This window comes from Chitinophaga jiangningensis (genome assembly GCF_900142605.1).
GTDB classification, from domain to species: domain Bacteria; phylum Bacteroidota; class Bacteroidia; order Chitinophagales; family Chitinophagaceae; genus Chitinophaga; species Chitinophaga jiangningensis.
This window is the reverse complement of record NZ_FRBL01000002.1, coordinates 230,686-461,371: the sequence shown is the minus strand read 5'-3', so window position 1 is coordinate 461,371 and position 230,686 is coordinate 230,686. Positions and strand designations below refer to the sequence as shown.

At 46.7% G+C, this 230,686-nt stretch carries 194 protein-coding genes and 3 tRNA genes (2 of these 197 running past the window's edge); 134 read left to right on the top strand and 63 right to left on the bottom strand.

The features are described from left to right. Nucleotides 1-2,177, top strand: partial view of a protein translocase subunit SecDF gene (secDF, locus tag BUB18_RS06450; RefSeq protein WP_073079180.1) — the 3' portion only. It extends 985 nt beyond the left edge of the window; 2,177 of the gene's 3,162 nt are visible here — the last part of the coding sequence; its start codon lies off the left edge, out of view; it ends in the stop codon at nucleotides 2,175-2,177. A 203-nt stretch (nucleotides 2,178-2,380) separates the two neighbouring features. Here secDF and BUB18_RS06445 read toward each other — a convergent pair whose 3' ends face one another. The 5 genes from BUB18_RS06445 to nusB form a co-directional block, all read right to left on the bottom strand. Continuing rightward, nucleotides 2,381-2,680, bottom strand: a complete 300-nt coding sequence (locus tag BUB18_RS06445; RefSeq protein WP_073079179.1) for a HesB/IscA family protein — start codon at nucleotides 2,678-2,680, stop codon at nucleotides 2,381-2,383. Between the two features lie 42 nt (nucleotides 2,681-2,722). Then, nucleotides 2,723-3,322: a dephospho-CoA kinase gene (gene coaE / locus BUB18_RS06440; protein WP_073079178.1), complete on the bottom strand. Its 600-nt coding sequence runs from the start codon at nucleotides 3,320-3,322 to the stop codon at nucleotides 2,723-2,725. Between the two features lie 87 nt (nucleotides 3,323-3,409). Beyond that, nucleotides 3,410-3,751: a preprotein translocase subunit YajC gene (yajC, locus tag BUB18_RS06435; protein WP_245805618.1), complete on the bottom strand. Its 342-nt coding sequence runs from the start codon at nucleotides 3,749-3,751 to the stop codon at nucleotides 3,410-3,412. Nucleotides 3,752-3,779: 28 nt separating this feature from the next. Continuing rightward, nucleotides 3,780-4,217, bottom strand: coding sequence for a DUF1573 domain-containing protein (locus tag BUB18_RS06430; protein ID WP_073079177.1), 438 nt, complete (start codon nucleotides 4,215-4,217; stop codon nucleotides 3,780-3,782). Between the two features lie 34 nt (nucleotides 4,218-4,251). Continuing rightward, nucleotides 4,252-5,181: a transcription antitermination factor NusB gene (nusB, locus tag BUB18_RS06425; RefSeq protein ID WP_073079176.1), complete on the bottom strand. Its 930-nt coding sequence runs from the start codon at nucleotides 5,179-5,181 to the stop codon at nucleotides 4,252-4,254. Between the two features lie 264 nt (nucleotides 5,182-5,445). Here nusB and BUB18_RS06420 point away from each other — a divergent pair, with 264 nt between their 5' ends. The 4 genes from BUB18_RS06420 (at nucleotide 5,446) to BUB18_RS06405 (ending at nucleotide 8,741) form a co-directional block, all read left to right on the top strand. Beyond that, the gene (locus BUB18_RS06420; protein WP_073079175.1) at nucleotides 5,446-5,727 is read left to right on the top strand and encodes a co-chaperone GroES; all 282 of its coding nucleotides are present in this window, start codon (nucleotides 5,446-5,448) and stop codon (nucleotides 5,725-5,727) included. A gap of 60 nt (nucleotides 5,728-5,787) precedes the next feature. Then, complete coding sequence (gene groL, locus BUB18_RS06415; protein WP_073079174.1) at nucleotides 5,788-7,422, top strand: chaperonin GroEL; 1,635 nt, start codon at nucleotides 5,788-5,790, stop codon at nucleotides 7,420-7,422. 272 nt (nucleotides 7,423-7,694) lie between these two features. Further along, a complete protein-coding gene (locus BUB18_RS06410) occupies nucleotides 7,695-8,189 on the top strand; it encodes an FKBP-type peptidyl-prolyl cis-trans isomerase (RefSeq protein WP_073079173.1) in 495 nt (164 codons plus the stop codon). Nucleotides 8,190-8,234: 45 nt separating this feature from the next. Then, nucleotides 8,235-8,741 carry an FKBP-type peptidyl-prolyl cis-trans isomerase gene (locus BUB18_RS06405; RefSeq protein ID WP_083549437.1) on the top strand — a complete coding sequence of 169 codons (507 nt, stop codon included), beginning with the start codon at nucleotides 8,235-8,237 and terminating at the stop codon, nucleotides 8,739-8,741. A gap of 56 nt (nucleotides 8,742-8,797) precedes the next feature. Here BUB18_RS06405 and BUB18_RS06400 read toward each other — a convergent pair whose 3' ends face one another. Next, nucleotides 8,798-11,098 (bottom strand): S41 family peptidase, encoded by a 2,301-nt coding sequence (locus BUB18_RS06400; protein ID WP_073079172.1) that lies wholly within the window; start codon nucleotides 11,096-11,098, stop codon nucleotides 8,798-8,800. A 208-nt stretch (nucleotides 11,099-11,306) separates the two neighbouring features. On the opposite strand from BUB18_RS06400, the gene BUB18_RS06395 reads away from it, so the two are divergent. Further along, nucleotides 11,307-12,734, top strand: a complete 1,428-nt coding sequence (locus BUB18_RS06395) for an L-serine ammonia-lyase (protein ID WP_073079170.1) — start codon at nucleotides 11,307-11,309, stop codon at nucleotides 12,732-12,734. A 151-nt stretch (nucleotides 12,735-12,885) separates the two neighbouring features. After that, on the top strand, nucleotides 12,886-15,684 hold the full coding sequence (locus BUB18_RS06390; protein ID WP_073079168.1) for a hypothetical protein: 2,799 nt from the start codon (nucleotides 12,886-12,888) through the stop codon (nucleotides 15,682-15,684). A gap of 53 nt (nucleotides 15,685-15,737) precedes the next feature. On the opposite strand, the gene BUB18_RS06385 is transcribed toward BUB18_RS06390, so the two are convergent. The 3 genes from BUB18_RS06385 to BUB18_RS06375 all read right to left on the bottom strand — a co-directional run bounded on the left by BUB18_RS06385 (nucleotide 15,738) and on the right by BUB18_RS06375 (nucleotide 20,301). Then, nucleotides 15,738-16,214: a hypothetical protein gene (locus BUB18_RS06385; protein WP_073079166.1), complete on the bottom strand. Its 477-nt coding sequence runs from the start codon at nucleotides 16,212-16,214 to the stop codon at nucleotides 15,738-15,740. A 54-nt stretch (nucleotides 16,215-16,268) separates the two neighbouring features. Next, complete coding sequence (locus BUB18_RS06380; protein ID WP_073079164.1) at nucleotides 16,269-18,917, bottom strand: valine--tRNA ligase; 2,649 nt, start codon at nucleotides 18,915-18,917, stop codon at nucleotides 16,269-16,271. Nucleotides 18,918-19,287: 370 nt separating this feature from the next. Further along, nucleotides 19,288-20,301 carry a threonine aldolase family protein gene (locus BUB18_RS06375; RefSeq protein WP_073079162.1) on the bottom strand — a complete coding sequence of 338 codons (1,014 nt, stop codon included), beginning with the start codon at nucleotides 20,299-20,301 and terminating at the stop codon, nucleotides 19,288-19,290. A 336-nt stretch (nucleotides 20,302-20,637) separates the two neighbouring features. On the opposite strand from BUB18_RS06375, the gene BUB18_RS06370 reads away from it, so the two are divergent. The 4 genes from BUB18_RS06370 to BUB18_RS06355 all read left to right on the top strand — a co-directional run bounded on the left by BUB18_RS06370 (nucleotide 20,638) and on the right by BUB18_RS06355 (nucleotide 23,936). Beyond that, nucleotides 20,638-21,495 carry a sigma-70 family RNA polymerase sigma factor gene (locus tag BUB18_RS06370; protein WP_012793808.1) on the top strand — a complete coding sequence of 286 codons (858 nt, stop codon included), beginning with the start codon at nucleotides 20,638-20,640 and terminating at the stop codon, nucleotides 21,493-21,495. Between the two features lie 218 nt (nucleotides 21,496-21,713). Continuing rightward, complete coding sequence (gene trxB / locus BUB18_RS06365) at nucleotides 21,714-22,664, top strand: thioredoxin-disulfide reductase (RefSeq protein ID WP_073079160.1); 951 nt, start codon at nucleotides 21,714-21,716, stop codon at nucleotides 22,662-22,664. Between the two features lie 69 nt (nucleotides 22,665-22,733). Then, entirely contained in the window at nucleotides 22,734-23,084 is a 351-nt protein-coding gene (locus BUB18_RS06360) for a dihydroneopterin aldolase (protein WP_073079561.1), read from the top strand. A gap of 96 nt (nucleotides 23,085-23,180) precedes the next feature. Next, nucleotides 23,181-23,936, top strand: coding sequence for a tetratricopeptide repeat protein (locus tag BUB18_RS06355; protein WP_073079159.1), 756 nt, complete (start codon nucleotides 23,181-23,183; stop codon nucleotides 23,934-23,936). 85 nt (nucleotides 23,937-24,021) lie between these two features. On the opposite strand, the gene BUB18_RS06350 is transcribed toward BUB18_RS06355, so the two are convergent. Continuing rightward, nucleotides 24,022-25,353 carry an MATE family efflux transporter gene (locus tag BUB18_RS06350; protein ID WP_073079158.1) on the bottom strand — a complete coding sequence of 444 codons (1,332 nt, stop codon included), beginning with the start codon at nucleotides 25,351-25,353 and terminating at the stop codon, nucleotides 24,022-24,024. A 96-nt stretch (nucleotides 25,354-25,449) separates the two neighbouring features. On the opposite strand from BUB18_RS06350, the gene BUB18_RS06345 reads away from it, so the two are divergent. The 4 genes from BUB18_RS06345 to BUB18_RS06330 are packed head-to-tail and all read left to right on the top strand — an operon-like array spanning nucleotide 25,450 to nucleotide 27,820. Beyond that, entirely contained in the window at nucleotides 25,450-26,325 is an 876-nt protein-coding gene (locus BUB18_RS06345; protein ID WP_073079156.1) for a DUF3822 family protein, read from the top strand. After that, nucleotides 26,316-26,870, top strand: coding sequence for an RsmD family RNA methyltransferase (locus BUB18_RS06340; protein ID WP_073079154.1), 555 nt, complete (start codon nucleotides 26,316-26,318; stop codon nucleotides 26,868-26,870). Before BUB18_RS06345 ends, BUB18_RS06340 begins: the two co-directional genes overlap by 10 nt. 30 nt (nucleotides 26,871-26,900) lie before the next feature. Beyond that, on the top strand, nucleotides 26,901-27,377 hold the full coding sequence (coaD, locus tag BUB18_RS06335; RefSeq protein WP_073079152.1) for a pantetheine-phosphate adenylyltransferase: 477 nt from the start codon (nucleotides 26,901-26,903) through the stop codon (nucleotides 27,375-27,377). An 11-nt stretch (nucleotides 27,378-27,388) separates the two neighbouring features. Further along, a complete protein-coding gene (locus BUB18_RS06330) occupies nucleotides 27,389-27,820 on the top strand; it encodes a hotdog fold thioesterase (protein ID WP_073079150.1) in 432 nt (143 codons plus the stop codon). 65 nt (nucleotides 27,821-27,885) lie between these two features. Here BUB18_RS06330 and BUB18_RS06325 read toward each other — a convergent pair whose 3' ends face one another. After that, nucleotides 27,886-28,530, bottom strand: coding sequence for an NUDIX hydrolase (locus BUB18_RS06325; RefSeq protein WP_073079148.1), 645 nt, complete (start codon nucleotides 28,528-28,530; stop codon nucleotides 27,886-27,888). A 76-nt stretch (nucleotides 28,531-28,606) separates the two neighbouring features. Here BUB18_RS06325 and pyrE point away from each other — a divergent pair, with 76 nt between their 5' ends. The 3 genes from pyrE (at nucleotide 28,607) to BUB18_RS06310 (ending at nucleotide 30,326) form a co-directional block, all read left to right on the top strand. Continuing rightward, the gene (gene pyrE, locus BUB18_RS06320; RefSeq protein WP_073079147.1) at nucleotides 28,607-29,242 is read left to right on the top strand and encodes an orotate phosphoribosyltransferase; all 636 of its coding nucleotides are present in this window, start codon (nucleotides 28,607-28,609) and stop codon (nucleotides 29,240-29,242) included. Nucleotides 29,243-29,381: 139 nt separating this feature from the next. Next, the gene (locus BUB18_RS06315; RefSeq protein WP_073079559.1) at nucleotides 29,382-29,756 is read left to right on the top strand and encodes a heavy-metal-associated domain-containing protein; all 375 of its coding nucleotides are present in this window, start codon (nucleotides 29,382-29,384) and stop codon (nucleotides 29,754-29,756) included. Between the two features lie 45 nt (nucleotides 29,757-29,801). Next, the gene (locus tag BUB18_RS06310) at nucleotides 29,802-30,326 is read left to right on the top strand and encodes a hypothetical protein (RefSeq protein ID WP_143159851.1); all 525 of its coding nucleotides are present in this window, start codon (nucleotides 29,802-29,804) and stop codon (nucleotides 30,324-30,326) included. A 206-nt stretch (nucleotides 30,327-30,532) separates the two neighbouring features. Here the strand turns inward: BUB18_RS06310 and BUB18_RS06305 are convergent, their stop codons facing one another. Next, on the bottom strand, nucleotides 30,533-30,988 hold the full coding sequence (locus tag BUB18_RS06305) for an LEA/WHy family protein (RefSeq protein ID WP_073079143.1): 456 nt from the start codon (nucleotides 30,986-30,988) through the stop codon (nucleotides 30,533-30,535). Nucleotides 30,989-31,422: 434 nt separating this feature from the next. On the opposite strand from BUB18_RS06305, the gene BUB18_RS06300 reads away from it, so the two are divergent. From BUB18_RS06300 to BUB18_RS06285, 4 genes are all read left to right on the top strand, one after another. Next, nucleotides 31,423-32,025: a WbqC family protein gene (locus BUB18_RS06300; RefSeq protein WP_178372095.1), complete on the top strand. Its 603-nt coding sequence runs from the start codon at nucleotides 31,423-31,425 to the stop codon at nucleotides 32,023-32,025. A 245-nt stretch (nucleotides 32,026-32,270) separates the two neighbouring features. Next, entirely contained in the window at nucleotides 32,271-33,671 is a 1,401-nt protein-coding gene (locus BUB18_RS06295) for a type III PLP-dependent enzyme domain-containing protein (protein WP_073079139.1), read from the top strand. 244 nt (nucleotides 33,672-33,915) lie between these two features. Beyond that, nucleotides 33,916-34,833: a hypothetical protein gene (locus BUB18_RS06290; RefSeq protein WP_143159850.1), complete on the top strand. Its 918-nt coding sequence runs from the start codon at nucleotides 33,916-33,918 to the stop codon at nucleotides 34,831-34,833. A gap of 24 nt (nucleotides 34,834-34,857) precedes the next feature. Then, nucleotides 34,858-35,898 carry a beta-ketoacyl-ACP synthase III gene (locus BUB18_RS06285; RefSeq protein ID WP_073079135.1) on the top strand — a complete coding sequence of 347 codons (1,041 nt, stop codon included), beginning with the start codon at nucleotides 34,858-34,860 and terminating at the stop codon, nucleotides 35,896-35,898. On the opposite strand, the gene BUB18_RS06280 is transcribed toward BUB18_RS06285, so the two are convergent. From BUB18_RS06280 to BUB18_RS06270, 3 genes are all read right to left on the bottom strand, one after another. Next, nucleotides 35,841-37,280, bottom strand: a complete 1,440-nt coding sequence (locus BUB18_RS06280; RefSeq protein WP_073079133.1) for an acyl-CoA dehydrogenase family protein — start codon at nucleotides 37,278-37,280, stop codon at nucleotides 35,841-35,843. The two genes, BUB18_RS06285 and BUB18_RS06280, sit on opposite strands and share 58 nt — an antisense overlap. A gap of 364 nt (nucleotides 37,281-37,644) precedes the next feature. Further along, complete coding sequence (locus BUB18_RS06275) at nucleotides 37,645-38,508, bottom strand: hypothetical protein (RefSeq protein ID WP_073079131.1); 864 nt, start codon at nucleotides 38,506-38,508, stop codon at nucleotides 37,645-37,647. Nucleotides 38,509-38,697: 189 nt separating this feature from the next. Next, nucleotides 38,698-39,138, bottom strand: coding sequence for an Hsp20/alpha crystallin family protein (locus tag BUB18_RS06270; RefSeq protein WP_073079129.1), 441 nt, complete (start codon nucleotides 39,136-39,138; stop codon nucleotides 38,698-38,700). A gap of 241 nt (nucleotides 39,139-39,379) precedes the next feature. Here BUB18_RS06270 and BUB18_RS06265 point away from each other — a divergent pair, with 241 nt between their 5' ends. The 15 genes from BUB18_RS06265 to BUB18_RS06195 all read left to right on the top strand — a co-directional run bounded on the left by BUB18_RS06265 (nucleotide 39,380) and on the right by BUB18_RS06195 (nucleotide 53,659). Beyond that, the gene (locus BUB18_RS06265; protein ID WP_073079126.1) at nucleotides 39,380-39,793 is read left to right on the top strand and encodes a BrxA/BrxB family bacilliredoxin; all 414 of its coding nucleotides are present in this window, start codon (nucleotides 39,380-39,382) and stop codon (nucleotides 39,791-39,793) included. Nucleotides 39,794-39,916: 123 nt separating this feature from the next. Continuing rightward, complete coding sequence (locus BUB18_RS06260; protein ID WP_073079124.1) at nucleotides 39,917-41,221, top strand: prolipoprotein diacylglyceryl transferase; 1,305 nt, start codon at nucleotides 39,917-39,919, stop codon at nucleotides 41,219-41,221. 20 nt (nucleotides 41,222-41,241) lie between these two features. Continuing rightward, the gene (locus BUB18_RS06255) at nucleotides 41,242-41,667 is read left to right on the top strand and encodes a hemerythrin domain-containing protein (protein ID WP_073079122.1); all 426 of its coding nucleotides are present in this window, start codon (nucleotides 41,242-41,244) and stop codon (nucleotides 41,665-41,667) included. Nucleotides 41,668-41,903: 236 nt separating this feature from the next. Beyond that, the gene (locus tag BUB18_RS06250; protein ID WP_083549429.1) at nucleotides 41,904-42,746 is read left to right on the top strand and encodes a DUF2167 domain-containing protein; all 843 of its coding nucleotides are present in this window, start codon (nucleotides 41,904-41,906) and stop codon (nucleotides 42,744-42,746) included. Between the two features lie 520 nt (nucleotides 42,747-43,266). After that, nucleotides 43,267-45,744 (top strand): TonB-dependent receptor, encoded by a 2,478-nt coding sequence (locus BUB18_RS06245; RefSeq protein ID WP_073079118.1) that lies wholly within the window; start codon nucleotides 43,267-43,269, stop codon nucleotides 45,742-45,744. Nucleotides 45,745-46,059: 315 nt separating this feature from the next. After that, nucleotides 46,060-46,626 (top strand): RNA polymerase sigma factor, encoded by a 567-nt coding sequence (locus tag BUB18_RS06240; RefSeq protein ID WP_073079116.1) that lies wholly within the window; start codon nucleotides 46,060-46,062, stop codon nucleotides 46,624-46,626. Beyond that, nucleotides 46,626-47,183 (top strand): hypothetical protein, encoded by a 558-nt coding sequence (locus tag BUB18_RS06235; RefSeq protein WP_073079114.1) that lies wholly within the window; start codon nucleotides 46,626-46,628, stop codon nucleotides 47,181-47,183. Before BUB18_RS06240 ends, BUB18_RS06235 begins: the two co-directional genes overlap by 1 nt. Beyond that, nucleotides 47,167-48,249: a hypothetical protein gene (locus BUB18_RS06230; RefSeq protein ID WP_073079112.1), complete on the top strand. Its 1,083-nt coding sequence runs from the start codon at nucleotides 47,167-47,169 to the stop codon at nucleotides 48,247-48,249. Before BUB18_RS06235 ends, BUB18_RS06230 begins: the two co-directional genes overlap by 17 nt. A gap of 28 nt (nucleotides 48,250-48,277) precedes the next feature. Further along, nucleotides 48,278-49,024 carry a head GIN domain-containing protein gene (locus BUB18_RS06225; RefSeq protein ID WP_073079110.1) on the top strand — a complete coding sequence of 249 codons (747 nt, stop codon included), beginning with the start codon at nucleotides 48,278-48,280 and terminating at the stop codon, nucleotides 49,022-49,024. A gap of 69 nt (nucleotides 49,025-49,093) precedes the next feature. Then, nucleotides 49,094-49,585 (top strand): YajQ family cyclic di-GMP-binding protein, encoded by a 492-nt coding sequence (locus BUB18_RS06220; RefSeq protein ID WP_073079108.1) that lies wholly within the window; start codon nucleotides 49,094-49,096, stop codon nucleotides 49,583-49,585. A 73-nt stretch (nucleotides 49,586-49,658) separates the two neighbouring features. Beyond that, on the top strand, nucleotides 49,659-49,910 hold the full coding sequence (locus tag BUB18_RS06215) for a type B 50S ribosomal protein L31 (RefSeq protein ID WP_073079106.1): 252 nt from the start codon (nucleotides 49,659-49,661) through the stop codon (nucleotides 49,908-49,910). A gap of 69 nt (nucleotides 49,911-49,979) precedes the next feature. Continuing rightward, on the top strand, nucleotides 49,980-51,161 hold the full coding sequence (locus BUB18_RS06210) for a putative sugar nucleotidyl transferase (RefSeq protein ID WP_073079104.1): 1,182 nt from the start codon (nucleotides 49,980-49,982) through the stop codon (nucleotides 51,159-51,161). Between the two features lie 23 nt (nucleotides 51,162-51,184). After that, complete coding sequence (tpiA, locus tag BUB18_RS06205) at nucleotides 51,185-51,946, top strand: triose-phosphate isomerase (RefSeq protein WP_073079102.1); 762 nt, start codon at nucleotides 51,185-51,187, stop codon at nucleotides 51,944-51,946. A 141-nt stretch (nucleotides 51,947-52,087) separates the two neighbouring features. Further along, a complete protein-coding gene (locus tag BUB18_RS06200; RefSeq protein WP_073079100.1) occupies nucleotides 52,088-52,684 on the top strand; it encodes a 2'-5' RNA ligase family protein in 597 nt (198 codons plus the stop codon). Nucleotides 52,685-53,374: 690 nt separating this feature from the next. Further along, entirely contained in the window at nucleotides 53,375-53,659 is a 285-nt protein-coding gene (locus BUB18_RS06195) for an acylphosphatase (protein WP_073079099.1), read from the top strand. A gap of 204 nt (nucleotides 53,660-53,863) precedes the next feature. Here the strand turns inward: BUB18_RS06195 and BUB18_RS06190 are convergent, their stop codons facing one another. The 7 genes from BUB18_RS06190 to BUB18_RS06160 form a co-directional block, all read right to left on the bottom strand. Then, nucleotides 53,864-54,973: a C1 family peptidase gene (locus BUB18_RS06190; RefSeq protein WP_073079097.1), complete on the bottom strand. Its 1,110-nt coding sequence runs from the start codon at nucleotides 54,971-54,973 to the stop codon at nucleotides 53,864-53,866. Between the two features lie 185 nt (nucleotides 54,974-55,158). Continuing rightward, nucleotides 55,159-57,303 carry a M56 family metallopeptidase gene (locus tag BUB18_RS06185; RefSeq protein ID WP_073079096.1) on the bottom strand — a complete coding sequence of 715 codons (2,145 nt, stop codon included), beginning with the start codon at nucleotides 57,301-57,303 and terminating at the stop codon, nucleotides 55,159-55,161. Nucleotides 57,304-57,322: 19 nt separating this feature from the next. Further along, on the bottom strand, nucleotides 57,323-57,703 hold the full coding sequence (locus BUB18_RS06180; RefSeq protein ID WP_073079095.1) for a BlaI/MecI/CopY family transcriptional regulator: 381 nt from the start codon (nucleotides 57,701-57,703) through the stop codon (nucleotides 57,323-57,325). A 126-nt stretch (nucleotides 57,704-57,829) separates the two neighbouring features. Further along, entirely contained in the window at nucleotides 57,830-58,702 is an 873-nt protein-coding gene (locus tag BUB18_RS06175; RefSeq protein WP_073079094.1) for a sterol desaturase family protein, read from the bottom strand. Nucleotides 58,703-58,818: 116 nt separating this feature from the next. Beyond that, the gene (locus BUB18_RS06170; RefSeq protein ID WP_073079093.1) at nucleotides 58,819-59,682 is read right to left on the bottom strand and encodes a DUF4249 domain-containing protein; all 864 of its coding nucleotides are present in this window, start codon (nucleotides 59,680-59,682) and stop codon (nucleotides 58,819-58,821) included. Nucleotides 59,683-59,699: 17 nt separating this feature from the next. Further along, a complete protein-coding gene (locus BUB18_RS06165) occupies nucleotides 59,700-62,081 on the bottom strand; it encodes a TonB-dependent receptor (protein ID WP_083549426.1) in 2,382 nt (793 codons plus the stop codon). A gap of 187 nt (nucleotides 62,082-62,268) precedes the next feature. Then, nucleotides 62,269-62,481, bottom strand: a complete 213-nt coding sequence (locus BUB18_RS06160; protein ID WP_073079092.1) for a hypothetical protein — start codon at nucleotides 62,479-62,481, stop codon at nucleotides 62,269-62,271. A 107-nt stretch (nucleotides 62,482-62,588) separates the two neighbouring features. Between BUB18_RS06160 and BUB18_RS06155 the strand changes: the two genes are divergently transcribed. After that, complete coding sequence (locus tag BUB18_RS06155) at nucleotides 62,589-63,584, top strand: helix-turn-helix transcriptional regulator (protein ID WP_073079091.1); 996 nt, start codon at nucleotides 62,589-62,591, stop codon at nucleotides 63,582-63,584. Between the two features lie 72 nt (nucleotides 63,585-63,656). Here BUB18_RS06155 and BUB18_RS06150 read toward each other — a convergent pair whose 3' ends face one another. The 9 genes from BUB18_RS06150 to BUB18_RS06110 form a co-directional block, all read right to left on the bottom strand. After that, nucleotides 63,657-64,286, bottom strand: coding sequence for an NAD(P)-dependent oxidoreductase (locus tag BUB18_RS06150; protein WP_073079090.1), 630 nt, complete (start codon nucleotides 64,284-64,286; stop codon nucleotides 63,657-63,659). Between the two features lie 258 nt (nucleotides 64,287-64,544). Then, the gene (locus BUB18_RS06145) at nucleotides 64,545-66,746 is read right to left on the bottom strand and encodes a sodium-translocating pyrophosphatase (RefSeq protein ID WP_073079089.1); all 2,202 of its coding nucleotides are present in this window, start codon (nucleotides 66,744-66,746) and stop codon (nucleotides 64,545-64,547) included. 179 nt (nucleotides 66,747-66,925) lie between these two features. Continuing rightward, complete coding sequence (locus BUB18_RS06140; RefSeq protein ID WP_073079087.1) at nucleotides 66,926-68,437, bottom strand: bifunctional ADP-dependent NAD(P)H-hydrate dehydratase/NAD(P)H-hydrate epimerase; 1,512 nt, start codon at nucleotides 68,435-68,437, stop codon at nucleotides 66,926-66,928. Nucleotides 68,438-68,481: 44 nt separating this feature from the next. Continuing rightward, nucleotides 68,482-69,495 carry an alpha/beta hydrolase family protein gene (locus tag BUB18_RS06135; protein WP_073079085.1) on the bottom strand — a complete coding sequence of 338 codons (1,014 nt, stop codon included), beginning with the start codon at nucleotides 69,493-69,495 and terminating at the stop codon, nucleotides 68,482-68,484. 85 nt (nucleotides 69,496-69,580) lie between these two features. After that, entirely contained in the window at nucleotides 69,581-70,114 is a 534-nt protein-coding gene (locus BUB18_RS06130) for a hypothetical protein (RefSeq protein WP_073079084.1), read from the bottom strand. Between the two features lie 126 nt (nucleotides 70,115-70,240). Beyond that, nucleotides 70,241-71,368, bottom strand: coding sequence for a Na+/H+ antiporter NhaA (gene nhaA / locus BUB18_RS06125; protein ID WP_073079083.1), 1,128 nt, complete (start codon nucleotides 71,366-71,368; stop codon nucleotides 70,241-70,243). 176 nt (nucleotides 71,369-71,544) lie between these two features. Beyond that, a complete protein-coding gene (locus BUB18_RS06120) occupies nucleotides 71,545-73,437 on the bottom strand; it encodes an OstA-like protein (protein WP_073079082.1) in 1,893 nt (630 codons plus the stop codon). 7 nt (nucleotides 73,438-73,444) lie between these two features. Next, complete coding sequence (locus BUB18_RS06115; RefSeq protein WP_073079081.1) at nucleotides 73,445-74,440, bottom strand: MlaD family protein; 996 nt, start codon at nucleotides 74,438-74,440, stop codon at nucleotides 73,445-73,447. 172 nt (nucleotides 74,441-74,612) lie between these two features. Next, on the bottom strand, nucleotides 74,613-75,575 hold the full coding sequence (locus tag BUB18_RS06110) for an N-acetylmuramoyl-L-alanine amidase family protein (RefSeq protein WP_083549423.1): 963 nt from the start codon (nucleotides 75,573-75,575) through the stop codon (nucleotides 74,613-74,615). Between the two features lie 219 nt (nucleotides 75,576-75,794). Between BUB18_RS06110 and BUB18_RS06105 the strand changes: the two genes are divergently transcribed. Beyond that, nucleotides 75,795-78,569, top strand: coding sequence for a putative LPS assembly protein LptD (locus BUB18_RS06105; RefSeq protein WP_143159849.1), 2,775 nt, complete (start codon nucleotides 75,795-75,797; stop codon nucleotides 78,567-78,569). Between the two features lie 79 nt (nucleotides 78,570-78,648). On the opposite strand, the gene BUB18_RS06100 is transcribed toward BUB18_RS06105, so the two are convergent. After that, entirely contained in the window at nucleotides 78,649-79,395 is a 747-nt protein-coding gene (locus tag BUB18_RS06100) for a lysophospholipid acyltransferase family protein (RefSeq protein WP_073079079.1), read from the bottom strand. Between the two features lie 47 nt (nucleotides 79,396-79,442). After that, on the bottom strand, nucleotides 79,443-80,114 hold the full coding sequence (gene ung / locus BUB18_RS06095) for a uracil-DNA glycosylase (RefSeq protein WP_073079073.1): 672 nt from the start codon (nucleotides 80,112-80,114) through the stop codon (nucleotides 79,443-79,445). Between the two features lie 122 nt (nucleotides 80,115-80,236). Here ung and BUB18_RS06090 point away from each other — a divergent pair. Next, a tRNA-Arg gene (locus tag BUB18_RS06090) sits at nucleotides 80,237-80,310 on the top strand. Nucleotides 80,311-80,650: 340 nt separating this feature from the next. Here BUB18_RS06090 and BUB18_RS06080 read toward each other — a convergent pair. Next, the gene (locus tag BUB18_RS06080; protein WP_073079071.1) at nucleotides 80,651-81,382 is read right to left on the bottom strand and encodes a protein phosphatase 2C domain-containing protein; all 732 of its coding nucleotides are present in this window, start codon (nucleotides 81,380-81,382) and stop codon (nucleotides 80,651-80,653) included. 77 nt (nucleotides 81,383-81,459) lie between these two features. Then, nucleotides 81,460-82,368 (bottom strand): type VI secretion system baseplate subunit TssG, encoded by a 909-nt coding sequence (locus tag BUB18_RS06075; RefSeq protein ID WP_073079069.1) that lies wholly within the window; start codon nucleotides 82,366-82,368, stop codon nucleotides 81,460-81,462. Between the two features lie 124 nt (nucleotides 82,369-82,492). Between BUB18_RS06075 and BUB18_RS06070 the strand changes: the two genes are divergently transcribed. Continuing rightward, on the top strand, nucleotides 82,493-83,380 hold the full coding sequence (locus BUB18_RS06070) for a TssN family type VI secretion system protein (RefSeq protein ID WP_073079068.1): 888 nt from the start codon (nucleotides 82,493-82,495) through the stop codon (nucleotides 83,378-83,380). A gap of 17 nt (nucleotides 83,381-83,397) precedes the next feature. Further along, nucleotides 83,398-84,555, top strand: coding sequence for a hypothetical protein (locus BUB18_RS06065; RefSeq protein WP_073079066.1), 1,158 nt, complete (start codon nucleotides 83,398-83,400; stop codon nucleotides 84,553-84,555). Here the strand turns inward: BUB18_RS06065 and BUB18_RS06060 are convergent. Beyond that, nucleotides 84,544-86,355, bottom strand: coding sequence for a type VI secretion system baseplate subunit TssF (locus tag BUB18_RS06060; protein ID WP_073079064.1), 1,812 nt, complete (start codon nucleotides 86,353-86,355; stop codon nucleotides 84,544-84,546). The two genes, BUB18_RS06065 and BUB18_RS06060, sit on opposite strands and share 12 nt — an antisense overlap. 3 nt (nucleotides 86,356-86,358) lie before the next feature. After that, nucleotides 86,359-86,796 carry a GPW/gp25 family protein gene (locus BUB18_RS06055; RefSeq protein WP_073079062.1) on the bottom strand — a complete coding sequence of 146 codons (438 nt, stop codon included), beginning with the start codon at nucleotides 86,794-86,796 and terminating at the stop codon, nucleotides 86,359-86,361. 232 nt (nucleotides 86,797-87,028) lie between these two features. On the opposite strand from BUB18_RS06055, the gene tssO (BUB18_RS06050) reads away from it, so the two are divergent. The 17 genes from tssO (BUB18_RS06050) (at nucleotide 87,029) to BUB18_RS05970 (ending at nucleotide 104,233) form a co-directional block, all read left to right on the top strand. After that, nucleotides 87,029-87,544: an MreC domain-containing protein gene (gene tssO / locus BUB18_RS06050; protein ID WP_073079059.1), complete on the top strand. Its 516-nt coding sequence runs from the start codon at nucleotides 87,029-87,031 to the stop codon at nucleotides 87,542-87,544. 7 nt (nucleotides 87,545-87,551) lie between these two features. Continuing rightward, a complete protein-coding gene (gene tssO / locus BUB18_RS06045; protein WP_073079057.1) occupies nucleotides 87,552-88,046 on the top strand; it encodes a type VI secretion system TssO in 495 nt (164 codons plus the stop codon). After that, a complete protein-coding gene (locus BUB18_RS06040; RefSeq protein WP_073079055.1) occupies nucleotides 88,046-88,966 on the top strand; it encodes a PKD domain-containing protein in 921 nt (306 codons plus the stop codon). The genes tssO (BUB18_RS06045) and BUB18_RS06040 overlap by 1 nt, the downstream gene beginning before the upstream one ends. 29 nt (nucleotides 88,967-88,995) lie before the next feature. Beyond that, nucleotides 88,996-91,368 carry a type VI secretion system protein TssR domain-containing protein gene (gene tssR / locus BUB18_RS06035; RefSeq protein WP_073079053.1) on the top strand — a complete coding sequence of 791 codons (2,373 nt, stop codon included), beginning with the start codon at nucleotides 88,996-88,998 and terminating at the stop codon, nucleotides 91,366-91,368. Beyond that, complete coding sequence (locus BUB18_RS06030; protein WP_073079051.1) at nucleotides 91,365-93,788, top strand: ATP-dependent Clp protease ATP-binding subunit; 2,424 nt, start codon at nucleotides 91,365-91,367, stop codon at nucleotides 93,786-93,788. The genes tssR and BUB18_RS06030 overlap by 4 nt, the downstream gene beginning before the upstream one ends. An 86-nt stretch (nucleotides 93,789-93,874) precedes the next feature. Beyond that, nucleotides 93,875-94,321 (top strand): type VI secretion system contractile sheath small subunit, encoded by a 447-nt coding sequence (locus BUB18_RS06025; RefSeq protein WP_073079049.1) that lies wholly within the window; start codon nucleotides 93,875-93,877, stop codon nucleotides 94,319-94,321. A gap of 85 nt (nucleotides 94,322-94,406) precedes the next feature. Beyond that, nucleotides 94,407-95,798, top strand: a complete 1,392-nt coding sequence (locus BUB18_RS06020) for a DUF5458 family protein (RefSeq protein WP_083549418.1) — start codon at nucleotides 94,407-94,409, stop codon at nucleotides 95,796-95,798. A gap of 53 nt (nucleotides 95,799-95,851) precedes the next feature. After that, the gene (locus BUB18_RS06015; RefSeq protein WP_073079045.1) at nucleotides 95,852-96,388 is read left to right on the top strand and encodes an NAD(P)H-dependent oxidoreductase; all 537 of its coding nucleotides are present in this window, start codon (nucleotides 95,852-95,854) and stop codon (nucleotides 96,386-96,388) included. A 295-nt stretch (nucleotides 96,389-96,683) separates the two neighbouring features. Beyond that, the gene (gene tssD / locus BUB18_RS06010; RefSeq protein ID WP_073079044.1) at nucleotides 96,684-97,088 is read left to right on the top strand and encodes a type VI secretion system tube protein TssD; all 405 of its coding nucleotides are present in this window, start codon (nucleotides 96,684-96,686) and stop codon (nucleotides 97,086-97,088) included. Then, nucleotides 97,060-97,278 carry a hypothetical protein gene (locus tag BUB18_RS29305; RefSeq protein ID WP_143159848.1) on the top strand — a complete coding sequence of 73 codons (219 nt, stop codon included), beginning with the start codon at nucleotides 97,060-97,062 and terminating at the stop codon, nucleotides 97,276-97,278. The genes tssD (BUB18_RS06010) and BUB18_RS29305 overlap by 29 nt, the downstream gene beginning before the upstream one ends. Continuing rightward, nucleotides 97,268-97,666, top strand: coding sequence for a type VI secretion system tube protein TssD (tssD, locus tag BUB18_RS06005; protein ID WP_073079043.1), 399 nt, complete (start codon nucleotides 97,268-97,270; stop codon nucleotides 97,664-97,666). Before BUB18_RS29305 ends, tssD (BUB18_RS06005) begins: the two co-directional genes overlap by 11 nt. Nucleotides 97,667-97,750: 84 nt before the next feature. Continuing rightward, entirely contained in the window at nucleotides 97,751-98,674 is a 924-nt protein-coding gene (locus BUB18_RS06000; RefSeq protein WP_073079042.1) for a hypothetical protein, read from the top strand. 5 nt (nucleotides 98,675-98,679) lie between these two features. After that, nucleotides 98,680-99,312 carry a hypothetical protein gene (locus BUB18_RS05995; RefSeq protein ID WP_143159847.1) on the top strand — a complete coding sequence of 211 codons (633 nt, stop codon included), beginning with the start codon at nucleotides 98,680-98,682 and terminating at the stop codon, nucleotides 99,310-99,312. Nucleotides 99,313-99,338: 26 nt separating this feature from the next. After that, the gene (locus BUB18_RS05990) at nucleotides 99,339-101,159 is read left to right on the top strand and encodes a type VI secretion system Vgr family protein (RefSeq protein ID WP_073079040.1); all 1,821 of its coding nucleotides are present in this window, start codon (nucleotides 99,339-99,341) and stop codon (nucleotides 101,157-101,159) included. Further along, nucleotides 101,153-102,043, top strand: coding sequence for a hypothetical protein (locus tag BUB18_RS05985; protein ID WP_073079039.1), 891 nt, complete (start codon nucleotides 101,153-101,155; stop codon nucleotides 102,041-102,043). Before BUB18_RS05990 ends, BUB18_RS05985 begins: the two co-directional genes overlap by 7 nt. Nucleotides 102,044-102,055: 12 nt before the next feature. Further along, on the top strand, nucleotides 102,056-103,429 hold the full coding sequence (locus BUB18_RS28885; protein WP_083549416.1) for a PAAR-like protein: 1,374 nt from the start codon (nucleotides 102,056-102,058) through the stop codon (nucleotides 103,427-103,429). Nucleotides 103,430-103,453: 24 nt separating this feature from the next. Next, nucleotides 103,454-104,233: a PoNe immunity protein domain-containing protein gene (locus BUB18_RS05970; RefSeq protein ID WP_073079037.1), complete on the top strand. Its 780-nt coding sequence runs from the start codon at nucleotides 103,454-103,456 to the stop codon at nucleotides 104,231-104,233. An 84-nt stretch (nucleotides 104,234-104,317) separates the two neighbouring features. On the opposite strand, the gene BUB18_RS29300 is transcribed toward BUB18_RS05970, so the two are convergent. Both BUB18_RS29300 and BUB18_RS05965 read right to left on the bottom strand, forming a co-directional pair. Then, a complete protein-coding gene (locus tag BUB18_RS29300) occupies nucleotides 104,318-104,527 on the bottom strand; it encodes a hypothetical protein (RefSeq protein WP_143159846.1) in 210 nt (69 codons plus the stop codon). A gap of 87 nt (nucleotides 104,528-104,614) precedes the next feature. Further along, entirely contained in the window at nucleotides 104,615-105,247 is a 633-nt protein-coding gene (locus BUB18_RS05965; RefSeq protein WP_073079035.1) for a Crp/Fnr family transcriptional regulator, read from the bottom strand. Between the two features lie 163 nt (nucleotides 105,248-105,410). On the opposite strand from BUB18_RS05965, the gene BUB18_RS05960 reads away from it, so the two are divergent. After that, the gene (locus BUB18_RS05960; RefSeq protein WP_073079033.1) at nucleotides 105,411-106,208 is read left to right on the top strand and encodes a sulfite exporter TauE/SafE family protein; all 798 of its coding nucleotides are present in this window, start codon (nucleotides 105,411-105,413) and stop codon (nucleotides 106,206-106,208) included. Between the two features lie 68 nt (nucleotides 106,209-106,276). Here BUB18_RS05960 and BUB18_RS05955 read toward each other — a convergent pair whose 3' ends face one another. Further along, the gene (locus BUB18_RS05955; protein ID WP_073079031.1) at nucleotides 106,277-106,780 is read right to left on the bottom strand and encodes a DinB family protein; all 504 of its coding nucleotides are present in this window, start codon (nucleotides 106,778-106,780) and stop codon (nucleotides 106,277-106,279) included. Between the two features lie 199 nt (nucleotides 106,781-106,979). Here BUB18_RS05955 and BUB18_RS05950 point away from each other — a divergent pair, with 199 nt between their 5' ends. Beyond that, on the top strand, nucleotides 106,980-107,561 hold the full coding sequence (locus BUB18_RS05950; protein WP_073079029.1) for a flavodoxin family protein: 582 nt from the start codon (nucleotides 106,980-106,982) through the stop codon (nucleotides 107,559-107,561). On the opposite strand, the gene BUB18_RS05945 is transcribed toward BUB18_RS05950, so the two are convergent. The 5 genes from BUB18_RS05945 to BUB18_RS05930 all read right to left on the bottom strand — a co-directional run bounded on the left by BUB18_RS05945 (nucleotide 107,558) and on the right by BUB18_RS05930 (nucleotide 113,115). Continuing rightward, complete coding sequence (locus tag BUB18_RS05945; protein ID WP_073079027.1) at nucleotides 107,558-107,965, bottom strand: hypothetical protein; 408 nt, start codon at nucleotides 107,963-107,965, stop codon at nucleotides 107,558-107,560. The two genes, BUB18_RS05950 and BUB18_RS05945, sit on opposite strands and share 4 nt — an antisense overlap. A gap of 103 nt (nucleotides 107,966-108,068) precedes the next feature. Continuing rightward, nucleotides 108,069-108,860 (bottom strand): prohibitin family protein, encoded by a 792-nt coding sequence (locus BUB18_RS05940; protein WP_073079025.1) that lies wholly within the window; start codon nucleotides 108,858-108,860, stop codon nucleotides 108,069-108,071. A gap of 135 nt (nucleotides 108,861-108,995) precedes the next feature. Then, complete coding sequence (locus BUB18_RS05935) at nucleotides 108,996-112,190, bottom strand: reprolysin-like metallopeptidase (RefSeq protein WP_073079023.1); 3,195 nt, start codon at nucleotides 112,188-112,190, stop codon at nucleotides 108,996-108,998. A 193-nt stretch (nucleotides 112,191-112,383) separates the two neighbouring features. Further along, on the bottom strand, nucleotides 112,384-112,533 hold the full coding sequence (locus BUB18_RS29610) for a hypothetical protein (protein WP_178372094.1): 150 nt from the start codon (nucleotides 112,531-112,533) through the stop codon (nucleotides 112,384-112,386). A 96-nt stretch (nucleotides 112,534-112,629) separates the two neighbouring features. Beyond that, entirely contained in the window at nucleotides 112,630-113,115 is a 486-nt protein-coding gene (locus tag BUB18_RS05930; protein ID WP_073079021.1) for a hypothetical protein, read from the bottom strand. A 428-nt stretch (nucleotides 113,116-113,543) separates the two neighbouring features. Between BUB18_RS05930 and BUB18_RS05925 the strand changes: the two genes are divergently transcribed. The 19 genes from BUB18_RS05925 to BUB18_RS05830 all read left to right on the top strand — a co-directional run bounded on the left by BUB18_RS05925 (nucleotide 113,544) and on the right by BUB18_RS05830 (nucleotide 140,004). Beyond that, nucleotides 113,544-115,928, top strand: coding sequence for a TonB-dependent receptor (locus BUB18_RS05925; RefSeq protein ID WP_073079019.1), 2,385 nt, complete (start codon nucleotides 113,544-113,546; stop codon nucleotides 115,926-115,928). Between the two features lie 63 nt (nucleotides 115,929-115,991). After that, a complete protein-coding gene (locus BUB18_RS05920; RefSeq protein ID WP_073079017.1) occupies nucleotides 115,992-116,207 on the top strand; it encodes a class I lanthipeptide in 216 nt (71 codons plus the stop codon). A gap of 44 nt (nucleotides 116,208-116,251) precedes the next feature. Next, nucleotides 116,252-116,464, top strand: a complete 213-nt coding sequence (locus BUB18_RS05915; protein WP_073079016.1) for a class I lanthipeptide — start codon at nucleotides 116,252-116,254, stop codon at nucleotides 116,462-116,464. 71 nt (nucleotides 116,465-116,535) lie between these two features. Then, nucleotides 116,536-116,754 (top strand): class I lanthipeptide, encoded by a 219-nt coding sequence (locus BUB18_RS05910; RefSeq protein WP_073079014.1) that lies wholly within the window; start codon nucleotides 116,536-116,538, stop codon nucleotides 116,752-116,754. A 53-nt stretch (nucleotides 116,755-116,807) separates the two neighbouring features. Next, entirely contained in the window at nucleotides 116,808-117,026 is a 219-nt protein-coding gene (locus tag BUB18_RS05905) for a class I lanthipeptide (protein WP_073079006.1), read from the top strand. Between the two features lie 105 nt (nucleotides 117,027-117,131). Next, nucleotides 117,132-118,319 carry a lanthionine synthetase LanC family protein gene (locus BUB18_RS05900; protein ID WP_073079004.1) on the top strand — a complete coding sequence of 396 codons (1,188 nt, stop codon included), beginning with the start codon at nucleotides 117,132-117,134 and terminating at the stop codon, nucleotides 118,317-118,319. A gap of 12 nt (nucleotides 118,320-118,331) precedes the next feature. Beyond that, nucleotides 118,332-118,406 (top strand) — tRNA-Glu (locus tag BUB18_RS05895). A 26-nt stretch (nucleotides 118,407-118,432) separates the two neighbouring features. Continuing rightward, nucleotides 118,433-121,552, top strand: a complete 3,120-nt coding sequence (locus tag BUB18_RS05890; protein WP_073079003.1) for a lantibiotic dehydratase — start codon at nucleotides 118,433-118,435, stop codon at nucleotides 121,550-121,552. 20 nt (nucleotides 121,553-121,572) lie between these two features. Further along, entirely contained in the window at nucleotides 121,573-123,759 is a 2,187-nt protein-coding gene (locus BUB18_RS05885) for a peptidase domain-containing ABC transporter (protein WP_073079001.1), read from the top strand. Between the two features lie 69 nt (nucleotides 123,760-123,828). Further along, nucleotides 123,829-124,542 carry an HlyD family efflux transporter periplasmic adaptor subunit gene (locus tag BUB18_RS05880; protein ID WP_073078999.1) on the top strand — a complete coding sequence of 238 codons (714 nt, stop codon included), beginning with the start codon at nucleotides 123,829-123,831 and terminating at the stop codon, nucleotides 124,540-124,542. A gap of 178 nt (nucleotides 124,543-124,720) precedes the next feature. Beyond that, nucleotides 124,721-124,915 carry a hypothetical protein gene (locus BUB18_RS05875; protein WP_073078997.1) on the top strand — a complete coding sequence of 65 codons (195 nt, stop codon included), beginning with the start codon at nucleotides 124,721-124,723 and terminating at the stop codon, nucleotides 124,913-124,915. 52 nt (nucleotides 124,916-124,967) lie between these two features. Next, a complete protein-coding gene (locus BUB18_RS05870) occupies nucleotides 124,968-126,401 on the top strand; it encodes a S41 family peptidase (protein ID WP_073078995.1) in 1,434 nt (477 codons plus the stop codon). Between the two features lie 74 nt (nucleotides 126,402-126,475). Next, the gene (locus BUB18_RS05865; RefSeq protein WP_073078993.1) at nucleotides 126,476-127,633 is read left to right on the top strand and encodes a sensor histidine kinase; all 1,158 of its coding nucleotides are present in this window, start codon (nucleotides 126,476-126,478) and stop codon (nucleotides 127,631-127,633) included. Further along, complete coding sequence (locus tag BUB18_RS05860) at nucleotides 127,630-128,358, top strand: LytR/AlgR family response regulator transcription factor (protein WP_073078992.1); 729 nt, start codon at nucleotides 127,630-127,632, stop codon at nucleotides 128,356-128,358. Before BUB18_RS05865 ends, BUB18_RS05860 begins: the two co-directional genes overlap by 4 nt. A 128-nt stretch (nucleotides 128,359-128,486) precedes the next feature. Further along, nucleotides 128,487-131,483 carry a lantibiotic dehydratase gene (locus BUB18_RS05855; protein ID WP_073078990.1) on the top strand — a complete coding sequence of 999 codons (2,997 nt, stop codon included), beginning with the start codon at nucleotides 128,487-128,489 and terminating at the stop codon, nucleotides 131,481-131,483. 147 nt (nucleotides 131,484-131,630) lie between these two features. Continuing rightward, the gene (locus BUB18_RS05850) at nucleotides 131,631-132,164 is read left to right on the top strand and encodes a hypothetical protein (RefSeq protein WP_073078988.1); all 534 of its coding nucleotides are present in this window, start codon (nucleotides 131,631-131,633) and stop codon (nucleotides 132,162-132,164) included. Nucleotides 132,165-132,175: 11 nt separating this feature from the next. Then, complete coding sequence (locus tag BUB18_RS05845) at nucleotides 132,176-132,439, top strand: hypothetical protein (protein ID WP_073078987.1); 264 nt, start codon at nucleotides 132,176-132,178, stop codon at nucleotides 132,437-132,439. Between the two features lie 389 nt (nucleotides 132,440-132,828). Then, a complete protein-coding gene (locus BUB18_RS05835) occupies nucleotides 132,829-137,484 on the top strand; it encodes a DUF3320 domain-containing protein (RefSeq protein ID WP_073078983.1) in 4,656 nt (1,551 codons plus the stop codon). A gap of 120 nt (nucleotides 137,485-137,604) precedes the next feature. Then, the gene (locus tag BUB18_RS05830; RefSeq protein WP_073078982.1) at nucleotides 137,605-140,004 is read left to right on the top strand and encodes an ABC transporter permease; all 2,400 of its coding nucleotides are present in this window, start codon (nucleotides 137,605-137,607) and stop codon (nucleotides 140,002-140,004) included. Here the strand turns inward: BUB18_RS05830 and BUB18_RS05825 are convergent. From BUB18_RS05825 to msrA, 3 genes are all read right to left on the bottom strand, one after another. Then, nucleotides 140,001-140,411: an Rrf2 family transcriptional regulator gene (locus tag BUB18_RS05825; RefSeq protein ID WP_073078980.1), complete on the bottom strand. Its 411-nt coding sequence runs from the start codon at nucleotides 140,409-140,411 to the stop codon at nucleotides 140,001-140,003. The two genes, BUB18_RS05830 and BUB18_RS05825, sit on opposite strands and share 4 nt — an antisense overlap. A 59-nt stretch (nucleotides 140,412-140,470) precedes the next feature. Further along, nucleotides 140,471-140,896, bottom strand: coding sequence for a hypothetical protein (locus BUB18_RS05820; RefSeq protein ID WP_073078978.1), 426 nt, complete (start codon nucleotides 140,894-140,896; stop codon nucleotides 140,471-140,473). A gap of 159 nt (nucleotides 140,897-141,055) precedes the next feature. Further along, nucleotides 141,056-141,700 carry a peptide-methionine (S)-S-oxide reductase MsrA gene (msrA, locus tag BUB18_RS05815; protein ID WP_073078977.1) on the bottom strand — a complete coding sequence of 215 codons (645 nt, stop codon included), beginning with the start codon at nucleotides 141,698-141,700 and terminating at the stop codon, nucleotides 141,056-141,058. Between the two features lie 261 nt (nucleotides 141,701-141,961). On the opposite strand from msrA, the gene BUB18_RS05810 reads away from it, so the two are divergent. The 6 genes from BUB18_RS05810 (at nucleotide 141,962) to BUB18_RS05785 (ending at nucleotide 151,626) form a co-directional block, all read left to right on the top strand. Next, the gene (locus BUB18_RS05810; protein ID WP_073078975.1) at nucleotides 141,962-144,073 is read left to right on the top strand and encodes an endonuclease MutS2; all 2,112 of its coding nucleotides are present in this window, start codon (nucleotides 141,962-141,964) and stop codon (nucleotides 144,071-144,073) included. Nucleotides 144,074-144,099: 26 nt separating this feature from the next. After that, nucleotides 144,100-144,984: a helix-turn-helix domain-containing protein gene (locus BUB18_RS05805; RefSeq protein ID WP_073078974.1), complete on the top strand. Its 885-nt coding sequence runs from the start codon at nucleotides 144,100-144,102 to the stop codon at nucleotides 144,982-144,984. Nucleotides 144,985-145,395: 411 nt separating this feature from the next. Then, entirely contained in the window at nucleotides 145,396-146,589 is a 1,194-nt protein-coding gene (locus tag BUB18_RS05800) for an efflux RND transporter periplasmic adaptor subunit (RefSeq protein WP_073078972.1), read from the top strand. Nucleotides 146,590-146,724: 135 nt separating this feature from the next. Continuing rightward, complete coding sequence (locus BUB18_RS05795; protein WP_073078970.1) at nucleotides 146,725-149,889, top strand: efflux RND transporter permease subunit; 3,165 nt, start codon at nucleotides 146,725-146,727, stop codon at nucleotides 149,887-149,889. Nucleotides 149,890-149,930: 41 nt separating this feature from the next. Then, nucleotides 149,931-151,343: an efflux transporter outer membrane subunit gene (locus BUB18_RS05790; protein ID WP_073078969.1), complete on the top strand. Its 1,413-nt coding sequence runs from the start codon at nucleotides 149,931-149,933 to the stop codon at nucleotides 151,341-151,343. 198 nt (nucleotides 151,344-151,541) lie between these two features. Continuing rightward, nucleotides 151,542-151,626: transfer RNA gene (locus tag BUB18_RS05785), tRNA-Ser, on the top strand. A gap of 674 nt (nucleotides 151,627-152,300) precedes the next feature. Here BUB18_RS05785 and BUB18_RS05780 read toward each other — a convergent pair. Next, entirely contained in the window at nucleotides 152,301-153,266 is a 966-nt protein-coding gene (locus tag BUB18_RS05780; RefSeq protein WP_073078967.1) for an SDR family NAD(P)-dependent oxidoreductase, read from the bottom strand. 96 nt (nucleotides 153,267-153,362) lie between these two features. Here BUB18_RS05780 and BUB18_RS05775 point away from each other — a divergent pair, with 96 nt between their 5' ends. Then, nucleotides 153,363-154,271, top strand: a complete 909-nt coding sequence (locus tag BUB18_RS05775) for an AraC family transcriptional regulator (protein ID WP_073078966.1) — start codon at nucleotides 153,363-153,365, stop codon at nucleotides 154,269-154,271. A gap of 60 nt (nucleotides 154,272-154,331) precedes the next feature. Here the strand turns inward: BUB18_RS05775 and BUB18_RS05770 are convergent, their stop codons facing one another. The 7 genes from BUB18_RS05770 to BUB18_RS05740 all read right to left on the bottom strand — a co-directional run bounded on the left by BUB18_RS05770 (nucleotide 154,332) and on the right by BUB18_RS05740 (nucleotide 159,957). Further along, a complete protein-coding gene (locus tag BUB18_RS05770; RefSeq protein ID WP_073078964.1) occupies nucleotides 154,332-154,775 on the bottom strand; it encodes an anthrone oxygenase family protein in 444 nt (147 codons plus the stop codon). Next, a complete protein-coding gene (locus tag BUB18_RS05765; protein WP_073078963.1) occupies nucleotides 154,772-155,566 on the bottom strand; it encodes an NAD(P)H-binding protein in 795 nt (264 codons plus the stop codon). Before BUB18_RS05765 ends, BUB18_RS05770 begins: the two co-directional genes overlap by 4 nt. 8 nt (nucleotides 155,567-155,574) lie before the next feature. Further along, nucleotides 155,575-156,330 (bottom strand): hypothetical protein, encoded by a 756-nt coding sequence (locus tag BUB18_RS05760; RefSeq protein ID WP_073078961.1) that lies wholly within the window; start codon nucleotides 156,328-156,330, stop codon nucleotides 155,575-155,577. A 27-nt stretch (nucleotides 156,331-156,357) separates the two neighbouring features. Continuing rightward, nucleotides 156,358-157,137, bottom strand: a complete 780-nt coding sequence (locus BUB18_RS05755) for a helix-turn-helix domain-containing protein (RefSeq protein ID WP_073078959.1) — start codon at nucleotides 157,135-157,137, stop codon at nucleotides 156,358-156,360. Nucleotides 157,138-157,247: 110 nt separating this feature from the next. Then, on the bottom strand, nucleotides 157,248-158,372 hold the full coding sequence (locus BUB18_RS05750; RefSeq protein WP_083549415.1) for a serine hydrolase domain-containing protein: 1,125 nt from the start codon (nucleotides 158,370-158,372) through the stop codon (nucleotides 157,248-157,250). Between the two features lie 155 nt (nucleotides 158,373-158,527). Then, nucleotides 158,528-159,538 (bottom strand): alpha/beta fold hydrolase, encoded by a 1,011-nt coding sequence (locus BUB18_RS05745; RefSeq protein ID WP_073078957.1) that lies wholly within the window; start codon nucleotides 159,536-159,538, stop codon nucleotides 158,528-158,530. Nucleotides 159,539-159,570: 32 nt separating this feature from the next. Further along, nucleotides 159,571-159,957 carry a DoxX family protein gene (locus BUB18_RS05740; RefSeq protein WP_073078955.1) on the bottom strand — a complete coding sequence of 129 codons (387 nt, stop codon included), beginning with the start codon at nucleotides 159,955-159,957 and terminating at the stop codon, nucleotides 159,571-159,573. 422 nt (nucleotides 159,958-160,379) lie between these two features. Here BUB18_RS05740 and BUB18_RS05735 point away from each other — a divergent pair, with 422 nt between their 5' ends. Beyond that, nucleotides 160,380-163,151, top strand: a complete 2,772-nt coding sequence (locus tag BUB18_RS05735) for an AAA domain-containing protein (RefSeq protein ID WP_073078953.1) — start codon at nucleotides 160,380-160,382, stop codon at nucleotides 163,149-163,151. 13 nt (nucleotides 163,152-163,164) lie between these two features. On the opposite strand, the gene BUB18_RS05730 is transcribed toward BUB18_RS05735, so the two are convergent. The 3 genes from BUB18_RS05730 to BUB18_RS29605 all read right to left on the bottom strand — a co-directional run bounded on the left by BUB18_RS05730 (nucleotide 163,165) and on the right by BUB18_RS29605 (nucleotide 165,929). Then, nucleotides 163,165-163,956 carry an MBL fold metallo-hydrolase gene (locus BUB18_RS05730; protein ID WP_073078951.1) on the bottom strand — a complete coding sequence of 264 codons (792 nt, stop codon included), beginning with the start codon at nucleotides 163,954-163,956 and terminating at the stop codon, nucleotides 163,165-163,167. Between the two features lie 72 nt (nucleotides 163,957-164,028). After that, nucleotides 164,029-164,856: a helix-turn-helix domain-containing protein gene (locus BUB18_RS05725; RefSeq protein WP_073078949.1), complete on the bottom strand. Its 828-nt coding sequence runs from the start codon at nucleotides 164,854-164,856 to the stop codon at nucleotides 164,029-164,031. A 161-nt stretch (nucleotides 164,857-165,017) separates the two neighbouring features. Next, nucleotides 165,018-165,929: an SRPBCC family protein gene (locus BUB18_RS29605; protein ID WP_073078947.1), complete on the bottom strand. Its 912-nt coding sequence runs from the start codon at nucleotides 165,927-165,929 to the stop codon at nucleotides 165,018-165,020. Nucleotides 165,930-166,135: 206 nt separating this feature from the next. Between BUB18_RS29605 and BUB18_RS05715 the strand changes: the two genes are divergently transcribed. From BUB18_RS05715 to BUB18_RS05705, 3 genes are all read left to right on the top strand, one after another. After that, a complete protein-coding gene (locus BUB18_RS05715) occupies nucleotides 166,136-167,122 on the top strand; it encodes a GlxA family transcriptional regulator (protein WP_073078945.1) in 987 nt (328 codons plus the stop codon). Nucleotides 167,123-167,210: 88 nt separating this feature from the next. Beyond that, nucleotides 167,211-167,762 carry a dihydrofolate reductase family protein gene (locus BUB18_RS05710; protein WP_083549413.1) on the top strand — a complete coding sequence of 184 codons (552 nt, stop codon included), beginning with the start codon at nucleotides 167,211-167,213 and terminating at the stop codon, nucleotides 167,760-167,762. Nucleotides 167,763-167,799: 37 nt separating this feature from the next. After that, complete coding sequence (locus BUB18_RS05705; protein ID WP_073078941.1) at nucleotides 167,800-168,822, top strand: LLM class flavin-dependent oxidoreductase; 1,023 nt, start codon at nucleotides 167,800-167,802, stop codon at nucleotides 168,820-168,822. Nucleotides 168,823-168,886: 64 nt separating this feature from the next. Here the strand turns inward: BUB18_RS05705 and BUB18_RS05700 are convergent, their stop codons facing one another. After that, a complete protein-coding gene (locus tag BUB18_RS05700) occupies nucleotides 168,887-170,308 on the bottom strand; it encodes a zinc metalloprotease (protein ID WP_143159845.1) in 1,422 nt (473 codons plus the stop codon). Nucleotides 170,309-170,579: 271 nt separating this feature from the next. Further along, complete coding sequence (locus tag BUB18_RS05695; protein ID WP_073078937.1) at nucleotides 170,580-171,077, bottom strand: hypothetical protein; 498 nt, start codon at nucleotides 171,075-171,077, stop codon at nucleotides 170,580-170,582. 191 nt (nucleotides 171,078-171,268) lie between these two features. Between BUB18_RS05695 and gap the strand changes: the two genes are divergently transcribed. Then, entirely contained in the window at nucleotides 171,269-172,273 is a 1,005-nt protein-coding gene (gene gap, locus BUB18_RS05690; RefSeq protein WP_073078936.1) for a type I glyceraldehyde-3-phosphate dehydrogenase, read from the top strand. Between the two features lie 39 nt (nucleotides 172,274-172,312). Here gap and BUB18_RS05685 read toward each other — a convergent pair whose 3' ends face one another. Further along, the gene (locus tag BUB18_RS05685; RefSeq protein ID WP_073078934.1) at nucleotides 172,313-173,260 is read right to left on the bottom strand and encodes an SDR family NAD(P)-dependent oxidoreductase; all 948 of its coding nucleotides are present in this window, start codon (nucleotides 173,258-173,260) and stop codon (nucleotides 172,313-172,315) included. A gap of 555 nt (nucleotides 173,261-173,815) precedes the next feature. Between BUB18_RS05685 and BUB18_RS05680 the strand changes: the two genes are divergently transcribed. From BUB18_RS05680 to BUB18_RS05665, 4 genes are read left to right on the top strand one after another with little or no spacing between them, the layout of a single operon-like run. Beyond that, a complete protein-coding gene (locus BUB18_RS05680) occupies nucleotides 173,816-175,240 on the top strand; it encodes a DUF3375 domain-containing protein (protein WP_073078933.1) in 1,425 nt (474 codons plus the stop codon). A gap of 6 nt (nucleotides 175,241-175,246) precedes the next feature. Beyond that, nucleotides 175,247-175,813: a DUF4194 domain-containing protein gene (locus tag BUB18_RS05675; protein WP_073078931.1), complete on the top strand. Its 567-nt coding sequence runs from the start codon at nucleotides 175,247-175,249 to the stop codon at nucleotides 175,811-175,813. An 8-nt stretch (nucleotides 175,814-175,821) separates the two neighbouring features. Continuing rightward, nucleotides 175,822-179,223 (top strand): ATP-binding protein, encoded by a 3,402-nt coding sequence (locus BUB18_RS05670; protein WP_073078929.1) that lies wholly within the window; start codon nucleotides 175,822-175,824, stop codon nucleotides 179,221-179,223. Beyond that, on the top strand, nucleotides 179,220-180,401 hold the full coding sequence (locus BUB18_RS05665) for a Wadjet anti-phage system protein JetD domain-containing protein (RefSeq protein ID WP_073078928.1): 1,182 nt from the start codon (nucleotides 179,220-179,222) through the stop codon (nucleotides 180,399-180,401). Before BUB18_RS05670 ends, BUB18_RS05665 begins: the two co-directional genes overlap by 4 nt. A gap of 175 nt (nucleotides 180,402-180,576) precedes the next feature. Here the strand turns inward: BUB18_RS05665 and BUB18_RS05660 are convergent, their stop codons facing one another. Then, nucleotides 180,577-180,999 (bottom strand): S41 family peptidase, encoded by a 423-nt coding sequence (locus tag BUB18_RS05660; RefSeq protein WP_073078926.1) that lies wholly within the window; start codon nucleotides 180,997-180,999, stop codon nucleotides 180,577-180,579. 162 nt (nucleotides 181,000-181,161) lie between these two features. On the opposite strand from BUB18_RS05660, the gene BUB18_RS05655 reads away from it, so the two are divergent. The 38 genes from BUB18_RS05655 to BUB18_RS05470 all read left to right on the top strand — a co-directional run. After that, nucleotides 181,162-182,439: a Na+/H+ antiporter gene (locus tag BUB18_RS05655; protein ID WP_073078924.1), complete on the top strand. Its 1,278-nt coding sequence runs from the start codon at nucleotides 181,162-181,164 to the stop codon at nucleotides 182,437-182,439. Between the two features lie 27 nt (nucleotides 182,440-182,466). Next, nucleotides 182,467-183,078 (top strand): Crp/Fnr family transcriptional regulator, encoded by a 612-nt coding sequence (locus tag BUB18_RS05650; RefSeq protein WP_073078923.1) that lies wholly within the window; start codon nucleotides 182,467-182,469, stop codon nucleotides 183,076-183,078. An 84-nt stretch (nucleotides 183,079-183,162) separates the two neighbouring features. Continuing rightward, nucleotides 183,163-183,942: a sterol desaturase family protein gene (locus tag BUB18_RS05645; RefSeq protein WP_073079551.1), complete on the top strand. Its 780-nt coding sequence runs from the start codon at nucleotides 183,163-183,165 to the stop codon at nucleotides 183,940-183,942. A gap of 204 nt (nucleotides 183,943-184,146) precedes the next feature. Next, on the top strand, nucleotides 184,147-185,883 hold the full coding sequence (locus BUB18_RS05640; protein WP_073078921.1) for a hypothetical protein: 1,737 nt from the start codon (nucleotides 184,147-184,149) through the stop codon (nucleotides 185,881-185,883). 3 nt (nucleotides 185,884-185,886) lie between these two features. After that, the gene (locus tag BUB18_RS05635; protein ID WP_083549411.1) at nucleotides 185,887-188,112 is read left to right on the top strand and encodes a fibronectin type III domain-containing protein; all 2,226 of its coding nucleotides are present in this window, start codon (nucleotides 185,887-185,889) and stop codon (nucleotides 188,110-188,112) included. A 2-nt stretch (nucleotides 188,113-188,114) separates the two neighbouring features. Further along, the gene (locus BUB18_RS05630) at nucleotides 188,115-191,312 is read left to right on the top strand and encodes a hypothetical protein (RefSeq protein ID WP_073078918.1); all 3,198 of its coding nucleotides are present in this window, start codon (nucleotides 188,115-188,117) and stop codon (nucleotides 191,310-191,312) included. 2 nt (nucleotides 191,313-191,314) lie between these two features. Continuing rightward, nucleotides 191,315-192,328 carry an outer membrane protein assembly factor BamB family protein gene (locus BUB18_RS05625; RefSeq protein WP_073078916.1) on the top strand — a complete coding sequence of 338 codons (1,014 nt, stop codon included), beginning with the start codon at nucleotides 191,315-191,317 and terminating at the stop codon, nucleotides 192,326-192,328. Between the two features lie 44 nt (nucleotides 192,329-192,372). Then, a complete protein-coding gene (locus tag BUB18_RS05620) occupies nucleotides 192,373-196,842 on the top strand; it encodes a hypothetical protein (protein ID WP_073078914.1) in 4,470 nt (1,489 codons plus the stop codon). A gap of 12 nt (nucleotides 196,843-196,854) precedes the next feature. After that, nucleotides 196,855-198,939 (top strand): fibronectin type III domain-containing protein, encoded by a 2,085-nt coding sequence (locus BUB18_RS05615; protein WP_143159843.1) that lies wholly within the window; start codon nucleotides 196,855-196,857, stop codon nucleotides 198,937-198,939. 22 nt (nucleotides 198,940-198,961) lie between these two features. Then, the gene (locus tag BUB18_RS05610) at nucleotides 198,962-204,496 is read left to right on the top strand and encodes a T9SS type A sorting domain-containing protein (protein ID WP_083549409.1); all 5,535 of its coding nucleotides are present in this window, start codon (nucleotides 198,962-198,964) and stop codon (nucleotides 204,494-204,496) included. Between the two features lie 80 nt (nucleotides 204,497-204,576). After that, entirely contained in the window at nucleotides 204,577-205,389 is an 813-nt protein-coding gene (locus tag BUB18_RS05605) for a tetratricopeptide repeat protein (RefSeq protein ID WP_083549406.1), read from the top strand. 177 nt (nucleotides 205,390-205,566) lie between these two features. Continuing rightward, entirely contained in the window at nucleotides 205,567-207,702 is a 2,136-nt protein-coding gene (gene katE / locus BUB18_RS05600) for a catalase HPII (RefSeq protein ID WP_073078907.1), read from the top strand. A 623-nt stretch (nucleotides 207,703-208,325) separates the two neighbouring features. Continuing rightward, nucleotides 208,326-208,613, top strand: a complete 288-nt coding sequence (locus BUB18_RS05595; RefSeq protein WP_073078904.1) for a hypothetical protein — start codon at nucleotides 208,326-208,328, stop codon at nucleotides 208,611-208,613. Nucleotides 208,614-208,640: 27 nt separating this feature from the next. Further along, the gene (locus BUB18_RS05590; protein WP_073078903.1) at nucleotides 208,641-209,147 is read left to right on the top strand and encodes a hypothetical protein; all 507 of its coding nucleotides are present in this window, start codon (nucleotides 208,641-208,643) and stop codon (nucleotides 209,145-209,147) included. Between the two features lies 1 nt (nucleotide 209,148). Beyond that, complete coding sequence (locus BUB18_RS05585) at nucleotides 209,149-209,361, top strand: hypothetical protein (protein ID WP_073078901.1); 213 nt, start codon at nucleotides 209,149-209,151, stop codon at nucleotides 209,359-209,361. A gap of 30 nt (nucleotides 209,362-209,391) precedes the next feature. Further along, complete coding sequence (locus BUB18_RS05580) at nucleotides 209,392-209,598, top strand: hypothetical protein (protein WP_073078898.1); 207 nt, start codon at nucleotides 209,392-209,394, stop codon at nucleotides 209,596-209,598. Between the two features lie 66 nt (nucleotides 209,599-209,664). Next, the gene (locus tag BUB18_RS05575; protein ID WP_073078896.1) at nucleotides 209,665-209,982 is read left to right on the top strand and encodes a hypothetical protein; all 318 of its coding nucleotides are present in this window, start codon (nucleotides 209,665-209,667) and stop codon (nucleotides 209,980-209,982) included. Further along, nucleotides 209,979-210,206: a hypothetical protein gene (locus tag BUB18_RS05570; protein ID WP_073078894.1), complete on the top strand. Its 228-nt coding sequence runs from the start codon at nucleotides 209,979-209,981 to the stop codon at nucleotides 210,204-210,206. The genes BUB18_RS05575 and BUB18_RS05570 overlap by 4 nt, the downstream gene beginning before the upstream one ends. Nucleotides 210,207-210,210: 4 nt before the next feature. Then, complete coding sequence (locus BUB18_RS05565) at nucleotides 210,211-210,690, top strand: hypothetical protein (protein WP_073078892.1); 480 nt, start codon at nucleotides 210,211-210,213, stop codon at nucleotides 210,688-210,690. Beyond that, entirely contained in the window at nucleotides 210,687-211,265 is a 579-nt protein-coding gene (locus BUB18_RS05560; protein WP_073078891.1) for an N-acetylmuramidase family protein, read from the top strand. The genes BUB18_RS05565 and BUB18_RS05560 overlap by 4 nt, the downstream gene beginning before the upstream one ends. Next, entirely contained in the window at nucleotides 211,265-211,543 is a 279-nt protein-coding gene (locus BUB18_RS05555; protein WP_073078890.1) for a hypothetical protein, read from the top strand. Before BUB18_RS05560 ends, BUB18_RS05555 begins: the two co-directional genes overlap by 1 nt. A 254-nt stretch (nucleotides 211,544-211,797) precedes the next feature. Beyond that, nucleotides 211,798-212,409, top strand: coding sequence for a hypothetical protein (locus tag BUB18_RS05550; RefSeq protein ID WP_073078889.1), 612 nt, complete (start codon nucleotides 211,798-211,800; stop codon nucleotides 212,407-212,409). A gap of 79 nt (nucleotides 212,410-212,488) precedes the next feature. Next, nucleotides 212,489-214,126 (top strand): hypothetical protein, encoded by a 1,638-nt coding sequence (locus BUB18_RS05545; RefSeq protein ID WP_073078888.1) that lies wholly within the window; start codon nucleotides 212,489-212,491, stop codon nucleotides 214,124-214,126. A gap of 119 nt (nucleotides 214,127-214,245) precedes the next feature. Then, a complete protein-coding gene (locus BUB18_RS05540) occupies nucleotides 214,246-214,680 on the top strand; it encodes a hypothetical protein (RefSeq protein ID WP_143159842.1) in 435 nt (144 codons plus the stop codon). A gap of 49 nt (nucleotides 214,681-214,729) precedes the next feature. Beyond that, entirely contained in the window at nucleotides 214,730-215,113 is a 384-nt protein-coding gene (locus BUB18_RS05535; RefSeq protein ID WP_073078886.1) for a hypothetical protein, read from the top strand. Continuing rightward, nucleotides 215,113-215,433, top strand: coding sequence for a hypothetical protein (locus BUB18_RS05530; protein ID WP_073078885.1), 321 nt, complete (start codon nucleotides 215,113-215,115; stop codon nucleotides 215,431-215,433). The genes BUB18_RS05535 and BUB18_RS05530 overlap by 1 nt, the downstream gene beginning before the upstream one ends. Before the next feature lie 4 nt (nucleotides 215,434-215,437). Then, nucleotides 215,438-217,543, top strand: a complete 2,106-nt coding sequence (locus BUB18_RS05525) for a hypothetical protein (protein ID WP_073078884.1) — start codon at nucleotides 215,438-215,440, stop codon at nucleotides 217,541-217,543. Nucleotides 217,544-217,552: 9 nt separating this feature from the next. After that, on the top strand, nucleotides 217,553-221,044 hold the full coding sequence (locus tag BUB18_RS05520; protein ID WP_073078883.1) for a M15 family metallopeptidase domain-containing protein: 3,492 nt from the start codon (nucleotides 217,553-217,555) through the stop codon (nucleotides 221,042-221,044). Nucleotides 221,045-221,053: 9 nt separating this feature from the next. Continuing rightward, nucleotides 221,054-221,893, top strand: coding sequence for a hypothetical protein (locus tag BUB18_RS05515; RefSeq protein ID WP_073078882.1), 840 nt, complete (start codon nucleotides 221,054-221,056; stop codon nucleotides 221,891-221,893). Between the two features lie 2 nt (nucleotides 221,894-221,895). Beyond that, nucleotides 221,896-222,138 carry a hypothetical protein gene (locus BUB18_RS05510; protein ID WP_073078881.1) on the top strand — a complete coding sequence of 81 codons (243 nt, stop codon included), beginning with the start codon at nucleotides 221,896-221,898 and terminating at the stop codon, nucleotides 222,136-222,138. Further along, on the top strand, nucleotides 222,138-222,902 hold the full coding sequence (locus BUB18_RS05505; RefSeq protein ID WP_073078880.1) for a hypothetical protein: 765 nt from the start codon (nucleotides 222,138-222,140) through the stop codon (nucleotides 222,900-222,902). The genes BUB18_RS05510 and BUB18_RS05505 overlap by 1 nt, the downstream gene beginning before the upstream one ends. After that, nucleotides 222,880-223,800 (top strand): hypothetical protein, encoded by a 921-nt coding sequence (locus tag BUB18_RS05500; RefSeq protein WP_073078878.1) that lies wholly within the window; start codon nucleotides 222,880-222,882, stop codon nucleotides 223,798-223,800. The genes BUB18_RS05505 and BUB18_RS05500 overlap by 23 nt, the downstream gene beginning before the upstream one ends. 2 nt (nucleotides 223,801-223,802) lie before the next feature. Next, nucleotides 223,803-225,008 (top strand): baseplate J/gp47 family protein, encoded by a 1,206-nt coding sequence (locus BUB18_RS05495; RefSeq protein ID WP_073078876.1) that lies wholly within the window; start codon nucleotides 223,803-223,805, stop codon nucleotides 225,006-225,008. A gap of 2 nt (nucleotides 225,009-225,010) precedes the next feature. Further along, on the top strand, nucleotides 225,011-226,741 hold the full coding sequence (locus tag BUB18_RS05490) for a hypothetical protein (protein WP_073078874.1): 1,731 nt from the start codon (nucleotides 225,011-225,013) through the stop codon (nucleotides 226,739-226,741). Nucleotide 226,742: 1 nt separating this feature from the next. Continuing rightward, nucleotides 226,743-227,597: a hypothetical protein gene (locus BUB18_RS05485; RefSeq protein ID WP_073078873.1), complete on the top strand. Its 855-nt coding sequence runs from the start codon at nucleotides 226,743-226,745 to the stop codon at nucleotides 227,595-227,597. 2 nt (nucleotides 227,598-227,599) lie between these two features. Then, a complete protein-coding gene (locus BUB18_RS05480; RefSeq protein WP_073078871.1) occupies nucleotides 227,600-228,430 on the top strand; it encodes a hypothetical protein in 831 nt (276 codons plus the stop codon). Next, nucleotides 228,423-229,520, top strand: a complete 1,098-nt coding sequence (locus BUB18_RS05475; RefSeq protein ID WP_073078869.1) for a hypothetical protein — start codon at nucleotides 228,423-228,425, stop codon at nucleotides 229,518-229,520. The genes BUB18_RS05480 and BUB18_RS05475 overlap by 8 nt, the downstream gene beginning before the upstream one ends. 17 nt (nucleotides 229,521-229,537) lie before the next feature. Then, nucleotides 229,538-230,686: the 5' portion of a PKD domain-containing protein gene (locus tag BUB18_RS05470; RefSeq protein WP_073078868.1), read on the top strand. The gene runs 423 nt beyond the window's last position; the window shows 1,149 of its 1,572 coding nt (coding positions 1-1,149); the start codon lies at nucleotides 229,538-229,540; its stop codon lies beyond the right edge, outside the window.

Sequence of the window (230,686 nt, the reverse complement as noted above, 5' to 3'; positions counted from 1 at the left end):
GCGGTAAAGCCAAAGCTGACACTGGTCTCGCTTCCCAGGAAAAACTGATGCGTGAACAACAGAAACAGAATCCACTGTTCGCTGTGCTGTTCCCTCGCTACGATCAACAATCCGGCTCTATCATCCCTGGTCCTTCCGTGGGTATGATGCTGCCAAAAGATACCGCTACCTTCCGTCGTTACCTGGCACTGCCTGGCGTACAGGCCGTTCTGCCTAAAGATGCGGTTTTCGCATTTGGTCCGGAAAACAAAACTGATAAACACGGTCCGCTGGAAGTTTACATCCTGAAAGTAAACCCTGCTAACCCTGCTCCACGCGTTGGTGGCGAAAGAGTAATCGAAGCTCACCAGGACGTTGATCAGAATAACCAGCCTGAAATCAGCATGACCATGGACAACCAGGGTGCTCACGAGTGGAGAAAACTCACCGGTGAACTGGCTCCTGCTAATCCAAAAGATCCATATACCTTCAACTATGTTGCAGTAGTACTGGATAACATCGTTTACTCCGCTCCTTCTATTCAGGGCGAAATCTCTGGTGGTCGTTCTTCTATCACCGGTAGCTTTACGCCGGAAGAAGCAGGTGACCTGGCAAACATCCTGAAATCAGGTAAAATGCCAGCCCCTGCGAAAATCGTTCAGGAGCAGATCGTTGGACCTACCCTCGGTGCTGAATCCATCGCCGCAGGTGCTAAATCCTTCCTGATCTCTTTTGCCATCATCTTCGTACTGATGCTGGTATATTATAACACTGCCGGTTGGGTAGCTAACATCGCGCTGATCCTCAACCTGCTGTTTACCTTCGGTATCCTCGCTTCCCTCGGTGCTACCCTCACCATGGCCGGTATCGCCGGTCTGGTACTCACCATCGGTATGGCGGTAGATACGAACGTAATCATCTTCGAAAGAATCAAGGATGAACTCACCCACGGACTGTCATACGCAGACGCGGTAGAGAAAGGTTACAAACGTTCCCTCGCTCCGGTGCTGGACGGTCACGTTACCTCCCTGCTCACTGCCTGTATCCTGTTCTACTTCGGTCTTGGTCCTGTACTGGGCTTCGCTACCACCCAGATCATCGGTCTCCTGTTGTCCCTGTTCTGCGGTATCCTGGTTTCCCGTATGGTGACTGATTTCTGGATGAAGAAAAAACGTCACTTCGAATACTTCACACCAATTTCCCGTAAAGTATTTAAACACGCTGCTTTCGACTTCGTAGGCAAACGTAAATATGCATACATCATCTCTGCTATTGTAATGGTGGCAGGTGTATCTTCCTTCTTCCATGGTTTTGATCATGGTATCGACTTCTCCGGTGGCCGTAGCTTCACCGTACGTTTCGAACACCCGATGAAATCCGATGAGGTAAGAGAAGCCCTGCACACTGAGTTTGGTTCTGAGCCTTACGTGAAAACAATTGGTAACACCAACCAGCTGAACATCACTACTGCTTACAAAATCGAAGAGCAGAGCCTGGAAGTGGATAAAGAAGTTACTTCCAAACTATTCCATGGTCTGCAGAAATTCTATGACGCGTCAGTAACGGAAGATGCATTTGTGAACCGTTACATTGTAGGCTCTCAGACAGTTTCTCCAACCATCTCCGATGACCTCCGTTCAGGTGCGATCAAAGCTACTATCCTGTCGATCGTGGTGATCTTCCTGTACATCCTGCTGCGCTTCAGCAAATGGCAGTATTCAGTGGGTACCATCTTCTCCCTGCTGCACGACGTACTGGTTACCCTGGCAGTATTCTCCTGGTGCAGAAGCTTCGTACCGTTCACACTGGAAATTGACCAGCACTTCATCGCTGCGATCCTCACCGTTATCGGTTTCTCCATGAACGATACCGTGATCGTGTTCGACCGTATCCGCGAATACTTCCGTACCGGTGCACATGGTAAAGACCGTGATACCGTTATCAATAAAGCGATCAATGATACCCTCAGCCGTACAGTAATGACATCACTCACTGTATTCCTGACCATCCTGATCCTGTTCGTGTTCGGTGGTGAAGTAACCCGCGGCTTTGCATTCGCAATGCTCGTAGGTGTGATCACCGGTACTTACTCCTCTATCTTCGTAGCGGCACCGGTACTGGTTGACTTCGACAAGCACAACCAACTGTCCAACGAAAGCGAGGCAGTAGCTGCTAAAAAAGAAGTAGCTGCTAAGTAAGCTTAACTGGAAAAATGTTTGATAATATATAAGGCTGGCTCAATTGAGCCAGCCTTTTTTTTACTGTCTTTATTGTTCGCCGCGGCCGCGCGGAGCGCGGCACCCATCCCGCTGAGACCGAAGGTCTCAGCAACTCCTTCTCCAAAATAAAAAAGGCCAACCTGCCGGTCAGCCTTTTATCTCTTTATAAACTCAAATGAATGTTATTGCGGAGCACTAAACACAAACCCGCTGCTATCCTCTTGTTGCTGATAATCAATCTGCATTCCGGCCAGGTACATGGTATGTGCCTTTTTCATAATCACCGGAATACCCCCGATATCCAACTGAATATCATCCGCTGCCTTTTCATCAAATCCTATCATATAGCCCATCCCGGAACAACCGCCCCCTTTGACGCCTACACGCAGATAAGGGGCTGTAGCAATTGAACTAAGCAGCTCCTTTACCATTGCCTGCGCTGCAGGAGTAAACTGCAATGCTACATTAAAACCTGCCTCCATTTGTCTGAATTTTTAGCAAAGGTAGGTAAATGATCCGTATGGTCAGGCTTTTTGCCCCGCCAGCTCCAGCAACGTCTGATGCAGTGCCAGTACCTGCGGAATTACCATGTGCTGCTCATCATTATAAATCACGTAATCGCTTAAACGCATCTTAATCGTTTCATCGATCTGCTTATGCATTCTTGCCAGTACATCGTTGCGGGATACATTATCGCGTTTCATGACACGGAGCAGGCGTAATGGCTGCGGAGCACTAACTCCTATGATTTTGTCGAGGTGGTGGAACGATTCTGTTTCAAACAACAGGGCCGCTTCCTTCAGTACGTAAGGTGTTTGTTGTTCGGCTGCCCATTTATCCGAATCCCGGATAGTGGCAGGATGAACGAGGGAGTTGAGCAATGCCAGTTTGTCTTTATCATTAAAAACAATATTGCCCAGCAGTTTTCTGTTAAGGGATCCATCGGCTGCATAAATTTCAGCACCGAAATGTTGCTTTACCTGTTCCGCCAGGTCTTTATCTCTTACCAGAATATCTTTAGCCTTATCATCGGCATAGTAAACGGGGACGCCCAGCAGTTCGAAAATCTTGCTGACAGTGCTTTTGCCGGAGCCAATGCCTCCTGTGATTCCAACCTTTAACATAACCTGACCAAGTTAGCAAAAATTGGGAAAAACAAAAGCCTGTGCAAAGAAAATTGCACAGGCTCCTGGTATGAGTTTGTTAGATTATTACGCTTTTACGTTAGCTGGTGCATTCAGTGCAGCAGAGTACTCCATGCTGATTGTGGAGCGTTCGATAGTCAGGGTAGTACCCGGAGCTACTTCCATCACGAGGGTTTTACCATCGTCATTGAACTTTTTGATTTTACCGTGGATACCAGCAATGTTTACGATTTTATCACCTTCTTTCAGGTTTTCGATAAACGTTTTCTGCATTTTGGCTTTTTTAGTCTGAGGGCGGATCATGAAAAAGTACATTACCACGATCATACCACCAAAGATCAGCATCTGTGGGAGCGCGCTACCACCGCCTTGTGCAGGAGCTGCTAATAAAACATTCAGCATATTCATCTATAATTGATTTAATAGTTTATTAAAATTATTTCTTTACAATATTGCATCGGATGATGGGACCTACATGGTAACCGGCACCATCGTTGAGTTTAAGTGCTACCTCTTTTTGTGTATAACCTTCTTTACCGGCACTGTCAAAAATTACTTTGATATAGGCTGACTGACCAGGTTTCAACGGTTCTTTAGGCCATTCCGGTACAGTGCATCCGCAGCTGGAAATTGCATCTTCAATCACCAGGTCTACCTTACCGGTATTGGTGAACTTAAAGGAGTATTCCACTTTTTCACCCTGCACGATTTCCCCGAAATCATGGGTTTTTTCTTCAAAGGTAATAGCGACGTCTTTGCTGTTGATGGTTTTCTGCTTGATGGAGTCGATGGCGGCAGCTTTGCGGCCTTCGCTTCCGTTACAGGCAGTCATAACCATGCAACCTGCGGCAAGGACATAGAACAGTGCTTTCATGATGATGCAATTTGAGTAAAAATAGCTATTCCGGTTATTTTTTCGGACGGTCCTGTTTTTTTACCAGCTGTTCCTTTTCCAGGTCTTTCAGGATATTATCCAGGATACCGTTGATGAACTGGCCGCTTTGTGGCGTGCTGTATGCTTTTGCCAGGTCAATGTATTCATTGATAGTTACCTTGGTAGGAATGGTAGGGAAGTACAGGAATTCACATACACCCATTTCCATCAGTAACATATCCACGGCAGCAATACGTTCCGGATCCCAGTTCTGCAGTTTTGGCTTGATCAGCTCCAGGCAGTATTCCTTTTTATCGATCACTGTCAGCAGCAGTTCTTTGGCATAGTCCAGTTTCTCCTTGCTGATCAGCTGCATAAAATTGAACAGGTGCGGCTTGTTGAAGTAGTTGCTGAGCAGGATATTCATCATATCTGCATCATCGCCCCAGTGCAGAAAGGTATCTTCCAGGTGCTGTTGGAACAATTCACTTTTCGCCAGTATTTCTTTATAGATGAACTCCAGTATCTCTTTCTCACCTGCTTTGCTACGCTGGTCATCTGCTATATAGGCTTTGTAGGTATCGGTTGCCACCAGCAGGTTGTACATTTTACGTATCAACTCCTCTTCTGCCAGGTGTCTCATCTTCCATTGTTCCAGGTTTACCTGAAATCCCTTGTCATTAATAATCTGATAAAGGAATTCGTTACCTGCAATTTTAGTATTCACCTGCAGATCTTCTGCGGAAGGCAAATGTTTGGAAGCACGGGCCGCCGCGTCAATCTCTGCGTATTGCGCTACCTGCGTTACCGAATAAAGTAAATATGTAAAGATCTGGCAGGTCTGATCCAGCTTTTCGTTTAAAAGTCTGGTAGCCGTACCCGGCTTAATACTGCTTTGCTCCATCGTTTCCAGGGCGTAAAGTGTTTGCATCACTTTTACCCGGATATTTCTTCTACTGATCATCGTATAAAAAAGAACTGGTATAAGGGCGCAAAAGTAGAGAAAAAAATCGATATTTACGGATTCCGGACCTGTCACGGGCGTTAAATTCAGCTTAAAGCATGGCGCTCTGTCATTTTTTCCTGGTCCCGGGGATGATTTGTCAGTATGAATGGCACAGAAGCACCCAAAAGGCTGAAAATTTGACCCATATTGGCCCTTGGCATAATTCTCGTGGGCCTTGTCAACACTAAAAAACTTCAACTACTTCTTTAAATAAAAACTACTATGGCTAAAAAATTAAGTATTAAACCTTTAGCTGACAGGGTAATTGTGAAACCTGCAGCAGCAGAAGAAAAGACAGCTGGTGGTATCATCATCCCGGATACTGCAAAAGAAAAACCTCAGAAAGGTACTGTTGTGGCAGCTGGTCCTGGCAAAAAAGATGAGCCTGTAACTGTTAAGGTGGGTGATACAGTACTGTACGGTAAATACTCCGGTACTGAAATCAGCATCGAAGGTGGTGACTACTTAATCATGCGTGAATCTGATATCCTGGCTGTGGTTTAAGCCCTGTTCTTCTGATATCCGGTAATTTGTATCAAAACTCTAAAATTATTTTAAAGAATCATGGCAAAGCAAATATTCTTCGATATAGACGCCCGCAACAAAATGAAAAGAGGCGTTGACGTTCTGGCGGATGCAGTAAAAGTTACCCTCGGTCCTAAAGGCCGTAACGTGGTAATCGAAAAGAAATTCGGTGCTCCGGCTGTTACTAAAGACGGTGTTTCCGTTGCAAAAGAAATTGAACTGGAAGACCCTATCGAAAACATGGGTGCTCAGATGGTGAAAGAAGTAGCGTCTAAAACTGCAGATCTGGCAGGTGACGGTACCACCACTGCAACCGTTCTGGCTCAGGCTATCATCAGCGAAGGTCTGAAAAACGTTGCCGCAGGCGCCAACCCAATGGACCTGAAACGCGGTATCGACAAAGCGGTGAAAGGCATCGTTGAAAACCTGAAAAAACAATCTGAAAAAGTTGGTAACGATACCAAAAAAATCGAACAGGTTGCTACTATCTCCGCTAATAACGACAGCGAAATTGGTAAACTGATCGCTGAAGCGATGAAAAAAGTTACCAAAGATGGTGTTATCACTGTAGAAGAAGCAAAAGGTACTGACACTACTGTAGAAGTAGTAGAAGGTATGCAGTTCGACCGTGGTTACCTCTCTCCATACTTCATCACCAACAGCGAAAAAATGCAGGCTGAACTGCAGAACCCTTACATCCTGATCTACGATAAAAAGATCAGCACCATGAAGGATATCCTGCACATCCTGGAAAAAGTAGCTCAGCAAGGCGCTCCACTGGTTATCATCTCTGAAGACCTGGAAGGTGAAGCACTGGCTACCCTGGTGGTAAACAAACTCCGCGGTACCCTGAAAGTAGCCGCTGTTAAAGCTCCTGGCTTTGGCGACAGAAGAAAAGATATGCTGCAGGACATCGCTGTGCTGACTGGCGGTATCGTTATCTCTGAAGAACAAGGTTACAAACTGGAAAACGCTGACCTGACTTACCTCGGTCGTGCTGAATCCGTAACCATCGATAAAGACAACACTACCATCGTTGGTGGCCGTGGTCAGAAAAAAGATATCCAGGCTCGTATCGGCCAGATTAAAGCGCAAATCGAAGTAACTACTTCCGATTACGATCGCGAAAAACTGCAGGAACGCCTGGCTAAACTGTCTGGCGGTGTTGCCGTTCTCTACGTAGGTGCTGCTACCGAAGTAGAAATGAAAGAGAAAAAAGACCGCGTTGATGACGCCCTGCACGCAACCCGCGCTGCCGTTGAAGAAGGTATCGTTCCAGGTGGTGGTGTAGCTTACATCCGCGCTATCGAAAGCATCGAAAAACTGAAAGGCGATAACGAAGACGAACAAACAGGTATCGCTATCGTTAAACGCGCTATCGAAGAGCCTCTCCGTCAGATCACCGCTAACGCCGGTATCGAAGGTTCTATCGTAGTGCAGAAAGTAAAAGAAGGTAAAGGCGACTTCGGTTTCAACGCCCGCACCGAGACTTACGAAAAAATGCTGGCTGCCGGTGTAATCGATCCTACTAAAGTAGGTCGTATCGCCCTGGAAAACGCTGCATCCATCGCTGGTATGCTGCTGACCACTGAGTGCGTTATCGCCGACAAACCAGAACCTAAATCCGCTGCTCCTGCTATGCCAGGTGGTCACGGTATGGGTATGGATTACTAATCTGATTCATAATCAGCATATTGGAAAAGCTCTTCCCGGTGAGGGAAGAGCTTTTTTTGTCAGCTTAGAGGCCTGCACCTGCTTCTCATCCCCGATATAAGACCTCTTCCGGGTGGAGGGGTGCCACCGGCACCCCTCCACCCGGAAATCCCAAAGGGCCGCAGGTCCTTTGGGATTTCCGGGCAAACTTTTCCCGTTAAATTTTATTATACTGTAACTTTACAACCTCACCAGCCGTTTATACAGCCAGAAGAGAAAAATTACAGACGCGGATGAAATATTTACTTTTACTTATAACTTCCCTTACTATAATCACTTTGGGCACCAGCTGCACCAAAAGAGATGACGTTAATCTCGAAGCCATTTATCGCGACGCATGGGCCTCCGATAGTACCATCCGAAGCATTATCACGCAAAAGAATGAAACGGCCTACAGAGACCCGTCAGGATTATATTACATCATCCTTAAACCGGGTGATTCCATCCATTACCTGACCCCTAATTCCATACCCATCGTTTCATATTCCTATCAGCTGCTGAATGGAAGCGTGGTGGCCAGCTCTTTTGGGCCTACCGACTTCGATAACATGTCGCTGAAAAATCATATTGCCGGCTGGCAGATAGGCCTGCGCAAAATCTCTAAAGGCGGCCGCATCCGTATGTACATCCCTCCTGAACTGGCGTTTGGGTCCGTTGGCGTGCCCACCCAGAACATACCACCCAACGCTATTCTCGTCTCCGAAGTAGAACTCGTAGATATTAAGTAAGATTTCATATTTTCAATACCAATAAAACCGAGCAAACAAACTAAGATGAAGAAAATTCTGATCCTGGGACTGGCCATTATTGGCATCCTCACCGCATGTAAAAAAGATAGTCAGGAAGATAATTATGATCAGCGCGCACAATATGTAATCGATTCCACCAAGATCGCAGCATATCTGACCGCCAATAATATCACTAATGTTATCAAAGACACTACAGGAGTTGTAATTGAAATCAAGCAACAGGGCACTGGTAACGATACCATCAGATGGACCAGCTACCCAACCGTTGGTTACGCAGGATACTTAATGAACGGTACACAACTGGGTGCAAAATTTGACGGCTCCGACTCCACTAACTTCGATTTGCAATTACAGATGAACAGACTAATTCCGGGATGGTATATCGGTCTTCGTTATGTGAGAAAAGGAGGTACTGCAAGACTTTATATCCCTTCTTACCTGGCATATGGCAATCAAAGTCAACCAAAAATTCCAGCCAATTCCGTGCTGATCTTCGATATCAAGCTTTTCGACTTTTCCGTAGGTAACTAATCCTTACCTTGCTAACATAAAAAGCCTCCGGTAACCAGTTACCGGAGGCTTTATTTTTATTTTTCTGCCAGCTCCAAAGCCTTATCCAATACCTCATCCCGGCCAGCTGCCAAACCAGCAACCGTAGGAGATACCGGTACATCAGGGACTATCCCCTTCAAATGGTGCTTGCTCCCATCATGATTTTTAACCAGCATACCGGTAAAGGAGAACATAAATCCACCAGGCAAAGCCACCGTGTTAATGTTGCCATTTGTACCAGCTGTTGCCCCGCCAATAATAGTACCCAGCTTTTCATCCTTCACGTACCCTAAATAGCTTTCTGCATAACTAATGGCCCCGCCATCTGTCAGGAAAAATACCTTCCCGCTAATATGCGGCTTCAAAGGCGTAAGATTCCAGCCCAGCGCACGGTACGTCACTTCAGCCTGGTCAGGCTTCGTAATCCGCGGTACATACATCCAGTTGCGCTTTTCCTTCTTTGTCAGCATATGCCGGAGCAGCTCGTGATTGCTGTTTGGGTATCCCCGCAGATCACATACCAACGCTTTGGCCCCGGCTATTTCATGCAGATGCGGGTTTATAGAATCCAGCGGTTCCTGATCCAGGTTGATGTAATACACACCTGGTTTTATCCAGCCCATAGGGTATGTTTTTCTGGTGGCTGCACTGTAAGCCTGAGGTGTTGTACTGCGTGTAACCGTTGCCGTTAATGAGGTGTTATTCCTGAGTAAATCAAGCTTAACAGCACTCTCCGGCACTCCGGAAAGTAGCAGCTCCGCTGCCCGCTTTTCATTTAATTGTCTGGAGCCACTGAAAAGGGCCGTCAGCCTGGTGACCACGCTGTCCACAGGTTCCCCGTCCACGTGTGTGATTATATCCCCAGGCATAAGCCGGTCCGCCAGCGTGGTGTCTATTAGTTTAGCTATCACCGCTTTTCCTTCGGCAAATGCTAACACTACTCCTACAGGGGTTTTCCCGGGCATGCCACCTCCGTATACCCAGATATGTCCGTCGTTTAAAGGCGCCAGCATCTTTCGAAGCGTTATCATGAAATCATCCCCGGATTTGTCGGTAGCAGCAGACTTTAAGCTATTCCGCAGTATTTGTTCCGGCGTAGCACTGGCATCTTCCCAATAGGCAAAAAAGTGCTTGAATATATTCCAGGTAATCACTACTGCAGAAAACCTGATGCCTGGCAGATCTGCCGTTTGTCCCTTACTGTACGTGGTATTCAGTTCCTGTTGCAGTTTTTTCAGGGAGATGGAATCGCCGGCGGGGTAAGTATGCAAGTCCGTACCATACAGCGTCAGGGGAAATGCACAATTAATAGCTGCACTTAACTGTACACGGGTATATTCACCGGGCCCGGGATAGCCGTCATATAAAGGTTTGGCCCGCGTAGTATTAATGATTTTTTTGGGAGATGAAAACACCAACGCTGCTTTACCGCTGCTCACATCCGCCCTCTCCGTCTGATAGTTATAGCCATCCAGTTGCTTTCCTGCCTGCCACTTTCCTGGCTGATTGTTACTATATTCTTCAAAGTCGCCGTTCGGGACAGGCACTTCCACCCAGTTATCACCTTTCTTCACTTCCAGCTTTATATCATCCACCAGTACCTTACCATCATTGATTATCATGGCACCAAAGGCCAGGTTATCAGCGTCTTTGTTGATTCGGCCGCTGATGGTGTAGGTTTGCCATTGGTCGGAAACCACCGGGCGACTATTCATATTATCGAAAAAGCCGGTCCGTGATGGGTTGTCTACCCTAAACCAAAGCTGCCCTTTACACGCATTGTCAGAAAGTACTTTCATACGGCCTGAATACCTGAACTCGCAATCCCGGTAAGCATTAGCATCTATCGTTTGCATTACCATGCACCATCCCTGATTTGCGGTTAATGCTTCCACCGGCCGATTCACCCGTTGACTTTTGTAAATACCGCCCTTGTTCCTGCTGTTAAGAATACCCACGCCTTCGTGTTGCCAGGCAATGGTTCGATAACCTGCTTTATCCGGAGGTGTAATAGATGGCAGTGAAGGCTCCTGCCCGCTGTAAATGACGGCAGCAGGCGCAATAGGATTGAACAGGCGGTTGAGTGTAGTCACCAGTTCCTGCGTATTCCCAGCTTTCATCACCTCCAGGCTGCCGTAGTTGGCAAAATTCTCCCAGGAGATACTGCTGGCTTCATCCGAGGGATGAAAGTACCGGATATACCCATACATTTTCGCAAAGGCAGCCAGGTTTTCTTCCTGCTGTGGGGTAAGGGCCTGCTGGGCCATGGTCTGTTGTGTACTAAGTGATGCTACTAATACTGCAGTAGCCGTAAACAGGGATTTGGTAAAGTTCATATTAGGCGGAGGATTTGAGCATTTGAAACAAATAACGAGCCGCGCCTTTGGTTTAATACAGGGCTTGACAAGTATCCCGGAATTTTGCGTTGGAATTAACATCTTCGCTGCGCGCCTCCGTGGTCGGCAGTACAAATCATCCCGCAAAAACACATTCATTTTATCTGCCTAAGTTGCCGTAATTTTACAGATAAATAAAAACAAATTAGTGGCACACGAATGTATTTCAGTATTCGATATCTTTAAGATTGGCGTTGGCCCTTCAAGCTCCCATACCTTAGGCCCATGGCGCGCTGCGCTGCGTTTTTTGCATGACCTGGAAGCTGCCGGCCGCCTGTCCGCCGTATCCCGCCTGCAGGTGCTGCTCTACGGCTCTCTAGCGAAAACCGGTCACGGTCACGGTACGGATATAGCCGTTTTGCTGGGCCTCTGCGGCGATGATCCCGTTACCTTCGATGTAAACCAGATCACTCCTAAAATCGATGCCATCCGCCGTAACCGTAAAATGACGGTGGCCGGTAAATATGAAATTGACTTCGACCCGATGGAAGATGTTACTTTCCTCTTCGAAGAATCACTGCCCTTCCACCCCAATGCGCTCACCTTCCTCGTTACGTTTAACGACGGTGAACAACGCGCAGCTACCTATTATTCCATTGGTGGCGGTTTCGTAGTGCAGGAAGGAGAAAACGGCAGCAGTGCCAACCAGGTAGACTTACCATTTCCCATCGATACGGCCCGCCAGTTGCTGCAATGGTGCATCAAAACAGGTTACAGCATTTCCGAACTGGTAATGGAAAATGAACATGCCTGGCGCCCGGAAGCAGAAACACGTGCCGGCGTACTCAACATCTGGCGCGTGATGCAGGAATGCACCTACCGCGGATGCCATACCACCGGCGAATTGCCAGGTGGCCTCAAGGTAGCCCGCCGCGCTGCCGCCCTCAACAAAAAATTACTGAAAGGCCGCACCTATACGGATTACGCTTCCTGGATTGAAGCTATCCGCGCTGGTGGAGAACATTTCACCTATACACTCGACTGGGTAAGCTGTTTCGCCCTGGCCGTAAACGAAGAAAATGCCTCCTTCGGCCGCGTAGTTACAGCACCTACCAATGGTGCCGCAGGCGTGATCCCTGCTGTACTCCAGTACTTCATCGCCTTCTGCGACGGCCTGCACGAAGATAAAATTCTGCAGTTCCTGCTCACCGCTTCTGAAATCGGAAGTATCTTCAAAAAACGCTCAACTATTTCAGCTGCCATGGGCGGTTGTCAGGCAGAAATCGGGGTATCTTCCGCAATGGCGGCCGCAGCCCTGACAGAGTGTCTGGGTGGCTCACAGCGCCAGGTGTTAATGGCCGCAGAAATAGCCATGGAACACCACCTCGGCCTCACCTGCGATCCTATCGGCGGCCTGGTTCAGGTACCATGTATTGAACGTAACACCATGGGAGCTATCAAAGCCATTACGGCTTCCCAACTGGCCCTGCAAAGCAATCCGGAACTGGCAAAAGTATCCCTGGATGCTGTCGTGAAAACCATGTGGGAAACGGCACTCGACATGAACTCGAAATATAAGGAAACCTCTGATGGCGGTCTGGCAGTAAATATCCCGATCAGCCTGAGCGAGTGCTAATACCTGCCTAACTTTTTTTAGCAGCAGAAAGCCCCCGCCATTGGCGGGGGCTTTCTGCTGCAGCTGTTTCTGGTCCGAAGGACCAGAAACAGCTGCAGCAAGCTTTGTGAGAACCAAAAAAAACTCTAATTTCCCTTCTCATCTAACTCCTATGCGCTATTTACTTGTCGTATTGCTGACGCTGACATGCCTGCAACTCTCTGCACAACAATTCGGAGGAAATCCTTCCAGCCTGAAGTGGCAACAGATCAACACCGACACAGTCAGGGTTATATTTCCTGCCGGCCTGGGAAATGCCGGCGAGCGTGTAGCCAATATCGTTACTTACCTCAACAGATTTAACCGCCTCTCCATCGGCCCCTTGCAAAAAAAAGTAAATATCGTACTGCAAAACCAAACGATGGAATCCAACGGTTACGTAGCATTGGGGCCATTCCGCTCCGAATTCTTCCTGGCACCTCCGCCCACTTCGTATAACCTCGGGTCACTCAACTGGGTAGATCAACTTTCCCTGCACGAATACCGCCACGTACTACAAAATATGAACTTCCGCCAGGGCGCCTCCAAAGTATTCTCCTGGCTGGGAGGGGAGTTGGGACAGGCCGCCGCTACCAATATCGCCGTGCCTAACTGGTTCTGGGAAGGAGATGCGGTGACTATGGAAACAGCGTTGAGCCAACAGGGGAGAGGGCGATTGCCGGCTTTCTTCGATGGCTTCCGGGCATTGGACCTGGCGCATAAGGATTATAAATACATGAAGATCCGCAATGGATCGTACCGCGACTATACCCCCGACCATTACCCGCTCGGCTATCTCATGAGCGTGTATGGCCGCGAACACTACGGCACCACCTTCTGGAAAGACGTAACCTCGGATGCTGTACGCTTCCGGGGTGTGTTCTATCCCATGTCGCACAGCCTGAAAAAACGTACAGGCATGAACGTTACAGGCTTCTACCACGCTACCATGCGGTATTATGACTCCATCTGGACGGCCAACGCGCAGCGGCCCGGCATCACACCCGCTCCGCAGCTGCTACCCACCGAAAAAGTATTCACAAACTATAAATATCTCTACCCGGCAGGCTCTCCCAATGAATTCATTATACTCAAAGCCAGCTGGAACACAGTGGCTGGCTTTTACCTGCTCAGGCCCGATGGCAGTACCTCCCTGCTGACCCGGCCCGGCATCGTATTCGACGATTACTTCAGCTATCGCAATAACCGCATCGTTTGGGCAGCCGCACGATTTGATGCGCGCTGGGGCTGGAAGGATTTTTCCGCCATCCGTATCTATGACAGAACTACTGGCCGTACCTCCACCATTTCCGGCAAAGGCAAATACTTCTCTCCCGATATAAATTCAGACGGAACAAAAGTAATAGCCGTATCCGCAACCCCAGAGATGCAGTACAGCCTGCGACTAATCAACACCAGCACCGGCGAGGTGGAAAAAGTACTCCCGAACCCTGATAACTACTACTATACCAACCCAAGATTCACAGATAATAACAACGCTGTGATCAGCGCTGTCAGAAACCATCAGGGCCAGATGGCGCTGGTAAGCCAATCGCTGGCTACCGGGGAAATCACAAGGTTGTCCGACTTTTCCTTTAATATCATTGGCGCACCGGCTATAGCCGGTGATACTGTTTATTTCACATCCAGTGTAAAGGATGTAAATAACGTGTATGCTATCACGTTAGCTGACAGAAAAACCTGGCAGGTGACAGACCGTCCTAATTCCGCCCTGTTCATGGCGCCGGCGGCAGATAGCCTGGTGTTCAGTGAGTTCACCGCCAAAGGATACAAACTGCACACAGCAGCCCTGACATCTCCCTGGAAACAAATTGATATCACACAAACGCAACACGGTAGCTGGCTGAACCCGGATTTGAAGGAAGGAGGGGACATCCTGGATAAGGTACCAACCGACTCCTTTTCTTTGAAAAAATACCGGAAAACTACCGGTTTCTTCAATTTTCACAGCTGGGTGCCGTCCTTCAACGATCCGGAATACAGCATCAGCCTGCTGGGTAACAACATCCTGAACACCACCTCTACCTCCATCGGCTATACGTACAACCGTAACGAAGGAACGTCCACGGTGGGTGCCAACTTTATGTACGGCGCCTGGTTCCCCTGGCTGGGTACCGGTTTCGACTATACGCTGAACAAAAGCGCCCTGCTAAAAGGCAAACGTTATTATTGGAACCAGCTAAGCTGGCATGCAGGCTTTACTATTCCGTTGCAGCTGTCCTCCGGCATGTATAGCCGTTCGTTGTCACTGTCTTCCAATTATTATATCCAGAAATTATACGCAGATAACCTGCGTTTCCGTATAAACCCGCAACAATACACCAGCAGCTCGCTGGTCTTTAATAATCAGCGTATCCGTGCTACGCAAAACATCCTTTCTCATTTTGGGCAATACCTGGCGTTGCAATACAACCATTCCATCGGATCATTCAAGGGAGAGCAGCTCTATGGCCGGTTCGACCTGAATTTGCCCGGTATTGCAAAAAATCACAGCATCCAGTTGCAGGCGGCTTATCAGCAGCGGGATACCCTGGGTAACTACAGCTTTACGGATCGCTTCGTATATGCGAGAGGGTATAACACACCGTTTTACAACCGTATTTATAAGTTGGGTGCCAATTATCATTTCCCACTCTGGTACCCCGATTGGGGATTTGCACAGCTCCTGTATATCACACGTATCCGTGCAAATGCATTCTATGATTACAGCAGTGCACATAATTATATCGTGAAGCGCGATAACCTGTATCGCTCCACAGGGGGGGAGTTGTATTTCGATACCAAAATCGGAAACGTGATTCCGTTTACGTTTGGGATGCGGGTGAGTTACCTGATTGATCCGGACCCGGCCGATAACGCTAAAACGAGAGTGGAGTTTATCATACCGTTACAGCAGTTGTTTGCCTATTAAATACAAGAGGCGCCAGTGTTGAACTGGCGCCTCCTGTATTTACATCGAATATTCTACCGTACTATAAACTTCAGCGCCGGCGCCTTATAAATCTTATCAGCACTATACTGTATCAATATCTCATCAAAATACAGCACATTCCCTTTTTCCAGTTTCTCTTTCATGCCTTTACGCCAAACGCTGTCCATGCGGGCATCCTGGAAGTTATTCCCAATATAATCCTTATATAGTCCCGGTTGTCCGGTAGTATCGTTGAGGTAGGCTTCCCTGGTTTCGTAAGTAAATGCGAAGGAGATGACCGGGTATTTAGCACCTTTTTCGTCCCGTACAATCAGTGCGGAATCGATCAGTTTAACCAGTTCATTTTTAGGAAGGGAGTCGCTGAGGAAATTCCCCCAGGTGCTGACCAGTTTAGTAGGACGTTTGCCGGAGGTGGCAGCGGCTGGCTTTTTGGCAGCAGGTTTGGTAGTTTGGCCCATGGTGTGGATGGTGGCCAGAAGACAGGTGAGCAGTAACAGGTGTTTGATCATAGTTTAAGCGGACAAAAAATCGCCCGGTATTTAACGACCGGGCGATTGAAAAAATTATAAAGATTTAAGACTTTCGGCTATCACCTTGATCTTGGCTTCGGCGTCTTCTTTCTTTTTGCGTTCTACCTCTACTACTTCAGGTTTTGCGTTGGCTACAAAGCGCTCGTTGGAAAGTTTCTTTTCTACCGATTCGAGGAAACCCTGCAGGTAGGCCAGGTCTTTTTCCAGTGCTTCTTTTTGAGCGGCGGTGTCTACTTCGGTTTCGGTACCCAGGTAGAATTTATCTTTTTGTACTACCAGGTTGATACAGCCGGGAACCACTTCCGTTACATAGATGACAGCTTTTGCGTTTACCTGTTTAACGAGGATGCTTTCGATTTGTTTGTAAGCATTTTCGTTTTTGGTTTCGATATGTAAAACGATTGGATCTTTAGGTTTGATCTGATGTTTGGTTCTTGCATCGCGGATGCTGCTAATCACTTCTTTCAGCAGGTCACCGTCTGCCAGCATTTCGGTTACAGGAGCTGCCGGTTTGCCGAACTGCAGTATCATCAGGGAGTCGTCAGCATTGCGGTATTTCAGCAGCTGGTAAATTTCTTCCGTGATGAACGGCATGTAAGGGTGCAGCAGTTGCATCAGTTCTTCGAAGAACTGAATGGTTTGCTGATAGAGTGAGGCAGCGATTGGCTGTTCAAAACCAGGTTTCACCCATTCGAGGTACCAGGAGCAGAAGTCTGTCCAGATCAGGTTATAGATAGATTTCAGTCCTTCGCTGAGGCGGAAACTGCCATGCAGGCTCTCTACTTCAGCCTGTACTTCGCGCAGGCGGCTCTGGAACCATTTCACGGCAAAGTGATTGGCGGCGATATTGGTTTGATCTACTTCCTGGCGCGCTTCCCACATTTTCACCAGCTTCAGTGCATTCCAGATTTTATTGTTGAAGTTACGTCCCTGCTCGCAGCTGGAATCATCGAACAGCAGGTCGTTACCAGCAGGGGAGGCAATCATGATACCGAAGCGAACGGCATCAGCACCGTATTGGTGAATGAGTTCCAGCAGGTCTGGTGAGTTACCGAGCTGCTTACTCATTTTCCGGCCTAGTTTATCGCGTACCATTCCGGTGAAGTAAACGTCGCTGAACGGCTTCACTTCTTTGTATTCCAGGCCGGCCATAATCATGCGGGCCACCCAGAAGAATATGATATCCTGTCCTGTAACCAGTACAGAAGTTGGGTAATAATAATTGATGTCAGCGTTATCTGGCTGGGAGATACCGTTGAATACTTCCATTGGCCAGAGCCAGGAGGAGAACCAGGTATCGAGGCAGTCTTCATCCTGTTTCAGGTCGGCGGCTGCTACGGTTATTCCGCGTTTTGCGAATTGCGCAACGGCTTCTGCTGCGGTGGCAGCTACTTCGAAGGTACCGTCGGCAGTGTACCAGGCCGGGATCTGCTGTCCCCACCAGAGTTGGCGGGAAATACACCAGTCCTTCACGTTTTCCATCCAGTATTTATAGGTGGCCAGGAAGCGGTCGCCCGGGTGGATGTTTACATCACCGTTTACCACTGCATCCAGTGCCGGTTTTGCCAGGTCGGCCATTTTCACGAACCACTGGGTAGAGATGCGTGGTTCTACTACGGTATCAGGGTTACGCTGGCTGTAGCTTACGCGGGTAGTGTATTCCTGTTCTTTTACGAGCAGGCCTTCTTCTGCGAGTGCTGCGATCACCTTTTTACGGGCTACGAAGCGGTCGTCGCCTACAAATACCTGTGCAGCGGCACTGAGGGTACCATCTTCATTGAGGGTGTCGATGATCTCCAGGTTATGTTTCAGGCCGAGGTTATAGTCGTTCAGATCGTGTGCCGGCGTCACTTTCAGGGCACCGGTTCCGAATTCCTTATCAACGTAGGTATCAAAGATGATGGGAATACGGCGTTTCACCAGCGGTACGATGGCGAAGCAATCTTTCAGGTGGGCATAGCGCTCATCTTCCGGGTTCACGCAGATCGCGGTATCGCCCATGATGGTTTCGGGGCGTTGGGTTGCGATGGTGATGAATTCGCCGGTAGCGTTGCCAGCTGCATCGGTGAGCGCGTATTTCACGTGATACAGTTTACCCTGGATGTCTTTATATTCTACTTCTTCGTCGCTGAGTGCTGTTTTAGCTTTCGGGTCCCAGTTGATCATGCGGGCACCGCGATAAATCAGTCCTTTATTATAGAGGTCTACGAAAACTTTGATAACGGCTTCGTAGTAGTGGTCGTCCATGGTGAAGGTCACACGGTCCCAATCGCAGGAGCAGCCGAGCTTTTTGATCTGATGGTAGATGATACCGCCGTATTTCTCTTTCCATTCAAATGCATATTTGAGAAACTCTTCGCGGGTGAGCTGGGATTTTTCGATCCCTTTTTCGCGTTTGAGCATGTCTACCACTTTGGCTTCAGTAGCGATGGACGCGTGGTCGGAACCGGGTACCCAGCAGGCGTTGTAACCGCTCATGCGGGCACGGCGCACCAGGATGTCCTGTACGGTTTCGTTGAGGGTATGGCCCAGGTGGAGTACACCGGTCACATTTGGTGGAGGGATGACGACTGTAAAAGGTTGGCGACCGTCCGGTTTAGAGCGGAAGTAGCCTTTATCCATCCAATGTTGATACCATTTTTCCTCAACCGTTCCAGGTTGGTAGTTCTTTGAAAGTTCCATGCTATTAAATATAAGTCTGCAAAAATAAAGGAGATTGACCACAGAAGGAAATTATATCCCAATATTTGTGAGGCTGGTTTAATTTTTTGATTGTCAGGTTATTATATTTTTTATAGAGAGAAATTTGCCTCTCCTGCGGCTATTTTGCAAGTAAGGGAGCGGCGTTGGCTTTGCGGGGCGGCAGCTGGCTGCTGCACCGGTAGACGCGTGAGGAGGCAACCATGGCGTTATCTGTACCGTATTATTGTAGAGGTGCAATGCCTGCGCCACTACAGCTATCTGCAGGCCGCGCGCAGCGCGGAACCATCCCAATGACACCGAAGGCGTCATTGGGATGCGCTCTGATCTTCGCAAAAAACTCTTTGAATTATCACAGCGCTGCCAGCACCTTACAGGTTCGTTCCACCATTTCAGGAGTAACGTCCAGGTGTAGCACCATTCTCACCTGGGTAGGAGAGATCGGGATCACGAGTATACCTTCGTCTTTGAGGTAGGCGGTAAGGTCTTTAGGTGTAAACCGGCCTTTCACTTCGAAGATGATAATATTGGTTTCTACCGGCAGGAATTCACCGATAAAGGATTTTTCTCTTAGAACAGCTGCAATTTGTTTTGCATGCAGGTGGTCTTCAGTGAGTCTTCCTATATTGTTCTCCATGGCGTAGATACCGGTAGCTGCCATGTAACCTGCCTGGCGCATACCCCCGCCGAGCTTTTTACGTACGCGGCGTGCTGCCTTGATAAATTCGCGGCTGCCCAGCAGTACGGACCCCATAGGGCATCCCATTCCTTTATTAAGGCAAACGGAGATGCTGTCGAACGCCTGGCCGTAAACTTTCGGGTCCTGGCCGGTGGCCACGAGGGCATTGAAGAGGCGGGCACCGTCGAGGTGGAGTGCCAGGTTATGCTGATCGCAGACTGCGCTGATATCGAGTATGTCCTGCATGTTATAGCAGCAGCCACCACCGAAGTTGGAGGTGTTTTCGAGGCTTACGAGGCTGGTATGCGGTTTATGTACATCGTCCGGCTGAATGGCTGCCTGCACTTGTGCAGCGGTGATGAGGCCGCGGTCGCCCACGAGTGTTTGCACCTGGGCACCGGAGTTAAAGGCGATCCCGCCTCCTTCGCTCACGTATACGTGGGCCAGGTTGGAGCAGATAACTTCATCGCCCGGGCGCGTATGTACATTGATTGCTATTTGGTTAGACATTGTGCCGGAAGGGCAGTAAAGGGCTGACTCTTTGCCAAAATAGTCTGCCATGATGGCTTCCAGTTTATTAACGGTGGGATCCTCACCAAAAACATCGTCGCCCACTTCCGCCGAGTTCATCGCCTGTAACATGCCATGGGAGGGACGTGTAAAAGTGTCGCTTCTAAAATCGATCATATTATTGGATAATTTGCAAATTCCGTAACCGAAAATTAGTGAATACAATTGGGTTTATGATAAATACTTACCAATTGTTAAAATTTGACTAAAGCTGCGTTATAAGAGAACTAAAGGGCTATGATATTTCGTTTATATAGGGTACTTTGTTAGTAGATTTGGCAGCAGGAAGAAGATTTGGAGATGTGATTGCTTAGCACGATCTTTGCAGGCTAATTTGAAACAAAAGAACAGATAGAGCAGGAAAATTTGTAAGTTATATAATTTTCGACGTTTGAACAAAACAAAATATTTCTTTCTCTGTTACTTTATTTATAAACCAATACAATTTTTCATATGAGGCAACTTAAAATTGCCACCCAGATCACCAACCGTGATTCGCAGGCGGTAGAAAAGTACCTGCAGGAAATCTCGAAGATCCCTTTGTTAACACCTGAGGAAGAGACCGTTTTGGCGCAGCGTATAAAAATGGGCGATCAAAAGGCTCTTGAAAGATTGACTACAGGAAACCTTCGTTTCGTTGTTTCCGTGGCAAAGCAATATCAACATCAGGGGCTCAGCCTCAGTGACCTTATTAATGAAGGTAATCTCGGTTTGATTAAAGCGGCGCAACGTTTCGATGAAACAAAAGGTTTCAAATTCATCTCTTATGCTGTATGGTGGATTCGCCAATCCATTTTACAGGCGTTGGCTGAACAGGGTCGTCTTGTTCGTCTGCCGCAGAATAAAATTGGCACCTATAACAAGGCAAACAAAGCCTATATGGCTTTTGAACAGGAAAACGAGCGTGAGCCTTCTACCGAGGAACTTGCAGAAATCCTGGAAATGTCTGAATCGGAAATTAACAATATCTTCCAAAGCAATACCCGCCATATGTCACTGGATGCACCAGTACATGAAGCTGAAGACGTAGCAATGGGTGACCTTCTGGAAGGTGGCGACATTACCGACGATGACGTTATGCGCGATTCATTACGTGAAGAGATCCGCAGGGTACTGAAATCCCTCAGCCCGCGTGAAGCAGAGATCGTGAACGCTTACTTTGGTCTGGATGGTGAAAACGGAGCAACAATCGAACAAATTGGTCAGAAATATGATCTGACTAAGGAAAGAATCAGGCAAATTAAAGAACGTGCTATTAAAAGGCTGCAGAAAGCCCGCTATAGTGGCGCTTTAAAATCCTATCTTGGATAATTCATTTTGGAATTTTCTCGATCCTGAAAACTGGCGCATCGCGCAGTTTCTTACATCAGATAATAAAGAAATCTACATATCCTCTTTATTCTATAAGAACACCGGCCTTGTAATTACATGGCCGGTGTTTTTATATTGGCGCAAGCCTCGTATTTTTGCAGGCTAAAAATCATCATACACCAATCATTAGCAATAATATTACACAGTAACTTAGAAGTATGGAAAACAAGAACCAGCAAGAGCATGTGCATTTATTGATCATCGGTTCAGGCCCAGCAGGCTACACCGCCGCAATCTATGCCGCAAGAGCTAACCTCAAACCAGTACTGTACCAGGGTATCCAGCCAGGCGGTCAGCTCACTATCACCACGGAAGTGGAAAACTATCCAGGCTACCCGGAAGGAATCCAGGGCCCGGAAATGATGGTGGACTTCGAAAAACAGGCTACCCGCATGGGCGCCGATATCCGCTATGGCCTGGCCACTTCAGTTGACTTTAGCAAACAGCCATATAAAGTAATCATCGACGAAGAAAAAGAAATCACCGCTGATGCCATCATCATCGCCACCGGCGCCTCCGCCAAATGGCTCGGCATCCCGTCTGAGCAACGCCTCAACGGTAGCGGCGTTTCCGCCTGTGCAGTGTGCGACGGCTTCTTCTTCCGTGGTAAAGAGGTAGCCATCGTTGGCGCCGGTGATACCGCCGCCGAAGAAGCACTCTACCTTTCTAAAATGTGCAGCACCGTACATATGCTCGTACGCCGCGATGAAATGCGCGCCTCCAAAGTAATGCAGGACCGCGTGCTCAAAACATCCAACATCATCGTTTACTGGAACTCAGAAACCGATGAAGTACTGGGAGAAAACAAAGTGGAAGCCGTTCGCATCCACAACAACAAAACCGGTGAAAAGAAAGAAGTGCCAGTGAGCGCATTCTTCGTTGCCATCGGTCACCAGCCTAACTCCGCAATCTTCAAAGATTACCTGGAGCTGGACGATCAAGACTACATCGTTACCGTACCTGGTTCTTCCCGTACCAGCGTAGAAGGCGTTTTCGCCTGCGGCGACGTACAGGATAAAATCTACCGCCAGGCTGTAACCGCCGCCGGTAGCGGTTGTATGGCAGCCCTCGACGCAGAAAGATACCTCTCTGCAAAAGAGCACCATTAATCCTGATACCAATATTCAATGCCGGGCCGGACTATCACCAGCCCGGCATTTGCTTTAAATCAACTGATTATGCTTACCATCGCACTGGAAAAAGCCTCCTTTCATGCCTTCCATGGCTATTATCCGGAAGAAACTATCATCGGTAACGAATTTATCCTGGATATCTCCGTTCGTATACCCGGTACCGTGCCCGTGGATGACCTCTCCGAAACCGTTAACTACCAGGGCATATACGAAATCGCCAAAGCCGTAATGGCTATCCCAAAACCACTTCTCGAAGAAGTCGTATACGCCATTACCGACGCACTGAAATCCCGCTACCCCAACATCACCCACAGCCACGTCACCCTGCGTAAAATGAATCCGCCAATGGGCGCTCCCATCCGCAATTCCATGGTGTCGCTGGAAAAAGACTACTGAGATTTTTAACGTAACCTTGCAGGTTTAAATTTGTTATTTTAGTATATTTATATCTATAAGCTAATCAATATTTACACTCAAACTAAAACCTGTCCTATGGTGAAAAAGATCATAACGGCATCCGTGTTCCTCCTCGGCACCCTCATCTCCCAAGCCCAAACAGTAGATGAAATGGTAGCACAGGCCAAGCAGCTGGAAGTGCAAATGAAAGAGCAGGAAGCTTTTGATAAGGATAAGGAAATTCTGAAAATACAACCCACCCAGCTGGATGCCCTCATACAGGCCAGCGAAATGGCTTCGCGCATCGGCAACCGCCAGAAAGATAAAACAGCTAAAACCAATTACTTCAACCAGGCAAAGGATTACGCCAACGCCGCACTGAAAGTAAATCCCAACAGCGCCATGGCCAATTACGCCATGTCCGTAGCCATGGGACGTATGGCCCTCATCTCCGGCGCAAAAGATAAAGTAGCCGCCTCCAAAGACGTGAAGAAATACGCCGACCTGGCCATTAAGCTGGACCCAAAATTTGGTCCGGCCTACCATGTGCTGGGAAAATGGAATTATGAAGTAGCCACACTCAACGTATTTGAGCGTAGTGCCGCTAAAATGCTGTTCGGAGGTATCCCGGAAGGCAGCCTTACCAACGCCATCGCTAATTATGAAAAATGCCGCCAGTTAGATCCTGGCTTCATTCTCAATTATTACGAGCTGGCCCGCGCCTACAAAGAAAATGACCAGGAAGATAAAGCAGTGGAAGTGCTCAAAAAAGCACTCACCCTGAGAAATATAACTTATGATGATGCCAGCATAAAAGCTGATGTGAAGAAGATGTTGGATGATCTCCAATAACTCGCTTTAGAGGCCGGACCTTCGGTCCGGCCTCTAAAGCGAGCCTCCCGTCGCCGGAGGCGACGGGAGGCTCGCAAATATTAAACTAAATCTCTTTCCCTTTCCACCTCCCACTCTGCAAATACCACGCGCTGATCCCAAAAATAATCGTCCAGTAAAAGAAATCCGCCCCCCATGCCCAATGTAAAGGGCTCCTCATCCGCTCAATCACGATGTAACAATAAATCAGGTATCCGACCACCGCTATGATTTCGGTCATCAGGTTCATACGCGTGTTCCCCGTGCCGGTAACACCACTCAAAGCCACGGCTGATATGGCCATCAGTATGGTGCTGAGCGTAATTACCCGGATACTCGGCAGCGAATCCCTGATCAGGCTGGCATCTGCCGTATAAATATGTAATAACGTATACGGGAATACGTTTACGAGTATGCAAACCACTACTGAACAGGTAGCCGAATAAAGGATGATCCGCTTAATTGCCCGCAGCACCTGCTCCTGCCTGCCCTGCCCAATCAGGTTACTGACCATTGTATTACAGGTAGCCGCCAGCGCCCAGGTAAATATCCCGAAGAACCCGAAAATGCTGCGCAACATATTAGAAATAGCCAGCGGCCGCTCGCCCATATGCTCAATGAAAATAAAGAACACAAACCAGCCTCCGATGCTGAAAAGGAATTGTATTATGATAGGCGCCGATACGTTCAGGATGTTCTGCATCACGCCCCAGGCGGGTTTCAGGTAATTAAATAAACTATACCTGCGGTGAAACCCGCGTATAAACAGGATGCTGAAGGCTACCAGAAAACCGGTACTCTCAGCTATAATACTAGCCACCGCAGCGCCATTCAGCCCCAGTGCCGGCATACTTAACTTCCCGAAAATCAACCCGTAGTCGAAATAAATATTCATCGCCTCCTGGCAAAGCGAAGTGATAGCCAATACCCGCGAATGCCCGCTGCCAATATAAAACGCATTGGCCATGCTGAGCAGCATTAACATCGGCAAGCCCCAGATACGTATACGGATAAACGAAACCGCCGCTTCGTAAATCGCCTTGTTATGTAAGGTGTGTGAAAAGAAATAAGGGGCAAATAACAAGGTGATCGCGATGGCAAACAGGGAACAGAAAAGACCTAATATCAACCCGTTGGAAAACAGCTGACCAATCCCTGCATAATGCTGCTGGCCCGCCCGCCGCGCTATCAGCACCTGCATCCCGTTATTCAACCCGTAAGCAATCATATACATCACGAGGTAATAGATACCCGCTATGCCATTGGCCGCCAGCTCAAATTCCCCCAGCCTGCCCAGAAACGCAGTATTCGTCATGTGATTTACCTGCGGTATGATCAGTGCCAGACATATAGGTGCTGCAATCTTAATAATATCTCTGTTCGAAACTTCCAGTTGCATGGTACGGGTTCGGGTCTTGATGCAGGCAAAGATATACTTCCTGCAAGGCAATTAAAGTAAAAAGTTTATTATTGTAATTCATTTGAACTCTATAATATGCCTGTGGCCTATAACATCCATCCTGCATTTACAGTAGACGATGAAACGCTGCTGGAAACCGACCTTACCGCCTGCCACCTCCTGGTGCTGGTGGGCAGCGGCACTTTCAGCTATGTGGTGTATGAGCCTGTTGCAAAGAAATTCCTGGCATTGAAGTCGTATCATTTTCAGCCCCAGAAAATAGCACTGGCGGACCTGGAAATGATCGAAGAAGTATTTGAGGTCGATAAACTCTTGTTTACTGCATTCCGTTCTGTATTGCTGGCCTTCGATACGGGTAGCGGCGTACTGGTGCCACAGCAGTATTTTAACGCCGGCCTGAAAAAGGACTACCTGCACCTGGTGCAACCGGAAAAAGTCCAGGAAGCCGTACTGTCGGACCTGATATACGGCCAGCCATTCGTGAATGTATACAGCCTGGATAAAGACCTGGTAGGGTTCCTGAGAAAAGAGTTTTCCTCCGACCTCGTGATACATGCCAGCTCCGCGCTGCTGCTGGCTTATCCCATGGACTTCGATTTCAACAATGAAAAAGGAATAGCCTTTGTAGAAGTTCAACGTAATGCCATAACCATCACGATCTATAAAGCAGGTAAACTGCTCATCCACCAGGAAGCGGAATACCAGAGCGGACTGGATGTGGTATATACTGTGGTCAACACCCTTCGGCTGCTGGGAATGGATGAAAAAGAGGTAAAAGTGAAACTGTCCGGCGCTTTAGTGAAGGACAACGCCGTATACCAGGAAATGTATAAGTTCATACCTAACCTGGAATGGGCACAGCGACTACCGGGATTTTCCTACATCAGCAAAATGCAGGAAATACCGGGATATTATTTTCATAATTTGTATGCGTTAGCATTATGCGTATAATCGGAGGAGCGAGTGGGGGCAGGAGATTTCAGCCACCGGCAAAAATGCCTAATACCAGGCCTACTACAGATATTGCCAAAGGCGGCTTGTTTAATATCATCGAAAATAACCTGGATATTTCGACTTTAAAAACCCTGGACCTGTTTGGCGGTACCGGCAGTATCAGCTATGAGCTGGCCAGCAGAGGGGCTACTGATATGACCGTAGTGGAAAAAGATCCGTCTATGGCCGAATATATCAGTAAAACAGCGCGGGGACTGGACATTACCACACTCAAAGTGGTGAAAATGGATGTATTCAAGTACCTGCAGCAGTGTACGGAGCAGTTCGATTTCATCTTCGCTGATCCACCGTATGCCATGGATACGCTGGATAAGCTGCCCCTGGTGGTTTTCGAGAAGCAGCTGCTAAAGCCCGAAGGCTGGCTCGTGATTGAGCATACCAATCATAACAACTTCAGTAAATATTCATACTTCCGCACAGAAAGGAATTACGGCGCTACCATCTTCTCGGTGTTTATCAACCGGGAGGAGCTCAAACGCTAGTACCGGCGGAACTTTTCAAATAAAACCCATATGAAGATTTGTCTTTTCCCCGGCACTTTTGATCCCATCACTTACGGTCATACTGATGTGATCGACCGTGCCCTGGACCTCTTCGATAAGCTGGTGATCGGCATTGGCTACAACAGCAATAAGCAGCCCATGTTTCCGCTGGAAGAAAGAATGCAGTGGATCCGGGAACATTATAAAAATGATTCCAGGGTGGAAGTGGCGTCCTATCAGGGGCTTACCATTGATTTTTGCAGAGAGATAAAAGCCCGGTTTATACTGCGGGGCATTCGTGGCGTGGGCGATTTCGAGTATGAGAAGGCCATTGCAGACGTGAACCGTACCATAGACCCGTCCATAGAAACGTTCTTCCTCAGCTGCTCTCCCTTGTATGCCAGCATCGCCTCCACGCTGGTGCGGGATATTTACAGGCATGGCGGCGCAGTGAACGCTTTTGTGCCCCCGGCTGTATTAGAAGGTATGAACCGTCTGAAAAAATAAACTGATTGTATATGAAAGCGATCTGGCATTCCCTGAATGTATCCCTGGACCAGTTAAATGAAATGGGTACAAGCACCATGGCTGCCTGCCTGGGCATGGAGTTCACCGAAATCGGTCCCGATTACCTGCGAATGATGATGCCGGTAGACCAGCGCACCGTACAGCCGTACGGGTTATTGCATGGCGGCGCCTCTGCAGCACTAGCCGAAACAATTGGCAGCGTAGGGTCCGGACTGATCATTGACCCGGCGAAATCAATTTGTGTGGGTATGGAAATTAACGCCAACCATATACGTGGCGTCAGAAGCGGATATGTGCATGCCTTTGCAAAGCCCTTGCATATGGGAGCTACCAGCCATGTTTGGGATATTCGCATTACGGATGATGAGCACCGCCTCGTATGTGTGAGCCGGCTAACCGTAGCGATACTTGCTAAAAAATAGATGCTGCTGCCATGGCAGCAGAATAGAATAAACCTCATGGAGCGCAGTTCCATGAGGTTTATTATTTAAAATCCGGTGGTGGATTTGGTCATTAATTTCGCCACGTTAAACACCTCCCTGATATTTTCATAGGAAAACTGCAGGTACTTTTCTACGTTATGCGGCTTTACCCACTGGATATCCAGGATGTCTTCTTCAATTTGCGGAACGGTAAGTTCGGTACCGGTAAATTCCATACGGTACCAGTAGGTGTGCTTCAGCACCTTTTTATTTTTCATCGGGTAGTAGTGGAAAGTTTCCGTGATCTTACCCGTGAGTTTAATATTGTGTAAGCCGGTTTCCTCTGCCACCTCGCGGAGGGCGCAGGTTTCCAGGTCTTCGCCCGGGTCCTGTTTGCCTTTAGGCAGGTCCCATTTGCCACGGCGGAACATCATCAGCACTTCTTTGTCTTCATTGGTTACCAGGCCGCCTGCCGCCACCAGTACGGTAAAGTGCAGGGAAACTTTTTTCAGCAGTTGCTTAACATCTTCCCGGATAAAAACAGCTGACTGGCGATCGCCTTCTTCCAGTTCCAGTAAAACCTGTTCTATTGTTTCGGTGTTAGGATCTTCGTATACAACGGCATCTTCAAAGCCGGCAGGAATGGATGCGCGGTCCGCACTAAGCAGGAGCGGGCGTTCGTTCAGATATATATTGATGTTTGTGGTCATGAATGCAAAAGTAATACGGATGAATTATTTGGAAGACATTCTAATTAGAAATTAAATCAATAATTTTGGCGCTTGTATGACTAAAGTAAGCGAAAAACAAGTTGCAGAAAAACTGCTGCAGGTGCAGGCAGTTAAGCTGAGTCCGGCGCAGCCTTTTACATGGGCTTCCGGCTGGAAATCTCCGATCTACTGTGATAACAGAAAGATTCTTTCTTATCCGTATGTGCGCGACTATATCAAATCCGAGTTGTGCAATGTGGTATTTGAAACATTTCCGGATGCAGCCGTAATTGCGGGTGTAGCTACTGCGGGTATCCCGCATGGCGCACTGGTGGCTGATCAGCTGAAGCTGCCATTCATATATGTGCGTTCCAAGCCGAAAGAACATGGCATGGGCAACCAGATTGAAGGTGTACTGCAGCCGGGGCAGCAGGTGGTGGTAGTAGAGGACCTGATTTCTACCGGTAAAAGCAGTCTGGAAGCTGTACAGGCTATCCGTGCCGCTGGTGGGGAAGTGATTGGCATGGTGTCTATCTTCAACTATGGGTTTGATGTGGCGGTCAAAGCTTTCGAAACTGCCGGCGTACCATTCCATTCCTTGAGCAACTACAACGCCATGATCGCCCTGGCAGAAGAAAAGGGTATCGTAAATGCAGATGAAATCGCTACCCTGCAGGCCTGGAGAACTTCTCCGGATACCTGGGGTAAATAGCTACGTAATCTTAAAGGACATGCCGCACGAAGCGCGGACTATTCCATTGCAAAACCCTGGGTTTTGCGTCTGATTTTAACAAATGGCTATCCATATGTATAGTGGAAAATCAGTATATTGGATCTGTAAAAAGAAAACTATGCGTACCTTAAAATTAGTACTGGTGCTGATGCTGACCACTTTCGGTATTGCGTCTGCCCAGCAGAAACAGAAATCACTGGCTACCGTTAAGATAGCTACGCCAACTGTTCAGTGTGAATCCTGCAAAAACCGTATTGAAAAATACCTGTCCAGAGAAGAGGGTGTAGAAACATCCAAAGTGGATGTCAAAAAACATGTAACGACGGTTAAATACTGGACCGATCGTACCAACGTTGAAAACATCAAGACTGCCATTGCAAACTGTGGATATGATGCGGACAATGTTACCGCCAACGACGAATCTTACCAGCGCCTGCCGCTCTGCTGCAAAAAGCCGGAAGATGGGGGTGGAATGCCAGATAAGAAACATTAAATGTAGATACAGAGCCAGTCCGACCAGACTGGCTTTTTTTATGTCATGCCTTACTATCCGATTCTCTTCAACGCCTTAAAGCATCATCTTTCCTGGTTGCAGGATTTTATCCGTACCGCTACTCCCGACGAATTTACTGCTGCGCTGCTTACCCTGGGTGCTTCCCAGATGGACCTATATTGTGGTGAGCTGTCTGTTCCTGTTATTTTGGGAGATATTATGGCCGCACTGGAACGGGAGCAAGTGCAGGAGAAATCGGCCTTTGTGCAGTGGGTGGCTGACAACGGTGGTTTCCGTGAGGTGATATTATCGGATGGTTCCTTATGGGTATTGCGTTACAGCGAACGGGAGCAGTATATACACCTGCATCCGGGCCGGTATGCAGCACATTGCATACGTGTAAAGGCCGGCGTGCTGAAAACGGCAGTGGCATGGCAGTATAAAACCAGGGGAACAGTGCCGCCTGACCTCGGAGCTATAAACGAATTGAGAAAGGAAATCGGGTTATCACCGGTGAAGACGCTGGAGGAAAGCCGGCATTTGATGAGTATGGTGCGGTTACTTAGTTAAAAGGCTCAGAGGACTCTTCAAATGTGAGCGTGTTTTTGGTTTTATTGATGGAAGCGCGAATACTCGTTGAGGTGCTTTCATCATGGATGTTTCTGTATTTCCGGACTTATGTAAATAGTACCTGGCTGTGGGGAAGGGCGGGCCCGGGCCCGCCCTTCCCGGTTTTAACCCGCTGCCGAAGGCAGCGGGTTAAAACCGAAACCAAATTAAAAGAACTTCAGCGCCTGCTTGGTCTCGCATTTTATCGGAAACGGAAGATACACCCCACCTTTTCCAACTTTACACTTACCCGTTGCCTTGATGGTCACTTCTTTATTGCTGAATGCGCTAAATGCATTTTTAAATACGTTACCCATATTTACTTCCAGTTTCACCGGAAAATAAAAAGTATCACGGGCAGGGATATTAATAATGGTATCCTGGATGGAATGGCCCACTTCGGTATCGTCTATAAAAAGATCGAAGTCTGCATCTTTCAGTTGCAGGCGATAATTGTTCGGGTTGTAATAGGCCAGCGTCATGTTCACGATACTTTTGGACATACCGAGCTCACCCAAACTGAATCCGGCCACTCTGACAAACTGGAGATCTTTATTTTTTTCGCAGGAAGAGAAGATACCACATGTAATGAAAATTGCTAATATGATACGGATGTATTTCATGCTTAAAACGGCTGACTAAAAATTTTATCAAACCTACATCAAAAGAAAAATATCTCAAAAGGGGGTAGTCAATTTAGGAAACAATTAACGGACCTGGTAAAATTGGCCCTCTCGCTTAAAATTTAATTTTTATATAAAAAACTCCTGGTTTTAGAAAAATCCGATATCTTTGAAATTCCTCCACAGCTCGCTAAAAATCAATTCGTAAGCGACTAATTTCTTTAGTAAATTTGCATTTTTCCAGGCAAGCTGGGCTTTAAGTAAAATACTAACTGCATTAGCATATTTATTTATTTTCTATGAATTGTTAGTCATTAGCTTAAAGTAAATTATTAAGTACAAGACTTTAAGTAGCCGAGGGGGCTGAAACCTAATTTTCGCCTCCTTCGAAAAGAAAATTTGACAGTATGTCAGTGAGTGCAAATAATTCAACTTTGTTGATTGAGTCTCAATATTTTCCATCAATTGATTTCTACAAAACTTCAATTGAGCATGATATATTATTATTGGAAAAATATGAGCACTACCAAAAGGTGAGCTACCGTAACCGTTGTTACCTGGCTGGCCCAAATGGCAAAATGATCCTGAGTGTTCCGCTCACTAAAGGGAAGAACCAGCGGACCGTGATGAAGGATGTTCGCATCAGCAATGAGGAACGCTGGCAGTCGCTACACTGGAAAACGCTCGTGTCCGCCTATCGCCGCTCACCCTGGTTCGAATATTATGAGCCGGAATTAGAGGAATTATATGAAAAGAAGTTCGACTACCTGCTCGACTGGAACGTGGCATGCCTGGAATGGGCCAATAACAAACTCGGGTTACAGCAAACAATATCATTTACGGATGGTTATCAGAAAGAGGTAACCGGCGTTACGGATATGAGAGATAAACTGCAGCCAGGTACCGTACAGTTCCCTGGTATTCAATATGCCCAGGTGTTTGAAGACCGCACCGGCTTCCTGCCGGGAATGAGCATCCTCGATCTGCTTTTCTGTGAAGGAAAACAGGCATTGGAGGTGATACGTGAGTCCAAATAAAATATTAATTATTCTTATTTAAAACTCTGATTTGTAATTGTTTGTATATTTGCAGTTTGCACCTATCTGATTTAACAAAAAAATTAGCGGAGCAATCGACAAAATATTTAGCTTTGCAACCAATTTTGCTGGGGTTCGAACTGACGTAGGTGTGTAAACCAGGAGTTTTCCAGCGAGGGGAAAGGAGCATTTATCCTGAAGTTTAAATTTTATTACTAATTCCTAAAATTCATTCTCAGCAGTAAATGAATAACACCTACACAGACCTCGTTAAACAAACTTTTGAATTCCCTCAGGAGGGCTTCGATGTTGAAGATAACTACCTGCAGTTCAATGGTTTGGATATTAAGGCGTTGATCGACAAGTACGGTACACCATTTAAGCTTACTTATCTGCCCAAAATTGGTATGCAGATAAATAAAGCGAAGAAAATGTTCAATGATGCCATTAAAAAGAACAAGTACGGCGCAGATTATTACTACTGCTACTGTACCAAAAGTTCTCACTTTTCTTTCATCATGGAAGAAACGCTGAAACACGGCATCCATATCGAAACTTCATCCGCATACGATATTGATATTATCAATAAACTGTATGAACGCAAAAAGATCACCAAAGAAACATTCGTGATCTGTAATGGCTTCAAAACCAAACCTTACACCAGGGCGATCTCTAAACTGATCAACACCGGATTCAAAAATGTAGTACCGGTGCTGGACAATAAGGAAGAACTGGAAGAATACCAGAAACTGGTGCGTACAAAGGATAAAGTAAAGCTCGGCCTCCGTATAGCCGCAGAGGAAGAGCCTACCTTTGACTTCTATACCTCCAGACTCGGTATCCGCTCCCGTGACATCCTGGAGTTTTATGTAGATAAACTGAAAGGTAACGCGAAGTTTGAGCTGAAAATGCTCCACTTCTTCATGAATAAAGGGATTAAGGACGATATTTATTACTGGAGCCAGTTCAACAGATCCCTGAACCTTTACTGCCAGCTGAAAAAGATCTGCCCTGAACTGGACAGTATCAACATAGGCGGTGGGTTCCCCATCAAACATTCCCTCGGTTTTGATTATGACTACAACTACATCGTGAATGAAATTGTAGCTCAGATCAAAAACATGTGTAAGAAAAATAAGGTGCCGGTACCAAACATCTACACCGAATTTGGCTCTTTCACAGTAGGCGAAAGCGGCGCTGTTATCTACAGCGTAGTGGGTGAAAAAATCCAGAACGACCGCGAAATCTGGTACATGATCGATAGCTCCTTCATTACCACTTTGCCGGATACCTGGGGAATAGGTGAGAAATTCCTGATGCTGCCCATCAATAAATGGGAACAGGAATACCAGGAAGTACACCTGGGAGGTATCACCTGCGATGGTTACGACTTCTATACATCTGAAGAGCATATAAATGCCGTGTTCCTGCCTAAGCAAGGTAATAACAGCGAACCGCTGTACATCGGATTCTTCCATACCGGTGCTTACCAGGACCAGCTGAGCGGCTACGGAGGTATCAAACACTGTCTGATCCCTTCTCCAAAACACGTGATTGTCGGCTACGACAAAAACGGTCAGCTGAAAGACTGGCTCTATGCAAAAGAACAGTCCGCTCAAAGCATGTTGAAAATTTTGGGTTATTAAAATAATGGGTTAGTAATCCTTTACAAGAGGGTGTGTCACCAGACACACCTTCTTTTTTTGTGCCTGCCCGTACGAAACCACCTTATCAGCCATCCTTACCATCTCCCTAAAAAAAATTGATCACTGTAACACCAGTTCCTGTAGCCAGCCCTACCTTTGAATTACCGAAAACCCTGGCCCACCACCGGCTGTATTAGTGCCTTTATAATTCCATTGTTGAGTAATGCACCGCTAAATGCAGGATATGGAAAAAGTTAAAACCCTGTTGCCAATTAAGGAATTTATTCGCTTGTTGACTGAAAACGCTATTGCCGCAGCCGCTCCGGAAAGGATCGTAACATTGCTGCCGGCACAAGCCCGCTATAACCAAATGAGCCCGCCTTTCTATCAGCCACCTGCACACCCGGTGCTAATGAATGGTTCAAGTGTATGGTCGGCACTGGGCCCTGTCCGCAATTTCACCGATGAGCATTTTTCCCGACTCACTCACCTGAGCGCCAACCTGCTCGCGTATATACATGAACGTAATGCCAGCCAGCCATTTTACATCATCGGATCAGGGCTTAAAGCCACTCTGCTACACCAGCCCCGGGAGTTGGCCCATTGGTATATTTCACTGGAAACCCTGTTCAACGGTAAATTGCATGAAGCAGCTATTCACCTGGTAGATGAAGCGGGTATCACTAACCTGCTGCTGCAATTTGATTATCACTTGCTTACTAAAGAAAAAATGCTGGCCAGATTCCCGTCGGTTTACAAACACGGGGCGACTCCCCAGGATTTTGATGCAACCATGCCGCATGCCACTTTCACTGCATGCACGGAAGAGCGTTTCAGCGTTACCCTGGCACCGTTCACCGAGGCGCACTGTCAGGGCCATTTCCCTGAATTTACGTTTGTGCCGGTCGTGTTTCTGCAAACTTCCATTACCCGGCAGATTTATCAATGGCTGGAAAAAATCCATGGCCTTCAGCCTGCCGGCCTGCTGCCCACTAACGTAGAAGTATACGCGTGGCGAATTGTTGAAACAGGAAAGCCGCTGTACTTACAACACAAGGTGGTGCCTACCGGCCGGCAACGCTTTAAAATCCTGACACATGTCTACGACTCACCTGCACGGATAAACGCCAACCTGCTCATCGTAACAGATCTTTTTATTTGATTAATCACTCCCAAATTGTTAACCATGAAAAAGTATAGTGCTGTAATAACGGCTGTGGGTGGATATGTACCTGAACATATCATTGGAAATGCCGAAATAGAAGAACGACTGAATATTCCCGAAAACTGGATTCCAAAATACCTGGGTGTTAAAGAGCGCCGACTCCTGAAAGGAGAAGGCGTTGGTACATCCGTGATATGTGTGAACACTGCCCTGGAAATCTGCAACAAGCGGGGTATAAGCCCTGAAATGCTGGATGCTATTGTATTGGCAACCTCCACACCGGATATGATTGCGCCCAATACCAGCAGTATTGTGGCCAAAGAAATTGGTGCCAGTCGCGCCTGGGGAATAGATATCAACGGCGCCTGCAGTGGCTTCCTTTCTGCAATGGACATCGCTTCCCGGTACGTAGAGCAGGGGATTTATCAATATGTAATGGTATTAGGAGCGGATAAGATGAGTTCATTGGTAGATGAGGAAGATCGTATCACTGCCAGCCTCTTTGGGGATGGCGGCGGCGGTGTGCTGCTGGAGCCGGGCTCATTGAATGCCGGTATCCAGGATGCTTTGCTGAAAACCGATGGTCATGGTGGGCAACACCTGTATATCAAAGCTGGAGGCTCCGCCTGGCCGGCAACAAATGAAACGGTTTCCAACAGGGAGCATTTTATGTATATGAATGGCAGGGCCATCTTTGATTATGCGGTGCAGCGACTCACAGAATCCATCGGGGAGATATTGCAGCGCAATCAACTCAGCGTCGGCGATATTGACTGGCTGGTGCCACATCAGGCAAACAAACGAATCATTGAGCGGACCGCCGAGGTGCTGAATTTCCCAAAGGAAAAAATCATGTTTAATGTGGATCGCTACGGCAACACCACAGCCGGGACCATTCCTTTATGTCTCTGGGATTATGAGCCACGGCTGAGGAAGGGCGACCGGCTGTTGTTTGCAGCCTTTGGTGCCGGGTTTACCTGGGGAGCCTTATATGTGGTGTGGGATTATGACGGTGATTTATCCGCGATTTTTTCTGCCAGTGTAAACGATCCTAACAGCTGAATAATCTCTGCAAGGCAGCAGGCTTGCGCCGCTTCGGATAAAGCAGGCGTGAGGTTGCTGCCTTCCAGCAGCTGTAAGGTGAACAGCCGCGCCAGTATCTTCCCGTAAAAAACCAATTGCAGATTCCCAGATGGTATTTGCTTTAAGAGATGCCTGTTGGAACCCAGGTGATGTAAGGCTTCCCGGGTGTGAGCATAGTTCTCCAGGATTTCCAGAAAGTCGCCTTTGCCTTCCGCGGCGGGCGATTGCAGGCAGTATTGAGGCAGTTGCGAATACAGTAAATCATTAGCCCCGCCAAGGATGGAAAACCCACGCGCATCTGACATGGCCTGTGCAGCAAAATTGCTGGCGGCCGAGTAGCGGTAGCCTTCTGCACCGCAGAGTTCCAGGTATTCGTTGGCACCGAGGTACATGTAATCGGAGGTGACCGCTTTGATAGCCTGTATAGGAAACATCTCCCGGGGATACTTGTCCTGTATATCTGTTTGTTCCTTGACATACGTAAACAGCTCGCTGCAGGCATCGCGGTAGGCGCCGATGAGGCCAAGTTTATAACGCACAAATCCGAGGTCCTTCAGGTGACCGGCACGTGTGAGCCGGTTGCTGGTAAAGCGGTTTGCTTCTTCGTATATCCGTGTGAGAAAGCCGGTGGCCATGGCGCTCCACTGCCCCCAGCCACCGGTAATTAGACCCAGTAGTTCCGTAAAGCTGGAATTGGCGATAGCCAGTTTGTTATGTTCCGGCACGACGGCGCTGACCTCGTTGATACCGAAGTCGATGAGCCGCATGCCCATCGGATAAAACGTTTCCGTGGTATTAAATCCATCGGATCGTTTACAGATGAAGAAATCGACCTTGTCGCCTGCGGTGCCGTTTGCCTGGTCTTTGGCTACAATCAGCCACCAGTCCGCCGTGTGACTATATCCCTGCCAGTGTTTGCGGCCGTGGATGTGGTATCCTTCCGACGTTTTTTCCCACAACGTATGCATGGTGGTGGCACCGGAAGGAGCGTCGGGGTCTATTACGGCAAAACCGCCGATGTGTGCCTGGGTAAGCAGGTGATGAATGACTTCCTGCTGTAATTCCGGAGAGCCAAAGTGCACCAGTGTTCTGGTGAAAATACTCAGGGGTGTCATAAGGAAAAGACCAAGGGCGAGGTTGTGATAACCTGCCAGCCGGGATATTTCGCATAGTTCCAGGTGGCTTTCCCTGCCACCCAATGCCCGGGGGATAACCGGCAGGTATACACCGGCATCCACCAGTTGTTTCCAATGATGGCGGGGCATGTTCTCGTTCGGGTAATGGTAATAATCGAACTGACGGATCACGGTTTCCAGCTGTGCCAGGAAATCGGCAGATGTTAAGTTAACAGGGCTTGTCATATATGATGAACTTTTAAAAGTTGGGGTAACGGACCGGGTCGTACGAAAATAAATGCTGACTGCGCAGTGAGGTGGCGGTAGAGATATAATAAAAAAAATGGCCTTCATGGGAAATGAAGGCCGATCACGGCATAGGTTAGATTTAGCTAATTTCGTAGTATAAGGACAATAGGAATATTTTCTAACAGTACAAAGGTACCATCAGGGATATATATGAATAAGCCCAAAAAGTTGTAATTTTTTTAATGCGATATTGATATGATTATGTCACCCGAAGGGGTGGTTAATGCCCGCCGGTATTGGAAGTTTTGCATAATATGCTTCCTAAACCATAGTAAACGAATAGTTTATCCAATGTATTGTGTCACACTTCCGTGTAGTTTTCACCGTTATGCTTTTGCTCGCTTGATTCATCGAGGTAGTTGATAGCGATTCCGCACTGCTTTTCTATTTCCGTGAAGCAGGCTTCGAGCAGTTCCAGTTCCCCGTTCTGAAATGCGGTGCGGCCGGATCTGGAGAATCCTTTTACCAGCATAAATTGTTTGGTGAGGTGCTGGTGTATCAGGCTGAGTTGTTGTTTTTGTTGCTGTTGCGTGCGTTTCCGTTCCATACTGATCACATTCTGATAGTACATGCCCATCGACCGGATGATGAAAAGCAGGTAAACGGTGATGACGATCGGGTTGGAGATATACAGGTAGCTGTTGGAGAACCCGGAAGATACGTACAGGGAGATGCCATTCAATTTAATATAGGCAACCAGTGCCAGGTAGGCAACTATGATGGTGGACCAGAGCACTGCCGTGAGCAGGTTGGCGGTGATATAACAGAATAGGATGCTTACGATCCAGATGGTAGCATATTTAGGAGAGATGTCCTGGTTATTGAAAAAAGAGGAGAGGATGGGCATCACGAGGGTGGTAAGGGAAGTAAGTGCACCTACCACTTTGGCGGATACGCCATTGCGCAGGAGTACGAGGCAGATGAAGAGCATCCCTACCAGGAACGGTATGACGATCAGGTTGACCTCATTGGAGGTAACGATGGCCAGTACGGTCACCGGTATGAGGGCCATCGTATAGTAAAAGGCGTAGTCAAAAATCAGTTTGGCTTTTGCGTGTTCGTACAAGTCGGTGCTACGGTTAACAATATTTCCCAGAGCAGCTCTTTCGGCACGTTGGTAAATGCCCTTTATGAATATCCAGGTATTCCTGAAAAAATTTGCCATTATCCAAGCTTATTAATGGCAAATTATTGTATTAAAAGTAAGGATTGATGAAACGTTCGTGTGAATTATGTATTAGTGCTGTATTTCTGCAACGGTTATACGAAAAAATGAAAAAGGCCGCATGATGCGGCCCTTTTGTTTTCTAACCCCCATGTTATTAGCAATTCCGTTTGAAATCACTACTAACCCTTATTCAACTACTATTGATTTCGGAGTATCCTGTGCATTTTCCTTCTTAGGAAGGGTGATTTTCAGGACACCATTATCATATTTTGCAACAATTTTAGAAGTATCAATCGCATCGCTGATGGTGAAAGAGCGTTTGAAGGACTTGAAGGTATACTCACGGCGTACCTGTTTGTCGTGCTCATTTTTTTCTTCTGCTTTCTTTTCCGCGCTTATGGTTAATGTTTTTGCGTCTGTATTGATTTTGAAATCTTCTTTACTGAAACCCGGAGCCACTACATCCAGGGCGAAACCTTCTTTAGTTTCGGAGATGTTTACAGGAGGCTGAGCGGTGAAGAAATCGTTCGTCAGAAAATCGTCTTTTGCAATTTTGTTCCAGCCGTTGTTAAAGATATCGCCTACAATTCCGTTGATAGTTCTAGGTCCAAATGTTACGTGTGTCATAGTCTTAATTATTTTTTGGTGTTAATTTTTTAATTTTTGTTTTACACCCTATGCAGATCAAATCGGATACCATGCCACCAAAACTGCTATTTTGTTAGTAAAAACATTACAGATTATGACGAGTTGTCATGTTGATTGTTTGTTGCGTGTCAAAAAGTCCACTTCTGATTCCAAATTTTTATATTCTGCGCTGGTTTGATTAACTTTGATCGAAATTTCAACTAAAAAAAATTATAATTATATGTATCCAGCGGAATTAGTAATGCCTAGAAAGGCCGAGCTGACCGATTATGGTTTCGAGGAATTGCTCACTAAAGGACAGGTAGACGATACACTGAAGAAAGAAGGAACAACACTGGTTGTCATTAATTCTGTTTGCGGTTGCTCCGCAGGTACTGCGCGCCCGGGTGCGTTGCTGGCTGTTGCCCACAGTGAGAAAAAACCAGACAGACTTACTACCAGCTTTGCAGGTTTTGACCTGGAAGGTGTAGCTGCTATTCGTGAGCACCTGCTGCCTTATCCTCCGTCTTCACCGGCAATTGCCCTGTTTAAAGATGGTCAGCTGGTTCACTTTATCGAACGTCATATGATCGAAGGTCGCTCTGCTCAAATGATTGCAGCGAACCTGGCAGATGCTTTCGAACAATATTGCTAACTTAATCTTAAAGAAATTTGAATTCTTAAATTCAAATTTGCAACGTACTTTGGTGGTTTGATTTTCCTTTTGATAATTCGGCTTTGTTCATAGGAAAACTCAGATCACCAATTTTTTTTGGCTATGTATCCAAATTTATATTACGCTTTTAAGGACCTGTTAGGCCTGGAAATCCCTTTCTTTAAGCTGTTCCAAACTTTTGGTTTTTTCGTTGCTATCGCTTTCCTTGCTGCTGCCTATGTGCTCACATTGGAGCTTAAACGTCGCGAAAAGCTGGGATGGCTGCAGGGAGTACAAGAGAAAGTACTGGTAGGCCAACCCGCTACCAATGCAGAAATTATCGTCAACGCCGGCATCGGATTTCTCCTCGGTTTTAAAATATTAGGTTTGTTTTTCCAGTGGGATACTGCCATGCAGGACCTGCAATCTTATATGTTCTCCGGGCAGGGAAGCCTGGCCGCCGGTATTGTCCTTGCGGCTGCTTTTGCCGGTTATAAAATATATAAGAGACAACAAACGCTCAAAAACAATAAGCAAAAGGAAGAGATCGTTACCGTAATGCCACACCAGCGGGTGCCTGACTTCACCGTTATGGCTGCCATCGCAGGACTCATCGGTGCGAAAATCTTCCATAACCTGGAAAACTGGAACGACTTCGTACAGGACCCGGTAGGGGCGTTGCTTTCGTTCAGTGGGCTTACTTTCTACGGTGGCCTGATCGTAGCCGCTATTGTGATCATTAACTATGCCCGCAAGAAAAAAATTACCATCCGCCACCTGATCGACAGTGCCGCGCCTGCCCTGATGCTGGCCTATGGTATTGGTCGAATGGGTTGCCATTTTTCGGGAGATGGTGACTGGGGCGTTTATAACAGTGCCTATTCCACAGATGCTGCCGGCAGAGTGGTAAAAGTGGCGCCTGCACAGTTTTCCGCCGAGGTGGAAAGGAATGCACAGTTCTTCCTGAACCAATACCCAAGCCTGGATCAGATTCCGCATATTCCATTTGAGAAACCAGCTTCCCTGGGCTTTCTGCCTGACTGGTTCTTCGCTTATGGCTACCCGCACAACGTTATCAGAGAAGGAGTACAAATCGCCGGCTGCGAAGGCCAGTACTGCAAAGTATTACCTATCGCCGTATATCCGACACCGTTATATGAGATCATAGCCTGTATTGGTTTATTCCTGGTACTATGGGCCATCCGCAAGCGGATTACCACGCCAGGCGTTATATTTGGCATCTACCTGATCATGAATGGTGCCGAGCGTTTCTTCATCGAAAAAATCAGGGTCAACACGAAGTACAACATATTTGGTTTCCATCCTACCCAGGCAGAAATCATTTCAGCATTAATGGTAATTGGCGGTCTGGTATTGATCTGGTACTGCCGCAAGAATAAAAGCAATACTGCCGCCGCAGTATCCTGATACGAGCGTTTGATTGAGATATGCAAAGACATTCCGCATTAGTGCCGCTCTCCCATGAGCATCAACGCCTGCTGTTTGTATGCCGGTACCTGAAGAAAGATGCCGCGCCATACGAAGGATTTCCATTGGAAACACAGGCAAAGTTTGAATATGTGGTCCGCATTTTCCAGGAAGTAATGGTACCACATATCCAGAAAGAAGATCACCTCTTTGATAAATGTGCCGGCTACCATCCGTTGGTAGATGCTGCCATTGCAGAATTGCAGCAGGAGCACCATGTTATTTCCCGCATGTACGCTGGCTTAACGGATAGCGCGCAACTGGAAGAAGATATGGATGCACTGGCCACCAGCCTCGAAGCACATATCCGTAAAGAAGAGAGGTCGTTTTTTGAGCTGTTGCAGCGGGAGTTGCCAGCCGTATTAAATAATCTCAAGCTGGATTAAATCCCCATAGGGTGTCAAAAAATACAGGAAAGACTGATGCGACCCGCATCAGTCTTTTTTTATAGGACAAAGCTGCCATATCATGATAAGAAAGATACCAGCTTTGTGTTATTGCGTTCTTCTGGGGATTTTTTTATCTTCATTATCGTAATAATTCTTAACCACGTATTGCTTTAACCTCGACGTTACGTTTTTTTTTGCTTTAGTCCACGTTTTTTAATGCCAATAAGTATTGTATGCGTAGTCTTTGTTGGGTAGTCTGTCTTTTTATCTGCCAGTGCGCTGTAGCCGCAGTGGACCCTGATAGTGAATTGTCCGCCTTCTCCTGGCAAACAAAGAGTCAGGTACTTACAGAAGGTCATATGTTGCGTGTGCCGGATGGTTTCCGTTTTTTGAACAGGCGTGACAGCTATAAGTTGTTGCATGATTGCTGGCACAACGAGGTGCATCCAGGGTTACAGGGGATGCTGGTGCCTGAAAATGTGGACTTGTTATCCGCCGAAGCCTGGGGTGCCACCATTGTGTACGAAAACTCAGGATACCTGGCGGAAGCTGATGCACTTAAAATGGATTATGACCAGCTGCTGGATGCTCGCCGAAAGGACCATCCGGGCCAGCAGTTGCAAATAAACTGGCTGGTAACGCCTTATTATGATCCGGCCGCACATGTTTTTCACTGGCCGTTGGCTTACCAGAAGAATGCGGGTGGAGGTACCATTATTAATTATGAACTGCGATTTCTTATGCGGCATGGGCAGCTGTGCTTCAATATATTCGGTAACAAATCCAGTGTGGGCAAAGTGATGGAGGCTGTACCCGTATTTGCCCGCGCGCTGCAGCCTGCTGCTGACGCCAGTTACACCGCTTTTAATATACATACGGATAAACTGGCGGAGTGGATGCCGCACCAGGCACTCGGTACTATTGGTACACCCGATATCCTGCAATCCATATATAATAGCTGGTTGTTTGTAGTGGTATGCCTGCTGATGGTGCTATTCGTGTACACCATGCAGTTTATTCACCAGCGCAGAAAAGGCGAGCCGCACCTGTTCCGCATTGATGAGCATCTGAATTGACACTTGTTATATAATATATTACCTACACTGTTTTTTTTCCGGGAGATGCAGGAGCCGCTGGTTCCGCTCTCCCGGTTTTTTTATGGCTGGCGGGATGTGCGGGGTGATAACTAAACGTATAACCTTTGCGCGCTTTACCATCTCCCCCAAAAAAGCACCCCAAAAGCGCCATTTTACCTCGATAGCCTTTGTTCTTTACTGATCCTCGAGGCTTAACGTCCTCTCTTATCTCCCTAAAAAACAAAATAATAACACATTTAGCCCTTTATGGGCTTATTGCGACATAATTGCGATTTTTGCAGGCTTCTGCAACTAAAGCTTTCCTTAGTCGTCTTTTACCTGAAAAATCGAAAATTACCAATCATCCCTATCTACAGACCGTTTGTGTAGAAAAAGGTACTATGTAAAGCATAATACCTACTTTTACATTGTAGCTGATAAAGTATTGTAGTTGTTAAACCAAGGTTCCTTATTAGCTATAAGTACTAAATCAATCTAAAAATACCTAAACCGCCCTTGTATGAAAGCAATTGTTAAAGCGTTTATGTTGACAACCAGTGTAATAGGCGCTTCCTTCAGCTCTCAGGCTCAAACCCCCAACCGCATTTCCGGCCAGGTAATCCAGGCTGGTAACAAACCCGTAGAATTTGCCACCGTAACCCTCCTGAAGGCAACCGATTCATCCCTTGTGAAAGGTGCTGTAGCTGATATCGCAGGTAAATACGAATTCGAACAGATCAAAAACGGCAAATACATCATCGCCGCCGCCTTTGTAGGTATGAATAAAGTTTACAGCAGCCCTTTTGAAGCTAAAGGCGGCTCCTTCACCGCACCAGCGTTGGAACTGACTGTAAACAGCAAAAATCTGAAAGCAATAGATGTAACCGCCCGCAAACCTTTCATCGAACAGAAAGTGGACCGGCTGGTGGTAAATGTGGAAGCCAACATCGCCACCGCCGGCGGTACTGCTATGGAAGCCCTCGAAAAATCACCGAATATCACGGTAGATAAAGACGGTAACATCTCCATGAAAGGAAAAGGAGGAGTCATGATCCTGATCGATGGGAAACAAACCAGCATGTCCAACCAGGATATTGCAGAACTGCTGAAATCCATGCCGGCTACCAGCCTGGATCAGATCGAACTGATTTCCAATCCTTCCGCTAAATACGACGCCGCCGGCAACGCCGGTGTGATCAACCTGAAACTCAAGAAAAACAGCAACTACGGAACAAACGGTAACCTTACGCTGGGTGGCGCTTACGGTACCTGGCCCCGTTACAACGGTGCACTCAACCTGAACACACGCAGCAAATTTGTGAACGTTTTCGGTTCCTATAATTACAGCCATAGGGAGAACCAGCAGTCACTTAATATTTACAGAACTGTAGACGACAAGAATGGCCAGCAGATTTTTGATCAATCGAATGAGTCACATCATGAAAATAACTATCAGGGTGGAAGAGTAGGAGCCGACTTCTTCGTTGCCAAAAATCATACGGTAGGTGTTTTGGTAGATCTGGCACAAAATAAATACGTTAATCCAACAAGTGCGATCACCAATATTGGCTATGGCAACATACTTGATTCCATTCTGCATACCAATGGTGGTAATAACGGTACCTGGAAAAGAGGTGCTTATAACATCAACTACCGTGGTGTACTGGATTCTACCGGCAGAGAACTGAATATAGATCTGGACTATTCAAAGAGTTCTGACAGGCAGTATGCTAATATCTTTGCCGCCACTTCTGATCCGGTGTTTAATAAACTGTTAAACGCAGATACTTCCCGTAGCAATCAGCCATCTATCATTACTATCAAAACTGCAAAAGCTGATTATATCCACCCGTTAGGTAAGCAGGCTAAACTGGAAATGGGAGCCAAAATTAGTTTTGTGACTTCTGATAACGATGCCCGTTTCGATTCTTTACGGATGAATAACTGGCAGGCGGATACCATGCGCTCCAACCATTTTATATATAAGGAGAATGTGAACGCCGCGTATGTAAACTTCAACAAACAGTTCAAAAAACTGACACTGCAGGTAGGTCTCCGCGCTGAGCAAACCAACGTTACCGGTGAATCAACATCGCTGCGTGAATCACAAAAAGGCACTGTTAAAAACGATACGTCTTACTTCAACCTGTTTCCAAGCATGGCTTTGAGCTATAAGGCAGACAAAAACAATACGCTTGGATTCAGCTACAGTCGCCGCATTCAGCGCCCAAGCTACGAAGATCTGAACCCGTTTGAATTCTACATGGACCGTTATACTATTCAGGCAGGTAATCCGAATCTGAAACCACAGTATTCCCATAACCTGGAGGTGTCGCATACCTTCAAAGATTTCCTGATGACATCTGTGAACTACATTCATACGACCGACCTGATGATGCGTATCATCGAAACAGATAAAAATCCTGCTACCGGTGATTCTTCCCTGCTCAGGTACAAGTATATGAACGTGGCGAAGTCTGATAACCTGAGTCTGAATATCTCTGCACCATTCCCGATAGCAAAATGGTGGAGTACTTTCACCACCCTGTCTGTTTACTACACCGGTTACAGTGCTTTCGTAAACGATAACAACGTAAAAATGAATGCAGTAGGGTTCTTTGGTCGTACCCAGCATACGTTCACCCTGTCTAAAACACTGACTGCTGAAGCCATCTACTTCTACGTAGCGCCGGGTATCTCCGATGGTGAGCTGTTCAGAATGAAGTCCATGGGGGCTTTGGACCTGGGATTACAGCAAAAAATCCTGAAAGGTAAAGGTAGTCTGAAACTGAACGTAACCGACGTACTGGGCACCCAATACTTCAGAGGTTCCTTTGCTAACGCAGGTATGGACACGAGGGTAAGAAGCAGCTGGGATGCCCGTCAGGTAAGGCTGAACTTCACTTACCGTTTTGGAAATACGAATGTAAAAGCTGCCCGTAGCCGCAAAACCGGTCTGGAAGCGGAACAAAGCCGCAGTAAGGCCAGCAGCAACTAATACCGCGCCACTCCGTAAGGTTTATTAGGTATATATAAGGATGAAAAAGCGCGGTTACAAGATAATTGAACCGCGTTTTTTTCATTTCGTCACAAAAAAATGCTGTTTGGTGGAATTTCACTGGTTACAGAAAGGGATTGCATCTACATTTGAAAAAAAAATCTTCGACAGGAATTGCTTTTTTAATAATCTATAGTATTCTGACAGTCAAATAAGTATAGTTGTGCAGCGCTTTGGAAAGCCCTGATAAGTGACCCTCTTGCCTGAATTTTTGAACTAAAGCGTGCAACCTTTCACACAATCATTGTCTTTATAATGAAAGCATCAGAAAACAACTTGAATCAGACGCCATTAGCCGAGAATGTAGTAGACCGCTGCAAGAAGGGGGATGTTCGCGCATTTCGCGAAATCTATGATGCCTACTCTGCAGCCATGTATAATATTTGCCTTCGTATGACCAATCAGGTTAGTGATGCAGAAGATGTATTGCAGGAGGCGTTTATACAGGTTTACCGCAGCATTGGCAAACTGGAGAAAGACACCAGTTTAAGTGCCTGGATCAAGAGAATTGTAGTCAACCATTGTCTGAACTATCTTCGCCGCAAAAAAGTCTACTTCGAAGAAGTAGGAGAGATGGAGATATCTGAAGACGCCGGTTTGGATGAAGCGCAGTTTAGTTACACGGTGACAGCTGTTAAATCAGCTATCACAGCGCTTCCTACAGGTTATCGTACGGTGCTGAATCTTTATCTCTTTGAAAACTATTCCCACAAGGAAATCGCAGACATGCTGGGAATATCCGAATCTACTGCCAAAACACAGTATATGCGGGCTAAAGAGAAAGTAAGACAGATTGTGAATCAGCAAAACATTATGAATTGATGTCGGACAATTTCGAACAATTTATTCAACAAAACAGGACAGCCTTTGAGCAGTCCGGACCATCTCCCAGAGTATGGGAGGCGCTGGAGAAAGAGTTGGGGCAACAGAAAAAAGGCCGGGTAGTGAGTATGCTGTCATCAAATTGGTTTAAAGCAGCCGTGATAGCACTACTTATTATTAACGCAGGCGTGCTGTTCTTATTTGTTAAGAGCAGACAGCATCAGAAAAATGACCTCGCCCTGATGCTCCCTGAAATGCAGGAAGCGCAGGTTTATTATAGCTCCAAAATCGAAGCCCGCCTTGATTCCATCAGGCTGTACCCCGCCGGTGAGATTGGTTTGGACAGTGCCGCCATGCGCGAACTGGAACTAAAAAACGATACTTATAAGATGCTCGAAAAAGAGCTGAAAAATAATCCGGGCAATGAAAGAATCCGCGCGGCCATTATCCGGTACTATCAATTGAAATTGGATCTACTAGACAAAATCCTGGAGGAGCTTGAGGCTAAACATGCCACTCCGGGAGATTTAAAAAAGCAATATGAAGAGAAAATTTAGTTTCCTGTTATGCCTCTTCCTTCCCTTGCTGGCACTGGCAAATCGTGGGGAAGTATCTTTCAAGAGAACAGAAGTAAAAGAATTTAAAGTCACCTCCGGTGCACAATTCAAATTAACCAACAAGTACGGACAAATTATTATTCACACCTGGAACAAAAACGAAATCAAAGCAACTGTAACTATCACAGGTTTCGGTAAAAACCACTCAGAGGCACAGAATATTGTATCAGAAGTAAATATTAACAGTACGGCTACCAACAACAGTGTAACATTAGCCACTGATTACAATGCGAAATCCAGCTCCAGATGGTTTATGTTTAGTGGTGGAAAAGATTCTAAGGACTACGTAAACATTGACTATGATGTGTATGTGCCACAGTCGTTAGCACAGGCTTACGTTGAAAATAATTTCGGTGATGTACTGGCGGTGGATAAGCTCACCTTCCCGGCCATTATGAAGCTGAACTACTGCAACTTTGATATCCGCGATGCAGAAGATCTGCAACTGGGTATTAATTACTGTAACAAAAGTAAAATCGGTAATGCAAACAAAGTAAAGTTGAACAGCAATTACTCCGAGGTAAAATGTGCAGAACTGAAATCCTTAACGGTAGCATCTACCTATAGTAACATAGAGGCTGAAACTATTGGCATGGCCGATATCAAAGCTACTTATGATAATTATAAAATACAGAATGTTTTCAGCCTGATTTCAAAAGGTACTTACTCTGATTTCACGATTGGTACTTTACAGGAAAAACTGGATGCAAAATTAACCTACGGTGATCTGAAAATAGAGCAGGTAACCAATGCTTTCAGGGGAGGAGATGTGAAACTGACCTTCGGGAATGCACGCCTGGGAGTTTCAAAAAGACTCGCGCTGCGACTGGACCTGAGAATGACGCTGGGTGATGTGAAAGTAAACGGACTGGATGTGAAGAATGTACAGTCGGTAAAAACTGGTACCACGGCGGTTTATACAGCACTGGCCGGTGGAGCGGGAGAGCAGTCGCCTATCCTGCGTGTGGCAGGCACTAACAGCGATGTAAAATTAATAGCAGAATAACCCTCATTTCTTTATAAAATAAAACGTCATGAAAAAAGTAGCATTATACAGCCTGATGATAGTACCTGTACTGGCAGTTGCCATGGTACTATCCGCCTTCAAAACCCTCCCTGTTATTGGCAATAATGAGCGTGTCAAAGGCAGCGGCAATGTGAAGGAAGAAACGCGCAGCGTTTCAGGATTTGAAAAAATCAGCACCTCTGGTATTTACAACGTGGTACTGACCATGGGTAATGAAGAAAAAGTGCGCGTGGAAGCAGAAGATAACCTGTTGCCATATATCGAAACAGAAGTATCCCGCGGCCGCCTGGAAATCCACACCAAAAAAGGCTATAACATCGAACCCAAAAAAGACATTACTATATATGTGACTGCGAAAAGCATTTCTGAGCTCGAAGCCAGTGGTGCCAGCAGCTTCAAAGGTACCAACCAGATCAAAGGTGAGAAACTGAAGATTGCCATGAGCGGCGCAGCCCAAAGCAAACTGGATGTTGCAGTAGGAAGCCTGAATGCAGGCCTCTCCGGAGCTGCCCAGTTACATGTGAGTGGTAACGCATCCAGCGCAGATTTTGGTACTTCCGGTGCAGCGAATGTAAAAGCTACTGACCTGCGTGCCGATGCGGTGAATGCAGGTACTTCCGGTGGTTCCTCTGTATCGGTGAATGCAGTGAAATCCCTGAATGCAAGTTGCTCCGGTGGCAGTAATGTACGTTATAAAGGTGAGCCTGCTGTGAACAAATCCACATCCGGCGGTGCTTCTGTAAGCAGGATATAGGGTAAAATGACAAATAGGTTTATATTTGCTGCTGTAAGAAAGCCGCTTATAAAATAAAATTTGTCAATTATGCCGTCCTTTGATATTGTTAGCAAAGTTGATTTACAGACACTGGATAACGCCATTAACACTGTAAAGAAGGAAATTACCAATCGATTTGATTTCAAGGATTCACATGTCAATATTGAGCTGAATAAGAAAGAATTCTCGCTCACCGTGGAAGTGGAAAGTGATATGAAGCTGGGGCAGGTGCTGGATGTGCTGGTTAGTCGCACCATGCGTCAGGGACTGGATGCCAGCATTTATGACCAGAGCAAGGAGCCTTATCAGAGCGGTAAAGTCTTTAAAAAGGAAATTCCTGTCAGAAATGGAATCAAACAGGAAGATGCCAAGAAAATTGTGAAAATGATCAAAGATTCCGGCATTAAGGTACAAGCCGCCATTATGGACGATATTGTACGCGTTACCGGTAAAAAAATCGATGATTTACAGGAAGTTATAGCACTGGCGAGGAACTCCAACCTGGGTATTCCTTTACAGTATATCAACATGAAATCCTGATTTTTTTTGAATTATCTTTGAGTGTTTAAGAAAAAAGATATACCTTTGCACTCTGTATTTACAAAATTTTGATATGAAACAGGGAATCCATCCAGAAAGTTACAGATTTGTGATATTTAAAGATATGTCAAACGGTGTTAGCTTTTTAAGCCGTTCTACCGCTCCTACCAAAGAAACTGCTCAATGGGAAGATGGTAACGAATATCCGTTGATTAAGTTGGAAATTTCCAATACTTCTCACCCTTTCTACACTGGTAAGAATGTATTGGTGGATACTGCAGGACGTATCGATAAATTCAACAAACGCTACGCTAAGAAAGCTTAGTCGTTTTCGAAAATATTTTTTCAGAGAATCCCATCGGTTAATCGATGGGATTTTCTATTTTTAGCACCTATGGAGCGTAATTTTATACTATTTGACACGCCCGTACGTGATTTGTTATTCCCCTTTACACATACCAGACCCATTGCAGCCTGCCGCGTAGGGATACTTACCATACAGGAGAAATGGGAAAAATGGCTGGGTGCAGGAATTAGTCATTTCACCGTACAGCATCTACAAGAAAAGTTCCCATTACACCAGGGTACTACTGATACCACTAATATTTTAATCAGCGGGCATCTGCTACCCGATGAGCCACTGGTGGCAGCTATTATGGCCTTAAAGGCGGATGAGGAGTTGTACCACGACAACCACCTGATTGCCAAGGTAGTCAGGGGGAAGGAGGTGCATCTGCTACAAGCCAATGCCCGAAAAAATTATACGGGCAAGGTATTGGGAATTCATAAACCCTGGGATATTTTTGCGCTCAATGATCAGGCGATCCGGGATGATTACCGGTTGCTGACCAACGGCCGGGTTTCTGAACCTCTGCCGGCGGGCAACCAGGTAATAAATGCTGAGCAGGTATTTATAGAACCGGGTGCAAGTGTGCAGTGCAGCGTACTGAATGCTGCTACAGGGCCCATTTATATTGGCAGGGATGCGGTGATAATGGAAGGCAGCCTGGTACGCGGACCGTTTGCCATGGGTGAGCGTTCCGTGCTCAAAATGGGCAGCAAAGTATATGGTGCTACCACGTTGGGGCCTCACTGTATTGGAGGAGGGGAGATTAAGAATGTGGTGATGTTTGGTTATTCTAATAAGTCGCACGAAGGCTATTTAGGCGACGCGGTTTTAGGAGAGTGGTGTAACCTGGGAGGCGGCACCAACAGCAGTAATATGAAGAACAATGCTTCCGGTGTACGCGTATGGATGGAGGCAAAGAATGAAGCGGAAGTGGCCGGCCTGAAATGTGGGGTGCTGATGGGGGATTATAGTCGCACCGGCATTGGCACCAACCTGAACACTGGCACCGTGGTAGGTGTTTCCTGCAATATTTTCGGGGGCGTGATGCCGCCGAAATACCTGCCATCTTTTAGCTGGGCGCAGGGCGACATGGTATCCCGCTATCGCGGGGAGGAAGCATTAAAAGATGCTGCTGCCTGGATGAAGCTGAAAGGCCGGGAACTAACGGCTGCGGATGCCGCTATACTGCAGGGATTACATCAGCGTAGTGATCGTACAGAACTTTAAAAACTTAATACCACAATTATATTATGAGAAAAAAAATTGTCGCAGCGAACTGGAAGATGAACCTCACGCTGGCACAGGGCGAACAACTGATTAATGATATTCTGGCTGCAGGACTGAAACTGGCGGAAGGCCAGGAGGTGGTGATTTCCACGCCTTTCCCTTATCTGATGAAGGCGAAGTCTTTGCTGAAGAACTATCCTGGTTTCTTTACAGGTGCGCAGAACTGCTACAGCGAGAAATCCGGTGCTTATACCGGTGAGGTATCTGCTGAAATGCTGCAGTCAATTGGTGTGGATTATGTGATTATTGGTCACTCAGAAAGAAGAGAATATTTTCAGGAAAGCAATGAGATGCTGGCTAAGAAGGTAGATTTGGCGCTGGCCAATGGCCTGAAGCCTATTTTCTGCTGCGGTGAGCCGCTGGCGATCCGTCAGGCGGAAACTCAGAATGCGTATGTAGCTAAGCAGCTGGAAGAGAGTTTATATCACCTGACCGAAGAGCAACTGAAAAACGTGGTGATTGCCTACGAGCCAATCTGGGCTATTGGTACAGGTTTAACTGCCAGTGCACAGCAGGCGCAGGATATGCATGCTTACATCCGTTCACAGATTGCTGCGAAGTTTGGCCGTGAGGCAGCGCTGCGTATGTCTATCCTATACGGTGGCAGCGCTAAGCCGGGTAACGCGGCGGAACTGTTTGCCTGCCCTGATGTGGATGGCGGATTGATCGGTGGTGCTTCCCTGGTGGCGGCTGATTTCACCGCTATTATCAGCAAACTGCCTTAATGGTTATAATAAATTGAGAATACGCAGATTATATATATCTGCGTATTTTTTTAGTAAAAATTGCTAAAAAAATTAGTATTTCAAAGAAAAGGTTGTATATTCGTATTGTCATTCTAACAAACAGATTTAAAAGAAACTGTTATGAATACGAGTATTGAAAATACAGAAGCGTTATTTGATTATCTGGTTGTCGTAAATCCAGATGTGCTGGTGTCGAAGGATATCGTTCGCATCCGGCAGTTTATTGGGAGAGAGATTGGAGATGAGGGGGTGGTGAATTCTTCCGTTCAGATTCCGTTGTTCCGTTCTGTTTTTCCGGAGCGTTTTCAGGAGATGTTTATGGAAACGCTGGAGGGCATTGCTAAGGAGCAGGCGGGGTTTGCGGTGTACACTTCCCGGATCGACAGTCATCAGCACGAGGATGGGAGGTGTAGTATTTTCGTGAATGTGGCGAATGTAAAGCCATTGGTTAGTTTACAGCGTGCGTTATTGCAGTGCTTTGATTTACCCCAGCAGGATTACCGCCCGCATATCATGGTAGCGGGACGTATTCAACATCCGGGCTTATCCCGCTCTTTGCCTCAGCTTTCTCAGCAAATGTTTGTGCGTAGTTTTAATTGTCATTGTTTCAGTTTGCTCCGCCGACCTTCTACAGGAGGGAAATACGAGCGGGTGCGTGATTTCGTCTTCGGAGATATCGAGCATATGGTAGGCTCACTGTTCAATTACGCTGCTTAACTACTGCCTGTTAACCTGTATTATCTTTTTTACTGCCCTTAACATTTAATGGCAGCCTACGTTTCCGATGACCGGAAGTTTGGATGATTTGCACCCCAGGACGTAGTCTCGCATAAGCTGCTCTGCAATATGGAAATATTGCGGATGGAAGTGTCTTGCAATGAAAGTGCGCAAATAGAGGTTTGATAGAGAGAGAGTGGAGGTTGCGCAGGGAAAATGCGAAGGCAGTGCCAGGTGCATGCTACTGGGTAGTTACTCCGCTAATGAGCGGTGAGACAGGCCTGCGGGCAATTCCTCCTTTAAAATACCAGCTGCCTGCAGGCCCCGGCTGGCCTGTTAAGCGGCGCTATCAAAACTATTGCAAAGCCGACTTCAGAGTCCATTGTTCATCCATGTTTGTTTGATCCCAACCCTCAAAGTAACCAGTACTTGCTACCCCATTAACAATTTTTAGCAACCATGCTAGCCAGAAATCTTTTGAGACGTATTGGATTTAGACTTAAATTAGAGGAAGTATAATTCAACCAGAATTCCGCTTATTAGATTTTAACGTTGTAAAAAACGTCTCAAAAAAGCCATAAAGGTGATAATTGTTCCCCATAAACTGCCATAACTATACAGTATGTGAGGGTTTAAAAATTTGTCTTGTTGGTTGATTCTTGCTAGTAACTTTATTTCCTTTTTATTGCCATGGCAACAAATTCAATTGTACACAATAAGATCCTCGTAAAAGGTCTTGTACAGGGAGTAGGCTACCGCGCTAATGCCAAACACGTCGCCGATTTGCTGGGTGTTCAGGGTAGCGTTAAAAACTTATCCGATGGAAGCGTCACTATTGTGGCAGAAGCTACTGCAGAAGTAATGGAAACCTTTCTGAAATGGTGCCGCAACGGACCAAGTCCCGCAGAAGTCAGGGAAATGGTAGTGGTTCCAGGAGATGTACAGCATCTTAAAGACTTTCTCATCCTTCACTAACAGTACCGGAGCATTCGACATCATTACACTATTGACCTGCCACAGCGCTGTGGCAGAGCGTTTTCCTTCGGGCGGTTTGGCAGCATCCCACCCGAAGGAAACCCGCATGACGTATTGCTTTAAACACGAGGTCCCGGACCAATGGCCCGGGACCTCCTGCTGCTTTCCTCTTGCCAAAGGCTGGAAAAGCCGTATTTATAATTCCTATTTACTTACTCTTGCTTTCAACGCCTTATCCAGCGCAGCTTTTGGTATCACCACTGAAATAGTATTATTAGCGAAATAAGCCTCTGATACATTCAGGTAGCCATGATAAGGCCCCGCCTGACCCCAGGAATTTTTCACCACAAAAAATGTTTTGCCTTTAGGACTCTGACCAATGCCGGTGATGTGCATCAGGTGATCATCTTCTGTTACCAGTTCTTCGTATAAGCGTTGGCGTGAGTCCTGCGTAACCACGTTTTCCTCCTGATCAGGATTGAATGGTTTGGCACGCATGAGGGAGTCTACTGTGGGTACCAGTGCGTATCCACGACCCATGGCCCATCCGCGGTTGGATACATCGGCATCCCAGGCTACAGTGTAGCCTTTCTTTACGGCCGATTTGCAGGCATCCACCAGCTCGTTGAGCGGAATGTTATAATAAGCACCGTTGCTGAAATTATCCGGAACCTCCAGTATAAAACGCTCGTCAAACGGATGATGTGTGAAAGAAGTCAGTCCCACATAATCGTCTGCGTTGAACTTCAGAACGTCTTTGGCGTAGGTTTGCGGCGTGTAGGTTTTACCGTTAAATTCAAATGATGCCGGCGGTGCACCCATGTATTTATCCAGGATTACAATCGTGCTGTCGAGCCAGTTATCATTCACCGGACGGCGTTTTTTTAGCGCAGAATCCAGGTAGGCTTTCAGCTCTTTTACCATTTTACCGTGGTTGAAAGAGGTGGCACCATTGGTAAGACCAGTGTAAGCGCTTTCCGGTACTGCTCCGTATTTGGCGATGGACTGAATCACATCGTGTCCAAGGCCTCCTTCATCAAAACGGGCAAATCCCTGGCGCAGGATATAATTCTTTGCCTTTTCGATATAAATGTTTCGTACAGTAAACATCTCTGAGATGTCGGGCGTAGATTCACCTTTACGGATACACTCTGATTCCACCAGCGAGGTAGTGGCAAAGCACCAGCAGGTGCCTGTAGCCTGTTGATTTTTTACGCTGGTAGTGGCATTCAGTTTTCCGTTTACCAGGCTGCTGTCCTGCGCATAGGCCGCCACAGTGCCGGATAAGAGTAACGCGAGAAAGATTGATTTCATAATGCAGTAGATTGCTGATGTTGGCTAAAGTTAATTGTTGCTACTGCAAAAATAGCACTGTCTGCGGTAGCAAACAGTGCTATTTTATAAATGAAGAGCGAATTTGGAATTTGGGGTCGTTGCTATTGAAACTGATAGCTTTAAGCGATGCTGTTTTGCTGCATGATAGTACAGCCGGTAAATGCTTACTGCTTATTGTTGTTGGATGAAGAGATATTCAGATGATCTTTACCACCTGAGATCTTCAGGTTGTCTTCGTCGATCAGTGATTTGTATTTACGGGTGATGTTATCAGGCTGGGTAACGCCGTTTACACGGAGTGTATTGTTGCTGTACTCAATTTCGTAGTTGCTGTTTTTGTCCAGCAGTTTATCGGCGGCCATCTGGTCGATGATTTTGTGATACCTGTTGGAGCGGGCATGGGCGACGTCGCGGTCGCGGTCAGCACGTGCCCTGTTTTCGTCAGCCAGCTGCCGGTTTCTATCAGCCAGTTCTCTGTTTCTTTCGGTAACAGCGCGTTGTTTTTCGGCATTCAGCCTGTTTTTTTCAGCGGCCATGCGTGATTTTTCAGCAGCCAGGCGGCCTCTGTGCGCAGCGAGTCGACCCGCTTCTGCTGCTGCTAAACCGGTAGTATCGCCGGACGTATTGTAATAGTAGTGATACTGGCCATTGTATTTCATGTTGCTACCCACCTGGCTATACACAAAGTTGCGGATGGAGTCGACGTTCACATTTACATTCACACTGTTCTTTACGGAAGCCATCATTTCATCAAAGTTGATGCCTTTGAGTGCTTCTCTGGCTTCGTTTTGTGCAGCTACTATGTCAGCGTTCATTTGTTTCCAGTCCACTTTATCGAGGGCTGCTTTAGATTCTGCCTGAATCTTTTTCATGTCCACCTCTTTCAGCTGGGCCATTGCTTTCTGGATGGTTTGTTCCGCTTCACGGATTTGTTTTTCCAGTTTCTTCTGTTGTGCAGGCGACAGTCCCTGGCTGCTGTAAACATAAGCGCCTTTTACCCGTGCTGGCGGTGCAGGTGGAGCAGGCGGGGCAGGGAAGTCTGCTTCTCCAGGTGCTGGCGGCGCTGGTGGTGCCGGTACCGGCGGTGCATCAGGAACGCCTGGTACAGCAGGAGGAGCTGGTGGTGGTGGTACGGTATCTGTACAAACTGCATCTTCTGCATGCTGTTCGTTGATGCTTACCACCGCTTCGGTAGTAGTGTTATTGGTGGCTGCAATGGCTTCATGGGCAAGAACTTCCTTAGTGGCTGGTGCTTCCTTTTCGGAGGCTTTCACCTTCGCAGGATTTAACCAGGCGATTGAAATGAGGCCGGCGGCAATGATCATTACAGCAAGAAATTTTTGACTATAGTTGAGATTTTTTGTTTTCATTTCCATGATACGTTTAATGCGATTAAACAGATGCTGTTTGTTGTTTGCAGCAGCCATGGCCAGTGAATTGGATGATAACCGGTATTCTTCCAGTGCCACCAGGGCTTTGGCGTAGTGCAGGGGATGTACGGAGTTGACAACCAGGTCATCGCAGCAGTGTTCGCGCTCCTGCCGGATGATTCGGGAAATCTGCCATACAAAAGGATTGAAGAACAGGATTGTTTCTACAATTGATTGGAAGATATTCAACAGATAATCATTGCGTTTTATGTGCGCCAGCTCGTGAAGGAGGATGGCTTCCAGCTGTTCGGTGGAAAGGTTATTCACCATGGCCACCGGCAGCAATATTATAGGCTTCAGAAAGCCCAGCATTACAGGTACCTGGATGTAACCGGATACGAGTAATTTTACGGGACGGGTAATGTCCAGTTGAGCGGAAAGCCTTGCCAGGTGCTGCTCCCAGCTTGCGTCCATCGGACTTGTTTTGTCTGTTCTGATGCGTTGTAACTGCGCCAGGTCGGCAAACAATTTGATCGTCATGATACAGAAACCGATCACATATAGCGTTACCAATACCGGGAACCAATTTTCCATTTGCGGGAAAAAGCCGGTGAGTCCGTCCTGACTTTTATACATGGTTTCCACCACCAGTCCTTCGGGAACTGCTGCCGTCAGTTGCAGGTTGGCAACCGCAGCTGCTACAATCTCCCTGGCCTCCTGGAAGGCGCTGATCTGCTGGTAAAGCGTGATCACAAACCAGGTGAATATACCTCCCAGCGATAATACGGATAAGTTGTACTTTATCCTGGCAGAAGCCATTGGCCACAGCGCCAGTACTATCCGTAAGGCTGCAAATACGCACAGCGATTGCCAGGTAGAATGTAAAATGGTCCATCCTAACGCACGTACCAGGTCTGCAGTGAGAGGTAAGAAAGTCATTTGACAGGATTTAGATGGTTTATCGCTGTTGTTTTTCGATATCGTTGAGGTATTGACGGATCTGATCCAGTTCCTTATCCGACGATTTATGATGGCCCAGTGCCTGCAATACCAGTTGGCTCGCAGAACCACCGAACACGGTGTCTATCATTTTGCTGAGCAGTTGTTGTTGTGTTTCCTGCTGTGATACCGCTGCTGCATAAATATGCGTTTTGCTGCTGGCATCACGGGTAAGCAGTCCTTTCTCATACATGATCTGCATCAGCTTCAAGGTAGTGGTGTAGCCTGCGTCTTTGGTTTCGGCCAGCTTTTCGTGTACTTCACGAACCGTACTGGCTCCCTTCTCCCAAAGTATCCCCAGGATCTCCAACTCACTCTCTGTAGGTTTTTGCTGTTTCACTTTAATGCGATTATGATGACGAAATGTGTATCCTTAAAACGATGCGCGAACATCTACGAATATCTTCGTAAACAAATGTACGATAGTTTTCGTAATTGCAAAATATTTTTCAGGGAAAAATATAAATCATTGATTTTGTTGTGATTGTCGCAATTGTTTCGTGGTTTTGCGGCTGCCGTCTGCACTCCATCCCGGGGAATCAAACAGATAGTGTAAGGCTTCTTTGATGGATTTGGAATGACGCAGATCCTGCCAGATCGCCACCCATTCGTGTGTGGCTATACGTAATGGATTGTAAGTATGTATATTGGAGGTTAACCCATAGGTAGGGCGTTCCTGCTCTGCTGTAAATGTGCCAAACAGCCGGTCCCAGATAATAAGGATACCACCGTGGTTCTTATCCAGGTAGTTCAGGTCGGATCCATGATGTACCCGGTGGTGCGAAGGAGTATTCAGGATATATTCGAAGGGCTTAGGCAGTTTATGAATGACTTCTGTATGAATCCAAAACTGGTAGATAAGGCTGATGGCCTGCATAGTCATTACCATTACCGGATGGAAGCCTACAAACGGCATCCAGAGCCAGAACAGGAAGGTACCGGTGAAATTGCCTGTCCATGTTTGCCGGAGCGCCGTAGCCAGGTAATATTTTTCAGAAGAGTGGTGAATCACATGGGATGCCCAGAAAAATCTCACGCTGTGGCTGATCCTATGAAACCAGTAGTAACTGAAATCATCTGCAAAAAAACATAAAATCCATACCCACCACTCAAAACCAAGTGTATACACCCGTATTTTTTCATACACCAGCATATAGGTGCCTAAGATGATGGTTTTTGTAAACAGTCCGGTAAATACATTTCCCAGGCCCATCGCAATGCTGCTGGCGGCGTCCTTTGTTTCATAACGGTGCCTGTTGTCGATCGTGGTAATGATGATCTCCGCGAGTATCAGGAGTACAAAACCGGGAATAGCATATATGATGAGTTGCGGAGGCATAAGGTGGAAGTATTTCCATTAAGTTACTGAATTTTGATGGCATAAAAAAGGCCGATGCCTTTGGCATCGACCTTTTTCCGAAGTAGGGGGACATGGGGCCCGGCCTCCGGTGGCCGCTATTTCACGGTAACTTCCGCTCTGCTCACCGCAGAAGTACCGAAGCGACCTAACATTTTTACCTTACCGTTTGCAGTGGTATTCTGCATGTTGCTCTTCACATTTTCCAGCACTTTCGCAAACAGTCCGCCTGCGTTTACCTGCTCATTTACCTGGGTTAAAAAGTCATAACTGGGTTTAGAGAGAGATTTAATTCTTACTATGATTTTCTCTCCGAGCTGGAACGGTTTATCGTAATCGGTAATACTTTGCTGAATTGGCAGAATAAAGGTATTGCCATCATAAATTCCTTCATCAAAGCCTGCGTCTACAGAGAAAGCATCTTCGAGGCGGGTGGTGGTATCGTTTCTGTAGGACCTAATCCAGTAATAATCCACTGCACCTGCCGGATCTTTTGCATAAAAACGTGCATAGTAGCCTTCCTTGCCGGAAATAGACTCTTCCTTTGATTTGTATTCATACGTGATAGAATCAATTGGTGTGGTACGTTTTAGTGTATCCAGACCTTCCAGTATTTCGCCTTTGTATTCCAGGTGTAGTTTGTACACATGGCCGATTACACCAATGGCTTTTGCACTTGCATCGTAGGTATAATAGCCGTTGTTATAATTAAAAGGGTAACTCTCGCCGCTGGTAAGATCGTGCAGGGTAATCTTCGCATCGTTTACCACCGGCGCCGGGTCCTGTTGGGTATAGGGCACGCTCATGGTAATACGGATTTTCTGTACGCCCTTTTCGTTGGTAATCCAGCCATCCAGCACGGGATAGGATTGCCCCACAGGCACATTGAGATCAATAGGATCTTCGCAGGCTGTAAAAGCACCGGCGATAATAAGTGATATATAAAAAAGGAACTTTTTCATGGCTACACGTTTAGCAGTTAGAACTTGAAATTGTAAGTGATACCAGGCACAATGGTACCGATGATGGAAAAGCGAACAGCTTCCTTAACATCCGGATTATCCGGATTTTGACGGAAGTAAACGGTGTAGGCGTTGCGGCGTGCATAAACATTATACAGCGAGAACACCCATTCTCCTTTCCAGCGTTTCAGTTGCTTGCCCTTCAGCGTCATGGACAGGTCCAGGCGGTTGTAGGGCGACAACCGGTAGTTATTGCGTTTTTCCGTACTGTTGTATGGAATATCCCAATCCTGGAATTCCAGGCGGTTATCTGCAAAAGTGGCCGGCGTCCCGGATGCAAACACCCAGTTAGCGGAAGCTGATATACGTTTAGTGAATGTATGAGAGACCACGATGTTTACATTATGCGTACGATCGTAGCGGTTCAGGAACCATTCATTCATACTGATGCCAGGCGTTTTACGCTCGGTTCTTGACAGGGTATAGCTGATCCAGCCGGTGGTATTTCCAATATCTTTCTTGGCATACAATTCAACACCATAAGCGCGGCCCTGTGAAGGCAGCAGGTCAGCCTCAATTTGCGGATTAAGCTGCAGGTTGGCATTGTCGATATAGTCCAGCTGGTTGTCTGTTGTTTTGTAGAATACTTCACCTGACAGCTCGTAGCTATCGTTTGGCGCATTAAAGAAATAACCGACAGTATACTGATTGGAAACCATTGGCGCCACGTTGTTGCTGCTTGGTGTCCAGATGTCGAGCGGGGTTGGTGAGGCCGTATTGGAGAGCTGGTGCATAAACTGCGAAGTACGGCTGAAGGCTACTTTCACCGCGTGTAAATCGTTAAAGGCATAACGGATACTGGCACGTGGCTCAATATAGCTGTATGCAGTCATCTTTTCACCTGCACCAAAATCTTTTTGACCAATCAGGCGTTTTCTGATGCCCGGGGTAGTATCTGCATAATAGTATTCAGTACCGCTGCCGAGTGTCTGGTAGTTTGAAAACCTTACCCCGTACTGGATACCGAAATGTTTGTTGGGCTTATACTCATGATCCACATACACGGCTGATTCCAGGGCATGTTTATCCGGAATGGTTTTGATATGCTGGTCATCTCCTTCGGTGCCGATACCGGTACCTGGTTTGAAGGTATAGTAGATGCCCTGCACACCAAAACGGAGTGTGTTAGCGGAGTTGATATAGTAGGTAAAGGAAGGTTTGAGGCCATAGTTGATGATGTTGGAAGTCCAGTCGTAGCTCTGTGAAGGCTCAGTTTCTGATTTTTTACTTCCATTGCTGAACTGCAGACTATAATCGTATTTGCTATAGTAGGAGGTCAGGTTCAAAAACAGTTTATTGGTAAATACATGGTTCCAGCGTAAAGTGGCGGTAGCGTTACCCCAGTTCATATTTACATCTTTCCCAAAACCAAATACATCTCTTCCGAAATAACCACTCAGGAACAGGGTGTTGTTACTGTTGAATTTATAGTTAGCCTTTGCGGTGAGATCGTAAAAATTCAGCTTGGTATCTTTCATATCTCCTTTTACAAAAGGCTTCATCAGCACATCGATATACGATCTTCTGGCGGCTACGATAAAGGAAGACTTATCTTTTACGATAGGTGCTTCCAATGACAAACGGCTGAATATATTACCGATACCGCCATTTAAGGCCAGTTTCTGGTTATTACCGTCTTTCATACGGATATCCAGTACGGAGGAGGTACGACCTCCATATTCTGCCGGAAAACCACCTTTAATAAGGTTCAGGCTTTTTACCGCATCAGGGTTGAAAACGCTGAAGAAACCGAGCATGTGTGTGGAGTTATAAACCGGTGCTTCGTCCAGCAGGATGAGGTTTTCGTCGCTGTTACCACCACGAACGTTGAAGCCGGAGGCGCCTTCACCTACGGTAGCCACACCCGGGAGGGTTTGAATGGCGCGCAGTACATCTACCTCTCCCATGAAAGTAGGCATTGCTTTCATTTGTGCAATGTCGAGGCGGTTGATGCTGGTGTTAATGGTGTTGATCGCTTTTTCCTGTTTGTCGCCTTTAATGGTTATTTCATTAAGCTGGCTGGAACTGGCTTCCAGCTTTACATCCAGGGTGGTGTTCTTCTGAAGTTTGATAGTAGTTTTGAAATTACCATAGCCAATATAGCTAAATTGCAGTTCCTGTTCACCTGCCGGGAGGGTGATGGAATAGAAGCCATATTGGTTAGTGACGGTGCCGATGCTGGTACCCGGTTTTCCAACCGAGATACCGATCAGGCTTTCGCCGTTTTGTTTATCTTTCACATATCCGCTAACAGTGTACCTGGCTTGTTGCGCGTACGTTACCGTAGCGCCTAACAATAGGAAAATGGCGGACAGCAGCATGGTAGCCCTTGTTTTCATAAAAGGTAAATGCAGTTTAATTGAGTTTTTTCGGTTTTGTAACATGCATATATGACGAGGTGGATTAAACTTACCCCTACACGCCGTGAAAATAAAAATGAAAAACGGGTTTACAGTATTCGTTGTAAAAAATTAATGTTACAACGCCGACTGTAAACCCGTGGAAAGAGTTGTTCAGATACAGTAATTAGTCCAGAATGTCGCAGGCAAAACCTAAGTTGGTGACCAGTTCAATGATTTCTTCTTCCTGGAAAATGGCCGGACATGCTACTCTTAACACCCGGTCGCAGTCTTCAAGGTCTACACTGCAGGCCTGTACCTCAAAGGAGGACGAAATCGCCTTTATGACATTGTTTTTATCATGAACGGAGGTAATATTTGTTCGGAATATTCCAATCATTTTGTTTCTAATTTGGTTATTCGGAATATTTTTGTGCAAATTTGCTATAGTTATCCCAACTAACTGTTACACCGGAAGGAGTAAAACTTATATGAAACGGATTATTTATGGCCGTAGTTATAAAAAATGATGCCAGCGACATCCTGTTGCAAGATGAGATGCCGTTTGACGTAACGAAGCTGTCGTCGCCAACTATATTGGAAGATGTGAAAAACCTGTCTTTTGATTTTGGCAATGCTACCTTTAATAGTCTGTACTTTGATGGTTATCACCTTGGCCATGGTACGGCCCAGATTTACGAGAATCTTCATATTTCACATTCCAAAGGCCCCGGGCAGTTGGTGGACATGTTGTTTTTGCAGCGTGGCAGGTTCAATACCGGCCTGGAAGGGGTAACGGATAACCTGCGTTTTTCCACGCTGGAGCATAATCTCCTATATACGCCTACCGGTGATGAAACGGCTTCTGTAGAGAAGCAGGACGGGTTGAATATGTTTATGATCAGCTTTACAGCGGAGCGTTTTTTATCGTTGGCTGAGCATAACGGGGATATATTGGGGAAGATGGCAGATGAGGTGGCGGGCAATCGCGCCGCTATCCTGGAAAAGGATCAGAATCCGCATATTACCCCACGCATGAACGCTATCATCGAGGAAATTACTAATTGCAACTTTCAGGGTGGGCTTAAAAAATTGTTTTTGCAGTCCAAAACGCTGGAACTGCTAGCGTTGCAATGCAGCCAGGTGATTGAGGGAATGAGCCATAAATCCAATAAGCCATTGTCGGCATCCGACCGTGAAAGGCTGGATTATGCCAGGAGTGTATTACTGGCCAACATGCAGCAGCCGCCAACCCTGGCGCAGCTGGCGCGTATGGCGGGAATTAATGAGTTTAAGCTCAAGAATGGTTTTAAGCAACTATATAACACTACTGTATTTGGTTATCTGAGTGACTACAGGCTGGAACTGGCTAAAGATATGATCCTGGATGGGGCTAAGAGTCTTACCGACATTGCGGATGAAGCGGGCTACTCCAGCCTCCCGCATTTCAGTACTGCCTTTCGGAAGAAGTTTGGCGTGAGTCCGAGCAGGATTAAACATTAACTGATACCTCTTTCTATAAAAGCAAAAGGTGCCGGGCACGGCACCTTTTGCTTTTAATATTTCCGTTACTTATTAGTATGCCAGCGTGAACTGTTGTTTTACGTGCTTCGGAGTTTCCAGTTCATCTATCAGTGCTACGGCGTAATCTGCCACAGATATTTTGCTGTGGCCAGCCTCGTCGGTTACCAGCGTGGTACCACCCAGGCGGAATTTGCCGGTGCGCGGACCAGGTTCGATCATGGCGGCAGGGCTTAGAGCGGTCCAGTCGAGGTCATTTTCCTGTTTTAACACCAGGAGGCCTGCGCGGGTAGCTTCGGCGATTGGTTTCCATTCAGCCGGGAAATGAGGGCTGTCGAGCAGCAGGTGGCCTGGTGCTACTTCCAGGCTTGCGGCGCCGCTCACCAGTATAAATCTTTTGATGCCCGCCTGCTTCAAACCGGCTATGGTGGCTTTGGTGGCTTGCACGTAGGTGTCGGTATCTACTGCCTTATAAGCACTGATCACAGCGTCGGTGCCTGCAACGGCGGCTGCTACTGCATTTGCGTCGGTAACATCTGCCTGTTTCACCGTTAATTTCTCATTGGATACGGTAATCTTTCCCGGGTTACGGACAATGGCGGTTACCTCATGTCCTCTGTTGAGGGCTTCGTTCAGTATTTCATGTCCGATAAAGCCGGATGCGCCTATAATTGCAACTTTCATCTTTATAAATTTAAACTGTAATAATAATGATTACAGTACGAAGGTAAGAAGGAAATTGATTGGAGCCAAAAGATTTTTCTTTAAATCCCGGGCCTTCGGCCCGGGATTTAGAAGGGAGGGCGGTGCCCTCCCCAGCTCTCCGGGGAAACTTGGTTGCCCGTGCGCACCGCGGACCCAACGTAAACATATACCCCAAAAAAAAGCCGGGTAGAAAGGAGTCATCTCCTTTCTACCCGGCCGCTAACAGTTACTTAAACCTTATTTTTTAGGCGCTACATAAGTCACCACAGGTGCTTTAGCAGCTTTTTCAGGCTGCATAATCACCTTTGCAGCAGGCACTGCATCCCTGGTATGGAATTTTTCGCCCAGGGTAGGTGCAATCACCAGTGAAACGATGGACATCAGTTTGATGAGGATGTTCATAGAAGGACCAGAGGTATCTTTGAAAGGATCACCCACGGTATCACCGGTAACAGAAGCTTTATGTGGTTCTGATTTCTTATAATAAGTTTCGCCATTGATTTCAACGCCTTTCTCGAAGGATTTCTTGGCATTATCCCAGGCGCCACCGGCGTTGTTCTGGAAGATACCCATCAGTACGCCGCTAACGGTTGCACCGGCAAGGAAACCACCCAGTACTTCCGGGCCGGCAATAAAGCCGATCAGCAACGGGGAAATCAATGCAATAGCACCAGGTGCCAGCATTTCACGGATAGATGCTTTGGTGGAAATGTCCACGCATTTATCATACTCCGGTTTACCGGTACCGTCCATAATACCTGGAATTTCGCGGAACTGACGGCGCACTTCTTCCACCATCGCCATGGCAGCGCGTCCTACTGCCGCAATCGCCAGGGAGGAGAAGATGAACGGAATCATACCCCCGATAAACAAGCCAGCCAATACATCTGCTTTATAAATATCAATTCCGGAAATGCCGGCCACACCTACGAAGGCAGCAAATAATGCCAGTGCGGTGAGGGCCGCGGAAGCGATCGCAAAACCTTTACCGGTTGCAGCTGTGGTGTTACCCACCGCATCCAGGATATCTGTTTTTTCACGTACTTCTTTTGGCAGCTCGCTCATTTCAGCAATACCACCTGCGTTATCTGCAATCGGACCGAAGGCATCGATGGCCAGCTGCATAGCTGTAGTAGCCATCATACCGGCAGCGGCGATAGCCACGCCGTATAACCCCGCAAACGCGTAGGAACCCCAGATACCGGCAGCCAGTACCAGGATCGGAAGGGTAGTGGATTCCATACCTACAGACAAGCCACCGATGATATTGGTAGCATGGCCGGTGGCCGACTGACGAATGATAGAACGCACCGGACGTTTGCCCATGGCGGTATAATATTCGGTAATGATACTCATGAGGGTACCTACTGCCAGCCCTACCACGATAGAGCCAAATACCTGGCCTCTGGTAAATACGTGGCCACGCAGCTGCATTTCTGAATCAGGCAGAATCCAGTTTACCAGGAAGTAGGAAGCAATCAGGGTGAGCACAATGGAGCCCCAGTTGCCCATATTCAGCGCACGCTGCACCACGCTGGTGTTCAGACCTGCGCTGTCGCTGATGCGTACGAAGAAAGTGCCGATGATAGAAAATATGATACCGAAACCTGCAATCAGCATAGGCAGCAGGATGGGGCCAATGCCGCCAAACGCGTCCTGGCTGGTGGTTTCAGAGCCCAGTACCATGGTTGCAAGTACAGTTGCCACGTAGGAACCGAATAAGTCGGCGCCCATACCGGCCACGTCACCTACGTTGTCGCCCACGTTATCAGCGATGGTAGCAGGGTTACGCGGATCATCTTCCGGGATACCGGCTTCCACTTTACCTACGAGGTCAGCGCCTACGTCAGCAGCTTTAGTATAGATACCACCGCCTACACGGGCAAAGAGTGCGATACTCTCCGCACCCAGGGAGAAGCCGGTAAGCACTTCAATTGTTTTGATCATTTCAGGTGTGTTGGCTGCTGCACCAAAGAAGGAACTGAGGGCAATAAATAACGCACCCAACCCTAATACAGCCAGGCCGGCAACACCCATACCCATTACCGAACCTCCGGTGAAGGATACCTGCAGGGCCTTTGATAAACTGGTACGCGCTGCATGCGCCGTACGCACGTTCGCTTTAGTGGCGATTTTCATACCAATGAAACCTGCTACTGCAGAGAATATAGCACCCATTACAAAAGCCAGTGCGATTGACCAGTGCGAATTTTCGTGAGTGGCTCCCATATAAGCCAGCAAAAGAGCAGCAATAATTACAAAATAGGTAAGGATCTTATACTCAGCTTTCAGAAATGCCATAGCTCCTTTTGCGATATGGGCGGCAATCTCCATCATTTTTTCGTTGCCGGCATCCTGGCGGGAAACCCAGGCGCTCCGTAACGCGGTAAATAACAAGGCTAGTAATCCAAAACATGGAACGAGGTAAACTATATTCATATAAGCGAATTTAAAAAATGCAAGGTTGACAAAATTTGTTTAATAGTTAAAAGATCATAAGATTCCAAATAGTGTTTCAAATAAATATAAAACATAAAAAATTAATACTCACGTATGTGAGTCGATTTTTTAATAAAGTTCGCTATGGGAGGGAGTTTTAGGGGGCAGGTTTTTTGGGGTCAGATTCCCTGTAAAAAGGCATCCCCCAGGTGATGGATAATGTCACCGGCCGTCATGGCTTCCTGCGATAATCTGGCCGCGGCAAGGTCGCCGGCGTAGCCATGCAGCCATACACCCAATATGATTGCTGCTTTAGGAGTATAGCCCTGCGCCAGCATGGCGGTGAGTATGCCTGTCAGCACGTCGCCGCTGCCTCCGGTTGCCATTCCTGCATTACCGGTGGGATTGAAATACAACGAGCCATCGGGGCAGGCGATTGTACTATATCTCCCTTTTAATAAAATATAAAGACCTGTTTCTACTGATTTCCGGCTCAGCAGGTCCAGCCGCTCAAACTGGTTGGCAGTGGCGCCAAACAGGCGCTCAAACTCTTTGGGGTGGGGCGTCAGCAGGGAGCCTTTTGGTATTTTATATAACAGGTAAGGATATACGGAAATAATATTCAGGGCATCTGCATCCAGCACCATGGGCAAGGGGTAATTGTCCAGCAGTTTTTCCAGCGCCAGCGCTGTTTGCTGGTGAGTGCCCAGGCCGGGGCCTATGCCAATACTATTATATTTTGCCTCGTTGATATCCAGGTGGAAATGCGTGCTGTGCTGCATGTCGGCGTCCGTAACACACATGGCGGCGGGCTCGCCCAGTTGCATGATCTCATACCCGCAGCCGGGAACATGAGCACTCACCAGCCCTGCGCCAGCCCTTAAGCAGGCCCTGGTAGCCAGCAAAGCGGCACCGATTTTTCCATAGCTGCCGGCAATCAGGAGTGCATGACCATAAGTGCCCTTATGCCCAAATGGATTCCTGGGCTGGTAGATGGTACGGATCGTCTCCTGGTCAGTGAGGTGAAAGCGTGCAGGCGTTTGCGTGAGGAAATCCGGATGGAGCCCTATAGGCAGCACATGAATCTCTCCCCCAAAAACTGCATTTTCAGGCAACATAAAAGCCAGCTTGTAGGTTTCAAAACTGAGCGTATAATGTGCCTGTACTACCGGGGTATGGAGGGAACTGCTGTCCGCCTGGAGGCCGGAAGGCATGTCAATGGCTATCACGGTATGGCGCGTACGCAGATCGTTGATACGGTGAATAACCCCTGCCAGCCAGCCTTCCACAGGTTTGTTGAGGCCAGTCCCAAACAGGGCGTCTATAATAATACCATCAGCCGCGATTGCCGGAAACTCCTGCACATCATTGAGCGGATGGATATGGCCTGGAAAGCGCTGCTCCAGCCGTGCCTGGTTCGCCAGGTTATCGGCACTGGCATTGCCGGTAAGTAGCCAGGCGTTTGCTTCGTAACCTTTTTCCAGCAATTGTCGCACAATGGCAAGGCCGTCGCCACCATTATTGCCTTTACCACAAATAATATAAACAGGATGTGCAGGGGGGAAATGATCTTCTATCCAGCCAGTACAGGCCGCTGCGGCACGCTCCATCAGGTCAACACTGCTGATGGGCTCATGTTGAATGGTATAGGCATCGGCTTCACGTATTTGTGCTGCGCTGAAGATCTTCATAGTAATAGCTTATACCCTAAAATTAGGGAATATTCGCTAATCGCTTACTTCACCAGCAGTGGTTTTACTGCATTGCCATCGCTCCAATGGCCGGTATACTGCTGGCCCAGGGTATTCCCAAGTGCGGTATCACAGCCTTTCTGGTAAAAGGCGCAGTCGAGCAGGGCATCGGTGAGTTTCCAGTAGCAATAATAGTCGGCAGCATCAGTACGTGTACCCGTAAACGATGCGCTGATGACGGTGTTGCGCTGGCCTGAATCGAACCACATATCAGTGGAGGCAGCTTCGCTATGGTTGGCAGAAATAACAGGGGAGCCGTGATTATCCGCCTGGTGAATGATGTAATTCTTGTTGCCGGGTGCTATGTAAGCAGTTGTGCTATAGAGCATGTCCGAAAAGGCAGTCCCGGCGCGATTATCATCTTCTTCCGTAATTAAAAGCATTTTGATTTTGCCCGACATGTTCCTGTAAGAAGCAGCGGCACCCTGGGGAGCATTACCGGTACCGGGGCATGCCAGTACTAAGGCTCTGGCGGTTGGAACGCCAAAAGTACCCGGAGTAAGGGCAAGATTGGCACTTACTACGGCGCCATAAGAGTGGCCTACATATGCATATTTACCTTTGATGGGCTGGGGCCAGGAGGGATTGGCCGCAATGGTTTTTAATGCCTGGCTGATGGCAGCAGCTGCATTGGAGGAATAGATTGTAGGTGTGGTAACAAGGGTAGCCTGGTATCTCGGAAAAATAACAATATTTCCCCTGCGTACCAGGTGCCTGATCCAGCTGCCATAACAGGCGGGATTCCAGGCCCCGTACCCATGGTTGAACACAATTACCGGTGCCTCCTTTGGTGTTGGGCTCATGGGGTAATATAGCCAGAACCCATTATTGCCCTCGTCGTAGTTTACCTTTCCAATGTCGTTGTGGGTATACGCTGCGCCCCCGTAGCCATTGGCAGGCTGCGCCGGCTGTTTTACGGACGGTGCTTCCGGCGCTGGTTTATTGCAGGCCGAATGCGTGAGTAAAGTGGCAATAAGCAGGAATAGCAGGCGCTTCATGGCAGGGAGTTAGCATTTGTACCAAATAAAAACGGATTATGGGAGCCCCATAATCCGCTAAAGTACATTTTTATTTCCCTATTTTTTAGAAGGCAAATCTGGCAGATACGCCACCGATTTCTTCGCCCATGTAGCTGGTTGGACCAACAAACTGTACGAAAGGTTTCAGATCCGCGCTGATATTGAGCGGGAACTTCTTGAAAGTATATTCAATACCGATGATACCATCCAGCCCCGGGGTTGCATAGGTACCTTTTCCTTTCTCATGGAATTTATCTTCGTCATAATCCAGGCGATCCAGGATGCTCAGGTGTACACCACCACCGGCATACAGGTTCATGCCCTGCATACCCACGTTCCAGTGGTATTCATATAAACCAGTAAAAGTTACGTTAGTTCTGTTGGAAACGTTAGTGGTTACCAAACCTTCAATAGCATGAGGGCCCTGAATGAAGTGTTTAATGGTAAAGCCTACCATCCATGGATTCAAACGAATACCCAGTGCAGTGTTATAGTTTTCTACACCATAACTGCCGCCACGGTAGCTGCTTTTCTTTTGCGCGTTAGCCTGTATTGCCAGAACAGCGAAGAGGCTGAAAAGTAACACGACTTTTTTCATAGATGTGATTTGAATTAAAGAAAATAAATATTTGAGTCCTTTAACGTTAGATTTTTCTCTAAAGTATATGGCTTCCCAAAAAAATTCACCAACATTTAACAATAACAATGCCAATAGGCGTAAACGTTAGGCTTTTTTTAACAGGCGCAGGTAGAAAAAACCGGCTAGTCCAGCAGCCAGAGAGGCTGCAATGACAGATATAATGGCAATGGTTTGTATAGATCGTTCTGCATAGGCAAGTGTGGATATAAAGATAGACATGGTGAATCCAATGCCGGCAATCATCCCGATTCCCCACAGCTGTAGCCAGCCGGAACGTTCCGGCAGCACTGCCAGCCGAAGCTTCACGGCAATAAACGACATGAGGAAAATGCCCAGCGGTTTGCCGAAGAATAAACCTGCCATAATTCCATAACTGATATCATGGCCCAGCGAGGAAAGCAGGTTATCTGGCAATGCAATAGCCGTGTTGGCCAGGGCGAACAGGGGCATGATCACAAAGTTTACCGGGTCGTGTAGGCTGTGCACCAAATCTTCTATTCTTGACTGCGGGATACAGAATGCCAGTAACACACCGGCAATGGTAGCATGGATGCCGGAATTGAAAATGCAATACCAGAGTACGATTCCCGGCAGGAAATAGAGTATCAGCCTTTCTACTTTAAAGAGATTGAGTACAATAGGTATCAGTAGTACACCGCCTCCGATCAGCAGGTATTTTATTTCCAGGTGTGGAGTATAAAACAGGGCGATGGTGAGGATGGCACCCAGGTCGTCAATAATGGCCAGGGCCATCAGGAAGATTTTAAGGCTAACCGGCACACGCTTACCGAGCAGGGATAGCACACCCAGGGAAAATGCGATATCGGTGGCCATGGGAATACCCCAGCCATGCGCATAATCGGTGCCCCTGTTAAACAGGGTGAAGATGATGGCCGGCACCACCATTCCGCCGATTGCCGCCAGTACAGGCAGTATGGACTGTTTGATGCTGGAGAGTTCACCTACTGTAAGTTCACGTTTGATTTCCATCCCCACGAGGAAGAAGAAGAGCACCATCAGGCCGTCGTTTATCCATAACAGTATGGAATTAGGTAACAGCAGGAAACGGAAATGATAGTGATGGCTGGCAGCCGGATCAAACAGCTCGTTCCAGAAATTAATGTAGGCGTGCTGTATGCCGGAATTGGCCAGTACCATAGAAATCAGGGTACATATAATAAGTACAATGCCTACTGCACGACTATCTTTCATGAACGTGTAGATAGGCGAGAGCAAAGATTTCCTAATGATATTGAACGAGTTTTTCAGCACAGTCGAATATATTTCCGGGTTATGTAACCTGGCAAATATAGGGAAAATTACCAGGGGCTGAGCGGAAGTATGTACTTCTGCCCAGCCCCTGTATGTTGTTTGGAACTAATCTTCGGTTAATGCATTAATTCGTATTTATTTTTCGGCTGTCGCTTGATGTCCCATTTGAAATGTTCCAGCTTCAGCTCTTCCACCGGGCGTTGCGTAAACGGATATACGGTGGTTTCCGGCTGGGTGTAGAACACGGCTTTTTGTAGTTCTCCCCCTGCAAAGTACAGCTTGATGGTGGCAGACAGGGTGCGGTTTACGTTCATATATGCGCCCTGGTTATCGGTGGCATAGGTGATTGTTTCGGCGTTGCCTTCCACGTGCATCCAGTCGAGTGACTGATCTTTCACATAACCGGTGATCAGGTTACCCTTGATCTGGTTATATAGATCGGGGCCTGATTCATTAATGATAAAGGCATTTTGCTTCATCACCACTTTATCTGCCGTTTGATTTTTTGTATACATGTAGATGGTATCGCCGTACATCTGTGTTTTCCGGTTACTCCAGAGCACCGGATCTTTGTAAAAGCGGAATACAGAGTCGCTGGTGCTATAATAAACGCTATCAGCAACACCCTGGAGGGAATCGGAGAACATGCGTACATTATGGTAGGCGAGGATATAGCGCATATCTGCGGTGTCGGCCGATTTGTCTTTCGGCTTGGTGAGAGCAATGCTATCCGCGTAGTGCATAATGCCAGGCAGGGAATCGGCAGGCTGTATGGCTTTCATGGGGGCAATTTTGACGTTGCCTACATTGTTGAGCTGCATACGATCCCTGGATTTGGCCATGGCCGAATCGGCCATCATCATCATAACGGTGCCGGATACACTATCTTTTTGTTGTTTAGCCAGCAGTTCGTCTTTTTTGAGGAACTCCGGCATATTGTCGATGATCGTTTCTGCTGTTCTGGACTTCACGGGGGTGAGTCGTAGTGGTGGTGGCGCTTTCCTGAGGCCCTGCACGGATGGGATGGAGAGGCTGTCGCCCGGCTTAATGATCCCGGTGAAGAGGGTATCAGCGGCCATATAGAAGGTGTCCTTCTTATTTTCCATGATGAGCAGTGGCTTTTGGGTAGCGAGCAGGGTTTTATTATTCTGATCGGCTACGCCGTAGTTAGCCAGGAGCGACATTTTATTGATCGTATCGCGGTACACCATGTTGCCCGTAGCATAGGCTTTGCCGCTGATGCGGTCAATTTCCAGCTGGTCGGCGGTGAGGGTGCCGGTACTGTCTTCGATGAGGGGGCGACTGGTAAAGTTGCCGTAGCCTTTATCGGTGTCGTAGTAGCCGCTGGTGACATACATGATGCGTTTACCTTCGTTGATGGTGGTAGGCGCGATGATGTTGGCAATTTTGGTTTCGGTATTGTAGAGCAATGCATCGGTGGTGAGGGTATAGTCCGGGTTTACGAGGACTACATTCCGCTGGAAGTGCATTTCTTTCATGTCTACATAATAGAAGCCTTCATCGCTGGTGAGCACGCTTCTATCGCTGACGAGCTTACCGGTTTTGAGGTAGGAGCCTACTTTGGCGTTCATGTCGTATACCAGTTCAGGGCCGGTGATGGTCACTTTATTATCGGTCATACGGGCGTCGCCGGTGAGGGTGGCGATGCGGGTAGCAGCGTCGTAATTGAGTGCGCGCCCATAGATATACACGCTATCGGCCTGGTTGATACGGATGTTACCGTAGGCATCGATGATATTGGACTTCAGGTTCTGGATGGCGCTATCGCTCCAGAACTGGGTGGTACCTTGTTTAAGGTGGACTTTTCCGATCAGTTTTCTTACTGCCAGGGTATCTTTTGTGATATCCAGGAGGGAGTCGGCATGAATAATTTCGATCCTGGTGCCCTGAGCGGGGGGAGGTTGATTTGGAACCTGTGCCCTGGCTGGGATCAGTGCTGCCAGAAAGACTGCAGACAGTAATAGCCCGGATTTTATGAATGCACGCATTGACAGATTATTGAGCTTTTACTGAGTCAGAAGGTATTGGTCTTATTTTATCTTTTTTGCCAAAGAGGGAGAAGTGCACATACCGTTTAGGGTTGATGCGCAGGTCTTCCAGCAGTTTATTCAGGTTGCTGAGCGAGTATTGCAGGTTATTATATACCTGTTTATCGTTGAGCAGCATACCTGCGGTACCGTCGGTGGTATTGAGTTTGGCGATGGTCGCGTTTAGGCTAGCGGCGGTAGCCTGCAGTGCGGCGAGTGTAGTATCGATGCTGCCATTAGCGAGTGAGCCGGTTGCTTTTTCGGCGTTGTCGAGGATGGCAGAAATTTTTTCGTTACTGTTTTTCAGGTTGGCGGTAACATCCTGGAGGTTGTTCATGGTACCCGCTACGGCGCCGTTATGGTCCAACAGGGTATTGAGTGAGGCGCTGGTGTGGGTAAAGTTACGGGTTACCACTTCCAGGTTGCCGATAGCCTGATGGAGGTGACCTTTGGCGGTAGAGTCCAGGAGGCCGTTAACATTAAGCAATACGGAGTCGATATTCATGAGTGTCCCCTGGAGTTTTTTCACGAGGGGGTTGAGTTGTTCCTTCAGTGCGTCGGTCATGGAGCCGTCTACGGCAGCATATACAGTATCGCCGCTTTGGAGGTATTCTCCGGAGTTGCCGAGGTCGAGCTGCACGGTTTTACTTCCCAGCAGGTCGGAGCTGATGCGGGCTACGGAGTTGCGCGGGATTTCAATTTTTTTGGTGATGGTAAGGGTAACGAGGATTCTGCCTGCGTTTTTGTCCATAACATCGAGGTTGGCAACGTTACCTACCACGAGGCCGTTTACCTGTACGGCGTTGGAAGGTTGCAGGCCATTTACCTGCGTATATACAGCGTAGATAGTTTTTGTGCGTTTAAACAGGCTCTTTCCCTTCAATAAATTAAAGCCCAGTACAAGGAGGGTTATACCTACGACAGTAAGTATGCCCACTTTTGTTTCGTTTGATAATTTGAGCATGTGATTCGTATACGTTCAACGCAAAAATAATCAAAAAGGATGTCCGGGGCGTATCTGAAATAAAATGTTGATAATTATAGGGAGGAGAATTTGGGGAGGGTGGGAGTTTCCCTGGTACCGGGAGCGGCCTGATGGCAGTAGCTCCCGGTATGGGGATATAAGTTATTGAGGATTAGCGGCTGCTAACGGTATTGGTGTTTTCGGTGTCCTGCTGGCGATTGATGGTAAAGCGGTCCAGTTCATCACGGTAACGCTTAATCGCTTTATAGATACCATTGGCCAGTTCTGATTGGCCACTGGAGGAGTTGAGGTAGTCTTCTTCTTCCGGGTTGGATATGAAGCCCAGCTCCACGAGTACGCTCGGCATGGCAGTGGCGGAAAGCACCCAGATGCCTTTTTCGTTACGTTGTCTGGCACCACGGCTGATACGGCCTACTTTGGTGAACTCGTCTTCGATGAGGGTGGACAGGCGGAGGCTCTGGTCGAAGTAAGCGTTACGCAGGGTGTTGAGCAGGATGAATGTTTCCGGGTCGGTATCGTCCATAAGGGCGCGTGACTCTTCGGAATCGGCATCCAGCACGATTACGGAATTCTGTTTCAGGGATTCCATTTTCGCGTTGTTCTTACTGGTGGCCCAGATATAGGTTTCCGTACCTTTGGCCGGGTTAGGGTAATAGGCATAGGTAGGTACCTTTACGGCTACTTTCTTTTTGCCCTTTTTCCGGTACACGGTCTGGGAGCCTGTCTGGCGTTTGATTTTCGCTGCAGAGTTACAGTGGATGGACACGAACAGTTCGCCTTTGGCGTCATTGGCGATGTTGGCTTTTACCCTTGGGTCGTCGAAGCGGTCTGTTTTACGTGTATACACTACCTTTACATCCGGCATGTTTTCTTCCAGGATCTTTCCCAGCTTCAAAGCTACCTGCAAGGTAAGTTGGCTTTCGGTGGAATAGCTGCCGCGGGCGCCCACATCGTGTCCGCCGTGGCCTGCGTCAATTACGATCGTTCTGATAGGCTTGCCCTGATTCCCTGAAACGTCCTGTGTCGGGGAAACTGGTGTGTTTTTTGCCTGAATAAAAAAGGTACAGGTGAATAAAGTTCCCAGTCCTAAAGTCCAAAATCGGTTCCAGCGCATGATTCTCTTTTTAATGGGTGCTGTAATCACAAAAAATAAAAAATAAGTTTATTTATCAATTTAATAATTTACTGGCCACATGCGCATTTCAACCACCTATATACTTCTTTCCCGTCAAACTTTACAAGTTATCATTTGTAATAAATTGTCCAAAAACTTGTAGGTTTGTGCCCGCCTTAACACATGAGCTCTAGCTACAAAAATAATTATAAAAAGTTTTTGCGACAGACATACCTGGCATTTGCAGGTATCGTTATCGCCGTTCCCTTTATTATAGATGCGTCGGCAGGGAATATGCCACACGGATTCTTCGGATTTAACAAAATTTTTGCAGACACCGTTCCGCCTGCGAAAAAAACGGATTCGATTAAACCGGTTGTTCCCTCCAGGCCTAAAGATACGTTGATTGTGCCTAAAACAGGCGATTCTGCGGCTTTAAAATTGCCGGGAGACTCCACCCAGCAGGATACAACGATCGTTACAGTGGATTCACTGTTATTGCCCAAAGCATCGAAAGACTCTCTGGATGCGGTTGTAACCGCCAAAGCGGAGGATTCCATGGTGCTCATGGTCCAGAAGAAGCAGTTTTACCTGTTCGGTAATGCCAATGTAAAGTACAAAACCATCGATCTGACGGCCTATGAGGTGAGCTTTGACCAGCAGACGGGCGTAATGACGGCCGTTCACGGGAAAGACACTGCAGGGAAGTATATTGGTCGCCCGGTGATGAACGACGGTGGGCAGAGTGCTGAGTCGGACACCCTGGAGTACAACTTTACCTCTTCAAAAGCATTAATTTTTAATACAAGGTCCCAGTACGGGGAGGGGTATGTGCACAGTGAAAAGACCAAGAGAATGGCAGATAATACCATTTTCGGTTTCAAGAACGGCTATACGACCTGTAACCTGGACACCCCGCACTTTAGCTTTCGGGCTAAGAAAATCAAGGTAATTCCTGATAAACTGATCGTTTCAGGGCCCGCCAACCTGGAAATTCAGGGGATACCAACGCCTTTATTCATCCCTTTCGCGATTTTCCCGATTACCCAGGGCCAGCGCTCCGGTATCCTGCCTCCGCAGTTTGTAACCAATGCACAGAAAGGTTTGGGGCTGGAACAAGGGGGGTATTACTTTGGGATGGGGGAGCACCTGGACATGACCCTGCGCGGGGATATTTACTCGTACGGCAGCTGGGCGCTGACGGCCAGTCCAACCTACCGCAAACGCTATAAGTACAGCGGCGGTATGACGCTGAGCTTCGCCAATACCAGGCTGGGCGACCCTTCTGTGCCACAGGAGTTTGTGAACAGCCGCGACTTCCGTGTGATGTGGAACCACACCATGGATAGCAAGGCCCGCCCGGGTATTAACTTTGGAGCAAGTGTAAACTTCGGTACCAGCTCCTATAACCAGTATAACGTCTACGATTACTCGACGCGCGTAAACAATAACATCGGTTCCAGTATTAGTTTCTCGAAAACCTGGCAGAATAAGCCTTACAATCTCACCGTAAACTTATCAGACAACCAGAACCTGCAAACCCGTGACGTGTCACTGACCTTCCCGGATGCGAACTTTTCCGTGCAAACGATCTATCCTTTCCAGCCTAAAGAGCTGGTAGGAACCGCTAAATGGTATCACAAAATTGGTATCAGCTATACCAACCAATTCCGTAACCAGGCTTATTTCAAAGATTCTTCCTTTGGTAAAAAGGAGATGTTTGATGCGTTACAGAGCGGTATGCAGCAGAATATCCCGATCTCTTTTTCTATACCGGTGATGAAGTCTTTTACCTTTTCACCAAGCGTGAACTTTACGGAGTACTGGTACACGAAGAAAACGGAACGTCAGTGGAATCCTGAAAAAAGAAACCTGGGAACAGGCCAGAAAGGAGCGTTGGATACAACTTATATTCCAGGCTTTTTCGCCCAGCATGAGCTGAGTACCAGTTTGTCGCTGGCAACTGCGCTCTATGGTATGTATGATTTCGGGCAGGGTAAGATTCGTAAGATTCGTCACGTTATGCGCCCTTCCATTGGGCTGACCTACCGGCCGGACCTTACCAAGGGAGCCTATTATGACATGGTGTATAACGCACAGGGGGATTACCAGCGTGCGTCTTACTTCCAGGGGTCGGTGATTGGTGTACCCGGCGAGGGTTCTTTCGGTGGTATGAGTTTTTCCCTGGACAATAACCTGGAAATGAAGGTTTACAGTCGTAAGGATACCAGCGGAAACCATGAGCGTAAAGTGAAGCTGCTGGATGGTTTTGGCCTGAATACCAACTACAACTTTGTGGCTGACTCCTTTAAACTGTCGCCATTCAGTTTATATGCCCGTACGAATCTTTTTGATAAACTGAATATTTCTGCCAGTGGTACTTTGGATCCCTATGTTACCAATGAGGTGAGCGGGGTACGTAAAGACCGTTATGTATGGCAGGATGGTAAGCTGAGTCTGGGCCGTTTAACGAATGCTTCCATTACAATGTCTACTTCTTTCCAGTCAAAAGATAAGAAGGGGGGAGATGAGCAGCGGCAGAAAACGCTGGACAGCTTACAGAATGTAATGGATGCTAATGCGCTGCAGGCAGCGCAGCAGCGGCAGTTGCAGATGATGCGTCAAAATCCGGGAGAGTATGTTGACTTTGATATTCCATGGAGATTAGACCTGTCCTATAGTTTATCGTATACAAACCGTGTCATTCCTGATTCAGGTGGTGTGGTAAAAGAGTTGCGTCAGTATGTGAGTTTCAATGGAGATTTTAGTCTTACCCCGAAGTGGAAGATTGGTATGAACAGTGGTTTTGACTTCACTTCGATGGAGATTGCCTATACGAACCTGTATATATCGAGGGATCTGCATTGCTGGCAGATGTCGATTAACCTCGTGCCTTTCGGAACTTATCGTCAGTTTAGCATTACGATCAATCCGAAGGCGGGGATTTTGCGTGATTTGCGGCTTAACCGGTCACGAACGTTTTACAGTCAATAACGTAGAAGGATATACGTAGAGATATAAAAAAAGACGAAGCGGTATGGCTTCGTCTTTTTTTATGTTTTGTTGTATTGAATTATTTATCATTAAGGAGATAGTAATCCCACATGATTTTAAATACTTTTTCTTTCAGCGCAGGCACGTCATCTTTGGTGAGTCCGGCGGTGGGTACTGCAGGAAGGAAATGATAATCTATGTGGTGCGGCCAGGCGTAGAAGCCTTTATCGGCCGGGTTGACTATTTTAGTATGAAACAGCAGCGAAGGGATGACGGGTACCTGGGCTTCTATGGCGAGGGCGAAAGCTCCGTCATAAAAGGGCTTTAGCGGCTCGTTGGTGCGGTTTCTCGTACCTTCCGGGTAGAGGAGCATGTGCATGCCTTTTGCGAGCGCTTCCCGCATTTCTACTACGCTGTTTTTGCGACTTTGTTCATCTTTCCGGTCCACGAGGATACCGCCTATACGATATAGTACGCCGAAGAGCGGTATTTTACCCATAGAGGCTTTAGCGAGTGTTTTATTTACGCCGGGTACGCCCGGTGTGGTTACGGGAACGTCGATGAGTGCATTATGGTTGCATACGACCACATAGGTTTTCCCTTTTTCAAAATATTCTTCTCCTTTGATGCGCACGGGGCATCCGATCAGGGGCATATAGACTTTCATCCAGATCCTGCCGATGGTGATGAAGCCCAGTGTTTTCTTTGGATCAGGGAAGAAGGAGAATATCCAGATAGGGATAAACACGATCAGCATGGTACCTGCGAACAGGAGGAGTGCGTACAGTGCAAAGATTCTTCCGAAGATGTTTTTTATCAGTTTCATATGCTGTTCAGCGTATCTCCGAATATATTAAATTTTATTCAATGTAATTATAATCGCCAGTCTACCGGTTCTATGCCTGCTTTTGCGAGCAGTTCGTTTGTTTTTGAGAAGTGTTTACAGCCAAAGAATCCGTTATGGGCGCTGAGTGGGGAGGGGTGGGCGGCTTTGAGAATATGGTGTTTGGTAGCGTCCACGAGGATTTGTTTGTCTTGCGCGAACCTTCCCCACAGCAAAAATACGACATCCTTTTTTTGGTCGGATATTTTACGGATAACGGCGTCAGTAAATGATTCCCAGCCTATTCTGGAGTGGGAGGCGGGTTCATGGGCTCTTACGGTAAGCATGGCATTGAGCAGGAGTACGCCGTGTTGGGCCCATTTGGTGAGATTACCGCTGGCGGGCGGAATGAGACCGAGGTCCGCCTGCATTTCTTTGAATATATTCACCAGTGAGGGCGGCGGTTTAACGCCATCCTGCACGCTGAAGCAGAGGCCGTGTGCTTGTCCTTCGTTATGATAAGGATCCTGCCCGAGAATAACTACCTTTACTTTATCGAAAGGTGTTTTATCGAAGGCGTTGAAGATATCTTCGCCTTTGGGAAAGATGGTTTTACCGAGTGCTTTTTCATGTTTCAGGAACATGACAATCTGTTCGAAATACGATTTCTGGAATTCGTCTTTCAGGACTTCTTTCCAGGTTGATTCAATTTTTACGTCCATAGAATCACAACATTATTGAAAAAAAATAAAATTAATTTGTTTTTTTAATCAGAAAATTTATACATTTGCACTCCCAAAATGACAGATAAATATAACAATTTTGATGTCAGGATGGATGGGATGTCTCGGTAGCTCAGCTGGATAGAGCAACTGCCTTCTAAGCAGTAGGTCATTGGTTCGAATCCAATCCGGGACACACAGACTGAAAAAGGAAGATTGCGAAAGCGGTTTTCCTTTTTTTGTTTTGGGGAGATGGAATTGCTGATTTCTTAAAAGTGCTATTTCCTGTACATAATTAAAGTATAAAATGCGTATTCTGAGATATGCTGACTTTCGAAGTCATTTGAAGGAAAATCTGGATGCTGTAAATGATGATAAGGAACTTTTGATAGTTTCCAGGACGAAAGGCAAAAGTGTATTGGTGATGGATATTGAGGTTAACACTATTCCCGCGGGATCCATAATCCAGTGCCTGTTTTCAGGTAGTTCCTCCATTTTATCACAGGTTTCCACGCCATTCGATTGCAGATACCAAATCACAAGATACATCTCACAATAGCCAAATCATCTGTGGGTGCCAGCCCCCAGTTATTTTTAATCTCAATCATTTTTTGATGCAGCATATTTTCTACGCTGTTTGCATCTCCATCGACCAATAAATACTCAGCGATATTACCAGGCGGATCATAAGCCTTGTGGTCGAATTTACTAAATGTGTAAATGCCATCTGTAACCAGACTGAAATCATTTATAACGCTGACAGATAATCGCTGCTGCTGATTAGCATACCAATTTTCAAAATCTTCCGTCAGATGATATCCGATATAATCCGGCTTATTTTGTTGATCATAATCATAGAGCGTTCCATCGATGTGAATGACGCCATCTCCAATGCAGATAAACTCCCCTGACTTATTCGCTGTGTCTATTACCGCCAGTATCAGCGTATTCAGTAGCTCATTCCGCTTTAGGTCGAGTTGATTACGAATGGACTTTAGTTTTTCGAATAGCTGCTGTAAGATGAGCTTCATCAAAACTGCAGGTGCAACAGGTGTTTGATCTGCAAATTCTTTATAAGCAAGTTCTTTGGCTACCTGTTTCAAAATTTTCCCTGTAAGGGTAGCGGCAAAATAACTGTCAATACCCATTGAGCACCCATCCATGACTGCACAAAGTAATTTTCCTTTTCCTGGTTCTGCTGTCACCAGATAGTCTTCGCAATAATTAATGTGATGGGAACCGATGTGAAGTGTTGTGTGAATTTTCATGTAGGTAAACCAAAGATAGTCATCTTCCTAAATTTGTCACCACATTAAAATAACAAGACAAGCATATTGAAGGATTATCACAAATACGCCGTATACCCCAGTACACTTTCCTCGAATTGTATCTTTCGTTCTGCCAGCTCCGTTTCCAACTGTACCTCCACGTCTGCCGGTATGAAATAACTCACCAGCCAGCGGACTATTTTTTCCAGCCGCTCGCCCGGCATGAGTTGCAAGGCCTGTACTACCGGTACCGGTCCTACGCGAATCATAATTTCTTCCTCTCCTTCTAAAAAACTATCGCCGGCAATCATATCCACCCCAAGCCTGGCATTTCCCAGCAGGCAATCGGTGACGGCTACACGTGATCGTCCATTCACGGGATAGACGGCTGCGGGCATCTGTAGCATCAGATGTAGCACTTGTTGCAGCTTTTCCAGGTCCCCTTTGGTATCATGTAACATGGGGATGAGGTGCAAAAATAGGTTGGCCTGTTGCTGATCCAGTAATTCAAATATTTCCCATCCCGGACGAAAGATATCTATCAGATCATTATAAAAATTCTTCTTATCTATTTTGTTTTCATACAACTCAATCAGCACCCTGAAATGATTCATCTCTGCTTCCAGCGGCATGAAAAATTTCCTGGCTTCCTTTTCCTGTTCTTTATGCAATTTAATCTGGTCAATCAACTCCTCTGTAGAACGGGTAGTGGAATAAGGAACAGCCGTATGAAACAGGCCTTCCGGCAGCATATCGTACAGGCCTTCCCGGTTAGTTTTAATACACAGATAATCTTTATAACCACCATCAGGTGCATACCACTCCACGCTGCGTATATCCCTGGCAAAATTGCGCCTGCCGGCACCCGCCGGCCAGATGAAAATTTGGTTCAGGTCAATGCCCGCTTCCACCAACTCCGCGGCCAAAACAGCAGCCTTGTAATCGGTATGAAAATTGTTTATTTTAAAAAATGGGGTATCTTCCATAAATCAATTAATCGCTTAAATTTGTACTCTTTAAATTAATATAAAATCAGGCAAAACCCTAAAAATTGAACCCTTGCCTGTCTAATTTTTTTTAGATTAACCGCTCCGGACCATATCAATAACTATGGATGTAAAATCTGTTTTTGTAAGCTACATTCTTTTTCCGCTGGTTGCCACCATTATGGGGGCTGTAATGCTTATCCTGAATAAAAAGAACCGCCTGATGAGCAGTCGCAGGCTCATTGTTACCTTATTGTTAACCAGTATGGTGCTGGCAATTCCCGGTCTGTTCGGATTGCTGGGTATGTACTTTATGCCATGGGGGTACCTGTTGTCGCAGCTGAGTTATGTGCTGCTGGGTATCTTCGGTGTCTACCTGCTATCCAGGCACTATCCGGAAGCGTTGGAGCACAAGAAGGGAATGACGGTGTTGTTGGGAGTCATCACCATATTGCTCGGTATCTATTTATATATGCTGGTGTTTAACTGGTTGAACGACCTGGAATATGGCTGGTACGCGGCTACCTCCGTGCTTATGTTTATGGCGCCACTCCTGTTTTGGTGGACGTATATGGCCATGATCAGTATCCCCTCCGAAATATATACTGTATGGTATTACCCACGAAGCACACAGCCGCTGGATATGTTTGATGTGGATATCGACAAACTGAAAGTATTGGAAGTTGAACTCTTTAAAGCTGTCAACGATCCTTCGCCGCTGAAGGTAAAAGTAAAGGCTCCGCCTGAAATGAGCTTTGGAGCTTGGTTTCAGAAATTTATAGATGATTATAATATTAAATTTCCGCGTAACGGTATTCAATACGCTGCCGGCGAAGAGGCCTACGGCTGGATATTCTACCTGAAACCCAATTTTTTCTCCCGTAAGCAATTCATCGATCCTGCTATTACCATTACACAAAACCAGGTAAATGAAAAGCATACCATCTTTGCACGTAGAGTAACCCGATTGCAGCAGGAAGCAGGAGGGGAGGACCGGGTTGTTATCTTATGATCTATTAAAAATTACTTATGCTATTTCCACGCAAACATGCTGCTGTGAACTGGGTAGACGGGATGAAAATTTCCCGCCGCCATTTTATGGAAACGGAAAACCACTTTACGGATGCCATCCGCGATACTGCCTCGCTGTTTCTTCATAGCTACGATTTTGGCCTGCTGCCACCGTTCCGCGGGCAGCGCCTCAGCTGCGATTTTGAATTAAACGAGCGGGTAACAAGGCAGGTGGAACTGCGGCTAAGACATTGTAATGCCATCACTGCAGGAGGAGTGCGCATCCACATTCAGCCGGATGCATATGAGGAACAAGTGGTTCGCTCTTACTCCTTTGCCGAAGAAGCACCACAGGAAGAGGGAGAGATAAAATATTACAGTGTAGTCCTCAGCGTAAATCCTTATGAACGCGTGCCAGCCGGTACACCTGACCCGGAAGAAACGCCACCGCGCCATCCGCATGTGCTGAACGGTATTGATCTGGTGGTATTGCCAGCCGAACAGGTATCGGCCGCTGAAATGAGTTTGAATCACCTGGTGATAGGTCAGCTGATACGCAAAAACGGACGCACCACTGTCAATGAACAGTTTATTCCGCCCTGCACTGCCATTGTAAGTCACCCTTCGCTGATCCGCTATTATGAGCAATTCAGCAGCTTGCTGAATGAGATACAAATGAGCAGTTTTCGTATAATCGAAAAGGTTACTACGAATGAGCGGAGTACTGACCTGGCGAAAAATATTAAACTGCTCTGTGAAAGAATGCTGGACTACATTGCACAGGTTTTTTTCTCCTATCGCAATATGGTGCATCAGCAGCCACCCGTTGTTATGGTGAGCATTTTCTCCAACCTGGCACATATATTTTATACTACCCTGCATTATCCCGGCACCCGTGCAAAAGAGGAAATGCTGAAATATTTTTATGAGTGGAGAGATGTAACCCCAGGCAATTTTGAAGACCTGCTTACCCGTACGATCGACATCGCTTATGACCACTATCATATCCAACAATCAATGCAACAGCTGCATGATTGTATGCACGTTTTGTCAGCGTTGTGGAATAAGCTGAGCAGCCTTGAATTTGTGGGTCAGCGCCGCGAGAATATCGTGGTAGCGGAGCAGCGTACCATCGAGCAAACGAAAGCCAGGAACACCTGGAGTTTACTGGACTAGCAGGATACGATAAGTTACCAGCAGGCCGCTGCGGGCTACCAGCTTGCGAAGTAGGGCCTGTTGGGTGAACTCCCATTCTTCTTTATCAATGGGCTGCGCCGGCCTGATCAGGATGTCAGTGGTTTTTTTCAATCCTTCTTTTGGGTGTGGTGATACCATAACCCCGCGTTGTACCTGTATATCAGCAATAGTTCCACCCAGTTCATGCCGGCAGAAATTGCGTATATCATCTTCCGTTACAATGCGATCACGCGTCATCAGCCCATATTTATAGGCCTGCAGCAGGTTACTGCGGTCGGCAGCATGCCTGCCGCCGGTGGGTTTGGTGAGTAATAAGAGTGAATCCGCTTTGGTGCCGGACCCTTCAAATTGAGTCAGTAAAGTCCCGCTACGTAATTGTTGTGCAATTTCATGTTGGGTAGTCCAATAGCTGAGATGCATGGTTTCTGTGGCGGAGGAAGGCTTTACAATCACATAACGGGTTGCCTCCGTCATGGTGTGCAGTGATTTGCGTGCTTTCTGTTCTACCAGTTCCAGGTTCTGCTGCAAGCTTTTCAGTACATCTGTCAGGAAATCGTAACCATAGGCGGAAAAAGCCGCACTTTCATCACGCAGGAGCTCAAACAGGTAGTTGATCATTTCCCGTGCGTTGCGACTATCAAACCGTTCTGCCCCTCCAAGTCGCACGGAATAGGCATCTTGCATATTTATTTCTCCATTATTATAAGACACGGGGAAATATTGTTTTCCGTGACTATCCGTTAACTGGTGCACATTTAAAAATGCTTCCTGCTGTCCGGGCTTCACCGGGATAATATTGCCGATGCCTTTAAACCGGTGCGTGATGGTGTGCAGGCGCCTGTTCATAACGGGCACTGCATTCGTATATACCTCCAGGTTATGCAGCTGAATTGCCGGCGGAAAATGGATTTCGAGCCAGAGCAGTTTTTCCTGCAAATGGTGGAGGGTACGTTCATCAAAGGCCACTGCAAAAGCCTCAGGGTATGTTCGCTTTTCGTATAGGGGTGGTTGCAGATTGCAATGGAGAAAATGCGGCGTATAATAATTAAGTACGTCGCGGGTGATAACGGGCATTACATCAAATGCCAGCGTCTGTTCCAAAATATTATCGGTTTGCGCGCCGGCAGTTGTAGGGAAACCAGGGTGCAGGGGTATGGCTTGTCCGTTTATAGCAGCCGTGCAAAGCGATAGCAGCCGGTACCATTCATTGTTAAAGGAAAAGTGAGGCCAGTTTAAATAAAAGGTCAGGTGTTCTAACGTATCCAGTTGGTTGTTGATACGCAGTCCAAGGTATAAACATTGTGTAGGGAGATATTTACCGGATCCGATCAATATCTTACCCCGTTGGGGATCATTGGTGTATAGGTTGGGGCCTGCTGCCATAAATGCTACCTGCGCATCGTATATGCGTACAGGTGTGGCGGGAGAAAAAAATACCTCCCGGGTGCTGCTTTCATTTTTAGGATGATAAACGAAGTGCCGATCCTCGGCAAGTAGTTCACTGGATTCCAGGGGCATGGCCTGCATCAGTGCATGAGCCGGCAATGCAGCAGTTAATAAATCAGGCGTTAGGAGTGCTGCCAATTTATTGAGTAACCGGCTTTCGGTATTCCTGAGATCATTGGAGAGGTTGTAGAGCTCGCCTGACAAAGCTTCTATAAGGAGTCGTACCAGCGGGTCCAGATCCGCGGTGGACCTGATGCCCCAGAAGTCTGCCGCCGTTTGCATCAGGCGCGCACGGATATTATCTTTTGAGGTATATTGAGATGGAAACTGCATAGTTTATTCAGAAGATAATGGACTGAGAAATAAGGCGGTGTTAAAAACATAGTTTTCGCCGGTGGCGGCCAGTTTACCTTTTATGATAATATCCACCCGTTTTTTTATTTCAGTGATCCTGCGAAGCGGAAATACTTTTTCAACATCGGTGACACTGATTTCGCATTCAATGCCGTAGAGTCTTTGCTCCTGGCTGGTTACGGCCTGCTTAAGTGATTGACACATCCGGTCTTCCCACATGGACTGATTCACGATTAACTGAAAATCAAGCTCCCATACCTCGCAGCCAAAATCAGGATTGAACCGGTGTTCTCCAAAGCGGGTGAAGATGATGAGTTCAATGTGCTGGGCAATGGACGCTCCATGGTCGCAGCTTTCCAATGGGGCGTTGGAGAAAACACGGGAAAAATCAAACGGTTTTTTATAAAAGGATATGGCCATCGGTTAACATGTTAACATTTTCAAAACTAAAAAAAAATCCGGGAAAAACATTTTTCAGTATAATATTTGTAAGTATATTAGAACTGTGATTATGTAAGCATGAATTTAAGAAGATCGTTTATTAGCCCGAACATACATGATCACAACGAACTTGACAAGTTACCCCGTTAGCCAATATTTTTTATAAACCATATTATAGAACCGAGCTTTAAACAGCAACCATAATAATCATATGAAGCCGATCAATTTACATGAATTGAATAGGTCTTATTTCAATTTTATTATTCATTTTGTTGTGCTGATCCTGTTTGTGTTAATAGGTGTGGCGTGCTTTTTTTTCACTGGCAGGCATGAGTTACAGTTGCTGTCAGAACAGTCACGTACCTACGACCAGGTAGCCTATTACCGGGATGAGGTCACCAGCCGGTTCGATAATGTGTTGCTTAAATTCAGGTCCCTGACGCAGTATGTCAATGCAGATGCGCAGGAACTCAGCAACCAGGCGCTCCTTATTAATGCAGTGCAGTCGGATAATAACCGTGTGCGTGGCCTGCTGGATGAGCGCAAACAGTCAGATGTAGTCCCAAGCTATGAGCTCTACGGAAAAATGACCCGAAATGTAATGATCCTGGCCAGCTTGAAAGATTCACTGTCGCAAACCCGCTTCCAGATGGAAAGTCTTCGCGAACAACTCGAAGACTGCGATCATTCCACGAAAAAAGCGATGAAGAAATTAAACGGATACTAGACCATATATGGCGCATTTAAGCATTAAAGCACGACAGGAACAGTTTGTGTTTCTGCTGGTGCTAAGTCTCTTTACCATATCCCTGCTCGCATGGCTGATATTTTCCGGCAGCAATGTTGGCAGCAGCGAGATGAAGGATAAACTGTCACAGAAAATAAATGAAGAACAACAATTTGAAATGGTGGCTGCAGAAATGCGCCCGGCGGTAGATTCTACCTACAAAAAGATAATGGACTTTGATCCTTCCGTGCAGGCACTGTTTCTGGAGTCGGACATCCTGAATGCCATTGCCAGCATCAAGGCTGCCTATCAGCGTAGATCATATGATAAACGATATAAGGTATTCCTGCAGGAAGCACAACTGCTGGAGGTTTTGTTCTATGACAAAAAAGAACTGCGGGGTAATTATCATAATATCGAAAAACTGAACAGCGACCTGGACCGCTGCAAGCTGTCTAAGCGTGGACTTCAGGAGGCTATTATCAATCAAAACAGGAATTAGTGGAAGGAACAACGAAACAGAAAGCCGTTCAGACAGATAATAGAAGCCGCATCTACCTGTATATCGTCCTGGCAGTACTGGTCCTGGCCGTTGTATTCCTGGTGATGAAGCTCCTGTTCAGCCATCGCGAGATAAACGCTCACCTGCTGAAAGATGAAATCTACCTGAATGAAAACCTGGTATATACTGATAATACTGCAGGTGCAAAAGAATGGCTGTGGGAGTTTGGGGATGGTGAAAGGATAACGAAGCAGAGCGGGTTTTATCGGTTTAAACAATCCGGCAGCTATCTTGTAAGGCTCACCGTGGATGGGAAGATGCAAAGGCAGTTTGCCGTGGTGGTAAAGGATACGGTGCCGGTATTGGTGCTAGACAGTATCCGTATCACCGGACCTACGTCAGGGACTGTGGGAGAACAACTCCGATTGGAAGCAGAAGGAGAGGCGAACATCTTTGAATGGAGCTTCGGCGAAACCGGCCGGGTGGATGCCAAAGGGAGAACGGCATTTTATACATTCCGAAGCCCCGGCAGGTACAATGTAGTGCTTAAAACCGACAGAAGCCCTGCACCTGTGTATTACACGCTCAATATTACCGAGTTTGACGACCTGGAAATGATTGACCCCGGCGCAGGCAGTGCAGCCATGATGGATGACTTTAAACTGCACCTGCAGGCGATTGCCAACGGTAAAAACTTTAATACGCACTATTATTATCTTGTTAAAAAATACCTCTGCAACGGGGAAAAAACTTCGGCGCAGGCAACGGATGAAACCGGGAGTAAGAAAACTGATTTCTACTCCTATTGCATCGGACTTACTTTCAGCAAAAACATTGTGATTGATGAAGTAGGGCTTACGTTGTCGCCAAAAAAATGTGTAGGCATGGTGAACGTGCAGCAGCATAGAACAGAAAAGTAATTTCTAAATCCATATCTCTATTTAAGCAGATGAGAGTTCTCGTATTGTTAATAGCCACATTGTTTTGTTTCCAGGCGCAGGCCCAGTTTTATTCGGGTAAGCGCATCGAAAAGATGCCTGTGAATTTCAGGTATCCTACCCCGCAAACCAAAGACCCTTCCGGCAAAACTGAAAGTACCGCATGGATCGTATTTTCAGACAGTGAAGGTAACTATACCACCACTACTCCAGGTGGTACGCTGGTATTCAAGAAGCTGAATTTTATGCAGCCTTTTTTCGTCAGCGATGAGAAAAACGGCTACCTGCGCATTGTAAAATATGATCCTTCCATTCTGAAGAAAGGTTCACGCATAGGGGATAAACGGAAAGCAGTCAGTTACGGCTGGATACCACGCAGCAAAGTACTGATGTGGCAGAAAGCCCTGGTAGATGATCGTACCAGGTTTCCATTTAAAGCGGTGGGCATTATCAGCGGAGCAGGTCCCATTGCACAGCCACGCTACTATTTTGCACACGATTCTATCATCGTGTATACCTCTCCTGAATTGCAAACGCCCGCATCGGAAAAGCTGAAGCTGAACGACCTGATTTATATCTACAAATTTTCAGAAGATGGTAAAAAGGCGCTGGTAGGCCATGCCAGCCAGCTTACGGCCGACAGCGCCGCTGCCTTCACCGCCGGCTGGGTATCATCAGAGGTAGTGCACCTCTGGGGAAGCCGGCTGTATGTAGGGATGGGCAATACAGCGTCTTACGATAATGATTCCCTTACTGCAAAATATTTTCATGATCACCTGAAGCCGGTAACACCCGATGGCGGCAACTTTGAATATGATCCGCTGCTGCCTTCGGATAATCCCCTGTTTCGTATGGTGCCGGTGGTACAACACCGGGGTCTGGGCTTGAATATGCCTTATCGCTCAGCAGTGGCGCACAATGTATTTGATAAATCTTCCAATACGGTTATTAACATCAAAGGTACCCGTATCGATTACAATAACTACCTCCGCCTGCGAAGGTTTGGCAATCATGTAAATGTAATCTTCATAGTAGACGGGGGCAGCGCAATGCGGGATTATCTGCCAGGCATCACCAATACCATACAGAACTTTGAAGATGTTTTCGGTAAGAAAGGATATGCCAGTTATAATTACCGCTTCGGTGCCGTGGTATACCGTGGTAACGAAGGGTGTGTGCAGTCGCCCGGTATGAACGTATTTGAGCCTTCAGATAACTTTAGCCGCGTAGTAGACTTCATCAACAAACAGGCTACCATGACCCAGCGCTGTAATGGCCTGGTAAACGATCAGCCATACTATACCGGGTTGATGGAAGCTGTGAAAATATTGAAGCGCTACCCGATGCAAACGAATATCATTATCGTAGCAGGTAGCACAGGTAACAAGCATGCCAACGGGATCAACGAAGACATGCTGGTGAGGGGGCTTGCAGAAGTAGATGCCCGTATGCTGGTATTCCAGGTATATAATAAGTTTGACCCGTCCTTCAACAACTTCGTGCTGGAATCCAGGCAGATATTAGAGAAAACGGCGCAAATGGAAGCGGAACAGAAAAAACTCCGCATGGTGAAAGGGGAAGGGCTTGCCGTTACCCAGCAGTTTAATACAGCGTATACAGACTCTGTTTCTTATTACCTCAACTACCCGGATGGTAGTCTGATCCCGGGGGCCATTGTATTTCCAGGCAGAGGTGCGGTAAAAACAAACCGGGAGATGATGACGGCACTCAACCGCTTTCTGGGAGAGGTATATACGGATAACCGGCAGATCATTAAATCGCTGGACAGTGTATTCATGATCTCAGGGAGACTAAAGGAAAAAATTACCATGCCAGTGATGGCTGCTGTCAATACCAATAAAAATCAACTGCCGGCTAACCTCGGTGAACAGCTGCCACACAATGCTTTCAAATATTATTTTGAAGTAGAAGCAAAAGAGCCATTGGTAGATAAAAACTCACCAATGGAATATGCTATCCTGCTGAGTCAGGACGAAATTCTGCAGTTGTCGGACCTGTTATCGCGACTGACAGGTGATAACCTGCAGCAGGATAACAAGAATTTCCGTAAGCAGCTGGCGAAGGAATATGTGGCTTATGGAGAGAGTCAGTGGAAAGATATGTATAACCGCGGGGCTATACGTAGTATGAAGCTGCCGTTGTTTTTGGAGAGAGTGACCGGTATGCCGCAACAGCTGGAGGTGTTTGACCGGTACGCGGTGAGTGACCTGAAGCGCAATATGGCTGCGGCTGACTTTGAAAAATACATCAATTATCTACGTAAATGCAATGAGGTAGTGAAGAAGCAGCTGCAAACGGCAGATTATTTTATCTCTAACGGAGAGCCATATTTTTATATCACACAAAGCGACTGGAAGCTATGAACATGCTAAATCTAAGTGAATCGGTGAAGCATGCAGTGCATGTGGCTGAATCCCTGGCAAAGGAGCGTCATCACGGCAGCTATGGCCCGCCGCACCTGCTTGCGGGGCTGATGCATAAGGAAACTGGGCTGCGCTCTCTGCTGAATGCCATTGATAAAGACCCGGTATACCTGCAGGAGTGGGCGGAGATCCGTATGGACGAATTTCCGAATGCGCGACAACTGCACCCGGATGTGAAAAGTACACCGGAAGTAGCCCTGGTGTTTGAAGAGGCAGACGATGTGCGGCTGAAAATGGGACTGGATCTGATAACGCCGGTATGTGTGCTGACGGCCCTCAGCAAGCCTAATATCGGGTTCCCTGCTGATCAGATGAAATCCTTTCCTGTAAAGGAGCGGGATCTGATAGAGGTATACCTGGATGACCAGGACGTGCAGCAATCGATTCAGGAGGTCAGCCGTAAGGAAGATAAACCCGCCGCCGGCGCATTGGCCAAATACACCATCGACCGGACGGCAGCAGCCAGCGCAAATAAGACGGATCCGATCATAGGCCGCGACCTGGAACTGCGTATGGTCATGGAGGTGCTGTGCCGGCGATCGAAACCCAATGTGATCATTACAGGAGATGCAGGCGTAGGGAAAACTGCCTTGATTGATGGTTTGGCACAACAGGTTGTGAAGGGGGAAGTGCCTGCTGCGTTAAAGGAAGCAAAGATTCTGGAATTGGATACAGGTGCGCTGATTGCTGGTGCTTCCTATAAAGGGGAGATAGAAGACCGGCTGAAGAAAATCATCGCAGCCTTAAAGGATGCAGGCAAGGTGATATTGTTTATTGATGAGATTCACGCGCTACTGGATGCGAAGGGCGCTATCGGGTCCGGTGCCGGAAATCTGCTGAAACCTGAACTTGCGCGTGGGGATATTACCGTTATAGGTGCTACCACCATCGAAGAATATAGAAAGATTATTGAGCCCGAGAAGGCTTTTAGTCGGCGGTTTGAGGTAGTGCAGGTGCAGGAGCCGGATGCAGATACGGCTGCCAAAATGCTGCATTGCCAGTTAGAACGGTATGAATCGCACCATCAGTTGAAAGTACAGGAAGGTACGGTGGAGGAATGCGTACGCCTGGCAAAGCGCTATATGAAGGACCGGCGGCTGCCGGATGCTGCCTTCGACCTGCTGGACAGGACCATGGCGGCTATCAGGATGATGAATGATACGTCGGAAAGAGAACTGGAATTGTTGGAGGAAGAGCTGCGACTATCGGCAAAGGATACACTGGTTAGTATGAAAAGAAAGTTGAGCCCGGTATTATTGGGGAGACTGGATGCTGAGGCGCCGGAAGATGATGAAGGTTTGCATTCCTACCTGAATAATGTACTTGATAAGTTGGGTGTGCTGGCAAAGGAAAAAATTTTGGAAGTGGGCAGGCAGGATGTTGCTGCCGTGATCGCTTTTAAAACAGGCATTCCAATTGGCAAAATACAGACCCAGGAGCGGGAGAAGCTGATGAATATGGAGTCGCACCTTAAACAAAGGGTAGTAGGGCAGGACCATGCCTTAAAAGCCCTTTCTGCGGCCATATTGGAATCGCGAAGTGGGTTGGGAAAGAAGGGACAGCCCATCGGATCATTTTTCCTGCTGGGGCCTACCGGTACCGGCAAAACGGAGTTGGCCAAATCCATTGCTGAGTTTTTATTTAACGATGAGAAGGCGATGATCCGCTTTGATATGAGTGAGTTTAAAGAGGAGCATTCGGCAGCATTGCTGTATGGTGCACCTCCGGGCTATGTAGGTTACGAGGAAGGCGGGCTGCTGGTGAATAAAATCCGTCAGCAACCATATACCGTTTTACTCTTTGATGAAATCGAGAAGGCGCATCCGTCCGTGTTTGACATCTTTCTGCAAATAATGGATGAAGGCCTGATCCACGACCGGCTTGGGAAAGAAGGTGACTTCTCCAATGCGCTGATCCTGTTTACATCCAATATAGGCAGTGAGTGGATAGCGGAGCAGTTTAACCAGGAGAAAATGCCGCAGTCGCAACAGCTGATGGAGTTAATGACAAAGCATTTCAGACCGGAGTTTCTTGCACGTTTATCCGAGATCGTGCCTTTCGGTCCGATCACGGCAGAAAACGTTGTGAAGATTTTTCAGATACAACTAAAAAGCCTGTTGGAGGCCCTGCATAAACAACACATCAGCCTGGAGATATCAGATGATGCGATGAAGATGCTTGCCCTGAGCGGGTTTACGCCGAGGTATGGGGCGAGGCAGATTACCGGTGTAATCCGGAATCAATTGCGCAGGCCTATATCCCGACAAATTATTTCAGGAGAATTGAGCGCAGGGAAAAAAATTCTGCTGCAGTTAAAAGACGGAACGGAAGAGCTGGATTGGAAAATCACATCGGCATAAAAATTTAATATCGATGTGTGCCGAGTACAGCAGAAAATTATTAGATTTATAAGACTGTTTTCTATCATCTAAAAAAAGTACCCAGCATGTTTAATTACGAAATAGGCGGTAATGAAAGGAGGATCGATACGACAGAAACGTTTGTTGACATCTCCCCAAATAAAACCTTATTCATTCAACAGTTAACCGAACAGGAACCCATTAAGCCAGAAATTGTTGAAGGACTGAAGACGGTGGAAGAAGTGTTTAAGCACTTCAAACCCAAAGTGAACGTAGATTTCGAAGGGAAAGACGGATCTACGGTTAATGAAACACTTCACTTCGATCATCTCGGAGATTTTTCAGTGAAAAGCATGGTGCAGCAGAGTAACCAACTGCGGAACCTGCAGGTGGAAAGTGATATGTACCTGAACATCGTCCGTCAGTTGAAAACAAATAAAACGTTGAAAGCAACCCTGGAGAACCCGGAAACCCGACAGGCGTTTGCTGCTGCGTTGGAAAACCTTGCAAAAGAATTGCAGCAGACCATATAGCTCATTGTATGACCCGACAGCACGTAACCATAGATTGAAAACTGAATTAATACACGCCCCGCAGAGTGGCAATAAACGCTAACACATGTCAGCATCAAACGAAAGAATGCAGGCAGCTCAGCAAGAGCAGCCGGCACTGCAACATGCAGTTCCCGAAACTCCCGCATTGTCCCTGGAAGACAGTTTGCAGAAACTGGTGAAGGTAGGCGGCTTCGATTTTCTTGAAGCCATCCTGGATGGATTGCAGAACCTTAACCCCGAACGTAAAGCTCGTAAAAAAATATTTCTGACCGATCAGGATAAAGCTGCGGAGCGGCAGGAACTGTTGAAAAAGATTCAGCTGTGGCAGGACCTGCTGCAAAAAGATGCATCGGTAGCTGAACTGAAAGATGAAAGCCAGCAGCGCGCCGATGAGGCAGAAGCCCTGCTGCAGAAAAATATAGGCCAGGCGCTGGATGCATCACGCGAGCTGGAACAGGCTTACCGTACCGTGCACCAGTTCTATAAAAATACCGAAAGCGACAAGCTCACCAACGTGAATATTATGAACGCTGCCATGTCGCAGCTTACTGACCTGGATAATCCCCGGTTCATTGAGCATGTGGCTGAAGAGCTAAAGCAGAATTACGACCGCCTCGACCTGCGTGATAACTATTCTCTGCTGGTAATACCCGGCTACCTTGGCGCAAACAAGGTGGTGGAAAGATGGGCGAAAATCGCACATAGTAACAAAGCCATGCTGGTAACAGATTTCGCCAATCTGGATCAGCCCGATGATGTGATTGACCTGTTCACTGCTGCTAATCTTACAGGCGCAGATGCTTACCGCTCCAATGTAATCATGACCTGCAACTGGCTGGTGGGCCGTGGAAAAGTAGAAGCTGCAGGGGAAGAAGATGACCTGCATGTGCCGGGATCTGCTTCGCTGGCTGGTAAAATGTATTACACATTGATGAGCCAGGTGACCGCAGGTAAAAAACACGGTGCGGTGAATGAAGCGGATGGCGTACGGTTCGACCTTAAGAAAAGTGAAATCTCACAACTGGAACGTATAGGCCTGGTGCCCATGGTAAACGAATACGGAAAGGTAATGGCCTTCTCCGCCAAAACGCTCTTCAATGGTGATAACATCGGTTTACAAACGTATTCCGTAGTACGGGTATTCGATTATATCACCAAAGTGCTGTTCGATTTTCTGAACCGCCGGGCTTTCGAAAACTGGAATTCTAAAACCGAGCACGACCTGCGCGCACAAATCGTGAAATTCCTGGATAATATTCAGGGACCCGATCGCCTCATTGAACGGTTTAAGATCATCCGCTTCGAACAGGATGAAGTGCAGAAAGATCGTATTCACCTGGATATTCATATTACACCTTATTTCCCGGCCAAAAGTTTTGTAGTGAAACTGGATGGTTATAAGGGAGAAGACGAGAGCAGAACCTGGAATACAGAGTATGCTGCCGTTCAGAAATAAGTGTGCTGCCGGTGTTTTGATTTTTTCTGCCGAAAGCCCTATTTTACGGGCGTATGAAGAATCTGTTAATTCTACACGGCGATACGGATAGGTCAGGCATCAATCAGGAGTTTGCAAAGGCATACAGGCTGGGAGCGGAAAAAGTAGGTGCTATCGTGAAAGAGATACATATCATGGAGCTTAAATTCCTTCCCAACAAACAGTTCAATAACCAGATTACACCACTGGAGCCGGACCTGCTGGATGCAGCCGAAAAAGTAAAGTGGGCCAATCATATTGTGTTGTTCTGTACGGTGGATCGCAATTCCATCCCGGCAAAACTCTCCGGCTTTTTCGACCGGCTGTTTCCTTCCGGCCAGTTGTATGCGGGGAAGTCGGCACGGATCGTATCCGTACTCGACGAAGCCAGCTGGAAAGAATGGCAGATGAATAAAAAGCCAACTTACCACGCAATCAAACGCACGGTGCTGGAGCGTTGCAGAGTGAATCCGGTACGTACCTGCACCATAGGTTATGTACATGCGCCGGAAAATGATTACGCTAAAAAATGGTGTATGAAAATGACCGCTTTCGGAGAGAAGTTTATGTAAGGCGGTGATATGTTAACACTGCATGAAATGACTATACGAAAGACACATACACGCGGAATTTATATTATTTTTATCGACAGGACAGCACCATAATCAGATTAATATTTGAATAACAGCAAAACCATTTTCTATTTAAAAACCTTTTAAACCGGATCCATCAGACGATAATTGTTTGTACCGAAGAAGAACCGAAACTATCAGTAACCATATTGGATGTTTTGTGATACCCAACCCTGCGCCGCGGCGCCCGGGACTACCATTGTTTTTTATTATTTACCTATAAATTTTCATTACCATGGCATTCAATGCAAAGTTAAACCTGGCAGGTAAAGAGTATGATGTACTCAGCTGCAATTATTCCCTAAACAGGGATGTGGACGCCAAAGGCCGCCCTGCGTCCGGCGTGTATGGTGGTACCATTGATGTGGAAGTAGAATCCACAGAAGATACCTCTATCGTAGAGGCAATGGTGAATAACCAGTTTAAACCTATCGCCGGAAAAGTCCTCATCAAGAAATCTGAAGAAGATGCGAAAATGAAAGAAGTAACCTTTGAAGATGCTTATATCATTAAGTATTCAGAGGGCATCAATGTTATAGGCTCCGATCCTATGAAGCTGCGTTTTACTATTTCTGCCCGGAAGCTGAAGCTCGGCAATGCTGAGCATGTAAATGACTGGCCCGGTAGAGATAAGGCATAAGCAACTCAACCCTGGTCATCGATCCATAACCGCTGATGAGGTAGTTGCTACCTCCGGTGAGCTGATCAATGCCAGCGTTCCCGCTGATTTTAATGCACCGCAACAACCCCGTTACAGCCTGACTGCAACGATGGTGCGTTTGTACAAACAACTTCTGAAATTTCTAAAATCTCTTTACAATGGCTTTTAACGCAAAAATTCAACTGGGCTCCAAAGAATATGATGTACTGCAATGCAGCTTTTCCTTAAACCGCGATGTGGACGCTAAAGGCCGTCCTTCTTCCGGTGTGTACGGCGGTACGATCCATGTAGAAGTAGAATCAACCGAAGATACTTCTGTTATTGAGTCCATGGTGAATAACCAGTATAAACCTTTCAGCGGCAAAATCATCATCAAAAAAACAGATGAGGATGCTAAAATGAAAGAACTGACATTCTCTGATAGCTACATCATTCAATATAATGAAGGCATCAACGTGGTAGGTAATCATCCTATGACGCTGAGCTTTGTCATCTCTGCACGTACTCTGAAGCTGGGTAATGCCGAACATGTTAACGACTGGCCAGGCAGAGGTTAATTTGTTGATGACTCCTCTAAATATTAACCACAGCAGGTGTGTTGCCTTAGGGCAGCACACCCCTTTTTCCTCTTTACCGCCAACATGAAGAAAAAGAAACAAATATCACCAACGGTACAACCCAAACAAAAGGCAAAGGTAAAAGCGAAGGCAAAACCGAAACCTGTACCTTCCACACCTTCGGATGTGGAGTATCAGCAACTGTTTGATACCTGTACGATCACCACTGCGAAGCTGGCGGAGGTGGATAAAATTATTGATGACAAAGTGGTGGCCAATCGCGGCAGGTATGAAGATATTGCTACGATGGTACAGGGAGGCGCTATGCTTGATCAGCAGCAAACTTTCAGTACCTCCTCCCTGTTTCGGAGCAGGCCCCTCTTTAACGCGTTTTCAACTACTGCACAGCGGCAACTGGCCAACCCGGTACCGCAGGTGCCGGAACCTTTGTTTCAGCAGTTGTCCCCCCGTGCACCTGCGTTGTCGCTCAATTTTAAGCCTCCATCCAATCCACTTGGACTGGGATATATGTGCCAGTTAGGGGGCGATATTTCCCTGGTAGGAAATGGACGCATCCCCTGGTATTTCATCGCATGCGTTCATTATCTGGAATGCAGCTTTAGTTTTAAAAAGCATTTGCATAATGGAGATCCGCTGACGGGATACACCGTGCAGGTGCCGGCAGGCAGGCCTAAAGTAGGCCATCCGCCGCCATTTACATTTGAAGAAAGTGCCGTAGATGCCTTGAAGTTAATGGGGTTTGATAAGGTAACCAGCTGGAAACTGCCCTTCATCCTCCGGAAGCTCGAAGCATACAACGGTTTCGGATACTTTAAATATCATAACATGAATTCACCCTATCTCTGGAGTTACTCCAATCACTATACGAAAGGTAAGTATGTGAAGGATGGCAAGTTTGATAAAGATGCAGTGTCGGCCCAGTTAGGGTCGGCGGTGATCCTAAAGCGAATGGAAGAGAGAGGACTCATCTTTATACCCAGGTTTTAAGTCAAATGAGGAGAAGCTTACCCATATTAATTTTTGGCAGCGTTGTATTAATGATTGTCTGGCTGGCGGCCTGCATGGAAGGGCAAAAGCCGGCAAAGCAAGTACAGCAGCCGCCAGCTACTGTTCCGGCACGGGCAGTTACCGATAGCAGCGGCGGTAACATCTCCCTGGATACAACAGGGGACGAACGAAAATTTCGTATAGCCCTGGCAGTATTGCAGCAGGCGGTGAAAAAGAATGATGAAGCGCAGATAAAAAAGTGTATCTGCTTCCCATTGCAAACATCACTGCAATGGACCAACGAAGAGCTGAAAACAGCGCAGGTAGATAAAACTGCCGGCAAAGTGGGTTTTCATGAATTCAGTGAATATTACCCGAACATCTTTCATGCGGCAGTTAAGCGATTGCTTCCGAAAGCAGGGGAAGATAACCTGCAGGAAATAGATGAAATGATGAACGAGGACTACTATAACACGCTACGGCAAGGGACTGACAAGGGTTCGAAGCTCTATGAAGTATATGAGCAGTACCCGGAAAAGAATGGTCATGCGGAGAGTTTCTTTGCTTTTGTATTTGGCCGCGTAGCCGGTGAATACAAGGTGGTAGCCTATTATGCAAAATGGCCGGTCAAAGGCTGACATTCAACACGTAAAAAGGTGAACCTATGGAAGGTAAACTGAAAGTAACAATTAACATTGAAGATACGCCGATACTGCATTTCTCGGCGTTTACCCTGGAGCAGCGTTTTAATGCACATCATTATTTTGAGCTGCGCTTTAACCACGATGAACAGGGGACACCCGGCATGATCTCGCTGGAGAAATCCCGCGCCTTTATGGGTAAAAGTATCACCGTGCAGTTTGGTAAAGACTTGGGGAAAGAGCAGCTTTTCGTAGGGAAGGTAACGCGGGTGGAATTGTCGCAAAGTCACGGCTACCACGGCACGCTCATCATCAGCGGTTATAGCCCCAGTATCCTGATTGACCGTGGTCCTGACCTGGGTTCTTATCTCAACAAAGACCTCAGCGGTATCATCAAAAAAGCCACCCAGGATGCACCGGCTAATGAGCTTAACCTGACCTTGAACCCGGCCCGCAAAGAGCCGGTAGATTATATGATTCAGTACCGGGAAAGCGATTACGATTTCATCAATCGCTTGTCCGCCGAATACCATGAATGGTTTTATTACGACGGTACTAAGCTCAACTTTGGAAAACCGGAGAAGCTGGAAGAAGTGAAACTGGTGTATGGCCGCGATGTAAACAGTCTGCAATATGCCATGCAGGTGGCGCCCCTCAAAAGCCGCAAATTTGCCTACAAGCCGGCGGATGATGAGCTGTTTAAGGCGGAAGCCAAGGCACAGGCGGGCGGGCAGCCGGACCTGGCACATGCAGTGAATGCTTCCAATGAACTCTATAGTAAAGTATATTCTCAACCTACCAATGTGCGCATCACCACCAAAAAGGAGATGGACACCTTCGTAGAAAATGAAGATAAAGCCAATATTGCCGATCTGTTACAGATTACTGCCACAGGCGATAATCCGGAAGTGGGGCTGGGTAAAATAGTAGATGTTAGCATGAGCGTGAAAGAGGCGCTCAGCTTCAGTGTGCAGCAACTTGGCCGCTTCCTGGTGACGGCGGTTTATCATCATATTGATGGCGTAGGACACTACTATCACACCTTTGAAGGTATCACTGCCGATGCGGAAAAAATTCCGGTGCGCGAATATGATCGTCCGTTTGCAGATATGCAGCTGGCCATTGTGGAAGACAATGATGATCCGAAAGGACAAGGCCGCGTGAAAGTTAAATTCAAATGGGAATGCAGTTGCAACGACGCTTCCGAATGGCTGCGGGTAGTGACGCCGGATGCCGGCAGCTCCGACAAAGTTAGTAAGAACAGGGGCTTCACTTTCGTTCCTGAAAAAGGAGACCAGGTGGTGGTAGCTTTTGAAGAAGGCAATACTGCCAGACCACTGGTAATGGGAAGTGTGTTTCATGGTAAAACCGGTGGTGGTGGTGGTTCAGCAAATGGAGTAAAAAGCCTGACTACCCGCTCCGGATCAACCGTTACCCTGGATGATAATAAAGGTAGCGTGACTGTAAAAGATCCCAGTGGTAATGTGCTGATCATGCATGGAGATGGCACCGTAACCCTGAACGCTCCTCAGAAAATGATTATTAACACAACGGATTTTGTACTCAACGCCAGCAATAGTGTGACCATCAACGCGCAGCCTGGCGAGCAGGGAGGAGGGGAAGGTACCGTTAGCATCAGTGCTAAAAAGAGCATCAGCGGTACTGCGGATACGGAGGACATTACGCTTACGGCTACTGCAAGAGATGTTGCTATTAACTCTGCTGCAGGCGTGTATAAACTGGATTCAAAAGAAGTATCTATCACCGCTACCGAGAAATTTTATGCCAGTGGCGGTGCCCGCGGTGAATTTGTTGCTAACGAAATAGAGATCAACCAATGTTAAATATCAATAAACCCAAACCTGGCGACAGCGCACTGTATCACCTGACCTCCGCCAACAGGACGATTGTGGGCGGGCGGCTGATGGAATTCGTACAACAGAAGGTGGTCAGGATGAAGATGATCGGTGAGGAAGGAGAAGATACTGTTTTCGAATACGCGTTATTGGCGCAACAGGTGGAAGGGACTGCGCTGATCCACGAGTGGGCGATGGATATGGAAATATTGCAATCTCCCCTGAAAATAGTATTGGATGCAAACGGACAGCTCAAGGATGTCCGTAACCTGTATGAAATCCGTGAGAGATGGGAAAGCACGTATGCCAATCAACTGCGGCGGAAATATAAAAAACAGAAAGAAGGGCTGGAGGAGCTGATGGCAGCCACCAGTGCTTTGCTGGAAGATAAGTCGCGCTTTGTGCAATCGTTGAATGGCTTCAGTGCCTGGCGGTTTTTCTTCCAGGATAATTTTAAGGGGCAAGCTACCGCATCGCAGCAATCTTTATTACTCAAAGGATTTTTCGGGCAGGTGGATTTGCCGCTCACACTTACCGCTGACTGGGAGGAAGAATATGGCATCGGTGAATATCATTGTCAGTTGACTCATAAGGGAAAACTGGATAAGCCCCGTTTTGACCGCAAGCAGTTTGGCCGAATGTTAAAAGACCTTACGGGTGTGTTTAATGTGAGCGCTGAGCTGGACCTGCTGATGGAAGAAGAATTTCATTATGATAAACATCGCTGGCTGACGGCAGGAGAGATGTATCTGGAAACCAAAGTGGCTGACTGGTACCAGGTGGCATCCGCGCATGTGCTGGACCGGATTGACGAGGACAGGGCACTTGCACTTAAAAAGAATTTCAATGTTGCCGCGGAGTATACCGCATAAATATCCGGCATTATGGGATCTAAAAAATACATTCCAGATAACAGCTGGCTTACTTGTGATAAAGGAAGTGCGCCTTCGAGACTGAAAGTAACCCATCACAATAACACCAAGATTTACGGCGAGAACCTGGCCAGTGAAATGGATATGGTGCCGGGTGAAAACATCATGCCCATGGGGCGCTGTTCGGTTACTGGCGGGAGTTGTCAGCCAGAGCCTATTTACTGGGACAAATGTAACAAAGGCGTTAAAGTAAACGGTTATAAGCTGGTGTTCGAAGACGCCTGTTTGCTGTGTAAGCAGGGAGGTAAAGTAAAGGTGGACTTTGACGCACCATCGGGCAGCAGTAGTATGGCGGCCGATGGCCTGACGGGCCTTGGTGCCGGTGCATGGGCATTTGGCAGCTATGATGCTGCTATTGACTATGTACAGCGTGGCGTGATTCATGATGTGGAAAATGGCAAACTGAGTCTGGTAAGGGATAACAGTCCGAATGATTTCAGGCGTGGAGGGAATTATGGGGAGATGAAAGACCAGGTATTCCACAGGCAGGAGGGTTGGAGAGATGTGCGCTCGGAGCATCCCAACATGGATATTGATAAGCCGACGTCGCCGGGCATTGATGGCGCCTATGAAAAGAACGGTACCTATAAACTGACGGACGCTAAATATAACGGCGCGAAGTTGGAGAATACGGCCACCTACGGACGTGAAACCAGCAGGCGTTGGACGAAGTTCCATACAGATAATGGCGGCATTAATCCGGCGGACAGGGAAGCATTTTCCCGCGCGAATGATACAGGTACCCTGCAGCGTGAAATGGTAAAGACGATGCCGAACGGGGATATGCATTCCGAAACACAGAACGACCGTGGATATAAGCAAACCCGTGGTCAGCGCGAGGCGATGGAAGTAAAGACGAGCCGTGCCGGTACGTTGATCAATGGTGTGCGGTCGTCCATCCGCAATTCCAGGCCGGTAACTGCATTAGCAAATTCAAATTTCTCTCAAGCGGTAAGAAGTAGTAAATTAGCTACAGGAGCCAATAATAGTTTGTTTAAGGCTACGCAGGCTGTATCCCGCTCTCCGGTATTGAGTACCGCAGGCAAAGTGGCAGGCAGGGGATTGATTGTGGTAGGCATTGGCCTGGAGGTATTAAATGTTTACAATACTTACCAGGAGGAGGGGCATTTTGGGGAGAAGACAAAGGAAGCTGTGGGAGGTGCGGCAGGAGCTATCGCCGGAGCCTGGGCAGGTGCTGAAATAGGTGCCATTATAGGTACGGCTATCTGTCCTGGAGTAGGAACGGTGATCGGGGGACTGGTAGGTGGTGCTATTGGCGGTATTCTTGGAGGAGGACTGGGAAAGACAATAGGAAGCTGGTTCTGATTTTATTCTTTAAAATATCATTTAATGGGTTTTTTAAACAAATTGTTCGGCGGATCTAATACTAACGAAGATGAGCGTTCTCCCGGTCAGAGAGCAGCATTGAAGAACGCCGCCTATTTTGAGAAAATGCTGCAGCAGAAGGACCGGAATATTGCTGTGGATATGGAAACCAGGTCCGACCTGATGAAACAGGGCCGGGCAGAGCCTTACCATGATTGGTCTGTCTCCTATGATTACCTGCAGAAGTTTTCAGTGACCTATTCTATGGGTAAACCTATTGAGGAGTGCTATGACATTTTCATCCATGCTGCTGACTGGTTTGCGAATGGTTGGGAGCCGGATTCCACGTATGCAGATATGCTCGACATGGTGGCACTGGGCTACCTGTTGCAAATACCTGACGATAAATTTAACGGCATTGTAAAGGTGGTGGAGCAGGCTGACGCCGGTTCCGATTACCCGGAATGGAAACCGGATGCTATTCTCTGGTTTATCATCAACGGTAAAAGAGGAGGAGGTAATCAGCCGGAAGCAGTGATCTGGCCTTCTCTGTATCAATATTTGCTGGATATTATCAGGATGAATAAGGAAGATGCTACCGCAGCAATGAAAAAGTACCTCGATAGCTGGTATAGCCTGCACCGTAATGATCCCTGGTATGATAGTCATAAGAAGGATCACGCTTATACCGGTTACTGGTGCTGGGAGGCTGGTGCGGTGAGCAAGATTATGCAGCTGGATGATACAGCTTTTAAGGATAGTCCGTATTATCCGTATGACCTGGTGCATTGGAACAAATCCTGATGGTCGTATTAAATATATACTTCCCCGTTAGCGAAGCTACATGCACATCCCCGGCGCCTTCATTTAGTTTGGAAGATGCTGGCATTACCTGGATATATCTCTGCGGGGAATGCTGCAGCTGCCGCCGGCACAACCGGTATTGAGGAGGGAAGTAAGTGTTAAAAACCCTCCCAGGGCCCCCAGTAAGGCTTCTTTATGTAGTATACTGAAAACGATGGCAGTAAGGCCGGAAACCAGCCGTATAAAGCGGAGAATATTCCAATCTCTCCTAAATTTCTTTATTAAGTGTTTCATATTTACCTGAGTTACTACAGCGAAATTACCCAGGTATAAAATTGCTATCTATGACATAAGTCACTTAAGGAAATATGCAGCAGACGGTCAGGGTTTAATCCATTCGAAAGAGTTTCTGTTGATAATTAACCAGCCATTTTTTTCCATTTTTTTCATGAGCCGGCTGATCACTTCACGTGAGGAGTTGAGATCTGTAGCAATTTCCTGGTGGGTAAGCTTTATATGGCGGCCCATTTTCTTTACCTGGCCTTCAATATAGAGTAGCAGGCGTTCATCCATATTCTTAAAAGCTATATCATTAATAGTATTCAGGAGCCCTTCATACCTGGTGCGCCAGGTTCTTATCACAAAGTAGTGCCAGCTTTTGTATTTGGCCAGCCATTCATCCATGTATTGATTAGGGATCATCATATAGGTGGCATCAGTTAATGCTTTTGCCAGTACCTGGCTGTTTTCCTGGCGGTAGCTGCATACCATGGATACAGCGCACGCTTCTCCTGGTTCTATATCATACATAAAAAATTCGCTCCCGTCCTCATCTTCCTGGTATAATTTCACGATGCCATCAAGAATTAACATGGTTGACCTGATTGTTTGGCCTTTACGCAGTAAGGTATCGCCTGCAGCAATATGCCGGATTTCACCGTGAGTTTCCATCTCCTGGTATAGCTTTTCTTCCAGCCCCGGAAATAGTTGCCGTATGTTATACTGCTCTTGCATGATGTTTAAATTTTATATGTTGATATTGCAAATATAGCATTTGACCATTGGTTTTTGTGTGACTTTACTCACACAACAAATTTTTGAATTAAAGAGTTGCAATGTGATTGTAGTCACTGTCCAGGGAATGAGCGACAGGTAATTTTGCCTGTAAAAAGAAGAGATGTTGCTAGGTTATATTGCTTCGCTGCTGATAGGAATTTCACTTGGATTAATAGGGGGAGGGGGGTCCATCCTTACTATGCCGGTAATGGTGTACCTGTTTGGGGTATCACCACTGATGGCTACTTCCTACTCTTTGTTTATAGTCGGGTCCACCAGTATGGTTGGTGCTGTCCAGCAGTTTTTCCAGGGCAAAGTGAATGTAAGGATGGGGTTATTATTCGCTGTGGTTTCCATGGTGACGGTATTTATTGCCCGGAAGTGGGTGGTTCCTTTTATTCCGTTACATATTGCAACTGTTTTTGGTGTACAAATAACCAAGAGTGTGCTGACGATGCTGCTATTCGCGGCTTTGATGGTGGTAGCCGCAATTTTTATGATGAAGGGGAAACAGCCCAAGGAAGACAATTTGCAATTGACGCAAAGCATCAATCTAAGGCAACTGGTAATCTTTGGGATCGGCATTGGCCTCATTACCGGTATACTTGGTGCAGGTGGCGGCTTTTTGCTCATACCAGCCATGGTACTCATATTGCACTTACCCATGAAAACAGCAGTAGGAACTTCGCTATTGGTAATTGCGCTTAATTCGCTGATTGGATTTATGGGTAATATAGGAGATGCGGGAATGGATTGGAAGTTATTGTCGACAGTAACAATACTGGCAGTTGCCGGTATATTTTTAGGCACATTATTGAGCCGGAAAATCCCTGGTAATAGTTTGAAAAAGGGTTTTGGGTGGTTTGTGTTATTAATGGGTATTTATATTTTGGTAAAGGAATTTTCCAATTTACTGTAATTGACAGATACCGGAATACTGGTACTTACCCAAAATTTTGTTGGCCATGATGGGTAGTACCAGCGGTGTTACTTTTGGGCGGACCTCACCCAGTTCGGAGCATCTCCGGTATCAGTTCTCAGCATCATATTCAGCTGGGCTGCGTGATGCTGCACGTGCCGCAAATTATATAAAAACAGTTCAAACACCGGCATTACCTTATCACTCTCTATCTCCACCCATAATGTAGCGAAATCAGTTTCAGTCATATTGAAAATAAGCTCCTGTGCTCTGTTACGACCTGATTGTATATATGCGAGTATTTCTTCTTTACTATAAATATTATCCGGCACAATGTCGTCGATACCATCTTCAGGGATGTTGTCACTAAGTGTAAATGGTAATGGTGAGGATAGCGTTGCTGCAGGAATGGTGGTATAATAATCCAGGAATATAGCGACATGATAAGATATGTAGAAGAATTTTTTCTTTTCGTACCACAGGTTTTCAGGGTAGGAGGAGATGGCGTTGGTCAGCATGTCGATACTGGCGCCAAACTGGTTCCATAAACTTTCTTTGAATATTTGCATCATGAATATTGATTAATGAATTGAGTGTTAATGATACGAATATCCATTGATATATTTACCCGATTTGACGAACATACTACACAGTAACTTGCTTATTCTACCTGACAGATACATCCGTTTCTATACTTCTCCTGGCTTAAAAAGACTACTTCGTTCATCCCCTGGCACAATCCTCGCAACTCTTTCCTAAACCATACACCAAATGAAAGCACTTATCCTACTCGCCACCTTAAAAAAATCCGGACTCTCCAACACAGCTACCCTCGCTGAGTTTTTTACCGAGCGGCTCAGCCGGCACGGCGTCAGCGTAGAAACTATTCATCTTGTTAATGAAAATATTCTACCGGGTACTTACAGTGATATGGGCCCCGGGGATGCATGGCCGTCGATATTAGCCCGCCTGGAAGCCGCGCAGATCATCATTTTCGCGACACCTATCTGGTGGGGCAACCACTCATCTGAAATACAAAAAGTTATTGAACGACTGGATAACCTGCACGACGAAATACTTCAAGGCAAACCTTCGAGGCTGGAAGGTAAAGTAGCAGGAGTGATTATTACAGGCGACAGCGACGGGTCACAACATATTATCGGAAATATCAGCAACTTCTGCAATGCGCTGGGAATGCTGCTCCCGCCTTATTGCTCTCTCGCTGTACAATCCAAAGAGCAGGCAAAAGATAAGCATCCCACTAAGGAGATGCTTATGGAAATTTATAATAAAGACTATAGTAAAACCGCGGACACGATGGTATCTCAGCTGCTGAAATACAGCGGAAGCTAATCACTATTTTTGTCGATGCTGTAGTCGTTATTTTCCTCGTCTTCTGCACCGGTGGACTCAGCTTCATCATCGTCCTCACTGCCTGGCACATCCAGCGACTCATCTTCGTTCAGCAGCTCCCCGTCCTCATCCCGCTGGTCTACCTCCGCCTCATGCATACGGGTTTCATCCTCGTAGGCAGGGTCTTCATTGGCAGCCTCGTCCAGCATGCGGCGCTCAGTATTGCTTACGTTGCTGTCGTCGCTCAGGTCGGTGTCGTTATTATCGTCCAGGATGCCTTCGCCTTCTTCATCGGCAGAAGATGGCGTATCCGGGCCCAGCTTCTCTACTTTAAAGTTTTCCTGTCCCGGAATATCGCTCACATCGGGCAGATCCATTTTTATAATTTTAGGTTCTTTTTTCATGGCAGACTTTTACGTTAACCGACGAAATAATCATGCCACAGGAATAATGCAAAAGGTCCTGCTGGCTAAGCCGTCAGGACCTTTTGCATACTATTTAAATTATTTATTGCACATTTTTAAACATCACCGGTGCTGCTCCATACAGCGGCGTTTTTCCGTCCCATTTTTCTATAAACTGCTGCTGGATCAGCAAGGGTGTCAGCGATTGCTGCCTTAACAGGTTGGCTTTTGCTTCCGCTTCTGCCTGCACGAGTAATTTCTTTGCGTTGGCTTCCGTTACCCGCAGCTCATTTTCTGCGCGGATAGCCTGTTGCACGGCGCTGTTCTTCTGGTCTATTGCCTGCGTGATACTCTCCGGATATTGGAGGCCGGAGGTCAGCTGCTCCAGCGTAAACCCTTCTTTCACCAGCTCATCGGAAAGTTGTTTCTGAACTGCGTTTTCAAAACCTTCGCGGTTGCTGATCATGCTATCGGTAGTATAACGGTTGAACTGTATACGAAACGCATCTTTCACATAGTTATACAGCGTGGTTCGGGTAATTTCATCAATACCCTTGCGGTATTTACGAAAAATTTCAGGCGATTTACCGGCAATAACCCGGAAGGAAATAGTAGGGTCTACATGAAAAACACTACCGTCCTTAGCATTCACCGTGAATGGATCGTAATCCGCTGTTTGCACGAAGATGGGAAACTCGTAAATACTTTCTGTGAAAGGATTATACCATACCCGTCCCGTTACCAAGGAAACGTCTTGTACGCCTTTATCACTACCATATTGTTTTACGCGGATACCTTCATGGCCGGCATCTATTCTCGTGCAGGAAAAAAAGAAGACAATAATCAGGAATACCAGCACACCAAGTGTGATAACAGACTTTGCATTAAATTTCATTAGTAAACAGGTTTATTAGTGAGATGTACCATCTTATCTTGAATAGGTATAAGTTACATCACAAGCTAATAAATTTCCGGTAAAAAAAAGGAAGTGAGGGATTCCGTCCCTCACTTCCTATAGCTTTTAATTTTATTACTGTTTAATAAACTTCGTCATACTGGTGGTGCCATCTTCATTTTTCACACTCACCATATACACGCCCGCTGGTAAGGATCCAATATTTACCTGCAGGGTGGCCGCGTTTTGCAGTCTGCGAATTACTTCATGGCCACTTACATCGTAAATTCTTATTTCCGCTTTGCCTTTGTTGCCGGCGATATTAATGTTGAGCATGTTGCTGGCAGGACTAGGGAACACCGTTACCTGTGGCCCTTCCTTGGTGAGCCTGTCGGTTTCTTTGATGGCGGTGCCTAATTGTACGCGTAAGGTGTAGCAACTGGTACTACTGTTGGCGCCATTATAACCATACACCTGTGCATAGTAAGTGCCTGCACTCACCGTTCTGCTGATGGTTTCGCTGGTAGTGCTGCCAGCCTGTGAAATAGCTACCTGTGTGCCTGCACTGTTAAGCAGTTTGAGGTCATAATCACCCGGTAAAGTACCCAGAGTAATAGTAATTGTACCAGCTGTGGTGATCACAAATTTATAATGGTCAATATCCCCGCTGGGGCTGATCAGGCCTGTAACATCCGTGTTAAACGGAATCACGGCAGCACCTGCGGTAGTACCGTTCGTGCTGTTATCCAATACGTTTGAACATCCGGAAGAAGTCAGCGTGGTGAACTGCGCAGCAGTGTACGTGCTGTTGCCGCTGGCACAATTGGTTCTTACTCTCCAATCGTATAAGGAGGCGGATGTTAATCCGGATAAGTTAACGGCGGTGGCAGTAGTAGCGGTTGCCGCGCTGGTCCAGGTACTTGCGCTGTTTAGTTTATAATCCACTGCATAGCTGCTTGCACCGCTTACAGCTGTCCAGCTTACGGTGGCGCTGCTGCTGGTTACAGCCGCACTGGTTAATCCTGCCGGCGCTGTACATCCTGAAGTGCTGGTAGTGGTAAACTGGGCGGTAGTATAAGCGCTGCTGCCACTGGTACAGTTGGTTCTTACCCGATAGTCGTAGGTGGTTCCGGCGGTAAGGCCACTTAGTCCAACCGATACTGCGGTGGTGGCGGTGGCTGCGTTGATCCAGGTGGAGGAGCTGGTCGCTTTATAATCTACATCATACGAATCGCCGCCGCTCACAGCCGTCCAACCAAGGGTGGTCGCGGTGGTGGTAATGCCGGATGCGGCCAGGCCCGCTGGTGATGCGCAGGAAGATCCTGCCGTGATTGTAAAGCTCGCATTTGAAATATCAAAGAAGATATTACCTACTGCTTCTACTTTGATTCTGGCGTTGGTAGTAGCCGTATTAGGAATGGTGACGATTTCACTGCCATCGTTGGGAGTACTGGCCACCAGCGTGCTAAAGGTGTTACCGCCATCCGTAGATACAGATATTTTGACCTTGGCACAGCTCACCGGTGAGGCGGTGGTATTGGCAACATTCCAGGTGATCGTTTGGGAAGAGTTGCCGGCCCAGGTGACTGCGGTATTAGGTGAAGTAACAGTAAAAGGACCGGAAGTATTGGTAACCGTTACTGTCATGTCAGCATAATTGGTCTGACCAATTTTTACGGGTGCGGTAGAACTATAAGGAGCGTTATCTCTTACGGTTAACCTAAAGGTTAAATTCCTGGAAACAGAGCTGAGTGCTTCTGTGTTGGCGCCGGCATCACCGCCGGTGAGCGGGCCTGATACCAGTCCCCCGGCCAGGATAGTGGACAGTTTAGGGAAGTACCTGGTAGGAGAGGTAGATGGTGCAAAAGAAATCCAGTTAGGTCCTGATGCTTTGGTAGCACTGGCCACGCTGTTGGCGCCTGTTTGCGAAGAGGAAGCTACATCTTTTTGTTCCCAGCAGTAGGTGAGCACATCCCCGGCGTTGGCATCTGTAGCAGATCCGGTAAGTGCAAACGGGGTACTGATAGGGATGGTATAGTTGCTGCCGGCACTTACTACAGGTGTAGCGTTGTTTGCTGAGATACTGGTAGTAACAGGGCAGGTTTTGCTGGTCAGATTCGTTTGTATCTGACCGATAGAAACTGCGTGGTAGATATCGATGGAATGTGGCGCCAGATCCTGATTGGTGATACCGGCATATCCCATAATAGTGATACCGGATCCGGGTTCTACGTTCACGCCTGTATTTTCATTGCTCATGGAAAAGGTGTGATTTGCACCCAGCTGGTGGCCTACTTCATGTACTACATAATCGATGTCGAAGTTATCGCCCTGCGGGATAGCATCCGCAGGAGAGGTGAAACCACTTCCCTTACTGGCGTCGGTACAAATACAGCCAATACAGCCCGCATTACCACCACCGCCGGAAGCGCCGAAGAGGTGGCCGATGTCGTAGTTAGCGGCACCGATTTTTGTATTCAGGGTATTTTGTAATTCACTGTTCCAGGCTCCTGCGGCGCCCTGGGAGGCAATGCTGTAGGGATCTGTATTGGGATTATAGTAAATCACTGCGGTATCGGTGGCAATCAGGTTAAGGTGAATCGCCAGGTCTTTTTCGTACACGCCGTTACAACGGGTGAGGGTGGCATTAATAGCTGCCAGCACCAGGTTTACCTGTGCAGCGCTGGTGGCGCCAAAGTAATTGGAGTATTCTGCTGTAACGGACTGGGCTAAACGTAATGTTTTAACGTCGCCGGTAGAACGGGCTGTGTTGTTGGGTACCTGGCTGCTAATACCCGTTGCCAGTGCATGTTCCGGCGTACTGCATTTCCAGGGTAAGGTTCTGGGTTGCTTTTTAAACACGGTGTACACGGTATGGTCCGCAGAATACGGTTCAATGAATTCATTTTCCTTGTCGGTACGGAATACCATGGTTTGAATGCCCTGCGGTGAAATGCTGAGTTTCAGTGTGGCGTACGGGTCGGTGATACCTTTTCCGGAAAAGGCCCTGATGTCCGGGAACTGCGCCTGCAGTGCGGGTTCAAAGTTGGATGCTTCGGTGATCTCAAATTGTTCAATCTGACCATCGGCATTGGGCAGGGAGATGATGGTGTTGACGGCGGTACCTCTTGCTGCTACTGCCTTAAAAACTTCCCTTCGGAAAGTATTTATATTCAGGTCAAACAGTTTGTAGGATGCCGGAAAAGCAAGCCGGGCTACCGCTTTATCGGTAGTGATTCTGGCGAGATCAGTGTGGGCTTTCCAGTAATCCTGTGCATACAACGAGGTGGTGCACAGCAATGCTGTGACGATGAGTAAGAGTTTTCTCATGAGTGCTCCAGATTTTGGTTGAAATAATATGGGTAACGATATAAATGTAGAGGAACCTACTGCATTCGCATGATAAGTTGCAGGGATTATCTTATGGCAGGCGGGTAATTTTTATTTAGGGAGATGTTGATTTCTCTTCGAAAAGTGCGGTGTGGGGGAGTGTCAGCTTAGGATTGGCGATCATTTAGCAGAATCAGGATTCCGGAGGTAATCCCCATTTGGTCAATGATTCCTTAGCCAATTCCAATTTTTTTACAAAGAAGTCGTCATTGCTGTAATCTTTCCTGGTTCTGCGAACCTTGAAAGTGTCGAGGAGTAATTTCTGTTTCCTTTTCTTCTTCATAAGTTTTTGTATTGCAAGTGTATTGCTTGCAACTTACATTTATTTCAACCACCTCAATTATTATTCTTCCTGATTAACCAATGATTAATAAAGCACCTACCTATAAATATAAACATCATACACCACCTTTTCCTCTCCATCTCTCCCATACACACTATTAAACACCACATTCACCTGCCTGATCCTATACGCCAGTATAGGCTCTTTCTGGATCACCAGCTCATTGCCCAGTATATCAGGCACCGGCTCGCCAAAGCGTGCTTTGATGGAATCAAGCGGGATTTGTTTGGCCAGGGAGTCAGGAATGCGGATTTGTAACCTGAACGCACCTACGTCAGGGACTTCCGACTTGATAACTAGTGCTAACGGATCGGAAGTGCTGTCGATGGCAATTAAGTAACGATCGGAGGCCGACAGCGAGGAAATTATCGATGCGCTATCCCAGCGGTCGCCGGTAAGGGCATTCACGACAGCGGATATACGATTTAATAAGGTATCTCCGGGGATCATCGCCCGTTGGGCAGTTTGAGCCTGGCAGCAGGTGCAGGCAAGCAGCGTGAGTACGAATAGCAGGTGTTTCATTTTGGAGTCGTTAAGCAACAAATTACGAATATTTTGTCACTTAACGACGCCAGCTTAATGCTTAATATTCATTGAGTGGCATATCCGGACTAAAGGTGCAATATTTCTTCCGGCTTTTCAGCGCTTTAAGGATTCCTCGGGAGCGAATAACGCTATTATATATACGAAACATTTTAGGAGCCGCTTTTAACAGCGGCTTTTTTAATTTTTCGCCGGTTTTGTCCATGCATCACTCTTATCTCTCCCCAAAAAATAATTTTTTAAATTATTGGTAATTAATTGTTTAGGGAGATGTTAACCATTCTTCCAAAAACCTGTCCGTTGAATTTTACCGGTTTCGTCCTGCGATAATAGCAATTGGTGTATCGTATTTCAAGAGGCGTTTTGTTCGCGATAAGTTTGTATCAACAAGTTCAAAAAACAAATTTATGAGAACAATACAAATCACATCAACAATACTGGTACTGCTCTCAGGTATGCAGCTGGCAACAGCGCAGATCAAAAGGGGAGAGTTGCACGGACAGGTGGGCGATAGTCTTACCAAAGGTGCCCTGCCCAACGCCACGGTGATTTTAAAAGGAAAAGATACCACTTTCCATTCCCTCAGCAACGATAAAGGAACTTTCACTTTTAAAAATATTCCTGATGGCACTTACACCCTGTCTGTCATCTACATCGGTTATAAAACCTACAGTAAAGAAGGAATAGCGCTGGATGGCAGCAGTACGCCCATCTTCCTGGCACCGGATCAGCAGTTGCTCAAAGGGGTGAAAGTAGCCGCTTCCAAACCCTTCATTATACAGCGCCTCGACAGGATTGTGCTGAACGTAGCCGAAAGCCCTGTAGCTGCAGGAGGCAATGCCTACGATGTAGTACTGAAAACACCCGGCATGATGGAAAACAACGGCTTGCAGTTTCGGGGTAAACGACTGACCGTGCTGATTGATGGCCGCAATACCAATCTTACGGGAGATAATATCAAAGAGTACCTCGCCTCCTTGCCCAGCAATGGTATTGACCGGATAGAGGTACTTCCCAATCCTTCTGCCAAATACGATGCTACCGGCGGTGCCGCCATCAACATCATTACGGTAAAGGATAAACGCCTGGGGGCCAACGGCACACTTACTGCAGGCACCGGAGCCGGTACCTATGCCCGCTATCTGGGTGGTGCATCCATCAACTACCGCACTAAAAAACTCAACCTCTTCAGCAGCTACGATTACCTGCACACACAAACTTTTGCAGATAATAATTCCGACCGGCAGCTGACAGCTAATAATGTACACATCACTGAGCAAACCCGGGATATCCGTACCCGTGATAATCATTCCTTCAAAGCCGGCATGGATTACGATATCAACAAACGTAATACCATTGGCCTCCTGTTCCGGGGAATGTATAACCTGCGGAATCATGATGCCCTGGCCACGGCCACGCAAAGCGGGGCAGGCATATCCACGGTCAATACCGCAGGGGACGCCAGGTATTTTAACCCCGCCGTTAACATCTACCTAAAATCCATATTGGATAGTGCCGGTAAAACACTGGTGGTGAATGCTGACTATTTCAACTACAACCGTAAATGGAATGATGACCTGCTCACCCGGTACTACGATTATAAATTCATTGAGCTGCTACCTTCACTGGTACAGCGGGATGCCCTGCCATCGGATAATACCATCAAATCCCTGGCGGTAGACTACACGCAGCCCGGCAAGTCCGTGAAGCTGGAAGCCGGAGCGAAAGTAAACTTCAATACCATCGATAATGATGTGCTGTGGCAGGAACAGATCAATGGGGACTGGAAAACTGATGAAGGCAGATCCAACCGGTTTATTTACGAGGAAAATGTTAATGCCCTGTACCTGAATCTCTCTAAAACCTTTGGCAAATTTGATGTGCAGGCAGGTGTGCGGGCAGAGCAAACCAATACAGAAGGCCGCTCTGTAACCAGCGGTGACGTCAATAAAAATAATTACTTCAACGTATTTCCCAATGCCAGCGTCACCTTTAACCAGTCGGAACTACAGCAGTTCGGTTTCTCCTACCAGGAAAAGATTGACCGGCCACGATTTGAAATACTAAACCCTTTCCTGATCTACGTTAGTCAGTTTAGTTATACGCAAGGCAACCCTAACCTGCGTCCTTCCATCTCACACAACTTTGAGCTTAGCTACGCCCGTGGCATGGAATGGATGGCCGCCTTTACCTATCAGCATCACCAGCAGGTTGTAGCCGATGTGTTTAAGAAAGCCGCTACCGGAAATGCCGTTATATCTACCTACGACAATGTGAGCAGCGGCGAATACCTGGATGGTAGTGTGAGCTACAGTAAACGGTTGCTGCACAACAAATGGAGTACGGTCAATAACCTCGGCGCCTTCTATGCCAAATACAATGGCAGTGGTAGCCTGGCCCTGGATAATGCACAGGTGACTGCGTACTTTACCACCACCAATATTTTTCAGCTGCCACAGAGCTTTAAGCTGGAACTAAGCGGCCGCTATTACTCCCCGATGGCAATGGGCCAGTACCGCTTTAACAGCAGATATGCAGTGGATTTCGGACTGTCCAAAACCATCCTGGATAAAGCGGGAACCATTACCCTCAATGTATCCGATGTTTTCAATACACTGGTGAATAAGTACAGTATTACATCTCCCGACCTGCAACTACATGATATATCAAAAGTGGAAAGCCGGATAGTAAAACTGCAGTTCAACTACAAATGGGGTAATAAGAATGTAAAAGCAAGCGCAGTAAGGAAAACAGGTATCGAAACAGAGAAACGCAGAGTAGAAAACAATTAAACCTAAAAATATTTTAAACCCCTGTACTACAGGATAAATCATTCAACTCAAAAATCATTTATTATGAAAAAGCAGGAGAGATTATCACAGTCAAAATTATTTCTGAATAAAGAAAGTGTGGCCATCCTGACAAAGAGCGATATGGAAAAAATTGTGACCGGAATGGAAGATACCATCGCCAGAATCACGCTGGGTTGTGCGCCCCAAAGCACACAGGACGACTTTAACTGCGATTATTTCAACCAGGAAAGTGGTGATCGCCCGCTTCAACAGCAGTAATCAAAAACCCAATCATATTTAATCACCAATTAAAACCAACAAACATGAAAAAGTCAATTGCTTTACAGAGCAGCAAACTCCCATTCAGCAAAGAAAAAATCGCTAACCTCACCGGCGAGGAACTGGACCAGGTACAAGGCGGGGTAGAACAACCTATCGACGATAAAACCGGCGATACAGTTGATACCGCTTCCGGCCTGAGCACTCACCACAACTTCACCTGCTGCGCTTGTACTACCCTGTCAGGTATTGCTTAAGTGTAACAGGTACAGTAAAAATCAAAAACAATAACAACCATTCATTCACAACCAACCAAAAACCAACAAACATGAAAAAGTCAATCGCTTTACAGAACAGCAAACTCCCATTCAGCAAAGAAAAAATCGCTAACCTGACCGGTGAAGAACTGGATGCCGTACAAGGTGGAATCGATGAAATCAAAACCGGTGATACAGTGGATACTGCTTCCGGCCTGAGCACTCACCACAATTTCACCTGCTGCGCCTGCACCACCCTGTCCGGTATTGCCGCTGAAGAGCAAGCTTAATTATTACCCCTTTACTTTTCACAATTTTTTAAACCAACCAAAAATCAACAATCATGAAAAAATCAATCGCTTTACAGAACAGCAAACTCCCATTCAGCAAAGAAAAAATCGCTAACCTGACTGGCGAGGAACTGGACGCCGTACAAGGTGGAATCGATGAAGTTAAAACCGGTGATACAGTAGATACTGCCTCCGGCCTGAGCACTCACCACAATTTCACCTGCTGCGCCTGCACTACCCTCTCCGGCATTGCTGCTGAAGACCAGGCATAATTCACATGGTGTTGTACAACTTATATCCGGGGCTACCATTTTCAGCGTAGCCCCGGTATTAAGGAAAGTAAGCGAAATCCTTTTATCTATAACTACAACGGGTATATGAAAACAGCCACCTTCATTAACAATAAACTGGAACAGCTCGACCGGGATCTTACCGCCAGCGCAAACGAACAATCGAGGTTGGCGCTCCTGACCGGCAACAGCGGACTCGCCTTATTCTATTACCATATGTACCACCATTTCGGCGATGAACAGTACCGCAACCGCGCAGCCGCCATATTGGAAGAGGCAATGGAAGAGATTAACAAAGGTATTCGTTCCTATACTTATTGCGACGGACTGGCTGGTTACGCTTACCTGCTCAACTACCTGCAACAAAAGGACTTTATTGACAACAGTATCACTGACTTCTTAATTCAATGCGATGAAATTCTTTACAGCGTTTTTGGAAGGATGCAGCTCAAATCCAATACAGACCTGCTACATGGCTCCCTTGGACTGGCTGCTTATTTTCTGGATCGATACCAGTCGGGAGCAGTTGCACTAAGCAGCATCCGGGAGATAGGCGAAGCTATCCGGCTCTCACTCGATAAAGTGGTGCATGACCGGCAAGCCCCGCAGGAAGAAGTGTATGTGAACTGTGGTATGGCGCACGGCATCGTTTCTATGATCCTGTTCCTGGTTAAATATCATCCACTGGCGGATAATCAGGATGCGGTAAGCGCTTCGCTGAAAGCGGGCGTGGATTGCCTCCTGCAATTCAAATCCACTGATCCGGCTTCTATTTCACTGTATCCTTCTATTGTAAAGGTCAATGCAGTAGGTATTGACACCACGTATAATATTCCATTGGGTTGGTGCTATGGCGACATCATTGTTTCCATCGGGCTATACCGCGCTGGTAGCTTATTGCAGGACAATGACCTGCTGCGTGAAGCCGAGTGCCTGGCCTTAGCTGCTGCCAAACGCAATACCCCGCGCACGGCCCTGGTACATGACGCCTGCCTGTGCCACGGTGGCGCCGGACTGGCACACATGTACAAGAAATGGTACCGCTTTACGGGCAACGAAATATTTAATGCCAGCTATCACCTGTGGATGGATAAAACACTGGAACTGAGCAATCATCCCGATGGTATTGGCGGATTTAAAAAATATAACGGAGGCCCGTTTGTGCAAATGGCGGGTATCCTGGATGGTGCCGCAGGTATGGGTCTTGTATTAATGGACTACCTGCAGGGGGATCAGGAAGATAACGATTGGGACAGGGTGCTGTTCCTCGCTTAATAATATAAACATGCCGCGTTGGTCAAGAGGTGAAGACGTTTCCCTTTCACGGAAAAAACACAGGTTCGAGTCCTGTACGTGGTACCACTTAAATAATCATAAAACTCTTTGCCATGAGTATCCCATATTTATTCGATCCGCAATTAGTACTAAGAACGCCGAGATTCCCGCTCACCGCCGCTATCAATCAGATTGATTTTGATGCGCTGCTGCAAAACAATGCTTTCCTGGAAGCGCTGTACCTCGCGTCGCCGGTGTTGTACGATGAATGCATTAAATGGAGAAACGGGCAGATCAGTTCAAAGAAAGATATCGACAAACTCAAAAGATCCGTCAGCAAATATTTTGTGCGCATGAGTAGTCGCTGTACACCTTTTGGTTTATTTTCCGGCTGTGCGGTGCTCAACTGGGGCAAAGAAAAAACCAGGGTGGTGGTGGATGAAAAAGAGATTAGTCGCCATACCCGCCTGGACATGCACTACCTCTGTGCGTTGGCGCAGCAGCTGGCTACCCTGCCAGGCATTAAGGATAGTTTATTATACTACCCCAATAACAGCATTTACACCATTGGCGATGAGCTGCGTTATGTAGAATATACCTACCGCCATGGTCGCAGGAGGCATCAGATCAGTGCCGTAACAGGTACGGAAAGCATTACCCGCGTGATCCGTTCTGCCGCTAACGGGGCCACTATGGCACAAATGATAAGCTGGGTACAGGGAGATGATATTACTACTGAGGAGGCCACCACGTTCATAGAACAACTCATCGAGGCGCAACTCCTGGTAAACGAGCTGGAACCGGCCATCACCGGTAAAGAATTTTTACACCAGATCATCGATGTACTGGAACGCCTGCGGGATACTGCGTCCGCTGTAACCAATATTTTGCCTGTACTACTGCAGGTGCTGGAAGTGCTGCATGAACTGGATACTACCCCTGCCAATGACGTAACCCGCTACCGTGGCCTTATGACCATTCTGGATCAGCTGGGGGTTAAATATGAAGAGAATAAATTGTTTCAGACGGATGTGGTGAAGCACCTGGGTGGCAGTGGCGTGGATGAAAATATTCAAGCGCAGCTCCTGGAAGCTATCGGAGTGCTCAACCGCTTCACCGCGGCCAAGCCGGGCGAAAACCTGCGCTCCTTTGCCCGCCGCTTTTATGAGCGCTATGAAGATAAAGAAATGCCGCTGCTGGAAGTACTGGATACAGAAACGGGTATTGGCTACCTTGAAAGTGCCACCGGTGGTATCACCCCGCTGATAGGCGGTATCCCCGGCGGTGCTGCCAAAGAGAAAGAAAAAAACATTGCCTGGGGAAAGCTGGAAACTCTGCTGCATAATAAACTGATGGACGCCTACGCGCAACGATCCAACACCGTAGCACTGAATGAGGATGATATTGCTAAGCTCACGCCTAACTGGGACGACCTGGCGCCTTCCCTGCCGGTAATGTTTCGTATAGTCGGCACCGATAACCTGCAATTATACATTGAGAGCGTAGGCGGCTCCAGTGCCGCCAACCTGCTGGGTCGCTTCGGCCATGCGGACGCAGCTATCCATACTATGGTCAACAGGATCACGGCAAAGGAACAGGCGCTGGACCCTGAGGTTGCCTACGCAGAAATTATTCACCTGCCGGAAAGCAGGGTCGGTAACATCCTGTTACATCCTGTATTCCGAGGGTATGAAATTCCTTACCTGGCTAAGTCATCGCTCGATAAAAGTCAGCAGATAGAGGTGCAGGATTTGTATGTATCTGTAAAGAATAACCGCGTGATCCTGCGTTCTGGCAGATTAAACAAGCAGGTAGTACCGCGGTTGAGTACTGCGCATAATTATGCCCATGGCGCTTTGCCGGTATACCAGTTTTTATGCGATCTACAGATACAGGACAAGCGGCCGGGTGTATTTTTTAACTGGGGTAACCTGCAGATACAACACCGCTTTTTGCCAAGGGTAACCTATAAAAATGTAATCCTGCACCTGGCACGCTGGAGCTTTGCCTGGTCGGAAGTGAAACATCTGGCAGCTCTGGAAGGCGCCGCTTTACAGGAGGCTGCTGCGGCATTCCGCCAGCAGTGGAACCTTCCCAAACTGCTCGTGCTGGCAGATGGCGACAATGAACTGCTCATAGATTTTGAAGAAGAGGCAATGCTCAGTGTATGGTTGGATACGGTGAAGAACCGCTCGGTATTTATGTTACGGGAGTTCTTAAATGATCAGCAGCAGGTAACCGATACTAACGGCAACGCCTATGTAAACCAGTTTGTGGCAGTGCTGAGTAAAACAACACCTTCGTATGCAACCAATACACCGGTAAAAGCACCACCTGCTTCAACCGTGACGCAAAAGTTTTCCCTCGGCTCAGAGTGGCTGTACTACAAAATTTACTGTGGCGTTAAGTCTGCCGATAAAATACTCCTGGATGCGGTAAAGCCACTCAGCGAAGCGCTGGAGGCCGCAGGTATTGCCGACAAATGGTTTTTTATCCGCTACAACGACCCCGGATTTCACATCCGGCTGCGTTTTCATATAACCGACACCGGTAGCACGGGTGAGGCGATACAACGCATTCATGATGCCTTACAGCCTTATATCTCCGAAGGATATATCTGGAAACTACAAGCGGATACTTACAGCAGAGAGCTCGACAGATATGGGGCCAATACCATCACCCAGGCAGAAACTTTCTTTTATCACGACAGCAAAGCACTGCTGGAACTGCTGGATAACACCTACGGGGACGAGCGGGAAAGCTTACGTTGGCTGTGGGGCATGCGCGCGGTGGATGAACTGCTGGATGTATTCAGGTTCACCGTGGCTGATAAATTCGCCCTGCTGGATCATCTCAAAAATATGTTTGCTACAGAGTTTGGTGTGGAGAAGCCAGTGAAGCTGGTGTTGAATGACAAATACCGGTATCATAAAAAGAATATCGACCTGTTCATGAATAAACAAATGGACCCGGCAGAGGAAATATACCCACTGATAGAGGCCCTGGATGTGAAGTCCAAAGCCTTGCAGCCGGTGGCAGATGAAATTTTGCAACTCGTGCAGGCGGGACAGTTACAGGTGCCTTTAGCCTCCCTGATGGCCAGTTATATCCATATGCTGCTGAACAGAATTACCACCAGCAATCCTCGTAAGCATGAAATGGTGATCTACGATTTCCTCTCAAGATATTATCAATCTGCCATTGCCCGTCAGAAGGCAAAAGCAGCGATCTGAAAATTTTAAAAGCTGATGATATGTTAAACAAATTTCCTCAATACAGGCAGTACGATGAAATGGACTGCGGCCCTACCTGCCTGCGGATCGTCAGTAAGTACTACGGTAAAACCTACTCTATAGAGTACTTCCGTAAGCTATGCCACACCACCCGCTCGGGTTCCAGCCTGCTGGCCATCAGTGAGGCTGCCGAAAAAACAGGGTACCGAACCATTGGGGCAAAACTCGGATACGACGACCTGGCAGAAGAAGCACCGTTCCCCTGCCTGGCACTCTGGAACCAGCGGCACTACGTGGTGGTATATAAGATCCGGAATAATAAAGTATATGTTTCCGATCCGGCCCACGGCCTCATTACCTATACAAAGGAGGAGTTTCTGAAAAGCTGGGGTGCCGGCGTCAACAACGAAGGAATCATCCTGTCTATGGAGCCCACGCCGGAATTTGATACCATCGGGGAAGAAGAAAAGGCGACGAATGGCGGTATTATGTTTATTTATAAATATCTCCTGAAATACAAAGCACTGATAGCACAGCTGCTGGTAGGCCTGGTAGCGGGAAGCCTGTTGCAGCTGGTATTCCCTTTCCTTACGCAAAGCATTGTAGATACCGGCATACAGCATAACAACATCGGTTTTATTTACATGGTGCTGCTGGCACAGCTGCTGCTGTTTTTCGGGAAAACGAGTGTGGAAGTTTTGCGGGGCTTTATTCTCATGCACCTGAGCAGCCGGATAAATATCAACCTGTTGTCCGACTTTTTCCGAAAGCTGATGAAGTTGCCCCTCGGCTACTTTGATGTGAAGATGACGGGCGACATCCTGCAACGTATTACCGACCATCAGCGGGTGGAACTATTCCTTACCTCCGGCACACTGAACACTGTGTTTTCCTTCATCAACCTGATCATATTTACCATAGTGCTGGTGATTTATAGTCCGTTGATATTCGCAGTGTTTGCCAGTATGAGCGTATGTTATTTCATATGGGTTACCTTTTTCATGAAAAGGCGTGCTACACTGGATTACAAACGGTTTACACAGTTGTCGCAAAACAATGAGAAGAACCTGGAACTGATTTACGGCATGCAGGAAATCAAGCTGAATAATGCCGAACGTAAGAAGAGGTGGCAGTGGGAGCATTTACAGGTAAAGCTGTTCAAAACCAGTCTGAAAGGATTGCAGTTGAGCCAGGCGCAAACCAGCGGCGCCTCGCTGATCAATGAGCTGAAGAATATCATTATCACCTTCCTGGCCGCCAAGCTGGTAATTGATGGGAAGATTACCCTGGGGGTGATGTTGTCTATCTCTTATATTATAGGTCAGCTCAACGGGCCAATATTACAACTGGTGGAGTTCCTGAAATCCTGGCAGGATGCGCGCCTCAGCATAGGCCGCATCAACGAAATCCACAACAAGCCGGATGAAGAAAGCGAAACGGAAGAGAAGATCCAGGAAGTGCCCTCCGGCGATATTACCATTAGCAACCTCACTTTTCAATATGAAAGTACATCGCGGAGTAAGCCGGTGCTTAAGAACCTGGACCTGCTGATTCCCCACCAGAAGGTAACGGCTATTGTAGGCGCCAGTGGCAGCGGCAAAAGTACCCTGCTCAAACTATTGCTCAAGTTCTATGATCCGCAGGAAGGAGGGATATACGTAGGCGGGCATGCACTGGCAGATATCAGTCACGCTAAATGGCGGGCATCCTGCGGGGTGGTGATGCAGGAAGGCTATATTTTCAACGACAGTATAGCCGGCAACGTAGCCGTAGGAGAGCAAACCATCGATAACAAGCGGCTGTTCGAAGCCTGCCGCATTGCTAACATTCACGACTATATCGAAACCTTACCGTTGAAATACAATACCAAGATTGGCCAGAATGGGATGGGACTCAGTACCGGGCAAAAGCAGCGCATCCTGATTGCACGGGCTGTCTATAAAAATCCGGCCATCCTGTTTTTTGATGAGGCCACCAGCGCGCTGGACGCCAGGAATGAAAGAGTGATCATAGAAAACCTGAACCGCTTTTTTGAAGGCCGCACCGTGGTGGTGATTGCACACCGCCTTAGCACAGTGAAGAGCGCCGACAAAATCATCGTTTTGGAAAAAGGACAGATCACAGAGGCCGGTACCCACCAGGAGTTGATCCAGGAACAGGGGTATTATTTTAACCTGGTAAGGAACCAGCTGGAGCTGGGCAATTAACGCATCATTCCGCATGGCATACCTGGTGTGCCATGCGGTATCATCCATAAATATTCAAAATATTTTTTTATGTCAGTCAAACATATACCACTGGAAAGCTCGCTGATGAGTGAAGAAGTCAATGAAGTGCTGGGGGCGGGGCCTTCCTTTATGATGCGCTGGGGTAACATCCTCTTGTTCGCAGTGATATTGTTGTTTCTTACGTTGTCCGGTTTGATCCGTTACCCGGATATTATTACGGGCAAGGTAACTGTGGCGCCGCTGCAGGCACCGACCTCCGTTACCATTAACAACGGGAGTATTCAAAGCACGCTGGTGCAAAACGGGCAGGTGGTAACTAAGGGGCAGGCGCTGCTTTTGCATTCCGGGGGAGATACTATTGCCGCCCCGGCAGCGGGTAAGGTGGTATTCGAACGTAGTACCGACAGCCATATCATCTATACAAAACCTACCCTGATACTTAGTATACTGCCTGAACATGGCGACTACCTTACCACCGTTACACTGCCATCTGCAGGCGCAGGAAAAGTGCAGATAGGGCAGGAGGTATCCATCCACCTGAACGACTATCCCAGCGGCGAGTTTGGGAAACTGGCAGGAAAGGTATTATCAAGGCCGCTGCCGGCGGGCAATGGAGCCGTTTCGATAGATATACAGCTGAAAGACGGTAACATCTCCAGTTATCAAAAACCACTCGATATATATAAAGCTATGGATGGCCGGGCAGAAATAGTGACGGCTAACAAACGGCTCATCCAGCGTATACTCAGTTTCCTGAACTGAGCAGGATTTGGTAGTTAAAAAGAGCGTTTTCGGGGTATTGGTACTTCGAATCGGGGGATACGTGTATCGTTTTATACCGCCTCTGCCAATAGGTCTACTTTTATTTCAACAAACGGAATTACTCCGGAAAACATTGAAAATCAAAACCTATTTCTAACTACCAAATCTAAAAAACGCTATGGAACAGAAAATCAAATCTATCAAAAAACGCCCTCTGAGCTTAGGTAAGATCACTGTAGTATCCCTGGATAAATCCCCTGTAAACAAGATCTGGGATGGTAATAACAATGCCAGCGCACAGCAGTTTGGTTCTACCCGTCCGGAGTGCGATGTGACAAACACACTGACCATTACTTCCCTTAGTGTATTGTGAGCCCCGCTTTCGTAAATCATTTTCCAACCATTATTTTCTAAAGGCCGGCCCAATGAAATATTACGTCACCCTCTTCCTTTTGCTGACTTATAATGCCCTGCAGGGGCAGGACTGTAACTGCGGACAGGATTTTCGCTTTATGGTGCAAAAGGTGCAGCAGAACTATGCAGGGTATGATGATAAGGTAACACCATCCAATCAGCAACGTTTCGCGGAATTGACAGACAGTCTCCTTCAGGTGGCTGAGCAGTCCAACACCTATCAGTGCCTGGGAGTATTACGCACCTGGCTCCGGTTTTTCCGGGACCTGCATATGAATGTGTTTATTAAAGAAGATACCAGTAACTATGATATTATCCGGAGAGCTTTCCGGCAGGCGGAAACGGTTGCCGAATCTCCGGAAACATTCACCGCCTACCTGGCGCGGAATGCGCCTGCACTGGATACTATAGAAGGTATCTGGGAAGATGAAACGAAAATCTACCGGATAGGGATTAAAAAGGAGCAGCAGGAGGATAGTACCCTGTTTTCGGGTTTCATCCTCCGGGCGGACAGCATCTTCTGGCTGCCGGGTCAAATCAAGATGAAATTGCGCAAAACCGGGGATAATTACCGCATAATCGCATTTTATACCAGGGATCATACCCTGTTGCTGCCACCGGCAACCATCACCGGAACCACCATTCATATGGGTATTTATGGAGTATGGCATAAGGTGGTATCGGGAGATAACGGCGCCGGCTATACGGCGGTTTCGGCTGCCCGGCAGCGGGAGCCCGTATTCCGTGTGCTGGATAAGAATAATTGTCTGCTTACGATGCCCAGCTTCGGACTGGCCTATAAACCCATGATTGATAGCCTGATCCGGCAAAATGCGGATATCCTGGCCACCACACGGCGCCTCATTATTGACCTCCGCAATAACAGCGGCGGGTCTGTGCTGTGCTTCGAAAACATCCTTCCTTATATCTATACCCGGCCTATTGTTACCCGAGGCTCGCGGGTAAGGGCTACCCCGGAAAATATCCGCGATTATTACAGCATTACCGAGTACCCTAACGTGAGCGATAGCATGAAGGCTGTTTTCAGGAAAGAGCTGGCAACGCTGCAGCAACATGTGGGCGAGTATTTTAACCTGTGGCCGGATGATACGATCACGCTGCCGGCTGCACGAAAATACCCTGCCCGTGTGGCCATTATTATTAACGGCAACTGCGCCAGCAGTGCCGAAATGTTTTTGCTGAAGGCCAAGCAGAGCAGCAAGGTTACCCTGTATGGAGCCCATACCATGGGCGCCGTGGATTATACAGATGTTTTGGCTACGCCTATGCCATGCAGCATATTTGTGTTACGGTATCCCACCAGCAGCAGTAACCGCCTGCCTGATGAGCCACTAGATAATTTAGGCATTGTGCCGGATGTGCTGATCAGTGAAGATATACCCGATTGGGTAGAGGAAGTTTGGAAATCCGATCCCGGAAAATGAACCCGCAGGTTGATTAAATATCAATTTTATTTTGATATCTTGATAACAGAATTCCGTAATTAAGACCATCCAGGATGATTGTCAACCGCTTTATATCCTCCCTCATTACTTCTCTCAGGAAGTACAACCATGTGCTGATTCATATATTGGCCTGGGTAGTATATATTTCTCTGGGTACCCTGAAGGGTGTATTTGTTATCCCTGGTTATAAGCTTCACATTCTGGACGTTATTGTGACGCATTTGCCCCCGGTAATGATATTCTACGGGCATTATTATGTGCTCATGCAATTTGCACAACGCCGGAAATATCGCTGGTTTCTTCCGTTGGCAGAGGTGCTCCTTTTCTGCTGCATGATGAATGTCTACTATTTAACGGGCTATGTGTTCTTAGGTATTATTAACCCTGAAGCACCAATTCCTGCGTTTCGGCTGGTCAATCTGCTGGTGGGCACCTTTTGGGCATATGCCATATATGCCTCTTATGCGCTCGGCTATTATTTTGCTATACAGGCGGTACGCAGAGCTAAGCAACTTAAAAACGTGGAGCTTCAAAAGCTGAAAGTAGAGCAGGAGCACTTACAGGCGGAACACGCTTTTTTGCGCGCACAAATCAACCCACACTTTTTACATAACACCCTCAACTTTTTTTATGCTAAATCCCTGGCATGTGGTGCAGAACTTTCGGAAGGAATTCTTACCTTGTCGGAAATAATGCGCTATTCGCTGGAATCAGGCGACGATACCGGTACGGTGTCGCTGGTAAAAGAAGTAGAGCATTTGAAAAATGTGATCAGGATCAACCAGTTGCGGTTTAGTCACAAATTGCACCTGGATTTGGAGATCAAAGGAGATATTACCGGACTGAAAATTATTCCGCTGGTACTGATTACCCTGGTTGAAAATGCCTTCAAACATGGCGAGTTAACCGATGCCGGGTACCCTGTGAAGTTAGTTTTGGAAGTGAATGAATCCCGTACCAGCCTGTTGTTCAGCACTTATAATAAAAAGAAGAAAGGCCCGAAAGAGTTATCCCATGGTATTGGTGTGGAAAATATCAGGAGGCGGCTCAACTGGACCTATAACCACAACTACCAGTTTGAAACCGGCAGCAGTGGGGAGAATAATGAGTTTTACTTTACAAACCTATATATCTATTTCAACGACAGTAAAAGTGGTGTAACCACCCAAACCCTTGAACCCGACATTAACCACAAACTAAAAATGATATGATTAATTGTTTGATAGTAGATGATGAACAACACGCTATTGACATATTAGTACACTACGTAAAGCAAACCTCTTTTCTGAACCTGGTGCATACCACTACCGACCCGCTGGAGGCACTGAAAATCCTGAGTACACAAAAGGTCGACCTCATTTTTCTGGATATCCAGATGCCTGAAATATCCGGCATTGATTTTATTAAAACTATCCAGGGCAAATCCAGGGTGATCCTGACGACCGCCTACAGCGAGTTTGCGGCAGACAGCTTCGACCTGGAAGTAATCGACTATCTGCTGAAGCCAATTCCATTTCCCCGTTTCCTGAAGGCTGCCCAAAGGGCACTTACCGTGCTGGCTGCCAGCAGCGCGCCTTTGCCGGCAAGCGACGATTCGCAGTACGAAGATTACATCTTTGTAAAAACAGAATTAAAAGGGAAAATGCTGAAAGTTAACCTCCCGGATATTGACTACATCGAAGGGATGAAAAACTATGTGGCCATTCATCATAACGGCGTTAAAACCATGGCGCTGCTGAATATGAAGGACCTCGAAGATCGTTTGCCACGTAAGTATTTTATGCGCATACATAAGTCGTTTATTGTGGCCGTACCTAAAATTTGTGGTATAGAAGGCAATCAGATCCAGCTGAAAAATATCAAAGCAGATATCCTGCTGGGCGAAACCTATAAGCCGGCATTTTTGGAGATGATGAAAGAGAAGATGATGCAATAATTACCCTCACACCTTTCCTGCTGAAAAACCTGTATTCGTGCTGCCTTTTGTGGTTAGTGCGTGGTTTGATTTTTAGATAAGATGTTACCCTGGTGTTGTTTGTCTGTTCCTGACCTAAACTTATTTGCATGTTTGAGTCCTATAAAGCAGGTTTCTTTTTTTTGCGTACACCCTTGTATTCCCTGGAGCAACTGCAGGAATTTTATGTTCGTTTAAGGGGTGGGGAGAGATATAAAGTATTTAGTGGTATACTGGAATCGGCTGACTTTAAAGAGGCGCTGTACCTGGCCTCCCCTGATTTTTACGGTCAGGTGCAGAAGTACCTGGATGGGGAACTAACGGATTCACGCGCCATAGCGAAACTGGAATGGTCGCTCCTGAAGTATTATACCCGCAGCTGTTACCGCTGTACGCCCTTCGGTATTTTTGCTGCCGGCAGCACGGGAGTAGTGAGTGAGCAAACAGCGGTGCAATTCAGTAAGCTGGGGATGCAGCGCCATGTGCGGCTGGATATGGCTTACCTCTATGACGTGATGACTGAACTGCTGAAAATGCCGGAAGTGAAGCAGCAGTCAGTATTTGTTCCCAATAAAACGATTTACGCTTCGGGTAACCGGCTCCGTTATATTGAAGTAGGTTACACCTCCAATGGTATTAAGTCCCATACAATTGCCGAGATTAAAGAGGATGAAATGATCAGTTACCTGTTACGGGCCACCAGGGCTGGTTGCAGGTATCGTGATCTGGTGGTGTTGGTAAGGGAGCAGGGGTATGATGAGTTGGAATCCACCGCTTACGTGGATACCCTGATTGAAAACCAGTTGCTGGTGATGGAGCTGGAACCTAATGTAACGGGTAAGGGTTATCTGGAGGAGTTGTTGGAGAAATTAAGGGAGATGAAAGTGACGCATCCGATGATGGCAGGGTTAGTGAATGTTCATGCCCTGGCGGCAGCCATTAAAGGGGATAGGGGGCTGGCGCCTTACCTGCATTTGCGTCAGCAGGTAAATGCGTTATTGGTGCCCAGGCAGGAAAACCAGGTTTTTCAGGTAGATGCCGGTCGCCCGTGTACCATAAATACGCTGGACAGCAAAGTGGTTGCAGACGTGAAGCGGGCATTGCGGGCGGTTTCCCGGCTGGGTACGTCCGGAACCGCTACTGGTAAAGTGAATGCTTTCCGGGAGGCATTTATCAAAAAATACGACCGGCAGTCGGTGCCACTGTTGAAAGCACTGGACCCGGATATTGGAATTGACTACAAGAAATTGTCCGCCCTGGACACAGTGACGCCACAACAGGAGCAGGTATCACGGTATAAGATGGAAAAGTTGCTGGAAGCGAAATTGCACCAGCACCAGGAGATTGTAATCACCGATGCAGCGTTGGAAAAGTTTCCGTTGCCAACGGCTTCGGAGTTGCCTGATTCCATGTATGTGCTGTTTAAGCTAACGGAAAAGGATATACTGTTGAGTGCTGCCGCCGGTCCGTCCGCAGCCAACTTACTGGGCCGGTTTTGCCATTTGGATGCGCAGTTGGAGGACTGGGTAAAGGCTGCACTGCAAGAGGAAGAGCAATTGCATCCCGATAAGATTTTCGCGGAGATCGTGCATCTGCCGCAGCCCAGGATCGGCAATATTTTAACCCGTCCGCATGTGAGGGCGTATGAAATTCCTTTTCTGGCGAGATCGTCGAGGCCGCAGGAGCAGCAGTTGTCCTTACAGGATTTATACCTGAAGGTGGAGGATGAACGGGTGATATTATTTTCGCGCAGCCTTGGAAAGGAGGTGGTACCGCGGTTATCGTCCGCGCATAACTTCAGTTCTGATACTACCTTGCCTGTATATAATTTTCTCTGTGATTTACAGTTTCAGGGCCTGCGGGCTGTAGTGGGGTGGAGTTGGGAGCGTATGAGCCAGGATAGCTTTTTGCCGCGTGTACGATATGAAAATGTGATTTTATCCCCTGCCACCTGGCAAATAACAGTTGGCGCAGTAACTACCGGAAAGCTTACGCCAGCGCTGTTGCAGGGGTACCTGGAGCAATGTGGTTTACCGGCGTTTATAGAATATGTGGAGGGGGATAATAAGCTGATACTGGATACATACTCGGAACTGACCATTGAGTTTTTATGCAGGGAGCTGGAGCATCGTGAGCGGATAAAACTGGTGGAAAGTACTGTAATGACAGGTGTTTCACCTGTTACAAATGAGGGTTTACATTATAACAATGAATACATATTGCCACTCACAAGGCAGCGGGAGGTACTGTCCGTGCCGGGCAGGCACTATTTACTGAGCGGCAGCGTGGAGCGTGTATTCATTCCCGGGTCGGAGTGGGTATATTTTAAACTATATACCAGCGTTAATTATGCTGATACGCTGATTACTGCGCGGCTGGCGCCTTTGGTGGCAAAGTTGAAGAAGAGCGGCCTGGTGGTAAAATGGTTTTTCATCCGTTATTATGATCCTGCATTTCATGTACGTGTGCGGGTACAGGTGAAGCGTAAGCAGGAGGTGGCAGCAGTGATGCAGGTTTTTTATGCGTTGTTTAACAGGGAAACAAGGGCGGGGAAAATTGCGCAGGTGATGCTGGATACTTACGAGCGGGAAGTGGAGCGTTATGGGGAGAAAACAATGTTGCTATCGGAGATGGTATTTGACCGGGATAGCAGTGAGGTGGTACGGTTGCTGGATGCTGGTGCCAACAGGCAGCTGGCGGGGTTAACCGGACTGGCGGCTTATTTCGCGGGGCTGGACTTAACGTTGGAGCAACGGGCTTATTTGGCGGAGCGGCATTTTCAGGGTTTCAGCAGAGAGTTGGGGAAAGAAAATGATGCCGCAATGAAGCTGGAACTGGACCGTAATTATCGTTTGCTGCAAAAAGAAATAGCGGCGTGTATGGGACTGCCGGTTGATGCAGTACAGCAGGCATTGCTGGAAAAAATACGCAGGGCTGCGGAGCGCACCGGTATGGCGCCGTCTGTATTAAGCTTAGCGGGGAGTTATGTGCATATGTTTATTAACCGGCTGTTTGCGGTGGAGCAGCGCAGGGCCGAATGCGAGTTGTATTATTATGCTGCCAAGTACTATGCTTCTATGTTAGCGAGATCCCGCAAAAAGGTGTAAAAAACGCATCTTTACGCTATAGTCAATGCTTTCCAGCCAAAATGAATGATAATGAACAGATCATTTTTTCGCGAATGAAAATGAACAGCCGAAATTAGTTAGAACTACTTACATTTGATTATAACCATTGTGAAAAACTTAACCTGTATGAAATCTTTTTATGATAATGATTTTCTCATTGAGCTGAATGAGAAGCGATGTGCGGAGTATGCGTCGTTAGCCCAGCAGATGACTTCGCGGTTTAGTATGTTGTTTGTGTTTTATTCTGTACTGATGGCTGCGAGTGTACCGGTTGTTAAGCAGTTGCTAAAGGGAGGGAGTGTGGATTGGATGTTGGCTGTGCTATTTCTGTTGTTTAGTTGCTCGCTTATCATTTCTATACGTTACGCAATTTCGCTCATTATTACGGGAGATTTATTTGTGATATACCTGCCTAAACGTTACTATAGCGAAATCAAAGATTACTTAATAGAGAGAATACCTGCTGACGAAATAGCGCTGGAAACATCTATCAATGAGGTGCTCAAAAAATTATACTTGTATGATTTAGAAAGAGTGTTGGAAGAGCATGCCTACCTATTGTTGAATAAGCAAAGGTATTTGCAACTAGGAATCAGGTACTCAATCCTAACACTCGTTTTTTTTCTATTGAATTTTTGGTATTATTTATTTCATTATTAAAGTAATAAAGTATGTTCAAATATTTTGTATTGTGGTTTGTTAAAAGAAGACAGGCGTACTATGCCCGTTATGACAAACCAGAAAGATTACTCAGTAAATCAAATTATTTAAACGGTTTGGCAAAAGCAATCGATAATGAACAATTGGCGCATCAGCTGGGTGAAAGATTTCCAATAACACGAATGAATAAACAGTGGTCCATTGTTTATCCGCAATGGGAACCTATGCGCAACCCGGATGATAATTCCAACTTAGATGCTCAAATATATTTTTAGTTTCACTATAAATGTTAATTACATGTTTAAGCTTTTTATGAAGTGGTATCATCGAATCCGCAGGAAGGAATCTGATCAGGTAATTGAGAAAAATGATTGGCCCTTTTACGGAGGGCAAACAGGCTTCGTGCGGAGGGGGTTAAAAGAGAAGGGAGCTACAATTGCGGCAGGCGATTACTATTCGCCACCAGTGATAGACAATGGTTTTAGTGTAGAGTCACCCTTGTGGCAGCCGATTAGTGATATTATTTTTGACTCTCCTTCAGAGTCCTCTCAATAAGGACTTTTGTTATTCCCGCCTGCTTAATTTTCCTCATTCCGCATACTGTAAGGCTATACTTCCCCGTTTTAGGAAATAAACCATAAATTTACAGTTTCTCACTGCTGTTATGATCGGATCCATTTTAAGCAGGCTGGAAGCCTCCCGCAAAGAACTGCTGGACCTCGGCCTTAGAAATCCCCTGCTCAACTATAAGTTACCCACCGGCAAAGGCCTGCATATTGTGCAGGAGCAGTCTGCCGCTGTTTATAATATTCTTGTTCGCGAGAACAGAACAATGACTTTTGCCGGCAAAACCGCCGCTGAAGCGGCGCGTAGCCAGGAGTTGCCATTGGAAACACCTGCTGCCACAGTAAAAGATCCTGTTACGGATACTAAACTGCAAACCAACGAAAACAACGTTACCCTGCAGCATAAACTCCTGCAAACCTATTATGCCGCCCGCACCAGCGTGGAAGAACAAGGGGTTAATATCCTCTACCTCTCCCTCGGTATGCTCCAATGGTACGAAACGGATAGCAGCCAGGAAGTACGGCTGGCACCACTCATCCTGGTACCGGTGCTGCTGGACCGCAGTAACGTAGGCGACCGCTTTAAACTGAAATATACCCTGGAAGAAGTAGGTGAAAATATCTCCCTCCAGGCGAAAATGAAAACGGAATTTAATATCCACATCCCGGAACTACCGGACCAGGAAGATGTGGATGTCAGCGAATACTTCGCTGCCGTGGAAGCCGCCATCGCAGGGTTTAACCGTTGGAAGGTAATTCCCGACGCCATAGAGCTGGGCTTTTTCTCCTTCGGGAAATTCATGATCTATAACGACCTGGATAGCAGCAACTGGCCCGCTGGCCAAAAGCCTGAAGAGCACCCGCTGATTTCCAGTTTGTTCGGCGCAGGCTTTCAGGACCAGGGCCCCGATATCCCCGAAGATGCTTTCATTGACAGGGATACCGATGCTGCGGAACTGTTCCAGGTGGTAGATGCCGACAGCTCACAGATCATGGCCATGCTGGCTGTGCAACAGGGGCGTAACCTCGTGATCCAGGGACCTCCCGGTACCGGTAAGTCGCAGACCATTACAAATATTATAGCCGATGCCATCGGCCGCGGTAAAAAAGTGCTGTTCGTAGCGGAAAAACTGGCCGCGCTCGAAGTCGTAAAACGCAGGCTGGATAATATTTACCTCGGAGAGGCCTGCCTGGAATTACACAGCCATAAAGCCAACAAAAAAGCACTGCACCAGGAACTCCGCCGTGTACTCGATCTGGGTAAGCCCGCCGCCTCCAGGCTACAGGAAGAACTGCACCTGCTGGATAATACCCGCGATGAACTGAACGACTACTGCCTCGCCATCAACACGGAGATACAAAATAGTAGTCTCACCCCGCAGCAAATCATCGGTAACCTGCTGCAGCTGCGCAAGGAAACCGAAAACATAGCCCTGCCACGTATAGCCGTTCCCGATATTCATCACTGGAACGCCTACACTGCCGGCAAAGCCGTAGCCCTGGCTGAGCGTATGCAGGCCTGCCTGCGCATGACGGGCGTACCCGCCACCGCCATCTTCAGAGGCTCCATGCTTACCAGCCTGCTCCCACATGAACAGGCAAACGTAAAGCTGGTACTCGAAGAGGCCATGGCTACTGTGCAGCAGCTACAGTCCCGCTGCCAGGAAACCGCTGCCTGGCTGCAACTGCCAGTACCGGAAACGATGGCCGCCGCCAGCAGCCTGCTCACCATCTGCGAGGTAATCGCCAGTCAACCGGATATACGGGAAATGAATATCAGTCATCCCGCCTGGCTGCGACAATCACAGTTAATCAAAGAAATTTTATCCGCCGGAGAGCAGGCAACTGCCCTCCGGGAACAATATAAATCGCTGCTGATTCCGGAAGCCTGGGATCAGGACCTGTTGCAGGTGCGCCAGGACCTGCTGGCACATGGCGAAAAATGGTATAAATTCCTCATCGGCTCGTGGCGCCGCAGCAAGCAACAGCTGGCGGCACTCTGCCTGCAAGGACTGCCTGATGACAACGAAACACGCCTGCAATATGTGGACGATGTGATGGCTTGTCGCCGCTTCGAATCCATCCTCAAAGAAAACGCGCCCCTCACCGATGGCCTCTTTGCTACGCGCTGGGAAAAACTGCACAGCGACTGGCCCGTGCTCAACACCGCCGCTACCTGGCTGCAACAGCTGCACCAGCAAATACAACATGGTACGGTACCCGTTGCGGTAATCGACTGCCTGCAACGCCAGGCCGACCCGGTAAAAGCCGCACAGGAACAACAGCGCCTGCATCAACAAATTATTCTTACCAAAGAGAAATTACAGGCAGCCCTGCAAGCGTTGCAAATGGAAGAAAGTAAACGCCTACCCCTGCCACCATTGCAGGAGCAGCCATTTGCCGCCCAGCAGGAAACGCTCCTTGAGTGGCATTCACATCTCCCTGAAATAACTCATACCATAGCCTGGAATAATATATCCGCCACTGCTGCAAAAGAAAACCTGCAATGCCTCACGGATGCAGGTATGCAATGGCCGGAAGCAGGGCAATACCTCAAAGCAGCACTGCTTAAAAGCTGGTACGAATATCTGCTGGAAGAGGCCGTGCGACAATATCCGGAGCTGCGGCAATTTAACCGCTCCAGCCATGAAGAGCTGATCCGGCAGTTCCAACGCCTGGATACCTTGCAATTACAGTATAACCGTATACGTGCGGCATTGCACCATTGGGAGCAAATGCCGAAAACGGAAGCAGGTGGTCAGGTAAACATTCTTAAAACGGAGTTCAACAAAAAAGCAAGGCATATGCCGGTGCGCAAGCTGATGCAGGCCGCGGGATGGGCTATACAGGCCATCAAGCCGGTATTCATGATGAGCCCGATGTCTATCGCTAACTTCCTGCCGCCGGAATCAGTGGAGTTCGACCTCGTCATTTTTGATGAGGCCAGCCAGGTGCGACCAGTGGATGCCCTTGGCGCCATCATGCGCGGTAAGCAGCTCGTTGTAGTGGGAGATACCCGTCAGCTACCACCTACCAGTTTCTTTGATACGCTCACCCGCGAAATTGATGATGAAGAAAACGTGACGGCTGATATGCAAAGCATCCTGGGCCTCTGCGATGCGCAGGGAGCACCGCAGCGCATGCTTCGCTGGCATTACCGTAGCCGCCACGAATCACTGATCACCCTTTCTAACCACGAATTTTACGATAATAAACTGGTCATCTTCCCCGGGCCCGGCACCAAAGAACAAGCCGGCCTGGTATTCCATCACCTGGCAGATACTGCATACGACAGAGGAAAAACCCGCACTAATCCAAAAGAAGCGGAGCGTGTAGCCGATGCCGTTATTGCCCATGCAAAAGCATTTCCGCACCAGAGTCTGGGCGTGGTAGCTTTCAGCACCAGCCAGCGCGAAGCCATCAGCGATGCGCTGGAGGTACGCCGCAAAGCCCATCCCGAGCTGGAAAGCTTTTTTACCAGTCATCATGATGAACCCTTCTTTGTAAAGAACCTTGAAAACGTACAGGGGGATGAAAGGGATGTCATCTATATCTCTATCGGTTACGGCCGTACGGAGGAAGGATATGTGGCGATGTCGTTTGGGCCGCTGAACAACGAAGGCGGCGAACGCAGGCTGAACGTACTCATTACCCGCGCTAAACTGCGCTGCGAGGTATTTACCAATATTACCGCTGATGATATCGATGAGAGTCGCACCCAGAGCTACGGCATCCGTGCCCTGAAGAGTTTCCTTTACTACGCACAGCATGGGAAGCTCAACTTCACGGAAGAAACGGGGCTGCCGGCAGAAAGTCCGTTTGAAGAAAATGTGGCCGCCGCACTTACCGCAAAAGGTTACACGATCCGCAAACAGGTAGGTGCCAAAGGCTTTTATATCGATATGGCCGTGGTAGATCCCGATTTCCCGGGACGTTACCTGCTGGGAATAGAATGCGACGGCGCTGCGTATCACTCGGCCAGGTCGGCCCGCGACCGTGACCGACTGCGGCAGCAGGTGCTCGAAGGTATGGGCTGGAAGATACACCGTATATGGAGTACCGACTGGTTCCATCATCCGGAAGCAGAGCTGGAGCGACTCATCGCAGCAATAGAAGCTGCAAAGCATGCACACCAGGAAGCAGATAAGGTGGACTTCATCACCGCCGAAGAAATAGCCATGGAGCGTACCGCCGTGGAAGTGCCCGAAGAAAAAGCGGTACCTTACAGGGTCGCTTCCCTGCCGGAAGATATTCGCGAACAGGAATTACACCAGGCGCCTATAGGGCAGCTCTGTAGCTGGATCCAGCAGGTGGTGGAAGTGGAGAGTCCCGTTCATTTTGATGAGCTGGCGCGCAGGATGGTGGAAGCCGCCGGCGTTACCAGAGTGGGGCCGCGACTACGCGAAGTGCTGCGCCATGCAGTACGCCATGCCGATGCTGGTAAACGCATCCGTATCAAAGGGCAGTTCCTCTGGCATGTGGACTTGCCATCTCCGTTGGTGCGTGACCGTAGTGAACTGCCGGCATCTGCCAGGAAAGTGAATTACATTGCAGTGGAAGAAATGAGTGTGGCGCTGGAGAAGGTAGTGAAAGATGCCGTGGCTATACAACCGGAAGCCGCTGTGCCCTTCATGGCCAAGATGTTTGGTTTCAGCAGGGTGACGGAAGAAATGCGGGCGGAATTCCTCAAAGGCATTGCTGCCAGCGTGGAAAATAATGTAGTGCAGATGGAGGGCGATTACCTGAAAGCGTAATAACGGACAAGACTGTACTAAAACCGAACAGTTTGTTGTAATATTATATGTGTTTACTATTGTAAATTAAGCATTGGGTGGTTGGCATATGGCGTGCAATAGTAGGCTAAAACAATCCCCATGATACGCAATTATCTGCTCATTGGCTGGCGTAACCTGATCCGCTACCCTTTGTATACGCTCATTAACATGACTGGCCTGACAATAGGCCTCGCGGCGTGCTGGATCTTATTGCTGTATGTACACCGGGAGCGGAGTTATGATGATTATTTCGACAAGGGTGACCGGATTTACCGCGTGGTAAATTCGGCCACCTGGACGGGAGGAAGCCTCAATCTGGCGCCAACTTCCGCACCCTTTGGTCCTGTGCTGGAACGTGATTTTCCGGAAGTGGAAACAGCCCTTCGTGTAGCCGCTGACGGTAGTAACACCCTGGAAGCAGGAGGTAAACGGTACGATATTCCCTCACTTTTTATTACTGATCCCACCTTTTTCAAAGTATTCAGCTTCCGGTCACTGGCAGGTAATGCCCCGGATGCGCTAACATCTCCCAATAACATAGTACTCACCCGCAGCATTGCCGCGAAAATGTTTGGCAGCCCCGCACGAGCGATAGGCAAGGCGTTGGTGATGAATAAGTCCATCGTATACCAGGTGGCTGCAGTGGTGGAAGATGTGCCTGCAAATACTCATTTTCATTTTGACGCTGTAAGGCCCATGCCGGCTGATTATCATTCCGATGGCTGGCAGAACTTTGAAGTGTATACCTATTTACTATTGAAACCCGGTGCCAGTGCAGGTACCCTGCAAACCCGGCTCGGTGGGTTTTATGACAAATACCTGAAGCAGTATATGGGGGAAGGTGTGACCTACCACATGTCACTGCAACCTTTGAGGGATATTCATTTGCGCTCACATCTGGACTTTGAACTGGACACCAATGGGAATGTGGTGTATGTCTATATTTTTCTTTGTGCCGCTATTTTGATATTGGTGATCGCCTGTATCAATTACACGAATCTTTCCACAGCCAGGGCAGTGGTGCGGACCAGGGAAGTAGGTGTGCGAAAGGCACTGGGTTCTGACCGCAGGCAGGTAGCGATGCTATTTTTTGCCGAAGCTTTTATGTTGACTTCAGTTGCGGTGATGCTGGCGGCATGTATTGTTTATTTCACACTGCCTTATTTTAATAATATGACGGGCAACCAAATCCAGGTATGGGATGGAGGTTTAGTGCAAACCCTGCTGGCTGTGCTGGTAGTGACATTGCTGACAGGGCTGATTGCTGGCGCTTATCCGGCGCTGATAATGTCGGGCTACAATATGATACAAAGTATCAAAGGAGCAGGTGCCATGCCTGCGCATCATTACTTCCGTAAAGGCCTGGTGATATTCCAGTTTTGTGTGGCCATTTTGCTGGCCGCAAGCGCTAATGTGGCTTACCGGCAAATGAAGTATGTGATGAATGCAGATATCGGTTTCAATAAAAGCCAGGTGCTTACGTTCCACCTGCCTTCGGTGGAAAGTCGAAATCACATACCGGCGATGAAACAGGCGATGCTGGAAAATAAACTCATTAAAAGCGTATCGGCTGCCAGCAATCCTATCGGCGATAACAATATTGGTACTAATGGTTATTATTTTGAACAGCATGGGAAGATGCCAACAGCAACAATGCTGGCCCAGAATTTTTATGTAGATGCGGATTTCGCTCCTACATTAGATCTTAAGGTCATTCAGGGGCGTAACTTTAGCAATATGGGAGAAGGGGACCGCTATAACGGTGTGCTGATAAATGAAACCCTGATGAAAAAACTGCGCTGGGATGATCCTGTTGGTAAAAAAGTAGCGTTTGAAATTGATGCCGCCGGCACCAGGGTATCGCGTACGGTGGTAGGCGTGGTAAACGATTTTCATATTTATTCGCTGCAACACAAGATAGCGCCGCTGGTGCTAAAAATGGCACCGGAGGTGAGTATGGAAGACAATCTGTATGTGCGACTCAGCGGAGAGAATATTCCGGCAGCAATTCAACATATTGAAAAAGTGTTTCGCCAGTTTGATAAGGAAAACACTTTTTCCTACCGGTTTCTGGATGAGGCATTCGGTAAGCAATATCAGCGCGAGCGGGTGCAGGAGCGTATATTCATTACGTTTACCCTGCTGGCGGTTTTTATAGCCTGTCTGGGTTTGCTGGGACTGGCGGCAATTACGACCCTGCAGCGCCATAAGGAAATTGGTATCCGTAAGGTGCTGGGTGCATCCGTGTGGGGGATAGTAGGATTACTGTCCAGAGATTTTGTGAAACTGGTATTAATAGCTGTTCTAGTGGCTATTCCGATGTCGTGGTGGTATATGAGTCGCTGGCTGGATCAGTTTGCGTACCATATTCCGCTGGGGGCATCCCTGTTTATCACCACGGCATTAGCAGTACTTGTGGTAGCATTACTTACGGTGAGTTTCCATGCTATAAAAGCAGCCATCACCAATCCTGCAAAGAGTTTAAAATCGGCCGATTAATCAAACTGGCGGGAGAAGTCGGCCAGCGTAATGCCATGTAGTTTATTCACCAGTACGTCTTCTACTTCAGCGTACAGGTTTTCGAGGTGGGTGTTGATATCCCTGCCTACGGCACAATCAGGGTTAGGTGTATTGCGGCTGTTGCCCAGGAGGGATGATTGTCGCACTGCACCATAAATATCAGACAGCATAATATTTTCAGCGGCTTTTGCCAGCGTGGCGCCGCCGTTCTTACCTTCTTTACTTTCTACCAGTCCGGCATTACGGAGGTTACTGATTTCCTTGCGGACAATCACGGGGTTGCAGTTGATACTGCCGGCTATAAAGTCGGACGACAATAAATTTCCTCCCGCCCTGGCGAGCAGGGTGAGTATATGTAAAGAGATCGGAAATCTGCCGTTATTCATTCTGTAATTAATGTTATTACAGTACAAAGTTACAATAAAAGCGGGGAATAAGGAAATTATCAGCGGCTGAAGAAGTAAACGAGGCTGGCGGCGATCAGCAGCAGTGCGATGAGCACAATCACGCAGCCATTTTTGTTTGGTTTTTTTATGGCATGTGTAAGTCCTCTGGTTGCCAATAAATTATCTACTTCCTGTTTAGCATGTGCCAGGGAGATTTTATCGCTGCCCAGCTTTTTCATCTCCGTCAGGTAGTATTGGATACCGTGGATACGCCCATGGCTGAGGCAGAGGTCGACCACCTGGTCGTTAATAGCCTTTTTTTGCTGGGCCTGTGTGTGAAAGGGGGACGGAGAATTGGGTACCACCTTCTGACAATGGTTGCACACAATGATTACAGCAGCAGGATTTGTTTCAGGTATAGCGCGGATGAGATCATGGCTGCCACAGTACGGGCAGGCAGCGGCAAGGTCTTTTACGGTGCTCATTAATGGAATTTCAGTTTTTATAACTGATGGAAGATAACGAAAAAGGCTGATTAAAATGGCACTTTTTTCTTTCCAGGGAAAGGGTACGGCCAAAGGCTGTACCCTTTCCCTGGAATCCCGCCGCACCGCAGGCGCGGGGGATTCCAGGGGTTAAAAGATTTACTGTTTCTTCAAATGCTCTTTGAATACCTTCTTGAACTTTTCCAGCTTAGGCTTGATCACAAAGTAGCAGTAGGGCTGTGATCCGTTCTGGTTATAGTAGTTCTGGTGGTAGTCTTCCGCCACGTAGAACTTATCGAACGGCGCTATCTCCGTTACAATGGGTTTTTCGTAGGCGCCGGAGCTTTGCAGTTTGTTTTTGTAATATTCCGCTTTTTCCTTTTGTTCTTCATTGTGGTAGAAGATAACCGAGCGGTATTGGGTGCCTACGTCGTTACCCTGACGGTTAAGCTGGGTAGGGTCGTGGCTGATCCAGAAGGCTTCCAGGAGTTCATCGTAGGTGATTTTAGTGGTATCGTAGGTCACCTGTATCACTTCCGCATGGCCGGTATTGCCTTCACAAACCTGTTCGTAGGTGGGGTTGGGGACGTTACCGCCGGAATAACCGGATTCCACTTTCACCACACCGTCCAGGTACTGAAACTGTGCTTCTGTGCACCAGAAGCATCCGCCGCCGAAAGTGGCGGTCTGGAGACTGGTATTGTTCTTTACTTCCATATCGTTGGGTACCTTATCCTTTTTATGCTGGGCGCAGGCTGACAGCGCCAGGGTGATCAGAAATATAAATATTGAGTATTTTCGCATAATGAAACCGTTTTTAATTGTTGGTTAAACCACTTATCAGTAAGACGCAAAAATTGCCCAAACCTTACAGCGCAAATATTATTTACGTGTAAATTGATACAAGAGAACGACAAGTTAAGTAACTTTAACATTCTTTTTGCCCAGCAGCAGCGTTTTTAACCTTAGCAAACAGAAAAGTAAAATGAATTTCTTACTGACCACCGCCTATGTTAGCAGCACGTAAGGAGATGGTCTGATTTATTATTAAACAACACATTACAATTGAAATATTTTCCTGAATCTGCGTTGATGCAGTTGGAATTTGATAAAGTACAACAGCTCCTGACGGAGCACTGTAAGACGGAGTTGGGTAAACAGATGGCCATTGATCTCCGGCTGCACACGCATATAGATTATGTAAAAACCGCCTTGCAACAGGCGCATGAATACAAGCAACTTACCTTATTACAGGAGCATTTTCCCAATGATTTTGTACTGAACCTGAAGACAGAGCTGAAGCTGCTGTCGATCCAGGGGGCGGTACTCACCGGGGAACAAGCCTTGCAGATCCGTAAACTGGCGGAAAGCATGCATGCCATCACCCGCTTCTTTGATCATGATCGTAAGGTGCAATATGTTGCATTACACGAGGTTATTAAAGAAACCTATTACGAGAAGAAAATCACCGCTTTAATCGACGAGGTGCTCGACGAAGTAGGACAGGTAAAGGATAACGCGAGCCCTGAGCTGGCAAAGATCCGTATGTCCCTGTTCCGCAAGCGTACAGAGTTGCGCCGCGCATTTGAACGGGTGATGCAGAAACTGCAGAAAGCCAATTACCTGGCCGACCAGGGCGAGGCTTTCCTCAACGGTCGCCGTGTGGTAGCCATCTATGCGGAAAACAAACGCATGGTAAAAGGTATCATCCACGGGGAGTCAGACACCGGGAAAACTACCTTCCTGGAGCCGGACGAAACCATTGAGCTGAATAATGATGTGCAGTCGCTCGAAAGAGAAGAAAACCGCGAAGTATACCGCATCCTGCGTCAGCTCACCGCCAAGCTCAACGGCTACAGCGGATTGCTGAACAGTTACCATGATGTACTGGGTATATACGACTTTATCCGCGCCAAAGCTAAGCTGGCCCTGGATATGGACGGTAACTACCCGGCCCTGGTGCCGCATGCCCAGGTACACCTGGTGCAGGCATACCACCCGTTATTGTTGCTGTATAACCGCAAAAACGGTAAGCCTACCGTTCCGGTAAACATTACGCTGGACAAGGATAACCACATCCTTGTGATCAGCGGACCCAATGCCGGCGGTAAAACGGTGACGCTTAAAACGGTGGGGCTCCTGCAGCTGATGCTGCAATCCGGACTCCTGGTGCCGGTTCATCCTACCTCCCAGATGGGTATTTTCAAGCAGATCATGATCCACATCGGGGATACCCAATCGCTGGAATTTGAGCTGAGTACCTATTCATCTCACCTGAAAAACATGAAATATTTCATGGAAAACGCGAACGGAAGAACGCTGTTTTTCATTGATGAGCTGGGAAGCGGGTCCGATCCTAACCTTGGAGGCGCCTTTGCAGAGGTGATTATGGAGGAACTGGCCAAGAAACATGCCTTCGGTATTGTGACTACCCACTACCTCAACCTTAAGGTAATGGCCAACAAGGTAAAAGGTATTATCAACGGTGCGATGGGCTTTGACGAAGAAACCCTCCTGCCGCTGTATAAACTGCTGATTGGTAAACCAGGCAGCTCCTATACGTTCTCCATTGCACAACGTATTGGTTTGCATCCCTCGCTGATAGCGCGGGCGAGAAAACTGGTGGACGAAGGTCACTTTAAGCTGGATAAACTGCTGAACAAGGCAGAACAGGATCTTCAGAAAGTAGAAACCGAAAAGAAAGATCTGCATAAACTGATCAAGGAAAACGAGCGACTGAAACGCGAATACGAAGAGCTGGCCGACAAGGAGCGCAAAAACCAGCAGATAACCTTCCTTAAATTGCAAAATAAGATTAAGGAAGATGACCTGCAATATCTGAAAGATATGGAGCGCAAGCTCAAGCAGATAGTGGTGGAATGGAAGCGCGCTGAGAAAAACGACGAGCGGGAGAAAGTGATGAAAGCCGCTGAAATACTGCTTTTCCGACGCAGAGAAAAACAGATCAACGAGAAAATTGACAAGAAAGTTCAGGATAAATTCAAGGAAGTGGGCGGACAAGTCCAGGTAGGCGACCAGGTGAAAATCGTGAGCAACCGGCAGGTAGGTAAGCTGATTGAAATCCGCGATAAACGCGCGATTGTACAATTAGGTAAAGTGCCTATCAACGTAAAACTCAGCGATCTGGTAGTAGTAGAAGAGAAAGTATCCGAGTAATTCAATTACCATAAAATGAACCGAAGATGGAAGTAGCAAGTAAAGTGCCTATACCTGTTTATCGACTGGAAGACTGCACTGATGGTTTTCCGTTTCTGATCGCCAGGATGAAGGGAAGCGAGCCTATGGTGAAAGACTTTGCCATTCCTCATCGTCATACAGGATATAGTATTGATATCATAGTAAAGGGGAGTATCCATCAGTCGGTGGACTTCCGCCAGCACCAGGTCATGGCTCCGGCAATAATGCTGATGGAGCCTGACCAGGTGCATCTCCATGAAATGGAGGAGGACTGTGAAATGATCAGTATCTATTTTACCGATGAGTTTCTGCAGTCAGAATTGCAGGGCGTGGTGAGCTGCTGGCGTTGCATCTTCGGTTCAGGGGTAATTCCCGTAAATAATGAACAGCTGGAAGAGTTGCTCTCTTACGCTTACCTGATCGAAAAGGAATATGTATCGAACAGAATCCGCAGGGAAGAAATTATCCGCAACCTGCTAAATGCCTTTATTATTGCCTGTGGGCGTATATCCGAACCCGTTACGCGTGACAACATCTGGTTGCGGGTGGAGAGCGCACAATATAATATGGCGCGACAATTCAAGGTACTGGTGGATAAACATTACCACGAAAAGGCGCAGGTTTCAGATTATGCTGAAATGTTATTTGTGACCCCTGGTCATCTGAACGATACGGTGAAGTCCCTCATGGGGCGAAATGCGAAATATGTGATAGATGAGAAGCGTATACTCGAAGCAAAGCGGCTGCTGTACTGGGGTGAGCACTCTGTGAAGCAGATTGCATCCCACCTGAATTTTGAAGATGACGCCTACTTCAACCGCTTTTTTAAGAAGCATACCGGACAAACTCCGGCGGCATTTCAACGAGAAAGCCGTGAAAAGTACAATTAAACCCGCAAAAATTTAAATCGATCAAAAAGATATTTATCTATTTTTGCATCGTGAATAATATAATGACGCTGCCCGTACGTCATTCTAAATTTGAAAGCCATGGAAATTAGCGATTAGAGATTAACCGCAACCTTCAGAATTGCTTAATTAATTATTTCATTTACAGGAGTAACATATTGTTGCATGTAATCGTATAACATTGCTGTTTATTTATACGAATGCACAGTGAGCTTCGTGGATGCATAACACCCGCCCGTAAACCGTTATGCATGCCCGGATACACTGCTATGCAATATGTTACCTGTATCCTCACGCCCGATTGCTGTCATAGAACTAGCTTTTGCGAAACCAGAAGAGTTGTCTGCGTTCGCATAGGGGATGTTATTGTCGCAACCTAAAAAAGAACAACGTATGAATTCATTGAGATCAATCTTTGCAAAACTGCCATCAGGCTTACTTTATAGTGCTGTTATTCTATCTGCCATGTATGGTTGTGGTACTTCACAGGCAAAAACAGATGCACCGCCACCAGCGGCATTACCTGTAATTAAAGCCGTTACATTACCTACTACAACGTTTCAGGATTTTTCTGCTTCGGTAGAAGGAACCCGTGATGTGGAAATAAGACCGCAGGTAGACGGTTATCTGACGAATATTTCAATAGATGAAGGCGATTACGTTAGAAAAGGTCAAACACTTTTCACAATCGACAGAAGGCCATATGCAGAGCAACTCAACAATGCCACTGCAAATTTACAAGCTGCAACAGCGGCATTAGAGAATGCAAAAATCAACGTTGATAAATTGAAACCGCTACTTAGTAATAATGTGGTATCAGATGTTCAAGTAAAATCGGCAGAAGCAAGTTACAATTCAGCGAAAGCAAATGTTGCCCAGGCCCAGGCTCAGGTAGAAGCTGCCCGTATCAATCTTGGGTTCACCAATATTACTGCACCCAGCGATGGTTATGTAGGTAGTATTCCCTTTAAAACAGGAAGCCTTATTAGCCGAGGAATGGCAGGCGCATTGACTACTATTTCTGAAGTAAAGGACATGCGTGTTTACTTTTCTTTAAGTGAAACCGATTTCCTCAAATTCAAGGAAAAATATCCAGGTAATAGTGTTGCTGAAAAAGTAAAAGGAATGCCAGAGGTAGAATTAATCCTGGCAGATGGTAGTGTTTATCCTGAAAAAGGAAAAGTTGAAACAGTGGAAGGGCAGTTTGACAAAACTATTGGTGCAATTAGTTTACGTGCCAGCTTTCCTAATGCACAGGGAATACTTAGAAGTGGAAGTACCGGTAAAGTGAGAGTACCTACGTTACATGCTGCTGCATTGGTAATTCCTCAGGAGGCCACGTTTGAATTGCAGGACAAAGTATTCGTTTATACCGTGGCCGATAGTAATAAAATCGTTACAAAACCACTTACCATTTCCGGCAAAACGTCTAATTATTATTTGGTGACGGATGGCGTAAAGCCGGGGGATAAGATTGTATTATCTTCTCAATCTACCATGATGATGGGTGGTTTAAAAGATGGTGTTGTTATTCAGCCACAGATGGTATCTATAGATAGTTTGTTGAAAGCAAAGCCGCTGCTTTAGAAGAATTAAACGTGAAAGCGCGCCGTGTCAGGAATGCTTACACAAAACATTATTCAAATTGTGACGCAGGCAGTGTTGTTACACACATGGCTGCCTGTGTTCGTGCGGAAATACCGCAACCCATAATTGTTATTTATGTTAAAACGATTTATTGAAAGGCCGGTATTATCTACGGTTATTTCTATCATATTGGTTATACTGGGAGCGTTGTCTTTATACTCCCTGCCTACGGCTTTATTTCCTGAGATTGCGCCGCCATCCGTACAGGTGATAGCCAATTACCCCGGTGCCAACGGGGAGGTGATAGCCCGTACAGTTGCTACCCCGATAGAAGAATCGGTAAATGGTGTGGAGAACATGACGTATATGACGTCCAATTCCAACAATGATGGTAGCTACGTCTTAACAGTTTATTTTAAACAGGGAACAGATCCTGATATTGCGGCGGTAAACGTACAAAACCGCGTATCAAAAGCTAACAGCCAGCTACCTCCCGAAGTATTACAAGCTGGGCTTTCTACACAGAAAGTGCAGAGCAGCTTCCTGATGTTTGTGGCGATATATAGTGAGGACAGCGTTAAGTATAATGAACTGTTCTTAAATAACTATGCAAGAATTAATATCATCCCTCAGTTACAGCGTATACCAGGGGTGGCACAGGTGCAGCCATTTGGTTCAAAAGATTATTCGATGCGTATCTGGTTGAAACCCGACAGGCTTGTCGCTAATAATCTTTCTACCACAGAAGTGATGAATGCGATCAAGGATCAGAACGTAGAAGCTGCACCAGGGCGTTTGGGACAAAGTAGTAAAGAATCTTTCGAGTATATTATTAAATACAAGGGAAAATTAAATAAGCCGGAAGAGTATGAAAATATGGTGATTAAGGCAAAGAACGATGGTTCTGTTCTTCGCCTTAAAGATTTGGCCAGGGTGGAACTAGGTGGCTATACCTATACTGCCTCGAATTTGCTTGATGGCAAACCGGCTACTGGTTTTGGTATTGTGCAGACACCGGGTTCCAATGCCAATGAAATTCTTACCGAACTGGAACGACAGATTGGGGAATTTGACAAGGCGTTACCGGATGGTATGAAATTTAAGATAATGTACAACTCGAAGGAGTTTTTGGATGCATCTATCGACCAGGTAAAAGAAACACTGATCATTGCGTTCATCCTTGTGGCCATCGTAGTTTTTGTTTTCCTGCAAGATCTGCGCTCTACATTGATCCCGGTAATTGCTGTTCCTGTTTCGATTATAGGTACCTTCTTCTTCTTACAATTATTCGGCTTCAGCATTAACCTGCTTACATTGTTCGCTTTGGTACTGGCTATTGGTATTGTGGTGGATGATGCCATTGTGGTGGTAGAGGCTGTACACTCAACGATGGAACGTGAGCATTTACCGGCAAGAGAGGCCACCCTTAAAACGATGAGTGAGATATCCGGTGCGATTGTTTCCATCACATTGGTAATGGCGGCAGTGTTTGTGCCAGTGAGCTTTGTACAAGGTCCTGCAGGCGTATTCTATAAACAATTTGCTTTTACACTGGCCATTGCTATCGTTATTTCTGCAGTGAACGCGTTAACGTTAAGTCCGGCGTTGTGTGCTTTGTTCTTAAAGAATCAGCATATAGGCGAAGGTGGACACAAAAAAGGTTTTGGTGCCCGTTTCTTCGATGCGTTTAATACCGCTTTTGATGCCATGACGGCAAGATATATACGGAGCATCAAATTCCTGCTGAAGAACAGATGGGTGGCCATTACCGGATTGTTGCTTGTGGTGGTTGCTACCTTTTGGCTGATCAAAACTACACCTACCGGGTTTATTCCAGATGAGGATCAGGGATTTGTAGTAGGTATTACCCAAACACCTCCCGGTAGTTCACTTAGCAGAACGGAGAATGCAACGAACCAGATTAGTAAAATTGTGATGCACGATGAGGGTGTGAGCGATGTATGGGCTGCCAATGGGATGAACTTCGTAACAAATGCGAACGCTTCTCCTAATGCTGCGATATTCGTAAGGTTAAAAGATCGTAAGGAGAGAGGTGTTGTAAAAGACCCTACTGCCATTGCAGGTGGTTTGTTAGGCAAATCGACGCAAGTACATGATGCCTTGACTTTTTTTGTTGGTTTTCCAACCATACAGGGTTTCGGTAATGTGAGCGGGGTAGAAATGATGCTGCAGGACAGAACAAACGGATCGCTGGAGAAATTGGCAGGAACCGCATGGGGGTTTGTTGGTGCGTTAAGTCAGCGGCCGGAAGTGGCGAGTGCATTTACTACTTTTAATACGGGTAACCCACAATACACCATTGATATAGATGAAGTAAAAGTGAAACAACTGGGTGTATCTGTTGGTGATTTGTTGAATACGCTGCAAACGTATTATGGTAGTAGTTTCGTTTCGGACTTTAACCGTTTCGGGAAGTATAGCCGCGTTATGGCGCAGGCCGATGTTTCATACCGGATGGATAAAAGTTCGTTGGATGCTATTTATGTAAAGAACAACCTGGGTACGATGGTGCCGGTAAATACAGTGGCCAAATTCACACGCGTATATGGCCCGGAAACAGTAACACGAAACAATCTGTATAGTGCTGTTACCATCAATGCTACACCCAAACCAGGTTATAGTACCGGTGATGTAATTAAAGCCATTGAAGAAGTATCGAAAAAGACATTGCCACAAGGATATGCCTATGAGTTTACGGGTATTACGAGGGAAGAGATAAGAGCAGGGAACCAAACTGCGTTCGTGTTTTTATTGAGTGTATTGTTTGTATTCTTCCTGCTGGCTGCACAGTATGAAAGCTATATTCTGCCACTGGCAGTAATCTTAACGGTACCTACGGGTATATTGGGTGTATATAGTTTCATTGGCTTTAAGGGTATAGAGGGAAATATCTACGTACAAATTGGTATGATCATGTTGATAGGATTATTGGCTAAAAATGCGATCCTGATTGTGGAGTTTGCGATACAACGGAGAAGGGCGGGCTATAAGCTTGTTCAGGCAGCTTTGGAAGCAGCACAGCTTCGTCTTCGTCCAATATTGATGACATCATTTGCCTTTATTGTTGGTATGTTGCCATTAATTTTTACACAAGGCGCATCTGCCAAAGGCAATCATTCAATAGGCTGGAGTACAGTAGGAGGTATGTTTACCGGAGTGGTCCTCGGGGTATTTATTATACCTGTGCTGTTTGTAATTTTCCAGTTCCTGCAAGAGAAAATCAGCCGTAAGCCGATAGCGGAAGTGGAAGCAGCACCTGAGGCAAAGCTGATACATTAAAATATCAGCGTTATCTATTATCAGAATCAGAAAAAAGACAAATGAAAACAAGTTATAGCTCATTTTTAATTCTGTTGTCTATAGTTGTAGGTTTAGCAGCATGTAGGGTGGGTCGCAATTACGAGCGGCCTCCCATGCCGCTGCCTGCGCAGTTTAATGGCGCAGCACCTTCCGACAGCAGTATTGCCGGGATGGAATGGAAAAAGTTTTTTACTGATCCTACCTTACAACAGCTGATCGACAAAGCGGTGAGCGGCAACCTGGACCTGCAGATTGCAGTGAAAAGGGTAGACGCGGCCCAGGAGTACCTGAAGCAGGTGAAAGTAGGCTGGTTGCCTTCCTTTAATGGTCAGGTGAGTGCGGCTACTAATTTCCCATCCAAAAATAGTTTGAACGGTATGAACATGAGCCAGTTTGGCATGGGTGATCATATCGAAGACTATAATGTTGGTATCAGCATGTCGTGGGAGATAGATGTATGGGGAAAAATCCGTCGTCAGAAAGAAGCGGCCTTAGCTTCCTATTTACAATCATACGAAGGTGCACATGCGGTGCAAACTAGTGTGGTAGCAGCGGTAGCGAACAGTTATTTTAATTTGCTGATGCTGGACCAGCAGCTGGACATTGCCCGTAAGAATGTGGCGTTGACGGATACGATCGTGAAGGTGATCCGCTTGCAGAAAGCTGCCGGCGAAGTAACGGAGCTGGCTATACAGCAGGCGATTTCGCAGCAGCAAACGGCGGAGTTACTGGTGCCGGCGCTGGAGCAGGGCATCACTATCCAGGAAAACGCTTTACGTATACTTACCGGTGAGTTGCCAGGAGAGGTATCCCGCAGCAGCAGGTTGCGTGATTTCAGTGTTCCTGCGGCATTACCGGCTGGCATTCCTGCGGAGATGATCAGTCGCCGCCCGGATGTACGTGCCAGCGAAATGGGCCTGGTGGCAGCTAATGCGAAGGTAGGCGTGGCCCAGGCCAGCATGTATCCATCACTGAATATTACTGCCAGCGGAGGATTGAACAGCTTTAAAGCGAGCAATTGGTTCACTATGCCGGCATCCTTGTTCGGGACAGTGGCTGGTAGTCTTGCTCAGCCGATCTTCCAGAAAAGGGCGTTAAAAACGCAATTAGAGGTGGCTCGCATTAATAGGGAGCAGGCGGTGCTGGAATTCCGGCAGTCGGCCCTGAATGCGATTGGTGAGGTAAGCGATGCGCTGGTGAAGCTGGATAAGCTCAAAACCCGCCAGGAGATTGTAGCCCGCCAGGTGAGCACTACCCAGCTGGCGATACAGCAGGCGCAGCTGTTGTTCCGCAGCGGTATGGCTAACTACCTGGAGGTAATCACGGCACAGAGCAAGGCCCTGGAGTCGGAGTTGAACCAGGCTAATATTGACAGAGAGCGCCTCTCGGCCATGGTGGACCTTTACCGTTCCCTTGGCGGAGGCTGGAAATAAGAATTTAACAGGAAGTACGGACCAGGTAAAGAGTGGTGAATCAGCGATATCTATGAACCATAAATCAACAGACTGGCAGAAAAAACGGGCCTGGTTCGTACATTCTTCGTTAAGCGGAAGCCTTGTGGGGGCGGGTTTGAAAAGAATTTGAAATTTTTTTTGGAAATTTGGTTTCGTTTTATACCTTTGCATCCCACTGGAGAGTTGGCAGAGCGGTCGATTGCGGCAGTCTTGAAAACTGTTGACTGTAACAGGTCCCGGGGTTCGAATCCCTGACTCTCCGCAAATTTTTTAGAAAGCCTTCGGATAATATCCGGAGGTTTTTTGTTTTAGGGAGATTTGTGTCAGTCTTTGCAAAAATGATTTTGACTGTAACAGGTCCCGGGGTTCGAATCCCTGACTCTCCGCAAATTTTTTAGAAAGCCTTCGGATAATATCCGGAGGTTTTTTGTTTTAGGGAGATTTGTGTCAGTCTTTGCAAAAATGATTTTGACTGTAACAGGTCCCGGGGTTCGAATCCCTGACTCTCCGCAAATTTTTTAGAAAGCCTTCGGATAATATCCGGAGGTTTTTTGTTTTAGGGAGATTTGTGTCAGTCTTTGCAAAAATGATTTTGACTGTAACAGGTCCCGGGGTTCGAATCCCTGCCTCTCCGCAAATTTTTTAGAAAGCCTTCGGATAATATCCGGAGGTTTTTTGTTTTATGGAGATTTGTGTCAGCCTTTGCAAAAATGATTTTGACTGTAACAGGTCCCGGGGTTCGAATCCCTGCCTCTCCGCAAATATTTAACAGCCTTCACATTGCGTGAAGGCTTTTTGATTCTATGGAGATTTAGGAGAGTCTTTGCAAAAATGATTTTGACTGTAACAGTTTCGGGGGTGAAATCCCTGATACCAAGCAGAAATTTTAAAAGCCTTCACATTGCGTGAAGGCTTTTTGCTTTATGGAGATTTAGGTCAGTTTTTGTCAAAATGAGTTATACCAGTAAGTTTCAGCGACAACTCCCATAGTCGCGCAGCCTTAGCAGGATCAATGGCATAATCTCTTACGCCCACAAAGCTGGCTTGATGCGTGATATCAGCAATATTACAGTCCTCACAGTATAAACCACCCATTCCGTTTAATAGGGGAGTGGTGGAGGCCCAAACCTGTGTAGCTGCACCCTGTGCAGGTGTTTTGAAGGTGGGATCTGCAGGCAAGCCATCTTTATCCAGCCATTGGGCATCAATCATTTCTTCTATCGTCAGGTGACGTTGCAATGGCGTAAATATCTTACCCGGATGGAGTGAAAATGACCGTATGCCATCGGCTTTGCCTAAATAATCAAGGTGAGCAGAGAAGAGAATATTGGCTGTCTTGGATTGCCCGTATGCCAGCCATTTATCATACCCTTCATTGAAATTAATATCATTCCACCGAATATCGGAGAGGTGATGCCCGGCTGAAGAGGTGACTACAACCCGTGAACCTCCTTTTAAAACCGGCCACAACCTGTTTACCAACACGAAGTGTCCGAGGTGGTTTATTGCAAACTGGGATTCCAGATTGTTAGAGCCTAACCTTTCTAAAGGACATGCCATGATTCCTGCATTGTTCATCAATATGTCTATATGCGGGTGCATTTTCATCACGCCTGCTGCGAAGTGGGCTACACTGCTTAGATCAGATAAGTCCAGCGCATATACCTCTACGCCTGGTATGTCTTTTACAGCTTCCCGTGCGGCAATGATGTTTCTGGCGCCTACAATGACCCGGGCGTCAGCAGCAGCAAATGCGCGTGTGCTTTCCAGCCCGAGGCCTGAATGCCCACCTGTAATAATTATTACTTTGCCGGCAAGTGAAATGTCCTTCAACACATCAGTGGCTGTGGAGTCTTTATCAAATGGGCTGTTCAGTGGCTGTTGAAAGTTTTCTGTTTTCATAATTCCAATAATATAAAAGCAAAACTACAGTCCTATATTTGTACCATTGCTATGTGATTGTCCAAAAAATAGCACTAATCGTCCAAACATACTTACATGGATACACTTTCCAGTATATTGTCTTTTATTAAACCTCAAACTTTCGTTTCCGCTGGTTTAGACGCAGGAGGAAAATGGGCTATTCAATTTCCAGCGCATGACGGTATTAAGTTTAATGCCGTTGTCAAGGGTAGTTGCCTGTTAGAAGTAGAAGGATGTCCGGATACATTTACTTTGCAAACTGGCGACTGCTTTCTCCTGACCAGCGGCCGAAGATTTATACTTTCCAATGATAATTCACTGGATAAAATTCCAGCTGAAAAGATTTACAGCAATGCAGTAAATAATACCGCTGTTTGCAATGGCGGTGGTGATTTCTTTTTGATTGGCGCAAGATTTCATTTTGAAGCCGAGCATACGCGCTTTTTGTTTGGGCAATTGCCACCAGTCATCCATGTGCCGGAGCAAAAAGATCAGGCAGCCGTGTTGCGTTGGGAACTGGATAGGTTCACTAAAGAGTTTTTTAGTAATATGCCAGGAAGAAAAATAATGATGGAACATATAGCGCCTATCATGTTTATGCAAACTCTTCGTGTATTTCTATCTTCTGCCGATAGTCGGCAGCTTGGATGGATGGCTGCATTATCCATTCCTGGACTAAGGCTGGCCTTAGATGCAATGCATTCAACTCCCGGCAGAAAATGGACAGTAGCTGAACTCGGAGCAATAGCAGGTATGTCGCGTTCCGGGTTTGCGCTTAAATTTAAAGAGATAATGGAATTATCACCTTTGGAGTATTTAACTCATTGGCGCATCATGATAGCACGGGAACAACTCAGAGCCGGTAACCAGGACCTTTACCAAATTGCCTCCTCATTGGGCTATGAATCTGAAAGCTCATTCACCAACGTTTTTAAACGTTTTGTAGGTTGTACCCCCAAGGTGTATGCCAGGCAATCAAAATGATTACCAACGCCTGCCACTCCGCAGATCCTTAACAGCCTTCACATTTCGTGACGCCTGCCGCTAAAGCATAGCTATCAGTGTCAGTACAAACGAACCCAAACTACACAATGTTCTGACATGATTCAGCATATTCCACCTCCCTTCAAACTGAGCACGCATCTGCCGCAACTCTTCCATCCCGGCACCTTGAACAGAGAATGTTTCCAGCATGTTGTTAAGGGGGATGTTACCCACTATCGTTACACCCATCACGCCGATATAATAAAACAGCGTGGCCATTAGTAACCAAATGCTAAAATTGCGCCATAGGCAAACAGGCAATAAAATCACTGGCCCAAAGAAGCAGATAAAGAATAGCGGATTTTGTATAGCCTGATTCAGTTTCTGAAAAGCTATGATATATGCTTTGTCCGGTAGTAATGCCAGTCCTCTTGTTACCGATACAGACCAGCAATAGAAGATGCCTGCAATCAACCCAAGTATGACAACGGTAATTATTTTCATTGCATTGATTTTTTAAGAAATGCGTGAAAGTCGGTGGGTTTACGCCCCAATGCCTGCTCTACGCCATTGGCAACAGTAGCATTTCGACCATCCAGTACTTCGGTGAAGAGATAGGTTAACAAATTTGTGATGTCCGGCGGTACGCCATGAAGGGCTAATTGTGTAGTGTAGTCATCCATGGAGATAGCTTCATACTGTATATGCTTGCCCGTTACCTTTGCAATTTCAGCTACTGCATCCCTGAATGTTAATAATGCAGGGCCGGTTACTTCATAGATTTTTTGAGAATGCTTATTGTCTGTAAGGGCTGCTACGGCAACATCTGCAATATCATCCGCATCTATGAAAGGCTCTCCCACTTCACCTACAGGTAAGGCTACAAAACCGGCCTGTATAGGTTCTGCCATGTAGCTTTCCGTGAAATTCTGCATGAACCAGCTGGCTCTCACAATTGTCCAGTCGATTCCTGATTGTATGACTGCCTGTTCACAGCGTTCTGCTTCCGGTTCACCCCTGCCGGATAATAAAACCAGTTTTTGTACCCCTGCTGCTAATGCTGTTTTTGAAAATGCAGCAATAGTATGATCTGCACCTGGTACGGCAAGGTCGGGTTGAAAGGAAATGTATACGGCATCCATATCCTGTAACGCTGGCGCCCAAGTGTGGCTGTCTTCCCAGTCAAATGGAATAGGGGCATTGCGGGAGCCTAAGCGGACATTAAATGTTTGCAAGCGTGCGGCTACACGGCGACCTGTTTTTCCATTGGCGCCTAATACGAAAATGTTTTTCATGATGATATTTATTTTAAAGTGGCAATATATTTTGCAATGAGGGCAACGCCTTCTTTGTGGATCATATGTGTACCCAGCAAAGGCATTTTGCCATTTTGCATGAATTTTAGAATGTTTTTCTTGTATTTGGTGTCCAAGTATGCGTCATATGCCAGGCGCAGATCAGACTTATTGCACACGCCGTTGGAATGGTGGCAATGGGCACAGTTCACATCCAGATAGGCGCGGGCGCGATTCTCTATTGAGTACGTAGTATCCTGCCAGTCAGGAAGCGGTGATATCTTCGATAGATCCGGTATTTCCAGGATACCAGCCTCTACGAGAGTGGGAATCTGGTGATATATGTTCCTGGCTTTGAACCCAATAGGCTGTATATCTTTGCCATGGCAGGAATGGCATTGTTTGATGGTAGGGAGTATATAGCCGTTGACCTTTTTTTCTTCTCCTTTGCTCAGGTATGCATCCTGTTGTAAGGCATCCCAGATATAGATGCCTGGCTCCCAACCAGTGGATGTTTTTAATAAAACCCTTGTCTCTATTTTCCTTCCTTGCCGGGAGAAGGTTTTGAATAGGACAGTCCCTTCGGGAAACTGCGGTAACCCATTGTCAGTGATGATTATTTTTTTCCCTGATGGGACACTGACCATCCTTTCTTTGTCGGTATAATCAGAGAATAATGGCGTAGCCACGTCATAAGGTACTGCCTGTTTGTAATCAGAGAGTTTTGGAAAAAGAAAGACTATTAAGATTAGGAAATGTGTCATCTGTATGTGTTATTAACAACACAAAAGTCAGATGCTCCCGGTTTTTAAAATAGAATGATTCCGACAATGTTCGAGTGGGGTGACGCCGGTAAACTTCTTAAACCAGCGGATAAAATGGGATTGGTCTGCATAGCCATTTGCATAGGCGATGTCGGATAGCTTTGAGAATTCCCCGCTTTCCAGCATACCGATTGCTGCCTGGAACTGGGCAATATTGGAGAATAAGCGCGGAGATATGCCGACATATTGCTCAAATCTTCGCTCAAACGTGCGCTCAGTGAGGTTGAGGTGGTAATGCAGCTCTTTTAACGAGGTTTTGCCTTTGGCGGTCAGAATGAGGTTGGTAGCATACTGCATACCAGGGTCTACAGGGGAGATCAGCTTCTCCAGGTAGGAAAAGAGTATCTCAAATTGTCGCCGGGGCGATACAGTATTCCATAGGCGTTCATTCAGGTTGACCCTGGGGACGGCTGGGAGCAAGGAAATGTCCACACATTCATCTGTCAGCTCTTTGGCATGGAGCGGAAAAATAGATGGCAGTACATGTGGATGAAAGATAAGGCCCAGGACCCGGCAATTAGGATTCGTTTGTAAAATAATGGGGTCAAGGGTTTGGCCAAATACAAAGGAGTGGGCAAGCACTTTTTGACTATTGCTCATTATCATTCCTGACTGCTGGAAAATGAGACCAGTTCGGCCATCTGCAAAGATGGGGAAGGCATTTGCAGCAGCTCCTTCTGCATACCATACACGGGAAATGTAGGGTTGCAGCTGAGGAGGAATTTGTATGGGTGGAGGAAAATCCATTTGAATGAAGTTAGGAAAAAATTAAATATTCATCCCATAAATTCAGTTGCCGGAGTTTGAAGACCCCGACGCTTCGAAGAAATAATAAAGCCTGCGCATTGTGAGAAGAACTAAATTATCTTATCCAATATTTCACCTAAAGCCGCTTCCATTACTGACGCTGTTTGATTGCCACTTTGATTGGTAATAATAAAAATGCCCAATTCATATTTTGGAATGATATAAATATAGCATTGCGAACGCGGCACACCGCCATGATGCAAATAATAGGTGCCTAATTTTTTGTCTGTAATAATATTCCAAAAATATCCAATACTAAATTCTGGATCAAATTTCACAATTGGCTTATATAGTTCCCGGGTTGTTGCATTGTTCTGTAACAAAAACCGGATGTATTTAACCATATCAGGTACAGTTGATTTTACATTACCTGATGCTCCCCAGGGTAATAGCGGCATAGGAGAGGTAATTACAGGGTTATCGCTATGATAGCCAACGGCAAGCCTTTCATATTCCCGAGCGGAAAGACTGATCTTAGTATTTTCTGCCTCCATATTTTCAGATAGGTAATCTGTAAGCAATTTTTCAAAATCTACTTTATATACCTTTTCTAAAATAGCGGCCATCAATTGTGTGCCGGCACTGGAATAAGCGTATTTATAACCTGGAACCGTATCTATGCTTACCTGATGCAGATCCGTTAAGAAATCCTCTTTTTTGTAATTACGGTATAATGTGTTGAGCCTGGCCGGGGTGCTATGGTCTGTGAATTGCTCCAGGATGGTATTTGCTTCAAGTGGAAGCATACCGGGAATGCCACTTGTGTGCGACAGCAAATCCTTGATTCTGACAGGGTGATCTTTATAACTTAGGTTTGGATAGTTTTCTCCTAAATACTGTTGTACTTCATCCTCAAGTTGTAATTTCTTTTCCTGTATGGCTTTCGCTGTCAACATCCCCGTTAAAGTTTTGCTCAAGGAACCAATTTCATAAATGGTTCCATTATTCGGGATATTCTTTTTCCCTACTTCCATTTCACCATAATGTCCTATATATTCCTTTCCATGCAAAACCAAACCAATCGAAGCGGCGTGAATCAGTGGCTTTGTGATCATCTTATTTAACGCACTGTCAATTATATCCCTGGCAGGATCTGTAATAGTATCTGTATTGATTGATGGCTTTGATAAGTAAAGATTTGATGCTAACAGCATTAAAAAGGTATAGATTTTCATGGTGGATGTGATGAGTAGCGCAAATGTAACTATAATTCAAAAGCCTTCGCAGGTCGCGAGGGCTTTTTTAAATAAGCAGATGTTTTAGCAAAAATGAAAGCACTTCCTTTATCACCTTGTCTGGCTCGTTCAATTCACCCTATCAGATTTTTACCTCATTCCGCTAGTTTTCTTGCCTCCTCTATTGCATTGGCAAATTCCTGCGGCGCCTCTTCCGGTAAATTGTGACCTATACCCTTGAGCGTATGATGCGCATATTTTCCAGTAAACTTACCTGCATAGGCAGCTGGTTCAGGGTGTGGGGCGCCGTTAGCATCTCCTTCCAACGTAATCGTGGGCACGGTGATTACAGGAGCTTTGGCCAGTTTTGCTTCCAGACTGTCGTATTGCGTTTCTCCTTTTTCCAGGCCGAGCCGCCAGCGATAATTATTAATCGTGATGGCTACCTGATCAGGATTGTCTAAGGCTGAAGCTGATCTGGCAAAGGTGCTGTCGTCAAAATGCCATTCTGGTGAAGCGGTTTGCCATATGAGTCTGGCGAAATCACGGGTATACTGCTGATAGCCTTTGCTTCCACGCTCTGTTGCAAAATAAAACTGATACCACCAGGCAAGTTCGGCTTTAGGTGGCAGCGGGGTGCTGTTGGCCTGCTGGCTGCCAATCAGGTAACCACTCACAGACACGAGGGCCTTACAACGCTCAGGCCACAAGGCAGCTATAATGTCAGCGGTCCTGGCCCCCCAGTCGAATCCACCAATAATGGCTTTCCTGATCTTTAGCGCATCCATAAAAGCAATGATATCAACTGCGAAAACCGATTGCTGACCGTTGCGTGGAGTGTCGCCAGAGAGGAAATGTGTACTGCCATAACCCCGCAGGTACGGAACGTATATATGATATCCTTTCTTTGCGAGCAATGCCGCCGTTTCGGTGTAGCTATGAATGTCATAAGGCCATCCATGTAGCAGGATAACAGGTTCCCCATTTGCAGGGCCAGCTTCTGCATATCCAACATTCAGCACACCTGCCCTGATTTGCTTAATTGAATCAAAAGCCTGGGCCGGGCTATTGTTCGTGCCGGTACCAGCATGTACATCAAGATGGATGAGCAAAGTAAATAAAGCTACTATAACAAGTCTGTTATTGCTCCTGATTAAGAATTGCATGCGCTTGGATTTATAAGTTATTAATTACCTGGTTATGCTTTGGTGTAAGTGGCCGGATATAATTTTCTATATTGGGTATATGTCACTGAAATAATGGTGAATGCGATAATAGCGTCGATTGTCGCTGGAAAGCCCAGTACGGCAATTTTGGAAAAGAAAGCAAAAAGGATATCGAAAAATATACCGGCAAATACCCATTCTTTTAATCTCAATAAACGATCGGGGATCAGCAGGACTGTTATTCCTAATAATTTAGCTACGCCAAGAATATAGATAAAGTGGGGAGGATAGCCTAACTGAACGGTGATGTCCCACACTATCGGATTGTGCGTCAGCTCGAAGAAGCCGCTTGCACCGAACCATAAAGAGATTAAAATAGCACCTGTCCAATAAATTACTTTTGATGTTTTTGTGTTCATAACATACACGTTTTAGTTGTAAATGATGACACAAAGATGAACTGCAAAATTCTGCCGGCATAAAGGGAGTTGCCCAACCGGACAAATTACTCCTTCAGGCAGGCATTTGTAACCCTGAATTGCCGAAAGAATGCTGCTCAAGGCTCCAATTCCACCTATTTCAACTGCTTTTTTTAATTTTTAGGGAGATGTGGGTCTGGCTCTGTAAAAAGCTACCGGCCCCGGCAGTGCAATTACTGCAATCGCAGTTCAAACCTTCTATTGCCGCCATTTGTTATCGCTACTTAATTAACTCAGACCGGTAAATATCCGATCATGATAAGTTTGCGATTTGTGTTAAGCGTTCAAGCCATTTGACCGCACTAAATAAGTAGGTTAAATTTGTAATTTCAGGCCAATACTGAGTTTAATACATAAGTTCAATGGATCACTCGTTCATAGTGTACTTAAAGAATAAAACGACCCTAAAATTTGAATACAAGGGCGATGTTTCAACTGTTGTTCGCACGGATAAAGGATTCCTCATCACTTTCCAGAACGGCAGAAGTTATAATTATGGAGCGGACAAAGTGCATTATTATCCCCGTATATCCCGACGGGAAAATGTGCGCATATATGAGAATGGTAAATTAAACGGAAAATATAATACAGTCGATAATTATGGTTGTTATTTGATTTTTAGAAATGGGGATGATTGTTCTGCTCCGGTCGAGAATAATGCCAATATTGAAATCTGCGATGTCAAAAAGATTACCCGCCAGACCGAATCAGTTATCAGTTACTTTAGGTATATCCTAAAACAAAGCAATACCATCTCATTTGATATTCCAACTGATGAAGTGGAGCGAAAAGACACCAATCAGTTGAGTGCTGAAATACTATCCAAAGCCTTTGATAATATAGATATAGAGGATTCCAGGTCGGTAATGTCCAGTTACTTTGATGGGATCAATGCCCCTCATACTCCTCCCGGTGAAACTTTTATTTATCCTTTCGGCTGTAATGAAAGCCAAAAGTTGGCCGTGGAAACGGCCCTCAGCAATAGTATCAGTATTATAGAAGGCCCTCCGGGTACCGGGAAAACACAAACTATTTTAAATATTATTGCCAACCTTATCTTAAATGATAAAACAGTGGCAATTGTTTCCAACAATAATGCTGCGATATTTAATGTCAGGGAGAAGTTGGCGAAGTGCGGTTATGAAATGATCGTGGCTTCACTTGGAAATAACAGCAACAAAACTTCTTTCTTCGAAAATCTGGAAGAACAAACCGTTCCAAATGATTTTAAGGTGTCGGCAGAGCAATTAAACAACCTAAAGCTGGAAGTTCGACAATTGGATGCCATACTTGCAGCCTGCTTTAAGAAGCAGAATAAATTGGCCTACTTGAAAACTGCACTTTCAGATGCGGAAATAGAGTTTAGTCATATAGCAGTACTACAACCACTGGATCAAAAAATAAAATCTATACTCGACAACAAGTTTCACCGTAAATGGACTTCCGACAGGGCCTTAAAATTAAAAAATTTGCTTTCCGTCATTGGCACCGAGACCCCCTTGTCCTTCTTCAGTAAGCTGCGTTTAGTGCTCCAATATGGGGTATTTGACCTGAAAAGTATTGACCAGTATAGGGAACAATTGCCTATTTATGTAAATCATAAATTCTACGAAATATATATAGCTGAAATAAAAAAGGAAATCGGCAGTATTGAAGAATGGCTGCAATCAAATAATGAAGCAACTAATCTTAGCAAGTTCAATAAGATCTCTAAAGAGATATTCAATGCTACGCTATTTGACAAGTATAACGGAATGGATAAAGTCGCATTTAAAGTTACAGATTATCGTAGGCAGTTCAATTTATTTACAGCAAGGTTTCCTGTAATTCTGAGTTCTACGCTCTCCTTGCATAACAGCATTCCTAAAGGCCACCTATTCGACTACCTGATAATAGACGAAGCGTCGCAGGTAGATATTATAAAGTCTGCTCTGTGTTTTTCCTGTTGCAGAAATGCCATTGTAGTGGGTGATAGCATGCAGCTTACCCACATTGTAGACGAACAAAGCAGAGCAGCCGCAGACCAGTTTCAAATAAAGCACAATATTTCTCCTGCGTACGACTATGTTAATAAGAATATACTGGAATCTCTTAAAACTCTGTACGGCGGTAACATCACGTCAGTACTGTTAAAGGAACATTACAGGTGTCACCCGCTCATTATTGGGTACTGTAATAAAAAGTACTACAATAATAACCTGGCGATCATGACTGCCGGATACAACCATCCTTTTAGAATCATTGAAACAAATATCGCCGGAGAACGAGGAAACCGGAATCAAAGACAGATTGATGAAACAGATCTCTATATCCGCGATAATTACGCAGATGACTATACGAGAGTTGGTGTTATCGCACCATATAGGAATCATGCAAATTCACTGCAGCAACAGCTGCCAGCCGGCACCGAGGCTGATACTATACACAAATTTCAGGGACGCGAGAAAGACGTGATTGTATTTAATACGGTTAAAAACAACATAGAAGCGTTTATAGACAATCCTAACCTGATAAATGTGGCAGTGTCAAGGGCTGTGAAAGAGTTTATAGTAGTTAAGCCAGCGTCCATGGAACTTCCCCATGGAACAAACATTGGAGATATGATCCGATACATTTGTTATACCACTAATCCGGCTGAAACTATTATTAAGGGGCGTATATGTTCCGTTTTTGACCTTTTGTACAAAGAGTATAATCAAGTCTTTACCTCGTTTCTTTCATTTTACAAGAGTATAGGAGGGTCACCGGCAGAAATTATTATTCATAAGCTGTTGACGGAGAAAATATTGAGTAATATTCAATATGCCTCCATCGATATGGTCAGGGAATATAAGCTCATGGACCTTGTTCGGGATTTCCAACCGTTTTCAGCAGAGGAAGTCCGCTTTATCAAAAATAATTCAAGGATCGATTTCCTATTGTATAATAAAATGGATAAAACACCCATACTGGCTGTAGAAGTGGATGGCGTATCATTTCATGATAACGCGCTGCAGCAGGGAAGAGATAATAAGAAAGACCGTATTTTGGAAACAATAGGATTGCCGTTGATTAGATTATCTACTAATGGGCATAATGAAGAAGGAAGAATTATTGAAAAATTAAACGCCGCTATGGGAATAAGCCGGCGTTAATTTCAACTTACTTTCACCTCAGATTATTTGCTTTTTCACCAGCAAACCGCCCGCAATTATCAAATTCCTCCCTGTCATGATATCCAAAGACTTCTATTTCCGGATGCTCCTCCACTAACTTTCGAACTTTATCAAGACTCTCCATCCGCAAATCATCATTATCTGCATTCATCTTAGCCAACTGGTTAATCGGATGATGAAGTTCAGTTAGTTCAGCCCGTAAATAATACGCATCAGCGACGTAAAGAAGCCACTGATCACCGTCCTGTATAGCCACACCACAATGACCGTTAGTGTGACCAAATAAAGGGATCAGGTAAATGTCAAAATCTATGTCAATTTGGATTTTCCGTGCTTCGAAGCTCAGCCATTTGTTTGCTGATGGGGCATAAGTGATGATTTGGGGATGATGCAACAGGGGAGTCGTTATATAACGGGGATTCCCGGATTGGTAATTCTCATATTCTTCCAGGCTAACATGCACTACTGCCTCAGGGAAATCAGCCAGTCCTCCGATATGGTCGTTATCGAGGTGGGAAATAATGCAATCGGTAACTATTTCCGGGCTCAGGCCCAACTGCTCTATCTGCCTGACTGCCGTTAAGGCTTCATTGAAACGGTAACCTACACGGTCAATTAAACTTCGTCCAATCCTGATTTCCGGCTGCTGCGTGTCTAAAAGGCCAATTCCTGTATCAATAAGCACAAGTTTGCTGGCTGTTTCCAATAGTAAACAATGGCCTATTGCGCCACCGCCCGCCGGAGATTGAATGTCCACACAATTAAGATGATGTATTTTTGCCATAGCAACAATTTTTCGTGATTCCTGCTGCTAAGTAATCACCTGTAGTTCATTTAAAATAGAACGTTGGCGACATCACCCGCCTAATATGCGAATTGTCTCGAATGCAGTATTTTCATTTGAAGGAGGGTAATTTGCGGATAGAAATTCTTTTGGCGTGCAGCCGGCAAACAACTTAAATTCTCTTATAAAGTGCGACTGGTCTGCATAGTTGAGGGAATAGCCAACATCACTCAATTTGTGAAACGGTCTGGACTTTAATAAATGAATAGCTTTTTGAAACCGGATAATGCGCAGGTATGTCTCTGGGCTTACGCCGAGGTGTTCCTTAAATTTTCGCTGAAATTGGCGACGGGACATAGAAAAGTGTGAGGAGAGCTCGTATGAATCCATCCCCTTAGCATCCTCAAAAATCAATCGAACACTATGGTCGATCATTTTATCCTGTCTGACTTGTTGCAGCTTATGTTGGAGCTGGTTACTGAATAAACGAACAGCTTCCTCAGGAGTAGCCGCATGCAGGAGCTGCTCCGTAAATTCGCCTGGGAAAATATGTTCACTTCCTATAACTGAATTCGTAATTGTTGCCGCATTGATGGAGAACAGTTGCTTAAAAGCCGTAGGTTGCAGATTTACGCCCACCACAAAAGGGCTACCATGAAATGTATTGATACAGGGGCTGTCCTGCTTTTGCCCATAGGCAAAAAAGATGGGGAATAAGTCACCATTGGTATCCGTCAAGGCAGAATGGCCATTATTATGCTGAAAAACAAGCCCCATTGCTCCGTCTGCCAATATTTTATAAGTCTTGTTTGCTTGATCGAGGTTTTGAATATTGGCATACCAGAATCTCTTAACTACATGTTTCAGGCGCTGATGCGGCATCACGGTTACAATATCCATATCAGGTAATTTAGGTCCATGAATATAGCCCAATTTTCGGAGGCTTAACAGCAGTTGCACTCCTGTCTCCCTAAAAATTCATGGGAAAGTTTTTTACAATAAAAATGGCCAGACAGCCTCCGCAGACTGTCTGACCATTTACCTATCAAATAACTTCATTCTCAAAACGGTTTCCCTTTGCCATCCAATATGTACGGCAGCAGGCTTCCCTGGATAAACTGGTTCCAGCCGTTGGAACAATCTGTAAAACATTCCAGCGTTGGCTGCAGCCCCAGGTGGGTAAACGTCAGGCGGGTTTTGCCGGCTTCAGGATTAATCTCAAAGATGTTCTTTGTGCCGGTCCATTCCTGCTGATCCTGTACGAACGTATGCTTACTGTCAGTTACCAGCCACACAATGCGTTTAAAAGGTACTGCCTCCACCACCTTGTGCTTAGTGTAATGCACATCTCCAAAGGTAACTTCAAACTCATCGCCCGTGGCAGTGGAAGTGCCTGTAAGTCCGGTGTTCCACCATTTGTTGACCTCCGTAACAGCCTGGTACACCGTGGCCGGTGCACGATCGAGGAGAAAACTAACGCTATAATGCGCTGCACCATTTTTTGGGTTTTCTGCATGGTCGATTTCCACCTGGTAAGGATTCGGATTGCCTTTGCCCGTTTCAATCAGGGATTTCAAACTTTGGGTGATGTACGTGCCCCAGGCATCCGAACAAATATTATAACATTCGTAATCGGGTACCAGGCCTATGTGCGTAAATAGGAGTGCTGTCTGATCCCCTTTCTGCTTTATCTCAAAGCTGATCCTGGTGTTATTCCATTCAGTTTTGTCCTGGGTGAAATTGAAATAATTCTCTTCCACCAGCCAAACCACCTTCTGGTTAGGAACGAACTCAATAATTCTCATCCTGCAACGGTGTACATCCTGGTAATGATAATCGAAAACTTCGTTTAAGGCATCGGTCCGGCCTTCAATTTGTTCCGACCACCAGCCACGGACATTATTCACCGCCTTGAATACTTGTTCCGGCGACTGTTTAACCAGGAAGGAGGTCGTGAAATCTTGCGCTTTCATAGTATGACTTTTTGAATTTTTGCTGGCTGTAATCTAATGCACCCGCTAACTGCCGGGGTAATAAGCAGCGAAAGTGGCAGCAATGAATAACGGGTTGTTTCCTGATGTAAAGCTACCGTCTTCTGCTGAATTTAAAGAGGGCGATATGGACCATTTGGTGGGTTGATTTGGACATTTTGAAAGCGTATATTTGTATAAAACAGGCAATGAAACATCTGACTATTGTTGTTCCCGGTGGAGAGAACAACCTCAGCAGTATAGTAGGTGCTTACAAAATATTTTCACGTGCCAATGCCTACTGGCAGGAACACCATGGCAAAGCTCTCTTCAGAATCGAGCTGGCAGGAACTTCACCCACCACTGAGTTCTATGGCGGCCTTTTCAGCGTAAAACCGCATACCTCCATTACCAAAGTAAAAAAGACGGACCTGATTATCGTTCCTTCACTGAATCATGCTTATGATGCAGCTATCTCACAAAACAAGGTGATCATCCAATGGCTAAGCACGCAGTACCAGAAAGGCGCCGAAATTGCAAGCATCTGCACCGGGGCATTCCTCTTAGCGGCAGCAGGTATCCTGGAAGGAAGATCCTGCTCCACCCACTGGGCTGCGGCGGACGAATTCAGGAAGCGTTTCCCAAACATACACGTGCAGTCAGATAAACTTATCACGGAAGAAAACGGCATTTATACTAACGGTGGCGCCTACTCGTTCCTCAACCTGATACTTTACCTGGTCGAAAAGTATTTCGACAGGCAGGTGGCCATCTATTGTTCCAAAGTCTTCCAGATTGAAATGGACCGCCACAGTCAGTCGGCCTTCATGATTTTTAACGGGCAGAAAGAGCACGGAGATGATATGGTAAGGGCCGCCCAGTCGTACATAGAGGAAAAGATGGGGGAGAAGATTTCCTTTGAGCAGCTTTCCGCAAAGTTCGCTGTCGGACGCCGTAACTTTGACCGACGGTTCATTAAAGCTACCGGTAATACCCCGCTTGAATATTTCCAGCGGCTAAAAATTGAAACAGCCAAACGTGCCTTTGAAACCACCAGAAAAACCATCAATGAGGTGATGTATGAGGTGGGTTATGCCGACATCAAAGCCTTCCGGGAGGTGTTTCGTAGGATTACAGGGATGTCCCCGCTGGAATACCGTAACCGGTACAATAAGGAGGCATTGGCCAATGACTAGCTAATCGCCTATTTACCCCCTTATTTGTCGCAGATCACCCCGCCCCGGCGGTGGCATTGTCTTACCTTTGCATGGTAAAACTCATCCGATGCGAAAAATAATATACGGTATCAACCTTACCGCCGATGGCTGTTGCGACCACACCCAAATGAGTGGAAGCGATGAAATGCATATCTACTTCACGGACCTGCTCCGGGAGGCGGACCTGATCATCTACGGTCGTAAAACGTATGAGCTGATGGTGCCTTACTGGCCGGAGGTAGCTCAAAACCCAACAGAAAACAAAGTAGCAAATGAATTTGCCCGGGTTTTCGATTCCATTGAAAAAATTGTTTGTTCCCGTTCGTCAAACAGCTTTCCTGGCAATCCACGGGTAATTCGCACCAACCTCGCTGAAGAAATAATGCAACTCAAACAGGCGCCGGGAAAGAACATTTCGATTGGTGGGGTAGAGCTGCCGGGAGAATTGATCAAACTGGGGCTGGTGGATGAATTTTATTTCCTCGTTCACCCTGTCCTTGCAGGGCAGGGAAGGCGGTTGTTAGATGGTACCATCCTGCAACAGCAGCAGTCACTAAAACTAGCGGATACCCGGACATTCCCGTCAGGAAGCATTGCTTTGCACTACCTGCAACAGTGACAAAAATAGCGTTACCTTTCAGTACGAAAGATGAGCTATGAAGAAAATAGGATTTTTATCATTTGGGCACTGGGCTAACCACCCGGCCTATAAAACCCGCTCCGCCAGCGACACGCTGCTTCAGTCTATCGACCTGGCCGTGGCCGCGGAAGAAATTGGTTTAGATGGTGCCTATTTCCGTGTACATCATTTTGCAGCACAGCTGGGATCGCCCTTTCCCTTGCTTTCGGCCATTGGAGCTAAAACAAGTAAGATAGAGATCGGGACTGGCGTTATCGACATGCGGTATGAAAATCCGCTGTATATGGTAGAAGATGCCGGTGCTGCAGATTTGATTTCGGAAGGGAGACTACAATTGGGTATCAGCAGAGGATCACCGGAACAGGTAATCGACGGGTGGCGCTATTTCGGCTACGAGCCGGCGGCCGGCGAAACTGATGCGGATATGGGACGCCGCAAAGCACTGGAGTTCCTGGACAAATTAAAAGGTGTTGGTTTTGCGCAGCCTAATCCTAATCCCATGTTTCCGAATCCACCAGGCCTCTTACGCCTGGAACCCTATTCGGAAGGACTACGGGAACGGATCTGGTGGGGTGCTGCTAGTAATGCCACCGCTGTTTGGGCAGCCGAAAACGGGATGTACCTCCAAAGTTCTACCCTTAAATATGATGAAAGTGGAAAGCCTTTCCACATTCAGCAAGCCGAACAGATCAGACTGTATAAAGACGCATGGAAAAAGGCCGGACATCAGCGCGAACCAAGAGTATCCGTGAGCAGATCCATTTTTGCGCTGGTAAATGAACAGGATCGATATTACTTTGGCCAGGAGGGCAATCGGGTGGATAAGATCGGCATGATAGAACATGATAAGCGCGCCATCTTCGGCAGAAGCTACGCCGCTGAACCTGATCAACTCATCAGGGAACTGGCTGCCGATGAAGCCATTCAGGAAGCAGATACCATCCTGCTGACCATACCCAACACCTTAGGGGTGGAGTATAACATACATGTACTGTCGGCAATCCTGGAACACGTAGCTCCAGGATTGGGCTGGCGATAAATATTATAACGAAAAAGTCCCGGTAGCTTTTGGCTACCGGGACTTTTATATCTCCCTATAAAAATTAGTTCATTTTTACTGCTACAGGCCCTTCAGGGTTGCTGTGATTCAGGTTATTACTTCTTGATACGGTGTTATCCTTGTACCAGAAGTAGTACCTTCCTTCATCATCAGTACCAACGGCTTTGATATCAGTGAATTTTTTACCGGCAGGTACAGTATACGTATTACCGTAAGAGTATTTAGCCCATTCATTGCTGCGGCCTACGGAATAGGTACCATCATTATACCAGTAAAGGTGATCATTATTCTCTCTCTTAACAGTGGTGCCAATAAAAGTAGACAGGGACTGCCCAGGAGCAGGGATTGCCTGATTGTAGCCACCAACAGGGTTGTTGCCCAATTTATACATCTCACCATCCATATAGTAGCCATTGGAGAAGTATGCATAGAATCTGTTGGCAGTAGTCATTGAAATCTCCACAATGTCAGTGATAGGAGCTTCTGTGCGGCCTGCATAGGTAGTGGTTGGACCCACTGCATTATTCCAGGACCCTCTTACTACTTTACCGCTTTTGGTGTAGTAAAGCACTGCGTTACCTGCTGTTATTTCAATACCTGCCAGGTCTGAAATATTACCTGCAGACTGAACTGGCCAGTTAGGCGCAGGGAACAGGCGTTTCACCATAGCAGTATCTCCTTTGGAGAACATTTTTGTATGTGGACCTTTAGGGAAATTGGAATGCATTACTGAGGAAGAATCGCCGATGTTACCAGCATCGTAATAAGCTGTTTTCTTTCTGTCGCTATGCTGTAAACCAAGTATATGACCTAAGGCATGCACCATTGCGCTTACCAGTTGTTCTCTGGTAACATTATGCGCCTGCAGGTAGCTGCTGTTTAATGTGATGGCAGCACCCGGAAGGCCGTTAGTGCCTGGCAGCGTTACCAGGAAAGGTACATCCATGTTTGGATATGCGGATGTATAGAACATGATGTCACTTGGTGCCGGATCGGAATAAGCCATGAAGTTAAACTCCGCACCGTGCTGAATTAAAATGCCGTTCCAGTAACCAATAGCACTGTATAAAGCACTTTCCACACCAGTAGCCATCTGACCAGGATTTATACCGATTTTGAAAACGCGGTAATTGTTCAGTACATATGGGCTTTTGATGGACTTGGTAGAGTCTTTTGCTTCTACCACCGGGAAGGAAGTGAACATCTCGGTGAGGGTGGACTTGGCCATAACCATGTCGCCATCTACCAGGAAGTTATTGGCGTCCATCGATTTTACTGCGGTGGAATCCAGACCTAATGTTCTCGAATAAATAAATGCTAATGTATCCTGATGTGTTTTAGGAATCTCATACACAGGAGGTTTAGGAGCGGGTTCGGGCGCATTGTCGGTAGTAGCGCAGGAATAAACAAGTAAAGGTAACAGGGCAGCCGATAAAACCTTCATCGACGCAGGAATCTTTATCATAACATATGATTTAATAGGGAGCTAAATTACTGTCTTTATAATTATATTACTTAAATAATATGAGAAGATGTTGTTTATGTAACTCTCTGTGGCTGTGCTAATAGGGGTAATACCTCGAACGTTGTATTCGCTTATCAGTGCAAAAAACTTATCCTGAATAATTTTTATCCCTTTTTTGATAAAAACGGGATACACCATCAAATGGTAAAAGCCCCGGAATTATTCCGCAGGCTTTTTATTTTTTTGGAGAGATGTAGTGATGCGCAGTTGCTTATTCCTTCTTTTTTTTCCTTTCTTTCACCTCCTGGGGTTCTTCCCATACCCAGCTTAACATGGCGGTCAGGGAATTTTTTGGTACATGTACTTCCATGGAGCGTTTCAGTGTTTTGGTGACACCGGTGGAGTCTTCAAAAACCACTTTTATATCCACATCAAATTTTCCTCCCTCTTTCATGGGCTCAGAAAAATTGAATTGGGTATAAAGCATGTTTAACTGCATGCTATCCAGGCAGTCCTTAGTGGTACATTCCAGCTTCAGGACATTTTTTTTCATACCGTTTAAATCCCAGTTGTCGATGTCGGATGCTTTACCAATCGGGTTGAACTTGTTAAGTGCCCATGTTTCCCATCCTACGGAAAGCAGCGCAATCTTGGCGCGGGAGGAATTATCCATGTCGTAACGGCCGGTGCTCACGGTTACTTCTTTGATCTGAGCCTGTGCTTGATTGATTACCAGGCAGGTAGCGAAAGCTAATAGTAGTTTTCTCATATCTCCTACTTATGATTTTAATGGTATGAGGGTAAAATGACGCAGGTGGTACCAGGAATTTACAAATCGTTAACAAAAAAATGTAATAGGATGCCTGTGAACGCTATGGCCATTGTAGCCGCTAAGGCCCTGATAATGATTTTGCTAGCGTTTCCTTTTCAGATAATTTTGCAGTTTACAACAATATCAACATGAGGATAGCTATCAACGGTTTTGGACGTATCGGCAGGATATTCTTACGGATGGCCCTGGAAAGGCCGGGTATAGAAGTGGTTGCCATTAATGACCTGGCTGATGCCGCCACCATGGCGCATCTTTATATGTACGACTCCGTACATGGCCCGTTTAAAGGAGAAGTGAACATCACGGGCAATACCATGGTGATCGACGGAAAGCCCATCCGCCTGTTGTCAGAGCGTGACCCGCTGCAACTCCCATGGGGAGCGCTGGGAGTGGACCTGGTGATTGAATCCACCGGCAAATTTACTAACAGGGCATCCGCAGAGCTGCACCTGCAGGCAGGAGCCAAACAGGTAATTGTGTCTGCCCCATCGTCTGATAAGGACATCCCAACCGTAGTGCTGGGAGTTAATGATCAGCTGATAGACCTTACCGCACCGGTATTATCCAATGCCTCCTGCACCACCAACAACGTGGCACCAATGGTGAAAGTACTGGATGATAACTGGGGTATCGTGGACGGCTATATTACTACAGTGCACTCCATGACCGGCGACCAGAACCTGCATGATGCCCCTCACCGCGACCTCCGCAGGGCACGCGCCGCCGCCGCTTCCATTATCCCTACCTCTACCGGTGCCGCTAAGGCGATCACCTCCATCTTCCCACACCTGGAAGGCAGAATGGGGGGCGCTGGTATACGAGTGCCAGTGTTGAATGGTTCCCTCACCGACTTTACCTGCATTTTAAAGCAGCAGCCGGCCAGCGTGGCGGAAATTAATGCGAAGTTCAGGGAAGCCGCCGAAGGCCCCATGAAAAATATCCTGAAGTATACGGAGCATCCGATTGTATCAATCGATATCGTGGACAATCCTTATTCCTGCACTTTTGATGCTTTACTGACCTCCATCGTAGGGGACCTGGTAAAAGTAGTAGGCTGGTACGATAACGAGTACGGCTACTCGAACCGCTTGGCTGACCTGGTGGAACGAATTGCTGCACTGAAACATAAGTAATAAAAAAAGATCCGCGTCAGGCGGATCTTTTCATTTATATCAGGATGGCCATTTTATCCCGGTCGCATTTTCACTGAACTGCCACAGCTCAGCCGCACTGGCTGCATCCGCGGCATACGCTCTCACGCCATATACAATAGTAGGATCATCAGGCACAAACGGTGCAATATTACAATCCTCACAGTATACCCCACCAATCCCATTCAGCTCGTCACCAAGCGCACACCACACAGCGGTGGCAGCACCCTGCGCGGCTGATTTAAAGGTTTTTACCCGCTGCTTCCAGGCTTCCAGCTCCTCGTCCGTTAAATTCAGCACCACATCCGTTAGGATGGCGCCGGGATGCACGGAATACGCACTTACCCGGTGGGATTGCCCCAGCCTATTTAAATGCACGGCAAACAACGCATTTGCTGTTTTTGACTGTGCATAGGCTTTCATCGGATCATAGGGATGCTGCTCAAAATTCGGATCATCCAGTTGTAATCCCATGCGGCGGTGGCCAACGGAAGAATGACTGATGACCTTCGCTCCACCCGCATTTTTAAGCGCCGGCCAGAGTAGCCCGGTAAGCTGAAAATGCCCCAGGTGATTAGCGCCAAATTGCAATTCATATCCCCGCATATCTTTTTTACGCTCCGGCGGAAAAAAGACACCGGCATTATTGAACAGGAAATGAAGCGGCTGCTGCGTGGCCAGGTACTGATGGGCAAAAGCATCTACAGACGCGGGATCAGCAAGGTCCAGCGGTATAAATGATACATTTGGCATGCCGGCTAACTTTTCGTTGGCTTTGGCCGCATTCCTGGCGCCAACCACTACGTTGGCCCCTGTCCGTGAGAGGGTTTGTACAATTTCAAAACCAATGCCGGCACTGCCGCCTGTTACGACTACATTTTTTCCATGCAGCTGATGACCTGCGGCCACTTCGCTGGCAGTACTGCTGGCATTAAACCTGGACTGGATCGGTTGTTGTAATGGGTTCATAAGATGGCTTGTTTAATTGACGTTGGGTCGTCCCTGTTAGTGCTGCTGCAAAGTTGCAAATTTTGCTTTACTATCTCTGTATTTTTTTACGGCCTTTACATCTCGCTATATAATTTTTTAGGGAGATGTAAAGGCAGAGGGGGATACCTGTACCAACAGGAAGGGTTGTATTTTATGCCAGGATGCCTGACCAGGTATACTTGTCAAGTGCCTGTATATTCGTCTCGAATAGAAAACCAATAATAGGAACTGTCTGCAGAGAATCCGGCAGGATTTTTCCGCTTTTTGTTTCAATAGGATGGCTTGAAAAGTTTACGGGGTATAGGATTTTTTCCTGAGAAAACACATATGGTGCTAGTTGAAGGCTATCATTACAGGAATCGTTCACAGCAATTTGTTTTTTGTTGGAATAAATGGTAAAATTGATTTTAATATTGTCATGGGGATATTCAGTTATGAAAATCAGCCAAACTCGAAAAAATAACCTAAAAATGTCCCTTATCTTAAAACCCTGGGTTTGCGTGTAATACCCCCTTTATTGTAAAAAATAGAGCCATGAATTATGAAAAGGCTTTGGCACTTTATCGTAATGATAAAACACTGCAGCTATTACGGGCAGAGCACTTTCCCTTACTGCTCAGTTTTTTTCATTTAGCATTTAAGCAACAAAACAGGATTAGTTATCTCCAACCGGAAATTCAGAGCTTATTGGCAGATTATATTTATTCGCTTGAACAAAAAGGAATAGATGATTATGACAATCCTGCATTGGATTACCTAACTAAATGGTCACAACAAGGTTATTTAAGGAGGTATTACGAAAAATCGGATGATCCGGTTTATGAGTTGTCGCCTGCTACAGAAAATGCTTTGAAATGGTTAGATGATTTAAATAAGCCGGAATTTATCGGTACGCATAGTCGTCTCTTACAATTTTTTCAATTACTCCAACAAATAGTAAGCGCGATTGCCGGTCCCTATGAACGTATCAAAGAGTTGGAAGCAGCAAGAAAAAAGATCGATGCTGAGATTGATCAGATAAAGCTTGGAAATTTTGTTAAACCTTCTGATACTCAGATTAAGGAACATTTTTTCCTGGCTGAAGAAACTGCAAAACGGTTGTTAGCAGATTTTCGGCAGGTGGAAGAAAATTTCAGGGAGCTGGATGTTCATACCCGTCAAACCATTATCAAAAGTAATAAGGGTAAAGCGGAAATTCTGGATAATGTATTTATGCAACAGGATTATCTCTGGAATACCGACCAGGGGAAAAGTTTTCGTTCATTCTGGGAGTTTTTAATGAGTGAGCGGATGCAGGAGGAGTTGGAGGTATTGCTGGATAGGGTAAATGATGTACCGGCCATTATAGAAGTAAAGAAGGAGCGTACGGTTGATATGATCAAGCTTAACCTGGTAGATGCCGGGGATAAGGTGAATAGAAGTAATGACGGTTTGGTAGAGCAGCTGAGGAAGTTTGTTGAGCAAAAAAACCTTGCTGAGAGCAGGCATATTCTTCAAAATATCGAAAATATTGAGCATTTGTTAATTGAGCATCAGGAATTGCTGGACTGGCAGGCTCCATGGATGTGCATTGACGGAATTATTAAACCATCATTCCCTATGGAGCGTCCGTTGTTTGTGCCACCAAGAAAAGTAATCTTCGCAAACAGCATAGTAAAAGATGGAAGTCCTGGGGAGGTAACCGCTGCTGTTTTTGATCAGTTTTATGTGGATATGGAAGTGCTGAAACAAAATATTAGTACGTGTTTGAGGGAAAAATCACAAGTATCTCTAAGTGAAGTTTTACGTTCTTTTGAACCTACAAAAGGAATGGCAGAAGTAATAGGGTATATCCAAATCGCCGCTAATGAGGCGCGGCATTATATTGATAATGAAAGAACAGAGGAATTGTTACTATTTAATACAGCCGAGCAAACGTCCTATAAATTAAGTGCACCATTGATTATTTATAACCGATAATATTTTATGCAGGAATATTCATTGAGCCTCATCTCACTGTTAAAGGGACTGGTATTCAATCATCAGCAGGAGGTTTGGGGAAACATGATTACTTATGAATCCGATGTAAGAAAGTACTTTACCCACCTTGGATTGGAAGTATACATTGACAAGAGCGAAGGATTTGCGTTTTTGCGTCAGATAGCATTTGAGGAAGATGTTATGACATTGCCTAAACTCATAGAGAAAAGACAGCTTAATTTCTTTACTACGCTGATTTGCATAGTGCTTCGTAAGTATTTGCTGGAACACGATGCACAGGGAGGATCGGTGCGTTCCATTATCAGCGAGGCAGAAATTGTGAACCGTACCAAAGTATTTCTACCGGTTGTAAACGATGAGGCAAAACAACAGGAAAAGATTGTTACCACCATCAATAAGATTGTCGATATTGGATTTTTAAGAAAACTGGATGATCAGGAAAATAATTATGAAGTGCACCGGATTATAAAAGGATTTATAAACGCGGATGTAATTGATGCTACGTTGAAGAGTTTGCAGGAATATATCCAAAATAAAAGCTCCAAAGAATAATTACTGCTATGGAAAACATAATAGCTCCAATGTTGGAAAATACAGCACAGGCAGGTTTCCGGCTTAAATATCTGGAAGTGCTGAACTGGGGGACTTTTGATAAGGTGAGATGGCATATTCAGCCTGATGGAAATAATGCACTACTCACCGGGGATATCGGCTCCGGAAAATCGACTTTGGTGGATGCCCTTACGTGCTTACTTGTGCCGCATAATAAAATTATATTCAATAAGGCTGCAGGTGCCGAAGGGAAGGAGCGGAATCTTCTTAGCTATGTCCGGGGAGAGTACAAAAAGGAGAAAGAGGAAATAACGAAGGTGGCCAAAAAGATATACCTGAGGCCGGAAGACGATACTTATTCAGTAATTATAGGAGGTTTTCAAAATGAGGGATTTTCAGAAATTATAAGCCTGGCGCAATTTTTCTGGATTGGAAAAGATGGGAAGGTGGATAAATTGCTGGCCATAGCCACTATTCCCTTAAATATAAAGGACCATTTCAGTGGATTCCTGGATGTTAATGACCTAAAGAAAAAATTGCGTGCAATAGAGGGCATAGAATTGTTCAATGATAACTTCACTCAATACAGTGAGCATTTTCGACGGTTGTTTGGCATGAATAGCGATAAGGCAATTGATTTGTTTTATCAAACCGTATCCATGAAATCTGTTACCAGCCTGACCGAGTTTGTGAGGGAGCAAATGCTCGAAAAAACAGATGTGAAGGAACAGATATCCGCTCTGTTAAAGCGTTTTGACGACTTAAACAAGGCCCACGCTGCCGTAGTAAATGCGAGAGAGCAATACCAAATACTAAAGCCGCTAACGGAACAAAGTATAGAATATGGCGAATTGTTACAACATATAGCAGAAATCGAATCTATGCTGGAATTGATGCCCGCATGGTTCGCAGAGAAGAAGAACGCCATGCTGGGGGTAGAAATATTGAAAGAAGAGGAATTGCTTGCCCAGGAAAATGAAAAAAATACGCGGTTGATAGAATTGCAGGAAGATTATGAAAATAGACGCACCACTATTTTGCAGGATATTGAAAATAATGGAGGAAGGCGCCTCGCACAAATCGAACAGGAAACTCAGCAGCAGGAGCGCGAAAAGACGAAAAAACTGGAGAATATGGAGGAGTATGACGTTCTTGCAAATGCGTGCGGATTGGGTAAAGTCAATAATATTACTGATTATCAGCGAAATTTTCAAAAAGCTTTAGCCTTATTGGAGGGTTCAAAGCAAAAAGATATCCTGTTAAGGGAGAAACGAGATGTTACTATTTCAGAGGTGCGAAAATTGGAGTCGGAACTCAGTCTCGAAAAACAAGAATTGCAATCTCTCCAGGCACGCAAAACGCAGGTGCCGGCATGGCTGGTAGCATTCAGGATACAGCTTTGCACGGATTTACGAATACCGGAAGAAGAATTGCCTTTTGCAGGAGAACTCCTGCAGGTAAATGAAGAAGAACAGAAATGGGAGGGGGCTGTGGAACGATTGATGCATGATTTGGGAATCAGCTTGTTAGTGCCTGCGGAACATTATAAAAGTGTAAGTCATTATATCAATAACAACCCACTAAAAGGAGCTGATGGAAGAGGTATAAAATTAACCTTTTTAGATACCAATCTTCAACAGCTTCCCCGTGTTAATAAAGAATTGGATCAAGATAGTGTAGTATATAAACTGGATATCAAGCCCGATTCTGCCATGTATACCTGGTTGGATGCCTATTTGAGCAGGACTTTCGGGGATTATATTTGTACGGATACCTTAGGATTACAGCACGTGCCTTTCGGTATTACCCCGCAGGGATTAATAAAAAGTGGACGAATCAGGCATACCAAAGATGATCGCCGTAAGCTGGAGGATAAACGAAATTATGTTCTTGGCTGGAGCAATACTGAGAAAATTAAAACCCTGCAATGGTCTGTACAACAATTGGAAGATAATATTCATAATCTCCAGGTGGAACTAAAGGGTATAGAAAAGCAACAGGAAGATAATAATAATTCGAAGTTAGCAGCCGACCGTATCCTAAGAATAAAAGACTATGACAGTATTGACTGGAAAAAGCATGTACGGATCATACAGGAGCTAAAACAGGAATATCTGATGCTATCAGAAAACAATGACATACTTGCCCAACTTCAAATAGCGAAGGCAAAAGTGGAGGATGGCATTCGCCAGTGTAAAGATAATGTAAAACAATGCCTTGAAGCGATTGGAGGATTTAAAAAATCAATTCAAATGCATTCGGAAAGCAGGCAACAGGCGCTTGCAGACCTGAATGGTGTTTTGGATAGCGATAAACTTAAATGGTACCCTTTACTGGATGCTAAAATGGCTGACGTAAAACTCACGATTAAGAATATAGATCAGAAGAAAGATGAATTCAGAAAGCAATACCAGGGAGAAGGCGGAGAATTGAGAAAGCTAAATAGCAGCAAAGGAGCCTATCAAACAAATATTGAAAAAAGAATGCGGCAAATAAAAGAGCATTCTAAGGCCGAATATAGTGAAATTGCCGAAAATATTGAAGCCCGCCATGAGTATATGAAGAAGTTTGAACAGTTGGCCGGAGAAGACCTGAAAAGGCATGAACAGCGCTTCAAGGAAGAGTTGAATAAGAATGTAATCAATAGTATTGCTGTTTTTGATAACCAGCTGCAAAAGCATGAAAAAGATATCAAGGAGAAAATTAGAACCATCAATCAACACCTGCACGAAATCGTCTATAATGCAGTACAGGATACCTACATTACCATACTGATGGATCAGTCAGTAAATAAGGAAATTCGGTTATTTCGGGAAGAGCTTAAGAAGTGCTATTTGCACGCTTTTGATATTGAAGATTTATATACGGAAGAGAAATATGAGCAGGTAAAGCGTATTCTTGACCGGTTTGCAAGTATGGAGAATCTGGACAAAGAGTGGACAAACTCAGTAACTGATGTACGCCAATGGTTTGAGTTTAATGCAAGCGAACGATTTAGAGCTGATGATACAGAGAAGGAGTTTTATGAAGGGTCCGGGGGGAAAAGTGGAGGACAGAAAGAAAAGTTAGCATATACCATTCTGGCGAGTGCACTGGCATATCAATTTGGTCTTCAATTTGGGGAATCCAAAAGCCGCAGCTTCAGGTTTGTTGTAATTGACGAAGCCTTTGGCCGTGGTAGTGACGATAGTACCAGGTATGGCCTGGAGCTTTTTCAAAAACTGAATTTACAATTGCTCATAGTAACGCCACTTCAGAAAATCCATATTATTGAAGGGCATGTAAATTCTTTTCATTTCGTAAGCAATCGGGAAGGGAATAATTCACAGGTTAATAATTTTACAAAGTCTGAATACGCTATAGAAAAATTGAAACGAAATAATATATTTAAACAAAAATTAGCACAGTGATTAGCCCTGAAAAAGTTAAAGATCAAGCCTTAAAATGGTGGGTGCCATTATTAAAAAGTCATTTATCAGGTGACTCATTTTTTCCTCAGCACATTACCAAAATAGGAAAGGTAAATCCTGACGCGATAATAGCAGAACATCAAACAGTGAGGGAAGAGATGGAGCTCCTGTTTAAGCACTCTAAGAAGTATAAAGTTTTGGGGTATACTGTAGTTACCTATGATCGCAATTACCGGCGTGCAGGTACATTGACGATGCCAGATTATGTCAGCTTTGAAACCCTGGAAGACTACCTGGCATTTACTGGCAAACAGGCGGAGTGGGAATGCTTCGTTTGTAATTGCGCTATAATAAAGGAGGAAGTACCTGAATTGGAACAATGGATGTACGAAAATCCGCTTTCGATTACTAAATCCGCAGTCAACTGGACGGAAATCTTAATCGTTTGTAAGTACTTCCTCGAAAACCCAAGGCCTAATTTATATATTCGCCAATTACCAATAAAAGTACATACGAAGTTTATCGAGCAGCATGCTACACTCATTACTTCATTACTGAATTTTCTTATACCACAGCATATCAGGGACCACCAACAGAAAAATTTTTCCTCACGTTTTTTTATGAGAGAGGATGAACCATTGGTACGAATGAGGTTATTAGGAAATGAGTCTGATAATCCCGGAATCTTCAGGGACCTTAGTATTCCACTATCTTCTTTTCAAGCAACTGTGTTTAGGGCCAGGAATATTATTATGACAGAAAACAAGATGAATTTTCTGACGTTGCCGGCATTACCCGATACTATGGCAGTTTGGGTGGGTGGTGGTTTTAATATATCTACAGTCAAAAGTGTACCCTGGATGCAAGGATTGCGTATACTTTATTGGGGAGATATCGATGAGCATGGTTTTCAGATTTTACATCAATTAAGATCGTATCATTCTAATGTTCAAAGTGTTATGATGGATAAAGCTACCTATGAAGCATTCGCACATTATATAGTGGAAGGTAAACGGAATCCTGCGGTTAAACTGCAGGGCCTTACTGCTGAAGAAGGCCTACTATATAGTGAATTAAAAGCTGATCCCTTAAAAAACCGGTTAGAACAGGAGAAAATCCTGCAGTCTTATGTAGATGAATACTTATTCAGGCTATTGAATGTCGAGGAGAGTAAGTAAGCCTGCTATTATGGCTATGGACTGAGAATTTAGCCGTTGATGTGCATTTGCATCCAATTGGAGTTGTTGCTGTAAATTATTAGGGGAGATGTAAGCGCCGCGGCGTTTATCTCTCCCCTATTTATCTATAGTACGGCACTGTCTTAACCACAAGGTTTGGAACGCACTGTCACTATTATTTCTTCCTACCATTCAGCGTTTCGCTCACAAACCTCACCCACTGATCATCCTTCACCGTCCGGTCAATAAAATAATCCGGTTGCAGGCCAATGTCATCAATCGCGAAATCAGGAATACGCATGCTTCTGGACAGGCCATAGTACAGTTCAAAATCCTTGCAGGGTGATGGTACAATGTGCACATTGGAAATATCGAGCATACCATGAGTAGTGCGACCAAAGAATTTTACCTTCTGGCTTTGTTTGGCGGCCATCAGGAATTGTTCTGTGGTGCTGCCATTTTTGGCGTGTATGATGATGCCTACTCTTTTCGGATAGGCGTATACGGTATCCCGTTTGGTGATGCCTACATCTTTCCCGAACAGGTTGACAAACTCGCCCGGGTGTGCACTCAGGGTATCATAAAACTTTTTGAACATTTTTTTGGAGTCTTCATTAGTGAATAGGATTTGCAAGTTAAACTTTGAATGAGTGGTGACGCCCTCGGTGTCACCACTCATTGCTCTCGGGGGGCCGATGGGGCGCCAGTCCCCCCATCCTCCTGTGCCGAAGGCACAGGATAAATTAGCTATCTTTATTCCATGGAGAACTACAGCATCGTACTATTTCTGTTAGCAGTCATGATTGGTTTGTCCGCATTTGCAGGCAGAATAAAATTACCTTACCCGGTGATGTTGATTGTGGCCGGTATCGCCATTGGCTTTATCCCCAGCTTACCAGAGATCGCGCTGAACCCCGAAATTATCTTCCTGATATTTTTACCTCCGTTATTGTACGATGCTGCGTTCAATATTTCTTTTCCCGACTTCCGAACCAACATCAACACTATTGGCACCCTGGCCATAGGGCTGGTGTTTTTAACTGCCTGCTGTATTGCGGTACTGGCGCATTTCCTGATCCCCGGCATGACGTGGGCCATGTCGTTTACCCTGGGGGCCATCCTGTCGGCAACGGATGCGGTGGCGGCCACCAGTATTACGAAGGGCTTACATCTCTCCCATAAAACCCTGACAATACTGGAAGGAGAAAGCCTGGTAAACGACGCGTCCGCGTTGGTAGCTTTTCGCTTTTCACTGGCGGCAGTTACGGGAACGGCCTTTGTTTTCTGGCATGCCTTATTGCAGTTTTTCCTGCTTATGGGAGGTGGCGCCCTGATAGGCTTTGTGATGGCCAAGTTGCTGGCGTTTATCCTTACCCGTGTGAAAGGCAATGATATGGTCACCATCAGTTTTATGCTGATTATGCCTTTCATCACTTATCTGCTGGCAGAAGAGCTGCATGTTTCCGGTGTGATAGCGGTGGTGATGCTGGGGCTGGGCATTTCCCGCTTCAGTAAAAAAGTATTTCCTGACAGTATTAAACTACAGTCCAAATCCATCTGGGACATCATCATTTTTATGCTCAATGGTCTCATCTTTATCCTGATAGGCCTGGAGTTTCCGTATGTACTGAAAAACATTGAACCGGATAAAGTGTGGCTGTATGTAGGCTATGCTTTCCTGGTAAATATAGTGGCATTAGTAGTGAGAATGATACGGGTGTTTATGCAGAAGGGCTCCTTGCAGCGGGCATTCCGGCGTAAGGATAAGCGGGTAAGTGCAAATGCCCTGCTGGATTATAAAACCAGCCTGATCATCTCCTGGGCAGGGATGCGTGGTATTGTGTCGCTTGCCATTGCAATAGGTTTACCTAAAACGTTGGAAGGAGGCGCACCGTTTCCGCAGCGGGACATCATCATTTTTATTTCCGTAGTGGCTGTGCTGATTTCTCTGATTGGCCAGGGCCTTTCACTGCCTTGGCTAATCCGTACGCTCACCCGCCAGCAGCCGGCAGGGGCGGAGCATCATTCCGCGAAATAGTTTTTATCTTGCTGTCAAATTTTATAAATGTCTTTTTCAATAAATATTTTACAAGGCCTGTTGCAGGAGCTCAGCGGCGTGCTGCCGGCGGATACTGCACCGCTTTTTATCATTACCCGGGTGCTGAAGCTGGAAGAAGGAGAAGTCTATATACGGGAGGGCGACCTGAGTCGAAAGCTGGCCTTTATTGAAAAAGGAATTATGCGCGCCTACAAGGAAAAGCCAAGTGGCGACGAGGCCACGCTCTTCCTCCGCTGGGAAGGGCAGCTGATCGCCTCCCACGATGCTATTATCCAGCAGCAGCCCAGCCGCTTCATTTACCGGGCCATGGAGCCCGTGACCTTGCTGGAAATCGATTATGATAAAATGGAGCAGGTGCTCAAAGATCATCCCGAGTTTGAACCGCTTCGCAACTATTTCCTGATGAAGATGCTGGCAGAGGCGCTGGATGGCCTGGAAGGGTTTGTGTTTTTGTCGCCCGAAGAGCGCTACCTGCGGCTGGTGGACAGCAAATGGGGGGTGGTAAACCGGGTGCCGGATAAATATATTGCTTCTATGCTGGGTGTAACGCCCGTTTCGTTGAGCCGTATCCGTAAGCGACTACATGCCAGGGGCCGCAAAAGTGAGGACGGAAATTAACCTTTGTTAATTTGTTTTATTATCCTTTGTTAACCCCGCATGCGTGCCACTGTAGCTATTTTTGAGGTACTAATCTCAACGGAAATGGAAACAGTTATTGCAGCTACAATTAAAATCTTCACCACCTCTGTCATCCGGTACTTTTTACTGGCGGGCATACCTTTCATTCTTTTTTACCTGTTGTTTCCCCGCAAAAACAGCCAAAGGAAAATCCAGCAGCGGCTGGCCGCCAAAAAGGATTTTCTCCGGGAAGTATGGTATTCTATGACCAGCACCCTGGTATTCACCATTATTTCAGTGATCGTACTACTTACGCCGGTACGGAATATCACTCAGCTGTATACTAACATTAACGACTACCCGATATGGTATATCGGGGTAAGTCTGGTACTTACACTGATTGTGCACGATACCTATTTTTACTGGATGCACCGCATCATGCATCATCCTGCATTATTTAAACGCACCCACCTGGTGCATCACCAGAGTACCAACCCTTCGCCATGGACGAGCTATAGCTTTCATGTGCTGGAAGCCATTGTAGAAGGTGGTGTGTTGCTGGTGATCACCATTATTATGCCGCTGCATCCGCTGACGGTGCTGCTGTTTACCATCACCGGATTTATCATCAATGTATACGGCCACCTGGGCTATGAGCTGATGCCACGCTGGTACCGTCATACCTGGGCATTTGAAGTGTTTAATACTTCCGTACATCACAACTTACATCATAGTAAGTTTAAAGGGAATTATGGGCTTTACTTCCGGGTATGGGACCGACTCATGGGTACAGAGCATCCCGATTATGTGAAGGAATATGATAAGGTGCAGGCGAGGAGGTTTCCGGAAACAGCTGCCATTTAATATGCTGCTGAAAGTCGATTTAATTGATGGGTCGGTGCCGAAGGGCGCCGACCTTTTTATTTTGAAAAGCAATTGGTTATACGTCCGAACTTTTCAAGTACGAATAATAATATTAATGTATATAAATAATTTCTATTTTGTGGGCAGTAGAAAAGATTAACCTTATCCCTATTGAGAATCCCGATCACCTAAATCACAAAGTTTGTGAATCGGCCCAAATACCATACCTATGCCTGCAGAACAGTAGCACTTGTATCTGCATTGTTTTTGCTTAATCCTCTTACATCCAAAGCCCAGCGCCTGGATGCCATCGGAAAGGAAAAACCCATCAAAGTGACCGGCGGAATTGGCCTCGAACAGGTAGGATATCTGTCATCAGGCTTGCAGGAAGGACGGAGAGAGCCCTATAACTTTTTTTTAACTGGTAACATCAACTTTGACCTCTTCGGATGGGCAGTGCCCTTCTCATTTTCCTATACTAACCAGGGCAGAGTAGCTTTTAGTCAGCCTTTTAATCAGTACGGACTAACGCCTACGTATAAATGGATTACCGGTCATATCGGTTATACCAGCATGAACTTTTCCAGTTATACCCTCAGTGGCCACCTGTTTAATGGGATAGGGGTTGACCTGGCACCCGCAGGGCGTTTTAAGTTCAGTGCCATGTACGGTCGCCTCCAGCAGGCAGTAGCACCGGATACTTCCCGCACCGAAATCATCCCGGCGTATAAGCGTATGGGTTATGGCTTTAAAGCCAGCTACGGTACAGGAAAAGATAATATAGACCTGATCCTCTTCCGTGGCAAAGACGATCCCAACTCCCTCACCGCGCTCAGTCCGCAATACAACGTAACGCCGCAGGAAAACCTGGTGCTGGGCGTGAACGTAAGCAAACAGCTGCTTAGCCGGCTAACCGTTAATGCGGAAGTAGCCTGGAGTGCACTTACCAGGGATGCCCGTTTGGAGTCCGATACCGCTAACCAGGTGAAATTCCCATCTCTCGGATTAATACAAAAAAATAGTACCACCGCCTTGTATACCGCCTATAAGGCAGTGATGACCTACTCGGCCAACAAATACTCACTGGGTATGGGATACGAATGGGTAGCCCCGGAATATAAAACACTGGGCGCCTATTACTTTACGAACGACTTTGAAAATATTACCGGCAATCTTCAGTTCCGGCTTTTGAAAGATAAGGTGACCGGCGGCCTCAATGCCGGTGTTCAACATAACAACCTGAAAAAAGACAAGCAAAGCACGATGAGCCGCTGGGTGGGCGCCCTGAACCTCTCCTGGGTGGCCTCCCAGAAAATGAACATCAATTGCTCCTACAGCAATTTCCAATCCTTCGTAAATATCAAATCCGATTTCGATTATATCAACCAGGTGTCGCCCTACCAGAACCTGGATACACTCAATTATACACAGATATCCAGTAACGCCAGTGTGAGCATGAACTACAGTATTTCCCGCACCAAAGAGAAAGCGCAGATGCTGATGTGTAATGTGTCGTTCATGAAAAGCAGCGACCTGCAGGGAGGCGTAAAACAGCCCACCGGTACGGTATTCTATAACCTGAACACCGCCTATAGCATGCAGCTGATACCTAAAAACATGTCGTTTACCCTGGGCTTCAACGCCAACCGCAACTCCGCCATGAATATCCAGAGCATGACGCTGGGCCCTACACTGGGTGTAAACAAAACGCTGCTGAATAAAAAACTGCGTACGTCCGGCACCGTGTCGTGGAATGGGAATTTCAGCAACGGTAGCTCCGGTGTAAAGGTAATGACAGCAAGGGTTTCCGGCGCATATACGGTAAAGAAAAAGCATAACCTGAACCTGGGGATTACTGGCCTGAACCGATCGGGCAGCAGTACCTCCGCAAAAAGTATTTCGGAGCTGACTTCCACGCTGGGATACAATTATAACTTTTAACACATGCACTTGTCAATAGGTAAACGAATCTTATTCACCCTGTTGCTGCTGCCACTCTGGGCAGCCGCACAGATCAACCATCCCGTGATGGTGAATGTGCAGTTGAATCCGCCTTATAGCTTGTACCTGAGCGACTATGCCGCACCTGACGTGCAACGCATGCAGGTGCATATTTTGCTCAAAGACCTGACAGAATCCAATTATAAATGCCGCCTCCGTGTAACCATTGAAGGTATTGGCATCACCATACAAAACAGAACAGGTTTTTATGTAACGCCCTTTTTAATTAATGGGGGGGAGATGGTAACCTTATCAGGGGCCGATCTCGCGCCCTATTTCGATCCCCGCAACCTCGTTGTACAGGGACTGGATAACAGCTTTACAAAAAATGGCGCCAAACTGCCGGAAGGAATTTATCGGTTTACGGTGGAAGTAATTGACTACAACCGCAATACGGTGATATCCAATGCCGGATCGGCCATGGTGGCCAGCTTTCTGAGCTACCCGCCCATCATCAACCTGCCCATGGCTAATGCTAAAGTGGATGCTATGGACCCGCAGAACGTACTGTTTCAATGGATGCCCCGCCACACCGCCTCCGTAAATGCTGCCTTCAACGTTGTCTACAAATTCCGCCTGGTGGAACTGGTGCCCCAGGATCGGGATCCAAACGATGCCATGCGCTCACTGCGACCTATATACGAAAACATTGTACAGCAAACATCTCTTGTATACGGCCCCGGGGAACCGGCGCTCACACCGGGTAACAACTACGCCGTGCAGGTGCAGGCCATTGAGGCCGATGGCAAGGATATGTTCATCAACGACGGCTTCAGCGAGGTAGTGAAATTTACCTACGGTGAAAAATGTAGTGTACCGCAACAGATCGTGGCCGCCTTCGCCGGCAGAAACGAATTGAAAATATCCTGGGTCGCTACAGTATCGCAACAGGGATTTACAGTGCGTTACCGCGAAGCAGGCAACCAGCCATCCCAATGGTATGAAGAAACCAGCTACACTCCTCAGGTAACCATCAGCGGCCTGAAACCGGGTAGGCAATATGAATACCAGGTTAAAGCCCAGTGTATGTGGGGCTATGGTGATTACTCCGCCATTCAAAGCTTCAGCATGCCAAATGAAACCCTTAGCGAAGGAGATTTTGTATGTGGTAAAAATGCCGGCGATCAAAAAATCACGAACACCAATAATATCGAGCAACTAAGTATCCAGGATACCATTTTCGCGGCGGATTTCAAGGTGATACTTACCACCGTAAGTGGTAGCAATGGGCGGTTTAGTGGTACGGGCCAGGTGATGGTGCCGCTGCTCGGCTTCCTGGACCTGCCGGTAACCTTCAGCAACATCCGCGTAAATACTGATAAGCGTATGTACGCCGGCGTTATAGAGCTCGCGCAAAGCAGTCATGCTGAAGTGAAACAAAACCTGGATAACGCCATCAATAATCTATTCAGCAAGCTGGATACCATGCTGGCCTCCGGTGATCCTAAGCAGCTATTCCTCATTGACGCTGCTGAGATGATGTCGGAAATCGACAAGATGAAAGGCTGGGATGACCTGGATCAGGCCACCAAAGACCAACTCGGCGAATTACAGGAAAAGCTCAAAGAACTGCAAACCTACCAGGCACAATATCCTGATATGAGTCCGCAAGAACAGCAATCCGTAGGGCAGAAGCTGGGCAGCGACCTGAAGAAACTGGCTGCTGATGCGAAAACGGCTTTTGAAATGGCCAAACAGAAACTGAAAGACCTGCTCAATATTTATAAGCTGGCACTGGATGTATTGGTGAAAGACCGAGCGCAGCTGGATAGTAGTGGCTATCATCAGAAAAAGGTGGCATTTGAGCAGTACCTGAAAGCCGTGAATCCGGTGGCGCAAGTTAAGACTACCAGCAGCGACAGTACAGTAGTGTTACTGCAACAAGTGGAAGAACTACCGGCTGAATCCTTGGACCTCTCCACTGTAGCTGCCATTAAGGACTACCTTGATGCACTGTATCAAAAAAATGAAAGTACCCTTATCCGGATCCTGCACGATAATAAAGATGAAAGCACCGATAAGGAAGTGATTAAACAACTAAAAGTGGATGGGAAACCTGCAACAGATGTTATTGCATCTGATGCGGTGAAAACCGATAAAGATGGAACAGTGAAGAAAGTAAGCGTGTCTATCCTGTCCCTGATTGCTGAAATATTAGAAAAGTATTAGCGATGAAAGTCCTGATGAAATTATTGCTGATAATAGCAGTGTATTGTGTTACAGTCGTGTCGGTTAAGGCTGATCCGCTGGACAGCTTACAGCACAAGGAACTTGTACAGCGCGGGGTTGCCGCCCTGAAACAGGTGATGGCACAAAATGCCTGGAATGAAGCCAATGGTCAGGCTGAGAATAACAAGTATCTGGTACGGCTGGATACCACCTATATCCATCAGAAAGAGGATGAGAAAGGTGCCGGCAGATTATGGCAAAAGGAGTTTGTATCCAGTGAGCAGGAAGCCATCATCAATGAGGCGCTGAAAAAAGTCAATCACGCAGCCGATAACAAGAAGGAGTTTGGGGTATATGTAATGGTATTTAACAGTTACATTCTCAATCTTACTAAAACTGTAGACCCCAAAGACCCGGTCCCCAATTTACTGAGCCTGAAAAAGTATGCAGAGCCGGGCGCGGTGGATGTGATAGACCAGGCCATTGATGACCTGAATCAGGAAATCTGGGACCAGGTAGGATTTTCACAAAATGATTTTACGGTTCGTATAGGCATTGTGTATGGGCGGGAAGTGTTGTTGTATAACAGGGCTGTGAGTAAGGTAATGGCGGTTACTCAGGCGCAGGGAAATGGCATCTCGTCGGGGAAGCTGCAGATATTGAATGCTAATTTGAAAGGGGTGTCCAGCATCGGCAGCCCTGTAGCATACCTTACTACCTATCCGGCAGCGCTGTATAAGGCATTCAGAGCTAAAACGGTTCCGGTAAAACTAAAGAACAAGTTTAAACCATCTTTAAACACCTATTTCAGCGAGCTGGCTGACAAGGCCCCCAAAGAATATAAGGATGGTGGTAAAGACCCCAGCCCACCCGCATCACGCGGTGTACCGGTGATTGATTACAGCCACGGTATTTCGCCGGAGGAAATGAAAAAAATCCTCGAAGGTATAAATAGTACGTCGGCAGAAACAGGCTATGAGCCAAAGATCTTCATCACTTCTTATGTAACACCTGATGATGTACTGCAAAAGGTAAAGGATTATGTAGCCAATCCGGCAGGTAATAAGGAGATTGTAATATGGGTACACATAGACGCAGACAAATCGATTCAGTATGAATACGGTTACGGTAAAGATGTGCCGGAACAGCAGGATATCAGCGCATTTGCAGCCATCTTATCGAAAGTATTACCGGAGTTACATGGTAATCCGCTGGCGGATATGTTTGATGCCATAGCCGGTCTGATTGGTAAAGCTATTGTTCCTCCTAAATATTATGATCCGGAAGATCCCAAGTATAATTCCCTGCCCGGATTAGTGCTCGGTACCACTATTGGAAACGCGGTGGCGCTGCCGATTGCTCCTATCCTGTTAGCCATCAGGGGCAGTGCGGATACGGATAAATTCAGCATGACCCGTGTAAACTTTGCCTTCACTGTAGGGCTCTGGAACGGCACCGTCGATTTTGTAAAAGGTATCGCTAACTCACTCAATATGTTGTCCGGCGGTAAGGAGTGGGATAACATGAAGGAGGGGCTGCAAAAGTTAGGTGACCTGTATGAAAAGGAAGGCATATCGGGTGTATTTGGCATGTTTGGGACCATGATCAAAGATGCCCATACCGGCAATCCCTGTAAGGTGAGTCATACGATAGGAGTAGATGTGATCAATATCGCCTCCTTTTATTTTGCATTCGCAAAAACTGGTGCCGCTGCTCAGATAGGCAGAATGATGGAGGCGATTGACCCACTCACCTACGTATTCAAAGGTGTGGGTAAGATCACCACCTATGCCTTTAAAATATCCGAAAAGGCGGTGAAAGGTATCTACCAGATGGGGAAATTCGTTGTCCGTATCCATGTGGAACCATTGGGCCCCATATTGCAGTGGTTGGATCAGGCTACCGGAAAATGGAATTACTTCCGTTTTAAAAATGACCTGGTATTGGCCATGGCTGATGGCAAACAGCTGGCCATAGCACCTAATACGCTAAATAATGCGAAACAAGAGGCCTACCGGTTCATAGAAGCGGTGGAGGAAAACGGGCAGGTTTTCCGCGATAATGCCGGCAACATGCTGGTAATCGTGGAAAATGCCGGTAAGCAGGAGCTGGCACTCGGCCGGATAATTAAAACCATCGAGCAAATCGACAACCTGCTGAAAGACTTTCCAAAGCTAAAAAGCAAATTGGATGAATTCGGAGAAGAGTTCAAAAGGGCTTTCATGGATGATTTTGGAGAGGACGCTGCCATGCTGAAAAAAATGGAAGCAAATGCCACTCATGTTGCCGATCACCTGAACCCAACGAACTGGAAAAAACTTAAACTTTTTGAAGCGGCTGCCGAAAAAGCGGGCGACTTCACACAACTCATGGCCAAGCTGGAAGGCCTGAATATAGAGGACAGGCTGCGTTTCTTCAGTCAGTTCGGCGACAATGCAGACATCCTTCGTTTATTTGATAAGGGTACTGAGGTAAGCATGGAAACCTGGAAGGTGCTCAGTGTATTCCCTGACGCGTGTAAGCTGTTGGAAAACCAGAAATTCTTCCAAAAGCTGTTGACGAACTCCAAAGCTGCCGCACTGAAACTGGATCATGCCAGGCTGGCGCAGATTTTTGAAGCAAGAGCACTGGCTACCCGCAACGTGAGTGAGTTCGCCAGCTTCAGAGATGACCTGGGCCATTTTGTAGAACACTTCTCGCACGTGGAAAATGCAGAATCGGTGATTGCTAACCTGGCTAAAACGCAGTATAACGGGGCTGGTTATATCGGGGAGGAGTTTGTGATCTATTTGCTCCGCAACGCTAAATCGCCATTCAAAGCCTCCGCAGTGAAGAAATTCCAGTTCTATCTAAAAGGGGAAGGCCGCTATGTGGATATCGTTACCTCCGAAGGGGTAGGGGATGTATTCAACGAATTAAAAAGCGTACAGTCCTTCACCAGCGCGTATGCCAAACAGTTACTGGTAGATCTGGAAAATGTGCTCACTCTTGACAACATGAGGTGGCTGGTAAGAGGTAAAGGCGACTTTGCCGGTGCAGGCGGTCTGGCGAAGCTGAAGACACAGGTAGAAGCTGCGCTTAAGCAGGTAGATGTAAATCCTGCACTCTTATCGAAATATGTTCCAAGGAATCAAACTAAAGACGAGTTTGTTAAGTTTGTAATGAAAAATTTTGAGGACATATTCCAAATAATTGAGTAAACATGAAACTTATACATACGATTAATCATACTGATGCTTTTATTCTGGCGGAGCAGCACGTAATAGTGACTACTCCGGGCCACCTTACCGGTTGCGCTTATACGAACCTGGCCACTGCCTGGGATATACCCGTGGCCCCGGGGGAGTTTTACCAGCTGTCGTTTGACCGTATCATCGTGCAAAAAGATGGCCTGTTGTCTTACTATGATTCTGCTACCGGCGAGCTGCTGCATCGTGTGCAGCTTACAAAAAAGCTGTTTGCATTTGCCGGGCCTTCGCATGTTTTTCAGGAAGATGGTATAGCCGGTGATACAATAAACCTGCAGCTCCTCGACATTTCAACCGGTGCCATAACAGGGGAGATTAGTATCCCCGCCGACTATCAGTGGTACGTATCCCATCCGGAGGTGGTAATAGTATCAGATGAAAAGCATGTGCTGATGGCCATTGAAATAGCATCCTGCAAGGTGCTCTGGGAACAGCGTGTAGCTATCCTGGTGGAAAACGAAGTGTTGGGAACAACGATTCCTCCGTCAGTACACGGCCATCACCTGTTCTGCTATACGAAATCACGTAAAGCCTTGAAAGTGGATGTTTATTCCGGCCGGCTCGAATGGAGTTTTTATAATGAGCTGGTGCAATCAACGGTACCGGCTGTATATAACGATACCACCTATTTCGCGGGTAACAGTCATATCCTGGCTATAAACGCGAGCGGTGAAATCTTTCAGGAAATAAAATACGATTCCTATGTAAAAGAGCCATTTTATAACAGAACCTATCTGGCCATAACGGACACGGCTATCCTGCTGGGTAATCCTGAAACCCGTGAAATCCTGCATTTTAACAGTGAAACGGGGAATATTGTCAGATTCTATGTTATTGGAACAGCAGGATGGTCGTTGCTGGGTTATTTGTTCGCAGTGAAGGAAGATCAATTATTTACAGTGCTGAAAAATAACGATGGGGACCGCCAGCTGGAGATTTATTCACTCAAACCCGATGACGTCAGCTAAACGCTGACTCAGCATCTACCTATACCTATTGCCCGATATATCCTATGCCTAGTTTTATCAGCCGTTGCTACCTCCCCCTGTTGCTGGGTCTGTTGGTGATCACCACATCACTGAATGCCCAACAGCGCACGCCACTGGAACAGCATATCCACGACGTAAACCAGCTGATCCTGGAACGCCGTGCTGCTAATACCCTCAACAATAAAGACCTCTACGATCAGCTGAAAGACACCAGCCAGTTTAAGCTGCCGGTGGGCATCGGCGGCGGTAACAGTGGCAATCCCCCGATTATTATCGACAGTATCCGCTTTCTGCCAGACCATGCCGAAATCACCGCCTACTTCGTGATCCCGGTGCCGGGCGATGGCCGGGAACTGATGTTTGCCGCCAGCAGAATCCCCGTGAGTCGCAACGGTGGCCTGGCAGGCATCGCGCGGCTCGAACTGGTAAATGACCAGCCTTTTAACCCCTTTGGCAACGATGCCGTGATGACCTTCCTCCACGGTAAAACGTTCGTGGAATTCGACTGCGATGGTTTTAAGCGGCTGGGACTCGGCGCGGAAATCAAACTACCTTCCCACCTGGTGCCTGCCAGCGCGGATGCTAAAGCTGATACAAAAGAAAGAGTAAAGGCCACCTTTGAAGTAGCCACTTCGAATATACACGATATCATCGCCGGTGTAACGATAGAGCCCTTCCAGATCCGAGGGGTTAAAAATGTGAAGTTTACCGTACAGGATGCCATCATCGACCTCAGCGATGCTAACAACAGCCCGGATGTGGTATTCCCCAATGAATACAACAATGATGATAAAACTTTCTGGCGCGGCTTTTTCCTGCGCCGGTTCGAAGTGCAGCTGCCACCGGAAATACGCTCCCGCAAATCAGATAAACCACCGGTAATAGGCGTGCGCAACGCCCTCATCGACGATCGTGGCTTCTCCGGCGATATATTTGCCACCAACCTTATCCCATTGGAAGACGGCGACCTCGGCGGATGGAACTTTTCCGTTGATAAAGTAGGCCTCAGCTTCGTCGCCAACCAACTCAAAGGTGGTGAACTCGCCGGCGGCATCAACATCCCCATCACAAAAGAAAATACACGATTTGATTATTCCGCCGTGTTTCATCCCGGTAACGACTATATTTTTACCGTGGCCGCCAAAGACACCGTGGACATTCCCATCTTCATAGGCAAAGCCAAACTCCTGCCCAGCTCCAGTTTGGAAGTAGCCGTGAAAGATGAGCATTTCCAGGCCAAAGCAGTATTGAACGGTAATATATCCATCAACGGTAGTAACAGCGAAGGTGCGTCCGCGTTAGCGAAAAAACTGAATGTGCCGGACCTGGCCTTCGAGCGACTCACCATTTCCACGGAAGCACCTTATTTTCACGAAGGGGTGTTCTCCTTCTCCTCCCCGCTGAAACTGCCGACCGTAGCGGGCTTTAGCTTCTCTATCGACCGGCTCGGACTCGTGAAAAGCGGAGAGAAACGCGGCCTTAGCTTCAACATCAAAGTAAATATCAGCGGCAAAGGAGAAAATGGTTTTGGAGCAGATGCCAGTATGTCACTCATGAGCGTGGCTTCCAAAGATGCAGACGGGCGTATCCGCCATAAATTCTCCGGCCTGGAAGTGAGTCGCGTAGGCATTGATATTCACCAGGGCGTATTCGCACTGGCCGGTGCACTCGAGTTTTTTACTGATGACGCCGTGTACGGCAATGGGTTTAGGGGAGATATAGCGGCTTCGCTGCAAATTTGCAAGGCCGAGGTAAAATTAGCCTCCACAGCGTTGTTTGGCAATGTAAATGGCGATAGGTACTGGTATGCCGATATCATGGTCGACCTGCCGGTGGCCATCTTCATATTCCCGCCAGCAGTAAGTATCAAAGGCTTCGGCGGCGCCTTGTTCTACGGGGTATCCGTACTCGGCAAGGGAGAAAACACCGGGCCTTACCGCCTCGGCAAAACTAATACGGGTATCATCTATAAGCCCGACCCCACCGCCGGCCTGGGTATCAAAGCCTCGCTCAAGTTCATCGCCATGCAGGAAAAAACACTGAGCGGCATGGTAGGATTGGAGCTGGCGTTTAACAGATCTGGTGGCCTGAAAAGAATCACTTTCCGCGGACAGGTAAACGTGATGTCCATCGGGCTGTCGCCCGGTAACGTGGCGCTGCTCAAAGGCATCAGCGGCATGATGAAACCAGGCCCGGCAGACGCTCCTGCGGGCGACTGCGGCTACGACCCGAATACCTTTACACCGGAAGGCGTAATCTCCGCCGGCCTCCTGGTAGATGTAGACTTTGAAAACAGCAGCCTGCTCGCTAACCTGAAAGTATATATTGATGTGTACGGCGTGCTCACCGGTATAGGCCCTAAAAACCTGGCAGGTGAAGGCGAATTTTATGTAGGCCCTGAAGGCTGGCACCTGTTTGCCGGTAAGCCGGATAATCCGATAGGGATCAATATCCTCGGTATCGCTAAAGCACATTCGTACTTTATGGTGGGTACAGGATTGCCGGGAAGTCCGCCGCCACCGCCTATCGTATCCGAAATACTCGGCGGTATGGATCTGGATTATATGCGCGATCTCAACGCCCTCTGCAAAGGCTCCGGCTTTGCATTTGGTGCAGGGCTCGACTTCGACACCGGCGACCTTAAGTTCCTTATGTTTTATGCACGCCTCCGTGCCGGACTGGGCTTCGATATCATGCTGAAAAACTACGGGGACCAGTTTCATTGTGAAGGTAGTAACGGTCCGCTCGGCATCAACGGCTGGTATGCCAACGGCCAGGTATATGGCTACTTCCAGGGAAAGATCGGGATTCGTGTAAACCTCTTCTTTAAGAAAGGTAATTTCGATATCATCGACCTCGGCGCCGCCATTGTGCTGCAAAGCAAAATGCCGAACCCGGTTTGGATGCGTGGTATCGTAGGTGGCTACTACAGCCTGTTTGGTGGCCTCATCAAAGGCAGGTGTAACTTCGAACTCACGCTCGGTAAGGAATGTAAAATTGTAAGTAATAACATCTTTGCCAATGCAGGCGTACAGGTGATTGGTGACGCTACCCCGCGCGACGGCGAAGCAGACCAGAGCATCTTCACCGCACCACAGCTGGTATTCAATATGCCAATCGGCAACATTATGCGCATCAGTGACGATGCCGGTAAATACCACGAGTTCAGAACCAGGCTGGATTATATGTCGCTCCGCCGGGAAGCACAAAACGCAGCCGGCACCCAGCAATGGAATGGCGACAACACCGTACTGGTACTCAATACCACCCAATGCCTCGAGCCTAAATCTATCTATAAACTCACCGCCAAAGTAGCCTTTGAAGAAAATGTAAACGGCAGCTGGACGCCTTACCTCGTAGAAGGTAAACCTTATGTGGAAGAAGTAAATAACACCTTCAGTACCGGTAACCTGCCAGACAAAATTCCTGCTGACAAAATCAAATTCACCTATCCGCTGAAAAATCAGCTGAACTTCTACCAGAGCGAATCACCATCCCGGTTGGGATATATGCAGTTTACCCAGGACCTGGCACCTATGTTCCGCACGGATAGCTCCTTTACTCAAACGGCGCGACTGGTACCAACCGCAGGCGACCCGCTGAATATACCATTTAGCTACGATACCGGCCGACTCACCTTCCGCATTCCGGATGGATTGAAGAACGATGAAGTGTATACGTTCGCGTTAGTAAATGTGCCAACAGAAGATGAAATGGACATCAGCCGCAACGTAGTGTCGGAACAAAAACAGGTGGACGTACAGGAAGCAGGCACCATGACCGTTACCACGAAAAAGGCCACCAAAACCATTACCGCCGGCTCTGAAAAATCATTTTTCGAGCTGGACTTCAGAACCAGTACCTATAACACCTTTAACCAGAAGCTGGATGCGCTGGGAATAGGCGATTCATACCGCCTGCCGCTCCGCGACGGTGTACATGAACTGGGTTACCAGCTGAGCAACAATGAGCTGTTTGATGGCTATGAGCTGGATATAAACGGGGGGAGTACCGTGCTGAAATATGAAGCATTACTGGATGGTAATACCTGGTACGACCAGGATATTTATCCTTTCGTATACGATGGCTATCCGTTTGCATCGGTCTATGGCAATGCAACGCCGGTGACGGTGGACTGGCGACTGGCCGAAACACTGGGTGTGCCGCCGGTACGCGCTGTAAATATGCGCCAGTACAACCAGGGGCTCCTGCTTAACGCGGACGGTCAAACGAAGTATACCGGCATCAGCACCTTCGTATATAACCTGCCGCATTATATGGAACGGGATAACTATAACCTGATCAGCAGGATCGTAAACAATATTTATGCAAGAGGAGTGGAATATCCGGTTAAAGTGATGACCATGATACAGCAGCCATTTAAAGCAGTACGAAAAGGCAGCTACCGCATTAAAGTTAGCTACGTGCTGCCAGGCACCAACCTGGTGACCTCTTCCAGAATTATTACCATCGAAAATCCGTTAGGGCTATAATAACTGATGAAAATGAAACACAAAGTAATAACCATCATAGTTGCTACAGTAGCAGGCTTTGGGCTAACGGCCGGGGCGCAGCAAAAGAAGCCGGCTGCACAACAAATAGCGGTGATGGCCCGTCCTGTAAAAGACTCCATCCTGCTACGCTGGGCTCCCACAACAGCAATGCTGTGGCAGCAGGCTAACGCCAGCGGCTATATGATTGCACGCCTCACGGTGATGCGGGATAATAAAATGTTGCCCAGGCCATTGGTGACAACGGTGATGACTGGCCCGCTGAAACCATTGCCATTAGCCGCCTGGGAACCAGTTGTGAAAACGCATGAGAAGTATGGGAGCATTTTTGCACAGGCACTCTACGGTGAAAAGTTTGAAGTAGATGCTAACAGCAACGGCAACACGATCGTTGATATCTATCATAAATCACAGGAACAGGAATCCAGGTTTGGCTTCGCACTGTTTGCCGCCGATCAGGACTTTACCGTGGCCAAAGCGGCCGCCCTGGGATGGGTGGATTGTGATGTGAAACCCAATGAGAAATACCTGTACCGCGTGTTTCCGGCTGCCATCGCGCCGGACCTGAAGTATGACACCGGTTATGTATTTTGTGGGGTGGCGGATGCCAGGCCTTTGCCGGTACCCCAGGGCCTGAAAGGCAACGGACTTGAAAATGCCGTGATGCTTAGCTGGAACAAAGCGATGTATGAATCCTTCTACAACGCCTGGATTCTGGAAAAATCCACAGATAACGGTAAAACATTTAGCTCGGTGAGTAAAGAGCCGCTGATTAACACCCAGGAAGGACTGTCGGACAATATCCATGATTTTTACCGCATAGATACCGGCCTCGTAGCCGGAAAGCCTTACAGCTACCGCATCAGGGGGATCAACGCTTTTGGCGAAACCGGCCCGGCCTCCGATACCATTGTAGTAACGGTGCAACAGAAACTCAATGAAAGCCCGGTGATCCTGCAAACTGAAATGGTACTGGGCAAAGTTTTTATCCGCTGGAAGATGCCTTCGCATAAAGCCAATATCGTACGCTTTGACCTCGAAAGATCTACATCTCCCCAAAAAAAATATAGCACCCTGAATGCACAGCCACTGGCAGAAAAGGATTCGATTGTAACCGACGAACAGCCGCTGAATAGTAACTATTACCGGATAAAGGCCACTACAAAGGATGGCCAGGTAATGCATTCATTTCCGCATTTTGTGCAGCAGGAAGACTCCATCCCGCCCGTGCCGCCGGTAGGTGCCGCAGGCAGTATCGATAAAAAAGGAATTGTATCCCTAACCTGGGAAGAAAATAAGGAAAAAGACCTGTTTGGCTACCGCGTGTTCAGGGCCAACTCCCCGGAAGAAGAATTTGTACAGGTGACCCGCAAAGCTACAGAAGTCAACAGTTATACCGATACTATCTCCCTGCATACCCTCACCAAAAATGTATACTACAAACTAGTGGCCCTGGATAAACATTATAACCCTTCAGGTTTCTCGGAGATGTTAGTGCTGAAACGGCCGGATATCATTCCACCGGTAGCACCTTTCTTCACCAAAGTGACTTCGGCAGAAGGTGCTGTAAAACTGGAGTGGAGGCCCAGCAGTAGCGAAGATGTAGCCTGTCATGAACTATGGCGCACAAAGGATAGTGTATGGGAAGTGATTCAGTTTTATACAGCGGGCGACAGCACCCGCGCCTACAATGATACTAGTGCCATCGCCGGCGTACAATATCATTATCAGGTAACCGCTACAGACGATAGTGGACTACAGGGGATTTCAAAACCGGTGAGTGGCGCCAGCATCGATATGGGACGGCTCCAGGTAGCAAAAGCATTGCGCATCGGGATCGACAGGGATAATAAGCTCGTGAAGCTGGAATGGCAGCGGGTTACAGGAGTGGATAAAGTGTATGTATACCGCGCCGCCGGCGATGGACCTTATCAGCTGTACCAAACCTTTACCGGTGCAGAAAATAGTTATAAAGACATTAACCTACTCATTAACACGGTTTATAAATACAAGCTGCGAATGATGAATACGAGCAATGGCCGAAGCGGCTATACGGATGAAGCTATTGTAAATTATTAACTTATTCTTATCGCGATTACCTATGAAAAAACTTTACAAACTACTATTGGTAATAATGCTGCTGGGAGCTGCCCCTAAGCTCTTTGGCCAGGCGCTGATTTACAGGGTCATGTTTAGTGGTGATTATTCAAGTGCCGGCGGCTGGAATTGTTATAATGGAAATGCCAGCGTTTATACCACTTTCATGCGTGGCGATTATAGCAGTATCTGGAATAAAATGCAATACGGCGTTTATTTGCCAGGTCCCAGTTCCTATGGGGATAATTTTTATACAGAAGAATTACCTGCACACGTTTATTTTTCCGCTTCGGCCGGTACAGGTAATACTACAGCCCAGGGGCCCGTTACTCAAACATTTGATGAGTATGGCTATAGTACTACCGAGCTGGTAGACTATGGAAATGTTACCAATCCCGGCTCTGAAGGAACGGGAAGTTGCACTGCAACCCTCAGGGCAACGGTAACGATCATACAAATGTATCTCCGGTTGTGGAATGTAAAAAGTAAAACCGCCTTTTGCCAGGATGAATATGTAGAGTTCAATTTTCCATTTGCCGCAGACAGGATAACCTGGGAAGCTGCTAACACCGGTGAGTATTTTCGCACGGTTACCTGGGTAAATGGTTCCCAGTTCAGAGGTACAGCAGCTGACTTTGCCAGCATTGGCATCGACATAACAAAAAATATTTCCATTCGTGCCATCGCTGATTTTGGAGATGTACGCTATAAATATTCTGATGAACCTACCTTCCACTTCACCGATGCAGTGCCTGCACCTGCTGTGGTTAAAAAGGACCCGCTCTGCTTTGGCGGCGAAGGATCGTTTACCTTCAGCGACTTCAGATATGGCAGTGGTGCGGCTTATGATGGTACAAAAACATTGAACCTCACACTTACCAGTCCTGCCAAAACATATAACGTGGCCGTGAATTCCACCGCACCTGTAACGGTGAACGTGATACCGGGCGTGTATTCCATGTACATCGAAAACGAGGCCTCTGAATGTCCGCGCACGATTAGTTTGCCGGAAGTGAAAGGTATTCAGCAGGACCTGTCGGCCACTACCTCCTTATCTTGTGTAGATGGTAAGCCCGCAGCTGCTGTAAATGTGGCAGGAGGTACAGCGCCGTATACGTATGCTTTAAACGGCGGGGGCAGAGTGAGTACCAACCTGTTTACCAGTCTGGCACCAGCCACCACCTACACTATCACTTATTATGATGCAAATGATTGTAATAAAACGGTGACCGTTACTACACCTGCTGCTATCAGTATAACATCCTATAGTACCAAGGCGCCATCCGGGGGAGCCAGTGATGGGGAGATATCAGTGACGGCTACCGGCGGTACGGTTCCGTACACGTATAATTTTAACAATGGTAACTGGCAAAACAGCAATGTATTCTCCAACCTGCCACAAGGCAGCTATAACATCTCTGTGCGGGATGCCAGCGGATGTTTGCTGCCAACACCTGTAACAGTGGTGCTGGAGCAGCTGGATTTCACCGCTGCCAGCACACCGGTAAGCTGTGTAGGTATTGAAGATGGACGCATTAACCTGAATATTACCGGAGGAACTTCTCCCTATAAAATCAAACTGGATAATGGGGTATACCGTACCAACGATAACCTGTTCACTGGCCTTGCTGCCGGCACCTACGAAGTATGGGTGATGGATAATAAAAATGTGGAAGCACATCATACGGTTACGGTGGGTTCACCTACACCTGTAACATTTACTTATACCGCTACCAACCCGCTTTGTAAAGGCGATGGAGACGGGCAGGTAATCATTACCGCCGCCGGTGGTACCGGTGTGTTCAAGTACATTAACGTGGGTATTGGCGACCAAAACACCAACGTGTTTTCGTTGCCCGCCGGGACTTATAACTTCCGGGTGGATGATAGTAAAGGCTGTTCATCACCAACCACGCAAATCGTAATTACTGAGCCAGCCAATAAAGTATCTGCTACCTATCAAACCAAAGATGCGCTTTGCTTCAACGCCGCCACCGGAGAAATCCTGAATATACAAGGTCAGTATGGGGATGGTAATTACCAGTTCAGTCTGGATAACTATACATGGAACGCCGCTACCACCTTCAGTCAATTGCGCTCCGGTAATTATACCATCTTCGTGAAAGATGGTAAAGGATGTACAAACTCCGTACCCGGCGTAACCATCAATAACCCGCTGCCTATCTCTTTGGTACTCGCTAAGGATATTACGCCCGCCAGCTGTAACGGAGGTACTAACGGGGAGATAGAAGTGGCTGCCACCGGGGGAACCGGCAACCTGCGCTTTTTCATCAGTAATAATCCGACCGTTCCCAATACAACCGGCAGATTTGCTAATCTGCCTGCGGGTACCTATTCTATTATTGCCCGTGATGATAACGGCTGTGAAGCACAGATTTCCTCCCTGCTCGTATCACAGCCAACAGCACTGCAAATGACGCTGGCCAGCACCAACGCGTTGTGCTTTGGTCAGGCCAATGGTACCGTATCCGTCAACAGTATGTTTGGCGGTAATGGCGGGTATACCTTCAGTCGCGATGATATCAGCTACGGTGTTACTTCTGTATTCCAGAACCTTGCTGCGGGCAATTATACTGTTTATGGGAAAGATGATAAAGGCTGTCGTGTAAACGCTACCGTTACTGTAGGGCAACCTGCGCTGCTCAGCTTCACCACAACGGTGACGCCTGTACTGTGTAACGGGGAGAGCAATGGTACCATCACCATCAACGGTGCAGGTGGTACATTGCCGTACATGTACGGACTGGATAACAACACTTTCCAGGCAGCAAACGTATTCAATGTAAAAGCCGGTAATCCGAAAGTAATCATCCAGGATAAAAACGGCTGCCAGCAATCCACAACCTTGCAGGTCAATGAGCCGGCTAAATTAACCGCCAGCGTCACCGATCTCAAACAGGTAAGTTGCAATAGTGGTGCTAATGGTGCTATAACGGTAACTGCTACAGGTGGCACCATGCCTTATCAATATAGCCTTAACGGTGTTACTTATGTAAACGGTAATATCTTTACCGGGTTGGGCACCGGCAACTATACCATCACCATTCGGGATGCGGCTAATTGTACCACCCAGGTAAACGCAGTGATGACGGCACCTACCGCTATCGGGTACACGTTGCTGCGTAAAACAGATATACTTTGTGCGGGTACGAGCACCGGAGAAATACAGCTGGAAGCTACAGGTGGCGCCGGTGGCTATTCCTACAGTTTCGATGGAGGTACAGCACAGTCTAATCCTACCTGGACCAACCTCGGTAAGAAAAATTACCCGATTGTTATTACGGATGCTAATAACTGTACGGCTACCGTTAATATTCCTATCGTGGAACTTTATCAGCCATTGACCATGATGCTGAGCAGCACGCCGCCGCTCAACTGTACCGATAAGGGTAGCATCAGTGTAACACAGGCGCAGGGGGGCTTATCACCTTATCAGTATAACCTGGATAACAGCAACTATAAAACATCACCCGTTTTCAATGACCTGGTCAACGGAGAACATATCGTGTTCCTGAAAGATGCTGCGGGCTGTACCACCAGCCAGAATATATCGCTGTATGGGCCATCTGCCATTCGGGGAAACATTGCTACCACCGCAGCTACCTGCTTCGGCAAATCAAACGGAACGGTGGTAATCAGTAATGTAACCGGAGGTTCCGGCACTTACGAGTACTCGCTGGATGGCAACACCTGGCAATCTTCCCCGACATTTAATAACCTGGCCGGTGATAAAACCTACCAGGTAACGGTAAGGGATATACCATTCAGTTGCCTCGTGCAGCTGAGCGCTGCGGTAGCCCAGCCGGCAGCCCTGCAAACCACGGTGCTGTCCACTAAAGATGTCAGCTGCTTCGGATTGTCTGATGGCCTGATTAGCTTAACCACCAGCGGTGGTACACCTGGTTATACCTATGCCATGGGCACCGGTACACCACAATCTACCGGTAATTATACCAACCTGAAAGCTGGTACCTACAGCATTACCGTAACGGATAACAGCGGCTGTACCAGCAGCCAGCAGGTGACGGTGAATCAGCCGGATCAGCTCACTGCCGGTATTGCTTCGGTGAAAAACATTGATTGCTTTGGTAATGGCAACGGGGAAATTATGCTCAATGCGGCCGGAGGCACCCAGCCCTATACCTTTAAGCTGAATAACACCAGCCAGTCGTCTGCCTACTTTGGCGCCCTCTCCGGAGGTAACTACCAGCTAACGGTTACGGATAAACAGGGTTGCACCGTGCCGCTGCAGGCCACCATTACCGAACCGGCCAAACTGCAGGCCACCTTCACCAGTAAGGATATCAACTGTTTCGGCAGCGCCAGCGGTGAAATTGTGCTTACAGCCACCGGTGGTAAAGGTGCCTACATCTATACCCTGAATAACCTGCCTTACCAAATGGATAATACCTTCAGAAATCTTACAGCGGGTAATTACCTGGTGTCTGTATCGGATGAAAACAGGTGTATCGTTTCGCAAAACGTGGCACTGGCACAGCCGCAGCCACTCAGCTTTACCAAGGACTTCCACCATCCGGTATGCAGCTATTCGGCTGATGGTAGTATACAGGTAGCGCTCATTGGCGGCGTGGCACCGTACAGCTATAGCTGGTCCAACGGCAGCAACGCTACCACACCACTGATCACCGGACTGAAAGGTGCCGTGTACGAAGTACTGATGCAGGATGCCAACGGTTGCCAGTTGACCGATAAAACTGTGCTTACACAGCCGGCTGTCATTCCGCTGAACCTGGGCTTTACCGATACCACGCTTTGCGTAGGCCAGGAAATACAGCTGAGCACCGGTAACATAGGCAGTAGCTATGAGTGGAAGGCAGGTAGTGAAGTATTGTCCACCACCGCGGATGTTAAACTGAGTAAAGACGGGAAGTATACCGTTACCGTTAAAAATGCCGCGGGCTGTGTGGCGCAGGAAAACTTCTCGATCACCACTTCGCTCACGGCGCTGAAAACGGACTTCCTGATGTCGTCCTACAACACCCTGGGCGATACTTTAATACTGGTAGACGTAACGCAGCCGAAGCCATCCAGCCTGAAATGGACCTTACCGGAGCGCATTACAGAAATCAGCAGCAGCGGCGATGGCAGTGTGAAGCAGCTGATCTTTAAACAGGTGGGTAGTTATGATATCACGCTTACTTCCCAGCTGGCACAATGCTCCGATGCCATTACCAAAACGGTCATCGTAGTACCGGTGGAAGAACGGCAAACCATCGACAGCGTGCTCGGTTACAGAGAAAAGCTGATTCGTAACATTACCATCTTCCCGAACCCTACTACGGGCCAGTTTAAAGTAGATGTGGAACTCTCCAGGGCAGCGGCTATTACAGTGCGCCTGATTTACTTTAACGACGGTAAGCTGATGGAAATCAAACAATCCGCCATCGGCACCGGTCATTCCGTGCCATTCAATATCGGTTATCTGCCGCAGGGGATTTACCTGATTGGGGTGGAGGCAGAGAAGGAGTATGAAGTGAAGAAGTTTATGAAATTATAGTCCGGATAACCCGAATACACCCTGAACCTGGCGGTTGCGTATAGCGGCCGTCAGGTTATTTTTTTACATTTGTTTTTGGTATGAAGAAATTATTGTTCCTGTTTATAGCTATTTGTCCCCTGGTTGCGTATAGCCAGGATAATCCGCTCCAGCTATTGCTCGTGCAGATACAAAAGGAGGGCGCTGCCGGCTGGCAAAAATTGCAGCAAAAAATCGGTGCAGGAAAAGCCACGCCGGTGGACTACCTGAAAGCCGCGCTGATACAGGGAGAGAACGAAGGGGCAATGGGATTTTTAACCACAGCTATCAACAAACTATCTGCCACCAGTCCGTATTATAAAGAAGCATTGCTACTACGCTCCAACGCCTGGATGAGGCAGGTGAATATCGACAGCGCCATGGCGGACCTGCGGCGGGTACGTGCACTGGACCCGAAAGAGACCGCTGCGCTGATCAATCTTTCCTACCTGGCCGGCACCAACGGCGACTACCGCACCGCGGTAGATTACCTCCAGGTAGCTGCCACCATCGATAGCGCGGATGCCAATATCTTCGCCAATATGGCCTATTACTATGCGGAAGGCGCGGCCTACGACAGCGCCGGCGTGTACGGCGCCAAAGCGCTTAACTATACAAAAGATGCAAAGCTCACCGGCACCATTATGAATACCATAGGTTACGCCCAGGGCATGTCTGTTTCCCGGGAAAGAGGGCTGGCCATTATCCGGAAGAGTCTGGAAATATATCCTGAAAATTCCTTCGCCTGGTTTAACATCGGCAGGATATATATGGAGATGAACAATCGTGATGAAGCCTGCGAAGCCTTTCGGAGAGCTAAAAGTCTGGGTGGGGTAAACCTTACTGCCGAGTACCTGGAATCTTATTGTCAATAATTTGTAGCACGGTACAGTTCCTCACACTGTGCCTACTGGGGGATAAACGCCACATCACCCGGATGAGCGGGTGTTGGCTGTAATGTAGCGTTGTAGCGGGTTTGCATGGTAGCGCGACTGTTGGGTATGGTTTGTGTTATTCGCTGTTACCACTTACCATAAAAAACTATCCTGACCATGCAAAAGAAGCAGCAATCTGATAAGCCTACTCAAAAAGATGAGCAGTTAACCCGGCATACCGAGGATGGAGCCGAACAATTCCTGACCACTAACCAGGGGGTACGTATCAACGATAATCAGAATTCTCTGAAGGCAGGAGAGCGCGGTGCCACCCTGATGGAAGATTTTATTTTCCGGGAAAAGATGACGCACTTTGATCATGAGCGTATTCCGGAGAGAGTGGTGCATGCCCGCGGAGAGGCCGCCCATGGATACTTTCAGGTGTATGAGTCGATGGCCGAATATACCAAAGCCGGTTTCCTGACCGATCCTTCCCGCATTACGCCAGTATTCGTGCGCTTTTCTACGGTGGCTGGCTCCCGTGGAAGTACTGACCTGGCGCGTGATGTGAGAGGCTTTGCCGTTAAATTTTATACAGAGGAAGGAAATTATGACCTCGTTGGAAATAATATACCCGTGTTTTTTATACAGGATGCCATGAAGTTTCCGGACTTTGTGCATGCCGTGAAACCGGAGCCACAAAACGAAATACCGCAGGCGGCCTCCGCGCATGATACCTTTTGGGATTATGTAAGTATTTCGCCGGAGAGTACGCACATGGTGCTGTGGGTGATGAGTGACCGTGCCATTCCGCGGAGCCTGCGTATGATGGAAGGTTTTGGTGTACATACCTTCCGGTTTGTGAATGAAGCCGGAAAGGGGACTTTCGTGAAATTTCACTGGAAGCCTTTGCTGGGTGTGCATTCCGTAGCCTGGGATGAAGCGCAGAAAATTTCCGGGAAGGATCCTGATTTCCATCGACGTGATTTATGGGAAGCCATAGAGTCGGGTAATTATCCCGAGTGGGAGCTGGGCGTACAGCTGGTACCGGAAGAAGATGAACATAAATTCCCTTTTGACTTACTCGACCCCACTAAAATAATTCCGGAGGAAGTGGTGCCCGTGCAGCGTATCGGTAAAATGGTGCTAAATCGCAACCCGGATAACTTCTTTGCCGAAACGGAGCAGGTGGCGTTTCATCCGGGGCATCTTGTGCCGGGTATTGACTTTACTAATGATCCGCTCTTGCAGGGGCGTTTATTTTCCTATAATGATACACAGTTAATACGACTGGGTGGGCCAAACTTCGCTGAAATACCTATTAACAGGCCTATTGCGCCTGTACATAACAATCAGCGGGATGGCTTCATGCGCCAAACGATTAATCGTTCTCCGGCCTCCTATGAGCCTAATACAGTGGCAGGTGGTTGTCCGTACCAGGCTATGATGAAGCAGGGTGGCTTTACTTCCTACCAGGAGCGCGTGGATGCACACAAGGTGCGCGGTCGCAGCGAAAGTTTCTTTGATCATTTCAGTCAGGCCGCATTGTTTTTTAACAGTCAGTCCGAACCTGAAAAATTACATATCATCAATGCCTTCCGATTTGAGCTGGGCAAGGTTTCCCGTAAGGAGATCCGCCAGCGCATGCTGGGAATTTTGAGTCAGGTAGATACTTACCTGGCTGAAAAAGTAGCCGAGGGGCTGGGTATGCCGGTGCCTGAAGTGCTGGAAAAGCCCATCAACAGGGTACGCCCGGCAGATGCTGGCCCGGATGAGTACGAGCCTAAGTCGGTGCCGCAACAGGTGGGTGCTTCCGCAGCTTTAAGCATGGCTAACACCGTAAAGGACTCTATCAAAACCAGGAAGATTGCTTTCCTGGTGGCAGAAGGAGTGGATGTGGCAGATGTAAGTGCTATGAAGGGAGCGTTGGTGTCAGCAGGTGCGGTGGTACAGGTGATTGCGATGCATTTGGGAGAGGTGAGTGGTGCTGACGGGCAGGCGCTCGCAGTGGATCAGAGTTTCCTGACGGCAGCATCTGTATTGTTTGATGCCGTGTATGTACCTGGTGGTGCGGATAGTGCTACCAAACTGAGTACAATTCCAGCGGCTATACATTTTGTAAACGAAGCATACAAGCATTGTAAAGCTGTTTGTATCCATAAAGATGCCATTGCATTTCTCCGGAAAACAGCCCTGCCGGCGGATACGCCAGCGGCAGGCTTGCTCACAGGGAATGATGCCGATGCCTTTATTCAGGCCATTGCACAACATCGCTTCTGGGAGCGTGAAGCTGTGGATGATATTCCTGCGTAAGTAACCATTCTGAGATAAACCAAAAACCTACAGTGGTTGTGCCTGAAGTGAATTACCGGGACGGAAAGTTTTGTTACTTGTAAAGCCAATACAGCCGGAGTTTTGCAAGGAGTGAGATGAGTATAGTCCGCTATGGAATTTACTTTGGGTGCAGCCACTTTTTTTATGAAAAATCTTAGCAGTAATTTCTTTATTACGCAAATCCAATGCGTAGCAAAATGCGTACTTTGTATTGGAAGCCACAGTAAAAAACAACCAACTACAAGCTAGTTATCAAGTATAAAAAATCGTTGTTTTTTCGTGTCGGATAATTTTGTGTGAACCTGTTTTTAATTTAAATTTGTGATGTTGTACCCTATTATTCGCGTTGTAAAATGCAGATGTGTATCCGAATCATCTTTTCTCAGATTACCTCACTTATCTGGACGCTCAAGTATCGAAGATTGCAGACTGTTTAACAGATCGTGTCATGACTGTTGACAAGTAATATCCTATTTAAACCTGGATTTTCCCGGTAAAGCCACTGCCTGCGTTATGCCATACTATAACCGTGTGCGGTTTGCTGTGCCCGTCCCTCAGGGCGCCGGATACCATTGTTTGTTCATTATTTAAAGTCGTTTATCATGAAGCCAGAAGTGATTTCCCGCAGGGAAGAAGGGGCGGCTATTGCCTACACCATTCTCCATCATAACGTACCGGAAATACAATTCCGCATTTATAAATATTTATTAAACAGGAAAGGGACGTTTGTACACCCGGTAACAGTCGGGCTCGACTTCGGCATCCCGTACAGCGTAGCTGCAGTATGGGGTACCACCCAGCTGAGATGCCTGATTGATATGGGCGTGGTTACTACCCAGGTGAACCCCGGTATTAATCAACCGCTGCTGTATGGTGTGCCCGAACAATAATTTGTTAACCGTTTAATCACCTTTGATATGAAGAAGTTACATCCGATAGGCCATAGCCTGTCTGTAAGGCAGCGTGCGCACTTTGATCAGGTATGGGACAATATTGCGGCCAATATCAGTATGCCGGTACTGCACCCCGCGGAAGCCAGGATGATCCCTGTTTTTGCAGAAGGGCAGGAGCTGAAGGAACAGTTGCTGCAGGTGGAAACACTGGTGATGCGCGCACCCTTTTACATTCCGGTAATGGGAAAGCCGGAATTACACGCAGGCATGGTGAAAGTAAACCGTACACTTTTTTATGTAGATGATCAGTTGCCCGCAGGACTATTTCCTCACAGAGCCCAGGCATTTTCGTATGCACAAACACAGGGGCTGGAGCTGCTGCAATTATCACTGCTGCGCGCCTTTGATACCGGCAGGTTTGCGGCGGTACATAAAGGAAGTACCGTGGTGTATATGATCGATAAGAAACGCTTCTATGAATTTCAGTCCAGAGTGCTGGCGGAAAGCGTAAGTGAAGAAAAAACAAATTAGGATGCAGCAGCCAGGTATTATTATTACCAACACGCAATTGTACAACGACGCTGTACTGGATGTAACTACCAGATTTACATCCTTTGACGGCCGTGCCTGGAAGGGTAAAATCAGGATCGAAACAGAAACAGAAGGAACGATAGCTTTGGATGGAAGGCATGAGTATAACGACTATGAAGAACAGTATGGGTTTATACTTATGGCTGAACAATAATCATCATTACCTATGTCCCTAACCTTGAAAATGAAACAGCAGATTGCAGATGTACTGGCGGATGATCAGTGGTCCACCGATGAAGAATTAACCGATGTCATCATCCGTGAAATGCAATTGCCTGTATCCTATGAAAACCTGCTGGTTATCATTCAGGAAGAACGCCCGTTTTTTCTACATGCAGGAGGTGGTTATACCATTGACTGGAACCGCTATGAGCGATGTGCTATGGTATAACCGCCTGCTGACCGGCAGGTAAGCAGTCATGCATGAAAAAGAATGGTATCCTTTTAAAAGAATTCAATGAGTATCAAAAAAAGTATTTATGAGACACTCGACAAAAGCCTGAGAAAAGACTTCGTAATCGGGGCCTTTATGGGATGTATAGCCGCGATCATCGCGCTATTTTCCTGGGGAGTACACAACGAAATCCAAACGATCCGCTGCAATGAAAAGTTTGCTGCCTTTGCGGTAGACCTGCAGCAACGGACGCAGCAGAAGCTGGATGAAAAAGACAGAGAGATTGATAGTCTCCGCCTGAAAGCGGCTATGGAGCTAAAGAAAGTGACCGACATCCGGAAAAAGATAGAAGAACATATTAAACAAGACACCATTAAATGAAGCCAATAATTGTAGTTGTATTGGTGATGATCACCATGAGTGCCTCCCCGTCGGCCTCCGTGCCGGCCAGCGCACCGGAAGTTTTTAAGCCGATTGACAGCATGATTGTGATGACGCATCACCGCAATTTGCAGCAGCTGGATACTGCGTTGCTGCAGTTGCACGATGCAGCTGCCCAATATACCGTGCTGGCGAAGATCATTGATAAAAATCCTCATCCTTAGACCTATGAAATACCTGTTGCTGTTGCTGCCGCTGGGACTGGCAGCCTGTGGAAAAACAGTGAGGTCGGTACAGCAGATGCAATCATCCGCGCAATGGACCGAACTGCAAACCCTTACCACCGCTACCACGCTGGATACGCTGGTGGAGATAGCAGGAGATAGTCTTACCTCTACGATAGACCTGCAATGTAATACCTGTAAAGATAGCATAGTGCAAAGAGAAGTTTATGGGAACGGCCTGCGTGTAAAAGCGGTTTTCAATACCCGTACACAGCAATTGCAGGCGAAGATTTACGCGGAGCCGCGCCGGGTGCCGGTTACTATCTCCCGAAAAACAATAAATACCAGTAAAAGAGCAGCCACGGCACAACAGCAACAAACTTTGACGCATACACGTAAAACAGCCCACATACCATGGTGGTGGTACGTAGTGGCGCTGGTGGCTATATTACTGATCATAATAAATAAATTCAGCAAAAGATGATAAGCGAAAATGCCTTTGAAACAGCGGCGGCAGCGCTGGGATGCGAAGTGGCCGTCATTAAAGCCGTAGCCCGGGTGGAGTCCGCAGGGGCGGGATTTGATAACAATGGTAAACTGAAGATTTTATTTGAACCGCATATTTTCTGGCAACAGCTGCTGGCGAAAAATATAAATCCGCAGCGATATGCTACGGTGTATAAGGATGTGTTGTATCCACAATATCGTACGGACCATGGCGCTTACGATGTACAATGGAATAAACTCAACCGCGCACGCCAGATCCATGAAGAGGCCGCGCTGAAAAGTGCCAGCTATGGTATGTTTCAGATAATGGGTTTCAATCATGCAGCGGCGGGGTATGATACCGTGGCGGATATGGTGGTGAGTTTCAATGCTGGTGAACAGGCACAGCTGGAGGGATTTGTACGCTTTATATGCCATCAACAGTTACAGGTGGCCTTGCAACAAAAGGATTTCGCTGCGTTTGCCCAAAAGTATAATGGTGCTGCTTATGCGTTGAATGCCTATGACAAAAAAATGGCGACTTATTATTTACAATTTAAACATAACGATTAATGCATCAGCTTACATTTACAGATGTGGAAAGGAAGATATCCGTGAGTATGGCTACTACCCTGAAAGACCCGCTGAATAGGGATGAGCAGTTTTACCTGGCAGCTATCAACGGGATTACTTCTTACCTGGATCAACAGTTGTTTTACTGCTGGAGTAAAGGAGTGCCATATACGCTGAACGAGATGGTTTATTTTGCGGAGATACAGCAGTTGAATCTGAAAATTTTTGCTGATACCAGCGATGTGCCGGTGGTGCAATTCTTGCGATCTGCTGCTTAGATTTTTCAGGAAAAAAGTTTTGAAATTTATTCATTTAAACTTGTTTTTCTTTTCCGTAATTTCTATCTTTGATTTATCAAAAGATTGTTAGTTAACCGAATGATTTAATCCCTGAAATACTTTCCTGCAGCCATTTTTAAGAGATGCAATATTTTTTGTGAACAATAATTTTGCATGCTTATTTTTTAGTTTGTTAATCCAGTAAATCTGCAGGGGTTTGTTAACATCGGGGTAAGTTTTCAATTGTATTTTTTATGGTGGAATCACTGAATATTTTTCCTGAAACCTTGGTGAAGGAAAGTATGAGTAAGGCATTGTCCCATGTCAGGGAGAGTACTACGGATTACCTGGCCGTATTGCTGAATGGGATGCAATGGGAAGGGTATGATTTTTACGAGCAGGCCAGGCAGTTGCTGATAGCTGAATCCGGTGGCAGAAAGTTGACCATGGGGTTTAGGTATGATGCGCAGCAAACGCCTTCTCCGGCTTTGATCATTGCTACGGAAACGGAGGAGCCGGCATCCACCAATGAGTGGCTGGCGCTGGGGCAGGGGTTTGTTACGGCTGATGACCTGGTTTTGGGAGATGGAGAGTCTACCTATTTTACACGGCGAAAAAAAGCGACGATGTCGCTGACGATACTATCCGATAATCCTGCTGAAGCAGCCATGCTGTATACGACCATTACAGGGTTATTGTTATCTGTGCAATTGCATCTGCATTTATCGGGGCTGGAGCAGCTGACGATAGGCGGTGGAAGCAGCGAACGTTATGAGGCGTTATTACCCGCCATCACCAACAGGGTGATCCTGTTAAACTTTGAATATAACTACAGCGCTCCTTCCATTCCTGCGGGGCTGCAATAAGGCAGGATTATTTCTACATAAAAGATCGCTTCACTAAATCTTGAGTAAAGATTGCCCTCATTATTGATTAGTATTTTTAATGGCAACAAAAGTAAACATTAACGGAAAGCTGACGTCGTTACCAGGCGTGTATGCAATTACCAAATCAGGCATTGTTAACCCGCCAACCAATTTGTCTTATGGTAACATTGTAATTATTGATGATGGTATTGGTGCTGGTTTCGGCGCAGGTACAGGCGTGCTGGGCACTGCAAAGCAGGGGGGCGACAGTATTTACGAATTTTCTTCCCTGCAGGCGATGCGTGATTTCGTGAAAGGTGGTGAGCTGTGGAACCTGGCTTTACCGCTGTTCAAACCTGCCAGATCATCCGCTGAGCCTATCAATGGTGTAAGTAAAGTATTTCTCATCCATGCACGGGAAACTTCGCCTGCAACCATCAGCCTGGACCTCGCCAACGGCAGCCTGGATATTGAAACACAGGACGAAGGCCTCAATGCCAATGGTGTGCTCGCAACCGGTAAACTGGCACGTGGTTATGCCGCTAAACTCAGCGCTGGTGTTGCTGACAAAACAAAATTTGTATTGTCCCTTTACCATGGTGCATTCAAAGGTACTGATCCGCTGAACAACGCGCCATATGATGGCATCGCTGCCGCTGACACCAGGGCTGCACAGTTGGTATCCTCTCCGGAAGTAGCCACCATCACAGAACTGGTTGCATGGATGAATGCCAGCACCGCATTTAAAACAGGATTCCGCCTGAAAAATTCAGCTGTAACTACCACCGGTGCCATTGTGGCGGCCGACCTGGTAACCTACCCTGATTATGTGCTGGCCACCGGCGCAACGGAAACCTATACTCCGGCAGCCTTTGATGCCGCGCTCAGCGCACTGAATACACAGGACTTTACCTTCTTCTTCAGCACCCGCTATGCAGCAGAAGTGAAACATGCCAACAACCAGAAACTGCTCGACTTCATCACCGGCGGCGAATCCAAATACGAACGCTTTATGGTTGCCGCCGCGCAGGCCGACAAAGCAGGATTCAACACCGGCGAGGACTCCAGCATCGCCGCCGCGCATTATTACAATAGCGACAAAGTGATTCTTGTTCACGGCGCCGCTAAACTCACTACCCAGTCAGGTTTCAAACTGGTAAGCCAGCTGTATAAAGCTGCGGCCGTACTGGGACGTATCGCCGGCCTGGCCCCACAAACACCAGCTACCTTCAAACGTATCGGTATCAACGGGGAAGTGCATAAACTGGACAACGCAGAGCTGGAACTGGCCAATAACAACGGCCTGCTGGTTACCCACTACGATTACGAACTGGATGACTTTGTAATTCTGCAGGGCATTAATACCCTCCAGCAAAACGAGTATCTCGTAAATGAAGATGGTACCTCTCCAAGCATCGCAGTAAAACGTATTACTGCCCAGCTCAACAAAGAAATCGTTGTAAACGCCAAGCGTAAATTCTTCGGTAAAGATAATGCAGGTCCTAACCGCAATACCGTAACCGAAGCTGATCTGAAAGCATGGCTGGAAGGGTTCCTGCAGAGCAGAACCGCCAACGCACTCACAGATAACCTCATCATCCGCTTCGGTAATGTAAGTGCAACCGTATCCGGCGATAACTATTATGTGCAGTATGAGTTTGTTCCAAACTTTGAAGTGAATAAAATAGTAATCACCGGTGTGATCCTGGAAGCCTAATACTTCCTCCTGAAAAGATTGAAGATCGCTTCTTGTTTTTATATTTTTTTTAAATGGCAGAAAAGGTTTTTACTGGAGCTATAGCTTTAATTAAGTGTGACGGAGAAGTAATCGGTTTAATGCGTAACGTAACCGCTACCGAAAATATCCGCAGAGTACCCGTAAGAGGTATCGGCACTATCATGGCTTCTGAACAGGCAGTTACTGAATGGGAAGGTACCCTGACCTGTGAGTTTATGGAAGTACGTTTTGACAAAACCGGGATCAAAAATGCGATCAGAAGGGCATTCCCGAGTATCGGTTCCCAGGTGCTCAACGATGGTACCTCCTTTGAAGATCAGCTGATCCTGGATACTGAAGGTGTGCAACTGGATATCTTCAAAAAGGTATCGGACGTAATTGATGCACAAGGTGTTATTAAACCTAAACTACAGCCCTATGCCAGCGTTAAAAACTGTCTGATTGAATCTGACAGCTTTAATATCAGCGAAGCCGCTATTGCTGGCCACAATCAATCCTTCAAATACCTCACCCCGATTACCTATATCCAATAAGGTAATCCACCCCTAACAAAATTGTAAACAATTTAACCGCTTTTTCATAATGAACGAAGGTACAAACGAAAAGAAAATGCCGCTCAGATCCGTATCTGTCCGTATAGGTAATAACGATTATACCATTAACTATCCCAACACCGGTCAATTAATTGATATTGACGTTTTAAAGGCACAGTTCTCCGGAGGCAATTATGAAAAGCTGAAATACAGCTATGATGCAGGCTTCCTGCGCAGCGCAGTGACGATAGATGCAGTAGCCACACTCAATGTGCTGCTGCCGCAACTCAGAGAAGACCTGACTGTAAAGTCGCTCTTTGCCCTGGATCGCGACAAAATGGAAATGGTACTCCAGGCTTATATCAGCACAGTAGTACCCTGGTTTGAAGAATGGGACAAGCTGCTCGCTGTTCCCAATGACAAGCAACCATAATGAAACATCCGGCATTGGATAACTTGAAATTATATGCTGTAAAATGGAATAATCGTTTCCCATTGGACAAATGGTACAGGAAAAAATACCAGGTAGGATTTGGCACAGCCGCTCATCGTGAGCTGTGCCAGATCAATATCCTGGTCGAGTTCCTGGAAGATCAGGTGTTCGAAGAGTCGCGAGCTTTCTATTTACACCAGGAAGAGAATGAAAAAGAATTGAAAAAAGGTAATTGGATCAGAGAACGCAAAGATCCTGAACAAGAGGATAAATTATTCGGTGATCTGTCCAATATCGATTTAAACACTATTCAATATTAATCTTATGGCTGGAGAAAACAGTATTCAAGTTACGATTAGTAATGGTGGATTAGACCTGACAGCCTATCTGACTAAGTTGCAAAAACAGGCAACGGAAACCAACAGGAAACTACAGGAAGACGCAAAAGCACAAAATAAACTGGCGAAGGATCAACTGAAAATGATAAATGACCAGGTAGATGCACTGACGAAGCTCAGTAACCTGGAAATAGCTATGGCACGGAGACGCAGGGATTTTTACCGTGAACAACTGCAGAGTGAGATGGAGTTGCAACGCATCCGCGGACAACAATCATTAAGACGTGGTACAGCAGGAGCTGCAAGCCTATCGGGCGTAGGGCAGTTGGATTGGAGTTACACCACCACCCGCCAAAACTTCGGCCTGCAGGCAAAGGATAATAACAGTCAGGACGAGTTGGATCAACTGCTGAAAACAATTCAGGAAAATACGGAGTCGGTTTCCAATGCCATTCAGTTACAGACCAGCACCTTCAGTAATGAGGCCTCCTCCATCGTTGCTGCAATTGACGCAGTCAGGGAAGAAGTAAGCAAACTCGGTGATCAGCTTTCTGAAGGGGGCGGCGAAGGTGGCGGTGAAGGCGGGGGAGGCGATGGCTATAACCCTGAAAACCTGGAACATTTCCGGACCTATTATCGCTGGCGAAGACGCTACCCCACCGCTCCAATTGCAAATGCATTCAGACAGGTAGCATTTAACCCGGAGACCTATACGGGGCTCGTTTCATATGGCGCCAAGCAATACTCCGATTATCACAATGCAGAAAACAGCTTTCAACGTATCAAACAAAATTCTGAAACTGCATGGGGTATCGGATTAGGGGCAGTAGGTGCTGCCGCAGGATATTTTGTTGGAATGCCTATTATCGGTGCACAGATGGGTTATTCCATCGGGACTTCTATTGGTGCCGCCAAAGGTGAGCAAGATCAGAAAGAAGCTATTGCCAAACAAGATTTTCAGGCACTGGTAAATAAACTCAATGGCTTTACCGGGCACGAAAAGCCAGTAGTCGTACCACGCCTGAGTCAATATGGTGTAGATGCATTTCAGTCAGCCCAAATCATGGAGCAGGTAGCCACCAAAGGTGGAATGGAAAATGCCGCCCGTAATACCGAAGATGTGGTGACCGTCAGCAAGGCTTTCAACGTTGGGCAAAATGACCTGATGGGCCTCATCGAATTACAGGGAACCAACAAAGATGGCAACGACTCACTGAAAGATCTTGTATCCGGCCTGATCCTCAAAGGTGAAAAGTCAGGTATTCTTAAACGGGGTGACTATTCAGGGCTGGCCGACTTAATCGCCAAATTTTCTACCCTGCACTATGAGTTCCTAAAAAATCAGACGTATGTAGGAACCGGTACCACAGCCGATATTATGGGTAAGTTCCATGGAATAGGCGGTATGTTTAGTATGACCGACCCCCGTGGCATGAATAACGTTATGGCCGTACAGGATGGTTTGCAGCACCCCGGCTCTGAATCCATGAAGGCCTTCTCCTTTATGGCACTGAGAAAGCTGGATCCCAACGCTTCCATGTTTGACCTTATGGAAATGCAGGAACAAGGGCTTTCCAGTAAAAAGGGAATGCAATACATGCAGTCTATCGTTAAAACAGCACATACCATCGGCAACGATGATGATGGTCGTCAATTTCTGAAAGATTATTTCCCCGGATTAAGCTATACCGCAGCCAGAGAACTGTACGATAAGAGTGATAAGCTGAATGGCGTAACTGACCAGGGATACCTGGAGCAGCTGAAGCTGAAAGTGCCTTTTGGACCGCTGGCAGCAATGAATACCACGCAAATGGACAGGGAGACTGCTAAGGAAAAAGACGAAGATGTAAAAGGTATGGCGGAAATGGCCACCATCGTTGGCGATAAAATGGCAGAAACGTTTGTCAGATTCCTGGGAGGAGCCACCATCACCATGCAAAACGGAACACTCGAACCGGGTAAAGCGGGATCTCAGCTGTTCCTGGCAGCGCCACCGATGGCCAGGGATAAAACCATGACTGCGAATGCCTATAAGGCCCAGTTACAAGCCGCCGCCAATCCGATTGTCGCGATACCGCACCTCTCTTTCTAAATCATTGCCATGAACAACAAAGTATATATCGTAACACATACCAATCCTGCCATAAAAACGGTGCGTGATTTTGTTAATGAAATGGGATCCCCTGCATTCGCTTATGCCAATGATATAGAAGCATTCGGTAAAGTGGAGATCAGGAAAGGTTATACCAACAGGCAGGCACTCATTGAAGCACAATTACTGGCAGCGGACAGGAAGGTGGCAGATCAGGCAAAAACGGAAGACATTAAGCTGGTACCCCATACCAAACTGGCAATCGAAGTGGATAAAGTGGACCGCTGTGCATTGCTGACAGAAGGAATTGAAGTAGTAAGCAATGATATCACCCTGTTTAAAGCTGAAAAGCTGGCCAGCCTCGAAGCAGATACCGGCTATAAACTGGCGGTGGACCTCCAGCGCGATCCCAATATCGCATGGCTGGGAAAAACCATGCAACGCTATCCGAATGCAACGGTCTGGATCTGGACCAAAGCGCTGTCAGACCCTAAGTCGGAAGACATAAACGGGAAAATATTTGACCTCACCCCCTATATCACCCGACTGGTAACAAACGTATCCCGAACCAACGGTGGTCACTTCCAGTTATCGCTGGCGCCTATCCGTTGTGAACTGGTGAATAATACGTGGATACTCCGTACGGCAGACAGAAAGGACTTTGATAATGTCAACAGCATCGGACGGAAAGAATTTTTTGCAAACAGTAATCTGTTTAAAGTTGATGGCGCTATTGGCGCAGACGGCAGCAGAACGTTAGCCAGAAATTCATTCCTGTTCAACAATATCATCACTCCCAATGATGTGGTATTTATCAGACTGGAAACACTGGAGATGGAGAAGATACAGCGGGAAAAAGACCAGCTGGCCGATGTTATCAGCAAAAATAGTTTACCCGATCGAATCTACGATATGATTGGCCTGGTGGATAAAACCAGCATCAGCGTGAATGCAGGGGCTAATGATGTGACTATCGAGGTGAGTGGCCGCGATTTATCGAAACTAATTTACGATGACGGCACTTACTTCTTCCCATTTGAATTTGCAAAAGGCAATATGGGCTCCTTCGGATCTGCCGCCAATAGCAACCCATTATTAAACAGGTTGTCGGATCAAAATGCAATACACCAGCTGGCAGCTTTCAATAACAGGTCGCTGGATAATATCATCCGGTTTATCATCCAACAATTATCCACTATTAAGATTGTACCGGATGACCTCTTCAGCGCCTACGATACGGGTGATAAATCCCGGCTGAACAAGCGCTATGACCCTGTGCCTGCAAATATTACCTCCAACGAACAACTGCGGAGTAAGCTGGACGCACATAAAAATGCAGCAAAAAAAATCTTTGCGAACCTGCGCAGTCAGAAAGCCCTTACATTAAAGGATGAGGCGGATGAAACAAAAAAGGTGGAAGAAATTTTTGCTGAAACAGTACGCTTCTTTAAGCATATCCGGGAGAAAAAAGTAAGACGGGTATCGGGAAATGCCACCACTGGCTGGGACAGAAATACTTATGTAAAGAAGGAAGGGGGCAATGAAGACATTCGCAGGGACTGGCTTGCTGGTTATATTATTACTGCACTGTATGGCACCTCCAACCAATATGATCCGGCTGTATCCTCGTTTTTCCTGGATAAGTGGATTCCTGAAATCGATGCCTATATCGACATGGAAGGCACCCAGCTTGCACACAAGCCGGAACTGCAGGAGCAACTGGCAAAAGGTATCTGGCAGATTGTGAAACTGGTAGTAGATGAAAGCATCAGCAACCGTATGTTAATAGACAGCTCATTGTCTACCGCCAGCGGCAGCCTGATCAATTTTTTCCGCAAAGTATGCCAGCACCCTTTTGTGGAGTTTCAGATGGATACCTATGGTGATATGTTTTATATCATGCTGCGTAAACCACCGTTCGACCGCAAATCTATACTGAGCGCCTTAAATGGTACCAGTCGTACAGAGAAAGACAGCGGCACAGATACCACTGGCGCAGAAAAGGAGAAAAAGAGGCCGGTGGTTATTACCATTGAATCCTCCCAGGTATTGTCAGAAACCCTGGAATTTGCTGATGCAGAAGCAGTTTCATGGTATCAGCTGATTCCTAAGGCTAACCCGATTGGCCAACGGAACTCATTTGCCATGGCTGCTTTACCGGCACTTTACTTTCCGGAATATGCGGAATGTTTCGGTTCCAGAGCAATGCAGCTTACGCATAATTACCTGCCCAGCACGGCATTTAACGGCCGTACTGCCGGAGATCTGAACGTGATAGAAGCGCAGACGGTTTTCGACCTGAAGCATATGATAGAATCTACAGCTTACCTTCCGTTTACCAGGCAGGGAACCATTTCAATACTGCGCGACAGGAGAATTAAAGCAGGCAACTTCATCAGGTTTCAGCCAACCGGTGAAATATTTTTTGTAGAAGCGGTGCAGCATAATCTGCAGGTTACTGATACTTCAGTGGAAGCTACAACCTCTATACAGGTGAGTCGCGGCATGGTAGAACAGCTGATTTACGGCATCAACATTGAAGCTCAGCCTGGATCAGCTGATACGGAAGTGGTGTATGCCTCCTACTTTAATATCATTCAAACGATTTCTGAAACAAGGTATGCGGAGCTAAAGCAGCATAAGCAGTCGCCTGTTACTCCAACACCTGCTGCCGCATCGGCGCCTGCATCACCTGCCACTGCCCCGGCATCACCCGCAAAAGCTGCCACTACTGCGGTAAGGAAGGATGAACAGCTAAACCTGACTGTAAACAAAGCGAACCGCCGCAGTGAACTGGACGCGAATAATGACATCGCCAAAGGTGTGCTGGAACGCTATTCAGAAGCACAGTGGCCCATTATACGTGATTTCATCCGGGCCATAAACAGCCAGACTGACTACTGGGTAATCATCCTGCCTGATGCAGGTCCAAGAACCAGGGCAGAGCAAACCATACTTTGGGAACAGAATAAAAAGAACGCCCGCCCCGGCACCAGCAGGCATGAGAAAGGAGCCGCACTGGATATCTCCCTGAAACATAAAGTGACAAACAAGGTGATTTCCAAAAGTACGCCCAAAGATGTGTGGAAGGCAACCAGGGTAGTTGAAATTGGTGACAGAATGGGGATGCAATGGACAGACGGACGTGGCAATGGTAATTTTCCGAGCAGGTCCGGTGGTACACCCTATTATGATCCTGTGCACTTCCAGATAAAGGATTCCCTGCTGGCACTACCTGGCAAAAGTGAATCCTATGTACAACCAGATCCGCCAAAGGAAGTACTTAATAAAACACAATCCGATCCCGGACCAAAGTACGTGGCAGGAAATGATGATGTGTTTAAATACTTTAAGGTAAATAAGCCGGTGTTCAATTATTTCATGAAACGCCTGCAAATGAATCCGCTGTATCAACAGTATACCAATACACATGTACAGGTTGGCCCAAATGATAACCCGCAGGTAGAAATAATCGCTAAACGCCCTAAAAAATCACAATAATTCATTGCTATGTATACACTTGGCAGAACACCATTATTGGACCTGAAATATACGGTTGGTATTGCCTATGTGGCCATACCGGCCGATGTGGACAGAGAAACGTATATCCGTGATTGTTACCGGAACTATACCATTAGTGTTTGGGGAGATGACGGCAGCTTCATGAACCGACTGCCCGTTTCGCCGGAAGTAATGAACCACCTTGAATTTCCGGCTGCAATCGACCAACTTGGATCCCCGGTTGTATATGTAACGGAAGAATCGCAAAGTCTGCCCATCATCATCGCCAGGTTTCCGGTAGCCGATCAAATGGGCGATGCACATGAGTGGGCTATCAAATGGTCCCGCTCCTTCGAAGATGCGCATGTGGTAATTGAAGGTTCTCCGAAAAATAAAAATCTTTCCATGTCCGTCGATGGCGGTACAGTAGGTGGAGCAATGTTGTGGCAGGTAACCGGTCAGCAGCCGGGGCAGCTTGCGATGGCGGTGAATGGCGATATAAGCTGTAATGCATCTGAAGGTGTTTCGTTCAAACAACAAGGGATGTTTCGGAGTACTACCGTGGACAGAACAGCAGAGGAAGGCGACGACAGTAAAACAGTTGTATTTGAGCAGTACCCGGGACAAAACAGTTTTAAGGGAGAAAAGTTTATCATCAATAATGGGGAAGAACCATTGGTGCTGGGTAATAAGCTGAAGAGCTTTTTATCTGACCTGATTGATGAGATCAGTAAAACTACGGTGACAACCGCTATCGGCCAGCAACCCCTGTTAAACGCCACGCAGATAGCCGCGTTTAAGAATAAAACAGATGAATTCTTAAGTAATGTTGGATATATAAATAAATAGCTATGCCGTTAATCCCAAAGAAATTTTCAGAAAGCCTCAAAGCAAAGATGCAGCAGACAAACAATCAGAAACAGGATAGCCCCAGCGCTGCCATTAATGCTTATTGCGAACAACTGGAGTCCGACGTCTATAACGCCGTAAGAAGTATCACGATCACCATTCCGCCAGGTGCCATCATCGTACAAACAGCAATGGGCCCTGCCGCGAATGTAACGCCGATTGTTTTAGAATCAACTGTAAAATAATGAGTATTCAAGACGCAGTGCAAAGAAGAGATGCACTTTTACAGCAGAGCGGCAAAGAGGGACTGAACGTAATGTACCCCAAAGAGTTTGAGCAGTATATCTGTGCGCTCGAGCTGGTGGATACAGCAGGAAATACCCTGCGATACTTCATCTTCCCGGTGATGCCCTCTAATATGGATGAATCGCAGCCTAAGCCAACCAGTTTTAAAAGAACCCTGGGAGGTATCGTTACGATGTCAAGTACAACATTTTCACCTGTGGATATAACCCTTTCAGGGAATTTTGGCCGGAAGTTCAGGGTGATGCTGGGCGGGGATTATACCGACATGGTCAGCGCTGTAAGGAAATCTGATACCAGCAGTAATACAAAGACCGATAAAGATGCCAGCAGGCAGGTATTTGATGACCGTGTGAAAACGGGATACGGCTGTCTGAAAGTAATGGAAGAACTGATTACAGAAGCTGATAGAGTAGATGAGGCAGGCCCCCGGTTTCTCATCTTTTATAATCTCGCATTTGGAAATAGTTACTATGTAAAACCGGTGTCCTTCAAAATATCAATGTCGGAAGATAATAACATGCTACATCAGTATGCGCTGGCTTTAAAAGCAATTGCGCCTTTAGAAGTAACTATCAGCCCCGTAAAAAGATACGAGAACCTGGAAATGGCACGCCGCGTACATGAAGAAATAGCAGCTTCCGCCAACCGCATTGACGACTTAATCGCCCAAAACGATCAACATGAATACACTCACCAAGTTTGAGCAGATCACGGGTAAAGCCATCGGCCAATACCTGCAGCGTGCCCTGCGATTTTTTCAGCAGGATTATCCTTTGCTGGAAGCCTATTATGCAGGTAATCTTTCCAGTGTGAAAAGTGATCCGTTTGCTACGCTGGCTGCACTGGAAGCAGAAACACAGGTTTACCTCACTGCTTTCCAGACGCATGGTGTGCAGTTGAATAACAGCCGGTGGTGGTTCCTGCTGGAAGAAATTGAGCAGATCGACAGCCGCCTTAAAACAATACGGAATATCAGCCGATGGGCGCGTTCCACCCGTTCCAATACCGCTTTTAACAACCAAAGAGCTTTTGACTATGTGATGCCTGCCGGACAAACCCTGGAAAGAATTTCCAGAGATATGCTCAAAGAGGCATTGCCGGAAGATAGCTGGGCGGAAATTGCTATCGGTAATAATATCCGGGAAGAAGACTATACTCCCGATGGCGGCGTGCCCCTGAAACTGACGCAGTCCGCAGGCCCCCGCACTATTCAGGTGTCGGCGGTGGTGGATACGATGGAAGGAAAACGTATCCTGGGAAAAGACCTGCACAGAGCACTGCAGTTTGCAGATAACGACCTGCTTACCCTCACGGAAGAGGAGACTGTATTCCAAAGTGTGGAAATTCTGGCATCGCTCAAAGTAAATGATAATCCGCATGCCCCCAATGATGGGTTGCAAACCGCTGTTATCATTGGCGGTAACCGGGCATCGCTCAATTTTCCTGTTATTTCCAGGCAGATGACGGCCACCTTCGCTTCGGATGATACACTGAAAGACTTTCAGATCAACGATATCAGAGTGGTAAACGATACCCTCCGTATCAATTATCAGGTAAGTACAAGATTGAATGAAACGATTGAAGCTAGTATTACAATATAATCATGGCACTGGATATTAAACCCTCTACATCCGTTGAACGAAGATTACTTTTTCTGGAAACATTGATCAACACCACGGATAAGGTAACAAAGGTGGCAGATAACTCCGTGCTGTCAGGGATCGCCACAGGTATTTCCAAAATTGTAGGTAAGAGTGAAAAGGATATTGTACTGGCCCTAAGCCAGCTTTTTCCTGACACGGCATTCGGTTCCCAGCTCGACCAGGTGGCACTGAACTTTGGCGTAGCCCCTCGCATGGGCAGCCTGGGTGCTACCACCTACGTAAGAGTAATGGCTAATCCCGGAACCAACTATAAAGCAGCGATGCATTTTCCTATGTCCACGACAGGCATCCGCTTTGAATTTGAAGAAGATTTTGTAGTGGGAGCCGCCGGTTTTACCTACGCAAAAGTACGAAGCATTGAAAAAGGTGCCGCCACAAACGTTGATGCATTGTCCATCTCCCGTGTAGTGCCCGCTCCCAGCGGACACCTGAATGTGATCAATGAAAGTCGCGCTGAATTTGGCCGCGATACCGAACCGGATGAATTTTTCCGTATCCGTATCAAAAATGGCGCAAACATTCTGGCCCGCGGAACATTGGCCATGTTGGAGCAGCTCTTTATCGCGATCAACCGGAAGGTGTTACGTGTATTTCATTATGGCAACAGTAATTCCGGGAAGGTAGTTTTGGGTATCGTTACACAGGACGGATCCCTCCTTACTTCCACCGAGATGGATGACCTGCTGAGGAAAAGCGCAATGTATTTTTCGCTGACTGAATACAAACCCTTCGGTACGGAGTACTATGGCATCGAGTTGAGAAATGCAAACTATGCGCCGGTAGACATATGCTTCCGTGTAGAACTGGATAATGCTTTTAATCCAGACGAGATCCGCAAAAATATACAGATTGTAATTTCCAAATACCTGGACTTCCGGTATTTTGATCCATCTGCGATGCGGGTGGAATGGGATAATCTGCTCCAAATTGTGAAAAATACGCCGGGAGTGAAGTATGTGCCGGACCAGTATTTCTATCCCCGCACCGACTTATCCATCGATCAGTTTGCGTTGCCGCGGCTTCGTGGCTTCCTGATGCTGGACCTCGAAGGGAAAATCATAACAAACTTTAGCGGTACCCTTTCACCACTGTATTATCCAAACGTGATCGATCACGCTTACATGTCCACCATTTTAGATTTATAATTATGGCTATTCAAGCAGCTACATTCAGGAAAGAGGGAAACAGTATTATCCTCACCTGTGCCCCGGCAGTGGCAATTCTCGGCATCGCTTCCTTTGCCGATACCACTTCCGGCGAAGATGGAAATAATTACTTTGAAAAATACTTCCGCTATGCAGTTAACGGAATCGATTACACGGAATGGCAGCAGCTCACGATAGATCACCTGACGGAGTTGCAGTTCGCCGGAAGAGAAGTGGTATACTTCGAACTGAAGTATGAACGGATACTTGCTGATACCAGTATGGACCTGCAGGTAACAGCTGCTTCCCTGGAAGCCACTGCTACAGCACCGTTACCGGAAACGCCGGCTTTTAATAATTCGGTGTTTGCCAGGTATTTTGGGGCCTATGATCCGGAGGTGATCAGCTGGTACATTAATGTCTTGCAAAAATTATATGCAAAAGGCATTATTCCCAATTATATGGACCGGGAAAATGAAGCTAATGGAAATGAAGATTTCATTGCTTTCTGGGAATCTGTTGCGCATTTCGTTTCGTACATGGTGATTTATGCCCGTAAATTCCAGCATTTCTATGAAACGGATTTCCTGCTGTCAGACTTCATCACACAGCGTGGGCTCGCCGTGTCGGAGGCTAACAGCCTGCCGGAAATGACTGAACTGATGGAGCATTTCTATCACCAGATTGCCTACCGTGGCACCACGCATATTTATGATAAAAAAGAACTGGGTGCCGCTATCGATGGAGAGCTGCTGCGCTTGATCAACTACAGGCAGGAAGACGAACTGCTGTTCAATCTCTACAAACCCGAACATTTTGGATGGAACCTGGGCAATGCCTCTCCGCTGTACAAAGGACTTCATCTGAATGATAACATCAATAAAAATTATGAAACCCACGTTGATGTTAAGGATCTCAGTAAATATCCGGTGTATGGAGATGTAAGTGTAGTAATGGACGAAGAAAAGTCAGTGATGAAAATCAAGGATGGTGGCTTGAAGAACAGTAATCCCGATTTCTGGATCAAGGTAGATCCCCGGCTGGATTATGAGTTTTCCTTCCTTGTAAAACTGGATGCCGGCAGCCGGATATCAGTAGGTATTCATTCTTTTGACAAGGATGGAGCAATGTTGAATGCACGCTCCTATAAAGACGGTACTGATAACAACTATTTCTTTGAGTCAGTGCAGTTAGTCCGAAATGATAAATACCTGCAGGTCAAATTGTTTATTTATAACCGCAACCGAAAAACCTTTGCCCAGGATACCACAGAAATAAAGCAGGGTAACGATCTGATCTTCCATCAGGATACAACCTATATTATTCCTATAATTGAAATAGCTGGTACCGGAAGCATTTGGGGAATGCGAATGCTGCCTATGCAAACGAACTACTCCAGGGGATTGGTACAGGTAAACAACTTTATCAGTATCTGGATGCGTAACCGCAATCATTCCTTTGCGATTGACCAGGTGACGAGCTATGTCAGGCATTACCTGATTCCATATAATTCGTGGATGGCTTTGACAGATGTAGGTGACGCGGGATATAATGAAACGGAGGAAGTACCGGAAACGTTCTTCTGGGAACCGGCGGCACCGTATTGTGAAACTACCGCGTGGAGACCGGTGAGTCCAACCTGTGAGGAAAAAGAATTTTTCTGGATCGGTGAAAATGCGACGGCATACTGTGAAAATTTTGGTGACGAAACCCCTAATCCCCCAACTTTATAATATGGCAAATACAGGAAAGAAACAATATGCCTTGCTCGTGCAGTATTCCAGCACCACAGGACTTCCTACCGGGGTGGTAAAGCCGAATGTTCCGGGTGATCCGGATTACGTGGCACCGGTGGAAGATGCAACAGGATGCCCTTTTATACCCGTGCAGAATACACATTTCACTATCAATAATTTTACCTCTAAAGAGCAGGCTGGTCCTATTACCTATACTGTTAGTACCGGCGTGAATACAGCTACACTTCAGGCAACAGAAAGCAGCGCTTTTACAGAATCAGGAGAAGACCACCTTGTTATAATATCTGGTGAACGGGTCGGACAAAGCTGGAGATATGCAGAGAATACTATTACTTATGATGCGTTTGTATTTATTCAAGGCCGCCTCACCGCAATGGGCTGTTTGGCAGAATCATGGGAAAAGTTTGTTTTCCCCGAACTGTCTGGCGAAGTGCTGATAAATGTGGTGTCTTCCGATAGGGGATATTACCGGCAAGCAGGCGCAGTGGCTATACAGCTGGGTTCGGATGTTGGTACCGCTTCTTTTTCATTTATAGGTAACGATGGCGCATTAGTGACACTCGATAGTACCAATACCTTCGGGTCCTATGATGTGGATTACTACCACCCCGCTCCGGATTTTAATGGTACTAACAGTAACGCCTATGCTTTGTTGATGGAAGTCACCACCTATGATGGTGATTCGGTGCCCGTTGACCCGGATGGTCCCGATGGTGGATGGATGCAGTTACCAAGAATTACTCTCGAAACAATAGAAGCCGGTGCAACAGTAAGTCGCAACTTATCAACCGAATATTTTGGGGACTTTTTCGTCAGGATCACAAAAAAATAAGCATGCAGTATAAATTGTTGCTGACGCAGGCGGATACCACTATGTTCAACTGGCAGCTCAAAGTTTTCTTTTCTTCTATCGAACACCTGGAAATACCTAAACAAAATATTATTCTGCTGACAGAAATTAAAGGCAAGCCTTCTGAAGACTTCCGGAAATTCGAACGATTAGCTACCTGTCACTATTTCGAGGATAAGAAGCAGCGCTTTTATAAGCCCTCCTGTAAGCCCCATTTATACGGGCGATTCTGGGAGATGTATCCGGCATGTGAACAGGAGTATTTCTTTTTTGCTGAGCAGGATATGTTGATATCCGCATTGCCCGAGGTGCCACTGAAACCGGATACCTGGTTTTGGAGTGACGCCAGTAAATTCATCGAAACGGGAAAATTTGAACACGTGATCGGCATGCAGCCAAGGACAAGTAAACCAGGCGGATTTCATGCTATAGGCACGGGGGTAAACGCAGACTTCTGGTATAAGGTAGAGGAAGACAGTATCCGGTTATTTGAGTATATGTGCAAGCATATTGATGTCCAATACGACAGATGGATTTGTGAGATGCGTGCCTGGATCTGGAATATATGGGACAGGGGCTTTAAAACAGAACTCTCACCGGAACTGGATTTTGAATATGGAAAAGGCTGGAGGCGTAATGTGAAACTTTATCACCACCTCGATGCCAGGGTATTCGACAAAACTAAATTTCGACACACAGAACCCTTTGAAGTGATGCAACGCTATCATGTACCTGAGGAATTGTCCGTGTCGCGATATATAAATGCTGTCAAAGATTGTGGTAAAAATTTTTTAAAAAAATTCAACGATGCTTGATAATACCGGAAAACTTGTATATCAGTGGCTGGTGCAAATAGATGCCAATACAGGGCAGCCCACAGGAGTACGTAAGCCAAACGATCCTGCTGACCCGGATTATGTACAGCCAATGATGGACTTTGATATTTGTCCGCTTCCATACGTATGGGAGCCCATTGACCCTTACTGTGAGGCCACTTCTTTCTATTGTGCTCCAGGTTATGTAATGAATGCAGACAGCACAAGTTGTATTAAGGCTACTGATACTATGGCAACACCGCCGGCAACGCCCTATAAATCTGTTGCAGTCTCGAATACTGCATTTCAGAATAACTATGCGCTCATCTACAGGATTAATTCTTATACCCCTACCGGTGGTGGTTCTCCTTACTATTTCGGTTATAACAACCCTTTCTGGGCCAATCCTACTGCGGTATCAACAGAGGGAGCAATGAACCGGTGCGGCCTTTGGGTGGACCTCAATAATGATGGTGCAGCTGACGCAATCCTGAATAAATGGCTAGGGTTTACTGCCACGCTGGAAATGCCTGCTGATAAAATTGTACTGGTGGCAGTGAGCGCAACCACATCAGGCCGAATTATACTCACGAACCAGGCGGGCTCCAACAGGACAATCGTAAGTTTTTCAAATACTACGCTTTATCGCGAATGGCGCCTGTTTGAAGTACCGCTCAAAGCCGGCAGGAATATCATACAAATGGAAGGACAGGCAGGGGTAAACAATTTACTTTGTTTTGGTGCAGAAATTTATAGTAATACCTGGGACGAACTTTACTGGGAAGATTCACGCATACCTACTGTATTGTGGTCTACTGCGGATATGCGCGGTCAGTATTTCCATACCGGAGAAGGAGGCTATTCCTGCCCGGCAGGGTATGCCCTCGACTATAATAATGGTAGCTCTGTTTGTCGCCAGGTACTGGTAGATACTGTTAAGCAGCACAACAGCGGTAAGCTGGCGTATAGAAGGCGCAAGCGACTACTGCGAGGTGTGGCGGATGGCTATATAGAACAAAACATCGAGGGAACGGGTACGGGACCTTACTTTCCACCTGTCCCGGATACTACTACCTGTCCGATTAATTAACCCCAAATACAGTTATTATGCAAAATACCGGGATGATTAAATACCTCCGGCTCGAAGAATATATAGTAGGCACGGGGCAGGCTACCGGCAGAAAAAAAATCAATAAGCTGACAGACCCTGATTATGCACCACCGGTTTATGATCCGCAAACCTGCCCGGTAATTCCGGTAGAACCGGTAAACGGTAACCGGCTGAATGTACGGATTGTGTACAGTGGTAGCCAGTTCGTTAGTTTTCAGCACCTGGAAATAGCACCATGGGATAAGAGTACTAGTGTTCCCGCGTTTTATAGTGATAAATGCCTGGTATTGCCAGGTCAAACACTGGACCTGGTAACACAACCTCCGAAGCAGGTGGCTGAATGGTGGAAAATTACCATGGTAAGCAATAGCTTCTCTAAAAAATTATCCCTCAACCTGATCATCAGGTATACCACCGCTGATGGTACACAAGACCTTGTTACCACCACTATGGATATTAATTCAGGTAAAATATGGGATCATCTGTTTCTGCCGCGCACCACTACTGGTGGCCTGAATTTGCTGGAGTTTATTATGACGGATACCACCATTCCTTCCGTCGAAAATACCCCGCCAGTGGCTAATGCCGGGGCTGACATTGCCGTGTTTGTAGAAGATACACCTGTTGTACAACTGCAGGGAAGCGGCACAGATGGAGATGGCAACATCGTTGCCTGGCATTGGGATAAAATTGTTGGCCCGGTGGCTTATCAACTGAGCGATCCGAATATTGCACGGCCAGTACTTAGTGGTCTCGTTGCCGGACTCTATAAATTCAGATTAACCGTCACGGATAATCGTGGAGCCATCGGTCAGGATGAGGTAAGTATTACCGTTAACGCCAGAGAAGCAAATACTAACGGTACTTTGCTGGCATATGTCGACTCCCTGGCGCAACAGGCATTTATCACCCAAATCGAATTGCGCCCGGACGGAGACGGGGATATTATTACCCTGCTCGATGTTCCGTTAGGCAGCACAGACGGTGCCCTGCTGAAAACACCTCCAAAAGGAACTTATGACATGTATGTAACCATCGCAGGTACTGCGGGCTCAGTAAAAGCCGATTACCAGCATAAAACTGTCTGCCAGCCATACCAGGGAGATGGATTATACATTTTCCATGATGTTGTACTCGGAGACGGT

What these genes read in the sequence shown, in the direction of transcription:
- BUB18_RS05970 (WP_073079037.1), top strand. Translation starts at nt 103,454, where the DNA reads ATGGGTTTTTTAAACAAATTGTTCGGCGGATCTAATACTAACGAAGAT.
- BUB18_RS05760 (WP_073078961.1), bottom strand. Translation starts at nt 156,330, where the DNA reads ATGACACATTTCCTAATCTTAATAGTCTTTCTTTTTCCAAAACTCTCT.
- BUB18_RS05910 (WP_073079014.1), top strand. Translation starts at nt 116,536, where the DNA reads ATGAAAAAGTCAATCGCTTTACAGAACAGCAAACTCCCATTCAGCAAA.
- tssD (WP_073079044.1), top strand. Translation starts at nt 96,684, where the DNA reads ATGGCATTCAATGCAAAGTTAAACCTGGCAGGTAAAGAGTATGATGTA.
- BUB18_RS05520 (WP_073078883.1), top strand. Translation starts at nt 217,553, where the DNA reads ATGAACAACAAAGTATATATCGTAACACATACCAATCCTGCCATAAAA.
- BUB18_RS05595 (WP_073078904.1), top strand. Translation starts at nt 208,326, where the DNA reads ATGAAGCCAGAAGTGATTTCCCGCAGGGAAGAAGGGGCGGCTATTGCC.
- BUB18_RS06355 (WP_073079159.1), top strand. Translation starts at nt 23,181, where the DNA reads ATGGTGAAAAAGATCATAACGGCATCCGTGTTCCTCCTCGGCACCCTC.
- BUB18_RS05885 (WP_073079001.1), top strand. Translation starts at nt 121,573, where the DNA reads ATGTTAAACAAATTTCCTCAATACAGGCAGTACGATGAAATGGACTGC.
- BUB18_RS05845 (WP_073078987.1), top strand. Translation starts at nt 132,176, where the DNA reads ATGTTCAAATATTTTGTATTGTGGTTTGTTAAAAGAAGACAGGCGTAC.
- BUB18_RS29300 (WP_143159846.1), bottom strand. Translation starts at nt 104,527, where the DNA reads ATGAAACACTTAATAAAGAAATTTAGGAGAGATTGGAATATTCTCCGC.
- BUB18_RS05775 (WP_073078966.1), top strand. Translation starts at nt 153,363, where the DNA reads ATGGATACACTTTCCAGTATATTGTCTTTTATTAAACCTCAAACTTTC.
- BUB18_RS05590 (WP_073078903.1), top strand. Translation starts at nt 208,641, where the DNA reads ATGAAGAAGTTACATCCGATAGGCCATAGCCTGTCTGTAAGGCAGCGT.
- BUB18_RS05730 (WP_073078951.1), bottom strand. Translation starts at nt 163,956, where the DNA reads ATGGCAAAAATACATCATCTTAATTGTGTGGACATTCAATCTCCGGCG.
- BUB18_RS05925 (WP_073079019.1), top strand. Translation starts at nt 113,544, where the DNA reads ATGAGAACAATACAAATCACATCAACAATACTGGTACTGCTCTCAGGT.
- tssO (WP_073079057.1), top strand. Translation starts at nt 87,552, where the DNA reads ATGGCGCATTTAAGCATTAAAGCACGACAGGAACAGTTTGTGTTTCTG.
- BUB18_RS05950 (WP_073079029.1), top strand. Translation starts at nt 106,980, where the DNA reads ATGAAAGCACTTATCCTACTCGCCACCTTAAAAAAATCCGGACTCTCC.
- BUB18_RS05505 (WP_073078880.1), top strand. Translation starts at nt 222,138, where the DNA reads ATGAGTATTCAAGACGCAGTGCAAAGAAGAGATGCACTTTTACAGCAG.
- BUB18_RS05660 (WP_073078926.1), bottom strand. Translation starts at nt 180,999, where the DNA reads ATGTTCAAAAAGTTTTATGATACCCTGAGTGCACACCCGGGCGAGTTT.
- BUB18_RS06295 (WP_073079139.1), top strand. Translation starts at nt 32,271, where the DNA reads ATGAATAACACCTACACAGACCTCGTTAAACAAACTTTTGAATTCCCT.
- BUB18_RS06160 (WP_073079092.1), bottom strand. Translation starts at nt 62,481, where the DNA reads ATGATTGGAATATTCCGAACAAATATTACCTCCGTTCATGATAAAAAC.
- BUB18_RS06350 (WP_073079158.1), bottom strand. Translation starts at nt 25,353, where the DNA reads ATGCAACTGGAAGTTTCGAACAGAGATATTATTAAGATTGCAGCACCT.
- BUB18_RS05530 (WP_073078885.1), top strand. Translation starts at nt 215,113, where the DNA reads ATGAAACATCCGGCATTGGATAACTTGAAATTATATGCTGTAAAATGG.
- BUB18_RS06410 (WP_073079173.1), top strand. Translation starts at nt 7,695, where the DNA reads ATGAAATATTTACTTTTACTTATAACTTCCCTTACTATAATCACTTTG.
- BUB18_RS05865 (WP_073078993.1), top strand. Translation starts at nt 126,476, where the DNA reads ATGATTGTCAACCGCTTTATATCCTCCCTCATTACTTCTCTCAGGAAG.
- msrA (WP_073078977.1), bottom strand. Translation starts at nt 141,700, where the DNA reads ATGCGAAAATACTCAATATTTATATTTCTGATCACCCTGGCGCTGTCA.
- BUB18_RS06155 (WP_073079091.1), top strand. Translation starts at nt 62,589, where the DNA reads ATGGCCGTAGTTATAAAAAATGATGCCAGCGACATCCTGTTGCAAGAT.
- BUB18_RS06265 (WP_073079126.1), top strand. Translation starts at nt 39,380, where the DNA reads ATGTATCCAGCGGAATTAGTAATGCCTAGAAAGGCCGAGCTGACCGAT.
- BUB18_RS05515 (WP_073078882.1), top strand. Translation starts at nt 221,054, where the DNA reads ATGTATACACTTGGCAGAACACCATTATTGGACCTGAAATATACGGTT.
- BUB18_RS06000 (WP_073079042.1), top strand. Translation starts at nt 97,751, where the DNA reads ATGAAGAAAAAGAAACAAATATCACCAACGGTACAACCCAAACAAAAG.
- BUB18_RS05685 (WP_073078934.1), bottom strand. Translation starts at nt 173,260, where the DNA reads ATGAACCCATTACAACAACCGATCCAGTCCAGGTTTAATGCCAGCAGT.
- pyrE (WP_073079147.1), top strand. Translation starts at nt 28,607, where the DNA reads ATGACTAAAGTAAGCGAAAAACAAGTTGCAGAAAAACTGCTGCAGGTG.
- nusB (WP_073079176.1), bottom strand. Translation starts at nt 5,181, where the DNA reads ATGATCAGTAGAAGAAATATCCGGGTAAAAGTGATGCAAACACTTTAC.
- BUB18_RS05475 (WP_073078869.1), top strand. Translation starts at nt 228,423, where the DNA reads ATGCTTGATAATACCGGAAAACTTGTATATCAGTGGCTGGTGCAAATA.
- trxB (WP_073079160.1), top strand. Translation starts at nt 21,714, where the DNA reads ATGGAAAACAAGAACCAGCAAGAGCATGTGCATTTATTGATCATCGGT.
- BUB18_RS06015 (WP_073079045.1), top strand. Translation starts at nt 95,852, where the DNA reads ATGAAGAATCTGTTAATTCTACACGGCGATACGGATAGGTCAGGCATC.
- BUB18_RS06385 (WP_073079166.1), bottom strand. Translation starts at nt 16,214, where the DNA reads ATGATCAAACACCTGTTACTGCTCACCTGTCTTCTGGCCACCATCCAC.
- BUB18_RS05870 (WP_073078995.1), top strand. Translation starts at nt 124,968, where the DNA reads ATGAAATATTACGTCACCCTCTTCCTTTTGCTGACTTATAATGCCCTG.
- BUB18_RS06310 (WP_143159851.1), top strand. Translation starts at nt 29,802, where the DNA reads ATGCCTTACTATCCGATTCTCTTCAACGCCTTAAAGCATCATCTTTCC.
- BUB18_RS06325 (WP_073079148.1), bottom strand. Translation starts at nt 28,530, where the DNA reads ATGACCACAAACATCAATATATATCTGAACGAACGCCCGCTCCTGCTT.
- BUB18_RS05710 (WP_083549413.1), top strand. Translation starts at nt 167,211, where the DNA reads ATGCGAAAAATAATATACGGTATCAACCTTACCGCCGATGGCTGTTGC.
- BUB18_RS05750 (WP_083549415.1), bottom strand. Translation starts at nt 158,372, where the DNA reads ATGAAAATCTATACCTTTTTAATGCTGTTAGCATCAAATCTTTACTTA.
- BUB18_RS05795 (WP_073078970.1), top strand. Translation starts at nt 146,725, where the DNA reads ATGTTAAAACGATTTATTGAAAGGCCGGTATTATCTACGGTTATTTCT.
- BUB18_RS05695 (WP_073078937.1), bottom strand. Translation starts at nt 171,077, where the DNA reads ATGAGAAAACTACTATTAGCTTTCGCTACCTGCCTGGTAATCAATCAA.
- BUB18_RS05705 (WP_073078941.1), top strand. Translation starts at nt 167,800, where the DNA reads ATGAAGAAAATAGGATTTTTATCATTTGGGCACTGGGCTAACCACCCG.
- BUB18_RS05670 (WP_073078929.1), top strand. Translation starts at nt 175,822, where the DNA reads ATGGAAAACATAATAGCTCCAATGTTGGAAAATACAGCACAGGCAGGT.
- BUB18_RS05770 (WP_073078964.1), bottom strand. Translation starts at nt 154,775, where the DNA reads ATGAAAATAATTACCGTTGTCATACTTGGGTTGATTGCAGGCATCTTC.
- BUB18_RS05765 (WP_073078963.1), bottom strand. Translation starts at nt 155,566, where the DNA reads ATGAAAAACATTTTCGTATTAGGCGCCAATGGAAAAACAGGTCGCCGT.
- BUB18_RS06340 (WP_073079154.1), top strand. Translation starts at nt 26,316, where the DNA reads ATGCGTATAATCGGAGGAGCGAGTGGGGGCAGGAGATTTCAGCCACCG.
- BUB18_RS05830 (WP_073078982.1), top strand. Translation starts at nt 137,605, where the DNA reads ATGATACGCAATTATCTGCTCATTGGCTGGCGTAACCTGATCCGCTAC.
- BUB18_RS06375 (WP_073079162.1), bottom strand. Translation starts at nt 20,301, where the DNA reads ATGATCGATTTTAGAAGCGACACTTTTACACGTCCCTCCCATGGCATG.
- BUB18_RS06080 (WP_073079071.1), bottom strand. Translation starts at nt 81,382, where the DNA reads ATGAAAATTCACACAACACTTCACATCGGTTCCCATCACATTAATTAT.
- BUB18_RS06445 (WP_073079179.1), bottom strand. Translation starts at nt 2,680, where the DNA reads ATGGAGGCAGGTTTTAATGTAGCATTGCAGTTTACTCCTGCAGCGCAG.
- BUB18_RS05835 (WP_073078983.1), top strand. Translation starts at nt 132,829, where the DNA reads ATGATCGGATCCATTTTAAGCAGGCTGGAAGCCTCCCGCAAAGAACTG.
- BUB18_RS05805 (WP_073078974.1), top strand. Translation starts at nt 144,100, where the DNA reads ATGGAAGTAGCAAGTAAAGTGCCTATACCTGTTTATCGACTGGAAGAC.
- BUB18_RS06135 (WP_073079085.1), bottom strand. Translation starts at nt 69,495, where the DNA reads ATGAAGCGCCTGCTATTCCTGCTTATTGCCACTTTACTCACGCATTCG.
- BUB18_RS05860 (WP_073078992.1), top strand. Translation starts at nt 127,630, where the DNA reads ATGATTAATTGTTTGATAGTAGATGATGAACAACACGCTATTGACATA.
- BUB18_RS06115 (WP_073079081.1), bottom strand. Translation starts at nt 74,440, where the DNA reads ATGCTCAAATTATCAAACGAAACAAAAGTGGGCATACTTACTGTCGTA.
- BUB18_RS05780 (WP_073078967.1), bottom strand. Translation starts at nt 153,266, where the DNA reads ATGAAAACAGAAAACTTTCAACAGCCACTGAACAGCCCATTTGATAAA.
- BUB18_RS06235 (WP_073079114.1), top strand. Translation starts at nt 46,626, where the DNA reads ATGTCGGACAATTTCGAACAATTTATTCAACAAAACAGGACAGCCTTT.
- BUB18_RS05635 (WP_083549411.1), top strand. Translation starts at nt 185,887, where the DNA reads ATGCACTTGTCAATAGGTAAACGAATCTTATTCACCCTGTTGCTGCTG.
- BUB18_RS06330 (WP_073079150.1), top strand. Translation starts at nt 27,389, where the DNA reads ATGAAAGCGATCTGGCATTCCCTGAATGTATCCCTGGACCAGTTAAAT.
- BUB18_RS05985 (WP_073079039.1), top strand. Translation starts at nt 101,153, where the DNA reads ATGTTAAATATCAATAAACCCAAACCTGGCGACAGCGCACTGTATCAC.
- BUB18_RS06145 (WP_073079089.1), bottom strand. Translation starts at nt 66,746, where the DNA reads ATGAATATAGTTTACCTCGTTCCATGTTTTGGATTACTAGCCTTGTTA.
- BUB18_RS05540 (WP_143159842.1), top strand. Translation starts at nt 214,246, where the DNA reads ATGCGTAACGTAACCGCTACCGAAAATATCCGCAGAGTACCCGTAAGA.
- BUB18_RS05645 (WP_073079551.1), top strand. Translation starts at nt 183,163, where the DNA reads ATGGAAACAGTTATTGCAGCTACAATTAAAATCTTCACCACCTCTGTC.
- BUB18_RS05920 (WP_073079017.1), top strand. Translation starts at nt 115,992, where the DNA reads ATGAAAAAGCAGGAGAGATTATCACAGTCAAAATTATTTCTGAATAAA.
- BUB18_RS06030 (WP_073079051.1), top strand. Translation starts at nt 91,365, where the DNA reads ATGAACATGCTAAATCTAAGTGAATCGGTGAAGCATGCAGTGCATGTG.
- BUB18_RS06025 (WP_073079049.1), top strand. Translation starts at nt 93,875, where the DNA reads ATGTTTAATTACGAAATAGGCGGTAATGAAAGGAGGATCGATACGACA.
- tpiA (WP_073079102.1), top strand. Translation starts at nt 51,185, where the DNA reads ATGAGAAAAAAAATTGTCGCAGCGAACTGGAAGATGAACCTCACGCTG.
- BUB18_RS06065 (WP_073079066.1), top strand. Translation starts at nt 83,398, where the DNA reads ATGCTATTTCCACGCAAACATGCTGCTGTGAACTGGGTAGACGGGATG.
- BUB18_RS05560 (WP_073078891.1), top strand. Translation starts at nt 210,687, where the DNA reads ATGATAAGCGAAAATGCCTTTGAAACAGCGGCGGCAGCGCTGGGATGC.
- BUB18_RS06400 (WP_073079172.1), bottom strand. Translation starts at nt 11,098, where the DNA reads ATGAACTTTACCAAATCCCTGTTTACGGCTACTGCAGTATTAGTAGCA.
- BUB18_RS06390 (WP_073079168.1), top strand. Translation starts at nt 12,886, where the DNA reads ATGCGCTATTTACTTGTCGTATTGCTGACGCTGACATGCCTGCAACTC.
- BUB18_RS05545 (WP_073078888.1), top strand. Translation starts at nt 212,489, where the DNA reads ATGGCAACAAAAGTAAACATTAACGGAAAGCTGACGTCGTTACCAGGC.
- coaE (WP_073079178.1), bottom strand. Translation starts at nt 3,322, where the DNA reads ATGTTAAAGGTTGGAATCACAGGAGGCATTGGCTCCGGCAAAAGCACT.
- BUB18_RS05565 (WP_073078892.1), top strand. Translation starts at nt 210,211, where the DNA reads ATGAAATACCTGTTGCTGTTGCTGCCGCTGGGACTGGCAGCCTGTGGA.
- BUB18_RS06250 (WP_083549429.1), top strand. Translation starts at nt 41,904, where the DNA reads ATGCGTAGTCTTTGTTGGGTAGTCTGTCTTTTTATCTGCCAGTGCGCT.
- BUB18_RS05990 (WP_073079040.1), top strand. Translation starts at nt 99,339, where the DNA reads ATGGAAGGTAAACTGAAAGTAACAATTAACATTGAAGATACGCCGATA.
- BUB18_RS05715 (WP_073078945.1), top strand. Translation starts at nt 166,136, where the DNA reads ATGAAACATCTGACTATTGTTGTTCCCGGTGGAGAGAACAACCTCAGC.
- BUB18_RS06290 (WP_143159850.1), top strand. Translation starts at nt 33,916, where the DNA reads ATGGAAAAAGTTAAAACCCTGTTGCCAATTAAGGAATTTATTCGCTTG.
- BUB18_RS06200 (WP_073079100.1), top strand. Translation starts at nt 52,088, where the DNA reads ATGAATACGAGTATTGAAAATACAGAAGCGTTATTTGATTATCTGGTT.
- BUB18_RS05945 (WP_073079027.1), bottom strand. Translation starts at nt 107,965, where the DNA reads ATGAAAAAAGAACCTAAAATTATAAAAATGGATCTGCCCGATGTGAGC.
- BUB18_RS05725 (WP_073078949.1), bottom strand. Translation starts at nt 164,856, where the DNA reads ATGGATATTGTAACCGTGATGCCGCATCAGCGCCTGAAACATGTAGTT.
- BUB18_RS05875 (WP_073078997.1), top strand. Translation starts at nt 124,721, where the DNA reads ATGGAACAGAAAATCAAATCTATCAAAAAACGCCCTCTGAGCTTAGGT.
- BUB18_RS06275 (WP_073079131.1), bottom strand. Translation starts at nt 38,508, where the DNA reads ATGGCAAATTTTTTCAGGAATACCTGGATATTCATAAAGGGCATTTAC.
- BUB18_RS06215 (WP_073079106.1), top strand. Translation starts at nt 49,659, where the DNA reads ATGAAACAGGGAATCCATCCAGAAAGTTACAGATTTGTGATATTTAAA.
- BUB18_RS06140 (WP_073079087.1), bottom strand. Translation starts at nt 68,437, where the DNA reads ATGAAGATCTTCAGCGCAGCACAAATACGTGAAGCCGATGCCTATACC.
- BUB18_RS06285 (WP_073079135.1), top strand. Translation starts at nt 34,858, where the DNA reads ATGAAAAAGTATAGTGCTGTAATAACGGCTGTGGGTGGATATGTACCT.
- BUB18_RS05485 (WP_073078873.1), top strand. Translation starts at nt 226,743, where the DNA reads ATGGCAAATACAGGAAAGAAACAATATGCCTTGCTCGTGCAGTATTCC.
- BUB18_RS06405 (WP_083549437.1), top strand. Translation starts at nt 8,235, where the DNA reads ATGAAGAAAATTCTGATCCTGGGACTGGCCATTATTGGCATCCTCACC.
- BUB18_RS05630 (WP_073078918.1), top strand. Translation starts at nt 188,115, where the DNA reads ATGAAAGTCCTGATGAAATTATTGCTGATAATAGCAGTGTATTGTGTT.
- BUB18_RS06185 (WP_073079096.1), bottom strand. Translation starts at nt 57,303, where the DNA reads ATGACTTTCTTACCTCTCACTGCAGACCTGGTACGTGCGTTAGGATGG.
- BUB18_RS06245 (WP_073079118.1), top strand. Translation starts at nt 43,267, where the DNA reads ATGAAAGCAATTGTTAAAGCGTTTATGTTGACAACCAGTGTAATAGGC.
- BUB18_RS05700 (WP_143159845.1), bottom strand. Translation starts at nt 170,308, where the DNA reads ATGATAAAGATTCCTGCGTCGATGAAGGTTTTATCGGCTGCCCTGTTA.
- BUB18_RS05610 (WP_083549409.1), top strand. Translation starts at nt 198,962, where the DNA reads ATGAAAAAACTTTACAAACTACTATTGGTAATAATGCTGCTGGGAGCT.
- BUB18_RS05905 (WP_073079006.1), top strand. Translation starts at nt 116,808, where the DNA reads ATGAAAAAATCAATCGCTTTACAGAACAGCAAACTCCCATTCAGCAAA.
- BUB18_RS05510 (WP_073078881.1), top strand. Translation starts at nt 221,896, where the DNA reads ATGCCGTTAATCCCAAAGAAATTTTCAGAAAGCCTCAAAGCAAAGATG.
- katE (WP_073078907.1), top strand. Translation starts at nt 205,567, where the DNA reads ATGCAAAAGAAGCAGCAATCTGATAAGCCTACTCAAAAAGATGAGCAG.
- BUB18_RS06060 (WP_073079064.1), bottom strand. Translation starts at nt 86,355, where the DNA reads ATGCAGTTTCCATCTCAATATACCTCAAAAGATAATATCCGTGCGCGC.
- BUB18_RS29305 (WP_143159848.1), top strand. Translation starts at nt 97,060, where the DNA reads ATGACTGGCCCGGTAGAGATAAGGCATAAGCAACTCAACCCTGGTCAT.
- BUB18_RS06100 (WP_073079079.1), bottom strand. Translation starts at nt 79,395, where the DNA reads ATGAAACTGATAAAAAACATCTTCGGAAGAATCTTTGCACTGTACGCA.
- BUB18_RS29610 (WP_178372094.1), bottom strand. Translation starts at nt 112,533, where the DNA reads ATGAAGAAGAAAAGGAAACAGAAATTACTCCTCGACACTTTCAAGGTT.
- BUB18_RS06305 (WP_073079143.1), bottom strand. Translation starts at nt 30,988, where the DNA reads ATGAAATACATCCGTATCATATTAGCAATTTTCATTACATGTGGTATC.
- BUB18_RS05965 (WP_073079035.1), bottom strand. Translation starts at nt 105,247, where the DNA reads ATGCAAGAGCAGTATAACATACGGCAACTATTTCCGGGGCTGGAAGAA.
- BUB18_RS05570 (WP_073078894.1), top strand. Translation starts at nt 209,979, where the DNA reads ATGAAGCCAATAATTGTAGTTGTATTGGTGATGATCACCATGAGTGCC.
- BUB18_RS06170 (WP_073079093.1), bottom strand. Translation starts at nt 59,682, where the DNA reads ATGAAAAAGTTCCTTTTTTATATATCACTTATTATCGCCGGTGCTTTT.
- BUB18_RS06260 (WP_073079124.1), top strand. Translation starts at nt 39,917, where the DNA reads ATGTATCCAAATTTATATTACGCTTTTAAGGACCTGTTAGGCCTGGAA.
- BUB18_RS06380 (WP_073079164.1), bottom strand. Translation starts at nt 18,917, where the DNA reads ATGGAACTTTCAAAGAACTACCAACCTGGAACGGTTGAGGAAAAATGG.
- coaD (WP_073079152.1), top strand. Translation starts at nt 26,901, where the DNA reads ATGAAGATTTGTCTTTTCCCCGGCACTTTTGATCCCATCACTTACGGT.
- BUB18_RS05585 (WP_073078901.1), top strand. Translation starts at nt 209,149, where the DNA reads ATGCAGCAGCCAGGTATTATTATTACCAACACGCAATTGTACAACGAC.
- BUB18_RS06120 (WP_073079082.1), bottom strand. Translation starts at nt 73,437, where the DNA reads ATGCGTGCATTCATAAAATCCGGGCTATTACTGTCTGCAGTCTTTCTG.
- BUB18_RS05855 (WP_073078990.1), top strand. Translation starts at nt 128,487, where the DNA reads ATGTTTGAGTCCTATAAAGCAGGTTTCTTTTTTTTGCGTACACCCTTG.
- BUB18_RS06220 (WP_073079108.1), top strand. Translation starts at nt 49,094, where the DNA reads ATGCCGTCCTTTGATATTGTTAGCAAAGTTGATTTACAGACACTGGAT.
- BUB18_RS05555 (WP_073078890.1), top strand. Translation starts at nt 211,265, where the DNA reads ATGCATCAGCTTACATTTACAGATGTGGAAAGGAAGATATCCGTGAGT.
- BUB18_RS06055 (WP_073079062.1), bottom strand. Translation starts at nt 86,796, where the DNA reads ATGGCCATATCCTTTTATAAAAAACCGTTTGATTTTTCCCGTGTTTTC.
- BUB18_RS05580 (WP_073078898.1), top strand. Translation starts at nt 209,392, where the DNA reads ATGAAACAGCAGATTGCAGATGTACTGGCGGATGATCAGTGGTCCACC.
- BUB18_RS05480 (WP_073078871.1), top strand. Translation starts at nt 227,600, where the DNA reads ATGCAGTATAAATTGTTGCTGACGCAGGCGGATACCACTATGTTCAAC.
- BUB18_RS05575 (WP_073078896.1), top strand. Translation starts at nt 209,665, where the DNA reads ATGAGTATCAAAAAAAGTATTTATGAGACACTCGACAAAAGCCTGAGA.
- BUB18_RS05620 (WP_073078914.1), top strand. Translation starts at nt 192,373, where the DNA reads ATGCCTAGTTTTATCAGCCGTTGCTACCTCCCCCTGTTGCTGGGTCTG.
- BUB18_RS05615 (WP_143159843.1), top strand. Translation starts at nt 196,855, where the DNA reads ATGAAACACAAAGTAATAACCATCATAGTTGCTACAGTAGCAGGCTTT.
- BUB18_RS06420 (WP_073079175.1), top strand. Translation starts at nt 5,446, where the DNA reads ATGGCTAAAAAATTAAGTATTAAACCTTTAGCTGACAGGGTAATTGTG.
- BUB18_RS06255 (WP_073079122.1), top strand. Translation starts at nt 41,242, where the DNA reads ATGCAAAGACATTCCGCATTAGTGCCGCTCTCCCATGAGCATCAACGC.
- BUB18_RS05960 (WP_073079033.1), top strand. Translation starts at nt 105,411, where the DNA reads ATGTTGCTAGGTTATATTGCTTCGCTGCTGATAGGAATTTCACTTGGA.
- BUB18_RS05955 (WP_073079031.1), bottom strand. Translation starts at nt 106,780, where the DNA reads ATGATGCAAATATTCAAAGAAAGTTTATGGAACCAGTTTGGCGCCAGT.
- BUB18_RS05995 (WP_143159847.1), top strand. Translation starts at nt 98,680, where the DNA reads ATGAGGAGAAGCTTACCCATATTAATTTTTGGCAGCGTTGTATTAATG.
- BUB18_RS05490 (WP_073078874.1), top strand. Translation starts at nt 225,011, where the DNA reads ATGGCTATTCAAGCAGCTACATTCAGGAAAGAGGGAAACAGTATTATC.
- BUB18_RS06230 (WP_073079112.1), top strand. Translation starts at nt 47,167, where the DNA reads ATGAAGAGAAAATTTAGTTTCCTGTTATGCCTCTTCCTTCCCTTGCTG.
- BUB18_RS06020 (WP_083549418.1), top strand. Translation starts at nt 94,407, where the DNA reads ATGTCAGCATCAAACGAAAGAATGCAGGCAGCTCAGCAAGAGCAGCCG.
- BUB18_RS06280 (WP_073079133.1), bottom strand. Translation starts at nt 37,280, where the DNA reads ATGACAAGCCCTGTTAACTTAACATCTGCCGATTTCCTGGCACAGCTG.
- BUB18_RS05735 (WP_073078953.1), top strand. Translation starts at nt 160,380, where the DNA reads ATGGATCACTCGTTCATAGTGTACTTAAAGAATAAAACGACCCTAAAA.
- BUB18_RS05625 (WP_073078916.1), top strand. Translation starts at nt 191,315, where the DNA reads ATGAAACTTATACATACGATTAATCATACTGATGCTTTTATTCTGGCG.
- BUB18_RS05820 (WP_073078978.1), bottom strand. Translation starts at nt 140,896, where the DNA reads ATGAGCACCGTAAAAGACCTTGCCGCTGCCTGCCCGTACTGTGGCAGC.
- BUB18_RS05940 (WP_073079025.1), bottom strand. Translation starts at nt 108,860, where the DNA reads ATGAAATTTAATGCAAAGTCTGTTATCACACTTGGTGTGCTGGTATTC.
- BUB18_RS06345 (WP_073079156.1), top strand. Translation starts at nt 25,450, where the DNA reads ATGCCTGTGGCCTATAACATCCATCCTGCATTTACAGTAGACGATGAA.
- BUB18_RS05655 (WP_073078924.1), top strand. Translation starts at nt 181,162, where the DNA reads ATGGAGAACTACAGCATCGTACTATTTCTGTTAGCAGTCATGATTGGT.
- BUB18_RS05535 (WP_073078886.1), top strand. Translation starts at nt 214,730, where the DNA reads ATGAACGAAGGTACAAACGAAAAGAAAATGCCGCTCAGATCCGTATCT.
- BUB18_RS06430 (WP_073079177.1), bottom strand. Translation starts at nt 4,217, where the DNA reads ATGAAAGCACTGTTCTATGTCCTTGCCGCAGGTTGCATGGTTATGACT.
- BUB18_RS05915 (WP_073079016.1), top strand. Translation starts at nt 116,252, where the DNA reads ATGAAAAAGTCAATTGCTTTACAGAGCAGCAAACTCCCATTCAGCAAA.
- BUB18_RS06240 (WP_073079116.1), top strand. Translation starts at nt 46,060, where the DNA reads ATGAAAGCATCAGAAAACAACTTGAATCAGACGCCATTAGCCGAGAAT.
- BUB18_RS05745 (WP_073078957.1), bottom strand. Translation starts at nt 159,538, where the DNA reads ATGCAATTCTTAATCAGGAGCAATAACAGACTTGTTATAGTAGCTTTA.
- BUB18_RS06360 (WP_073079561.1), top strand. Translation starts at nt 22,734, where the DNA reads ATGCTTACCATCGCACTGGAAAAAGCCTCCTTTCATGCCTTCCATGGC.
- BUB18_RS06270 (WP_073079129.1), bottom strand. Translation starts at nt 39,138, where the DNA reads ATGACACACGTAACATTTGGACCTAGAACTATCAACGGAATTGTAGGC.
- tssR (WP_073079053.1), top strand. Translation starts at nt 88,996, where the DNA reads ATGAGAGTTCTCGTATTGTTAATAGCCACATTGTTTTGTTTCCAGGCG.
- BUB18_RS05880 (WP_073078999.1), top strand. Translation starts at nt 123,829, where the DNA reads ATGTCAGTCAAACATATACCACTGGAAAGCTCGCTGATGAGTGAAGAA.
- BUB18_RS05605 (WP_083549406.1), top strand. Translation starts at nt 204,577, where the DNA reads ATGAAGAAATTATTGTTCCTGTTTATAGCTATTTGTCCCCTGGTTGCG.
- BUB18_RS05890 (WP_073079003.1), top strand. Translation starts at nt 118,433, where the DNA reads ATGAGTATCCCATATTTATTCGATCCGCAATTAGTACTAAGAACGCCG.
- BUB18_RS05650 (WP_073078923.1), top strand. Translation starts at nt 182,467, where the DNA reads ATGTCTTTTTCAATAAATATTTTACAAGGCCTGTTGCAGGAGCTCAGC.
- BUB18_RS05525 (WP_073078884.1), top strand. Translation starts at nt 215,438, where the DNA reads ATGGCTGGAGAAAACAGTATTCAAGTTACGATTAGTAATGGTGGATTA.
- BUB18_RS05825 (WP_073078980.1), bottom strand. Translation starts at nt 140,411, where the DNA reads ATGAATAACGGCAGATTTCCGATCTCTTTACATATACTCACCCTGCTC.
- BUB18_RS28885 (WP_083549416.1), top strand. Translation starts at nt 102,056, where the DNA reads ATGGGATCTAAAAAATACATTCCAGATAACAGCTGGCTTACTTGTGAT.
- BUB18_RS05790 (WP_073078969.1), top strand. Translation starts at nt 149,931, where the DNA reads ATGAAAACAAGTTATAGCTCATTTTTAATTCTGTTGTCTATAGTTGTA.
- BUB18_RS05500 (WP_073078878.1), top strand. Translation starts at nt 222,880, where the DNA reads ATGAATACACTCACCAAGTTTGAGCAGATCACGGGTAAAGCCATCGGC.
- BUB18_RS06130 (WP_073079084.1), bottom strand. Translation starts at nt 70,114, where the DNA reads ATGAAAAAAGTCGTGTTACTTTTCAGCCTCTTCGCTGTTCTGGCAATA.
- BUB18_RS06070 (WP_073079068.1), top strand. Translation starts at nt 82,493, where the DNA reads ATGGATGTAAAATCTGTTTTTGTAAGCTACATTCTTTTTCCGCTGGTT.
- tssD (WP_073079043.1), top strand. Translation starts at nt 97,268, where the DNA reads ATGGCTTTTAACGCAAAAATTCAACTGGGCTCCAAAGAATATGATGTA.
- BUB18_RS05755 (WP_073078959.1), bottom strand. Translation starts at nt 157,137, where the DNA reads ATGGATTTTCCTCCACCCATACAAATTCCTCCTCAGCTGCAACCCTAC.
- BUB18_RS06225 (WP_073079110.1), top strand. Translation starts at nt 48,278, where the DNA reads ATGAAAAAAGTAGCATTATACAGCCTGATGATAGTACCTGTACTGGCA.
- BUB18_RS06210 (WP_073079104.1), top strand. Translation starts at nt 49,980, where the DNA reads ATGGAGCGTAATTTTATACTATTTGACACGCCCGTACGTGATTTGTTA.
- BUB18_RS05680 (WP_073078933.1), top strand. Translation starts at nt 173,816, where the DNA reads ATGAATTATGAAAAGGCTTTGGCACTTTATCGTAATGATAAAACACTG.
- BUB18_RS05900 (WP_073079004.1), top strand. Translation starts at nt 117,132, where the DNA reads ATGAAAACAGCCACCTTCATTAACAATAAACTGGAACAGCTCGACCGG.
- BUB18_RS06165 (WP_083549426.1), bottom strand. Translation starts at nt 62,081, where the DNA reads ATGAAAACAAGGGCTACCATGCTGCTGTCCGCCATTTTCCTATTGTTA.
- BUB18_RS06370 (WP_012793808.1), top strand. Translation starts at nt 20,638, where the DNA reads ATGAGGCAACTTAAAATTGCCACCCAGATCACCAACCGTGATTCGCAG.
- BUB18_RS05850 (WP_073078988.1), top strand. Translation starts at nt 131,631, where the DNA reads ATGAAATCTTTTTATGATAATGATTTTCTCATTGAGCTGAATGAGAAG.
- BUB18_RS05935 (WP_073079023.1), bottom strand. Translation starts at nt 112,190, where the DNA reads ATGAGAAAACTCTTACTCATCGTCACAGCATTGCTGTGCACCACCTCG.
- BUB18_RS29605 (WP_073078947.1), bottom strand. Translation starts at nt 165,929, where the DNA reads ATGAAAGCGCAAGATTTCACGACCTCCTTCCTGGTTAAACAGTCGCCG.
- ung (WP_073079073.1), bottom strand. Translation starts at nt 80,114, where the DNA reads ATGGACGTAAAAATTGAATCAACCTGGAAAGAAGTCCTGAAAGACGAA.
- BUB18_RS05495 (WP_073078876.1), top strand. Translation starts at nt 223,803, where the DNA reads ATGGCACTGGATATTAAACCCTCTACATCCGTTGAACGAAGATTACTT.
- tssO (WP_073079059.1), top strand. Translation starts at nt 87,029, where the DNA reads ATGAAGCCGATCAATTTACATGAATTGAATAGGTCTTATTTCAATTTT.
- BUB18_RS06315 (WP_073079559.1), top strand. Translation starts at nt 29,382, where the DNA reads ATGCGTACCTTAAAATTAGTACTGGTGCTGATGCTGACCACTTTCGGT.
- BUB18_RS05740 (WP_073078955.1), bottom strand. Translation starts at nt 159,957, where the DNA reads ATGAACACAAAAACATCAAAAGTAATTTATTGGACAGGTGCTATTTTA.
- yajC (WP_245805618.1), bottom strand. Translation starts at nt 3,751, where the DNA reads ATGAATATGCTGAATGTTTTATTAGCAGCTCCTGCACAAGGCGGTGGT.
- groL (WP_073079174.1), top strand. Translation starts at nt 5,788, where the DNA reads ATGGCAAAGCAAATATTCTTCGATATAGACGCCCGCAACAAAATGAAA.
- BUB18_RS06190 (WP_073079097.1), bottom strand. Translation starts at nt 54,973, where the DNA reads ATGAAATCAATCTTTCTCGCGTTACTCTTATCCGGCACTGTGGCGGCC.
- BUB18_RS05550 (WP_073078889.1), top strand. Translation starts at nt 211,798, where the DNA reads ATGGTGGAATCACTGAATATTTTTCCTGAAACCTTGGTGAAGGAAAGT.
- BUB18_RS06075 (WP_073079069.1), bottom strand. Translation starts at nt 82,368, where the DNA reads ATGGAAGATACCCCATTTTTTAAAATAAACAATTTTCATACCGATTAC.
- BUB18_RS05800 (WP_073078972.1), top strand. Translation starts at nt 145,396, where the DNA reads ATGAATTCATTGAGATCAATCTTTGCAAAACTGCCATCAGGCTTACTT.
- BUB18_RS06110 (WP_083549423.1), bottom strand. Translation starts at nt 75,575, where the DNA reads ATGCGCTGGAACCGATTTTGGACTTTAGGACTGGGAACTTTATTCACC.
- BUB18_RS06175 (WP_073079094.1), bottom strand. Translation starts at nt 58,702, where the DNA reads ATGCCTCCGCAACTCATCATATATGCTATTCCCGGTTTTGTACTCCTG.
- BUB18_RS06150 (WP_073079090.1), bottom strand. Translation starts at nt 64,286, where the DNA reads ATGAAAGTTGCAATTATAGGCGCATCCGGCTTTATCGGACATGAAATA.
- gap (WP_073078936.1), top strand. Translation starts at nt 171,269, where the DNA reads ATGAGGATAGCTATCAACGGTTTTGGACGTATCGGCAGGATATTCTTA.
- nhaA (WP_073079083.1), bottom strand. Translation starts at nt 71,368, where the DNA reads ATGAAAGATAGTCGTGCAGTAGGCATTGTACTTATTATATGTACCCTG.
- BUB18_RS06195 (WP_073079099.1), top strand. Translation starts at nt 53,375, where the DNA reads ATGGCAACAAATTCAATTGTACACAATAAGATCCTCGTAAAAGGTCTT.
- BUB18_RS05930 (WP_073079021.1), bottom strand. Translation starts at nt 113,115, where the DNA reads ATGAAACACCTGCTATTCGTACTCACGCTGCTTGCCTGCACCTGCTGC.
- BUB18_RS05675 (WP_073078931.1), top strand. Translation starts at nt 175,247, where the DNA reads ATGCAGGAATATTCATTGAGCCTCATCTCACTGTTAAAGGGACTGGTA.